This window comes from Polynucleobacter bastaniensis, from assembly GCF_018882205.1.
GTDB classification, from domain to species: domain Bacteria; phylum Pseudomonadota; class Gammaproteobacteria; order Burkholderiales; family Burkholderiaceae; genus Polynucleobacter; species Polynucleobacter bastaniensis.
This window is the reverse complement of record NZ_JACVOU010000003.1, coordinates 1-230,686: the sequence shown is the minus strand read 5'-3', so window position 1 is coordinate 230,686 and position 230,686 is coordinate 1. Positions and strand designations below refer to the sequence as shown.

The window sequence follows — 230,686 nt, the reverse complement described above, 5'->3', positions numbered from 1 at the left end:
TTAAATGAGAAGCAAATGCAAGATGTCATGGCTTTGCTGCTTGATCCAGAATCACCTGTGAACAAATAACACATTTAAACAGGCCGTAAGGCCTGTTTTCTTAAGGGAATCACTATGTCACTAAATCGTCGTGAGTTTTTGCAGGCATTGGCTATCGCCTCTGCTGGTGGAATGAGTTTGCAATCTAATTTTGCTAGCGCGCAGACAAGTGCCCAGAAATTCTATGATTTGCCAAAGTTTGGTAACGTGCATTTCTTGCATTTCACAGACTGCCATGCGCAATTGCTACCAATCTATTTCCGTGAGCCCAATGTCAATCTTGGTATTGGTGTGCAAGAAAGTAAGACGCCTCATATAGTTGGCGAATATTTTCTAAAGGCTAACGGCATTAAGCCAGGGACGCGCGATGCGCACGCCTTTACTTATGTTGATTACGTTGCAGCTGCGCAAAATTACGGCAAGATGGGTGGCTTCGCTCATATGGCAACTTTGATTAAACAAATTAAAGCTAGTCGTCCGGGTGCTATGTTAATGGATGGTGGTGATACTTGGCAGGGTTCTGCTACAGCACTCTGGACTAATGGTCAGGATATGGTTGACGCGGCCTTGCTCTTGGGTGTTGATGTCATGACTCCGCATTGGGAAATGACCCTGGGTGAGAAGCGCGTCATGGAAATTGTGAATGGCGATTTCAAGGGAAAGGTTTCTTTTCTTGCTCAAAATATTAAGACTGCAGACTTTGGTGACTCTGTATTCAATCCGTATTTGATGAAGGTGCAGAATGGTATTCAGGTAGCCATTATTGGTCAGGCCTTCCCATACACGCCAATTGCTAACCCTCGTTATTTCACCCCAGACTGGACATTTGGTATTCAGGAAGAAAATCTTCAGAAGACCATTAATGAAGTAAAGGCTAAAGGCGCAAAAGTGGTCGTGCTGCTGTCACATAACGGTATGGACGTGGATTTGAAGATGGCATCTCGTGTTACTGGTTTAGATGCGATTATGGGTGGCCACACGCATGATGGCGTTCCGACTCCAGTCAAAGTGAAGAACTCGGGTGGAGTAACTTTAGTTACCAATGCAGGCTCAAATAGTAAATTCTTAGGTGTACTCGATTTTGATGTGAAGGGTGGCAAGCCAGTAGATTTCCGCTACAAGCTTTTCCCAATCTTCTCAAATATGATTCCTGCCGATCCTGCGATGAATAAGCTGATTGCTAAGGTACGAGCGCCATATGAAGCTAAGTTGAATGAGAAATTAGCTACTACCGATGGTCTTTTGTATCGTCGCGGTAACTTCAATGGTAGTTTCGATCAGTTAATTTTGGATGGATTGATGGCTCAGAAGAATGCGGAGATTGCTTTCTCTCCAGGCTTCCGATGGGGCACCAGCTTATTGCCTGGGCAAGCTATTACCCGTGAGAATTTATTAGATCAAACCGCCATTACCTATCCATACACCACAGTTACCAATATGACTGGTGAAACTATCAAGACTATTTTGGAAGACGTGGCAGACAATTTATTTAATCCGGATCCGTATTACCAACAGGGTGGCGACATGGTTCGTGTAGGTGGCATGCAGTACACCATTGACCCAGCAGCATCTGCCGGCAAGCGGATTAGTGATATGCGTTTAAATGGCAAGGACATTGATCCTAACAAGACATACAAGGTTGCTGGCTGGGCACCAGTCAGTGAGGATGCTAAGAATGCTGGTGGCGAAGCAATTTGGGATGTGATGGAGCGTCATTTGCGTGATGTGAAGGTGGTGAAAGCTGTGAAGCTTAATGAGCCCATCATTAAAGGTGTAAAAAATAATCCTGGAATGGTTTCACTCTAATACTTTTTATACGAGATCGATAATGAAAAAATTACTTCAGTGCCTAGTAATTACTTTTGCTCTGTTTACTATGGGGACTCATGCTGCAGGACCCACAGAAGTGGTTTATCACATTGATGATGCTGAGTCTCAGGGCATTAAAGGTCTGCGTAATATACGGAATCATTTGGATGTATCCCCAAAGACCAAAATCATTGTGGTTACTCATGCCAACGGCGTCGATATCATGATGGAAGGCGCAAAAGATAAGAAGAATGGAATTGAATATGCGCCCCTAGTAGGTGCATTGAAGTCACGTGGTGTTCGTTTTGAAGTTTGCGAGATTACATTAACCAACCGTAATCTGAAGAAAGATCAATTTACTCTAGATACAGACTTCACTCCATCGGGAGTAGTTCGCGTTGCTGATCTTCAGTATCAAAATCATTTCGCTTATATCAAGCCTTAATTTATGCAATTAGCGTGCTATATGTTGCGCTCTTATGTTCTGAGAGTACTTTCTATAGGTTCGCTTTGGCTGCTGATATCTATATCTATTGTTTATGCTTCTGATGATTTAATCTTAAAGCCTATCCAGGTTGCGCCAAATACGTATTTCGTAAAAGGCTTGGCGGAGATGGGTAGTAGTAAAAATCAAAACTTTATTTCTAATGCGGGCTTTGTGATTACAGCAAAGGGTGTTGTTGTTGTTGATGCTCTGGGTTCACCAGCACTCGCCAAAAAGCTGATTTCCGAAATTAAAAAAATTACTCCTCAAAAAATTGTTGCTGTCATCGTTACGCACTACCATGCAGACCACGTCTACGGACTACAAGAGTTCAAGCAGCTTGGTGCGAAGATTTATGCGCAAGGGGAGGGTAGAAACTATATCTCTTCTGAAACTGCTCGGCAGCGTCTGATTGCATCACGAACTGATTTTGCGCCTTGGGTAAACGCATCCACTCATTTAATGTCAGCAGATGTTTGGATAGATCAGAGTTTCACGCTCACAGTCGGTGGAGTCGAGTTTAAGATTCGTAGAGTGGGGCCCGCTCATGCGCCCGAGGACCTAATTATTTATGTGCCATCTGAAAAAGTCCTCTTTGCAGGAGACTTGGTTTTTCGGGGTCGCATCCCCTTTGTTGGTAATGCTGATAGCAAAGGCTGGTTGCAAGCTTTGAATGAAATTGAATCACTAAACCCCAGCATTGTGATTCCTGGCCATGGAGCGCACTCTATTAATCCAATTCAAGATATTGGTTTCACCAGGGAGTATTTGAGGTATTTACGTCAATCAATGGCAAAGTCGGCTATCGATATGGATCCTTTTGAGGAGGCCTATCAGCAGGCTGATTGGTCGGAATACGAAGGAATGCCCTTGTTTAGGGCGGCAAACCGCATGAATGCCTATAACGTCTACCTATCAATTCAGGCGGAATAAGGCATATTTGTCATCTGGCTTTAAAATAGCTGTCTACTTCGCTAAATGACTGATTTCAAATGAAATTACCACTGATTAAGCTTGTATTTACCTTTGCTGCTTTGTTCGGTCTGTATTTGTCCGCCCATGCCACGCCGGATATTGCCAATGGCAAAAAAATTGACCAAGAGAAATGCTACGCCTGCCATGCCAAAAAATCCGGCTTTGGTAATGGTGACATGATCTACACCCGCAGCGATAGCAAGGTTAAAAACCTTCAAAACCTAAGGACAATGGTTGCTAGGTGTAATACAGAATTACGTCTTGATCTTTTCCCTGAGGATGAGGCTGATGTAACAGCCTTTCTCAATAAGCAGTTTTATAAATTTAAATAATTTCAGTAAAGATTTTTTATGGATGCGGTAGATATTTCTTCTCTTAGCAAATCAGTTTTATTTGCTACCTTTGCAGTGACTTTCCTGCTAGGTGCAGTGATGCAAAAAACAGGTTTCTGTAGCATGGGTGCAGTTTCAGATATTTTTATTATGTCTAGCTGGGATCGTCTAAAGCAATGGTTTCTGGCCATCGGTGTTGCGATCATTGGGTTTGCTTTGATGTCTTACTTTGGTCTTATTGATCCACTTAAAAGTTTCTATACTAGCAATAAGTTTTTATGGTTGTCTTCCATTGTAGGTAGCACTCTATTTGGTTTTGGCATGGTGCTTTCCTCTGGTTGCGGCAGCAAGACGCTTGTCCGTATTGGCGGCGGTAACCTCAAATCCGTTATTGTTTTCCTCGTTCTTGGGCTTACAGCTTATATGACCATGAAGGGCTTCCTCGGTGTTATACGCATCAACACCTTGGACTCTGTCTTCTTGGCATTGAATACGCCTCAAGATCTTCCAAGTATCTTAAGTTCAGTAACAGGTATTGCTCGCAACAACTTACACCTAGCTTTAGGTTTAGTAGTGGGGTCTGCCTTTATTGCTTATGCACTTGCAAGCAAAGCTTTCTGTACCGCTGAAAACCTATTTGCTGGAACTTTTGTTGGCCTAGCTATTTGTGCTGTTTGGTGGATATCAGGTAACTTAGGATTTGTTGCCGAGGATCCCAATACCCTGGAAGAGGTTTTCTTAGTAACCAATTCCGGTCGTATGGAGAGCCTCTCTTTTGTAGCGCCTTATGCCTTTTCCCTGGATTGGTTAATGATGTATAGCGATACTTCAAAGGTAATCACGGTCGGTATCGCTGCTGTTTTTGGAATGATTTCTGGATCTTTCTGCGTTTCTATTCTGACTAAGTCATTCCGTTGGGAGAGCTTCCGCGATACGGAAGATACGGCCAATCACTTAATTGGTGCGACTTTGATGGGTTTTGGCGGGGTTACTGCGCTTGGTTGTACTGTTGGCCAAGGCTTAAGCGGTATCTCTACGCTGGCAATTGGATCACTGCTTGCCTTGCCAGGATTTATCTTCGGCGCCTACCTAGCTCTTCTGTATTTAGAAACGCGCAATGCACCTAATCCCTGTAGTTAACTCATAAACTAGGCTGGATCATATGCAGATAGATTGGCTTGCTTTTACTCCTGGCCCCGCATTTTTTGGTGGAATTTTGTTGGGTCTTGCGGCTGCCTTATATGCCATTCTCCATGGCCGCATCTTAGGTATCAGTGGAATTGTTTCCGGACTACTGTCGCCTAAAGAAGGTGATGTTAATTGGCGCTTAAGTCTTGCTTTGGGAATATTGAGCGCACCACTTTTAAGCAGCTTGTTTTTTGATCTTCACACAACGACTGTGATTGATGCCGATTGGATCTCCATTATTGTTGCTGGTTTACTCGTCGGTTTTGGTGCCAACTATGGCTCAGGTTGCACTAGCGGTCATGGTGTTTGCGGTCTGTCCCGTCTCTCGCCAAGATCTTTAGTTGCTACAGTGTCTTTCATGACTGCTGGATTTTTAATAGTCTTTGTCATTCGTCATGTATTGGGTTTATAAATCATGAGAAGACATTTCAATTTTTATAGCCAGTATTTGATTGGCGTTTTATTTGGAGTTGGCTTGATCATTTCCGGCATGAGCAACCCGCAAAAGATTCTGAATTTTCTTGATCTAGCTGGTAACTGGGATCCATCCTTAATCTTTGTGATGGGCGGAGCAATCCTGGTGGGTCTCGCTGGTTTTTATTTGGTCTCCAAGCGTTCGGAAGCTTTTTTTGGTGCCGCACTACATATTCCCACTCGTAGAGATATTTCGAAGCCCCTCATCATTGGCAGCCTCATTTTTGGTGCGGGCTGGGGGATCGCTGGTTTCTGTCCAGGCCCTGCAATTGTTGCTCTCGGGGCTGGTCACCTTAAGGCTCTCGTCTTTATATTGGCAATGCTTGCTGGTATGGCAATCTGCAACCGCTTTCTTACGGGCCACAAAAAGTAAGTCTGATTTAGAATCTTAGCTATTAGTTTTTAAATTCTTATTATTTTTTGAGGTTTAGATGAGCCTTCCTATCGCCTGCCATACCGATCATTTCGGTACATTGGGTCAAATTGACCCAAGCCACTTAGCTGAGATTGTTAAACAAGGTTACAAAAGTGTTATCAACAATCGTCCAGATTTTGAGGGTGGCCCTAGTCAGCCCACTAATGCAGAAATTCAGGCTCAAGCCGAAGCCCTAGGTTTGAACTATGCTTTTTTACCTGTAATCCCTGGAGCATTTACGCCAGATCAAGTTATTGAGATGGCGCGCTTACTAAAGACAATGCCAGGTCCTATTTTGGCTTTCTGTCGTTCTGGTGCTCGCTCTACTAATTTGTATCACATGGCTTTGCAAGTTCGCTAATAAATGATTGATCATTTAGTAAACATTCATGCGTATTGAAATTCCGGAAGAAAAAAAGTTTGTACACCAAATGTGTATGCCGATTCGTTGGGGTGACATGGACGCATATGGGCATGTTAATAACACGGTGTACTTTCGGTATATGGAGCAGGCTAGGGTAGAGTGGATTACATCCATGGGTTATAGCGTTACTCCTGGCGATGAATCTATGTTGATGATTAATGGTTTTTGTAATTTTCATCAACAACTTACCTATCCAGGTGAACTCATTTTAAAAACCTACATTGGTAATATTGGACGCTCTAGTGTGGATGTTTACACCACGATGGCTTTAGCTACTCAGCCAGATACGATGGCTGCGGTCGGTGGCGCTACTATGGTGTGGGTGGACATGAAAACAGGTAAATCATCACCTTGGCCTGAACACGTGATCTCTAAGCTGCAATAGGATAATTTTTGCAACCCAGTAACCCGCATATTCTCAACATTGAAATATTGGCATCCTCTTTGCCTGAGTTTGATGCCATTATTGATGTGAGAACACCAGCGGAGTTTGTTTTAGATCATATTCCTGGCGCCATCAATCTTCCCGTCTTAAGTAACAAGGAGCGTATTGAGATTGGAACGCTGTATAAGCAAGCCTCGCCATTTGTTGCTAAGAAATTGGGCGCTGCTTATGTCTCGCGCAATATTGCCAATCATATAGAAAATTCCCTGATTGATTTTCCGAGGGAGTGGCGCCCCTTAATTTATTGCTGGCGTGGTGGCGAACGTAGCGGCGCCTTTACCCACATCCTCAATCGTATAGGCTGGAAAGCCCTACAATTGCAAAGTGGATACCAAGGCTTTCGGCGTGTTGTGATCAATGATCTGGAGCAAGCTGCTAAAGATTTTTCTTTTCAAGTTATTGCTGGCATGACTGGAAGTGGTAAGACCCGCATTCTCCAGGAAATTGGTTTACTTGATCAGCAAATACTAGATCTTGAAGGCTTAGCTATTCACCGTGGATCAGTGCTGGGTAATGAACCTAATATAGAACAGCCTTCACAAAAAGGCTTTGAGACGAACCTATGGAATGCATTGAATTCATTAGATCCATCCAGGATAGTATTTGTTGAGTCGGAAAGTAAAAAGGTGGGGGGTGTGCATATTCCTGATCCTTTGATGGAGCGCATTCGAGATGGCCAATGCATAGAAATTAGATCTAGCACGCATACGCGAGTATCTTGGTTGCTACGCGAATATCATCATTTTTTATCCAATCCCGAAAGCTTTAAAGAAAAGCTGAGCTTGCTGACATCACGATATGGCAAGGAGCAAATCACTAAATGGCATGAGGCCATTGATGCTGGTGATTTTGAGAGTTTGGTCGAAGAATTATTGGTGATGCATTACGACCCATCCTACCAATCCTCAATTATTCGTAATTTCCCGAGCTATCGCGAAGATCACTTTGTGCAACTTGAGAATGACAGCGATGAAGCCTTTGCAAAAACAGCAAAAGACCTCATCACCAAACTTGGGCTTTAACTAAAAGCCTGGATTCCAGTTTGTGCACGACCTAAGATGAGGGCATGAATATCGTGTGTACCTTCGTAGGTATTGACGACCTCCAGATTAAGCATATGACGAATGACGCCATATTCATCTGATATACCATTGCCGCCGTGCATATCTCTCGCTAGGCGGGCAATATCCAATGACTTTCCACAAGAGTTGCGCTTCATGATGGAGGTGATTTCTGGTGCAGCAATACCTTCATCTTTCATGCGACCTAAACGTAGGCAGCCTTGTAGTGCCAAGGTAATTTCAGTTTGCATATCTGCAAGCTTCTTTTGAACTAGTTGATTTGCTGCGAGAGGGCGATCAAATTGCTTGCGATCCATAGTGTATTGGCGCGCTGCATACCAACACCATTCAGCAGCGCCAAGCGTGCCCCAGGCAATTCCGTATCTGGCTGAGTTCAAGCAGGTAAATGGACCCTTGAGGCCGGTAATTTCTGGGAATTCATTTTCGGCTGGAACAAAGACTTCATCCATGACGATTTCACCAGTAATGGAGGCGCGCAGACCCATTTTGCCGCTGATCTTAGGTGCAGACAAGCCCTTCATCCCTTTTTCTAGAATGAAGCCTCTAATCAAGCCCTCATCATTTTTAGCCCAGACAACAAATACATCTGCAATCGGAGAATTAGAGATCCACATCTTAGAGCCAGTTAATGAGAAGCCGCCTGGAACTTTTTTGGCTCTGGTAATCATGCCGCCGGCATCAGAGCCATAGTTAGGCTCAGTCAAACCAAAGCAGCCGATCCATTCTCCGGTCGCTAACTTCGGTAAGTATTTTTGCTTTTGTGCTTCAGTACCAAATTCATTAATCGGCACCATGACTAAAGACGACTGCACGCTCATCATGGAGCGGTAACCAGAATCAACTCGCTCAATTTCGCGAGCAATCAGTCCATAAGAAACGTAATTGAGATTTGCGCCGCCGTACTGCTCAGGAATAGTGATCCCTAAAAGGCCTAGCTCGCCCATTTCACGGAAGATAGCAGAGTCAGTAGTCTCATTACGAAAAGCATCATGTATACGTGGCATCAATCGACCCTGCGCATATTCAGCAGCAGCATCACGCACCATGCGCTCATCTTCTGTCAGTTGCGTATCAAGGAGTAGGGGGTCGGCCCAATTAAAACTAGCTATGCTCATGGTTCTTAATGATCCTATAGGGGGGTTTAATCTGCATTTTGTTAATTTTCAAGAATGCGGATATTCTTTTATCTATTATCCATTTTTCCAGACATATGGACGCATCTAGACGTCATCATCGTTATTACGACCTGATATTGGCTGCCTTTGTTGTGGTTCTGCTGTGCTCCAACTTCATCGGCGCTGGCAAGGCTGCCACCTTAGATTTGCCCTTTTTTGGCAGTGTGACCTTTGGGGCTGGAATCCTCTTTTTTCCGATTGCTTACTTTTTTGGCGATATCCTGACTGAGGTCTATGGCTACGCTTACGATCGCCGGGCAGTTTGGGCAGGTTTTGCATCCCTAGCCTTTGCCGCCATCATGGCGCAACTAGTGATTGCTTTGCCAGTCGCCCCTGGCTCCTATATGGCTAACTACCAGCAGGGCATGGAAACGGTCTTTGGTAATTCTTGGCGAGTAGCACTTGCCTCCATGATTGCTTTTTGCTGCGGTAGTTTCGTAAATAGCTATACCCTAGCGAAAATGAAGATCCTGACCCAAGGGCGCCACCTGTGGATGCGCACTATAGGGTCTACCGCCTGCGGAGAATTGGTCGACTCCTCACTCTTCTATATGCTGGCCTTTTACGGTCTATGGCCGATTAATGAGGTCTTGGCTGTCGCTGCATCTCAATACGTCCTAAAGACTGCCTGGGAGGTTTTAGCAACCCCTTTAACGTATTGGGTGATTGGTTTTCTGAAGCGCAAGGAAAATCAGGACCACTACGATATTCACACTGATTTCACGCCATTTAAGCTGAAAGTCTAAATTACGGCTTTTTTAGCCGCAAGCCGTTAAAATGATGCACTTTGATGCAGAACCTGCATCCGCATCCTCGAATTGACCTATCAGAAAGTAAGAATACATCCGTGCTGTCCGCATCTAATATCACTATGCAGTTTGGGGCGAAACCCCTGTTTGAAAACATTTCCGTTAAGTTTGGCGGCGGTAATCGATATGGCCTCATTGGCGCCAACGGTTGTGGTAAATCCACTTTCATGAAGATTTTGGGTGGAGAGTTAGAACCAACTAGCGGAAACGTGAGCCTCGATCCTGGTATTCGTTTGGGTAAGTTGCGCCAGGACCAATTCGCTTACGAAGATCAGCGCGTACTCGATGTGGTGATGATGGGCCACGAAGAAATGTGGAAAGCTGCTGCAGAGCGTGATGCGATTTATGCAAACCCCGATGCCACTGATGAAGACTATATGAAAGCTGCCGAACTCGAGGGCAGTTATGCAGAGTATGGTGGTTACACCGCGGAAGCTAAGGCAGGGGAGTTGTTATTGGGAATCGGTATTCCGATTGAGCAACACAATGGGCCAATGAGTGCCGTGGCTCCGGGTTGGAAATTGCGCGTATTGTTGGCGCAAGCCTTGTTTTCTGATCCAGATGTATTGCTACTAGATGAGCCAACCAATAACTTGGATATTCACTCTATTCATTGGCTTGAAGATATTCTGAACCAAATTAAGAGCACGATTGTCATCATTTCCCATGATCGCCACTTCCTCAATGAGGTGTGCACGCATATGGCGGATATGGACTTCGGTACTCTGAAAGTTTATCCAGGTAATTATGACTCCTACATGTTGGCTTCTGTTCAGGCTCGTGCACAACAGCTAAGCTCCAACGATAAGGCTAAGGAAAAGATTGCTGAATTAGCGGCTTTCGTGGCCCGATTCTCTGCAAATGCATCTAAGGCGCGTCAGGCTACTTCACGTCAAAAACAATTAGAGAAAATTGAGATTGTTGAAATAAAACCTTCTTCGCGTCAGAACCCATTTATTCGTTTTGAATCTGAGAAGAAGTTACACAATATGGCGGTTGAGTGTAATGCGCTCTCCAAGGCATATGACCGTCCAATTTTTAAGAACTTCAAGATCGGTATCCGCGCTGGTGAAAAGATTGCCATCATTGGTCAGAACGGCGCTGGCAAGACAACGCTGCTAAAGACTATTCTCAGCAAACGCTTTAGCGGGATTTCAGCAGATAGTGGTGATGTGAAGTGGGCTGAGAATGCTAACGTTGGTGTCATGCCTCAGGACAATACCGAGATGTTCGCAAAAGACGAATTGCTTATGGATTGGATGAATGAATGGCGTAATACTGGTGACGATGATCAGGTCATTCGTGGCACCTTAGGCCGCCTCTTATTTTCTGGCGATGATATCGGTAAGTCTGTCAAAGTGTTGTCTGGCGGCGAAAAGGGTCGCATGATTTGGGGTAAGTTGATGCTACAAAAGCACAACGTGCTTGCAATGGATGAGCCAACTAACCACATGGATATGGAATCGATCGAGAGTTTGCAAATTGCTCTTGAGAAATACGAAGGTACTTTAATTTTCGTATCTCATGATCGTGAGTTTGTCTCAGCTTTAGCGAATCGTATCCTTGAAGTAAAGATGGATGGAACGATTACTGACTACTCAGGAACCTACGAAGAGTATTTACGTAGCCAAGCTTTAGCTGGCTAAATTCATTACTTAACTTGACGTTGGAATCGCATTGCAGTGCCCTCTGCACGAATGCGTTTCCATACAGCATCCTTTTCTTCTTGGCTAAAGAAGACCCAATTACTGACTTCGCCTAGAGTGCGGCCACAGCCTTGACAGACATCATCGTACAGCGTTGTGCAGACTCCAATGCAAGGGGAGTCAGAGCTATCATCACCAACAGCTAAAGAATTTGATCCGGCTTGTTCTGGTGGATTGTTATTAGATTCGGTCATGGCAGTACTTTAGACGATTTCAAAGGAATGCGTTGCTCGAGCTCATCAACATAAGCTGCCATACCCTCACGTTCACGCTCTAAAAAACGCTTTACTGCATTGGAAAAGCCGGCATCCGCTATCCAATGCGCTGATTGAAGAGTGGTTGGTAAAAAACCTCTGGCCATCTTATGTTCGCCTTGAGCACCACCTTCAAATATCTTGATACCTTCCTGAATGCAATACTCAATTGCTTGGTAATAAGCCAATTCAAAATGTAGGCAGGGGATATGCTCAACTGCACCCCAATAACGTCCGTATGCTTTTGAATTTGGGCGATCGACTACCAGCAACGATGAGGCAATTGGCCTTTCATCCTGAATGGCAATGATGAGATGAAAATTCTCAGGCATATCCCTTCCAAGAGTTTGAATACATTCTTCCGTTAAATAAGGGGAAGAGCGATGCTCGATATACGTATTTTCATAGCAGCGATAAAAGAATGTCCAATCGTCTTTACTTGCTTGCGCTCCCGGAATATGTCGATAGCTCATTTTGTGCATGGCTACAGATGTACGCTCTCGCCGAATATTCTTACGGCGTTTCATGGTGAGGTCTGCAAGAAACTGTTCAAAATCTTGGTAACCGATGTTCTGCCAATGAAACTGCACTGAGTTGCGCAACATAAATCCTTGCTTCTCTAGCTCTAATAATTCACTACTCTCGGGAAAGAGGACGTGGGCAGAAGAGAGTGTGTTTTGATCAATCAGTGTCTTTAATCCAGAAACTAAAATCTGTTGCACTGCGCTCTTATCAGATGCTTGAGCTACAAGCAGTCTGGGCCCGCGTACGGGAGTAAAAGGAATGGCAGAGAGCGCTTTGGGATAGTAGGGCAAATTGTTCTGCTCGTAGGCTTGAGCCCATGCCCAGTCAAACACAAACTCTCCATAGGAGTGTTGCTTCAGATAGAGTGGCATGGCACCCAGCAGTCTTGATGCAGAGTCCTCAACGAGCAAGTGCGCAACTTGCCATCCAGTATTGCCGCCAACACATCCACTAAGCTCTAATGCATTGAGAAATGCATACTTTAGAAATGGGCCTGCTTCGGGGGATAGTAGGGCATTCCAATCATCTTCAGCAATCTGCGAAAGACTATCAATAACTCGAAGTTGGATGGCACCTTGCTTCAACTAAATAAAAGAATATCTAGCGTTGAATTAATTCAATTTTGTAGCCGTCAGGATCTGTGACGAAGGCGATAATGGTATCGCCACCCATGACTGGGCCAGCCTCGCGAGTGATGTTGCCACCAGCAGCTTTGATTTTTTCACAAGCGGCATAGGCATCAGCAACGCCAATTGCAATGTGTCCGTAGGCGTCACCAAGTTGATAACTCTCAACACCATGGTTATATGTGAGTTCAATCTCAGATTGGCCGTCTACATTCCCTTTGCCAAATCCTACAAATGCGAGAGAATATTTTTGCTCTGGGCGTTCCGTGCTCCGAAGTAGGTTCATTCCCAAAACTTTGGTATAGAAATCGATCGAACGAGTCATATTGCCGACTCTGAGCATAGTGTGAAGAATCATCATTGTGTCAATATAAAGGTAAATCTAGTTTCACGTTTCTCAAGAAAAAACCCAGGGTGTTGGCCTGGGTTTGCAGTCTTTAAGTACAAGCTTATTATTGAATCTTGGCTTTAGCGCGGAGCTTTTGCATCAACTCAGAGAACTTCGCTTTTTGCCAATTTTGATCTGCTGTGATCATCTGCTTTAGCTGGTCTTTGATTTCCTCCATGCTTGGTGCTTTGACATCGCGAATATCATCCATCTTGATGATGTGCCAGCCGAACTGGGTCTTGACTGGTTTGTCTGTAATTTGACCTTTTTTGAGCTGCACCATCGCTTTAGAAAATTCTGGGACAAGCGCTTTATCGCTGACCCAGCCGAGATCTCCACCACTCGGTGCAGAGCCAGGGTCTTTGGACTTATCTTTAGCAATTTGTGCGAAGTTACCACCGGCTTTAATTTGGGCGGTAATAGCTTTTGCATCCGCTTCTTTTTCTACCAAAATATGCTCTACGTGGTATTCCTTACCGGTGTACTGACCCTTCACTTGTTCGTAAGCAGCTTTGAGTTCAGACTCTGCAACGCCTTCACGCTCTACGTAGTCTTCAAAAACTGCTGCTATCAAAACGCCCATCTTGGATTGCTCAAGCTGATCGCGTACTGATTCTTTTTGCATGACACCGCGATTGTTAGCTTCTTGCAAAATAAGCTCACGAGTAACCAGCATTTCTCTTGCTTGATCTCGTACTTGCGGATTATCTGGTTGATTGGATTTTTGAACCAACTTATCTAGTTGCGCCTTTGGAATTGCCTTGCCATTAACAATGGCAGCGTTTTGGGCATAAACGGCTGTTGAGAAAAGCGCAACAGTACAGGCGCTGATGGTCAAAATTTGGCGTGTGTTGAACATGGATGAGGAATATAAATATAGGTAAAGGAGAATCTTAAAGCAATCTACGCTGAATGGGTGCTTTCGCTTGGGGTGTATGCAAGGATGGTCAGAGCATGGATTGCATCAGGAAAGTGGCTATTTAAAGCAGCATAAATAGCTCTATGACGGGCTACCTTAGTCATTCCCTCAAATTCTGGGGCTACGATGGTCAGTTTAAAGTGACCCCCACCAGAAGCGGCGCCCGCATGACCTGCATGAAGATGGCTTTCATCCTCAATATGTAAATGTTTTACCTTAAAAACTATCTTGAGATCAGATTCAAATAGGGCAATTCGTGCTTGGTTGATATTCATTCTGCGGGATGCTCCATATGACGGGTGAGCCAAACCCCCTGAAGAATTACGAATACTACGAGTAATCCTGTACTACCAAATAGCTTAAAGTTGACCCACGTTTCTTCAGAGAACTCAAAGGCAATATAGAGATTGAGCGCACCCATAAAAAAGAAAAATGTTGCCCAGGCCATATTCACTTGATGCCAAACTGATTTTGAGCTGTGCTCTTTTAGAGTGATTTGTTTGCCCATCAACACTTGGATCCAATTTTTCTGAAAAAATTGAGCGCTAATAAATAGGGCACCGGCAAATAGCCAGTAAAGCGCAGTTGGCTTTAGTTGAATAAAAGTCTTATCGTGCAAGAAGATTGTGAGGCTGCCAAATACCAGAATCATGATAAGGCTGACCCACTGCATGGCATCAATCTTGCGATGTCGGTAATACACCCAGAGGATTTGGCCAATGGTAGCCACCATTGCTACGATGGTTGCAGTGTAGATATCGCCAAATTTAAAGGCGATAAAAAAGAGGATGATCGGGAATAGGTCAAATAGAAATTTCATGGGCTTGATTATCCAGCTATTTATAAATTATTCCGCTTTACTTGGGGCGGCATTCTCGGAAGGTTCAAATGCCAAGGATGCTGAATTGATGCAGTAGCGCAGCCCGGTAGGTTGTGGGCCATCCTCAAATACGTGACCCAAATGTGCATCACATGCAGTGCAGCGAACCTCAGTTCGAATCATTCCATGAGTTACGTCGCGAATTTCAGTAATAGCCTCTTTTTTCTCTGGTGCGTTGTAGCTAGGCCAGCCACACCCAGCATCAAACTTAGTTGATGATTGAAATAGTGGGGTATCGCAGCAAATGCAGCGATATTGACCGGCAGTCCAGTGATCCCAGAATTCACCAGAAAACGGCCTTTCTGTTGCAGCCTCTCGGGTCACTCGATATTGAATATCGCTCAGTGAGTTTTTATATTCTTGATCTGTTTTCTTGTTCATGGCTATAAGGTAGTGTGTTATGAGGAGCAGCTGACTTCTATGCGCTGCATATCGACGGGGGGTGGTTTTGCGTAAGCCTCAAATGGCTCCTGCTCGTCAAAGGGTTTGCTGAGTATGAGTTGTAATCGTTCAATTTCAGAAAAATCATCTTGCTGCGCCTTTTCAATTGCAGCTTGAGCTAGGTGATTCCTGAGGATATATTTTGGATTGACCTGGTTCATCATTGTTTTTCTGGCTTCGTCACTCAATACTTCAGATTGAAGTCTATGGATGTAGTCGGCAAACCATTGGTCAATATTGTCACGATCGATGAACTCATCTCTTTGTGCAAGATCTGTTGGCTTTGAATCTTTTCGGGTATTGCTCAGATTACGGAAAAATATAGTGAAGTCTACTTTTGAGTCATTCATCGCTTGTAAGAGACGCTCAATGATCTCAATATCACTTTCTTGCTCTAGCTGAAAACCTAATTTAGAGCGAAATATTTTTTGCCATTCTTTCGCATAAGTCACAGGGAACTCTTCCAGTGCAGAACGTAAAAGAGCATGGGATTCCTCTTGTGAATGCTCTGGCTCTAGCAGGGGGAGCACAGCGCTAGCGAGGCAGGCCATATTCCAATGCATGATTTGTGGCTGGCGATGATAAGCATATCGGCCACCATGATCACTGTGGTTGCAAATATGATCTATTTCAAAATGATCTAGAAATCCAAATGGACCGTAGTCAATAGTGAGTCCAAGAGCGCTGATGTTGTCACTATTTAAGACGCCATGACAAAATCCTACTGATTGCCACTGCGCAACCAATTTCGCATTACGAGCGCTAATCTCTTTGAATAAACTTAGATAGGGATCTTTTGTATTTCGGCACTCTGGATAGAATTCATTGATCAGAAGATCTGCCAACTCTTTGAGGCGGACAATATTCTGAAGTGAGGCAAAGTGTTCAAAGTGGCCAACCCGAATAAAGCTTGGGGCAATGCGTGAACATACTGCTGCGGTTTCAACCGTTTCCCTAATTACACGCTGCTTAGATCCAACTACTGAAAGAGCTCTGCTGGTCGGTATACCTAAAGCATGCATAGCTTCACTACAAAGGAACTCACGTATAGAAGATCTTAAGACGGCTCTGCCATCACCCATTCTGGAGTAGTGCGTCTTACCAGCCCCTTTAAGTTGGAGCTCAAGCTGATTGATATCGCCCAAGAGGATGGCACGACCATCGCCTAGTTGTCCTGCCCAGGATCCAAATTGATGGCCGCTATAGGCAGTTGAAATCGGATTGGAAAAAGCGAGCTCACCGACATTTAGTTGATTTCCTGCTAAAAGTGCAAGCCAATCAGGATCTTTTGGTAAGCCAACGGGTCCGAGCTCAAGGTGAATTAGTCTGGCAGCAGAGGCTGAAAATGCAACCCAATAGGGGTTGGATATAGGTGTGGGTGGGGTAGGCTGGCATACATCATCGCCGCGGAGGGTAAAAGGCATATTTTGTATTCTATGGGTAATTCACAAGCGTCGCAGAAGCCTCTAGAATGACCTTATGACAAATAAAGTACAACTTAATGTAGAAACTCAACTTGCCAACTTGGGTGAAGAGCTTAATGTTCCTTTTTTGAAGCTGCTAGGGGTACGGCTAATTACTGCTGAGATGGGTAAAGGTGAAATACTCCTAGCGCTCAAGCCCGAGCATACCAATACTTGGGATGTGGCCCATGGCGGTGTGTTACTTACCCTGATGGATGTTGCCATGGCTGTTGCTGCTCGCTCAAGCGACCCTGGTGATCGAAGTGTTGTGACCGTGGAGATGAAAAATAACTTCATGCAGGCAGCCAACGGTATTTTGCGTGTAAAAGCGGATACCGTGCGTCGCACTGCTACGATGGCTTTTTGTGAGGCCAAACTCTACAACGATCAAGGTGAGATTTGCTGCATGTCAACTGGGACGTTTCAGTTTATTAAGCGACTGGCAAGCAAAAATGCGGATGGGGAGCGCGTCATAAACGAGGATTCTCGTCAGCAGAAATAGTTCAAACTGATTGGTCGCTTAGACCGAAAGGTTAGATCCCGGTGCAGCAGTGAGTTCACCGGTGACAACATCGTGACCCACGGTGCCGTTAGCATCAAAGCGTCTTTCTACCATCTCAAACTGACCATCCTTACGAACGCGCAAAATCGTACTTGAACGCGTTCCATAGCTTGGAGTCTTAATAAATGCAGCAGATAAAGCTTTTTCCCAATCTGGACTAACGCCGGTATTGGGTAGCTCTTGTGGACTTGCTTCGTGAGTATCGGCCAATAAGCGCAAATAGTGATCTGCATTTTTGAGTTGCCCGCTATCCATGGCCAAGGTTTGAGCGAACGCCGCTACTCGGTGATTGACTTTAGGCCATGGTGTATCTAGCATCGCATTGGATAGACCATAGACTCCAGGGTTTAGTGCTTGCTCAGGAAAAACTTTTCTTGGGCGAATGTTTTGACCCATCATGAGGCGGTTACTTACCCAATGCATTTCAGTATTCTCTGGATCGCTGAGATCAGCCATCAAGAGATTGAATCCGTTGTAGAGCTCAAACCGTTTTACATTTTCTTGGATGTAAGCATGTGGCTTGTGCTGGCCCGTAAGATACTGCAGGCTAAGCTCACCACGCGTTCTGGCATCCGGATTCTTTTCGCTAGGTGCTCTGACATTGGTCAACGCAGCAAAACGCCCCGTCTTTGTGAAACCCAACCAAGTTCCTGGACTACCTAATACATCCGCGCAGTCCTTGCCAGCCAATACATGAGGGTGCTCGGACCACCATCCCATAGGATCAGTATCGCGCTCATAAAATTCATCACGGTTTGCTGCAACCACCAAAGGGTAGTCTGGATGAGATTTCCAGGCAAAGAGAATTAAGCACATAACAATATGAGTAGAGTCAGGGTGAGATTAAATTTCTAATAAAGGGTAGGGGATTGAATCTATCATTAGGACAGGCCCATCGCTCGTACCAAGATATATTGCTCCAATTTCTAAGGCATCTAGCTTACATTCCACCTGAAGATCAATTCGGGCTGAATTAGCTGCATTAGTAGCTGCTAGTACCACCATGCCGCACGGCTGACTTGCATCCCCCTCTTGAAATAATTCTACGCCTGGTTTTGAAAACTCTAGTGCAGTTGAGCTCGAATCAACATGTACAAGTTGAAGTCTACGTTTTACTGCACCTCGGTATTGGCTTCGAGCGACAATTTCTTGGCCCGGGTAACAACCTTTTTTGAAATCCACACCAGCAACGGATTCAAAATTAATCATCTGCGGAACAAATTGTTCCTGAGTTGCTAAAACAATTCTCGGGATTGCACTCAGTACCTCTAAAGAATTCCACTGATCTAGTGAGGCTTGATCAACTGATGACAGAGTAGCTTCCGCTTTTTTCTGGGCGATGAGGGTGCGCTGAAAAGATTGATTCTGAATCAGCACCTCAGGCATGCGCAAAGAGAGGTTATCTTTAGATGGATTGGAGGACTGGCCAGCATTCTGGCTCTGATAAGCGCCAAATACTTCCCATTCATCCGAGGCATCAACGACTTTTACTTTTGACCGCAGTACGTACATCGACAATCGTTTTGCAGTACTGGCTGCAATATCTTTGGAAACAAAAAGGGCAAAACGGTCATCTGAATCAACGGTTTCCGGAAACAAGCCAAGCCAAGCACTAGAGAGAAGGCGTCCTTTGGGGCTGCAATAGCCAACTAATCGAACCGAATCTGAACCATGGGCAATATCACCGGGCATAGTGCGCTTGAGGCTAAGCACGGAGTTGCTTAATTGGCTTTGTAAAAGGGCTGCGGCATCAGGCCCCTCAACCAAGATCAAGCCCCAATGGGCCAGAGGGGTAAATCCATGGTTTAGGCTGGAGGCAGGCATTGTGGCGTTTTCTGTGCTGATCGTCATGAGCTTTTATCATAGCTTGATGAGCAGAAAATTTCAGAAAAGTCTTTTTATTAAACCTTTAAAGGATGGCGGTTGGAAATCCTATGCCCTCATCTTCATTTCTCTAGTGCTTCTTTTGTACGCAGCCATTTTTTTATGGCCCGTTGTGCCAGCTACATCAAATGTTGATAAGGGATCTGCCTACAAAGTCAAGATCACTCCCCAATCTGGCCTATCTGCAATTGCAGGTCAGTTATCAGAGCAGGGCGTATCTACAAATGTAGTTACTTTACAAGTGGCAGCAAGAGCACTTTTAATCAGCTCTAAGTTAAAACCGGGAACTTATCTGTTGGCTCCTCGCGCTAGCTTGGGGAATATCTTGCAACAAATTGCTCGTGGTGATCGAGTTCGAGAGAGTGTAGCCATTATTCCAGGTATGACGATATGGCAACTGAGAAGCCTGATTGATCAACATCCCGCGCTAATTCATCAAACTAAAGGTATGAGTTCAAAAGAGCTGTTGATGACCCTTGGACTGAATTACCCAGGCGATGAGGGACTCTTTTATCCAGATACCTATATTTTTGACCCAGATGATTCAGATACTTCAATCTATCGAAGGGCCTCTCAGGCCATGCAAAAGCAACTAAGTGCTGCTTGGGATCAAAGGGACTCAGCCATACCCTTAAAAACTCCTTATGAGCTGCTTATTTTGGCCTCGATTGTGGAAAAAGAGACGGGGCGCTCAAGCGATAGGTCTTTGGTCTCAGCGGTTTTCGTGAACCGCCTTAATTTAAAGATGCCCTTACAGACCGATCCAACCATCATTTACGGAATTGGTCCAAAATTTGATGGCAATCTTCGAAAAGCAGATTTACGCACAGACAGTCCCTACAATACTTATATGAACAAGGGTTTGCCACCAACGCCAATAGCTATGCCCAGCAAGGAGTCCCTCCTTGCTGTGATTTATCCGGCAAAAAGTGATGCGGTATATTTTGTAGCGCGTGGTGATGGCACTAGTCATTTCTCCAAAACTTATAAAGAGCATGAAAGCGCAGTTGATCAGTTTCAACGTAAACGCAATTCCTCCAATCAATCTAAGTCTCAGTAACTGTTATGACGGCTCAATTTCTAGGTTATTTCATTAGCTTCGAAGGTATCGATGGAGCGGGTAAAAGTACACACATTGAATCTTTTAGCAACTTGATTAAACAGCGGCACCCTGATCGCGATGTTGTGATGACTAGGGAGCCTGGTGGCACTCAATTAGGTGAACAACTTCGCGCCTTATTGCTTGAAGCGCCAATGAATTTAGAAACTGAGGCATTACTGATGTTTGCTGCTCGCCGTGAACATATTGCACAAGTAATAGAGCCAGCTCTGAAAGCGGGAAAGATTGTGATCTCTGATCGCTTCACAGATGCGAGCTTTGCTTATCAAGGCGGTGGTCGCGGCTTAAGCCTGGCCAAGTTAAATGATTTGGAGAAATGGGTTCAGGGTCGCTCTGATGGTTCATTGCTTCAACCTAATTTGACCTTCCTTTTTGATTTACCTGGCGCAGTTGCACAAGCGAGAAGATCAAAGGTAAGGGCACCCGATAAATTTGAAAAAATGGACTTAGATTTTTTTGAAAAAGTTCGTCAAGAGTATTTGCGTAGAGCAAAAACAGATCCAAATCGCTTTTATCTCGTCGATGCTACTGAAACACCAGAGGCTATTTGGCATGAGCTCGAATCATTAAAGATAAAGCTCTAAATGAGTAATGCGATGTTAGCAAATGCGTCGGTGAAAAAAATAGCCCCATGGTTAGAGCCCATCTGGGACGGCATGAACTTAGCTTCGTTTCCTAATGCAGTTTTAATTCATGGTCAGTCCGGTATTGGTAAGTTTGAGTTTTCCATTGAATTGGCTAGAGCGCTTTTGTGCGAAACATCCGCAGGCACAAAGCCTTGTAAGCAATGTGTAGCCTGTCGGTGGTTTGACTCCGGCAACCATCCTGACTTTATTGCACTAGTCCCAGAAACGCATCGTAAGCTTTTGCCACAGGGTGATTTTGATACGGATGCTGATTCACCAAAAAAATCCAAGGCCAGTCAAGCTGATGCCGATGTTGATGCACCCGAGAAAAAAGAAAAGAAAAGTATTTCTATTGAAGACGCCCGTAGTGCAATTGAAGGACTCTCTATTGGATCTCATCGCGGGGGCAATCGAGTCATTCTGGTTTATCCGCTAGAAATGCTCAGATCAGATTCCGCAAATACCTTGCTAAAATCTCTTGAAGAGCCTCCAAAAAATACTATCTTTATTTTGCTAGCGGATCGGCTTGATCGTGTCCTGCCAACCATTCGTTCTCGCTGCCGCTTGATGTCCGCGCCGCGACCAGATCGATTGAGTGGGCTCAATTGGTTACATACCGAGCTAAATAAGATTCCTGGTTTAAAAATGAGTGATGCCGATGTCGAGTCTATTTATGACGAGCAGGGTGGGGCACCTTATGCAGTATTGGATTCTTTAATTGCACGTCACAATAAAGATGAGAAGGATGAGCTGACGATCGCCATTCAGGCCTCCCGTTATTTACTGCAAGCGATGTCGCAGGGCGCTCGAATCAATTGGCTAGATGCTGCTGTTAAAACGCAAAAAGCCCGGTATTCAGTTTTGTTGGCTACTATGCAGCGATGGGTCTCTGATGTGCAAAGTTGCGCCCAAATGGGTTCGCCGCGCTATTACCCGAAGCATGAGGCTGCTATCAAGACGCTTGCGCAACAAGCACGTCTTCCAAAGCTGCTGCGCTTCTGGAAGTCTCTGATACAGGCGCGGCGCCACGAAAATCATCCGCTGGCCACACGTATTCAACTGGAAGCATTGCTTTCTCAATACCAGCAGGTATTTGAAGATTAAAATACAGAGTCATGTTCATAGACTCACATTGCCATCTCGATTTCCCAGAATTTCAAAGCCGTCTACCTGAGGTTTTGTCGAATATGGCTGCCTGCAAGGTGAGTCATGCCTTGTGCGTGTCGGTAGACATTCCGGACTTTCCCAAGGTACGAAAGCTCGCCGAAGACCATGCTCATCTGTATGCCTCGGTTGGAGTCCATCCAGACTACGAAGATACTCCGGAGCCCAGCTTTGAATTCCTAGTCGCAGAATCAAAACACCCCAAAATCATCGCGATTGGCGAAACCGGGCTTGATTACTTCCACATGGGCGATCGTAGCTATGAATCCATGGAATGGCAGAGAGCGCGCTTCAGAACGCATATACGCGCCGCTATTGCAGCGAAGAAGCCTCTCATCATCCATACGCGATCATCCTCCGCTGATACCCTCAGAATCCTGAAAGAAGAGGGCGCTGATCAGATCGGTGGCGTCATGCATTGCTTTACAGAGACCACCGAAGTTGCCAAGGCTGCGATTGATATAGGTTTTTACATTTCCTTTTCTGGCATTGTGACCTTCAAGAGCGCCAAGGATCTACAGGAAACTTGCAAGGAAGTTCCCCTGGATCGCATGCTGATTGAGACGGATTCGCCTTATTTAGCTCCAATTCCTTATCGCGGCAAGACGAATGAGCCAGCTTGGGTTTCCAAGGTTGGTGAATTTGTTGCTGATCTAAAGGGTGTTTCAGTTGAATTGCTGGCAGAACAGACTTCAAATAATTTTTTTCAATGTTTTCATATAAATAGAGCAATATCATGAGAAATTCTTTTAAATATAGCCACCTTTTCTCTGTCTACTTATTGTGCTTTTCTAGCCTGGTAATTGCGCAAACTGCAGATCAGATTACAGATTTCACCAAAGCTGCGAAGTTTGATGACGTCTCAGAGGTGCAGTCTTTAATAAAAGCAGGCGTTACTCCAAATACGCTAGATCCTAAAGGTACCCCCATGCTGATTCTGGCTATTCGGGATAAATCCGCTAAGGTAACTGATTTATTACTCGCTAATCCAGCTACTAACGTCAATCTGACGAATAAAAGCGGGGAAAACGCACTGATGATGGCAGCTTTTGATGGTCAGCTGTCTTTAGTCAAGACCTTAGTTATTGATAAAAAAGCTGCTGTGAATAAGCCTGGCTGGGCACCAATTCACTATGCGGCCACTAATGGCCATTTAGAAATTACCCAATTCTTAATGGCTAATGGTGCTCAGGTAAATGCCTTGAGTCCTAGTGAAACAACGCCATTAATGATGTCTGTTGGCTCCGGTAATGATCAATTAATCAAATACCTGCTTGATAGCGGCGCAGACTTGCGCATGAGAAATCATGAGGGTTATACAGCGATAGACGTTGCCCAATTATTTGGCAAGGATGATATTCGAAATGGCTTAATGTCACGATGGCTAAAGCTCTATAACCAGCCGTATCCAGGCGGCCCAAAGAAGTCTCCTTCGTAATTGATATATCTGATAATGCGTATAATCATTATTATGTCAAACAAGAAATGTAACTGGATTTAACGGATACCATCGATGACCTTGAGCGGCTTGTTAGATAAGCTTCCCGGACTTAGCTCCCTCCCCAACTTCAGTACGCTCTTAGCTGAAATTAATGTGGATATGGGCGATAGCGATATTTGGGTGCTGTTATTTCTAACGGGTTTGATGCTGACGTTCCATGGCTTAAGCGTTCTATCAATCGCAAGTATCTTTCATTGGATTGACCAAAAACTTGAAAATAAACGGGTCTATGGTGCCAACTTTGTATCGTATTTCGTGGCAATTTTATTGATTATTGCTACCCACCTGCTTGAAATCATTGCCTGGGCATACATTTGTTTGGGACTGCAGGTATTCCCAACCAACCTTCAAACCTTGTATTTTGCTGGTGAGATGTATACAACCGTTGGCTATGGTGAATATCTTCTTGCTACGCGCTGGCGTATCCTCCCCATTATTATTTCTTTCTCTGGAATCTTCGCTGTATCCATGTCTGGGGCTGCGCTTTACACCATGATGGGCGCTTTACTCGGAAGGTCCAATCAAAACCCCAGATCAGGCTCTGGATTCTAAATTAGTAGCTGTAAACCCCTTAGGCTTAGTTCGTTAGCTTGGATTTATCAATGGGGGCTCTTTGCTTGAATACGAGCTCCAAGATGCGTCCATTGGACTCTAGGGAGCGCATTCTGCCAGGCAGCCAATCTAAGTCTCTCGCCAGCCAAATATCGACCTGACGCTTGAAAGGGCTACTTTCCCTCTGCATTAGAGCGTAATGGCGATTTACAGACTTCCCCAGGCTTGGAACATCTTCTGACACTACCTCTCCGTAGCTTTTAAATTGCCACATCTCGAGAGTGTTGTAGTCCACCACAGGTATTCCTCGAATGCTGCCGGCCTCATCAATCTTGTCACTGCCATTGAGTAAAGACGCTAGCTGAAAAAGTAGGCTAAATCGATCTTGAGTGCCTGGTAGCAAATCCGGTGTGAATTCTGGTTTTTCAGAGAAGAACATCTTCCCTGCTCCGTTCTGATCACGATCAAAACGAGAATAGCGCGGTGGTTTTGTACCTCGCTGCGTCCAGTATATGGATGGAGCTATGCCGTAGGCATCGACAGTGCCTCTGGATTCAAAAACAAAGGGGCCAACAATAGCGTAAGGTATGTTGATGTGCAGCCTGTAATTATTGCCCTCAGTAATCCAGTCCAGTTGAGCAGATTGAATAAGTTGACCATCGACATAGGCATCAAAATAATATGTGCCAGATTCAGGAAGGCGAAATGCCTGCCCAGATTGATTCCCGAATGCGCCCTGCTCTCCTTTTCCCTGATCTGATAGGGGGTCTGCTGAGACAGCGTTAGTTTCCTTGGGCGGCGCTTTTTTCTTTGGCGCCGTAGTCATCTGTATTTTCTTTGGGGGCTCGACCAGTAACTCCGTTTTGATGATGAGGTCTTCGGCAATGGGTGGCACGCTAGCAAAAGAAAAGAATGGAATCCCAAAAAATAAAAGTAGATGCCCAAAAAGCGATAGAAAAATTGCAGCAGTCAGAATCCACAGAGACTTTCTGGGCACGTATCGAAATCGATTTTCGATTACATCCATCTAGACCCTAATGCTCGATAAAGTCGATTACTGCTTGCAGGTGATTGGCGTAGTCAGAAATTCCGTGATCACCACCTTCGAGAATCAGTTGTTTGGCGCCAGGATAAAAAGCTGCCATTTCCTTCCAATCTAAAAGCTCATCACCTTTTGCGGCGATTAAAAAATAACGCTTTGGATCAGTTATCGGATCTACCTGTAAGGCACGTAACTCATCGATATACTCGGCCTTAAAATCAAATGGCTCTTCGCTGTCATAGGCAGTCATCATGCCAACATGGGGCTCTAATTCTCTAGCAGCATATACGGCGGGATTAAGAGTAATGCCTTTGCATTGATATTTTTTAGCAAGATAGTTTGTATAAAAACCACCCAAGGAGGATCCGATGATGACTATGCGATCAAATTTGGCTTGATTGATATGTTTAGTCACCATCTCCAGACTTGCTTTTGGAGATGCAAGAAGTTGAGGGCAAAACCACTCATAAGAATGGTCTGCCGATGAAAGCGCCCTCACCGCCTCCCCAGTCATGACTGCCTTGGTTGAGTTTGGTGAAGACCGAAAGCCATGCAAATAAACAACCAAGGTTACTGCCATACTTCTTCCTCTAGCTTTTTTGACCTATTTCAAAATTAGCCATTTTTTCTAATGCTTTGACCATAGCAGAATGATCCCACGATTTTCCGCCATGCGCTGCACAGGAATTAAATAACTCTTGTGCGTTAGCTGTATTGGGCAAACTAACGCCTATAGCTTTAGCACTGCTGAGGGCCAAACTTAAATCCTTCTGGTGCAGCTCAATCCTGAAGCCAGGATCAAAGGTGCGATTGATCATGCGCTCGCCATGAACTTCCAGTATTTTTGAGCTGGCAAAGCCACCCATTAATGCCTGTCTAACTTTTGCTGGATCGGCGCCTGCTTTAGAAGCAAACACCAAAGCTTCTGCAACCGCTTCGATATTCAAGGCGACAATAATTTGGTTAGCTACTTTAGTAACTTGCCCGGCACCGTTATCACCAACTAAAGTAATATTTTTTCCCATTAAATCAAATACAGGTTTGACCTTGTCAAAGATGGCTTGCTTACCACCAACCATAATAGTGAGGCTTGCACCCTTGGCGCCCAATTGACCACCAGATACAGGCGCATCTAGATATTCACAATCAAGATCATTGATGCGCTTCGCAAAATCTTTCGTGGAAATGGGGGAGATAGAACTCATATCTACAACGATCTTGCCTTTGCTAAGACCTGAAGCAATACCGTTCTCTCCAAAAAGTACCTTTTCTACATCAGGAGTATCTGGGACCATCGTAATAATGATGTCCGCCTTAGTTGCAACTTCTGCTGGAGTAGCACAAAGAACGGCAGAGGTATTGGCCAACTCGGCAGGAACTTTACTGCGTGTGTTGATAAACAACTCATGACCTGCTGCGACCAAATGCCCTGCCATTGGCGCGCCCATAATACCTAAACCTACAAAGCCCAGTTTTAACTTACTCATCATTCATTCCCAAATTATTAATTTATTAATATACGGATCAATTGATATTACTGCTCGTATTGACCCATCCAATGTAGGCCAGCCTCAGTTGTTTTCAAAGGCTTGTATTCACAACCGATGTAACCTGTGTATCCAAGACGAGCTAATAAATCAAATAAGTAGCTGTAATTGATCTCTCCGGTACCAGGCTCATTACGGCCTGGATTATCTGCCAACTGAATATGCGCAATTCGCTTAAAGTATTTTTGAATCGTATTGGCTAGCTCACCTTCCATACGCTGGGCATGGTAAATATCGTATTGTAAAAAAGCATTATCAGCAGCAACCGCATCCAGTATTGCGATACCTTGAGCAGTTTTAGAGAGATAGAAACCAGGGATATCAAAGGTATTGATTGGCTCAATCAATAGTTTCAATCCCGACTTCTTCAGTTCAGCAGCGGCAAACTGTAAGTTGCTGACAAAGGTGTCATGAACTAATGTTGGATCGACTCCCTCGGGCGTCTTTCCTGCTAAGCAGTTGAGTTGAGGTACGCCTAAAATGGTAGCGTACTCAATTGCCTTCGCAACTCCAGAGCGAAACTCGGCAACACGGTCTGGGTGACACGCGATGCCCCTCTCCCCTGCGTCCCAATCACCAGCTGGTAAATTGTGCAATACCAACTTTAAGGCATTGTTATCTAAAGCGGATTTGATTTCGCTCGCTTCAAAAGCATAAGGAAATAGGAATTCAACGGCTTTGAAGCCTCCAATTTTGGCTAGCGCAAAACGCTCCAAAAATGGTTTTTCATTGAACAACATCGTGAGGTTAGCTGCAAACTTGGGCATTCCTATTCCTTAATAACAATCAATCTGGATGATACATGGGTAAATACAAGGCAATGAAGCGATTACTCTAGAAGACCAGCGGCTACCAATCCCTCAGTTCCAGCAGGATGACGGCAATCAATATCTTCAAATTCATTGATATTGTTAATCTCGGTACCCATCGCAATATTGGTAATCTTTTCTAGAATGATCTCTACTACTACAGGTACGCGATGCTCTTTGGCCATCTTTTGCGCCTCAATCAATGCAGCATTAATTTTATTTGGATCTGAGACTCTGATAGCTTTGCAACCAAGTCCCTCAACAACCTGAACGTGATCAACGCCATAGCCCTTCAGATTTTGATCATCCACATTGATATTGTCAAAAGCCAATTGCACGCAATAATCCATCTCAAAACCACGCTGTGCCTGACGGATCAAACCTAGGTAACTGTTATTTACTAAGACCATCACTAGCGGCAAGTTAAATTGTGCGCCAACTGCTAATTCCTCAATTAAGAATTGGAAGTCGTAATCACCTGCGAGTCCAACTACAGTCTTTGTTGTATCAGAGGCCAATGCACCCAATGCAGCTGGAATTGTCCAGCCAAGGGGGCCCGCTTGACCGCAGTTGATCCATTGACGAGCACCATAAACATGCAAGAATTGTCCGCCAGCAATTTGTGACAGACCAATAGTCGATACATATACGGTATCGCGACCAAATACGGAATTCATCTCTTGATAAACTCGTTGTGGCTTGATAGGTACATTATCAAAGTTTGTTTTACGTAGCATCAAGCTCTTACGCTCCTGGCAACGCTCAACCCACTCACTGTAGTTGGATAACTTGCCTTTTGCTTTCCACTCTTTAGCAACTTCAACAAACAACTCTAGCGCCGCTTTTGCATCCGAAACAATACCGTAGTCGGGATTAAATACGCGACCAATTTGCGTTGGCTCAATATCGACGTGAATAAACTTGCGATCTTTGCAATACACATCGATTGATCCTGTGTGACGGTTAGCCCAGCGGTTACCGATACCTAAAACCAGATCACTAGCTAACAAAGTTGCATTGCCATAACGGTGCGAGGTTTGAAGACCAACCATGCCCGCCATCAGTGGATGATCATCCGGAATAGTGCCCCAGCCCATGAGGGTTGGAATCACCGGAATGCCAGTCAATTCCGCAAATTCAACTAACAGCGCATCTGCATCAGCATTAATAATTCCACCGCCAGCAACAATTAAAGGCTTTTTGGCTGACATCAACATTTCCAGCGCTTTTTCAATCTGCTTGCGGCTAGCTGCTGGTTTGTATACCGGCAATGGCTCATAGGTGTCGATATCAAATTCAATTTCAGCTAATTGAACATCAATCGGCAAGTCGATCAATACTGGGCCGGGACGGCCTGAGCGCATTACATGAAATGCCTGCTGGAAAACCCGAGGCACTAAGCCAGGCTCACGAACTGTTACAGACATTTTCGTTACTGGCTTAGAAATCGTCTCGATATCAACAGCCTGAAAATCTTCCTTGTAAAGACGGGCACGAGGAGCTTGTCCAGTAATGCAAAGAATAGGAATAGAGTCAGCACTTGCAGAGTACAGTCCTGTAATCATGTCAGTACCGGCTGGGCCAGAAGTACCGATACAAACACCAATATTGCCTGCTTTAGCTCTTGTATAACCTTCAGCCATATGTGAAGCGCCCTCAACATGTCGGGCTAAAATATGGGTGATTGACTGACGTTCGCGTAATTGTGCGTAAAGTGGATTAATAGCAGCTCCAGGAACACCAAATGCAGTGGTGATACCTTCTTTTTCCATTACAAGAACTGCTGCCATTGCGGCTTTCATTTTGGCCATGATGTTTCCCTCGCTGTTTAAGAATGGGTACATCATCAACACTTCAGAGTGAAATGAGAATGCCAGTCACTATCATATGTGCTATTCCAAAATGGAATACCCTGATAAAATCGAGTTAGAATTCATTTATGGATCGTATTCAGGGGATAGCCCTTTTTGTCCGAGTCGTAGAAACCGGCTCTTTTAGCAAGGCTGCAGCCAGCCTGGGCATTACTCAGCCCACCGCAACCAAACACATTGCCTTTTTAGAAAAGCGTCTTGGCTCCCTTTTATTGCATCGCAGCACAAGAGGGGTCACACCAACGGAAATTGGTGAGATTTACTATGAAAAATGTAAGATTATTTCTAGAGAGCTTGAGGAGGCAGATAACCTGGCCGCCCTACTGCAAGGGGAGACGCAGGGTAAATTGATCATTAGCTCCTCGGTTGCCTTTGGGCGCCGTATATTGACTCCGCTGGTACTTCAGTTCATGAGCCAGAACCCAAAGCTTGAGATACATCTGAGTCTTGAGGATCAATTTGTCAATTTGGTTGAAGGTGGCGTTGATCTTGCGATCCGTATGGGTCGCCTTGCAGACTCCTCTCTGGGATCGCGCTATTTAGGTTTAAATCCCTGGGTCTTGGTAGCTAGCCCGGATTACTTAAAACAGCATGGCACTCCAAGCCATCCAGAAGATTTAGCGTCACATCAGGCCTTGATATATAGCTCAGTTCAAGACAATCACCGCTGGCACTTTAGTGGGGGTGATGGCGAAACTATTTCGATACCCGTTAAAGGCCCGCTGTACTCTAATAACTTATCTGCCTTGCTTGCTGCAACGATCGGGAACATGGGCTTGGCTACCATCCCTTGGTACGTCGCTTATCACTCGATTAATAAAGGTACCTTACAGCCGATATTGACGGATTGGAGTCTACCCTCTCAGGAAATCCACGCTGTATTTTCCTCGCCTCGTTTAGTGCCGGGCAAGGTAAGCCAGTGCATAGACTGGTTGCAATGCCACTTTTCTGGGAACTGGTGGGAGCGACTGTAAATCAATCGCTTTCAATTGAAACGCCACCCAAATCATCTGTGGGCTTACCAACAGATTTTTGCAACTGAAATACGCTAATATCGTTATGGATACTCAATATCAAGGAAAGTTATGAAAATCAAAAACGCCCAAATTACCCTAGTAGCAGTAACATTATTGGCTAGTCCAGTATTAGTGATGGCACAAGCTCCTGCTGCTAATGCTGTAGTGGTGGACGCAGCTATTACTGACAATATTTTTCAATTGTACGAAGGTACTGTTACAAAGATTGATAAGAAAACACGTACGATTTTCTTTAAAAATAATGAAGGTGAATCCAAGTTCATTGCTGGCCCTGAAATTAAGAGCTTTGATCAGATAAAAGTGGGTGACCGACTCAATGTGACCTATGAACTTGCTGTTGCAATTGAATTAATTAAAACTAAAAGCGATGGCATTCGTAGCAAAGTGGAAACTTCACAAGAAGTAGCCTCTAAACCAGGCGAAAAGCCAACTCGTACCATTACCAACACCACGACCATCATTGCTGACATAGTCGCTGTTGATCGCCCTAAGAAATTAGTCTCGGTTAAAGGTCCAAGTAGCAAGGTTACTGTTGTGACCGTTAAGAACCCGCAGCTCCTAGCCGATGTCAATGTTGGCGAGCAGGTTCGAGTGATTTACTTTGATGCGATGGCTGCATCCATTACGCCTCCAAAGAAGAAGTAATTTAAAAAGTAACGAGTATTGGCAAGGATTTGATTTGAGCATTCGCACCTTTTGGATCCTTGCACTTGTTGCTTTACTCTCGGCGTGCGCTAATACTACGCGCTCGGGGGCGGTTGGAGTTAGCCGATCACAATTTATGATGGCTTCTTCTGAAGAGGTCAACCGTCTTTCTGCAGTGAGTTATAACGAGCAGAATCAAAAAGCGAAAGAGAAAAATATACTGGTCACTTCTGGCCCAGCATATGATCGATTGAAGTTCATTGCAAACAGGTTAATCCCTCAGACCGAGGCATTCAGAGATGACACCAAGCAATGGGATTGGCGGCTAAGCCTAATTGATGCCCCCATATTGAATGCCACTTGTGCCCCAGGCGGAAAGATCACTTTTTACACCGGAATTATTGAGCAGCTGAATTTAAGTGATGATGAAATCGCAGCCATCATGGGTCATGAAATTGCGCATGCCTTAAGAGAGCATGGTCGGGAGCGCGTATCCCAAGCAGTCGCACAAAACGTATTGGTGAATATTGCCATGGCCGTAGCTGGCCCCTATGGTTCCGCAGTGGGCGCTGCAAACCAAGTTGCCCAATATGCAATTATTTTGCCTAACTCCAGAGAGAATGAATCAGAAGCAGATGCCATTGGATTAGAGCTTGCAGCAAGAGCGGGATACAACCCCATGGGCGCAATCAGCGTTTGGCAAAAAATGTTGAAGGCAACTAAAGGTAAAAGCTCTCCAGAATTCTTATCCACCCACCCTTCTGGTGAAACCCGAATCGAGCAACTCACTGCGCTCATGCCAGCAGTTGAGCCTTTGTACAAGGTGGCACCAAAACCACCGCCAACGAAAAAACTTTGATAAAGATTTAAGAAATGAAAAAAAGCCCCTGATGCAGGGGCTTTCTTAACTTACATGGCGGAGCGGACGGGACTCGAACCCGCGACCCTCGGCGTGACAGGCCGATATTCTAACCAACTGAACTACCGCTCCAATTACATCGCATGCTACTTGTGTCACTTCTTATTACTCACAACTAGCCAAAAATTTTGGCGTCCCCAGGGGGATTCGAACCCCCGTACTCACCGTGAAAGGGTGATGTCCTAGGCCTCTAGACGATGGGGACCTGGACTGCTACTAAAACTTGTGATGCTATTGTAAATGCTTGGTGGAGATAAGCGGGATCGAACCGCTGACCTCTTGCATGCCATGCAAGCGCTCTCCCAGCTGAGCTATACCCCCGTAATCTCGTTAAAACTCCACAAGACACTCAAAACAATCTAAGATTTTATCCTATTTTTGTAGGGGGAGGCAAGTTCTGGCTTAGACCACCTTGGAAAGCCTTGCAACCGCCTCATTCTTACCCAATACAACCAAGACAGAATCAATAGCCGGCGTCTGTGTTGTGGCAAATAAAGCGTAACGCACAGGCATTGCTAATGCTGGCATTTTGATTTGATGCTTGGCTAGCACTTCTTTAAAAGCCGCCCCATAAGCTGCTTTTGTATGCTCAGCAGATTGAATGGCTTCAATCAAATCTTTCATGGCAGGAATGATTTCAGCTGGGATATTTTCTGCAATTTGTTCACTACTGTGAGCAGGTGCTGGTAGATAGAACAGCTTTGCTCCTTCGGCGATTTCAATCAGCGTATTGGCGCGATCTTTTAGGAGCGCAACTACTTGCACAAAGTCCGGACCATTTTCTGTATCGATACCGAGTTCATGTGCAAATGGCTTAGTTGCTTTTGCCAATTTTTCTGGATCTGCATTCTGAATATATTGATGGTTTAACCAGAGTAACTTTTCAGGATTGTGTTGTGCTGGTGATCGACCAAGACTACCTAAGTCAAACCAATTCACAAACTGCTCTTTAGTAAAAATCTCTGCATCACCGTGTGACCAACCTAGCCTGGCTAGATAATTCAGAATAGCTTCAGGAAGGTAGCCTGCTTTTTGATAATCACGCACACTCATGGCGCCATTACGCTTACTCATTTTTTCACCAGAGTCGTTTAAGACTGTTGGTAAATGAGCATATACCGGCGGTGTACCACCGAGCGCTTTCATGATGTTAATTTGGCGTGGAGTGTTGTTGACATGGTCATCGCCACGAATCACATGGGTAATGTTCATGTCAAGGTCATCCACTACAACGCAGAAGTTATAGGTTGGCGTACCATCGGGACGAGCAATAACTAAATCATCCAACTCATCATTATTGATTTCTATCTTGCCCTTAACTGCATCCTCCCAAATTACAGATCCACCAATCGGATTCTTGAAACGAATCACGGGCAAAACACCTTCTGGCATTGCTGGCAGAGTCTTACCTGGCTCAGGACGCCATTGGCCGTTATAGCGCGGCTTTTCCTTATTGGCCATCTGTTGGTCTCGTAGCTTATTGAGCTCGTCTTCACTCATGTAGCAAGGGTAAGCAAGGCCAGCATCGAGCATCTGCTTTACAACTGCTCGATAACGATCAATACGCTGCATTTGATAAATGGGGCCTTCATCTAAATCTAGACCAAGCCAGGCCATGCCTTCAATAATGACGTCGACAGCTTCCTGTGTGGAGCGCTCTACATCGGTATCCTCAATACGCAAAATAAAGTCGCCTTGGTTATGGCGTGCAAAAGCCCAAGGATATAAAGCGCTGCGAAGGTTGCCTAAATGAATAAAGCCCGTTGGACTGGGGGCGAAACGTGTTCTGATATGCATAATTAGCATTATCTCAGGTCAGCTTTAGATTTGATTATTTGGCACTCCGATCATCAAAAAAGTGGATACTTTCACCTATGAACGAATTACTTGTATTTATATGTGATGGTGCCCCGGTCCGCGGCGAGATTGTTTCCATAAGCAGTGCTTGGCAGGCCGTATTAGAGCGTCGTAATGACCCCCCCGAAGTCAAGCGAATCCTAGGTGACTTTGTGGCTGCAGCCACCCTGTTAAGCGCAAGCCTCAAATTTGATGGGACGCTGATTATTCAGGCTCAAAGTAAAGGCCCTATTCAGCTTCTCGTGGTGGAATGCAAGTCCGACCTGACCATGCGAGCTACTGTAAAGCTATCTGTAGACGCTGCCAGCATTGATCCCGACGCCACTCTAGGTGAATTGCTAGATGCAAACAATACTGGGCGTCTAGTCATCACCCTAGACCCATCTGACCGTCAACCTGGTCAAGCGCCCTACCAAGGGATAGTAGCCCTTCAAGAGCACCGCGGCACCGTCATTAAGCCCGTTACCAGCGCTGCCGAAGCGATTGCTCTATACATGCAAAACTCAGAGCAATTGGATACCCGCATTTGGCTAGCATCCAATGACACCCATGTCGGCGGATTGCTGTTGCAGCGCTTGCCAGATTCAGGGGGTCATGCCCATCTTGATCCTCAACTTGCGGCTGAAGGCTGGGCCCGAATTCAGACACTGGGTGAAACGATTACCAATGAAGAATTACTCACGCTTTCGCCGGACACTATCCTGCGCCGTCTCTTTTTAGAGGAATCCACAGAAAGTGGTGTCAGAAGCTTTCCGCCTCGCCCTGTTCGCTTTAGTTGCCGCTGTTCACGCACCAAGGTGGCCGATATTCTGAGAATGCTTGGTGAAGAAGAAGTTGAAAGTATTCTTGCAGAGCAAGGCGCCGTTGAAACTGAGTGTGATTTTTGTGCAAAGGCCTACTGCTTTGATGCCGTTGATTGTAGGCAGGTCTTTAAAACAGATTTATTGGCAGATGCTACAAGACCACCCTCTAGCGGGCATTAGGCGATCTTAAGGCTTAGTTACCGCTTAGTTACTGCTTCGTTGCAGTTGGCTTTACGCCATCTGCAGCATTCGAGGCAGATTTTTCGTTTGGAAGGATTTGTACGAAGAACTCTCCCTCCTTAAGCATGCCGTGCTCCACCCTAGCCCGCTCTTCAATTGCGCGGGTACCATCTTTTAAATCTTTAACGTCGCCAGTGAGCTTGGCATTACGCAAGTTCAGCAGGCTGTTTTTAGCCTGCTGTAACTCAAGCTGCTTCTCCATCTCGTATACCTTTAGCCATCCACCCTTACCCAACCAAAGTGGGTACTGTATTGCAATCAGCAATAACAGCATCGAGTAGATGACAATGCGCATGAGCTAAAGGATAACTAGTAATTAGCGTTTGAGGTTATAGAAAACAGACTTACCTAGGTAGGTAGCAACATCACCCAAATCTTCTTCAATGCGCAGCAATTGGTTGTACTTGGCAATCCGATCAGAGCGAGACAAGGAGCCGGTCTTAATTTGGCCAGCGTTCGTACCAACAGCAATATCAGCAATGGTGTTGTCTTCTGTTTCACCAGAGCGATGCGAAATGACTGCCGTGTAATTGGCGCGCTTCGCCATTTCAATCGCAGCAAAGGTCTCAGTTAGGGTGCCAATTTGATTAATCTTGATCAAGATGGAATTAGCAATACCCTTCTCAATCCCTTCCTTGAGAATACGAGTATTAGTCACGAAAAGATCATCACCAACCAATTGGATTTTCTTGCCCAATTTTTGAGTAATGTCCGCCCATCCATCCCAGTCGCTTTCATGCATACCATCCTCAATCGATACGATTGGAAATTGATCAGCCAAGTTACCAAGGTAGTCTGAGAATTCGCTTGAAGAAAGTTGCAAGCCCTCGCCCGCCAAGTGATACTTACCATCTTTATAGAATTCACTAGCAGCGCAATCCAAAGCTAGCAAGACATCTTCACCAGCTTGGTAGCCAGCACCTTCAATTGCCTTCATAATGGTTTGTAAGCACTCTTGATTGCTCTTGAAATTAGGTGCAAAGCCACCCTCATCTCCAACAGTGGTTGGCATGCCTTGGGCACCCAGAATCTTTTTCAATTCATGGAAGATTTCAGCGCCACAGCGAAGTGCCTCACGGAAGCTTTGAGCCCCCACTGGCATCACCATAAATTCTTGTATATCTAAGCTGTTATTTGCGTGAGCACCGCCATTGACAATATTCATCATGGGGACCGGCAATTGCATACCGCCAGATCCACCAAAGTAACGATACAAAGGCAAGCCAGCTTCTTCTGCAGCAGCCCGCGCTACTGCCATAGAAACAGCCAAGGTTGCATTAGCACCTAAGCGCGCTTTGTTATGTGTCCCGTCTAGTTCGATCAAGGTGTGATCAAGGAATGCTTGTTCGCTAGCATCAAGACCTAGGATAGATTCAGCAATCTCAATATTAATATTTTGTACAGCCTTGAGAACGCCCTTACCCAAGTAACGCGCTTGATCCCCGTCACGTAGCTCAATCGCTTCCCGCGAACCAGTTGATGCACCTGAAGGCACTGCAGCTCGCCCCATCACACCCGATTCAAGCAAGACATCGCATTCCACTGTGGGGTTGCCGCGTGAATCTAAAACTTCTCTACCGATGATGTCAACAATGGCGCTCATGCACCTTCTCCTAAATTAAATGAATATGGGGTGTTATTTAAAGCTGTCTTCTAAAAATGATCCAGGCTTCTTCACAACAGAGTCAATTGCTACTAAAGACTCAAGTAATTCTTTCATGCGATTCAATGGCACAGCATTTGGGCCATCAGAAAGTGCTTTGGCTGGATCCGGGTGCGTCTCCATAAATAAACCACTGATGCCTACTGCAACAGCAGCACGTGCTAGAACGGGAACAAATTCGCGTTGGCCGCCACTGGTATTGCCTTGGCCACCAGGAAGTTGCACTGAATGCGTCGCATCAAACACAACTGGTGCTTTTGCTTCACGCAAAATAGCCAAACTACGCATATCAGAAACTAAGTTGTTGTAGCCAAATGAAGCGCCGCGCTCACAAACCATAAATTGATCTGGCAGATTGACTTCCTTGGCTGCTGCACGTGCTTTATCGATGACGTTAAGCATTTCATGGGGGGATAAAAATTGCCCCTTCTTGAAATTCACTGGCTTGCCACTTTGAGCGCAAGCGTGTATGAAATCCGTTTGCCTGCACAAGAAAGCTGGAGTCTGAAGCACATCCACTACTTTAGATACGGGCTCAATTTCACTAATGTCATGGATGTCGGTCAAGACCGGCACACCGATCTCGCGCTTCACCCGTGTCAGAATCTCCAAACCCTTTTCCATGCCCAAGCCACGGAAAGAAGTTCCAGAGGAGCGATTGGCTTTATCAAAAGAAGACTTATAGATAAATGGAATACCCAGTGCAGCGGTAATCTCTTTAAGCTCACCTGCGATATCCAAGGCAGACTGCTCAGACTCAATGACGCAAGGACCCGCAATCAAAAAGAAGCGATGGTCTAAGCCAACATCAAAACCACATAACTTAAATGCACTCAAGTGTTTCTCCTAGGCAGCTTGTTTTTGAGTTACGGCTTGATGAACTAATGACGCCTCAATAAACGCAGAAAATAATGGGTGCCCATCACGTGGAGTTGAGGTGAACTCTGGATGAAACTGCACACCAAAGAACCAAGGGTGCATAGCACTTGGTAATTCCATCATTTCAGGCAATAACTCATTTGGAGTTCTAGCAGAAATAATAAGGCCAGACTTCTCAAGACGAGGAACATAAATATTATTGACTTCATAGCGATGACGGTGACGTTCATTTACCTCATTACCGTAGATCTCATGAGCTAATGTACCCGCCTTAACAGGACAGCGCTGTGAACCAAGGCGCATTGTTCCACCGAGATCAGAATCATTGCTACGCTTCTCAACCCGACCTTCGCGATCAACCCACTCTGTAATCAGAGCAACGACTGGATTTTCAGTCTCCGGGTCAAACTCAGTGCTGTTAGCCTGAATAATGTTGGCAACATGGCGCGCAAATTCGATCACAGCCAATTGCATGCCTAAACAAATACCTAGATATGGGATATTGTTTTCACGGGCATAACGAATGGCAGCAATCTTTCCTTCGGTACCGCGCTTACCAAATCCGCCTGGCACCAAAATGGCATCTAAATTTTGCAGGCAATCGATACCATCTTTTTCAATCACTTCAGAATCAATGTAGTTGATATTGACGCGAGTGTGATTATGAATTCCAGCATGACGCAAAGCTTCGATCAATGACTTATAAGATTCAGTTAACTCAACGTACTTACCAACCATGCCAATGGTGACATCATGTTGCGGGTTGGCTAACTCATAAACCAAGTTTGCCCAAACGGATAGATCAGCAGGTTTAGCCTCAATATCCAATTCGCGACAAATCAAGTCATCCATGCCTTGCGCTTGCAGCATTTCTGGAATCTTGTAGATAGTGTCAACATCCCAAACTGAGATTACTGCCTCTTCACGCACATTGGAGAAAAGAGAAATCTTAGCGCGCTCATCTTCTGGAATGGGACGATCTGCACGGCATAACAGTACAGTCGGCATGATGCCGATTTCACGTAACTTCTGTACTGAGTGTTGGGTAGGCTTCGTTTTTAATTCACCAGCGCTACTCAGATAAGGCACCAGAGTAAGGTGGATAAAGGCACAGCTATGCCTTGGAAGACGAATGCTCATTTGTCGAGCGGCCTCTAAAAATGGTAGCGACTCGATGTCACCAACAGTGCCGCCGATCTCACAAATTGCAATATCAGCCTGACCATCGTGACTTGCTTTAGCGCCCCGCTCTATAAAAGCCTGTATCTCATTCGTAATATGCGGAATTACCTGAACAGTTTTACCTAGATACTCGCCACGCCGTTCTTTACTGATAACAGACTCATAGATCTGTCCAGTTGTGAAGTTATTGCTCTTACGCATCTTCGCGGAAACAAAGCGCTCGTAGTGCCCAAGATCCAGGTCGGTTTCAGCGCCATCTTCGGTAACAAAGACTTCGCCATGTTGAAGCGGGCTCATTGTCCCTGGGTCAACATTGATATAAGGATCTAATTTTAGGAGGGTGACTTTCAGGCCGCGAGATTCGAGAATCGCGGCAAGCGAGGCAGCTGCGATTCCTTTCCCTAAAGAAGAAACCACACCACCAGTGACAAAAACGTATTTGGTCATCGCTTAAGCTCTGTTGGAAAAAGTAATTATAACGATAGCGACTGAATCATTAAAAATTCCTTAGATACTCAATGAATCAGGGTGCTGATGGCTATCATTTAGACAGTAGCCCTTTTTAGATTTGTATTTTTTGTAATGTGGAATGGTTTGCCCTCTCTAAAAATCGCCCTTGTATTTAAGTACACCCTTTTTTTCGATGCCATTAAGCTCAACAACAATGCGTGGAATGTCTAAGTTGATGAGAAATTGCCTAAATTTTAAGCAATTAAGGATATTTTTGATGATTAAGTCTTATATAAGACATGAATTAGCAATTACAATAGACTGAAAAAGGGACACCCCCTGCTTAGTCATACTGTTGATAACACTCACCCAATAGGAAATACGATGCTAGAAGCCTACAACGCTCAAGTCGCCGAACGCGCAGCCCTGGGAATTCCAGCCCTCCCCTTGTCTAAAGATCAGACTGCTGAATTAGTAGGTTTGCTCAAAAATCCACCAAAGGGTACAGAGTCCGAATTAGTCGAGCTGATTACTCATCGAGTGCCCGCTGGTGTTGATGAGGCAGCGAAGGTAAAGGCGGAGTTTTTGGATGCCATCGCTAAAGGGACAGAGAAGTCCCCTTTGATTACACGTATTAAGGCAACTGAACTCTTGGGCACCATGCTGGGGGGTTACAACATTAAGCCTTTAGTCGAGTTGTTGTCAGATGCTGAGTGCGCGGAAGTTGCAGCAAATGAGCTAAAAAAGACTTTATTGATGTTTGACTACTTCCATGATGTTCAGGAATTGGCAGAAAAAGGCAATGCGCAGGCTAAGGCAGTGATGCAAAGCTGGGCAGATGCTGAATGGTTTACAAGTCGCACGGCTGTTCCAGAAAGCATGAAGCTCACCGTATTTAAAGTGACTGGTGAAACCAATACCGATGATCTGTCCCCTGCCCCTGATGCATGGAGCCGTCCAGATATTCCATTACACGCAACCATCATGTTGAAAAACCCACGTCCAGGCATTGAGCCAGATGAGGTTGGTGTGCGTGGTCCGATGAAACAAATTGAAGCTCTCCAGAAGAAAGGCAATCAAATTGCCTATGTGGGCGACGTAGTGGGAACTGGATCCTCACGTAAATCCGCAACGAACTCCGTGTTATGGTGGACCGGCAAAGATATTCCCTTTGTTCCAAACAAGCGCTTCGGCGGTGTTTGCTTAGGCAATAAGATCGCCCCGATCTTTTTTAACACGATGGAAGACGCTGGTGCATTGCCAGTAGAGCTCGATGTTTCTGATATGAATATGGGCGACGAAATTGAGCTTCGTCCATACGAAGGCAAGGCATTTAAAAACGGTAAAGAAATTGCTTCTTTCTCATTGAAGTCACCAGTCATTCTGGATGAAGTTCGTGCAGGCGGACGCATTCCTTTGATCGTCGGACGCGGCCTTACAGCTAAAGCACGTGCAGCCCTAGGTTTGCCGGCCTCAACAGAATTCCGTATTCCAGTTAGCCCACCTGATAACAAAAAAGGCTTTAGCTTGGCACAGAAGATGGTCGGTCGTGCGTGTGGCCTACCTGAGGGTCAAGGTGTTCGCCCAGGTACTTATTGTGAGCCACACATGACTACCGTAGGTTCACAAGACACTACTGGCCCAATGACCCGCGATGAATTAAAAGACCTTGCTTGCCTAGGCTTCTCCGCTGACTTAGTCATGCAATCTTTCTGTCACACCTCCGCTTATCCAAAGCCAGTAGACATTCGTACTCACCATGAATTACCAGCGTTTATGACCAACCGTGGTGGCGTTTCTTTACGCCCGGGTGATGGTGTGATTCATAGCTGGTTAAATCGTCTGCTCATGCCAGATACTTGTGGCACTGGTGGCGATAGCCATACTCGCTTTCCCATTGGGATCTCCTTCCCTGCCGGCTCTGGCTTAGTTGCTTTTGCTGCCGCCACTGGTGTAATGCCTTTGGATATGCCTGAGTCTGTATTGATACGCTTTAAGGGCAAGATGCAGCCCGGAATTACTTTGCGCGATATGGTCAATGCCATTCCTTTGTACGCAATCAAAAAAGGTTTACTAACGGTTGAAAAGCAAGGTAAAAAAAATATTTTCTCTGGCCGTATTTTAGAAATTGAAGGTTTGCCTGACCTGAAGGTTGAGCAAGCATTTGAATTATCAGACGCATCGGCTGAACGTTCTGCTGGCGGTTGTGCTGTTCAATTAAACAAAGAGCCAATTATTGAATACATGCGCTCCAACATCACTTTAATGAAGTGGATGATCGCCAATGGCTACGAAGATAAGCGCACCTTAGGTCGTCGCATCAAAGCAATGGAAGCTTGGATTGCTAAGCCTGAGTTGCTCAAGGCTGATGCTAATGCAGACTATGCTGAGATTATCGAAATCGATATGAGCGAGATTAAAGAGCCGATCTTGGCTTGTCCTAACGACCCAGATGATGTGAAGTTCTTATCCGAAGTCTCTGGCGAGAAAATCGACGAAGTATTTATCGGTTCTTGCATGACAAACATTGGTCACTTCCGCGCCGCAGGTCAGGTTCTTCAGGGCAAAAAAGACATGCCTACACGCCTATGGATTGCGCCACCAACTAAGATGGATCAAATGATTCTGACTGAAGAGGGTTACTACGGCATTCTGGGCGCTACTGGTGCTCGTATGGAAACTCCGGGTTGCTCACTCTGTATGGGTAACCAGGCGCAGATCCGTAAAGGCTCAACTGCAGTTTCTACCTCGACCCGTAATTTTCCGAATCGTTTAGGTATTGATACTCGAGTCTATCTAGCTTCTGCTGAGCTTTCAGCTGTTGCTGCACTCTTGGGTCGTCTGCCAACTCCGAAAGAGTATTTCGAGCAAGTGGAGTCCTTGAATGCTAAGTCTGGCGAAGTCTATAAGTACATGAACTTCGACAAGATTAAGTCATTTAGCGATGTTGCTGACACAGTCACAATTTAAGTCAAATCAACCCTGAATCTGAGGGCAACAAAAAAGGCGATCAACTGATCGCCTTTTTCCTTATCTAATTTTCCTTAGATGAAAAGCTTATTTTCTTGATGCGCATTTTCACGATTTAATCCAGATACCCAGGTATTGGTTGGTAAGTCCGTTTTTTGCATAATCAGCTTGGCGCGCTGTGAGACCTCTTTCCACTCGACATCGAGTTGTGGACCCTTGAAAGCGATTGCTACAAGATTGCAATCATGTGATTCCGGAAATAATAGCACTCGGTTATCAAATGCTTCACAAATGTTGTTGAGATTAATATTAAAACTCTTATGGCGAGAGAATAAATTCACTGTTAATACGCCAGGCGATTTGAGGATATCAAAACAGCCCTTATAAAAATCTAAGGAGCTCGCAGATGGGCCGTCACAAATTGCATCGTAGAGGTCTACTTGAACTGCATCAAAGTGATTTTGATATTTAGCGTTCTTCACAAACGCTTTTGCATCAAGCTGAAGAGTCTCAAGACGCCGATCATCAGACGGCGTGAAAAACATACTTCTAGCAGCAACAATCACGGCGGGATTAAGCTCGACGACCGTGGTCTTGACCGCGGGACAATAGCGATGTGCAAACTTAGTCAGGGCGCCGGTGCCAAGGCCAAGTTGAGCAATACGCATACCTGGCTTGGTCTCTAGAAACAATAACCAGGCCATCATCTGCTGGTTATATTCAAGATAAATCTCATCCGGGTCGCGGATGCGCATGGCACCTTGAATCAGCTCACTACCAAAATGCAAATAACGAATGCCACCACTTTCAGAAAACGTCACTGGCTCCATAGCCATGGATATATCTGACATTAAATTATTTGGTCCAGACTCTGGCATTACGGAACAGGCGCATCCAAGGACTCGCTCCATCGGGATTATCCAGCCATTTCTTTGGTGCCCAACTCATTTGTACGGACCTGAACACTCGCTCTGGATGCGGCATCATCACGGTAAATCGTCCATCCGGAGTAGTAACTCCTGTCAGGCCTCCAGGCGAACCATTCGGGTTCATTGGATAGATTTCGGTTGGGCTGCCTTGGTGATCTACAAATCGTAGTGCAGCCAATCCTTGTTTCTGCAAAACCTCTAAGTTACCCTGCTGGCTAAAATTTGCAAAACCTTCGCCATGCGCAATAGCAATCGGCAACTGACTACCTGTCATGCCTTGCGTAAAGATTGAAGGTGAAGCTATTACCTCAGCCATGACCAAGCGAGCTTCATATTGCTCAGACTGGTTGCGTGTGAATTTAGGCCAAGCTTGTGCACCTGGAATAATTCCAGCCAGATTGCTCATCATTTGGCAACCGTTACAAACGCCTAGCGCAAAGCTATCCTGGCGGCCAAAAAATGCAGTGAACTGATCACGTAATTGAGTGTTAAATAAAATAGTCTTAGCCCAACCTTCACCTGCACCCAATACATCTCCGTAGCTAAATCCACCGCAGGCAATCAGACCACGGAAATTATCTAACTTGGATTTACCAGAGAGTAAATCTGACATGTGCACGTCATAGCTATCAAAACCAGCCCAGCTCATAGCGTATGCCATCTCCACATGGGAGTTAACGCCCTGCTCTCGCAAAATAGCGACTTTAGGTCGCGCATTTTGATTAATGAATGGCGCCGTCACATCATCCGTAATATCAAACGTTAACTTGGGAGACATTCCTGTATCAGTAATATTATCAATTAGTGAAAACTCACTATCAGCACAGTCTGGGTTATCACGTAAGCGCGCAATCTGATAGCTGGTGTTAGACCACATCTTTTGAAGTACTTCACGTGGTTCTGCAAAAATATTCTTAGCATCACGCCAAATTTCAATGCGGCCATTAGTGTTTGGCTTTGCAATCACATGACTGTAAGCGCCGAGATTTAACTTTCGTAGAACGGCAAATACGGCATCACGATCTACTTTACGAATCTGAATCACCGCGCCAAGCTCTTCGTTAAATAGGGCGCGTATGGTCTGTTCATGACGTAGTCCAGAAACTTGCTCTGCCCAATTCTTAGCATCACCCCAATCAGCCTCTTGCCCAACATCTACAGCAATCATGTCGACATTGATGGAAATGCCAGTATGTGATGCAAAAGCCATTTCTGCGATACAGGCTAATAAACCACCATCAGAACGATCGTGATATGCCAGCAATTGATTATCTTTACGCAACTCAATGATTGCTGCGGCCAAAGCCTTGAGATCTTCTGGATGGTCTATGTTAGGGGCTGATTTACCAGATTGATTGAGTACTTGGGCCAGAATACTTCCAGCCATACGATTTTTACCGCGTCCCAAATCAATCAGAATTAATTCAGTATCTAAGGCTTCGCCAGACTCATCTTGGAGTTTGAGCAAAGGCGTTATTGTTTTGCGAACGTCTTGAACTGCCGCAAAAGCAGAGATGATGAGTGAAACTGGGGAAACCACTTTTTTAGCTTGATCACCCTCTTGCCAAGCTGTTGCCATGGATAAGGAGTCTTTGCCAACCGGGATAGAAATTCCTAGCGCCGGACATAAATCCATACCAATCGCTTTAACTGAGTCATATAGCTTTGCGTCCTCACCAGGTGAGCCACAAGCGGCCATCCAGTTAGCAGAGAGCTTCACATCCTCTAAACGATGTATATCTGCAGCCAATAAATTAGTAATGGCTTCACCTACAGCCATTTTGGCGGCAGCTGGTGCATCGATCACGGCTAATGGAGTGCGCTCACCCATCGACATTACTTCACCGTGATAGCCCTTGTAATCCATTAAGGTAACAGCACAATCAGCCACAGGCACTTGCCAAGGACCTACAAAGGGGTCGCGCGCGTTAAGGCCACCGACGGTACGGTCACCGATGGTAATTAAGAATGACTTACTGGCAACCGTAGGCTGTTGTAAAACCCAAGCAATGCATTGCGCAAGATCAGCATCAGTAACATTTAATTCTTCAAATTTTTGAGTAACACGCTTTACATCTCGATGCATACGTGGAGGCTTCCCAAGTAACACCTCCATTGGCATATCAATTGGCATGGCAGCATCACTGCCAGCAACTGCTTTACTATCGCTTAATTGAAGTTGACGCTCTATGGTTGCTTCACCGACTACAGCAAATGGGCAGCGCTCCCGATCACATAAAGACTTGAAAAGCTCAAGATCTTTAGCTTCAATAGCCAGAACATAACGCTCTTGAGATTCATTGCACCAAATTTCTGCAGGGCTCATACCGCTTTCTTCTAGTGGCACCTTACGCAATTGAAATTGCGCACCCAATCCAGCTCCATCTGCAAGTTCAGGGAATGCATTAGATACACCGCCAGCGCCAACGTCATGAATCGAAACAATTGGGTTCTTTGTGCCCATGGCAATGCAAGAGTTAATCACCTCTTGCGCGCGACGTTCCATTTCTGGATTACCGCGCTGGACTGAATCAAAATCCAAATCTGCAGTATTGGTACCAGTTGCAACAGAACTACCTGTTGCGCCACCCATACCAATACGCATGCCAGGACCACCTAATTGGATAAACAAGTGCCCTGCTTTAATTTGTTTCTTTACTGTATGAATAGAATCGATGCTACCAATGCCACCCGCAATCATGATGGGCTTGTGATAACCGCGACGAACACCCTCCAAGGTTTGCTCGAATACACGGAAATAACCACCCAAAATAGGACGTCCGAATTCATTATTAAATGCAGCGCCACCCAATGGACCATCAATCATAATTTGGAGTGGTGTAGCGATACGCTCAGGCTTGCCGTATTTCTCAGCTTCCCATGGTAAATCGGTGCCCGGAATATTGAGGTTGGATACAGTAAAACCAGTCAGACCTGCTTTAGGGCGTCCACCTACACCTGTTGCACCCTCATCTCGAATCTCACCACCAGCACCAGTAGAAGCGCCTTGGTAAGGTGCAATTGCTGTAGGGTGGTTATGCGTCTCCACCTTCATCAAGGTGTGCACAAGGCGCATGTCTTTTTCGTAACGACGATCCTGACCTTTGGCTGACCATGTTTCTGATTCAGCTCCCACCATTACCGCTGAGTTATCCGAGTAGGCAACGATAGTACCTTCAGGCTGAAGTTGATGCGTATTGCGAATCATCGCAAAGAGGGATTTTTCCTGACCATCTCCATCAATCGTCCAACTGGAATTAAATATCTTATGACGGCAATGCTCGCTGTTCGCCTGGGCAAACATAATCAATTCAACATCACTTGGATTACGTTCTAAGCGTATAAAGTTTTCAACTAGATAAAGCACTTCATCTTCAGACAGAGCAAGGCCTAGATCTTGATTAGCTTTATCTAGTGCCGCTCTACCCTCAGCAAGCACGGGGATACGAACAAAAGGTTTATCGGGAAGAGATTGGTACAAAGCGCTTGCTTCATTGATATCGCCAATAACAGCTTCCGTCATCCGATCATGAAGAGCAGCTAGTACGAGCTGATCTTGTTGCGCATTGAGCGATTTTTTACTTTGCCACGCATATTGAACACCACGTTCAATGCGTAAAATGTGAAGGCCACACTGACGAGCGATATCCGTAGCTTTACTAGCCCATGGAGAAACGGTACCGAAGCGGGGAATCGAAATCGTAGATTGTTTGTCAGCAGACTTAGTGAATATAGAGCCACTACTCTCCATTTTTGATACGAAAGGTTGGCTGTAAGTCAGTAGACTTTCGAGCACCTCTCTGTCTTTGGCATTGAGCTCAGACTCAGACCAAATGAAATGAAGGTATTGAGCCTCTATGGACTCAAGTTGAATTCCTTGGGCTGTGAGCGAGGCTAAAAGTCGCTGTTGGCGGAAGGCAGAAAGGGCATTTGCCCCGGGCAAGCAACAGAATGATGACATGCCAAGATTATAAGGTTTTGATTAAGCTAATCGTCCGCCATGCAGGTTCAATTGACGTCCACACCGAGCAGCCAAGGCTGGATCATGAGTGACCAAAACAAGCGTTGAGGAATTCTCCCGATTTAGTTCAAAAAGAAGCTCAATCACCCTATTTCCACTGGCCTCATCTAGGCTTCCGGTGGGCTCATCAGCAAATAGGATAGCCGGCTTATTAATAAAAGCTCGTGCCAGCGCCACACGCTGCTGCTCTCCACCAGAAAGGGTTTTAGGGAAGTGATTAGATCTAGGAGTTAGACCGACCTTTTCTAACCACTCCCGGGCAAACTGGCGAGCTTGAACTTGAGGGTTCCCGGCAATCTCCAGCGGGAGCATCACATTCTCAAGGGCAGTCAAGTGGGGTAAGAGCTGAAAGGATTGAAAGACAAAGCCAACCAACTGACCACGTAAACGTGCCCTGCCATCCTCATCAAGCAAGTTCAAGTTTTGCCCCATAAGGTCAATTTGCCCCGCGCTTGGCAGGTCTAGTCCAGCCAGCAGGCTTAATAAAGTACTTTTTCCAGAGCCCGAGGCCCCAACAATGGCTACGCTTTCGCCTTGCTCTATTTGAAAGCTCAGGTCGTGCAAAATACTCAAGTTGCCATCAGCCGTATTTACCTGCTTGCTTACCCGATCGGCAACAATGGAATTAGACTGTTTGTTCATGTGAAAAATTTTTAAGAATGGAAAAATGCAAAATCAGCTTTTAATCGCCAATAAACTCATTACAGGTCTATTTTGCCTCTTAATGAGTATTTGTTCTTGGGCTCAAGTAAAGCCTGTCATTCTGGTATTGGGCGATAGTCTTTCAGCTGAATATGGTCTACCGCGTGGCACCGGCTGGGTGACCCTGCTTGAGGGGGAACTTGCAAAAGAGAAAAGTCCTTGGAGCGTATTTAATGCCAGCATTAGTGGTGAGACTAGCTCCGGTGGACTAACCCGCCTTCCAGCCCTCTTGAGTCAAAAAAATCCGGGGATTGTCCTGATCGAGTTAGGTGCTAACGATGCCTTACGTGGCTTACCTGTAAATCAAACTGAAGCCAATATGCGTCAGATGATTCAGATGAGTAAAAAATCAGGCGCCAAGGTTTTACTCTGTGGCATTCAGATTCCTACAAACTATGGCCAAACCTATACCAAGCAATTTAAACAGCTCTATCCTCAAATAGCGAATCAAGAGCGAGTAGAGTTGCTGCCTTTCTTCTTAGAGGGTGTTGCTACTAAACCAGAGTTATTCCAAGCGGATCGACTGCACCCCAATGTAGATGCACAAAGCATTATCTTTAAAAACGTATGGGACTCAATGGCCCCATACAGTAACTTGCTAAAAAAACTACCCTAGCTTAACTTCCCGCACTTCCAGCGCTTGCTTCCTTCAGCGGGTTAACGATCTTAATGCCAGCGCTATTGCGCCAGTAGTCCATAAAGCCTGCAAATTCGGACTGCGCAGCCAATGCCTGGATCTGTTGTGCTTGCGCTTTTTGAACCTTGGCATCCACCGTTGATGGTTGACGAACCTGATCAATGCGATAAATCGTACTGCCAACACCAGGATTCGTAACCGAAACAATCGCCGGTAGCTTAGCTTCATTTACGGACATAACTTGATCCATGGACGAGCCTACTAAACTTCCAGGCTTATTACGTGAAATCCAGATAGCACTACTGAAGCCAGCAACATTCTTAGGATCCTTTTCAAGAGCAGCTAATTTTTCACTAGCTGCAGCAATTGCTAGCTTCTCTGCAGCAACTTGGCTCACTTGACGTTTCACTTCTGCCACAACATCCTTAAAAGGCAAAACTTGCGCTGGGTATAAAGTTACTACACGTGCGGATACAAATACACCAGGTGCTATTTGCACAGCCTCGGTGTTACGCTTATTTTTCAGAGCCTCATCACCATAGAGTGACTGAATTACTTTGGCATTGGCTAAAGGATGGTCCCTAGACACACCAGCTGCACCACCTCGAGTAACACCCTTCTGAGTTTGGATGCTGAGCTTCAATTTGTCTGCAGCCGGCTTTAAGCTATCGGACTGGTCATAAGTGATATTGGCAAACTGATCTGCTTTTTCATTAAAGGCTTTGGAATCCTCTTTCGGATCCGCCTTTAGTACGATGTATTCAACATCCATATATTCAGGACGCTCAAATAACTTAGCATTGGCCTCATAGAAAGCCTGCAACTCTTGTGCGCTTGGATTTACTTTAGCTAAATAATCTTTAGCATTAAACTGCAAAGTCTGAACCTGTCTTTCAGTCTCATATAAAGATGAAACGATCTCAGATAATTTTGGGCTAGCCAACTCTGTTCTAGCAACTGAATTAACTAACTGTTGAATTTTTAAATCAAAACTTTGGCCAGCATAAAACTGCTCTTCATTCATACCGTTGCTAGCAAGTAACTGTTTGAAACGCACATCATCAAATGTACCGTCTTGGCGATATAAAGCACGAATCTGCGGAATCTTTTGCAAACTATTGACGAGCTCTTGCTTGCCTACCTGCAGGCGGAGGTCGCTGACCGCAAAACCGAGGATGCGTTGTTGTAGTAACTCATTTAAGATCGCCTGGCGGAAAGGCAGGCTTTGAGCGATCTGCGCATTGCCACCAACACGCTCAGCTTGACGTTTTGCAGCAGCATCAACTTCTTGCGCAGTAATAGGCTTGCCGTTGACCTTCACAATGTCGGTTTCTTTATCCATGAAACTGGAGTAACTCGAAATACCAAACAAGGCGAACGATGGAACGATAAATAACATCAAAACAAACTGCAGAACTCTTTGGTGTTTACGTACTGAATCAAACATAAATTAATCGCTCGAAAATAAAATTAATAACGCGAGTGTACTAGGCGGAAGGTCTAGAAGAAACTAGGAAGCCTGTTGAAGTGAAAAACAAATCCAAATGGGAAACTGGTGGGCGCTGACGGGATCGAACCGCCGACATTCTGCGTGTAAGGCAGACGCTCTACCATCTGAGCTAAGCGCCCCAAATTAATACAGACGAGATTGTAACCTAGTGTGAGAGTAAAAGAGGGATTCCTTAGCAAATTGGGCTGCAATAAACCACTCAATCTGACTAAAAATCCCTCATATATCCAATGACATCAATGCTTCAAGACCTCTCCAGAAGAAATCTTTTCATTAGCTTTACTAGCTTCAGCAACCTTTTTGGCAAGCTCTTCTGGCGTTGGATCCGACAAAGCAACTGGTTTTCTCTCTAAAGCCAACTCCAAAACTTTATCAATCCATCGCACCGGCACGATCTCAATAGCATTCTTAACGTTGTCAGGAATATCAATTAAGTCTTTAACATTTTCTTCTGGAATCAAAGCCAACTTGATGCCACCACGATGCGCTGCCAATAGCTTCTCTTTTAAGCCGCCAATCGGAAGCACCTCACCACGCAAAGTAATCTCACCTGTCATTGCTACATCTGAGCGGATTGGAATGCCTGTAAATACAGATACCAAGGCAGTGGTGATGGCGATACCAGCTGACGGACCATCTTTCGGGGTCGCACCATCAGGGAAGTGAATATGAATATCCTTCTTCTCGAATGCTTCATCAGTAATGCCAAGCGCTCTTGCTCGTGAGCGAACCACTGTTTTTGCCGCTTCTACAGATTCCTTCATGACATCGCCAATGGAGCCTGTACGAGTAATGACTCCCTTACCCGGCATCACTGCTGCTTCGATGGTAAGCAGATCGCCACCAACTTCAGTCCAAGCTAGGCCGGTGACTTGGCCAACTTGATTCTCTTTTGCGGCAAGACCAAAGTCATACATCTTCACGGACAGGAACTTCTCAAGATTGTCAGCATTCACCGTGACTGGAGCAGCCTCTTTTTTTAGGAGCAGCAATTTCACTACCTTACGGCAAATCTTGCTGATTTCTCGCTCTAAGGAGCGAACACCGGCTTCACGAGTGTAATAACGAATCATGCTGCGCACAGCAGATTCCTCAATCTTCAACTCATCTTTCTTGAGACCATTATTTTTAATCTGTTTAGGGATTAAATAATTGGTAGCAATGCTGGTCTTCTCATCTTCCGTATAACCAGCAAGACGAATAATTTCCAAGCGATCCAATAATGGGCCAGGAATATTCAATGAGTTCGATGTAGCAACAAACATCACATCCGAGAGATCAAAATCAACTTCAACATAGTGATCTTGGAATGTGTGATTCTGCTCAGGATCTAAGACCTCTAGCAAGGCACTAGCAGGATCTCCGCGGAAATCCATACCCATCTTGTCAACTTCGTCCAAGAGAAATAAAGGGTTACGTACACCCACTTTAGTCAGGCTAGACAGAATCTTGCCTGGCATAGAACCAATGTAGGTACGGCGGTGTCCCCGAATTTCAGATTCGTCGCGAACACCACCTAATGCCATACGCACAAACTTACGGTTGGTTGCGCGAGCAATAGATTGACCCAAGGAAGTTTTACCAACACCCGGTGGGCCAACTAAACAGAGGATTGGCGCCTTAACACGATCAACTCTCTGTTGAACCGCGAGATACTCCAAAATACGCTCTTTAACTTTATCAAGTCCGTAGTGATCTTCGTCCAATACTTTTTCAGCATTGGTCAAATCATTGTTGATCTTGGTTTTCTTCTTCCACGGCAGCGTCACCAAGGTGTCAATGAAGTTGCGAATCACTGTAGCCTCTGCAGACATTGGAGACATCAGCTTCAATTTCTTGAGCTCAGACTCAGCCTTCTTTAATGCTTCTTTAGGCATGCGAGCAGCTTTAATGCGCTTCTCGAGCTCCTCAAGATCAGCGCCCTCCTCACCCTCACCTAATTCTTTTTGAATAGCTTTAACTTGTTCATTCAAGTAGTACTCGCGCTGACTCTTTTCCATCTGACGCTTTACACGTCCACGAATTCGCTTCTCAACTTGCAAGATATCGATCTCACTTTCAAGATCAGCAAGAAGACTTTCCAGTCTTTGCACTACATCAGACATCTCTAGCAAACGTTGCTTTTGCTCAAGTTTGACTGGCAAATGTGCACAAATAGTATCTGCCAAACGACTTGGATCATCAATGCCGCCCAGCGAGGAAAGAATTTCTTGAGGGACTTTTTTGTTCAACTTCACGTACTGATCAAACTGAGCCATGATGGCGCGACGTAATGCCTCAGTCTCATGAGCATCCAACGAGGACATCGGTGTTGGAGTAGCTTCGCAAGAGAAATAGCCTTGGCTATCTTCTACTTGGGTGACTTCAGCGCGTTGAACGCCCTCTACTAATACCTTGACAGTACCGTCGGGTAGTTTAAGCATCTGCAGAATATTGGCAATGCAACCAACGTCGTAGAGGTCTTCTACGCTAGGCTCATCTTTCGCAGCAGTCTTTTGCGCGACTAAAAGTACATTCTTGCCAGTCTCCATGGCAGCTTCTAGCGCTTTGATGGATTTTGGTCGCCCCACAAACAATGGAATCACCATGTGAGGAAATACCACCACATCCCTTAATGGGAGCAATGGCAGTTGGATAGGTTCAGAGGGTAGTAATAAGTGGCCAGACATAGGGCAATTCCTCCAAAATAGTCGTTCCGTAAAAATCTCTAAAAATGCCGCACCACTAAATACAGACATTATTTAGGAACAGGATACTACCTATGTGGGTGCCGACAAGCGAAAAACAAGGGGGAAATGTGCAAAAAGTAAGCAAAAAACTACTGAAAACAGCAAAAAGTAGCAAAAATTAGGCTTTTTTACTCAATTCTGTAGATTCTTCAGCTTGCTTGTAGACCAAAATGGGCTTACCACCATCAGCAATGGCGCTTTCATCAATGACAACCTTTTGAACATTCTTCAAAGATGGCAGGTCATACATCACATCCATGAGGGATCCCTCAAGAATAGATCGTAGGCCACGAGCACCAGTCTTGCGGGCAATTGCTTTTAAGGCAATGGCTGAGAGTGCTGCTGGACGAACCTCAAGCTCAGAGCCTTCCATCGTTAATAGCGCCTGGTACTGCTTAACTAAGGCGTTCTTAGGCTCAGTCAAAATCTGGATCAAAGCGGCTTCATCAAGTTGCATCAAAGTAGCTACTACCGGCAAGCGACCAATCAATTCAGGAATGAGGCCGAATTTAATGAGATCTTCCGGCTCCACTTCGATTAAGAGGTCGCTAATGCCGCGATCATCTTTACCTGGAACAGTTGCATTAAATCCGATGCCGGTCTGCGCAGTACGCTGCTGAATGACCTTCTCGAGACCATCAAATGCGCCACCGCAGATAAACAAAATATTAGTGGTGTCGACTTGTAAGAAATCTTGGTTTGGGTGCTTACGTCCACCTTGAGGTGGCACAGAGGCCATAGTGCCCTCAACAAGCTTTAGCAGCGCTTGTTGAACACCTTCACCCGATACATCACGAGTAATGGATGGATTATCTGATTTACGAGAGATCTTATCTATCTCATCGATATAAACAATGCCACGCTGCGCTTTTTCTACGTTATAGTCGCAAGCCTGTAACAACTTCTGAATAATATTCTCTACGTCCTCACCTACATAACCAGCTTCGGTCAAGGTGGTTGCATCAGCCATCACAAAAGGTACGTCCAACATACGCGCTAAAGTCTGGGCTAATAGTGTTTTACCAGAGCCAGTTGGGCCGATCAGCAAGATGTTGCTCTTAGCTAATTCGACACCGTCAACCATAGCTTTAGCAGGAAGCTTAGACTCTTTTTTATCAGCAGTCTCTACAGATTTACCGTCTTTATCCAGCTTCTCTTTTTTTGGCTTTGGTAAATACTGCAAGCGTTTGTAATGGTTGTAAACCGCTACCGCTAGAGTCTTCTTAGCATGCTCTTGGCAAATCACATACTGATCGAGGTTCTCGCGAATCTGATGGGGCGTTGGTAAAGAATCATCACCTTCAAGCTTAGGCAGCTTTGATAATTCTTCTTGAATAATGTCTGTACAGAGGTCAATACACTCATCACAAATAAATACCGATGGACCAGCAATCAGCTTTTTAACTTCGTGCTGGCTCTTGCCGCAAAATGAGCAATACAGAACTTTGTCTGCGCTAGTGGTGTTCTTAATATCGCTCAAAATGGCTGTCTAAAAATGAAATTTGAATTAAGGACGCTTATCAATGACTTTATCGATCAAGCCATACTCTTGGGCCTGGTCTGCAGACATAAAGTTATCGCGATCAGTATCTTTGGCAATTGTTTCAATCGTTTGACCTGTGCGATCAGACAAAATCTTATTCAAGCGCTCACGTAAATAAAGAATTTCACGAGCTTGAATCTCAATATCTGAAGCTTGGCCACGCGCACCGCCTAATGGCTGATGAATCATCACGCGTGAATTCGGTAAGGCGTAGCGCTTACCCTTCTCGCCAGCACATAATAAGAATGCACCCATGCTTGCAGCCATGCCCATACACAAAGTGCTGACGTGTGGCTTAATGAATTGCATGGTGTCATAAATTGCTAAACCAGCTGAAACAGAACCGCCAGGAGAGTTGATGTACAGAGAAATTTCTTTATCTGGGTTCTCGCTCTCGAGAAATAACAGCTGTGCAATCACTAAATTTGCAGATTGATCATTTACTTCGCCAACTAAGAAAACAACACGCTCTTTAAGTAAACGAGAGTAAATGTCATAGGCTCTCTCACCTCGACCAGAGGTTTCAATGACCATTGGAACTAAACCCAAAGCTTTGGGCTCTGTATTCTCAGACGGGAAATGATTCTGGTTCATATGATCAGACCTTTATTAAATAAATGCATAAGCTAAGTTAGGCTTAGCTCAGTTTACTGAGTTCTTCGAAAGTAACAGCTTTGTCAATCACTTTAGCCTGCGAAGTGAAAAACTTGATTACGTTATCCTCAAGCACTACATTCTCAACATCTTTGAGGCGGCTAGGGTTGCTGTAGAACCAACGTACCACTTCTTTTGGATCTTCGTAAGTAGCAGCTTGCTCATCAATTTCCGCTTTGATTTGATCCGCAGTAGCAGCCAAATTCTGCTGCTTCACCAAATCGCTCAAAATCAATCCAAGGCGAACACGCTTAATGGCTTGCTCAGCAAACATCTCAGCAGGAATCGGTGCGTCCTTAGCATTTGGAACACCACGCTGCATTAAGTCTTGACGTGCAGACTCAACCAAACGCTCTTGCTCTTGAGCAACCAAAGATTTTGGTGTATCGAGTTCGCAAATGCTATTGAGCTTCTCCATTACTTCGCCCTTTAACAAGGTAGTAATGCGACGCTTAGTTTCACGATCTAAATTTTCTTTTATTTCTTCACGCATCTTCGCAACGCCACCATCGGCAACGCCTAGAGACAATGCAAACGCATCGTCAATTACAGGGAGGTGCGCCCAATTGACTGACTTTACAGTAATGGTGAAATCAGCAGTTTTACCGGCAACATCTTTGCCGTGGTAGTCCGCTGGAAAGCTTAATGGGAAAGTTTTACTATCACCTGCTTTAAGGCCCAATGTAGCGGCTTCGAATTCTGGGAGCATGCGGCCTTCGCCGAGAACATATTCAAAATTTTCTGCTTTACCACCAGCAAATTCAACACCATCGATCTTGCCAACAAAATCAATAATCACTTGGTCGCCAGCTTGCGCTGCTGTATTTGCACCGCCATCGCCATGATCACCAGCATCGCCGCGCGGATGGTAATGCACTTGCTGCTTGCGCAATACATCCAGCGCACGATCAATCTCGGCATCGGAGATATCCGTTGTGTACTTAGTTACCTCTGCTTTACTGAAATCGCCAATCTTCACTTCTGGCAATACTTCAAAGTAAGCATCAAACACGATTTTGTCCGCATCTAATTCTGATTTTGGATCGAGGCGAGGTTGACCAGCCAATTGAATTTTTTCTTTTTGAGCTAGCTCATAGAACAGTTCAGAGGCTTTATCGAACTGGAGCTCAAAATCCACCTGCATGCCGTATTGCTTTTCAACCATGGTCTTAGGCACTTTGCCTGGACGGAAGCCTGGGGCCTTCATGGTTTTACCCAATTTAGCTAAACGGTCATCTCTCGCCTTAGCCAAATCGGCACGGGCGAACTCTAAGGTCACTTTGCGGTCTAACTGACCTAAATTTTCTATCTGCACAGCCATTCTCGTCTCTTAATTGAAAATCGGATTATGTGAAGCCCAAGCCAAGTAGCTATCTTGTGGTGCGAGGAGGGGGACTCGAACCCCCACACCATTGCTGGCGTCAGGACCTAAACCTGGTGCGTCTACCAATTTCGCCATCCTCGCGCGAATTCCGCAAACACTACCGAGCTGAAGCTTCACTCTAAAGACCGTAATTCTACAATGCTTAGCGGTTTTGGAGGATATTTAGACCTTGTAGAGCAAAGCCACTGCATGGACTGCTATGCCCTCACCCCTGCCAAGGTGCCCAAGGGATTCATTGGTTTTAGCTTTGAGGTTGACATGGCTGGGCGTAACCAGCAAATCTGCTGCGATATTGCGAACCATTTCCGGTAAGAAAGTAGCTAATTTGGGTTTTTGGCAAATAATCGTTGCATCCACATTGCCTACATGAAACCCAGCTGCTTGGATCTTTTGCAAAGCTGCTCTGAGCAAAATACGGCTATCCATATCCTTAAACTGGGGATCTGTATCCGGAAACAGCTGGCCAATATCATTCAAGCCTGCAGCGCCAAGCAATGCATCCGTTAAGGCGTGCAATAAGGCATCCGCATCCGAATGCCCTAACAAACCCTTGTCACTTGGGACATGAACCCCACCGAGGATGAGCTTACGACCCTCAACTAGAGCATGGACGTCGTAGCCTTGGCCGACTCGAAATTGAGGAATATGGGGTGCACTTGATGTCATGGGGTTGTGGATGTTCTCTTGAGGCTTATTTAACGGAGGTTTGCAAGATGGTTTGCATCAAATCCCAATCTGCTGGGTGGGTTACTTTGAAGTTACTAGTCGCACCTTCAATTAATAAGGGATTTTTGCCAGTAAGCTCGATGGCACTGGCCTCATCTGTAATATCCGCCTCCAAGCGAATACCTTCTTCAATCGCATCGTGTAGATCTCTTAAACCAAACATCTGTGGGGTTTGAGCCTGCCATAGGTGATCTCGGGATATCGTCTTCGTAGCTCTGTTGGGATTGCCTGCAATTGCGGAATTAGCTTCAGCCATCTTGAGGGTGTCAGCTAGCTGCATTGCTAATAAGCCGCCCTCACCCGCTTGCGTTACAGCAAGAATGAGTTTTTGTATGAGTTTAGGTGTGATTCCCGGTCTAGCGGCATCATGCACCAAAACCCAATCGCTTTCAGAAATACCTGCTTTGAGCATCACCGCCAAAGTATTTCGGACTGTTTCTTGACGGCTTGGACCACCGCTCGGAGTGAACCGAATCAAGGGGGATTTACTGGAAAGCTCACCTAAGATGGGGTTATCAATAAAACTCGGGCTGACACCCACCCAAATGGAGGCAATCTGGGGAGTGTTAACAAAAGCATCTAAGGCGTAAGCCAGCATCGGCTTTCCTGCCAGCTCCTGAAACTGCTTTGGCAAAGCTCCTCCAAGCCGAGACCCGGTCCCTGCCGTAGGTAAGAGGGCATGGCATTGGGGTACAGACGGTAAAGTTTGATTTCCAGTGGGCATGCCTGATTCTATAATGAGCGCAGATGTCTGATGCATTAAAACTAGCACCCCCCATACCTGCGCCGCGGGCTGGGCAGCGCTTTACCTTTTCAGGCCTAGTTGGCTCGTCAGATGCAGCACTCATCGCCCAGTCGGCTCTTCGGTATCGCTCAGAGTTCTCAGTCATGGTCATTTTCTGTGCCCAGGCACAGGAGGCTCAGCGGCTTTTGGAAGAAATTCCTGCTTTTGCGCCGCAACTCAAAACACGCCTGCTGCCTGACTGGGAAATCCTGCCCTATGACCATTTCTCGCCACACCAGGATTTGGTTTCAGAGCGCTTAGCCACTCTGTATGAATTGCTTAACGGTAGTTGCGACATTGTTCTGGTTCCAATTACTACAGCATTACAAAGACTTGGGCCGCCAAACTTTTTATCTGGTCACACCTTCTTTTTTAGGCAGGGTGACAAGCTTAATGAAGCCGCACTGAAACTGCAGTTACAGCAGGCCGGCTACGATCCCGTAAGCTCAGTAATGCGCCCAGGTGAATACAGCATTCGTGGTGGCTTGATTGATTTATTTCCAATGGGATCCAGCTTGCCTTATCGACTCGATCTTTTTGGTGATGAGATTGAGCAAATCAGAGCTTTTGATCCTGATACCCAACGCAGCCTCTATCCAGTAAAAGAAGTTCGCTTATTGCCGGGTCACGAATTTCCATTTGACGATGCTTCTCGTACCGCATTTCGGGGGCGCTGGCGCGAAGTATTTGAAGGTGATCCAACACGGTGCTCAATTTACAAAGATGCCAACCTCGGAATTCCTAGTGCAGGTATTGAATCTTATCTACCCCTTTTCTTTGAAGAGTCATCGACAGTTTTTGATTACTTTCCCCGCTCAGGCGATCCCGTTTGGGCGGTGACTATCGGCGATGTTGAAGAATCTATCAAGGGTTTTTGGAAAGATACGCTCTCTCGATATGAATTCTTAAAGCATGATCTTGATCGCCCTATTCTGCCGCCAGCAGAATTATTTCTAGACGCAGATCAATTCTTTACAGCAGCCAAGCCACATGCGCGATTAACGTTGAATAAAGAGGCGGATAAAGAAACCAAAGAGTCTCCACAATTTTTAGCCGTTCCCGATCTATCTGTCCATCGGCGGGACACTGACCCCATTAATCGAATGCGGACTTTGGTTTCTCAAGAAAAAGTGCGTGTACTCATTTGCAGCGATAGCAATGGTCGTAAAGAATCAATTCGTCAACTCTTTGAAGAGAGTAATTCTGTAGCAGGTCAACATGGCAAGCCACTTTATCCACTAAAGCCAGAAGGCTTTGATGGCGTCTCCGATTTTATAAAGAGCGATGCTCTATTTGGTCTGGTAACAGCACAACTATTCAATGGCTTTACCTGGCTTGCTGAAAACTTGATTATCGTAACGGAGGCAGAGCTGTTTACAGCTACTGCTCGTCAAAGACGTAAGGGCAAGGAGAGTGAGAGCGCCGATCCAGATATGCTCTTTAAAGATTTATCTGAGCTCAAAATCGGTGATCCGGTTGTACACTCTGAACATGGGATCGGTCGCTATCAAGGTTTAGTACTTCTGAATTTAGCGCACCCAAAAGAAGAGCCCATTTTTGAAGAGTTTTTGCACTTGGTATACGCCAAGGATGCTACTCTTTACGTGCCAGTTCAACAACTACAAATGGTGACCCGTTATGCAGGCTCTGATCCTGATTCAGCACCATTGCATCAGTTAGGCTCGGGTCAGTGGGATAAAGCAAGACGTAAGGCCGCTCAACAAATACGCGATACCGCAGCTGAACTTTTAAATCTATATGCCGCTAGAGCCATTCGTAAAGGCCATGCTTTTGAATTCTCAGCCCATGATTACGCTGCGTTTGCAGAAAGCTTTGGCTTTGAAGAAACACCCGATCAAGCTAATGCCATTGCGGCAGTCATTGGGGATATGACCAGTGGTACACCTATGGATAGGCTGGTGTGTGGTGATGTGGGCTTTGGTAAAACAGAGGTCGCCCTACGCGCTAGTTTTGTTGCGGTCATGGGCGGCAAGCAAGTGGCCATCCTGGCGCCAACTACCCTACTCGCTGAACAACATGTCGCAACCTGGAAAGATCGCTTTGCTGATTGGCCTGTGCGCGTCGTTGAGCTCTCCCGTTTCAGAACAACCAAAGAAATTAATGCTGCCTTAGAGGCCATTGGCAAGGGCGAAGCTGACATCATTATCGGAACCCACAAGCTACTATCTAAGGAAACTCAGTTTGCCAATCTAGGCTTAGTGATTGTGGATGAGGAGCATCGCTTTGGTGTCCGTCAAAAAGATGCGCTCAAAGCATTGCGTGCTGAAGTAGATATCCTGACTTTAACGGCCACCCCCATTCCACGAACTCTTGGTATGGCAATGGAGGGTTTGCGGGAGTTCTCAGTCATAGCAACTGCTCCACAGAAGCGCTTGGCCATCAAAACCTTTGTACGACGAGAAGGTGATGGCGTGATTCGTGAAGCGGTCCTTCGAGAAATTAAACGTGGTGGACAAGTCTACTTCTTGCATAACGAAGTCGAAACCATTCAAAATCGTAAACACGCATTACAAGAACTCATTCCAGAAGCACGCATTTGCGTCGCGCACGGTCAAATGCACGAACGTGAGTTGGAATCAGTTATGCGTGATTTTGTGACCCAGCGTACTAATATATTGTTATGCACTACTATTATTGAAACCGGTATTGATGTGCCGACTGCCAATACCATCATCATGCATCGTGCTGATAAATTTGGTTTGGCACAGTTACATCAATTGCGCGGACGTGTTGGACGATCGCATCATCAGGCATATGCCTATTTACTGGTGCCAGATCCTGAGGCACTCAGCAAGCAAGCGCAACTACGTTTAAATGCCATTCAAGCAATGGAAGAGCTCGGCTCTGGTTTTTATTTGGCAATGCACGATTTAGAGATTCGTGGTGCCGGTGAGGTCCTAGGAGATAAGCAGTCCGGTGAGATTCATGAGATTGGATTTCAGCTTTATACCGAGATGCTTAACCGCGCAGTCAAATCACTGCGCAGCGGTAAAGAGCCGGATCTCTTGTCTCCACTCCAAGCGACAACCGATGTCAATTTAGGTGTACCAGCTCTCTTTCCAAATGACTACTGTCCCGATGTTCACGAACGACTTTCCATGTATAAGCGCTTTGCTGGTACAAACGACTTCTCTGAACTCATGGGATTGCGCGAGGAACTAGTGGATCGCTATGGTGATTTGCCTGATCAGGCTAAATCTCTTTATGAAACTCATCGCTTACGCCTAGAGATGGCCAGCTTTGGAATTAAGAAGATTGATGCAAGCCCATTATCGATACAGATTCAATTCATCCCCAATCCGCCAATTGACCCGATGAAGATTATTCAATTGATCCAATCATCAAAATACATACAGCTGAACGGCCAAGATAAATTAAAAATTCTTCCCCAGAAAGAGAAGGATTTTGAGAAACTAGAGCAACGTTTAGAGCATATTCGGAAAATTCTCAGAAGTCTGAATTCATCTGCCATGCTCAATACTGCTCAGGCTAATTAATTACTATTTACCCAACATCTATGTCTAGTCAACTCACACTTGTCGCCCTTGCTAATACTGCGATCCCTACAGAATTAACCACTGCATTCATTGAGCATGCAAAAGTGTTGGGTATTACGATTTCTAAGGAAAGTACAGAGCATGCACACTCGAAGTACTTCACTGCTCGCTGGTCTTGCACTCAAGCTTTAACAGCAGAAGCTAGGGTTGTCATGCGAAATATTGCTGGCGAGCATGATGTAGATTTAGCTTTTCTATCACCAGGATTTAAGCCGGATGAGGTGAAAGTGCTGGCCATGGATATGGACTCCACTCTCATCAACATTGAGTGCATCGATGAGATTGCTGACTTTGCTGGCAAGAAATTAGCCGTTTCAGAAATCACTGAAGCCACCATGCGTGGCGAGATCAAAGACTTTAAAGATAGTTTACGTAGACGCGTTGCTCTTTTAGCCGGTGTGTCTGCTGATGTACTTGATTCGGTATACAAAGAACGTTTACGCCCTAACCCTGGCGCCGCTCAATTACTTGCCGGAGCAAATGCTAGAGGGTTGCATACGCTTCTTGTTTCCGGTGGCTTTACCTTCTTCACTGCAAAGCTTCAGCAAGAGTTAGGTTTCAGGCAAACTCAAGCTAATACTTTGGAAATCATTGACGGCAAACTAACAGGTAAAGTCATTGGCGATATTGTGGATGGCGCAGCTAAAAATGCCTATCTAGAGCAAGCATGCGCGCTGATGAATTGCCATAAGAAGAATGCCATCACCATGGGCGACGGATCCAACGATCTGCCAATGATGCATGGCTCTGGTATCAGTATTGCCTATAGAGCAAAACCAATTGTTAAAGAAAAAGCCGACGCGGCTTTTGACCGAGTCGGCTTGGATGCTGCCTTACTGCTGATTGCTTAGAGGCGCTCAAAAATAGTTGCAATACCCTGTCCGCCACCAATACACATGGTGACCAAAGCATATTTACCTTGAACACGATGTAACTCATGAATAGCTTTGGTCGCAATCGCAGCACCAGAGCAACCAATCGGATGGCCCAATGCAATCGCTCCACCATTCACGTTAGTCTTAGCTGGATCTAAGCCTAAACCTTTAGTCACAGCTAATGCCTGAGCAGCAAACGCTTCGTTAGATTCAATTACATCGATTTGATCTAATTTCAGCCCAGCGCGCTCAAGAGCAATCTTAGTCGCGGGAATTGGGCCTTCACCCATGATGTGGTTAGGAACGCCAGCAATCGCGTAAGACACTAAACGGGCGATTGGCTTATGACCAGCCTTCTTCGCCGCTTCCGCATCCGCGAGCACAAAGAACGCTGCGCCATCATTAATGCCTGATGCGTTACCTGCAGTAACACTACCACCCTCTTTTTTGAAGACTGCTTTCATCTTCCCTAAAGTTTCCATCGTGGTGTCTGGCTTGCAATGCTCGTCCGTATCAAACACCACATCACCCTTACGGGTCTTGATAGTGATTGGAACAATTTGAGATTTAAAGCGACCTTCTTTGATGGCGTGTGCAGCACGGCGATGGGACTCTACTGCGAGAGCATCTTGCTCTTCACGGGTGAGCTTCCACTTTTCAACTAGGTTCTCAGCTGTTACGCCCATATGACCCACACCAAATGGATCAGTCAGAACAGACACCATTAAGTCGATCATTTTGGTATCACCCATACGCGCACCACTTCGCATCGCTGGTGAGCCATACATGCCGCGTGACATTACTTCTACGCCACCACCAACACCATAATCACAGTCACCCAACATAATGGCTTGGGCTGTAGTCACAATCGCTTGCAAACCAGAGCTGCATAAACGATTCAAAGCCATCGCTACTGATTCCATTGGCAAACCAGCCTGAATAGAGGCTACACGAGCAACATAGGCGTAACGGTTGTCAGTCGGAATCGTGTTGCCTACCGTGATGTAATTAATTAATGATGGATCTACACCAGAGCGCGCAACGGCCTCTTTCATCACAATGCCGCCGAGCTCACTTGGCTCAAGGCTACTAAGCGATCCATTAAAGGCGCCAATTGCGGAACGTACAGCACTTAAAACGACGACATCACGACTCATAACAATCCCCTTTACGATACCTAATTAAGTAAATCAGTTGACCCAATACTGAGCCAAAACACCAGTTTTATTCTAATAGTCAAGTTTCGGCTATTAGGTCATGCCCTTGGGAGCTAATCACCCTTACTTTGATGATTTCACCAACGCGGTAGCGCTTGGATAGCTTACTTGGGGATAGAACCCGCACCAAGCCATCAATTTCAGGGGCATCGCCAATGGTTCGACCTACTCCACCCGACTCATCAACCCGATCAATGATGACCTGAATACGCTGACCTATTTTTTTAGCAAGTCGCTTGATTGAGATTTCCTCAGCTTTAGCCATGAAGCGAGCACGACGCTCCTCGCGCAACTCAATATGAACTGGATTATCCAAAGCATTGGCAGTAGCTCCGTCCACTGGCGAATAAGCAAAACAACCTGCGCGATCGATTTGAGCATCGTCGAGAAAATTCAATAGATGCAAAAACTCTTCCTCGGTTTCACCAGGAAAACCGGCAATAAAAGTACTGCGAATGACCAGATCCGGACAAGCAGCTCGCCATGCCTGAATGCGCTCTAAATTCTTTTCACCACTGGCGGGACGTTTCATTCGCTTGAGGACGTCTGGATGTGAATGTTGCAAAGGAATATCTAAGTAAGGTAGTACGCCAAAACCGTGCTCAGAAAACTCAGCCATTAATGGCAGGACATCGTCGACATGGGGGTAGGGATAAACATAATGCAAACGCACCCAAGCTTGATGCTCTCTCGCAATTTGGTTTAAGGCGTTTACTAAATCAAACATTCGTGTCTTAACGGGTTTGCCATCCCAAAAGCCAGTGCGATATTGGATATCAACGCCATAGGCACTCGTATCTTGCGAAACAACCAGCAACTCTTTGACGCCTGATTCAAATAATTTTTTTGCCTCAAGTAATACTTCGCCAATCGGACGTGAAACTAAATCACCTCGCATGTTTGGGATAATGCAGAAAGTACAGCGGTGATTACAACCCTCAGATATCTTTAAGTAGGCATAGTGTTTTGGTGTGAGCTTGATGCCAATTGGTGGCAGCAAATCGGTAAAGGGATCATGCGGTTTTGGCAGGTACAAATGAATAGCCTGCATCACCTCTTGAGTGGCATGCGGCCCAGTCACAGCCAGGACTTTGGGGTGAATACTCTGTACGAGATCACTACCATCTGCATTTTTTCGGGCACCCAAGCAACCCGTCACAATCACCTTCCCATTTTCAGCTAAGGCTTCACCAATCGCTGCAAGACTCTCTTCTACCGCGGAATCAATAAAACCACAAGTGTTTACAACCACCAGATCAGCACCAGAGTAGTCTTTGGCGGTCTCATAACCTTCAGCGCTCAGTTGCGTGAGGATGAGTTCAGAATCAACTAGCGCCTTAGGGCAGCCTAAGGAAACAAAACCAACTTTACCTGCCACAATTATTCTTTTTCAGTCTTATTGGATTGCCCAGCAAACGGGAAGCTACTAAACAAGTTCGGAGAATTTTGCATTTGCTCTTGCATCTTGACGAACAGATCTTTACTTTGTTCCATGTAGTTACCCATGAGACCTTGCATCATTGGGTTTTGCAGATTCATCATTTTGGCCCAAGCCTCCGGCGTACTGCCCGCACCTAAACCCTGAGTTTGATCGCCCAACTTATTATGAATATCTACAAAAGATTGCATGGTCTTTTCAAGATAGCTACCCATCAAGCCTTGCATGGAATTTCCATAAAAGCGAATGATTTGAGAAAGCATTTGAGTTGAAAAAACTGGGGCTCCACCAGCTTCTTCTTCCAGAATAATTTGTAGCAAGATGTTACGAGTTAAATCATCTTCAGTTTTTGCATCTACAACGCTAAAAGCATCACCAGCCATCACTAAGCTTTTAATATCAGCCAGCGTGACGTAGGCACTGGTTTGGGTGTCATATAAACGACGATTGGGATACTTCTTGATTAAGCGGCTATCGCCGACTTTTTTGGAACGTGTGGCCATGTAGTTTCTTCCTAACTCTTGGTACTGCAATGCAACATCGGCATAGTTTATCCCTAGTTTGAGCTAAAGGTAAATATGCCGATGAAGAGACCACTAAAACTCTATTTTTTAGGATTTAGCCTGTATGCAGACCGCCGTTTAAGGAGAAATCAGCCCCGGTAGCGTAGCCGCCGTCAGCAGAGGCAATCCAACAGCAGATCGAAGCGATTTCCTCGGGAGTTCCTAAGCGCTTTACCGGAACGCCGGCAACAATCTTCTCAAGCACATCCTCACGAATGGCTTTGACCATATCGGTACCGATATAGCCAGGAGAAACCGTATTCACCGTTACACCTTTAGAGGCTAGCTCCTGTGACAAAGCCATCGTAAATCCGTGCAAACCCGCTTTTGCCGTTGAATAGTTAGACTGACCAAATTGACCCTTTTGACCATTAACAGAGGAGATATTGATAATGCGACCCCAGCCGTTATCAGCCATGCCATCGACCACTTGTTTGGTGACATTGAATAAGGAATTGAGATTGGTATCAATTACTGCTTTCCACTGATCTGGCGTCATTTTGCGAAATACGCTGTCTTTGGTGATTCCAGCGTTATTGACCAAAACATCGACCCGTCCCACTTCAGCCTTCACCTTATCAAAGGCAATCACCGTACTCTCCCAGTCGGAAACATTACCTTCGGAAGCGATAAAGTCATAACCCAAAGCTTTTTGCTCGCCAATCCAGCGATCTTTGCGCGGGGAGTTCGGACCGCAACCAGCGATAACTTTAAAGCCATCCTTGGCAAGACGCTGACAAATAGCGGTACCAATGCCACCCATACCACCAGTTACGTATGCAATCTTTTGAGTCATGTATTCCCCTTATGAAAATATTATTGGGCAGCTGTGGATATTTTTTCTTTCACATACTTACCAGGCGCTGCTTCTAGTTTTTTGTAGCGTGCATTACCAAACGTTTTACTAGCTTTCACTTTGTTGCCACCAAACTCTTCTAACCATTTAGCGTAGTTAGGCCACCAACTACCCTTAATATCTTTTGCCGCAGCCAACCACTCATCTGCAGTCTTGGCTAATTTATTGTTCTCAAAATAATGTCGCTTATTTTTTGCTGGTGGATTGATCACGCCAGCAATGTGTCCAGAAGCACCTAAAACAAAACGGCTTTTACCCTTCAAGATATGCGTAGACTCATAAGCAGATTTCCAAGGCACGATGTGATCGTCATGCGATGCGTAGATATAGGCTGGAACCGTAATCTTGCCGAGGTCCACTTTTTCTCCGCAAACGGTGAGCTTGCCGGGTTTGATTAATTCATTTTGTAAATAGGTATGGCGCAAATACCAGCAATACATAGGGCCGGGCAGATTAGTTGAGTCACCATTCCAATAAAGCAAATCAAACGGCGGCGGCGAATTGCCTTTCAGATAGTTCTCAACAACATAGTTCCAAACTAGATCATTCGGACGCAAGAAGGAAAAGGTATTGCCCAAGTCTAAGCCAGACATCATGCCGAATTGACCGCCTTCGCCACCAATAGTGCTCTCACGTAACTTCACCATTCCCTCATCGATGAACACGTCTAGGATGCCGCTATCGCTAAAATCGAGCAGAGTTGTTAACAAAGTTAAGCTGGCGACGTAATTCTTTTTCCGCGCCGCTAGTACTGCCAAGGCGGTTGAAGTTAAGGTTCCGCCGACACAAAAACCGAGAACGTTAATTAAATCAGTGCCACCGATATCTTTGACGACTTCAATCGCCTTAATGACGCCATCACCTACATAGTCATCCCAAGTAACTTTGGACATTGAAGCATCTGGATTTTTCCAAGAAACCAAGAAGACGGTATGACCTTGCTCAACCATGTAACGCACAACTGAGTTATCGGGTTGTAAATCTAAAATGTAGTACTTGTTAATACAAGGTGGCACCATTAAGTATGGGCGCTCAAACACTGTTTCGGTTAGCGGCGTGTACTGAATTAATTCGAAGAGATCATTACGAAATACCACCTGACCTTCAGTTGTCGCAATATTTTTTCCGACTTCAAAAGCACTTTCATCCGTCTGAGAAACTTTCCCTTTTTTGAGGTCACCAAGCAAATTCACAATGCCGTTTTGAATAGACTGGCCTTGTGAACTAATAATATTTTCAAGAACCTCAGGATTGGTGGCAATAAAGTTGGATGGTGACAATGCATCAATCATTTGCTCTGTAGTGAACAAAATCTTGATCTTCGTTTTTTCATCCGCATCAACTGCTTTAGCAAGCGCAAGCAAATGTTTTGAATTCAGCAAATAGGTTGCTGCAATCATTTTGCTCCATGAGGAGTGCCAGGCTTTGCCAGAGAAACGGCGATCCTTTACTTCGACAGCTTCAGGATTGGTTGCAAGATGGGAGAACTCAGTGAAGTATTCCTTTTGAATTTCCGCTAAGCGTTCTGGGGGAATTAACGCCATATGGTGTGGGGCCAACGATGGCGCTACACCTGTATTCATGCCTGCAAACATAATGATCTCGTAAAGTTATTAAGACCATTCTCCATCTATCAGGCTGGAAGGGTTATACGCACTAACCCTAGCCCCAAAGCTGGGCTAGTAATAACCCCAAGATTAAGCGCTTTCTGCAATCCAAATAAGAGAGGCAAAGCGACCCGTGACCTTATCCCGACGGTATGAAAAGAAGCGTTCTGGGCTGCTCACGGTGCAAAACTCACCACCAGTAATTTGCTCGATACCTAGGACACGTAAGCGATCTCTTGCCAGTAAATATAGATCAGCCAGATACTTTCCAGGGGTGCCGATTATTGGAATAAAGGCCTTAGATAGGATGTCTTTGCCCTGCTGAGTAAAGGCTTGCAAAACATCTTCACCCACTTCAAATGCGCTCGGCCCGATTGCTGGCCCCAGCCACGCTCGGATATCACTTGTCGTGAGGCCTGGAGATAGCGCCATCATTTCATTAATGGTGTTCTCCAGAACGCCACCGCTCAAACCACGCCAACCAGCATGAGCTGCCCCAATGACATCCCCAGCTTTACTTGCAAATAATACGGGCATGCAATCGGCAGCCAGAATGGCTAGCACCTCGTTTGGGATGTTGGTGACTGCGGCGTCCGCCTCAAATGACCCATTGCCAAAAGTATTTCTCGAGGCTGGGGTGCTTACCGTCACACCATGAATTTGTTTGAGCCAAAGCGGCTCAGCGGGTAATTCTGACCTGACGATGACCCGGTTTTGGAGAACATCCACTACATCGTCACCCGCATGAAGTCCAAGGTTAAGACTATTGAATGGTGGCTTACTAATACCGCCTTGTCTGGTAGTGCAAAAAGCTTGAATTTGCTGAGACACAGTCCAGCTTGGTTCAATCTTATTGAGCGCGTTGGTCATTTTTAATAGAGGCCAATAGAGCCTCTTCTCTTGGCAAGTCAGATTCAGTCATTCCCACCAAAGGCAGTAAATCAATCAAATCTTGGGGAGGCAATCTAAACCAGGTCATGACTTCCTGAGTTGTGGGATGCTGCAGACTTAGGGCATAAGCATGTAAAGCTTGGCGAGTAAAAGGCAATGATTTGGCTACCCCAGGGGTCCTCTTGCGATAGACCGGATCACCTAAAAGAGGGAAACCCAAAGACTCTAAATGAACCCGAATTTGATGGGTACGGCCAGTCTCTAAGCGACACTCCAGTAAAGCAACTGAACTTTCTGTAAAGCTCCCTTTAGCCAAGCGCCGAAATAAGGTAGCGGCAGGCTTACCTTGAGCAGAACCAGCGGACATTTTGAGCCGATCGCGCTGATCTCGACCAACAGTTGCCAGCACCTTACCCTGAGAAGGGGCATCACCCCATACCCACGATAGGTAACGCCTCCCGACTGTCCGCTCTTGAAGCTGTCTTACCAACGAGGTTTGGGCAATATCGGTTCTGGCAACCACCATGAGTCCAGAGGTATCTTTATCTAGGCGATGGACAATGCCCGCTCTTGGAAGCTGCTTGAGCTCAGGAAAACGATATAGCAAGGCATTTAGCAGGGTTCCCGTCCAATTACCGGCGGCAGGATGAACCACGAGTCCAGCAGATTTATTGACCACAATGATGGAGTCATCTTCATAAACAACATCTAGGGGGATATTTTCAGGAGAAAAAGCGAACTGTTCAGGCATTTCTTGAGGAAACACCTTAATGCTCTCGCTCCCACGAAGTAAATGACGGACTTTGGTGACTTTTCCATCGACCGTTACCGCCCCAGCCTCAACCCAGGATTTAAGGCGATTGCGGGAATAATCAGGCAAAGCACCACCAAGAAACTTATCCAAACGCTCTCCGCTGACCTCGGGGGGAACTTCTAGGGCTATGAAATCCTCATCATCGATATAATCAATGGGATTCGAATCGGGAGTATGCGGCAATGCCACGCTTAAAGAGCCTTTTAGTTATGTCGGACGTTATTACAGACGCCAGTTTAAGGCTTGCGACCACCCTTGGGTCATCTTCCAGAAAATCCTTTATTTCTCTCCTAGTGGGCGCTAGCGCTGCTTGCCTTGTCCTGGGTGGATGTGCAGGCAGTGATGGCCAAAAAGATGACACGGATATTTGGTCAGAAACAAAACTGTATTCCGAAGCCACTGAGAAAATGAAAGATGCAGACTATGCAAAGTGCGGCAAGTATTTTGAAAAGCTAGAAGGCCGCTTCCCATTTGGACCTTATTCTCAACAGGCGCAAATTAATGCTGCCTTCTGCTATTGGAAAGCACAAGAGCAAGCCCAAGCTCTAGTTGCTATCGATCGATTTATTAAGCTGCATCAAGGCAGTCCCAACTTAGATTACGGCTATTACCTCAAAGGCTTAATCAGCTTTAATGATGATTTAGGTTGGCTCGGTAAATTTACAGGACAAGATTTGAGTGAGCGTGATCCAAAAGCAGCTAAAGAAGCTTTTGAATCTTTCAAGGTTGTCGTTGAGCGTTTCCCCGACAGTAAATATGCGCCGGATTCTTTAGATCGGATGCGCTATATCGTGAATTCATTAGCAGAGGCGGATGTCATTGTGGCCCGCTTCTACTATCAACGCGGAGCTTACCTAGCCTCCGCTAATAGAGCTCAGCTCGTGATTCGAGATTATGATCGCGCACCAGCTGTTGAGGAAGCGCTCTACCTGTTGACGAAGTCTTATGAAAAGCTGGGCATGACTGATCTTAGTAACGATGCGGCACGTGTCTTTAAGCTGAATTTCCCCGATAGTCAAATGATGCTGACCGGTCAACGCGTTCAGAAAGAACGTCGCTGGTGGCAGATCTGGAATAAGTAAAAATCGATATAGCCGGTGACTTCACTCAGTAAGCACCGGCACCCTTTGCGCCAATGCGCAAATCAATTCATAGCCAATGGTGCCGCTCATTTGAGCCACATCATCTACCGGTACCTCATTACCCCATAGCTCCACCACACTGCCTATCTTGGCATTAGGCGCCTCGCGCAGATCAATCGTCAACATGTCCATGGAGACTCTTCCAACAATTGGGCAAATGACGCCATCGCCCTGAGCATCAGCAGCCTCAACCCAAACTGGCGTGCCATCTTCCGCATGACGTGGATATCCATCGGCATAACCACCAGCTATCACACCAATACGCATATCTTCTGGAGCTTCATAGTGACCACCGTAACCTACATGGTCACCCTTCTTGAGGTTTTGGATGTCGATAATTTCACTACGCAAACTCATCACCGCTTGAAATTCAGAGCGGACGATATCGGAATACACTCCAGTTGGCGAAACGCCGTACAGCAAAATACCTGGGCGAATCCAATCTCCCAATGCGTTGCGATACCACAGGATTGCGGCTGAATTCGCCAAGGAAGATGGCGCCTCAAGTCCTTCGGTAGTTTTGTTGAAACACTCCATTTGTTCTCCAACCGTTGGCGAATGATCAACCTGGTCCGCATTAGCAAAGTGAGTCATGTGATGCAGATGGTATCCGGCAGCGTGCAAACGATGAAAGGCAGTGCGATATGCTTCCGGTCTAAACCCAAGGCGATTCATTCCAGAATTCAGTTTCAGGAAGACGTTTATTTGGTGACCTGAATGATTTTGGACGCTTTCAAGCCAAACAACCTGCTTCTCGCTGTGAACTACTAAGTCACATTGAAGCTTAATTACTAGCTCGAGCTCTCGCTGACTAAAAAGACCCTCTAAAAGGAGGATGCGACCTCCCCAACCATGATCTCTTAGCCATTGAGCATCAGCAATATCCAGCAAGGCAAAGCCATCAGTAGATTCCAGCCCCTTAAATGCGGCTTCTAGGCTGTGGCCATAGGCTTTAGCCTTCACAACTGCCCAGATCTTCGATTCTGGGGCAAGCTCCCGAATACGGCCTAAATTATGTCGAAAGGCATCAGTGTGTATAGTTGCCACAATAGGCCTACTAATAAAGCGGTTAGCCGACTGACTCATTTACACCCTCCTTTCATGTTTTAATTATTTAATGACTAGATTGTACGAATGAACCGTAGTTTTTACATTATTATGGCGGCGCAATTTTTTTCGTCGCTTGCTGATAACGCCTTGCTGATCGCAGCAATCGCCCTCTTAGTCCAGCTTGAAGCTCCGGCCTGGATGACTCCTTTACTCAAATTATTCTTCGTTGTCTCTTATGTATTGCTGGCAGCCTTTGTGGGGGCCTTTGCTGACTCCCGTCCCAAGGGCAATGTCATGTTCATCACTAATACGATTAAGTTTATCGGTTGCGTAGTCATGCTGTTCGGAAGCCACCCTTTACTGGCCTATGCAATTGTGGGCCTAGGAGCCGCTGCCTATTCACCTGCTAAATACGGCATCCTCACTGAGCTACTCCCACCTGAAAAGCTGGTGGCAGCCAATGGTTGGATTGAGGGGCTTACGGTAGGCTCCATCATTATGGGTACGGTGTTTGGCGGAGTGTTGATTAGCAAGTCCGTATCTGAAAGCCTCCTCGGATTTGATCTGCCAATCCTAGAAACTGGCATCGATACTGCGGCAGAGTCAGCCATCATGATCATCATGATGATTTATGTGCTGGCAGCCCTTATTAATTTACGCATCCCAGACACAGGGGCCCGCTACGAGTCCCAAAAGACCAATCCCATCGAGTTGGTAAAAGATTTTGCTGTCTGCTTTAAGACCCTTTGGGATGATCGTCTTGGCCAAATCTCATTGGCAGTCACTACTCTGTTTTGGGGTGCCGGTGCCACTTTGCAATTTATTGTGATTAAGTGGGCTCAGGTAGCTCTCCATATGACACTGTCTCAAGGGGCTATCCTCCAAGCAATATCTGCATTTGGGGTTGCCGGAGGAGCTATGTATGCTGCCTGGCGCATTCCTCTCAGAAGTTCACTCAAGGTACTCCCATATGGCATTGCCATGGGAGTAGTTGTTTGCGTTATGGCTATCTATAACTCAGACATGCTGCCTAACATTACGGTCTTGACTGTCGGGAAGTTTGAGCTTTCGCTCAAATTGCTGCCAGCATACTTCTTATTGATTTTGGTGGGCTGGTTAGCAGGCTATTTTGTTGTGCCTATGAATGCCCTACTGCAACATCGTGGGCACGTACTGATGTCAGCTGGCCACTCCATTGCGGTTCAAAACTTTAATGAAAATATTTCTGTTTTGATGATGCTACTAATCTATTCCGGATTGATTTGGTTGGATGTTCCAATTCAGGCAGTCATTATTGGCTTTGGCGTAGTGGTGAGTGTGATCATGTGGATGGTAATTAAACGTCATGCTGCCAATCAAGCCGAATACGACTCCATGCATTTAATTGGTGAACACAAGCACTAAGCTCAAGATTTAGATATTTTGCAATACTGATCTTGCCAGTAGAAGATCTTGCCAAAATAGGGCCTTATCCTTTGGCCTTGAAAGTAATTGATTTAATTCAAAAGTAGCTATCAGCGGCAGGTCCTCTGCACCATCAGCGTTAATGGCTAAAACAGTTTCGCGAAGTTCTGGCAGTGCATCCCGCTCACCAGATAATTTTTGAGCGGCAGCGCCACCAAACGCTAAGGCAACTATGGGTGTTCCATCTTGCGGCAATAGCTCGGGATTCAATTTGTCCGCGGGATTTTTCCAGGACCACTCTTGTGGGGTTAGGCCAAGAGCCCGAATGATATTCTGAAAAAGGACTTCAGCATCACCTTGAGGTTTGTTACCAAAAAACCACCATATGCCTGAAGAGTGACGCTCTTGTGTTTCTGTGGCAGCCTGATCATTGCTTACCTCGGCAGTAAGTATCGCTTGAATAGGCTCTGGAGCAGCGTCGCGCGTTGTCCACTCGGTGATACCCATTTCTTTAAGAAAGGTGGAGTTTGTACTCATAGTCATGCCTCAAGCTTAATCGATTTAGCCAAAACTAGCGCATCTTCACGCAAGCCATTGACAGCATCGACTGGGTAATAATTTTTGCGCAAACCAATTTGCTCATACCCCAGGCTTTGATAGAGATGAAGGGCTGCCTCGTTGCTAGGGCGAACCTCTAAAATAATCCGAGGCATATTTTGCTGTGCAGCTACCCCCTCAATGGCATTCATCATTTTTACGCCTATCCCCAAGCGACGTAATTTGGGTGAAACAGTAATATTTAGGAGATGCAATTCATCTACAGCAGGAAACAAGATGCAATAGGCCCAAAGAATTTCTGGATCTAAATAACTCCCTTTTACCGCATCTGCTAAATGGGGCCTTACACAATAAGCCCAATGACCCGCAGACAATGAGTCTGAGAAATTACCCTTAGTCCATGGATGTATGTGTGAAACTGCTTCAATAGCCAAAACCGAATCTAAATCTGCCGCAGTCATAGGCAAAAATGAAAGCTCAGAGACGCCTGCAGTATTCGATTGCACAGAGTTAAGCTTATCAACCATGTTGTTGACTTCGCTCTGCTGAGGTCAGCGCTACCTTATTACGAATGTATAGCGGCTCCAGCAAGTGAACGTCTTGTTGCAGGCCTTGACCCCACATATTTTGCGCACAAGCCAAAACGCCCAAGGAATTGACTCCGATAGTTGAATCAAGATGAGCGCTAGAAAATGGGCTTGGGGCGCTAGCAAAGATGCGGTCACCAAATTCAGCAATTGCGCTCCCTACTAAAAAATCAATCTGCGTGAGCTCAACTCCCTCTGGAGCAGTCAGATGAATATCACCCTGACGTACAGGCAATAGATTGGCTGCAACTTGATAGCTCGCCCAGTAAACTTCATCCATACGAGCATCAACAGCAATGACAAAAGACTGCGCCCCAGATGCAATAAATGCAGGGGTTTGAACCAGTTGATTGGCTATGGCATCAAGGCTGGCAACGGGTAGCACTGGCAAGCGAGCAGCTGTTGCCAAACCCTGAACAACAGCAACGCCAAGGCGAACACCTGTAAAAGCCCCGGGACCGATTCCTATGGCAATAGCGTCGAGGTCAATAAGTGCAATCGAGGCTTCGGATAACAACTCCTGAATCCAAGGCAGCAAGAGTTGGCTAGCCCCAGCCGACACCTTTTGGTGGCGAACTATGGGGGCAGCGTTATCTAAAGATAAAGCCACCGAGCACCAGGCTGAGGAGGTGTCGATGGCCAATATATGGGTCAATTGGAACTCTCTTGATCTTATGAACTCAAGCTTGCAATGATATCTGGTGGCGCCTGAACGAGTTCAATCAATACGCCCTCACCGCATAAAGGAAACTCTTCATTTCCTTTGGGGTGAACAAAAGTAATGTCATAACCAGCGGCGCCCTTACGTATCCCGCCAGGAGCAAATCGAAGACCTTGGGCAGATAACCATTCGACAGCCTTTGAAAGGTCATCAACCCATAAGCCAATGTGATTGAGGGGTGTTTGATGAACAGCAGGCTTCTTTTCAATATCAAACGGCTGCATCAAATCCACTTCAATCTCATGAGCCCCCTTACCGATAGCACAAATATCTTCATCCACGTTTTCACGTTCGGACACAAAAGTACTTTTGTACTCGAAACCTAATAAGTCAACCCAAAGCTTACGAAGACGATTCTTATCTTCGCCGCCGATAGCAATTTGCTGAATCCCCAATATCTTGAACGGTTTAGTCATGATTGCTCTATTCGAAGCGAATAATCAATTGATCAACTGCTAAGCTTTCGCCAACCTTGGCACAGATTTCAGCAACGACACCATCTTGAGCAGCAACAAGCGTGTTTTCCATCTTCATTGCTTCAATGGCAGCTAATTTTTGACCGGCTGTAACAGTCTCACCAACTTTGACAGAAATATTAGTCAATAGACCTGGCATTGGCGACATTACTAACTTAGAAGTATCTGGCGGAACCTTCACCAACATACGGCGCTGAAGCTCGGCACCGAGCGGACTAAGCACCATGCACTCAAAATGGGCGCCATCTAAAACAAGGGCGTATTTAACACCCTTACGCTCTACCTGTGCGGTAATTTTTTGTGTGCCATTGATGGTAGCGTGTAAACAAATCTCACCTGGACGCCATTTGCTAACGATGTTGTAACGACTAACATCACCTTCCTCTTCAATATAGACAGAGTAAATGCCATCTTTAAGTTCCACCCGGATAGGGATTTCTTTGATGTCTTCGCTTGAGCCTACCTTCGATCCAGTAACAACGACAAATCTCTTCGCAATGGTCATTTCATGACCAGCTAACTGGCCATCAATCATTTTGATGTGCTCAAGATAGCGATAGCGCATGAATGCCGCTAGAGCTGCTAAACGTTTAGGATCGGCTGGTTGCACTGAATCCTTTTTGAAGCCATCTGGATACTCTTCAGCAATAAAGCCAGTTGTAAAGTCTCCTGATACAAATCGAGGGTGCTGTAACAAAGCGGCTTGAAAAGGAATATTTGAGTGGATGCCACGAATGACGAAGTCGTTAAGCGCAGAGCGCATCTTTTCAATTGCTTCAGTACGATCCTTGCCATGCACAATCAATTTGGCAATCATGGAGTCGTAATACATCGGAATCTCGCCACCCTCATAGACACCAGTATCAACACGCACACCATCTAGCTCTGCTGGCGGACGGTATTTCACTAAGCGGCCAGTCGATGGTAAGAAGTTACGAAATGGATCATCCGCATTAATACGACACTCCATCGACCAGCCACTAAGCTTGATATCTTCTTGCTTAAATGCCAGTTTCTCGCCAGCAGCCACACGAATCATCTGCTCAACCAAATCGAGGCCAGTAATACCTTCAGTTACTGGGTGCTCCACTTGCAGGCGGGTGTTCATCTCGAGGAAGTAGAAGGACTTATCTTTACCCACCACGAACTCAACGGTACCGGCTGATTGATAATTAACCGCCCTTGCTAAAGCAACGGCTTGCTCACCCATGGCCTTACGCGTTGCAAGATCAATAAAGGGAGACGGCGCTTCTTCAATGACCTTTTGATGGCGACGCTGAATCGAGCAGTCTCGCTCACCGAGATACACAATATTGCCATGTGCATCACCCAGCACCTGAATCTCAATATGACGTGGACCTTCAACAAATTTTTCAATGAAGACACGATCATCACCAAAGCTATTGAGAGCCTCAGTTCGACAGGCTGTAAATCCTTCGAAAGTCTCTTTATCGTTAAAGGCTACGCGCAGGCCTTTACCACCACCACCTGCTGATGCTTTAATCATGACGGGATAGCCAATGTCTTGGGCAATCTTGACAGCATCTTCCGCTTTTTCTATTGCTTCATTAAATCCAGGGATCGTATTGACCTTAGCTTCTAAGGCAAGCTTTTTGGAAGCAATCTTGTCGCCCATCGCCGCAATAGATTGATGCTTGGGGCCGATAAAAACAATGCCCTCTTCTTCGCAACGACGTGCAAATTGCTCATTCTCAGATAAGAAACCGTAGCCAGGATGGACTGCTTCGGCGCCAGTATCCTTGCAGGCCTCAATGATGCGATCCATTACAAGATAGGATTCACGTGACGGTGCAGGCCCAATACAAACTGCTTCATCAGCCATCTGTACATGACGCGCTTCTTTATCAGCTTCAGAGTAGACGGCAACCGTTTTAATACCCATCTTTTTGGCGGTTTTAATCACACGGCAAGCAATCTCGCCGCGGTTAGCAATCAAAATTTTCTTAAACATTTTTGTGGTCATGATTTCTCCGGCGCCTTAAAGGGGGATGTTGCCGTGTTTGCGCGGTGGATTTGTAAGCTCTTTGTCCTTGAGCATTGCCAAAGAGCGTGAGATACGTTTACGTGTTTCATGAGGCAAGATGACGTCATCTATATACCCACGACGACCAGCTACAAAGGGATTGGCAAACTTGGCCTTGTACTCAGCTTCCCGAGCCGCAATTTTTGCCGGATCAGACTTTTCTTCGCGGAAGATAATTTCAACAGCCCCTTTGGGACCCATGACTGCAATTTCAGCTGAGGGCCAAGCAAAGTTCACATCGCCACGCAAGTGCTTAGAGGCCATCACATCATAGGCGCCACCGTAAGCCTTACGAGTAATCAGCGTGACCTTAGGAACGGTGCAATCGGCATAAGCGTAGAGCAGCTTTGCGCCATGCTTGATGATGCCGCCATATTCCTGAGAGGTGCCCGGCATAAATCCAGGTACATCAACTAAAGTGACTACTGGAATATTGAAGGCATCGCAAAAGCGAACGAAACGTGCAGCTTTGATAGATGCCTTGATATCTAAGCAGCCAGCTAACACTAAGGGCTGATTAGCGACGATACCAATTGAGCGACCTTCCATGCGTGCAAAACCAATCAAGATATTTTTAGCGTAATCAGGCTGGAGCTCAAAGAACTCGCCATCATCAACAATTTTCCTGATCAATTCTTTCATATCATAAGGCTGATTTGGATTGCTCGGCACCAATGTATCGAGTGAGAAATCAGGCTCTTCGGTACGCTGCGCCCCATTAATCATGGGCGGCTTTTCACGATTCGATAATGGGAGATAGTTAAAGAAACGACGGAGCATTATGATGGCATCAACGTCATTATCAAAAGCAAGATCGCAAACGCCTGAAATAGTTGAATGAGTTATTGCACCACCAAGCTCTTCAGCAGTGACATCCTCATGCGTTACCGTCTTCACGACTTCAGGGCCGGTCACAAACATATAGGAGCTGTCTTTCACCATAAAGATGAAGTCTGTGAGTGCAGGCGAGTAAACAGCGCCACCCGCTGATGGGCCCATGATCAAAGAGATTTGTGGAATCACACCCGAAGCGGTGACATTACGCTGGAAAATTTCAGCATAGCCACCTAGAGAAGCGACACCCTCCTGAATACGCGCACCACCGGAATCATTCAAGCCAATAACGGGCGCACCTACTTTAAGCGCCTGATCCATGATCTTACAAATCTTCTCCGCATGAGCCTCTGAAAGTGAGCCTCCCAAGACTGTAAAGTCCTGAGAAAATACAAAGACCAAACGGCCATTAATCATGCCGTAACCCGTGACAACACCATCACCAGGAACAGTCTGATCAGCCATACCAAAGTCATGGCAACGATGCTCAACAAACATGTCCCACTCTTCAAATGTGCCGGCATCTAGCAAGAGTTCAATACGCTCGCGTGCTGTTAACTTACCTTTGGAGTGTTGAGCAGCTATACGCTTTTGCCCACCACCTAATCTGGCGAGCTCACGCTTTGCTTCTAGCTGTTGAATGATTTCCTTCATAACTGCTCCTTAGAAAAATTCGTGGCCCATTGCCTCAAGCAAACGTCTGGCAGCAACCGAGGCGGCCATCGTTCCTTGGTTAACCTCAGCGCTCAGGCTGGGCAAAAGTGCTTGTACTACTGGGTGATTCTGAAAAGCATTCTTAAGACCCGCATCAATCCGATCCCACATCCAAGCCCCTGCTTGTTGCTTACGGCGCGATGCTAATTGACCGTTCGCATTTTGTAGTTTCTGAAAATGCAAAATTTTTTCCCACAACTCAGGTACGCCATTACCCTCAAGGGCACTTAAACACATGACGGTCGGATGCCAAAACTCCAAATCATGTGTGGCGTGATCAGGATTGCCTTGAAAGCCTAATAGTCGCAAAGAGCTGGTGATAAATAGTTGCGCACGCATAGCAGCATTGGGATCGATATCCACCTTGTTAATCACAATCAGATCAGCAATTTCCATCACGCCTTTTTTAATTGCTTGTAGATCGTCGCCGGCATTAGGTAGCTGCATTAATAGAAACATATCCGTCATACCGGCAACAGCAATTTCACTTTGACCTACGCCCACGGTTTCAACAATCACAATGTCAAATCCTGCAGCTTCGGCAACTAACATCGCCTCCCGAGTTTTCTCGGCCACGCCACCCAAGGTGCAAGATGATGGGCTCGGACGAATGAAGGCGTTATCCAAAACGGATAGTCTCTCCATACGAGTCTTATCGCCCAAAATAGAGCCACCCGATAAGCTCGAGGAAGGATCAATAGCGAGAACCGCAACGCGATGGCCTTTTGCAATTAAATCTAAGCCTAAGGTTTCGATGAGAGTAGATTTACCAACGCCAGGCACGCCTGAGATGCCCAAGCGAAAAGACTTACCCGTCTTGGGTAATAAAGTATTGAGCACCTCATCAGCACGCTGACGATGATCCATGCGAGTGGATTCAAGCAAAGTAATGATCTTGGCCAATGCACGGCGCTGCGCCGCTGAGGGTGCACCGGTAAGGTCATTCACTAAGGCTTGGTCTACTGCATTGAGCATGCTGTTTTCTTTTTATCTAAAGTTAAGCAGGCTTTGCAGATTTGCGAATCTGCTCGAGCACATCCTTAGCAGATGCTGGAATCGGAGTGCCTGGGCCATAAATACCCTTAACTCCAGCATCGTATAAGAACTCATAATCTTGCCTTGGAATGACTCCACCCACAAAGACAATAATGTCGTCGGCACCCTGCTTTTTCAATTCGGCAATTATGGCGGGAACTAAAGTCTTATGACCCGCTGCCAAAGTGGAAACTCCTAAAGCATGGACATCGTTCTCAATGGCTTGACGTGCGCACTCTTCAGGCGTTTGGAACAAAGGTCCAATATCTACGTCAAAACCTAAATCAGCAAAGGCGGTTGCAACCACTTTAGCGCCACGATCATGGCCATCCTGACCAAGTTTGGCAATCATCACACGCGGACGACGGCCAAAGTCTTTTGCGAAATCAGCGATCTCGACTTTCAATTTATCCCAGCCTTCGGCTGAGTCATAAGCAGCTGCATACACACCAGTCACCTTTTGAGTATCGGCGCGATGGCGCCCGTAAACTTTTTCCAATGCATCAGAGACTTCGCCAACCGTAGCGCGCAAACGGATTGCTTGCACAGCCAATTCCAATAGGTTGTCAGTGTTTTCTTCTGCGGCCTTAGTTAACGCTTCTAATGCTGTTTCTACCTTCTTAGAGTCGCGCTTCGCCTTGATATCTTTTAAACGAGCAACTTGGCTTTCTCGAACGATATCGTTGTCAATCATTAAAACGTCAACCAAGTCTTCTTTTCCAAGCTTGTATTTATTGACACCGACAATCACATCAGAGCCTGAATCAATCTTCGCTTGTTTCTCAGCAGCCGCAGCTTCAATCTTGAGCTTTGCCCAACCACTCTCGACAGCCTTGGTCATACCGCCCATGGCATCGACCTCTTGAACAATCTCCCAAGCTTTATCAGCCATCTCTTGAGTAAGACTTTCCATCATGTAAGAGCCAGCCCATGGATCGATCACGCTAGTGATATGAGTTTCTTCTTGCAGAATTAATTGCGTGTTGCGAGCTATACGGCTAGAGAACTCAGAAGGCAAAGCAATCGCTTCATCAAAGGAATTGGTATGCAAAGATTGTGTGCCACCAAATACAGCGGCCATGGCTTCAACGGTGGTGCGCACAACGTTGTTATACGGATCTTGCTCAGTTAAAGACCAGCCAGATGTTTGGCAGTGGGTGCGCAACATCAAGGACTTTGGATTCTTGGGTTCGAAGGACTTCATGATGCGCCACCAGAGAAGACGTGCAGCGCGTAACTTAGCAACCTCTAAGTAAAAGTTCATGCCGATAGCAAAGAAGAAGGAGAGGCGGCCAGCAAAGCCATCTACATCCAGGCCTTTTGCCAAAGCAGTTTTGACATACTCTTTACCGTCAGCCAATGTGAATGCCAATTCGAGAACTTGGTTCGCACCTGCCTCCTGCATGTGATAACCCGAAATCGAGATCGAATTAAATTTCGGCATATGTTTGGCGGTGTATTCGATGATGTCACCGATGATGCGGATCGAAGGCTCTGGTGGATAGATATAGGTATTGCGCACCATAAACTCTTTCAGAATGTCATTCTGAATAGTGCCTGATAGCAACTCTTGCTTCACACCCTGCTCTTCACCAGCAACGATATAACCCGCCAACACCGGCAGCACTGCTCCGTTCATCGTCATCGAAACGGATACCTTGTCTAGCGGAATTCCATCGAATAAGATTTTCATATCTTCTACTGAGTCGATGGCCACGCCTGCCTTGCCAACGTCACCAGTCACGCGCGGATGATCAGAGTCATAGCCACGATGAGTTGCCAAGTCAAAAGCAACAGAAACACCCTGACCACCTGAATCCAGCGCCTTGCGATAAAAGGCATTGGATTCTTCTGCAGTTGAGAAGCCGGCGTACTGGCGAATGGTCCAAGGTCGAACTGAATACATGGTTGCCTGTGGTCCACGTACGAAAGGCTCAAAGCCTGGCAAAGAATGGGTGTACTGAAGACCCTCGGTATCTTTGGCCGTATATAAAGCTTTTAGATGAATACCGTCTGGCGTTTGCCAGCCTAATTTATCAACATCACCATTGGGCGCTGACTTTTGGGCTGATTTTTTCCAAGCATCTAAATCGCAGTCTGGCACATTGGGCCAAGTATTAGATGAATTCGATGCAGACTTTTTATCACTTGTACTCACAAAGCACTCCCGGTTGGCTTTTTACATCATCACTAATTCTGTAGGGCTATTTTGCTTGACTTTTCTGAATTTGTCTAGATACTGTATACATAATTATGAATACAAAATTAATAAATAGGCCTTTATATGAGGATGTTGCCGAGCGCTTACGCGAGCAAATCTTCTCGCATGAACTAGCCCCCGGAAGCTGGCTGGATGAACAAAGCTTGGCTATTGCCTTCGGAATAAGCCGCACGCCTATGCGTGAAGCCATCAAGGTACTAGCTTCCGAGGGGCTTGTAACAAGCAAAATGAATAAAGGCTCTTATGTAACCGAGGTTGATAGGCGTGATTTAGAGCAAATCTTTACCGTTCTCTCCTTGCTAGAGGGTCAGGCAGCCAAAGAAACAGCTATAAATGCTACTGAAGCCCAGCTAACCCAATTGGATGATTTACATCACCGCCTCGAAAAGGCTGCTGCAGATCGCGATATCGGGCAGTTTTTTGAATTTAACGTCAAATTTCATGAATTAATCCAAGAAATTGCCGGAAATAAGTGGATGAATGGCGTTATTGATGACCTACGTAAGGTGCTCAAGCTCCAAAGACGTGATTCTTTAAGTAGAGGGGATCGCCTTTTAAGTTCCCTGCTTGAGCATCGGGAAATTCTCCAGGCTATTCTCAAAAGAGATCCCGTGGCTGCAGAGCTGGCTATGCGCAATCACCTCGCGAGAGGGCTTGAGGCTACGAAATAAAAGATACCCTACAAATGCTATAAATAACAAAGGCTTAGGTGATTAAGCTAAGCCTTATAGTGAGATTCTAGTTAATTAAGAAAATTACTTCTTAACAACAAAGTTTCCTGGCAATTTAGCAATATAAGCAGCCATATCAAGAAGATCTGCATCGCTGTAAGGCTTGGCCTGAGAAGACATTACTGCATTGTTACGGCCAAACTGCGGATTAGAGCCGCCAACTTGGTAAGCGCGCAAAGCGTAGTAGAGGTAATCAGCATGCTGACCGGCCAACTTTGGATAAGCGGGCAAGATTGGCGCATTAAGACCAGCACCATGGCAGGAGGCGCAGTTGCCCTTCTCTACAAGTGCTTGACCTTTTTCGGCGCTAGCTGCTTGAGCCAAGCCAATGCTGGATAACAAAATGGCGGTAATTAGTGCGAATTTCATAAACGTGCCTCTAAATATCACTTCAGTGGGTTATTAAGTGAGCTGGCAGTTTGCGCAGCATAGTATTCGCCGAGGTCAGCCATATCTTGATCAGACAAGCTACCTGCTATTGCGCGCATCGTTGGATGCTTTCTTTCACCTTTTTTGTAAGCCGCTAAAGAGCTGGCAATGTAAGCAGCATTTTGACCGCCAATCATGGGGACTTTGTATACCAAAGGATAGTCAGCGCGGTATTCAGGGATGGCATGGCAGCCAATACAGAGCCAAACCTTGCCTTGTCCAGCTTGGGCAGAACCTTTGACGTCTTGAGCTTGAGCTGAGAATCCGGCAAAAGCCAAAGCAGCACAGAGGGTCAATTGGGAAAGAATGAGGTGTTTTTTCATAGAAATCAGTAGTTACGAGTTTGATTCAAATCAATTTGGAGAGAGTATAGCGGAGACGAGCCGAGATCCCCTGTTTTTACCCCTTGAAATGAGTAAAAACACAGAAAGTAGCGACCCTTTTACCTATACTTGACGGCTATTCACAGACAAATTAATTGCCCTCACCATGACTAAGAACCAATCCCGCTTCGACGGCTCGCAAAGCTATGTAGCTACTGATGACTTGAAATTGGCTGTCAATGCCGCGATACGGCTTCAGCGCCCTTTATTAATAAAAGGAGAACCAGGAACAGGAAAAACCATGCTGGCCGAGGAAGTGGCTGCAGCCCTGAACATGCCACTGATGCAATGGCACATTAAATCGACCACCAAGGCGCAACAAGGTCTTTATGAATACGATGCCGTCAGCAGATTAAGAGACTCCCAGCTTGGCGATGAAAAGGTGAATGACATTCGCAATTACATTGTGAAAGGTGTTCTTTGGCAGGCATTTGAAGCAGATGAACCCGTTGTTTTGTTGATTGATGAGATTGATAAAGCCGATATTGAGTTTCCAAACGACCTCTTGCGAGAAATCGACCGTATGGAGTTCTATGTATACGAAACGCGTGAGTTGATCAAGGCAAAGCACCGCCCCCTTGTCATCATCACTTCAAATAATGAAAAAGAATTACCAGATGCATTTTTGCGTCGCTGCTTCTTCCACTACATCTCTTTTCCGGACGTAGAAACAATGCAAAGCATTGTGGATGTCCACCATCCAAATATCAAGCAAGAATTATTGGAAGCTGCGCTTCAATCTTTCTATCAAATCCGCTCTTTACCAGGCTTAAAAAAGAAGCCTTCCACTTCTGAGCTCATCGATTGGTTAAAGCTATTACTTGCAGAAGATATTCCTGCCGAGGCTCTGTATAGCGGTGATGACAAAATTACGATTCCTCCGCTGCATGGAGCGCTTCTTAAAAATGAGCAAGATATACATCTCTTCGAGCGTTTGGTGATGATGAACCGCAATCACCGCTGATCTGACGAGCTAATATTTTTAATAACTGAATCATGTTGATTCAATTCTTTCTCAATCTCAAAGAGGCCAAAGTGCCTGTTTCAGTGCGGGAATTTTTAACGCTGCTAGAAGCGCTAAAGGAAGGGGTTATTGATCCTTCGATTGATGAGTTTTATCAACTAGCCCGGATGACCTTAGTCAAGGATGAGCAGCACTTTGATCGCTTTGATCAAGTGTTTGGCTCCTACTTCAATGGTGTAGAGCAAATCATCGCTTTAGCTCCTGATATTCCTTTGGACTGGCTTGAGAAAAAACTGCAACGCGTATTAACTGAAGAAGAAAAGGCGGCACTCAAAAAATTAGGCGGGCCTGAAGCGTTAAAAAAGCGCCTTCAAGAGCTTTTGAAAGAGCAAAAAGAATGGCATGGTGGTGGCAATAAATGGATTGGTGCGGGTGGTTCATCTCCCTTTGGGCATAGCGGCTTCCACCCAGAGGGTATTCGTATTGGCGGCGAGAGTGCGGGCAATCGTACGGCCGTCAAAGTCTGGGAAGTCCGAGAATTTAAAGACTACGACTGCGATCTCAGCCTAGGAACGCGCAATATCAAAATGGCTTTACGTCGCTTACGTCGTTTTGCCAGAGAAGGCTTAAATCTAGAGTTAGATCTCGATAAAACGATTCACTCTACTGCTGCAAACGCAGGGATGCTCGATATCCAAATGCGTCCAGAGCGTCACAACCAGGTCAAAGTCTTGTTACTGATGGATGTGGGCGGTTCGATGGATGATCATATTACGCGCATCTCTGAATTATTTACCGCCGTCAAAACAGAATTCAAATACTTGGAGTATTACTACTTTCATAACTGCGTATATGAAAATCTCTGGCAAAGTAATCGTCGCAGACGCAATCAAGTTACCGCAACTCAAGACGTAATCAATAAGTATGGCTCCGACTACAAACTGATTTTCATTGGTGATGCCACTATGTCACCTTACGAGATTCTAAGCCCCAATGGATCGGTTGAATATAACAATCGAGAAGCTGGTGCTGCGTGGATTAATCGCCTCATTGAGCACTTCCCTCACTTTGCCTGGCTTAATCCAGAACCAGAATCAGTTTGGCAATATCGACAATCCATCGACATCATGAAAGGTCTCATGAAAGACCGCATGTATCCTGTGACCTTAAATGGTCTCGAGAATGCCATGCGTCAACTATCAAAGTAATCCAGTAAGATTTACCTAACCTTCTTTATTTTTTTCTTCACTAAAACTCTATGACAAATCACATTAGCGATCGCCTAAAATCCCTCGGTATTGACTTACCTCCAGCTGGCCCTCCTGCTGCTGCCTACGTCATGGCAGCAACGACTGGCAATACCGTTTTTCTGTCGGGGCATATTGCTAAGCGAGATGGCAAGCCCTGGGTTGGCAAGCTGGGTCTTGATATAGATACCGAAACCGGTAAGGCTGCCGCGAAATCCATTGCGATTGATCTCATTGCCACACTTCAAAATCACTTAGGCTCACTGGATAAAGTAAAGCGCATAGTCAAAGTGATGGGGCTAGTGAACTCGACCTCTGAATTTACAGAGCAACACTTAGTCGTGAACGGTTGCTCAGAACTACTTTTTGAAGTGTTTGGTGATGCGGGAAAACATGCTCGTAGCGCATTTGGTGTGGCGCAAATCCCTCTGGGTGCTTGTGTTGAAATCGAGTTAATTGCAGAGATTTAAAAAGGAAATAGATTTAATTTGTGTCTTTGGATGTCTTCCGGTGTGTCGACATCCATCACAAATGCCTGATTACAGGTGTGCATAGCTCTTACCTTGTCGGGATTGGCATCCATGAAAGATCGACAAACCATGCCTGGTTTGGCCAATACATCCAAGAAAGCTTTATAAGAAAACAACACAGGATTGCCCCGCTTTCCATCCACTAATGGCAGAATAATTTCCTGACCATCTTCTCGCTTAGTGTATTCATCAAGCAATTCTTGTATTTCCTTTGCACCCACTTCAGGCTGATCGGAAAGCGCGACTAGCAAGGCATCGAAATTAGATTTAAATGATTCTAGACCTAAGCGAACTGAGGATGGCTGACCCGCCTCTGGTGAAGCATTTCTAATGATCTTCATCGGATGAGTTAAAGAGGCATTCATCTTTGCGATTACAGACTCAATCAACTGAGCATGAAAGCCAGTGACCACAATGCATTCGACAGGACTAAATCCTTGAATTGCACTTGTAAAACGCTCTAAAAGAGTCTTTCCATCACGATGAAGCAAGGTTTTTGGATGGGTACCTAGCCGACTGCCCTCGCCCGCCGCCAATAAGAGCACGGCTATACGTAATTGTGCATCTTGGGCTGATGGGCTAGAACTTGTCATTAGAGAGATAATAATTAGATTGCTAGCAATAAATAATAAATATAAAAATTAAACGTAAGAAATTAAAAACAGTAAATGAATAGTACCGATTTAAGTGTATTAAAAGCCGCGGTAGATTGGCTCAAATCAGGCCATCCGGTTGCCATTGCCACCGTTGTTCAAACTTGGGGATCCGCTCCAAGACCTATTGGCTCGTGGTTGGCTATTCGAGGTGACGGGCAAGTTACCGGCTCAGTTTCTGGTGGATGCGTCGAGGATGACCTGATTCGCCGAGTACAAACTGAAATCCTAACTCGAGATTTACCAGAAATGGTGGTGTATGGCGTTAGCCAACAAGAGGCCGCCCGTTTTGGCCTGCCCTGTGGCGGAACCCTTCGATTGCTTGTAGAGCCAAAACCAGAGCTAGCTATTTTGGAGGCCATTCTAGAGTCCATTAGCAACCACCAAATTACTTCACGCACAGTGGATCTTGCGACTGGTAAATCTACGCTCGCAGCTGGTAATCGTAATGAGGCATTCATCTGCGATGAGCGCTTGATGAAAACTACTTACGGTCCTCGCTGGCGCATGGTGATCATTGGGGCCGGACAGCTGTCACTGTATACCGCTGACTTTGCGCTTGCGTCAGACTTTGAAGTAATAGTCATTGACCCGCGCGAAGAATATGCAGAAGGCATCAATCGTGAACAGATTCAGTTTATCAAGGGTATGCCAGACGACGTGCTGTTAGAAATTGGGGTTGACTCCCATACAGCGGTTGTAGCCTTAACGCATGACCCTAAGCTTGATGACATGGCTTTAATGGAGGCATTGAAGTCCCCTGCTTTTTATGTGGGAGCACTGGGTAGCAGAATCAATACCAAGAAACGTAAAGACCGCTTGCTGGAATTTGATGTGACACAGGAGCAAGTTGAACGCCTTCACGGACCCGTTGGTCTATTTATCGGCGCTTTGACTCCGCCTGAGATAGCCGTATCGATCCTAGCTGAAGTCATTGCCGTCAAGTACGGCGTACCAGTTCCCAAGAAGGTTTAACGCAGATTAGCTTCTTAGTTCGCTGTGAGCTTTCCGTCTTTGAGTCTTGGCTCTACAAAGTGACCTTTACGGGCACGATTACCTGCAAACGACTTCAAGGTTTTCGCATCAAGACTGAGCTCCGTTGGTTTACCAGCACGCCCCGCACCTGAATACGTAGCGCCATCAGGACCAACAGCAATGGCAGCGGCTAACCTCTCTTTATCATCCAAGCCCATCAGAATGACACCTTTACCACCAGTCGGTAAGCGCTTTAGCTCATCCAGCGGGAACACTAATAACTTAGAGCTTTCAGATAAACAAGCTACCTGCTTCATACCTGCCGTGACCTTAGCAACCCCCAAAGGCGCATCACCACCTGGAAATTTGCTGTCGATTCCAACAAAAGATTTACCAGCCTTATTGCGGGTAGTCATGTCTGCCACGTTGGCAAGGAAGCCGTTACCTGATCTAGTAGAAATCAATACAAGATCATCAGACTGACCAGCATAGTAAGCAACCATTTGTGATCCAGCGGCTAAATTCACAAAGCTAGTTAACGGTGAGCCATCGCCACGCGCGCCAGGCAATTCACTGACTGGCACGGTATAGACGCGGCCATCACTACCAAAGCCTTGCATCACATCAACTGTGCGGCACTCAAATGTGCCATACAAGGCATCACCCGCTTTAAAGGCAAACTGGGTTGCATCATGTTCATGGCCTTGGCGTACGCGTACCCAACCTTTTTGCGACACGATCACGGTGACTGGCTCATCTAATACTTTAGTCTCAGCTACAGCGCGCTTATCTTCCTGAATTAAGGTGCGACGATCATCGCCGAAATCCTTCATGTCGGATTCGATTTCTTTGATGATACGTTTACGTAGAACGGTATCGCTCTGCAATAAACCTTCAAGGTCATCACGCTCAGACTTGAGTTCTTTCAACTCTTGCTCAATCTTGATGCCCTCAAGGCGGGCCAACTGACGCAAGCGGATATCGAGAATATCTTCTGCTTGACGATCACTCAGCTTAAACTCTTTGATGAGGTCAGCCTTAGGTTCATCGCTATTGCGAATGATCTTAATGACCTTATCAATATTCAGAAGGACGATTAAGCGCCCTTCCAAAATATGCATCCGGTCATTCACCTTGCCTAAACGGTATTGAGTACGTCTTGTAACAGTAGCCACTCTGAAAGAAATCCACTCAGAAATAATCTTTTTAAGACCCTTTTGACGTGGACGACCATCAGTACCAATCATGACCAAGTTCATTGGTGCATTGGACTCTAGTGATGTATGAGCTAGCAATAAGTTAGCAAGCTCATTGACATCAATGTTTTTACTCTTAGGCTCAAACACCAAGCGTACAGCTGCATCTTTACTAGATTCGTCACGTACGCCATCAAGGACATTCAGAATGGTGGATTTGAGATTGCTTTGCTCTGGGGTCAAAGTCTTCTTGCCAACTTTGACTTTAGGATTGGTGATTTCTTCAATCTCTTGCAATACCCGCTGCGATGAAGTTGATGGCGGTAGTTCATTCACCACGATTTGCCATTGACCACGTGCCAATTCTTCAACAGACCAACGGGCACGTACTTTTAAGCTGCCGCGACCTGCTTCATAAATCTGCGCAATTTCTGCTGGAGAAGAAATAATTTGACCGCCACCAGGGTAGTCCGGGCCAGGTATGATTTCCAGTAACTCTGAAGTACTCATCTTCGGAGACTTCATCAAGGCAATCGCTGCGCTAGCCACTTCTCGTAGGTTATGTGAAGGAATCTCCGTTGCCATACCTACCGCAATACCTGATGCGCCATTCAATAGAACAAATGGTAAGCGTGCTGGTAACAACTTAGGTTCTTGAAAAGATCCGTCATAGTTCGGCGCAAAATCGACCGTACCTTCATCAATCTCGCTTAACAACAAACCAGCAATTTTGGTTAAACGCGCTTCGGTGTAACGCATTGCCGCTGCACCATCTCCATCACGGGAACCAAAGTTACCTTGACCATCAATCAATGGATAACGTAATGAGAAACTTTGGGCAAGACGCACTAATGCGTCATAAGCAGATTGATCGCCATGGGGATGGAATTTACCCAGTACATCACCGACCACACGCGCACTCTTGACTGGCTTCGCATCAGCACGCAAACCCATCTCACTCATCGAGAACAGAATGCGGCGTTGAACTGGCTTCTGACCATCGGATACATCTGGCAGAGCGCGACCCTTGACGACGCTAATGGCGTAATCTAAGTAAGCACGTTCAGCATAGACGGCCAGCGTGAGGCTATCCTTGTCATCCTCATTAAGTTCAATCTTTTTCGGATCATGCGGATCATTGGGGCCGCCTGCCTGAGTAGCAATGGGTTCATCGATTGCAAACAAGTCAGCTTGCTCTGTAGAGTCTACGCTACCTGGAGTTTTTTTAATTGCCATTAAATATCCGCCTCTACTTCGTTACCGCGCTCTTCTAACCAATCACGACGCGCTCCGGATTCGGATTTACCCATCAACATATCCATTGTTTTAATTGTTTCATCTTCTGTCCATGCGCCCAAGGTCACCGGTAAGAGACGGCGGGTATCCGGATTGAGGGTGGTATCCCACAGTTGCTCAGCACTCATCTCGCCCAAACCTTTAAAGCGAGATATCTGCCATGCAGACTCCTTGACACCATCTTTACGTAACTTGTCTTCAATTGCTTGCAGTTCACTTGCATCAAGGGCGTAAATCTTTTGTGCCGGTTTTTTGCCGCGAGCTGGCGCATCCACTCTAAATAAAGGTGGTCGCGAAATATGGATATGTCCTAATTCAATTAACTTCGGGAAATGTTTATAGAACAAGGTGAGCAGTAATACCTGAATATGCGCGCCATCGACGTCCGCATCAGACAAGATGCAGACCTTGCCGTAACGCAGGTTCGATAAATCTGGCGTGTCATTAGCACCATGTGGATCAACACCAATGGCTACCGCAATGTCATGCACTTCATTATTGGCGAACAGGCGATCGCGCTCGGCTTCCCAGGTATTAAGAACCTTACCGCGCAAAGGCAGAATCGCTTGATATTCTTTGTTGCGCCCCATCTTGGCTGAGCCGCCCGCTGAATCACCCTCAACGAGGAAAATTTCATTCAGGCTAATGTCTTGGCTTTCACAATCAGTCAGCTTTCCTGGAAGAACCGCTACACCAGAAGATTTTTTCTTCTCTACTTTTTGACCGGCACGGGTTCTTGCTTGGGCTTGCTTAATTACTAAGTCGGCTAATTTACGACCGTAATCTACGTGTTCATTAAGCCAAAGCTCTAATGCAGATTTAGCGTAGCCAGAAACTAGGCGCACTGCGTCTCTTGAGTTCAGGCGCTCTTTAATTTGCCCCTGAAATTGTGGGTCTAGCACCTTGGCAGACAAAATAAATGAGGCGCGTGCAAAGACATCTTCAGGCATCAACTTGACACCCTTAGGTTGCAGAGCATGCATCTCAATAAAACCTTTGACCGCATTAAAGAGGCCTTCACGCAAACCACTTTCATGCGTGCCACCTGCAGGAGTCGGAATTAAGTTCACATAACTTTCACGCACTGGCGCACCATCTTCAGTCCAGGTAACAACCCAGGCCGCGCCTTCACCTTCGGCAAAGGAATCATCATCACCGTTACCAGTAGCGTATTGCTCACCCTCAAAAGGAGGAATCACTTCTGCGCCATGACCTGCTTGAGCTATCGCTTCATTTAAATAACCTCGCAAGCCTTGGGCATATTGCCAAGTTTGGCTCTCGCCAGACTTTTCTTGAATCAGGGTCACTTTTACACCTGGCAATAAGACTGCCTTCGAGCGTAATAAACGAATGAGTTCAGGCATGGGGATGGCTGCGTTATCAAAGTACTTGCCATCAGGCCATGCACGTACTCGTGTACCGTGAGACTTATCCTCTTTGCCAGCGGCGCTGGTTTTGAGCTTTGCAATCACCCTGCCATCAGCAAAGGTCAATGTAGAGACTTGACCCTCACGCCATACGGTGACCTCAAGTCGCTTAGATAAAGCATTGGTTACCGAGACACCAACACCATGCAAACCGCCAGAGAAGGCATACGCTCCACCAGAGCCTTTTTCGAATTTACCGCCCGCATGAAGCTGAGTGAAGACGATTTCTACTACCGGGAGCTTTTCAGTTGGGTGCATTCCGACAGGAATACCGCGGCCATCATCCTCCACGCTCACACTGCTATCGGTGTGCAAAGTCACAATGATTTGCTTGCCAAATCCGCCTAGCGCCTCGTCAGAAGCGTTATCCAGCACCTCCTGAATGATGTGCAAGGGATTGTCAGTGCGGGTGTACATTCCCGGCCGCTGACGGACGGGTTCAAGCCCTTTTAAGACTTGAATCGATGATTCGCTGTATTCGGATGTTTTACGGGTAGCCATGCGCGCAAATTGTAGTCATGTCTGAAGGAAAACCTGAATTTTCCTGAATTACCCTTTTTTTCATGCCAAAATTGCAGGATGGGAGCCTTAAGTCATATTCGCGTTTTAGACCTCAGCCGTGTGCTTGCCGGCCCCTGGTGTACTCAAAATCTCGCCGACCTCGGTGCAGATGTCATTAAGGTTGAAAAACCGGGTGAAGGCGACGATACACGCCACTGGGGCCCTCCATTTGCGAGAGATCAAAGTGGCAAAGATACGGCTGAAAGTGCGTATTTCATATCCATTAACCGCAATAAACGCTCTATTACGGTCGATATTAGCAAGCCCGAAGGCCAAGAAATCATTCGCCAGCTCGCAAAAGAGTCCGATGTAGTCATTGAGAACTACAAAGTTGGGCAACTGGCTAAGTACGGGCTGGATTACGAGAGCTTAATCAAAGTAAAGCCCGATCTCATTTACTGCTCTATTACTGGATTCGGGCAATTTGGGCCCTACTCAAAACGCCCTGGATATGATTTTATTGTCCAAGGAATGGGAGGCTTTATGAGCGTTACCGGTGAGGCGGATGACTTTCCAGGTGCTAGCCCACAAAAAGCGGGGGTTGCAATCGCCGACATCTTTACCGGGATGTACGCCACCACCTCCATCTTGGCGGCCATTGCCCATAAAAACCATACTGGCGAAGGTCAATACATTGACTTGGCCCTCTTGGATACGCAAATAGCAGTCATGGCAAATGTGGCTAGCGCCTATTTATGCTCAGATGAAATCCCCAAACGCTGGGGCAATGCATCCCCAACGATAGTGCCTTATCAAACACTTCCCACATCAGATGGCTGGATGATTGTTGCAGCTGGAAATAATGGCCAATTCAGGCATTTTGTTACCGCAGGTAATGAAGCCCATTTAGCCGACAATCCTTTGTATTCTGAGAATCCAATGAGGGTGAAGCACCGCGAACAGCTAGTACCTCTGCTGGAGGAAATGACGAGAAAGAAAACCAAGGCGCAGTGGATCGCCTTACTTGAAAAAGCAAATGTACCCTGCGGACCAATTAATAATTTTCAAGAGGTATTTGAAAATGAACAGGTCAAAGCCCGTGACATTCAAATGAATGTGCCCCACCCCACGGCTGGCAGCATGAAGTTGGTAGCGAGCCCAATTCGACTTTCAAAAACGCCTGTGGAAGTCAGAATGGCACCCCCAACCTTGGGACAACATACTGATGAGATCCTACGCGAGAGACTGGGTCTTAACGCGCAGGATATCAATTCACTGAGAGAAAATGGTTCGATCTAATCGAGCTTGCCAATTTTTCTAACTACTTCATTCATCTTGGCAATGTCCTTATCCCAAAAGATTTGGAATTCAGGTTCGTCAAGATAGTCGATAGGGCTGCCTGCATTTCCAATGGTTGAGCGAATGGAATTGTCGTTAACGGCAACTCTCAATGCATCGCGATACTTTTTGACAATCGGCTCAGGCGTACTCTTCGGTACGAAAATCCCAGTCCATTGATTGTATTCAACGGGTATTCCGAGCTCTTTCAAAGATGGCACATCTGGTAGTGCAGCCATCCTGCCCGATCCAGTGTGCGCTAAGGCCCTCAGTTTTCCAGCCTTGACGTTTTGAACCACGGTTGATGGGCCACTAGCGACAATGTCTACCTCTCCACTTAGTACAGCCAATACAGCAGGGCCAGCACCACCATAGGGAATATGAACAACGAAAATGTTCTGATTTGTTTTTAGCATCTCCATTGGCAGCTGCATAGTTCCGTAGTTACCAGAAGAGCTGAAATTGTATTTACCAGGATACTTTTTGGCATCAGCAACAAACTCAGTCATGGTTTTCCATGGAGCATCATTCTTCACCACAATCACTAATGGATCAGAAGTAATGCGGCCAATTGGTCTGAGCTGGTTGGTTGTGTACGAAGCTGTTTTGCCAGCAATCTTATCTGTCTCTGGAATGGTTGAAACAGAGGACATCGCAAACAATACGTTATAGCCATCAGGCTTTGCTTTTGCTACATAGGCGTTACCGATTCCGCCACCTGCACCAGGTTTGTTTTCCATGATGATCGGCTTTTCAAGATTTTTAGCCATGCCGTCAGCAATGGGTCTGCCTACAACCGTGGCAACCCCACCTGGTGGAAATGGAATGATCATGGAAATGGGTCTGTTAGGCCATGACTCTTCCGCGGACGCTGACTGGCCAGAGGCGCTCTGGCTAAACAGCGATACTGCAGCAAATAAACAGCCTAATAAGATTCCGATTTTTTGTTTTTTCTTGGAATGCATTATTTTGTCTCCTCCGACTATTTTTTTATAGGCCTACGCAGACGTATTTCATCTCGAGGTATTCATCAATACCCCAAGAGCTGCCTTCTCTACCCAAACCAGATTGCTTGACACCGCCAAATGGGGCAACCTCGTTAGAGAAGAGGCCGGTGTTGACACCGACCATGCCAAACTCCAGAGCCTCAGCCACTTTCCAGATGCGACCGATATCACGGCTATAGAAATAAGAGGCCAATCCAAACTGGCTGTTATTAGCGAGCTTGACAACCTCTTCATCAGATTCAAAAGGAATGACTGGGGCAACTGGTCCAAAGGTTTCTTCAGTTACCACTAGCATGGAATTACTTACATTAGCCAAAATGGTAGGCTCAAAAAAAGTACCGCCTCGCTCAGAAGAATTGCCGCCAGTCACCAAGGTCGCTCCCTTAGCCACTGCATCGGCAATATGCCTCTGGACTTTAGCCAGTGCATGTTCATCAATCAAGGGGCCTTGAGTCACACCAGGCTCTAGACCATGACCCACTTTGAGTAATTTTGTAGCAGCAGCGAACTTTTCAACAAATTCGTTATGAACTTTTTTATGTACATAAAAGCGGTTGGCTGCAACACAAGCTTGGCCAGCATTACGGTACTTAGCAAACATGGCTCCAGCAACTGCATTGTCAATGTTGGCATCTTCAAAAACAATAAATGGCGCATGACCACCCAACTCAAGGGCAATCTTTTTCACTGTTGGGGCGCACTGCATCATTAGCAACTTACCAACCTCAGTAGATCCGGTGAACGAGAGATGCTTAACCACTTGAGAATCACAAAGTGCTTTACCAATTGCGATGGAATTGTGAGCATCCGCGGTCAAAATATTGATCACACCATCAGGAACGCCTGCACGCGAAGCGAGTTCAGCCAATGCCAATGCTGACAACGGTGTTTGTTCAGCAGGCTTAATAACAATAGAGCAACCTGCTGCCAGTGCTGGAGATACTTTTCTAGTAATCATGGCGCTTGGGAAGTTCCAAGGAGTAATCGCAACGCACACTCCAATGGGTTGCTTTAGCACCATCAAACGCTTGTCTTCCCAAGTTGAACTAGGAATGGCGCCAGTTACTCGTTTCGCTTCTTCAGCAAACCACTCAATAAAAGAAGATCCATAATGAATCTCACCTTTAGCTTCAACCAAAGGCTTGCCTTGCTCTAGAGACATGATGATCCCAAGATCTTCGGTGTGCTCTGTAATCAAGTCAAACCACTTACGCATCACTGCAGCACGCTCTTTGCCAGTTTTAGTACGCCATTGCGTAAATGCAGTTTCAGCCAATTCAACAGCCTCTAGTGCATCAGCAACATCAAGATTAGGAACCTGAGCGATTTCTTCGCCAGTCGCAGGGTTGGTTACTGAGAAAACTTTGCCAGATTTAGCTTGAAGCCATTTACCGCCGATAAATGCATCGCCCTTTAGGAGATTTTTATCTTTCAATAACGAACTAATATGATTTACTGCTGACATAAATAAATACTCCAAAGAATCTTGTAAGTGGCAAAATTGCTCATTAATTTAAAAAGTGTTTTGACCCAACAAATCAGTAAAAACCCTAGGCACATATTGCTTTGCCAAGGTGTTGATTATTCAATACGAAGAAAATTTTGCAATCAAAAATGAATACAAAAATTATTCTGCGTAACAGGCCAAATCAAACCGTAACACAAGATAACTTTCAATGCATTGACGCTGATATAGAGCCTCTCAGGAGCGGCCAAGTCCTGGTTTTAAATCAATGGCTTTCTCTGGATCCCTATGTGCGCGGCAGAATGAGTGAGCGCAAATCGTATGCGCCCTCTATGGCGCTTGGCGATGTTGTCCTGGGCGAAGGTATTGGAATCGTGATCGATTCCCAGTCCGATCAATTTAAGCCGGGAAATAAAGTCATTGGCATGCTGGGGTGGCAAACCCATGCCGTCATGAATTGCTCTGCAATTAAGCTTATTCCTGAAATTCCTTTTTCGGAAACCTGGCTTCTGGGAGCCGCAGGAATGCCTGGAATTACCGCCTGGATCGGAATGATGGATATTTGCAAGCCCCAAGCTGGTGAAACCATCCTCATTAGCTCTGCCGCAGGATCCGTAGGGAGTGTCGCTGGCCAACTTGCCAAACTACAGGGTGCTCATGTCATTGGAGTAGCAGGCTCTGAGGAAAAATGCATTTATGTGCAGGATGTATTGAATTTTGATCATTGCTTGTCTTATCAGCACAGTAATTGGCTTAACAACTTAAATAAATCCGCTCCTAATGGCATAGATGGGGTGTTTGAGAATGTTGGGGGCGCCCTGTTTGATAGCCTGATTCCTCAAATGAACCCCTTCTCCCGCATTGCCATCTGCGGACTGATTGCCGAGGGCCTTGAGGAGCATCTCCACAGCATCAATCTGCGCACCTTACTAGCTAATCGCATGTTAATTCAGGGATTTATCGTCTCTGATCATGTCGCTCGCTGGCGGGAGATCCAAAAGCAACTCATAGACCTCATAGTCGAACAAAAGATCCAAGTGCATGAAAAAATCACTGAAAACCTGCAAAACGCACCCCAGACCTTCATTGATCTGCTTGAAGGCAGGTGTTTAACTAAACAAATAATCAAGCTATCCTAAGGGCTAGACATATTGAGAAAATATACATGACAGCCCAATCTAGCCCATCTAACATCCTCACACTGAAGAATCTACTGATCTTTGGCGGGCTGATGGTAACTTTTTCCATGGGTATACGCCACGGATTTGGGCTCTTTAACCTTCCCATTACCTCTGCCAATGGTTGGGGGCGTGAAACCTTTGCTCTGACTATCGCATTACAAAATTTAATTTGGGGCGCAGTTCAACCGATCACTGGGGCATTGGCTGATCGTTACGGCGCACTCAAAATCATGATTGCTGGGGGTGCACTGTATGCACTCGGTTTAGCCGGTATGGCGATCTCAACAGACGCACTGAGTTTTGCATTTGCAGGTGGATTACTCATCGGTCTTGCGCAAACTGCAACTACCTATAGCGTGGTGTATGGAATCTTAGGTCGTAATGTTGCTCCTGAAAAAAGAGTGTGGGCCATGGGCATCACTGCAGCAGCTGGATCATTCGGACAATTTTTAATGATTCCAGTTGAGCAAGGTTTACTGTCAAACTTTGGTGCCAATGATGCGCTAATCGTGCTAGCGCTCATGGCAAGCCTCATGATTCCGATTGCATTTATGTTGCGCGAACCCAATGCCGCAAATATGCAGCAAGCTAATAATCAAACTATCAAAGAAGCTTTAAAAGAGGCGATGGGTAACCCCAGCTTTAGATTACTCACCTTGGGATATTTTGTTTGCGGATTTCAGGTGGTATTTATTGCGGTTCATTTAGCGCCTTACCTAAAAGATTTATCCAAGATATATCCCGATGTTGGAGCGCCGTTTGTTGCAACTACCGCCCTCGCATTGATTGGTCTATTTAATATTTTTGGAACCTATGCCGCCGGAATATTGGGTCAACGTTTTCCAAAGCGCTACCTCTTGTCAGGCATCTATATCAGTAGGTCTGTAGCGATCATCGCTTTTGTTTATTTACCCCTGAGCCCAACTACTACCTATATCTTTGCAGCCATCATGGGCTTCTTGTGGCTCTCTACTATCCCATTAACCAATGCCATCGTTGCACAGATTTTTGGCGTGAAGTATCTCTCTATGCTCTCGGGTCTCGTATTCTTCTCTCATCAACTTGGCAGCTTCTGCGGAGCTTATTTTGGTGGTTACCTGTTTGATCGCACCGGCTCCTATCTGATCGTTTGGAATATTGCGATTGCCTTAGGTGTGTTTGCATTCTTAATTAATTTTCCAGTAAAAGAGCGGGCAATTCATCGCCTTACTACTGCTTAATTTTTTTAATGTCGATTTCTATTTCGCGCTTCGTTTCATACGCGCTATCGCTAGTGATATTTGGAATTATTTTCCTTGCATACTTTGCACCAGAGTTAACAGTTGCAATCACTAATCAAGTGTGGGCGATGTGTGGTTGGTAATCGGTGGATAATGTAACTTGCCCTAGCATCCTTTTTATAAAAACGTTTTACTTTTTTTAATCTTGCCGTAGCACAATGGATAGTGCACATGCCTCCTAAGCGTGGGATACAGGTTCGATTCCTGTCGGCGGGACCACTTCCCAATCAGAACTTATCCACAGCCTTTGTGGATAAATACCCAAAAGTTTTCGTAAGTCTAAGATTTGTATAGAGTGATCTAGCTTGCTTAATTTATGAGCATTTACCTTTAACAAAAATATATGTAGATCGTTGTTGACAATTTAAATTTATTTATGAATTTTTAACTCAGTTTTTGGTAATCAGAATTTCTCTTACACTTAAGGCATGCATAAGCTCAATACCAAACTCACCACCAGCACCATCGCCGCCTTAGAGGAATTGCTCCAAAATACCGCAAGGCCAGCTCCGCCGGATTACTTACCGATCCATTTTTTAGGTGGCTACACAGCTGGACAGGTTATTGGGCATATAAGCCCTGACTTCACGGCCTATTTACTCGAATTCTTAGCAAAAAACCCAATCCAACATATAGAAATAGGCCACGATCGTCTGACTATTCACTATGCAAGACCACTGGAACTCTCTAAAAGCCTCTCGAACATAGCTGATCAGATGCGCCAAGGTGGTTTTATTCCAGGTTGGAGGAATGAGGATTTCGCTTGGATTGACCAAAATGGTCATGAATACTTCCGTTTGGAACGCTCTGCTTTCCGTGCTTTTGGCTTTCGTAGCATGGCAACCCATATCAACGGCTATACCAAGGCGGGCAATCTATGGTTTGGGCGACGCAGCGAGACCAAGTCTACTGATCCAGGCCGTCTCGATAATCTGGCCGCAGGCGGTATTGGGGCAGATGAAACCCCTTGGGTAAACGCCCGCAGGGAGTTATGGGAAGAAGCGGGTGTGCCATCCCAGATTTCTGATCAAATTGAGCCTGTGGGACGTATACACATGCGCCGCACCATCCCGGGCAGAGGCTTTCATGATGAGCAGCTCTATATTTATGACCTCGAACTAGCGGATAACTTTGTACCCACTAATTATGACGGGGAAGTGAGCGGTTTTATTGAAATCTCGCTTTCAGAGGCTGCAGCCCGCATTTTGGCTGATGAATTCACTAGTGATGCTGCCTTGGTGACTGCGGATTTCATTTTGCGCAATACCAGAACGGACTAAATCCTTCCAATATCGATTTCAGCGCTTGATTTTGATCACCCAGCAAAAAGGCATTTCGTGGTTAAATAAGACCTAAGGATGAAACAGGGGTGCCCTTGAGTGATTTTTGCTACGAGGCGCTGAGAAAGACCCTATAACCCGATCCAGGTAATGCTGGCGTGGGGAGTTTTCCATCAGACCGTCACCAGGTTTCGTCCATCTAAAAAACAGTCAGGAGATGGACATGAGCGATACCAATACAAAATCAAAACAAGAAATTCCTAGCTTAAAAAGCTTAGAGCGTGACTTTGGCCAAAAGTTTGCCTACCCCGCCTCTACTAAAACCTATCTAGAAGGTTCGCGTCCAGATATCAAAGCGCCGATTCGCATGATCGAACAATTATCAACTCGCGTGGGTGAAGAAATGGTACCCAATCCCCCAGTACCGGTTTATGACACATCAGGTCCCTACAGTGATCCAGAGATCGTGATCAATCTTGAAAAAGGTTTGCCTTTATTACGCAAGAACTGGATTGAAGAACGTAATGACACAGTGCAGTTAACTGGTCCAAGCTCCGAATACGGCCTTGCCCGCTCACAAGATGCAGCTACGCAGAACTTACGTTTTGCCCATATCAATCCGCCACGTGTTGCTAAAGCGGGCCAGAATGTCAGCCAAATGTATTACGCCCGCAAAGGCATCGTAACTCCTGAAATGGAATACGTTGCTTTACGTGAATCCATGGGTTTTGAGCAATTACGTAAGAATCCAGAATACAAACAACTGCTCAAGCAACACCCAGGCAAGAGCTACGGTGCAAATCTGCCTGACATCGTTACTGGTGAGTTCGTGCGTTCTGAAATCGCTGCTGGTCGTGCGATTATTCCAGCGAACATTAATCACCTAGAACTCGAGCCAATGATTATTGGTCGCAACTTCCGTGTGAAGATTAACGGCAACTTGGGTAACTCTGCTGTGACCTCTTCTATAAATGAAGAAGTAGAAAAAATGGTGTGGTCAATCCGATGGGGTGCAGACACCATCATGGATCTTTCAACAGGCAAGCATATTCATGAAACTCGTGAGTGGATTATTCGTAACTCACCAGTTCCAATTGGCACCGTTCCAATCTACCAAGCACTTGATAAGACCGGCGGTATTGCAGAAGATCTCACTTGGGAAATGTTCCGCGATACCTTAGTAGAACAAGCTGAGCAAGGTATTGACTACTTCACTATTCATGCTGGCGTATTACTACGTTACGTACCATTAACCGCTGATCGTATTACTGGCATCGTCTCTCGTGGCGGCTCCATCATGGCGAAGTGGTGCTTGGCTCACCATAAAGAAAACTTCCTCTACACGAAGTTTGATGAGATTTGCGAAATCATGAAAGCCTATGACGTGTCATTTAGCTTGGGTGATGGCTTGCGTCCTGGTTGTATTGCTGACTCGAATGATGCCGCGCAGTTTGGCGAGCTGCACACCCTTGGTGAACTGACTGCCAAAGCCTGGAAGCATGATGTGCAAGTCATGATCGAAGGTCCTGGTCACGTGCCAATGCAGCGCATTGAAGAGAATATGACTGAAGAGTTGAAGCACTGCCTAGAGGCACCCTTCTACACTCTCGGACCATTGATTACTGATATCGCTCCTGGTTACGATCACATCACCAGCGGTATTGGTGCTGCACAAATTGGTTGGTACGGTACAGCAATGCTTTGTTACGTCACCCCAAAAGAGCATCTAGGTTTGCCAGATAAAGAAGATGTACGTACCGGCATCATCACTTACAAAATTGCAGCCCATGGTGCAGACTTAGCAAAAGGCTTACCGGGTGCTCAAGTGCGAGATAACGCTTTATCCAAAGCCCGCTTTGAGTTCCGCTGGGAAGATCAATTTAATCTTGGCTTAGATCCTGAGCGTGCTCGTGAGTACCACGATGCTACCTTGCCTGCAGAGGGTGCGAAGATTGCCCACTTCTGCTCAATGTGTGGACCGAAGTTCTGCTCAATGAAGATCACGCAAGAAGTACGTGATTACGCGGCGACTTTGGATGCTGACGGCAATCCTAAGTCGAAAGTCATTCCGATCACTGCAGAAGCCTCTACCGATCCACAAAAAGGAATGGAAGAGATGTCAGCTGAGTTCCGTAAGCGCGGTAGTGAGATTTATCAGTAAGTGAGTCACGTATTCTCAAACGGCAAATATGCCATCGTTGGCGCCGGCCTGATGGGTCGGTTGCTAGCGGTCGCGCTTGCTAAACGCGGCGCTCAGGTAGAGCTGTTTGAGAAAGGTGGTTCGGATGCTAACTTAGCGGCAGCTCGTATTGCGGCCGCTATGTTGGCTCCCTTAGCAGAGTCTGCCATTACTGAAGATAACGTGGTGCGCATGGGTGTTCACAGTCTGCCACGCTGGAAGCAACTCATCGATGAATTAGCAAAGCCAGTATTCTTTCAACAAGATGGCACTCTGATCTTATGGCATCGTCAAGATACCAGTGATGCAGAGCGCTTTGCCTCCCATCTGGAAAGAAATTGTGATCACAATCCGGCGCTTTCTAAACCGATTCATTTGGATAGTCAGTCCCTTACAGAAATTGAGCCTAGTGTTGCTGAGCGGTTTACCCAAGGACTCTATCTTCCCAATGAAGGCCAACTCGATAATCGTCAATTATTAGAAGCTTTATTAGTTGAGCTGAATTTAATGAAGGCGCCTTGTCATTGGAATCAAGCTGCTGATCCAGCACAACTTTGCACTCAAAAGAATGGTTTTGATTGGGTTATCGATTGTCGTGGACTGGGTGCTAAGATTTCTTGGGGGGAAGCTGGTGGAGCTTCTAAAGATTTAAGGGGCGTACGTGGTGAAGTGATTCGCCTACATGCTCCTGAAGTAAAGCTGCGTCGCCCTACTCGCCTAATCCATCCGCGCTATCCAATTTATATCGCCCCTAAGGAGGATGATGTCTATGTTGTTGGCGCAACAGAAATTGAATCTGAAGATCTTTCTCCAATGAGTGTGCGCTCCGCCCTAGAATTACTCAGTGCGGTGTATACCGTCCATAGCGGCTTTGCTGAAGCACGTATTTTGGAAATGGCAACGCAATGTCGCCCTACGCTCAAAGATAATCTGCCGGAAATCGCAGTTGATCGAAAACCAAATCAAGCTGGTCTGATGATGATCAATGGACTCTATCGACATGGTTTTATGATCTCACCAGCGATTCTGGATTGCGCATTAGAAATATTAGCTTGTGGCTCTAGCAGCACAGCGATTGACTTAGGTCTTCAGGTAACTGCTGCAGCTGATCAGGAGCTCAGTGCATGCGCATAATGGTCAATCAAGTTACCAAAGAAGTTCCCGATCAGTGCACGATTGATGATGTATTGCTACTCATCGATGCAAAGCCACCCTTTGCTGTTGCCATCAATTATGAATTCGTTCCCAAGACAAGGCATGCAGAAAAGGTCTTGCGTGAAGGTGATGAGATGGAAGTGATTGCACCAGTCACTGGCGGCTAATTAAGAAACGAACACATCAAGAAATCAATATAGACAAAAGTAAAAAAAAAGTAATTAATCAATATGACAGCCCCCTTACCAAACTCTTTAAATACGGCCGATCCATTGCTGCTGTACGGCGAGACTTTTGCTAGTCGCTTATTGCTAGGAACCTCGCGCTATCCTTCACCACAGGTTTTAGAAAATGCGGTGAAGCAATCTAATCCCGGAATGATTACGGTCAGTCTGCGTCGGCAAGGGACATCCACTACAGAAGCGCACTCTGGTTTTTGGGATCTCTTAAAGAAAATGGCTGTACCAGTTTTACCGAATACCGCAGGATGTCATAGCCCGAAAGAGGTGATTACTACTGCAAAGATGGCACGTGAAGTATTTGAGACGAATTGGATTAAGTTAGAGCTCATCGGCGATGACTACACTTTGCAACCGGATACCTTACGTTTAGTTGACACTGCAGAAACTTTGATTAAAGATGGCTTCAAGGTTTTACCTTATTGCACTGAAGATCTGATTTTGTGCCAACGCTTGGTGGATGTGGGATGCCAGGCTGTCATGCCATGGGCTGCTCCAATTGGTACAGGTCAAGGCCCTTTAAATCCTTATGCATTAAAACTGTTACGTGACCGCTTAAAAGTTCCGCTATTGGTAGATGCTGGCCTAGGCCTACCTTCGCATGCATGCAGTGTGATGGAGTGGGGTTTTGATGGCGTCTTACTCAATACGGCTGTTGCGCTAGCGGATGATCCAGTGGCGATGGCCAAAGCATTTGCAATGTCAGTCCATGCTGGTCGCACTGCCTACCTCTCTGGTGCCATGAAAGCCCAACAATCGGCTCAAGCGAGTACGCCTTTAGTTGGCACGCCTTTTTGGCATCAAAGTTAAAGAATTAATGAGATGAGCTTAGTACGCGACCTTGCAGATCAAATTGTTGCAGCTCATGTCAATGATGATGTGTGCTTACCGATCCCAACGTACAGCGTGTCATCGCCTCCACCACAAATTGATAATGAACATGCTGCCGATCACTATGAGCTAGCAGGCGCACTGGCATCGGTTGAGATGGGCTTTATCGAATGTGATGCCAAAGTATTGGGCAAGGCATGGTCACGCATGGCTCACCAAGATGGTGGATTTAATCCATCTAAATGGCCCTCTAGGCCCGAGCATTTTGATTTACTCCCTTGGACTCGCAACATGAACCCCAATGCATTTGCGGAGTGCCCTCAACGTTTGGGTTTATATGCTGTTATGCAAGATGCTGATTGGGTAAAGCGTGCCATTGAGGCTGAAGTGCCAACGGTGCAACTGCGCCTTAAATCAGATGATCGCAGACTGATCCGTAAGCAGATTGCACAATCTGTTGAAGCAGTCAAAGGCAGCAAGACTTTGCTCTTTATTAATGATTATTGGCAAGAGGCGATTGAAGCTGATGCCTACGGTGTTCATCTGGGGCAAGAAGATTTAGAAGTGGCAGACTTGGACGCAATTCGGTCTGCAGGTCTTCGCTTAGGTCTTAGTACCCACGGCTATGCTGAGATGGTTTATGCAGATCGCTTTTGCCCAAGTTATATTGCCATGGGTGCAGTCTTTGCAACCAATCTCAAAAAGATGGCTACCGCGCCTCAAGGCTTGGGACGATTATATAAATATGCTCAATTGATGAATCACTATCCTCTAGTAGCCATTGGCGGCATTGATGAAAGTAGTATTCATGCGGTGGCACAGAGCGGTGTTGGCTCGGTTGCAGTTGTCAGGGCAATTAGTGGATCGAGTGATCCAAAGGCAGCTGTGAAGCGACTTCAAGAGCTCATGAAAACCTAGTCCTTAATCTTGAGTCTTTAATCGTTAATCTTTAATCTTTAATCTTTAATCTTTAATCTTTAATACTTACCCTCTTCTTCTGGCAATGCAGTTGGATAAAAATCATGCATATGCCATAAAGGTCCCGGGCCCTCACCAATACTCAAGAAGCGCCCTTTCTCCAGCCCCGCCTCAACATACGAAATTGCCTTAGCAACCGCATGAGAAAGATCGTGACCATCCGCTAAATAAGTTGCAATCGCTGATGACAGTGAGCAACCAGTGCCATGGGTGTTAAGCGTGTTAACGCGGTAGTGCTTGAATTCTTTGGACTGAACCACCTCAAGACCATCTTCAATAGTTCGCCACATCAGAAAATCTGTCAGCTGAGTATGACTAGCATCCAGATGTCCGCCTTTGATCAAGACTGCTTGAGGACCCATCTCGAGCAACTCTTGTGCTGCCATCTTGAATTCATTGACCCCTTCAATCTCACGACCCAAGAGCAAGCCCGCTTCTTCCATATTAGGAGTAATTAAGCTTGCCATTGGAAATAATTCTTTAATCATTGCCTGAGCAGTATCGTCTCCACCAAGACTGGCGCCTGAAGTAGCCCTGAGCACAGGATCGAGGACGATTCTTTTAGCGCCATGGCGCTTGAGGGCTGATGCCACAGTGCGAACGATTTCTGGGCTGGCCAACATGCCAATCTTGACAATATCCACACCAATATCCATAAATACTGCGTCGATTTGGGCCTCAACCACATCAAGATCAATATCCTGAATACGAGTCACACCCAAAGTATTCTGGGCAGTAATGGCCGTGATGGCCGTCATTCCGTAGCCACCTAGAGCTGTGATTACTTTGAGGTCGGCCTGAATGCCCGCGCCACCGCCACTATCGGATCCAGCGATGGTCAATACTTTAGGGATCTGTACAGAACTTGGTGTAGATGTTTTCATCTTGCTATAATATCGGCTTATTCCTCGATAGCTCAGCGGTAGAGCAGCAGACTGTTAATCTGTTGGTCCGTGGTTCGATCCCACGTCGAGGAGCCAAATACAAGAAAACCACCTTTTTAGGTGGTTTTTTCTTCGGTGATTCGAGTGAATCGATTGAGCCTAGATCAAGCTCTTCTTTTTTAGATTAGCGAGGCGGTTATTTAGGGTCTTAATAGTGAGAAGATTAAGCTTGTCGCCTTCCGACCAATTACTGCCTTTCCACTCGATACCTTCTGGTGTAACGTTGGCAAAAGGCTCTTTACCCTCTTTTGCGTAGCTTTCCAAAATAGCAATCAGTGCTGGGCGATCATCAGATCCTCCCGCATCTTTAATGGCATCTAAGATTGGCTTGGTGATCGTATCGCCATAGGTGACTTTAGAGTCCGGATGCTTTGCTGCTACCTGCTCGTCAAAGATGTATTCATGTGGCCACTCAAATACATTTCTAGCTGAATTTTTTACTGACTCTGGGCTGACTGTTGTGCTTGTGGGATTTTTAGGATCAATCGGTAAATTGAGCCCTGTGATCCAAGCCTCGAATTCTGCGATACGGGCATAGCGTTTTTCTTCACTATCGCGCTTTTGCTCTTCTTGGGAGAGTAACAAAGTAACCCAAGCCCAGGCGATGTCTTTAGGTGTAGCAAACTCTTGCGCCAATATGCCGCTCGCTTTTTTCAGGATAGGCTTGGATGTGAGTTTTGTCATTGGGTGCTTTCTGCATACTGGAGTAGGCGGCTTCAATTCAAGATGGAAAGCTCGCCACAGCCCCGTAGGATACTCTTCATTAGGCTGGATTGAGGCCGAAATGGACCTTTCAATCACCCTAAACCTAGTTGTCACTTGCTCTGTTATGCTTTTGTTACTGAATTAAAAATCATCATTAGAGTGAATTTAGTAAACAGGAGATAGCTATGATTCGAAGTAAGCTTTTAAATGTATTTATTCGTTTGCCCCTATTCTTTACGGCAGCGATAGCCATATTGATTGGCACTAGCCATACATCTGTAGCTCAATCAGATTACCCTAATAAACCCATACGTTTTATTGTTCCCTTTCCTGCTGGCGGGGCCACCGATAACATTGCCCGACCACTCCAAAACGAGCTCCTCAATACCGTAAAGTGGAATGTCATTATTGACAATAAGCCAGGTGCAGGCGGCAATATTGGCGCGGAATTAGTTTCTAAAGCGGCTCCCGATGGCTATACCTGGCTCATGGCATCAGTTGGTACACATGGTATTAACTTACCTCTGTACACCCAGGGTGGCGGAAAATTACCATTTGATCCGGTGAAGGATTTCACTCCCATTACATTGGTGGCAGAGTTGCCTAACGTCTTGGTTCTGAATCCTGAATTTGCCGCTAAAAATAAAATTAATACCGTGAATGATTTGATTGCGTATGCAAAAGCTAACCCTGGAAAAGTCAACATGGCTTCGAGTGGTAATGGCACCTCCATTCATATGGCGGGAGAGTTATTTAAATCCATGACAAAAACGTATATGGTGCACTTACCCTATAAGGGAAGTCCTCCAGCAGTCACTGATTTAATGGCAGGAAATGTAGACATCATGTTTGACAATCTCCCTTCTTCCATTAACTTTATTCGTGCAGGTCGTTTAAAGGCATTAGCAGTAACTAGCGCCAAACGCTCTCCTGCATTTCCGGATATGCCCACCATTGCAGAGGCAGCAAACTTACCAGGTTATGAAGCAACTTCTTGGTTTGGTGTTGTCGGACCTGCAAATATGCCAGCAGATGTTCTGAATAAAGATAGTGCTGTATTAATGGCCGCTATTAATAGCACTGCTGTGAAGGAAAAATATTTAGCGATGGGTGCACAGCCTGTTGGTAACACACCAGCTCAATTCTCAGCTTTCATTAAAAATGAAATTACGAAGTGGACAAAGGTTGTCAAAGATTCTGGAGCAAAAGTAGATTAAGCTTTAGAGGGTTAGCTTACTTAGTTACTCACTTAGTTACTTACTTCGTTACTTGGTTACTGACTTAGTTAAAGAGGAGCCTAGCTCCTCTTTTTTTACCCTAATTGAGAAAGCAGTTTAGTTGGGGTAATCACCTCTGGATCTAAGACCAGTTCAATCAAGGCACCTTTTTTACTGGCCAGTGCTTTTGCAAATGCCAGTGCAAATTCCTCAGTCTTGCTGACTCTAAAACCAGGCATTCCAAAACTATCTGCAAACTTCACAAAATCGGGGTTGGTTAAGCCAGTCGCAATCACGCGAGACTTAAACTCTCTTTCCTGATGCATGCGGATAGTACCAAGCATGCTGTTATTGACTACCAACACAATTGGATAAGCATCGTAACGAGCAGCCGTAGCCAATTCTTGGCAGTTCATCATAAAGTCGCCGTCACCACACACTGCGATAACTACTTTTTCTGGGCTCGCAATCTTGGCAGCAATTGAGGCAGGAAGACCATAGCCCATGGAGCCATTAGCAGGTGCTAATTGGGTTTTGTATTTCCCATAAGGATAAAAACGATGTACCCAGGTTGCAAAATTGCCAGCACCATTAGTAACAATTGCATCACGCGGTATGAGATCTGGTAATGAGTCCATGATGAATGCCAATTGCAAGTCGCCTTTGACAGTCACTGGACTAGAGAAAGCGAGATACTCATCATGAGCCTGCTTCATAGCGCTGCGGTCATGCTGAGCATTCATCTTCACCATGCTTAATGCTGAGCAGAAATTTTCTGGACTGCAATTGATAGCAAAGTCCGGTCGATATACACGGCCTAATTCTTCCGGGCCGGATAGCACATGTATTAACTTTGCTTTAGCTTGAGGAACAGTCAATATGCTGTAACCAGCAGTTGTCATCTCTCCAAGGCGCTCTCCGATAACCAACAAAATATCTGCCTCTTGAATACGCTTTACTAAAGCAGGATTAGCACCAATGCCTAGGTCACCCGCAAACGCAGGATCTAGATTATCAATCACATCTTGAGAGCGAAAGCTAGTTGCAACCGGTACGGCCTGCGCGTTTGCCCAAGAACGTAAAGCTTCGCATGCAGTGCTATTCCAATTGCCACCACCAGCGATCACCATGGGCTTTTTAGCGGAGGTAAAGGCAGCCATTGCTTGATCAAAACTGTGGAGATCTAAACCCGGCTGAACGATATGGGCAGCTTTGACGGGGTTTTCTTGACCGGTCATGTACAACACGTCTTCAGGCAAAGCTAATACAACCGGGCCTTTTCGACCTGCCTGAGCTACGTGGAATGCATGAGAAACAAATTCATCAATCCGATCGACACGATCAATGCTGCCAACCCATTTTGCACATTCTGAATACATCCGGCGATAGTCAATCTCTTGGAAGGCCTCACGCTCAACCATGTCAGTCCCAACTTGTCCAACTAATAAAACCATTGGTGTTGAGTCTTGATAGGCTGTGTGCATTCCAATCATGGCATTCGAGGCGCCAGGTCCACGGGTAACCATTAAAACGCCAGGGTGGCCCGTCAATTTTGCATAGGCCTCTGCCATATAAGCAGCGCCGCCCTCTTGTCGACAGGTGATGAATCGAAAATCAGGGTGATCAAGCAAGCCATTCAATAAAGGCAGAAAGCTTTCACCAGGAACGCCAAAGGCAATATCTACTCTCTGTCTTGCCAACGCGTTGGCGAGGATTTGGCCACCATTTAGCACTTTACTTGGGGTCTCCATGATATTGATAGGCTTTCTAAGGATTTTGGTTATTTATAACGAGTAGTAGCAAGTTATCACACTTTATCCAGTAATGAAGCCAATTGGACGGCTGGTTTAGGAGGCTTATCAATCTCTTGGACTACCCTATACTGCCATCTACTGACAACCAATAAACCAATGTAATTGGAGGCTTTGCAATGAGACTATTTAGCTATCGAGATTCAAGTGGCCAGGACGGCGTGGGCGCTCTCTTTACAGGGAGTTCAAATACCTTCATTAATCTATCTGCCACAGATCCTTCGATACCCAATAGCTTGCAAGCAATCATTGAATCACCAGAAGACTTAAATCGTGCTGCAGCAGCAATCCAAAATTCAAAAGCAATTAAAGGGGAGTTAGATGCCATTACTTTTAGATCTCCAATTGAGAAGCCTGGAAAAATTATCTGTATGGGTTTGAACTATGCTGACCATGCAAAAGAAGGTGGTAACGCTAGACCTGAATACCCGAGTTTTTTTATGCGTGGTCCTAGTTCATTAACAACCCACTTAAGCCCCATCATTCGACCTCGAGTTTCTGATAAGTTAGATTACGAAGCGGAGCTTGCCTTTGTAGTTGGTAAAAAGGCACGCCATCTGACATTAGATAACGCATTGGAATGTGTTGCGGGATACAGCATTTTTAATGATGGCAGTCTTCGAGATTACCAACGTAAAACTACCCAATGGACTATTGGAAAAAACTTTGATCAAACTGGTGCTTTTGGGCCATGGCTTGTAACCCCGGATGAGCTTCCCCTTGGCTGCGATGGCTTGAGAATTCAGTCTCGCTTGAATGGTCAAATCATGCAAAACGCCAATACCAAAGACTTTTTATGGAATGTGGCAGAGACCATTGTGCTAATAACAGAGTGCATGACGCTAGAACCTGGTGATCTTGTCATTACCGGAACCCCTGCTGGCGTTGGCTATGCAAGGACACCCCCTGTTTTTATGAAGCCAGGGGATATTTGTGAGATTGAAATTGAGTCCATTGGAATACTGCGTAACTCTATAGCGGATGAGTAATCAGGCTAAAGCTCACAGTAGACCTTAAAATATCACTATGACCAAGATTCCAGAACTCCTCGCCCCTGCCGGCAGCCTTTCCATGCTGCGTACCGCCTTTGACTTTGGTGCCGATGCTATTTACGCCGGACAGCCGCGTTATTCGCTGCGAGTACGTAATAACGACTTCGGAAAAATGGAGACGCTCAAAGAAGGTATTGATACTGCTCATGCTTTGGGTAAGAAGTTTTACCTTGTGTCCAATCTACTACCCCATGGTGGTAAGACCCGTACTTATATTAAAGACATGGATCCCGTAGTTGCATTAAAACCTGATGCCATGATCATGTCAGATCCTGGCCTCATCATGATGGCTAGAGAAGCTTGGCCAGATATGCCGATTCATTTATCGGTACAGGCTAATACGGTTAACGGTGCTTCTGCAAAATTCTGGCGCTCTGTTGGTATCAGTCGAGTGATTTTGTCACGCGAGCTATCTTTTGATGAAATCGAGGAAGTTCGTCAAGACTGTCCAGAAATGGAATTAGAAGTATTCGTACATGGCGCTTTGTGTATTGCTTACTCGGGCCGCTGCTTACTATCTGGCTACATGTCCCATCGCGACTCCAATCAAGGCGCCTGCACTAATGCCTGTCGCTGGGATTACAAGGTCAAGCCTGGCCAACAAAATACTAGCGGTGATGTAGTTCTTCTACAGGAAGCGCGACGTCCAGATGATTTAATGCCCATGGAAGAAGATGAGCATGGCACTTACATCATGAACTCTAAAGATTTACGTGCCATTGAGCATATCGAACGCTTAACTAAGATGGGTGTGGACTCATTCAAGATTGAGGGTCGCACCAAGTCGCCCTATTATGTTTCTCGCACCTGCCAGTCCTATCGCACTGCGATTGATGATGCAGTGGCTGGTCGTCCCATGAATATGTCACTGATTGGCAATCTCGAAGGTCTTGCAAATCGTGGCTATACCGATGGCTTCTATGAGCGTCACCACGATAAAGAGTATCAACTCTATATGCGCGGCCACTCCCTCTCGGGTAGAAGTCTGTATGTTGGCGAGACTTTAGAGATTGATAAGGCCTCAGGTCGCGTCAAGGTAGATGTAAAGAATCGTTTCTCGATTGGTGATAAGTTAGAAATCATTGAGCCCGAGGGCAATCAAGATATGGTGCTCGATGCCATGTGGAATCTCAAAGATGAGCCAATTGATGTTGCCCCTGGCTCAGGTCACTTTGTGTGGATTAAATTACCACTTAAGAGTAAGCATGCATTTATAGCGCGTTACACCCAGGAGCCAGCACCGGTTGAGGCTAGCTCTTGCAGTAACTGCTAATGAAATACTTCAGAAAGTTTTTATGAGTGCAACGTCGCCTAATTTGGCTCCTACACCAAACTTTAAAGAAAAAGCTAAAGAAGAGTTTGTCAAAGCATTTCAGCTAACTATTTACTTTGGAGCATGGTTCTGTGCTCTTGCTTTTTTAGGGGCAACATCATTGGATGAGAGGCCCATTCCTTTATCTATCTTTGGCTTTGCTTTATTCAAAGCTGCAGTCTGTGCCAAATTCATGCTACTTGCTCAGGCCGCATTCCCAATTAAAGTCAATAAGCAGCATGGAATTGTGAGCTCACTACTCTTAGAGTCTTTCATTTATCTCCTAGTTGTTTTAGGCTTAAATTATTTAGAAGCCGGAGTGCATGGGTTAATTCATGGAAAACCGTTTTTGATCTCCATGACTGAATTTGGACAATCTAATCCCTTGCGCGTAGTTGCCATGTCGATTGTGTACTGGTTAATTGTGTGGCCTTATTTACTCTTAACAGGGATGAGCATCATGCTTGGCAGCAACGCTACCCTCAAGATTTTGTTTGGTGACAAATCAAAACTTAGCTAATCAAACTTGAGTCATATAGCTCGGATCATAAAGTTACACTCCATTTTTCAAGGCCAAGCTTTTGGAATAGGTGTTTGGCTACTTCTCATTACAGGCGCTTTACTACCAGCCCTATCTTATGCCCAAGAAATCGAGGCGCGTACCTATTCCAATGCACCTATTGGAATTAACTTCATCAGCGCTGGGATTGCACAAGCCAAGTCTGGTAATTACACCCTGACCAGTGAAGTCATGGGTCTTACTCACATCTTTGATGCAGGAGGCCAATCCGGCAAGCTCACTCTAGTGCTTCCTTATGGCCAACTCACTGGGTCGAGCAACATTGGCGGGAAAACAGTTAATGCTAGTACTGAGGGGCTATCAGATCCGCTCATCAAAGCAGCAATTAACCTTTATGGTGCTCCAGCATTAACCCTAGATCAATTTAAGAGTTATCAGCAAGATCTGATTGTTGGTGTCAGTCTTGCAGCATCAGTGCCATGGGGCAAGTACGACGACAATCAACTCATTAATGTGGGCGCTAATCGTTGGTTTATTCAGCCAGGTCTTGGAATTTCTAAAGCACTTGGTCCTTGGCGATTTGAGCTCGCTGGTGCCGGCATTTTTTACACCAGTAATACCAACTTTATGGGCGGTAACTCGCTATCTCAAAACCCGGTTTACTCGACACAAACACACGCAATTTATTACTTTCAGAATACCGCCTGGATCTCAGTAGATGCCACTTACTTTATTGGCGGGCAATCATACCTAAATGGCAACCCGATTAGCGGCAGTCAAGAGAACTGGCGTTTTGGCACAACGATTTCCTACCCAGTAAATAAACATAATTCGATTCGTCTATCGGCGAGCACAGGGGCGTACTCAAGAACCAATAATAGCTATGACTTATATGGGATTTCTTGGCAATACCGCTTTGGCGGTGGCCTCTAGTTTTTTTATTTGTTTGTTTATAAGTCGCGCAGATGACGGCGCAAGATTTTGCCCACATTAGACTTGGGCATTTCCTCAATAAAGGCAATCTTTCTGGGGCGTTTATAACTTGTCATTTGCTCTTTGCAATACTGAATGACTTGAGCCTCACTTAACTCAGGCTTATCCTTGACGATATAGGCCTTGACGATCTCACCAAGCTTGCGGTGCGACAGTCCAATAACAGCGCATTCTCTTACGCCAGGCATTTGAGAAATCACTTCCTCGATTTCATTGGGGAATACTTTATAGCCAGCAACGACGATCATATCTTTCTTGCGATCCACAATCTGTACAAAGCCATCAGGACTCATGATGCCGATATCGCCAGACTTAAAATACCCCTCTGGCGTAATAGACTTCTCAGTCTCTTCAGGTCTATTCCAGTAACCTGCCATCACCTGTGGACCCTTGATGCAAATTTCTCCAGGCGTACCGAATGGAACTTCTACTCCGTCATCATCCAATATCAATACATCAGTACTTGGCACTGGCATGCCAATGGATCCCGTAAATTCTTTTACAAATGGTGTGTTCACGCAAACCACTGGAGAAGTTTCCGATAAGCCATATCCTTGAGCAATCGGCACCCCCATCATTTTTTGCCAAAGTTCAGCGGTCTTCCTTTGGACCGCCATGCCACCGCCAATGGTAACCAAGAGATGGGGTAACTTGACTTGACTAAATTCTGGACGATGTATCAGCGCATGAAAAAGCGTATTGACGCCTGGAAAAATATGGATATCAGGGTGTTTCATCAGCAGCTTAATAAAGCCCGTAATATCACGAGGATTAGCGACCAATAGTAACTTGGCACCCTTGCGCATTCCAAGTAGACCGCAGGCGGTCAGCGCAAAGATATGGGTCATGGGCAAGGCACATAAAAATACTAATTGCTGTTGACGATTTTTTAAAGCGGGCTCAAGCCAAGATTCGATCTGAATGATATTGGCTAAGATATTACGGTGTAATAAAACTGCGCCTTTAGAAACCCCTGTCGTGCCGCCCGTATATTGTAAAAAAGCAATATCATCTTGGCTTACGTTTGGTTTAGTAAAGCCATGGCCAGAGCCAATTTTGAGTGCTTGATTCAATTTGACGCAAGGAAAGTTCCAATGCGCAATCAGCTTTTTAATATGGCGAGCAATCAAATTGATGATGACGCCCTTCGGACCCAGACTCTCACCTATGCTACTTACAATCACTTTCTTTACAAGCCCTTGATTGGCAATCTCCTGATACACGTACGCAAAGTTTTCTAGCATCACCAAGACTGACGCACCACTATCTTGGAGTTGATGCTCTAGCTCACGAGCCGTATAGAGCGGATTGATATTGACCACGACAAAGCCTGCACGAAGAGTCCCTAGCATTGCAATGAAGTATTGCGGCACATTCGGGAACATGATGGCGATACGCGATCCTGATTCAAGACCTAAAGTTTGTAAATACGAAGCGAAGTCCTTAGACAGAATGTCGAGTTGACGATAGTTGATGGAGTGCCCCATCGACTCCATTGCTACGCGATTGGGATAATGATTAAAAGATTCTTCTATTAATTCAGCGATAGATGAATGGCCCGCTAAATCAATCTCACGGGGAACGCCTTCGAGATAATTTTTAAGCCAAGGTTTTTGAGTGTTCATTTGCTTAAGCAATTGGGGGATTATGTTGGGTGCGTCTTAAGCACTTAACAGCTCTTTGAGCTTTTCTAGATAGAGTTCTTGGCCATGGTTAACGCGATGAGTCCATTCGTTGCCTGAGTCAGCGTTAGCATCATCAGTCACGTACTTAAATGATTGCCATGGAATATTTGATTGAAAGGCAATATTGGCAATCGCAAATAATTCCATATCCACCACATCAACCCCCTGCGATGTTAACCAGGGGTCATGCGCCGTCACAAAGCTATCGCCAGTCCCGCAAGTATGATCACCGCCAAGTGATAAGTATTGAGATGGCTTTGCGCAGAATGGGGTTTGACCTCTAGGCGCTAAAGGGGCCGTCATCATGTCGCGTTGTATTACTTTACCGATTTCTAATAAGCCTTGTAGAGCAGAGTTAATTTTTCCTACGGTACCGAAGTTCACTATCCGCTTTGGCTGATATTGATGAATAGCCTGAATACTGGCAGCGGTTGCATTGATTTTACCAACTCCAGAGTACACAATATCTACACCCGCTGGCAACGCGCTTTTATTCAGCTCGGACTCTAATGCGGTAATAATGAGTAATTGTGTTTTCATATCATCCAATCATGAATTTATTAGATTATCTACCCGGAGTCCCCGACTTTCCTAAGCCAGGAATTCTCTTTCGGGATATCTCCCCTTTATTGGCTAATCCGAGTGCCTTTAAGGAGGCTACGCTAAAACTAGAGGCACTTGCACAGCAGTTTGATTACAGCCATATTTTAGGCATTGAATCACGTGGCTTTATCTTCGGCAGCGCCCTCGCCTATCAAGCCAATAAAGGCCTCGCTTTGGCCCGAAAACCCAACAAGCTGCCATTGGCCAGTCATCGAGAATCCTATGGTTTGGAATACGGCTCTGATTCTCTGGAAATTCAGGAATCTACTTTGCCGTCCGACTCGCGGGTGTTGATTGTGGACGATGTACTGGCTACCGGCGGTACCATCATTGCAGCCAGTAAATTACTTAAAAAGGCTGGCTTTAACGTTGCTGGCGCTCTCACGTTTTTAGAAATTGCCGGTTTACATGGTGGCGATGTCCTAACTCAGAACGGAATCGCTAATAGGACAGTCTTTATTGCCTAGAGCGGGTCTTATAAAAAGGCTCTTACAAAAGGCTTTTAGCGCCTTTGAGAAGCTTGACAGTGCCCCAGCCTACTGCGAGTACTTTACTGGCAAGCTTAGGTTTATAGTGCGCTAGTACAGCGAACGCACTAGTCCACAAGATCGGTGTGCTCTTCATAAAATTAAATGCATCTATACCCTTATCAGCCCATGACAAGGGCTTTTCTATAGGCTCAAAATGCAAGGCAAAATCAGCACGCTCTTGTGCTGCCCGCTCCTGCAGCACTTTTCGCCTAGCTTGAAGTTCAGCTAGCGTTTTACTCATTGTTTTGAGAGCTCCTGGCGGTCTTTAGCCAACTCAGCAATCGTTGCCTCGAATAATTTGGGCATAGTTTTGAGTGAGCGCAAAACTACCAGCGCCAAAATAACACCTACGGCTAAGAAACCACTGGTTAGTAGGCTCAGCGCCAAGACCCGATCAGTCTCCCAGCTATAAATCACAATGAGTAAGGCCAGCATCACCAAGCCAAAGAACAAGAAAAACAATGTAAAGATCACCATCACTAACAGACTCAAGAACTTAGCGCGCGCAATCTGCACATCAGTAGAGATCAACTCCAGACGCGTCTGCGCAATGGATGCTCCGGTGGAGACGAGATTCTTTAATGAAGATAAAAGGTTTTCTTGTGACATGAATTTCTAGCGACGACGAATGAATAGGCCGATTAACAGTCCAAGACCCACAGCGACACCTACTGCCTCCCAGGGGTTTCGATGGACAAACTCATCAGTGCGCTCGGCAACGACTTTAGCCTTTTCAGTCACAGTGCCCTCAACAGAGGAAAGACTTTCTTTTGCGCTGTTGAGTGTATCCAATGCCTTTGAACGAATTGCACCAAGTGAGCCATCATCATGGGTTGCCGTTGCCTTGATGAGATCCTCAGCATCTGCCATAAGCGCCTTAAAGTCACTTATCAAATCTTCTGAATGGATCTGAGCATCCTCCTGTGTACTTATGGGTTTTTTAGTAGTCATAATTCTATTCTAAGCAATTGATCCCAAAGATCACAGTATTAATACCGTCATCCCGGCGTTTCCCTCTTTAAAGTGTTTGAGATAAGCTTTTAATCCAGGCCTTCTTCTCAAAAGCGCATGGTAAGCCTCGCTACCAAATGCGGTTTGTTCGCCAAAGTGATATTCATCAACACGGTCTGAGAAATAGTTATTTTCAAGGGCGTCATGAACTGCCCACTTGATCTTGCCACCCTCGCCACTAGCTCCATAGCCATGTATCAGGATGATTGCCTTAATACCGACCTCAGATGCTCGACGCAATCCAATAGTCAATCGATCCAAAGCCTCCTGGGCACTTGGACTATCGAACTTTAAATTCAGCACCATCGTGTCGCTATGCGGAATAGGAAGCTCCTCAGCTCCGCATTGACGACATTCTCCGAGCATTCCTCGGGGATTGCCACATTCTGGACACTCAAATGAATGGTTATCAATCGCCATTAAGAACAATACTTTGCTTCTAAAGCCGCTGTTGAATTGACCTGATCATCAACCATCCGGTTTAGGGTCATTTGCGCCGTATCTTTATTCTCTTGAACTTTTAGATTTAAGTTAATCAATCCGGCTACATCCTTACGAATGGATGTGTTGCCATAGCGTAAGCCCTTCAATGTAGAAACCGCTTCGGCAGAAATCTTGCATTGCTGACTCAGCAACTCAGAAGAATCTGATGATGTATTTGCGTATGCCAATGCAGCTACGGAGATTGAGACAACGGCCAATAGAGTCTTCTTCATCTTATTTCCTTAATTTGTGACCACATGTTGGACAACAACCTAAATCTTTTGCTTTTGTTTTTCTTAAGGCGGCATAGACGCTAGATTCTGAAATTTCCATCTTTCTAGCGGCCTGAGCTGCGGTCATTCCCTTCCCTATCCAATCTAAAGCTTGATGTGTTTTTGGTATCGCCCTTCTCATTTAACCTCCTTTTGAAATACTATACTACAGAAGTTGTGAAGTTGTGAAGTAAAATATATTTGTTGTTTTTTTGATGCTGACTGACTGGAAAATAGGCTAAAAAAAGTGAATGGATGGGGTATAAAGTACAAACCGTAGATCAGAGACAATCAAATGACCATGAAAATACAAAATAGCCTTGTACAAGCTTGCGAGCTCATTCAAAAGGAGCAGCTTTCGGTCGATGAATATTTGGGGCAATGCGTAGTGCAGGCAGATGCATTGGAACCGACATTAAAAGCGTTTACTGTCAGAGCTTCATTACCTACCCTAATACAACAATCAGGCTCGGGCCCACTAAGAGGCATTCCAGTGGCGATTAAAGATCTGATTGATACAAAAGATTTCATAACAAGCTACGGCTCACCCATCTATCAAGATTTTGTGCCTAGTGAGGATGCGGAAATAGTCAAAAAAATTCGCAAATTAGGTGGGGTTATCTTTGGCAAGAGCGTCACAACAGAATTTGCATGGCGTAAGCCGGGAGCCACAACCAATCCATGGAATAGTGGCCATACCCCAGGAGGATCTTCAAGCGGCTCTGCAGCAGCCGTTGCAAGCGGGATTGTGCCGCTGGCAATAGGATCACAAACTGCTGGGTCCATTATTAGGCCCGCCTCTTATTGTGGAATCGTTGGATTTAAGGCGAGCTATGGAGCAGTTCCACGCCAAGGAGTCCATCCCGTCTCTGGCTCACTAGATCACATCGGCTTTTTTACCAGATCCGTTGTAGATGCAGTTTATGCGTTTAATTTGCTGAAAAATTCCTCAACACAAGAGGATGATTCAATTGAGATTCCTGAGCTTATTCTTAAACCAGTGAATGTAGTTTTAGATCAGCAGAAACCCCGCTTTGCTATTCTCAAGTCTCCATTCGATGAATTGTTAAGCCAAGAACAGGTAGATACCCTAAAAAATGCGGCAGCCTCATTAAAGGCCTCAGGCGCCAGTATTGAAGAATTATCGTTACCTCAGACTTATTGGGATGGAATTGAAGCATTGGCAGTACTGATGTCGTGTGAGGCTGCGGTAGTCCATAAAAAACATCTTGAGCAGTTTCCTGAACTGCTGGGCGCAGATATAAAAGAATTGATTGAAAAGGGAAATGCGTATTCGGAAAGGGATTATCTGGAAGCTAAAAATCTGCAGATTGCGTTACGTAAGTCCATCGGCAACTATTTTGAGCGTTTTGATGCAATCTTGGCACCTCCTGCAACCGGCGAGGCGCCAAAAGGTCTCAGCTTTACTGGAAATCCGATCTTTTGCTCTCTTTGGACTTTTATCGGTACTCCAGCCATTGCGCTACCGCTAGGCAAATCCAGCAATGGACTTCCACTAGGTGTTCAGCTCATCGGCGATTACCGTGCAGATGAAAAATTAGTCAATATAGCCGCGTTTGCTGAGGCAATCTTTAAGACTTCACACAACTAGCGGTGTTATAAATGAAGCAAGGTCAGATTTGAGTCTGACCTAAGAAAAGAACTGAATTCAGGAGAAGCGTAATGTCCTTATATTTCGAGAAGCGTAGAGGCTTTCTTGTATTACTTACTGCCCTAGCCTGTTGTGCGGTAGGAGTAGCAAACGCTCAAACCAACGCAAGTTGGCCTGATAAGCCTATCAAGATCATTGTTGGCTACTCCGCTGGAGGGGCTACAGACATATTGGCACGTTTAGTAGCCGTAAAAATGGGTAACACCTTGGGCCAGTCAGTGATAGTAGAAAACAAGCCTGGTGCCAATAGTAATGTAGGCGCAGAAATCGTTGCACGGTCACCGGCTGATGGTTATACCCTTTATGCTTTTTCAATTGCCAACACCATCAATATGTCGCTATATCCAAAACTCGGGTATGACGCACTTAAAGATTTAGAGCCGATTGGAATGATTGCCAAGATCCCCAATATTTTGGTAGTTAATCCTAATCTTCCAATCAAAACAGTTGCGGACTATGTGCGCTACGCCAAAGAATCAAAAGATGGCGTGACTTTTGCATCCTCTGGCAGCGGCTCATCCATTCATCTCTCCGGTGAAATGTTTAAGATGCAATCGAAAATCCAAATGCTGCATATCCCTTATAAGGGTAGCGCTCCTGCGGTCACGGATTTATTAGGGGGTCAGGTCGATTCCATGTTCGATAACGCCCCTTCTGCAATGCCTCATATTCAGAGTAGTAAGTTACGTGCAGTTGGCATTACCAGTGCACAACGATCCCCATTGCTGCCTGAGGTACCTACACTTGCCGAGTCTGGTTACCCCAATTTTGACGTGCAGTCATGGTTTGCCTTGGCCGCTCCTGCTGGAACTCCAAAGCCGATTATCGAAAAGCTCAATGCTGCACTAAATAAAGCCCTCACAGCACCAGATGTGCGTCAACGCCTCCAAGAGTTGGGTGCTACACCTGAACCTGGCTCGCCAGAGAAAATGCGTGACTTTGCAACAGCTGAAGTAAAACGTTGGCGTGAAGTAGTTAAGGCATCTGGCGCAAAAGCCGAATAAAAGACACCCGAAAGAAGAAAGTCCCCGCATGTTTCCAATCGACTTCTTTTGGAGAGCTTCTTTGCGCTGGCCAAATCGTACAGCCATTGATGCGCCTACTGGCCCGATTAGCTATGAAGAATTGGCCTCCAAAGTGAAGGCGCTTGCTAGCGCCCTTGTGGAATTGGATCCTCATCTTCAAAGCCGCGTGGCAATTTGCTCTGGCAATAGTGCGGAGCACATCATCGCCCTATTGGCAATACTTGCCTCTGGCAAAGTATGGGTTCCGCTCAACCCTAAAAGTACCCGACCTGAAATACGACGCATCATCGACATTACAGAACCCAGTCTCATCATTCATGATCAAGCCTTAGGTGAATTATTAGCCGATGCCCCAGGTATTTTTATTCTGACCAGCATAGATGATGGGCAAGCATTAGGCAAAACGATGGGTAGCCTGATTCAGGGTCACGATGGCGCCCCACTCCCGTCATTTGACTTACCTTTAGATGCCACTCAAGCAATCAAATTTACTGGCGGTACTACGGGCACCCCAAAAGGAGTAATGCAACCCTATCGCGCCTGGCTAGCTAATATTGCTAACCAGATTCAGTCATGGGGCTTTGATGAGCATGAAAGATATATTGTTGCTGCACCGATCACTCACGGCACATCTACTTACATTTTGCCCATTCTTGCGCAGGGCGGATGCCATGTCATATTGGACGGAGCTGGTGCTGAAGTGGTTCGCACAGCCTTTAGAGAGCGAGGTGGAACTGCTTCCTTTATGCCACCAACACTGCTGTACATGTTGATGGCATTACCCAATGCTTCACGCAAAGATTTTCCCATGTTACGTAGATTGATTTATGGTGGCGCTCCAATGCCAGCGGAAAAAGTGCGTGCTGTCCGTGAATTTTTTGGTCCTGTCCTCTGTACTACCTATGGTCAAACTGAAGCGCCTCAAATATTAACCGTCATGAAACCAGAGGATTTTGAAGATCCTCAAAATTGGGCTGCCGTAGGTTGCGCTACCTGGTTTACTGATGTCGCCATTATGGCGCCCGACGGTAGCTTCCTGCCCACAGGCGAAATCGGTGAGGTAGTGGCACGCGGAGATCTTCTCATGACAGGTTATTGGCGCATGCCAGAAAAAACTGCAGAGACGATCATTGGGGGCTGGCTACATACTGGAGATCGTGGCTTGATTGATCAGCGTGGCTACCTCTACTTAAAAGACCGTCTCAAAGATATTGTGATTACTGGTGGATTTAATGTGTATCCAGTCGATGTTGAAAATGCTTTAAGCCAACACCCCGCCGTTCATGAATGTCTTGTTTTTGGTATTCCGGATGATAAGTGGGGAGAAAGCGTGCAAGCAGCAGTACAACTTCGCCCTGGCCAGCAAGCTGATGAGGCAGCCCTAATTTCTTTTGTACGTGAACTCTTGGGTCCGGTTCAGACACCAAAACGCATCCACTTTTATGAGAGTTTACCTCGCTCCAATGTGGGCAAATTACTCAAGAGCGCCGTCCTCCAAAATATTCTCAACCTTTCAACACATTCTTAATTAAGCGATCATGACTAATTCATCTAGCAAAACACCAGTAACGAGTTTGTGCACTCATACCCTTACTAGCCTGCACTATCGAGATGCAGACCTTGTTGAAGATTTGATGGGCAAAAAAACGTTTACTGAAGTGATGTTGATGCAAATCTTAGGCAGGACCCCAAGACCAGTAGATATCCGAATTACTGACGTTGTGCTCATTGTCCTCATGGAGCACGGCCTCACACCTAGTGCAATTGCAACGCGATTGATTTACATGAGCGCCCCAGAAAATCTTCAAGGGGCGGTATCGGCTGGCTTGCTGGCTGTTGGGAGCTCTTTTATTGGCACGATGGAAAATTGTTCCGGCTTATTGGATCGAATTACAGCGGCAACTAATCCTGACGCCGAAGCACTAGACATAGCGAAACATTACAAAGCCATCAAGGCGGCAGTTCCGGGATTTGGACATCATCTTCATAAACCTGTGGACCCACGTGCATACAAATTATTAGAAATGGGTCGGGCTGAACCAGACCTCAAGGGTGATAAGATCCGCGCGCTGGAAATCTTATCGAAAGCCGTTGATACGGTAGCTGGTCGCCCGATTACGATTAATGCCACCGGTGCAGTAGCTGCCCTGCTGGGTGAGATCGGTATTCCGACTGCAGTAATGCGTGGCTTCGCTGTTATCTCACGCTCAGCAGGTTTGGTAGCCCATATTGTTGAAGAGCAACAAAGCCCCTCTGGCCGTTTTATTTGGGATACCGTTGAACATGCCATCCCCTTCGTGGATGGCGCCAATAAGATTGGCTAGGCATGGGCTCTCAAACCCAACTAGCGAGAGAATGCGTATTAATTACTGGCGCTAGCCGCGGTATTGGACGTGCAATTACAGAGCGCATGATTGCCGATGGTATGCATGTCATTAACTTTGACAAATTAGCTCCAAAAGAAAGCTCTACTCATGAGAGTTTCTATGAGGTCGATGTATCAAATGAAACTGTATTACGGAGTACGTTGATAGAGGCGACATCAAAGTATTCAATCACCCGCTTAGTCAATAATGCGGGTATCGTTCGCCCTGCCACAATTGAAAACACCAGCATTGAAGATTTTTATGCTGTGATGAATGTGAATGTTGCGGCAGCGATTATTTGTGTGCAGGAACTTCTCCCCACTATGAAAGCCGCTCATTTTGGACGGATTGTGAATATCTCTAGTCGCGCAGCTTTAGGCAAAGAAGAGCGTGTTGCGTATGCCACTTCTAAAGCAGGCTTACTGGGGTTCACGCGCACATTGGCTTTAGAGCTTGCGGCTGATGGCATCACTGTGAACGCTATTGGACCTGGCCCTATTGCAACAGAACTTTTTCAGAGTGCAAACCCTCCTGATGCACCTGCTACGCAACGTATTCTAGAAAGCGTGCCCTTAGGTCGCATTGGTCAACCAGAAGAAGTGGCGCATATGGTTGCCTCACTACTAGATCAGCGAGCCGGCTTTACTACCGGACAAGTGGTTTATGTTTGTGGTGGCATGACTGTAGGACTACATTAACAAATGAACCCAATCGCACATCCTCCTGGCTTACCAACCGATCTCACGGCTCGCACTATTTTTGTCTCTGGCGGCGGCTCTGCTGGACCTGGTTGGAGTATTGGTAGAGCTTCTTGTGTCACTTACGCCAGACTGGGTGCCAATGTCTGTGTAGTCGATCGAGATGCAGCCTCCGCAGAAGAAACCACTAAGATTATTCTGCAAGAAGGTGGCGTTGCTCAGACCTTTGTCGGCGATGTTTCTGAAGAAGATGAAGTCAAACGACTCTTTAGTGAAGCTCGCAATCAATTTGGACCTATTGATGTTTTGCATCACAACTTGGGCATCGGCAAAGTTGGCGGGCCCATGGAAACGAGTGCCGAAGATTTTGATCGCATTCATAAAGTGAATGTGCGCAGCCTCTTGCTGGCAGCTCAGGAGGTTTTGCCTGAGATGGCATCCAGAGGCACAGGAAATATTCTCGCTATTTCATCGGTAGCAGGCATGCGCTATTTAGGCTATCCGCATTTAGCCTATAGCGTCACCAAGGCAGCCAACAACCAATTTATTCGGATGATTGCTCAACAGTACGCAAATCAAGGCATACGTGCCAATACGGTAGTACCTGGTTTGATTGATACCCCACGCATTGCCAACACGGTAGCGAAGATGTTCTCTGAAAATAGTCTGGATGAGGCTCGTGCAGCTAGGGATAAGCAAGTTCCTATGGGTAGATCAGGAACAGCATGGGATGTGGCTCATGCCTGCGCCTTCCTGGTATCGGATGCCGCCGCTTACATTACAGGAACAGAACTGGTAGTGGATGGGGGTATTACCGGTAAATATACCTAACCAAACTAAGGGTCAGCACCCATTTCCCTGCTGGATCATATTGAGGTATTTTTTAACCTTATTCCAAATTAAAGATACTCTTATGAACCGCTTCCTACAATTAGGACTCCTGACCTGTTTCTGCTTATTTTGTAGCTTAGCAACTGCCTATCCAAATAAACCAATCACCATTATTGTTCCCCAAGCACCAGGTGGAACAAATGATATTGTGGGTCGAGTAGTTGCACAGCGGCTCGGTGAGCAAATCAAAGCCTCGGTGCTTGTCGAGAATAAACCAGGGGCTGGTGGCAATATTGGCACTCAGTTTGTTGCCAATGCACCGAAAGATGGTCATACGCTTTTAATGACGATTAGTAGTGCACAAGCGATTAATCCGGCCCTCTATAAAAACCCAGGGTTTGATCCAGTTAATGACTTTATTCCTCTTGCCATGGTCGGATCAGTTCCGAATGTTCTAGTAGTAAATGCTAATTTTCCAGCTAAGAATCTAGATGATTTTTTAAAGTTGGTTAAGTCAAAACCTCCGGAGACTTACCAATTTGCATCAGCCGGTAATGGGACCCTAAATCACCTCTTAGGTGAAATGCTCAATCAAAGCTACGGGATATCGTTGCAACATATTCCCTATAAAGGGGTTGCACCAGCACTCAATGATCTCTTGGGCGGACAAATTCAAATTGCTTTTGCTAGCTTGCCATCCGTTTTGCAATACATTAATACTCAAAAATTAGTTGCTCTGGGTGTGAGCTCTTCAAAGCGCTCGCCCCTGCTGCCCGACGTTCCATCCATATCAGAAAAGATTCCAGGCTTTTCTGGAACTCTTTGGATAGGTTTATTTGCACCCAAAGGCACGCCTAAGCCAGTGATCGATAAACTACAAAAGGAAATGCAGTTAACCTTGACCAATCCTGAGTTAAAAGAAAAACTGCAGGCCACTGGAGTAGAGCTTGCAAACATGACTCCAGCAGAATTTGCCAAACAACTTCAAGAAGACATTACGCGCTGGGCAAAGATCGTTAAAGCATCAGGAGCTTCTCTGGACTGAACTGTATTAATGCAATGTCGGATGGCAAAAAAATAGAGCCCCTTGGTTAGGGGCTCTTCTATGGTACTTGACAGAGACGCTACCTCCGCTAGCACGATTCGAACGTGCGACCTACACCTTAGAAGCTTTAAAAGAGGGTATTTGGGCTTAATTAGTTGGAATAGTTGCAGCAGTCAAAAGTGCTTTGGATAGCTGTTAATCCATGGTTGCGCTGCCTCAAAAGCAGAGGCAGCCCTAAAGATATCAGTCTCAGAATTAATCTTAGAAACTAGCTGCAACCCAACAGGTAATCCAGCCTGGGTAAATCCAGCAGGAATTGTGGCCGCAGGCTGCCCAGTCAAATTGAATGGGTAGGTGTAATAAACCCAAGAGACTATATTTCTATCCATTAAGTTTGGTGGGGTGTTAAGACCGGTATCAAATGCCGCGCAAGGTGTTGCCGGAGTAAGTAATAAATCAAAATTTTCGAAGAAAACTCTTACTTTTTCTCTAAACTCATATCTTTTAAAAACATTAGAGTAATATTCTTCCGAAGTTTGGCTTAGAGCATTATCTAAAACACTAGCTACGGCTGGATCTAGTAATTCACGCTGGTCTCTTAACGTATTTTTTAACCTAACTCCGACACCGGCATAAAATTCCGACATCCACAATTCAATTGGGTCAGACTCGAAAATTGAATCAATTTCGATAACATCACAACCTAGACCTTCAAAAATTTTAACTGCCTTCTCTAAAATTGTAGCAACCTCTTTATCAATACAAGCATATCCAAGCGTCTTACTCCAAGCAATCCGCATACCCTTAACAGGCTTATCACATGCGGCCAAAAAGTCAGGTACAGCCTCAGATAAAGAGAATGGATCGCGTCTATCAAAGCCGCTAATAGCTTTTAATAAAAGTGCAGCATCACGAACAGTGCGGGCTAATGGGCCAACGTGTGCTAGCGTAGGAGTAGCGGATACAGGGAAAATAGGAACCCGACCAAACTGAGCTTTAATTCCAAAAATACCTGTTAGGGATGCAGGTATACGTATTGACCCGCCCCCATCAGTTCCTAGAGCAATAGTTGTAATACCGGCAGCAATGCTCGCAGCTGCTCCAGCACTTGATCCACCAGGAGTTTTACTGAGATCCCATGGGTTGCAAGTTATTCCAGTTAAAGGAGAATCGCCTACCGCCTTACATCCAAACTCACTAGTAGTCGTTTTACCTATAAAACACCCGCCAGACTTAAAAAGCCTCTCAACAGATGGAGCATCATATAGGCCAATATTATTAGCCAAGGCTCTTGATCCTGAGGAGAAACGTACATCTTTTACTGATATTAGATCTTTAACCGAGATAGGAAGTCCATGTAATAAACCGAGAGGAGAGCCATTCATCACTGCCTGCTCCGCTAATTTTGCCTGATGCATCGCGACCTCAGGTGTGTAAGTAGCAAAACAGTGGAGTTTAGACTCCAAAGCCTCTACTTGATCGAGAGTCTCCTTCATTAATTCAACTGGAGAAATTTCTTTTTTTGTAATCGCTTTAGTTAATTCAATTGCAGATCTTCCATTAGCTATAGCATTCATCATTCACCTTATTTTAATAAGTCGACCCAAAAGTATTTAAATTGCCCCGGATGATCTATCAAAGATTGGTATTTCAGGAGCTATGCAAGTAGAAAATTGTCTATTAATAAGCTCTCGATCTAATCCTTTCCCAATTAAAACGAGTCTTGTTTCAGGTTTATTATTTGGCCACTGCTCTGCGAGTGCAAGCGGGCTGAATATTTTTTGAACGCTTTGAACAATCACAGGACGATCCTGATCTGCAAAACGCACCAGGCCTTTTATTCTATATAAGTTATCCCCATATATCTCTAGTAACTGAGATAGCATTTCAATTAACTTATCATAAGATAGTGGTCTTTCTTCTCGTATAGAAATTGCTGAAATATCTTCTAAATGATTTTTATGTTCGGCATCACAAACATCGCAAGATTCACCATGGTTATGATGATGATCATGATGTAATGGATTTACATTTGAATTTTCAGCTCCTAGCCAAGTATGAATAGCAGCTTCTTTTTGTATAGGATTGAATAATCCTAAATTTAAAAGTTCGGAGGCTTTCAAATCTGCATATGTTGTTATTTCAATTGGGCATAAAGGGTTTAGATTTCTTATTTTTGCATAGACATTATCAAATATATCCTGAGTAACTAAATCTCGCTTATTTAGTATGATTTTATCGGATATTGCTATTTGCTTTTTTGCTTCTTCGGAATGCGAAATTTGGGTAATAACATTCCCGAGATCAACCATAGTTACTATGGCATCCATTTGGAAAGTTAAACATAAATTCATATCAGTAAAAAAAAGTTGGGCTAGGGGAGCTGGGTCAGCAAGTCCAGTTGTTTCAATGACAACCCTATCAAACGATATTTTTGGCTTCTCTAAGCCTAGCCTTTTTTTATATAGCGAATAAAGAGCGCCTACAAGATCATCTTTCCCTTCACAACAAATACAGCCATTAGAAAGCTCCATCATCTCTTCGTCACGGCGAACTATTAAATCGCCGTCAATACCAATTTCTCCAAACTCATTAACTATGACAGCTATTTGGCCGCTATCAGGGTCACTAAGAAGACGATTAAGCATAGTTGTCTTCCCCGCTCCTAAAAACCCCGTTAATAGAGTAATTGGTATACGCCCATCTTCATTAATATCAGACATGATTTAATCTAAAACGGCCCATGCTCGAACAGGAGAACCGCTACCGTTGTCAATCTTCAGTGGGGGACCATAAAACATATATTCACCCTTACCGATCAATTCCTCAAGGTTAACCAACCATTCGTAATGCGTAATACCACGATCTCTACAGATGCGATGACTAGGAAACAAGTTGTGTGATGGCTTATCCGTAGAGGGACCTTCTACTCCATGCAATTTTGATCCACGATCTGCTAACCAGTGGGTTGCATCTGCAGTTAATCCCCAATTACTCCATACAACTTCTGGCTTTGGAAAGTATTTATTGTGAAGACCGCTACACATTAAGACAATATGACCATCAACCTTAACTCCTGATTTTTTCTCGGCAGCCTCTAAATCCTTCACATCAACATCGGCTAAATCCTCAATATGGCGTAAATCAAAACAAACACTTTTACCCATAAACATTTCTAAAGGCATTTTATCTACGGATAAACCTTTTGGGCTTACATGATAAAAAGAATCTACGTGAGTGCTAATATGGTCTAGTGTAGATATAAAAGTTGTTGCAAACGTCATTGGATCACCAGGTACGCCAAGCCCAAGTGCTGCTGACTTTTCATGAGTCCAATGAGGTGTAACTATTGGACGCTGAAATAATTTATGTGCTGGCATGTTATCTGCCAAGGTTAAGGTAAGATCAACAATTCTAGACATATATAAACTCCCTTTTTGATTTAAACAACGATTAAAACTTTTTTATTTATTTTTTTACCTAAATACGCCTCCATTACCCTTGGATCATGAGTTAAGTCTGTTGAATTACCAGAAATCGTCACTTGCCCACCCTCCATAACATAAGCTCGACTTGTTACCGCAAGAGCCTCAGTAGCCAATTGCTCTACCAATAAAATTGATAGTCCTGCTTTGTTTAAATATGTGAGAACAGGAAATAAGAATTGCAATATTTTGGGAGCTAATCCTAGAGATACCTCATCTATCATTAACAATTTTGGTTTAGCTAGAATTCCACGAGCAATAGCTAACATTTGCTGCTCACCGCCAGATAGAGAGCCAGCTAGCTGATCCTTTCTTTCTTTTAATCGCGGAAAAAGATCGTAAATCTCTGCTATTCCATTACTTACATCACGACTATCTCTTAAGTAACCACCTAATTTAAGGTTGTCCTCAACTGATTGATCTGCAAAAACATGACGGCCCTCTGGAACTAGAACAATTCCTTTTTTAACCATTTCGTGACTTGGTAACCCTTGAATAGGCATTCCCTCTAGCAGAATACTTCCTTTTGATGGACGTATGACGCCGGCAATGGCTTTCAGTGTTGAGCTTTTCCCAGCTCCGTTTGATCCAATAATTGCAACAAATTCACCTGGATATATTTTTAAAGAAACATCTCTAGTTGCCTCTACACGACCGTAAACAACCGATAAATCTATCACCTCAAGAAGGGGTACATTATTCATTTGCTGCCCCTTGAGAACCAAAATAAGCTTCAATAACCATAGGATTTTCTTGTACCTCGTCTGGAGTGCCTGAGGCAATGACAATGCCATAGTCAAGCACTGTGACAGCATTAGATAAGGCCATGATCATTTCAACATGATGCTCAACTAAAACTATCGTAATATTTTTTTCTGAAAGAGAGTTGATTAGTCGCTTTAAATCCTCTATTTCCGAATGAGTTAATCCAGCGGCTGGCTCATCCAATAATAAAACTTTAGGCGAAATCGCTAACGCTCTAGCAATTTCGAGTCGCCTCTGGTGGCCAAATGGTAGATTTCGAGCTTCTTCATGAGCATAATCATCAAGTCCAACATAGCGCAGCAAGGAGTTAGCTAAATCATGAAAATGATTTTCTTCTTTAGTGAAGGTAGGCCAACGAGTTATTGTTGCTAAGAGTCCTGATTTATATTTCGTGTGAAACCCGACTAAAATGTTCTCCAAAACAGTCATCTGACCAAAGAGCTCGGTGTTCTGAAATGTCCTAGCAATTCCCATTTTCGCCAAAGTATGCATTGGCAATCCAGAAATATTTTTGTCATCAAAAGTAATAGATCCGTCTGTTGGCTTATACAGACCAGAAATGCAATTTAAAAAAGTTGATTTTCCAGCGCCATTTGGGCCAATGATTGCATGAATTGAACCGGGCCTAATAGCCTCAGAAATATTATTATTTGCAACTAAACCGCCAAATCTAACAGTTAAATTATTGACGCTTAAACAAACTTGAGATTGCTCAATTGGTTGCCTAATCAACTGGTCAACTAAAGGCTCTAATGCTGGCCATTGATTTGACTTATAAAGTCGCTTTGGTTGAAGTTTGCTGTACCAAAAAATTATCGTTCCGACGATTCCAAGAGGCATTATGAAAATTACTATTGTAAGCAATGCTCCATAGGCAAAATGCTGCCAGATGCCAAATTTTTGAAAAAATTCCGGGATATACGTCAGTATGGCGGCACCGATCAGTGGACCTAAAACTGTTCCAGAGCCACCTAAAATCACCATCAACAGGTATCGTAATGAATCTAAAAAACGAAAAGTATCTGGGTTAACGTAACTATTCAGATAGGCATACAAAGCGCCTGCAATGCCAGTTAGAACAGCTGCCAATGTAAATGCCAAAGTTCGCGCTGTTATAGGATTAATACCAACTGAACGCACAGCAATTTCACTTTGTGTTGCTGCTCTCATGGATCTACCAAAGCGAGATTTTTTTATGTTGTAGTGAATGGCAAACGATACTAAAAATATTATTCCAATAAGGTAATAAAATCCAATATCGTCTAAAGCATGCCCCAAAAAATCAATTTTTGGAATATTGCTAATACCAGTTGTACCACCGGTAATGCTAGACCATTCGATGGCAATATTCTCTACGACAATTCCAAAAGCAATGGTAATAACTGCTAAATACACTCCCCTAACCCGAAGCGTAGGATAAGCTAGTATTACACCAAAAATCCCCGTTAAACACATTGCGGCTAAGGCTGCAGGAATAAATTCAAAACCAAATTTCGTAGCCAGTATCGATGCTGTATAGGCTCCAATAGCTAGTAATCCCGCTTGTCCAAGACTAATAAGCCCAGCAAGTCCTACTACTAAATTAAGGCCTAAAGCTACGACTGCATAGATTAATAGAAGCATCCAAACTCGTAATTGATAGGCATTACTAAGTATGTATGGCAAAAGGATAATTGCAATAATTAGCCCCACTAAGAGCCATGAAAAATAGTTTTTAAAAATCTGACGGCTCATACCTTAACCATCTCTTTTTTTCCAAAGATTCCTTGAGGAAAGATAAATAACAGAAAAATAATTACTGTAAAACCTATTGCTTCTCTAGCAGCGCTACTAATGAAGCCCTCAATAAATTTTTCCATAATTCCATAAATCAATCCCATAATAACGACGCCGCGAGCATTAGTAATGCCTGCAATGATTGCAATAGCAAAACCTTTTAAGCCAAGTAAAAGTCCCATTGTTGATGAGGCTTGAACTATAGGGGCAATTAAGATACCAGCACCACCTCCAAGCGCAGCTGCAATTCCAAAAGATATAGCTGTCATTAGCTTTACGTTTATACCCATAAGACCAGCAGCCATTTGATTAAAAGCAACCGCCCTGATCGCTCTCCCAATAAGAGTTCTGCGATAAAAAAGCTCAAGGCAAAGTAAAAAAGTTATTGCAAATACTGGGATTAGTAATTCTTGCGGATAAATACCTGCGCCGAGGATGCTTATTGGCTTCTCTATCAATGGAGTGACTAGCGGTCTTGCAAAAGATCCAAAGGTAATGGTCACAAAGCTTTCAAGCATGATTCCGATCCCGATTGTTGAAAGCATCCAACCAATCCCTGTTACTTCCTTTAGAAAAGGAGTAACCGCAAATCGCTCTATTAGAACGCCATAAATTATGCAAATTAGAATGACGAAAGGAATGGCTACGATTAAAGGAATGCCTTGCCCCACAAAAACTACAGCGAGAACAGCCCCAAGCATTACAACATCACCGTGTGCAAAATTTGCTGCTCGACTTGCGGACCACATAATACTAAAACCGAGACCAATAAGAGAATAGATAGCCCCTATTGAAATTCCGCTCAGCAAATACTGAACTATTGCACTCATTGAAGCTCCTTAAAAATTACATAGATTGACTAAATCTAGGTCTACTCACTAGAAGTAGCTAGACTCAGTCAACTAAAAACAAAAATTTTCTATTTATAAGGTGTTTCAGAGAGCGGTAATAGCTTTCCATCGTGCCAGGCCGAAAGCTTATAGTACTTAGGCAATATTGCATCTTGACGCTCTTGCGTTTTCTCAAAGGCAGGTTCGTACTTAGCCACTAAACCATCATAGTTAACTTGAAATAAGGCATCCCTTACTTTCGTTCTATCAAAACTTCCTGCTTTAGTAATTGCCTGAGCAAGTATATAAACCGCATCATATGAGTTGGCAATACCACTTCCCATTTTGATATCTTGAGGTGTATTAAGTTTATACTTAGATTGGATTTTTTTCCAAACCGCCTCACCTTTAGGATCTAGCTTTCCCGTCCAAATATAGGTCTGAAACACTAAAACGCCATTAGAAAGCTTTCCGGCTATTTCACCGAGATTTCCAGCTAGACCCCATGCTGAAACAATATTTGCGGGACGATAGCCGATCTTATCCATGCCACGCAATATTTGATTCCCCTCACGATCAAGTGCCCAAATGATTACGGTATCCGCACCGGCATCTTTGACGCGCAAAAGTTGGGGCGTCATATCCACATCATTCCAGTTAAATGTCTCAAGAGATACTAGGCTTAGGCCCTTAGCCTTCATCGCAGCCTCAACATCTGGCTTTCCTCCATTACCCCAGCCTGTATTTTCGTATAGAAGGGCAACTTTTTTATTTTTAGATCTTGTTACTGCCTGCTCTACAAGAAATTGAGCTACCCACTTATCTTTCGCTGAAACCCTGAACATCCATTTATTTTGGCCGTTTTCTTGCTCAATAATTGCAGTGGCACCGGCTGTAGTTCCTACATAAGGAATGCCAACCTGAGCTACAGGATCTCTCATGGCTAACTGAACTCCGCTATGGTAACCACCAAGCATTGCGATGCAGTTATCAGAAAGGGCTATTCGCCTTACATTGTCAACACCCTTTGGTGGCTGACCAGAATCATCGTATGCGATTAAAGACAGCTTTTTACCGAGAACGCCACCTTTTGCATTAATCTCATCGATTGCAATTTCAGCGCCCATCTTGATCGCCTCCCCACCAAATGAGGCTGCTCCAGTGAGGGGTACAGACGCTCCAATACAAGACTCTGCTTGCTGAGCCTGTGATGAAACAGATGCAATTACACCCATAGCCACAACTAACGCCTTAATTAAGGTGCTCTTTGCCGTAAAAAGAAATAATTGATTGCGATTGCTCATAACTCCTCCTATGTGAACGTCATGATAAAAAATACAGTTTTAGATTACAGCGATTCAGTCTAAAAACGGAAGAATCTAAGCTTAATAAAGTTCCATAATGTGGACTTTTGATAGAGTGGAGTCACTGGTCAATCGTTGCAAAACATGGCGTAAGAGCAAAACTTAAAGAATTAAAGGTGGGTTAGAAGCCGGACACGTTCAGCTGCGTATCCGATATCTCCACTTAAAAGAGATCTTATATTTTTTGATTCTTTCTGAAGAATGGAAACTATTTCATAAAGCTCTTCTTGGGAAATGCGCGGTGAGGCTACGGTAATACTGATTGCACCAAGAATATGGCCCGCTACATCAACGATGGGAACGGCTACGCCGCTATGACCCCTCAAAAGACGTTCATCATGCGAGGCAAAACCCTGAGATCTACAAATTTTGACGCTCTCAAGGAGGGTGGCAATGTTCATGTCAGCAAAACTTCTTAAACGTCGTGCATTTTTCATCACAATACTTGAAACTTGCTCATCAGGCAGATTCATAAGTAAAGCCAAACTACCCGCACCGATACCAAGTGGGCGATGAACGCCAACCTGTAAGGCAGGTAATTCAAAACTCATACCCTTAGATCGAGCAATAGAAATTGCATCGACTCCACTTCTTATAGTTAGAAAAGAAACATATTGAGTTTTGCGAGCTATTCTTTCTAACGAAGGCTGGCAAAGATTGCGGAATTTAAACTGTGGGGCAGCTGTTAATCCAAGCTCAAAAAGGGAGTGCCCTAAAAAATACTTTTGATTATTGCGATGTCGCATAACCCAACCTTCAACAACTAAAAATTGTAATATCCTATAGACCGTGGGGCGTGATAAGTTCAAGCCACTAGCTATATCAACAAGACGAACTCCCTCTACGTTAAATGAGGCAATATAGCTAATAATTTTTATTGTTCTGCCGATACTTTGAGTCCCATTCTGGGAGGGGTAGCTGGAATCCTGCTCACTCATATCCATAGTAGCCTTTGTGCCTGTAACATAGCCCCTACTTTAAATCCAATTAAAACATTGCTTTTTTATTTTCATACCTATACTACACCCTCGATTTATTAGTCTCTAGGCTTTAAGCCACAGTGATTTAAATATATAAGTAGTAATGAAATTTAAAATGCATTCCTACCAAAGGAAAATTGGCTGTATCTAGCCAATAGTCATTTCCCCATTACTTGATGAAACTAATCCAACGATTAAAGACTGACAAATACGATCAGTATCTACCTATAATTACCTAGTGTTGCTTATTCTTAAACTCACTGTAGTGCCCTTATTTATTGGCTTAATTACCTTGATAGGTCGTAAGTGGGGTCCTAGTATTGCGGGTTTAATAAGCGCCTTTCCAGTAGTAGCAGGGCCCATCGTTATTTTCATTACAATTGAACATGGGCCTGAATTTGCTTCATTAACTTCTGTATCAGCAATTTCTGCTACAGCTTGCCTACTTACTTTTTGGGTTATCTATTCTTGGGCATGTATTCGTTTAAGTTGGCCCTTAGCCATACTGTGTGCTCTAACGATATGGTTTTTTTTAGCCCTCGCCTTAGCGATGACCTCACTCAGTCTTGGCCTTGCTTTACTAATCGCCATTTGCTCTCTAATAGTTGCACCATTTCTCCTGCCCCACATAAAAACAACTACTCTTCCCAATGCTAAATTTTATGACCTTCACTGGCGTATGTTGGTTGGTGCTTTATTAACTTTCACAGTTACAACTTTTGCTACGGTTTTAGGTGAAGCTTGGAGCGGAATCCTAACAGTTTTTCCAGTTATTGGATCTGTGCTTGCGATATTTACTCATCGCAACCAAGGGGCTTCTTATGTCACACAGGTTGCACGTGGTACGGTTAAAGGCCTTTATTCCTTTGTAGCATTCTTTTTTACTTTAACACTCTTGCTGCCAAAAACAACTATTTGGGAAGCTTGCCTAGTTTCGATTACGGTCGCTATCGTTACTCAAATTATTTTTCAGTTTATTGTTAGATCAATTAAAAAAGTTAGATGATGAGTACTCCTCAAACAGCTGCTTATCGCTTGTAGAGCGCAAGTATGAGCCAACTAAAGTTTGGCCTGCCCAGCACGATTCGAACGTGCGACCTACGCCTAAGAAGGGCGCAATCTTTAGCTAACTCAAAAATCTCTTAAAGGCCGTAACGATCCATCAGCGCCAAAAGAAAAGCCACCCCGCAGGATGGCTTTGGTAACGATTATGTTAACAGGGGTGTTGTATTGCCACAAACCCTAGTAACACCTATTGACTTGGCGGAGACGAGAGGATTCGAACCTCCGATCAGAGTTTTAGCCCCGATGCTCCCTTAGCAGGGGAGTGCCTTCGACCAGCTCGGCCACGTCTCCGTTTTTCATACTAGTACAACGAACCATAGTGTAACGGATAACCATTACCCAGAGGTTTCTTTTACTTCTGTTCGAGCTCAAACACCTTGTGCAGAGCACGTACAGCTAGCTCCATGTATTTCTCATCAATAACAACTGAAATCTTGATTTCGCTAGTAGAAATCATGAGGATATTGATGCCCTCTTCTGACAATGTACGGAACATTTTGCTGGCAACGCCCACATGGGAGCGCATGCCGACACCAACTACAGATACCTTTGAGACCTTAGGATCGCCATTAATTTCTTTTGCTTCAATATGGGATTGCACATTCTTCTTGAGCAAGTCCAATGCTTTTTGATAATCAGCGCGTGGCACTGTAAAGGTAAAGTCTGTCTTACCTTCAAATGACTGATTCTGAATAATCATGTCCACATCAATGTTGGCATCCGCAATCGGACCCAAGATTTGATAGGCGATACCTGGGCGATCAGGAACTCCCAGAACGGTAATTTTTGCTTCATCACGCGCAAAGGCGATGCCGGAAATAACTGCGGCTTCCATAGTGCTGTCCTCTTCAAATGTAATCAAGGTGCCCGACTTCATCTCTTGGTCTAAAGGCATCAACGGGTCTGTCAGTGATGACAGGACACGGGTTTTAACTTTGTACTTACCAGCAAACTCCACTGAACGAATCTGCAATACCTTTGACCCTAGACTTGCCATCTCTAGCATTTCTTCAAAAGTAATCTTATCCAGACGACGTGCATCTTCACAAACACGCGGATCGGTCGTGTAGACGCCATCTACATCGGTGTAGATCAAGCACTCATCAGCTTTAAGTGCTGCGGCCATTGCAACGGCCGATGTATCAGAACCCCCACGACCTAAAGTGGTGATATTGCCATGGGGATCAACGCCCTGAAAACCAGTAACTACTACGGCACGCCCTGCATTGAGATCGGCAAGGATTTTTTTGTCATCAATACTCTTGATGCGTGCCTTAGTAAATGAGGAGTCCGTATGAACAGTCACCTGCCAACCGGCATAGCTCACTGCATCAACACCCTCACGCAACAAGGCCAAGGCCAATAAGCCAGAACTGACTTGCTCGCCTGTGGAGGCAATTTGATCGAGTTCGCGTGGATTTGCATCAGGATTAATGTCTTTTGCCAAACCAAGCAAACGATTGGTTTCGCCGGACATCGCTGAAGGCACCACAACCACCTGGTGACCTGCACGCATCCACTTGGCAACGCGTTTAGCGACATTCTGAATGCGCTCAACCGAGCCCATTGAGGTGCCACCATACTTATGAACGATAAGAGCCATAAAAACCGTTGTGTTGTCTATTTACAGGGAATTACATTCCCTAGGGTCTAAAAGGGGCTTATTTTACAGGGTTTTTATCGCTCAAAACTAAGGTGATTGACAGTAGATCAATCAGACTATACGATTTGGTGTTACCTAAGTAACACCAGGAGACCGACTATGAGCATTGTCAGCACTACCTCTTTAAAACTCACAGAAGAAATTAAGCTACAAGCTGCGAATGCCGCTAAAGAACTGGGCATGACTCCCCATGCATTTATGGTGGAAGCAATCAAGCAAGCCAGCATCAATGCAGAAATACGCAGAACCTTGATTCAGCAAGCCAGCATTGCTCGCGAAGGGGTTATGAAGAATGGTAAGGTCTATGAATCAGATAAAGTTTTCGAGGTCATGAAAGCCCGTATAACTGGAAAAAAATCTACACTAAAGGTTAGTAATTGCTAAGAATTGTTTTTGCACCACAAGCAGTTGATGATTTAGAGAGAGTTACTGACTTCCTAATTGAAAATGATAAAAATGCTGCTCTTCGCACTATCGAACTTATTGAAGAAGCGATTCAAATTCTAGCGAGACATCCTCTGGTAGGACGCCTTTGCGATACCCACTTAAGAGAGCTGGTGATCTCACGGGGAAAAAGTGGCTATGTCGCTCTATACAGTTACGAGGAATCAAAAAATATCATTCTCATCAATGCCATTCGTCAACAAAAAGAATCTGGCGGGCTTTACTGAGTTAGAACAGCTCCCAAGAGGGCAAAACTCTTTTTCCTGATGAGACCAGATGAGGGTAGCTCGTCCCTACCCCAGCAACGCCTATGAGCTGGTCGTTGATGTACAGCAGCGGCACCAGTCGCTCCCAAGGTGGCGTATCAGATTCCTGAAAGAGGTTCTTAAGCGTTTTGCGCGGGGTATTGGGCTTGATTTGCAACTTTTCCGCCCCTTGGCGTAATCTTTCCTCAATCAGACCTTGCTTTTGAGCTGTAGCGACCCAATCAGCAGACAAGCCAAGCAACTTGCTTCGGGCGGGCACATTTTGGAAAACCCACTGACCTGACCTGCAGTGAGTTATGTGCAAGACGCTGCGCCATAAATAAATACTTGCCTCATCATGCTGCCACTCCAAGCTGGAGTCTGACTTTACAGACTGTAGGTCTTTCCACCAAGACTCGAGACGTTCCTGGGATGGCATTGCTAGATCATTTAACTTCAACCAATAGCGCATCACATTATTCGCCGCTGGTTGGTCTGTCTTTGCAAGGGCTAAGAGAGGCACTAGCTCGAGCTTGTTACCCTGAAAAATACCTTTCCCATCTTGCTTTGCTAGACGATCGAGCAAGACTTGGGATTGAGCCACTAAAGCAGCACTGCGAGCTAGGTTGGCAATTGCACCAGGCTGAATTTTCTCTAACTTCGGAATGATTTCTTTACGAATGGCATTGCGACGATAACGTGTATTTTGATTGCTGGGATCTTCTACCCATTTGAGTTTATGTTCCTTAGCGTAAGCCTCTAACTCTGCCCTACTTTGATTAAGCAATGGGCGCCAGAGAGTGATTGGGCGGCCTTGGCTTACATTGGCGCGATGGAGAGGCATGCCAGACAGACCGGCTACGCCAGAACCACGCAGGAGTTGTAAGAGCACTGTTTCGGCTTGGTCGTTTTGATGATGCGCAAGTAGCAAATCTTCAATGCCATGCTCAATACATAGATCAGTCAAAGCATCGTAACGCTCTGCTCTTGCTCTGGCCTCAATATTGCCCTGAGATGGATCAGCAAAATGCAGCAGACGAAAGTCAAAATGCACTTGGTATTTTTTGGCTAGCTGCTCACAAAATTCTAGCCATTGATCAGCGGGCTTTTGCAATCCGTGATGAATATGAAATACCCAAACCTCAGTTGGGTCATTGGAGTTTGCTTGAATCGCTTTGCAAACAGTATCAAGCAACACAACAGAATCAAGCCCACCGCTTAAGGCAAGCCCAATTCGTTTGGCCGCTGGTAAAGCTGCCTTAAGACTTGACTTCGATTTCCTTGAACTTGCCATAACTCATCAAGCGCTCATGGCGACGCTCTAGTAGCGCATCCACTTTCATTCCATCAAAAGTCTTGAGTGACTCAGCCAAAGCTTTACGCATATTGTTCATCATCGTGTCGTAATCACGATGTGCGCCACCAGTAGGCTCAGCAACGATCTTATCAATCAAGCCAATCGCTTTTAAACGTTGTGCTGTCAGGCCTAATTGCTCAGCAGCTTCAGGCGCTTTATCTGCAGTCTTCCAAAGAATAGATGCGCAGCCTTCAGGTGAAATTACCGAATAAGTTGAGTTTTGCAACATTAACACCACATCACCCATCGCAATCGCTAGTGCACCACCAGAACCACCCTCACCAATAATGGTAGCAATGATTGGCACCTCTAATTCTGCTTGAACATAAAGGTTGTGACCAATTGCTTCTGATTGGTTACGCTCCTCTGCATCAATCCCCGGAAATGCACCCGGCGTATCAACAAAGGTAAACACCGGTAATTTAAATTTTTCTGCCAGGCGCATAACGCGCTTTGCTTTTCGGTAACCCTCGGGGCGACTCATGCCAAAGTTTCTTAGAGCACGCTCTTTTGTATCACGACCTTTTTGATGGCCAATGACCATACAAGGCTGATTTTGAAAACGAGCTAAGCCAGTGATGATGGATTGGTCGTCTGCAAAATTACGATCGCCATGAAGCTCATGAAAATCGGTGAACAAGGCACCGACGTAATCTAAGGTGTAAGGACGTTGAGGATGACGCGCTACTTGGGAAACTTGCCATGGACTTAAATTGGCATAGACGTCTTTAGTGAGTTGCTGACTTTTTTCAGTCAGCGTTTTGATCTCATCAGAAATGTCTACTGATGATTCATCTTGCACAAATTGCAGCTCTTCAATCTTTGACTCTAGTTCAGCGATTGACTGCTCAAAATCCAGGAAAGTCGTTTTCATAGTCTGATTTTAATATTCAACTGGCTTGGGGTCGATACTTCTCCACATATACCAAGTAGCTACCGTACGCCAAGGGGCCCAATTTGCAGACACTTCACGGGCTTCATGCCTGCTCACAGGCTCACCGCTGAAGTAATTAATGGAAATAGCCTTAATCAGTCCAGCATCGTCTAAGGGAAGAATATTAGGTCTAATCATGTTGAAAATCAGGAACATTTCGGCTGTCCAGCGACCAATTCCCCGAATCCCACACAATTCTTTGATGATGGCCTCATCCTCCATACCCTTCCACTGATTGGCATGTAAACGACCAGAATCAAAGTGTTCAGCCAAATCACGGATATATTCCACCTTGCGACCCGATAATCCTGCTGCACGCAAATCATCAATACTTAGGGTCAGAATATTTTTAGGATTGATTTTATTTTTAGATGCTAGCAAAACCTTGGACCAGACAGACTGAGCTGCAGCAACCGAAATTTGCTGGCCAACGATCGATCTTGCTAGAGTAGTAAATGCATCACCACGAGTCCGCAAAAAACCTGAGCCATATTTTGGAATCAGTTTTTTTAAAATACGATCGTGCTTCATCAGCTCAATGCAAGCCTGCTCCCAATAATCGGGGGCAATTTCTTCAATGATGACTTGCTGTGCAACTTTACTCAAAATAAATATTCTTCAATTAACTTTTGCGCCATTCGGTAATGCCACCGGGCTTATCTTCTAATACTACGCCCTGATCTAATAAAGTCTTACGAATTAAATCAGCCTTAGTAAAATCTTTATCTAGCTTCGCGGCGACTCGTGCCGCAATTTGCTCTTCAATAGCAGCAGCAGATAAGTTTGTATCGCCACCTCGGGATCCTTCTTGCAAAAACACGATCGGGTCACGTTGCAAGAAGTTGAGGACTTTAGCCAACCCCTTGAGCGTATTGGCTAACTGTGCTTTTTCTTCGCCCTGCGCACGGTTCACTTCGCTAGCTAAATCAAACAGGGCTGCGATTGCCTCAGGTGTATTGAAGTCATCATTCATCGCATCAGTAAAGCGCTGAGCCCATGGTGAAAGGGGATCTACAGGTTTATCACTCAATACAACCGAAGCTAAAGCCGTGTAAAGGCGAACCAGTCCAGCACGAGCCTCTTCGAGCTGTGCATCACTATAGTTAATTGGGCTGCGATAGTGGGCGCGTAGCATAAAGAAACGCAGGACCTCGGGATCGAAGCTCTTAAGAACATCACGGATTAAGAAAAAATTACCCAATGACTTGGACATCTTCTCTTCATTGACCCGGATATGCCCGTTATGCATCCAGTAATTCACAAAAGGCGCATCGCTAGCCTGGTGATCTTGGCCGTAGAGAGCCCCCTCGCTCTGAGCAATCTCATTCTCATGATGCGGAAACTGTAAGTCTGCACCGCCACCATGAATATCAAAATGTTCGCCTAGTAAATCGCATGACATGGCAGAACACTCAATATGCCATCCAGGGCGACCTTCACCCCAAGGGGATTTCCAACGCGTATCAGCAGGCTCTTCTGGTTTAGCGCTCTTCCATAGAACAAAGTCCAATGGATCTCGTTTACCACCGCCAACAGCAACACGCTCACCAGCATTTAATTCATCTAGAGATTTTCCAGAAAGGCGACCGTATTCTGGAAACAAGCGAACGGCAAAGTTCACATCGCCATCCTCACCTTGATAGGCTAGTTCTTTTTCAATCAATCGACCGATGATGCCCCGCATTTGCCCGATGTAATCGGTTGCACGAGGCTCATGATCGGGAAGCATTAAGCCCAATTCATTTGAGTCGGCATGCATCGCGTCAATAAAACGCTGTGTCAAAGCGGAAATAGGCTCACCATTCTCAATCGCACGATTGATGATCTTGTCATCAATATCCGTGATGTTGCGGACGTAAACAACCTCATAGCCACACGCACGCAGCCAGCGCACCACCATGTCAAAGACAATCATCACTCGGGCATGACCAATATGGCAAAAATCATAAACGGTCATTCCACAGACATACATCTTCACCTTGCCCGGCTCAATGGGTTTAAAGGCCTGCTTGGAACGACTGAGAGTGTTATAGATTTGCAGCATAGGGGCTATAAAGGTGGGCAAGTAGCGCCAATTTGTTAGACTGAGCGCTGAGTATATCGAATGAGCCCGTTTTTCATCCCAAACCCTATGTCAACTAACCATTTTTCACTACGTCCAGCCCAACTGGGTGGCTTGTGCGCCATTTTTACTGTTTTACTCCTTGTGGGCTGCAGCACCCCTGGGCAACAGTTAGCAGAGGCTGAAATTAAAGCCCTTAACAGCTCCTCCGCTGGTGCTCAAGGCACTCAAGCGCCCTATCTAGGATCCTATGGCCCGAATGACCCCCCAAGACTATCTGGTAATGACGCTAGCTACGATCAATTTAATGCTGAACTGTCAGATTCTGTCGCAGTTCCATTTTTATCCTTTTTAATTATTGAGCCTGATCCGGTAACTAAAAATGGGGTTCCATCCGATATTGAAAAGTTGGTCAAAGCCAAGAAATATCCTGAAGCTATCGATAGCATTAATAAGCAACTCAAGAAAACACCAGGCAATGTTCAATTACGTTACGTCAAAGCGCGTATGCAGATTGAAATGCGCCAGTGGGCAGAAGCCAAAAAGACCTTGGTTGAAATTACCCAGCAATTTCCGGAGCTGCCAGAGCCATACAACAACTTAGCCGCACTAGCAGCAAATCAAGGCAATTGGATTGAGGCAAGAGATTATTTAGAGCTTGCCCTGAAATTACGCCCGAGCTATACGGTGGCCTCTGCCAACTTAGGCGAGGTCTATATTCGTCTTGCTGCCCAGGCCTATGACAATGCCGCGAAGGATGCAGCCTTAAATCAGCGTCAATATACCAATCGCGCAAAAGCATTGATGGAGATACTGAAACCACCTAAAAAGGTGACCGCGCCAATGGCACCTGTCTCAAAATAATATTTTCTAGTATTTTTATCCACTAACCCATAGAAAGTGAATTCAGCATGGCTAAAGTTCTACTCAAAACAAATAAGGGCGATATCACCCTCACTCTAGATGCTGCTAAGGCACCAAAGACCGTTGCTAATTTTTTACAGTACGTTAAAAGTGGTCACTACGATGATACGATTTTTCATCGCGTGATTGATAACTTTATGGTTCAAGGTGGCGGCATGACCACTGGCCTGAAAGAAAAAAAATCTGGCGCTCAAATTGAGAATGAAGCAGACAACGGTCTCAAGAACGATCGTGGCACAGTGGCTATGGCCCGCACTAGCGATCCGCACTCTGCGACAGCGCAATTTTTTATTAACGTCAACGACAATGACTTCCTAAACCACACCGCTCCTAATGCTCAAGGTTGGGGTTACGCTGTATTTGGCAAAGTCACAGATGGTCTTGATGTAGTTGATGCCATTCGGAAAGTCAAAACAGGTAATACCGGCTTTCATCAAGATGTTCCTGCAGAAGACATCCTCATTGAAAAGGCAAGCGTTCTAGAGGAATGATTCCGCAATACGCGAGCGCGCTGCTCATTTCTGATTTGCACCTCACGCCGTCAATGCCCTTGACTGCGCAACGCTTCTTTGATTTTTGTGAAAAAGATGCTCCCAAGGTAGAAGTTGTATTGATCTTGGGTGATCTATTTGAGTATTGGGTTGGGGATGATGCTGCTCTACATTCGCCTTTTCACCAAGAGATAAAAAAAACGCTTGCAACACTGTCCACCAAAGTAAAAATCTATTACCTTCATGGTAATCGGGACTTCTTAGTTGGCAAGTATTTTTTAAGTAAAACGGGTATGACCCTCTTGCCTGATCCTAGCAAGATGAATATTGCAGGCTCTGAATATATTCTCTGTCACGGCGACTCCCTTTGCACAGCAGATATTGGCTACCAAGTTTTCCGTAGCTGGGTTCGTAAACCCTGGATCCAAAAACTATTCTTAAGAATGCCATTGAACTGGCGCCGCTCGATTGCTAATTACCTGCGCAGCAATAGTGGCGTGCAATATCAGCGGTCAATACAATCCTCATTTGAGGGTGCACAAGCAAAAACGGATGTCACCTTAGCTGCCTGCGCAGCAGTTCTTAAAGATCAAGCTGGGAATCAATTGATACATGGTCATACCCATCGACCAAAACACCATCAAGAGCATCTACAAGATCAAGAATGGCAACGCTGGGTTCTATCAGACTGGGATTTAGATCATCCCGAGAGTGGGCGGCCACGCGCAAGCGCCCTACTCATTAATCAAGATGGCGTCCGTTACGCCGACCTGATCAAAACCTAATGCTACCGCCCAATTAACAGATGGAATATTTGGATAAGCACTGCACCATCTGAGCAAAAATTCGGGGGTTTGCGCACATGACTTCACCACTTTGCAGGAAGCCCTCTTCACCGCGGTAGTTACCGACAAGTCCACCAGACTCAGTAATCAATAAAGCACCTGCGGCCATATCCCATGGCTTGAGATCACTCTCAAAAAATCCATCGTAACGACCAGCAGCAACATAGGCTAAATCAAGAGATGCTGCACCAGGACGACGTAGACCAGCACACTGGCGCGACATATCTGCAAAGATTTTTAAATACTTCTCTAAGTCCTGATCTTCGCGATAAGGAAAACCAGTGCCCAACAGGGAATTAGCTAAACGATCTTGCGTGGCAACACGTAAGCGCCGACGATCTAAATAAGCACCAGCACCACGAGTAGCGGTGAATAACTCATCACGCGTTGGGTCATACACCACTGCTTGTTGGGTTACCCCATTTACAGATAGTGCAATGGAAACTGCATATTGCGGGAAGCCATGAATAAAGTTGGTTGTGCCATCGAGTGGATCAATGATCCAAACGTTTTCAGCGTCAGTGTTTTGGGCACCAGTTTCTTCAGCTAAAAATCCATGCGAAGGATAGGCTTCGCTGAGCGTTTCAATAATAGCTGCTTCAGCCTGTCTGTCCACCTCGGTTACGAAATCATTATGTTGTTTGCGGTCAACCTGAAGTCGCTCTAAATTGAGAGAGGCTCTATTAATCACGGTTCCGGCACGACGGGCAGCCTTAACGGCCACATTTAACATGGGATGCATAGTATTGATGGACAAATTAAATAAGAACAAGCTCACCAGATTGCAAACTGCGGGACAATAAGGAGCTAACGCCATGATTCTAAACGATTGCTACATTGAACTACCAAGCCACTAGAGAACTCCTGTTGATATGAATGCCTCACAAGCAAAGTTACTCCGCTGGGTTTTAGTTGAAACCAGCCACCCAGGCAACGTGGGATCGGCAGCCCGTGCACTAAAAACCATGGGGTTTAGTGATCTGCGCCTGATTGCACCGAAAATTGCGGGGGTTGCCCAGACGCCTGAGGCTGTTGCTCTAGCCAGTGGTGCAGTCGATGTCTTGGAATTTAGTGAAGAGACCTCGTCTTTGGAATCAGCCGTTCAAGACTGCACACTTGTCTTGGGACTCACGAGTCGTGATCGTGAATTCGGACCACCAGCATTAAATTGGCAAGATGCTCGACCATTAGTAGAGGCAGCTATCACAGGTAATCAGAAAGTCGCCCTACTCTTTGGGCCAGAGCGTACAGGGCTGGATAACGACCACCTCTCCCTGTGCACCCATCGTGTATGGCTTGATGCTAACCCACTCTACCCCTCCCTAAATCTGGCCCAAGCCATCATGGTTTGTGCCTTCACCCTCAGAGAATCCCTAGCGGAGGATTTGGGGCTTGAGGTCTTAGACCCTAATACTGAGCCGGTAGATTTTGCGGATCCTGCAGCTGTAGCTGCCATGCTGGAGCACTGGCGCGAGGGACTGGAGGCCATCGGCTACCTTGATCCCGCCAACCCCAAGAAGCTCATGCCCCGCTTACAAGCGCTATTTGCCAGAACACGTCTCCATAAGGAAGAAATCGACCTGCTCCGGGGCATTGCTAAACAGATGCTCCTGAAAAAATAGATTGGGCTTTACCCGTTAAAATCAATTTATATGCTTAATTCGCTCTTCGACCAAGTCGACTCCATCATTGTTCGTGACCCTGCCGCAAGAAATCGCCTAGAGGTCATTACCTGCTACCCAGGCTTACATGCTGTTTGGATACACCGGGCATCACATTGTTTATGGAACTTGGGTTTGAAGTGGATTGCGCGCCTGCTATCGATGCTGGCTCGCTTCATTACTGGCATTGAAATTCATCCTGGAGCCAAGATTGGTCGCAGAGTATTTTTAGATCATGGTCTTGGAATTGTAATTGGAGAGACTACTGAAATTGGTGATGACTGCACTATCTATCAAGGTGTTACCTTGGGTGGAACATCCCTCTATAAAGGTGTAAAGCGTCACCCCACCTTAGGTAAAGGCGTAGTCATTAGTGCGGGAGCTAAAGTTCTTGGCGGCTTCACTGTAGGTGATGGCGCTCGTGTTGGATCTAACGCCGTAGTTCTAAAAGAAATCCCAGCGGGCGCAACTGCTGTCGGAATTCCTGCGCGTATCTTGCATCCCGATTTGCCACAGGCTAGCTCTCCAGATAGCAAGGCTAAAGAATATTTCTCAGCCTATGGCGTCACACCCAACGTAGATGATCCAGTTTCGATGGCACTAAAAGGTTTAATTGATGCCACTCTAGAACAAGAGGCTAAGATCGTTGCACTTGAAAAAGCGCTAGCAAAATTGAGTAACACGCCATCATCACACACCGATGAAGCTAGCGACACCAAGCGTGACCTCGATGTTTTAAAAGAGTGGCTTAAAGAGTAGTCCTAGTTTTAGTGCAGAGTTGGTGATGAGCTACCAGGGTGAGAGATTGGGCCAGCAGAGTCATCCTCGCCGTCATCTGAATCATCGGGCATTCCAAATATAAATGCTTCACCGCCCTCAGGCTGTTGATTTTCAATCTCTTCATCTGTAGCGGTTCGGATATCTTCCACTTGAACCCAGAAGCGCAAAGCCATACCAGCTAGTGGATGATTCCCATCTAAAACGACTTGGCTATCAGCCACGTCAGTAACGGTGTAGATCAAGGGGTCTTCATCTTCATCATCAGAGTCTTCCCCTTCTTCGTCAGGAACACCCTCAAACTGCATACCGACTTCCAAAGGCTCAGGAAAGCGTGCGCGTGGCTCAATCTTCAGTAACTCGGGGTCATACTCTCCAAAGGCTTCGCTCGGTTCAAGCTGGATGCTGGCCTCATAGCCCACATCCTGACCGTCTAATAAAGTTTCGATTTTAGGAAAAGTGCCCTCATATCCACCATGCAGGTATACCATCGGAGAGTCTGGTTCCTCGATAATATTATTTTGCGCGTCAGTTAATTTGTAGCGCAGGGATACAACGGTATTTTTTTCGATCTTCATGCGTAATTCATTCAACATTGTGTTTTAAACAGCTTCTGACTGATATGACAGCATTTTACTTGAGCAAAGCCTACGATCCACCACAGGCACCCCAAAACCTCCCACTAGATCGCCCCTGGGCTCTTCTAGGGGGCAATAGCCCTCAGCAGTTCATGAAAACCTATTGGCAAAAAAAGCTGCTGCTAGTGCGAGGCGCCATCCCCGCCTTTGAGCTTGCCAAACAAATAGATGAGCCCTTGGGTAGCGCGATATCGCCTGAAGAGTTATTCAAAATAGCGGCCGACGATGCCGTGGAGTCTAGATTAATTAAGGCAAAGCCTTGGACTTTTACAAATGGTCCATTCAAGAAGAAATCCATCCCTGCCATCGAGAAGCCGAATTGGACGCTCCTGCTTCAAGGTATGGAGGCTAAACATCCTGCAGCTGCAAAAATATTGTCTTGGTTTCGCTTTATTCCGGATGCGCGCTTAGATGATTTGATGATCAGCATTGCTGGTCCTGGTGGCGGCGTAGGCCCCCACTTTGATTCTTATGATGTCTTTTTAATTCAGATGTCAGGGCGTAGACGCTGGCGTATTTCTGAGCAAAAGGATTTAACCTTAAATCCAAATCTACCTATGAAAATTCTGCAGGACTTTAGAGTCGAGCAGGAGTGGGATCTGGAGCCAGGCGATATGCTTTACCTGCCACCCCATATTGCTCATGATGGGATTGCTTTGGATGCAGGCTGTCAAACTTGGTCAGTTGGATTTAGATCGCAAAGCTATAAAGAAATCTTACAAGAAGGCTTGTGGCGTTTAGCTGAGTCACTAGAAGATATTCCTGAACTCAATCAGCACTTTGCGGATCCGAAACAAGGAGCAACCCATTGTGCGGAGCAACTTCCAGCAGAAATCATTACGCAAGTAGCGCAAAAGTTAAAAGGCTTACAACTAGATCGCGTAGAAACATTCCTTCCTGGCATAGCTGCCTATCTCAGCGAACCAAAACCCCAGGCCTACTTTGATGGAAGCGCCAATAATCTCTCGCCTGAGCAATTTAGACGCCAACTTACAAAGCAAGCTTTACAAGCACACCCCAACACAAGACTTCTCGCCTTGGGCACAAGAATTTACTGCAACGGCGAAGAAATGACCGGCGGTCAAACCGCCCCTGTAAAGGCGGCCTGGCGCTCGCTCGCAAGTAACAAACAGTTCACGGGCTCATTAGGAAAAATTGGAGTAAACAACAGCCTTTTTGAGGCTTTTGAAGCTGGATGGCTGCTTTTTTAACGCTCAATTAGTAGATGGCTATAATGAATGCTGGAAAGTACCTAGGGTCTAACCCTGCGCTTACCAAATATCAATAACCGGTTATTAATGATAATTTTTTAAGAGGAAATTACAAATGAAGAAGTCACTAGCACTCGTAGCAATGTTGGCAATCGCTTTAGCCGCTTGCGGTAAAAAAGAAGAAGCAAAACCTGTTGAAGCTGCTCCTGCTGCTCCTGCTGCTGCTCCAGCTGCTGACGCTCCTGCTGCTCCAGCTGCACCTGCTGCACCTGCTGCACCTGCTGCACCTGCTGCTGACGCTAAGAAGTAATCTTCTCGTTGAAGAAAAAAAGCCGCTGAGAAGCGGCTTTTTTATTAACTCAGTTTTCTTAGCTTCAATACCTATCTAAGCATTTGCTCCGTCAACAGCGTTAAGAGTTGTAATCCAGCAGCTGTATTTTCAGGCTTACCATCTGCATTCTGAACGTACACACTTGAAGAACTATCACCAGTCGATTTGACCACCACGAGGTATTTCTTAGCCTTCAAGCTTGAGTCGTCTTTGCTACTAAACAAGTTAGTGAAAAATCCTTTGGTATCACCCAAATCTTTAGGATTTACATAACGTACATAGTAAACCCCATTCGCACGATTGCGATCTTCAACGGTAAAGTTCGAACGATCTAAGGCAAGTCCGGTATCACGCCATGCGCGATCGAAGCCCGCTGCCATCTCGATATAGGCTGTATTTACGCCCTCTTGAACTAATTTCGCCTTAGGTGTCTTTGGACCGAGTGGCGCTGCAACTTGAGCCCTTGCCATTTCTTGAGTCATACCCAAGCGCTCCATCAAGCGTGCCAAAAATACTGCTTCGAGCTCAGGATCATTTGGACGTGCAGTCCAGATAGTCGATATACAAGCACCAGTACTATCGGTTGTACATTTTTCAATCGCACCACGTTGAGTAATGTAGATTTCTGTTTCTCCAGGTTTACTCACTTCAAGACGGGTTTTGTATTTATCGCGCTCACCAGTGTCATAAATTGAATCTAAGGCGCCGCCAATAATATTGCGAATAAAGTCTTGTGCGATCTTAGCGCGGTTCTCAGCCCAATCAGTTTCCATAATGCCGGTAGAGGGTGAGTCGATTACCAGCAGGAAACCATTCTCTTGCCAGAAATCTTTAATTTGTGGATAGAGCTCTGGAGCTGGCTTTTCTACAACCAGCCAACGACGCTCACCATCACGAGCAATACGCATACCCGGAATGCCGGTCATCACGTTCTTGCGAGTCTGTACCGATTTTTTTACCGCAGCGTTGTACTCAGACATGGTGGCAGCACCATCCTGAACGATATAACGACGATCCGCTTGAGCGGTAATCAGGTCTGGCGGATAAGACAAATTAGGCCCACGCACAGCACCAGCAGATTTGTAGTCAACAGTGTCATTCGTTGTTACAGATTTACAGCCAAGCAAAACAATGCTGACTAAAGAAAGCATTAATAGAGTTGCACAGTATTGGCGCAAGAGTTGCATCGAATTCATCATAGTAAGCCAGCCTGTTTTAATGCAGTTTTCAAAGGTTCGCGCAAGGCAACACTCAAAGGGGTTAAAGGTAATCGAATGCCTGAGGTCACTTTACCCATTTGATGTAGGGCCCATTTCACAGGAATCGGATTTGCCTCAGTGAACATGGCTTTATGAACAGCCAGCAATTGATATTGAATTTCGCGTGTCTTGACTACATCATCGGACATGGCAGCCTGACATAGCTCGTGCATCAAACGGGGTGCGATATTAGCCGTTACAGAAATATTACCCTTGCCACCCATGAGCATCAGCATTGCTGCACTAAGATCATCGCCAGAAAATACAGAAAAGTCTTGGTGTCCAGCACGCTGGAGATCAGCTAGCAACAAAGTGCCGCGCTCAATACTTCCGGTAGCATCTTTGATGCCGATGATGCCCGGAACTCCTGCTAGGCGAACAGTCGTCTCGCCAGCAAGATCAGCAACAGTTCTACCGGGAACGTTGTACAGAATTACAGGCAGATCAACCGACTCTGCAATCTTCTTAAAGTGAGCATACATACCCTCTTGAGTTGGCTTGTTATAGTAAGGCACCACCTGCAGGCTGGCATCAGCACCAACCGACTTGGCAAATTTGGTTAACTCGATTGCCTCAGTAGTGGAATTACCACCAGTGCCAGCAATCACTGGGATACGCCCAGCAATATGCTCAACAGTCACTTTAATCAGCTCACAATGTTCTTCTACAGATACCGTGGGAGACTCACCACTGGTACCAACTATGACAATGCCATCAGAACCTTCAGCGACATGCCAATCTAACAAGGAACGTAAAGCCGAAAAATCCAGACTTCCATCCTCGAGCATCGGCGTCACAATGGCAGGCATACTGCCTGCGATAGGCTTTTTACTGACTTTGGATTGTGTTGTATTAGTCACTGAATGTGTCTGAATTTTCTGAATGTTAACCAGCAAATTGTAACGGAATGCACCCTTTTAAATGCCCTTTTACGGCACAAACCCGCTGAACCATTGCTGGTTTAGGTTGATCGAGGTAAATATCCTCGTAGGCAATCACTTTCAGGCCTGAACGCTGTGCCAAAGCCAGCAATTCCCCTGCATTTAGCAAAAAGTTGGGGTTTGAAGGTTTACCGAATGCCGCATTCCCATCGGCAAAGGTCTCATAGATGAGGACACCATCCTCAGATAGCATTTTGGGTAATTCTTCTAAAAATGGACGATAAAGATAGTTTGTCACCACAATGCCTGAAAACTGCTGGCCTACTAAGGGCCAATCTGAACCCTCTAGATCGAGTTTTTGGATTTGGACAGCATCACTTTTCAGGGGCTCAATAACCGAAATATCTTGGTCAACAGCCAAAATCCGGCGCCCTAAAGAAGCCAGCAAGGCAGTATGCCGACCTGAGCCACAGGCCAGGTCAAGAACTACCCCATCAGTCGGAATTGCTGTAGCAAAACGCTTCACCCAAGGCGAAGCATTTGCGATTGCATCATGCATTGCAGTCAAGATTGCCTTAGTCGTAAGCCAAGCCCATGGACTCTCGGACCTCGCGCATGGTTTCTTGAGCAACCTTACGCGCTTTATCTGAACCATCAGCAATGATGGAGCGCAATAAGCTTGGATCGTCTAAGTATTTCTGGGCACGCTCAAACATGGGCTGCTGTTGGGCAAGAATGGCATCAATCACGGGTTGCTTGCACTCTAAGCAGCCAATACCTGCAGATTGACATTCTTTTTGAACCCAAGTTTTAGTGTCTTCGTTTGAGTACACCGTATGGAGTTGCCACACAGGACAACGCGCAGGATCACCTGGATCGGTTCTACGCACCCTGGCAGGATCGGTTGGCATAGTGCGAATAGAGCGAATGACTTCTTCAGGCTTTTCGCGAATACTGATCGTATTACCGTAAGACTTCGACATCTTTTGACCATCAATACCCGGCATGCGGGATGCCGAAGTTAACAAAGCTTGTGGCTCTGGCAGAATAATTTTGCGAGCACCTTCTAAAAAACCAAACAGTCTTTCGCGATCAGCCATCGACAAACTTTGCGCTTCTTGTAATAGTGCTTGAGCTTGCTCCAGAGCCTCTTCATCGCCCCGCTCCTGAAAAGCGACACGCAGTTCAGCGTACATTTTGGCGCGCTTACTACCTAGTTTTTTCACCGCCTCTAAGGCCTTCTCTTCAAAACCAGGCTCACGACCATAGAGATAATTAAAGCGACGCGCTACTTCACGAGTCATCTCTACGTGCGGCACTTGGTCCTCGCCTACTGGCACATATTGAGCGCGGTACATCAAAATATCAGCTGCTTGAAGCAAGGGGTAGCCTAAGAAACCGTAAGTCTGTAAATCTTTCTCTTTGAGTTTTTCGATTTGATCTTTATATGTTGGCACGCGCTCCAACCAACCCAAAGGAGTACCCATCGCCAGCAATAAAAATAGCTCTGCATGCTCAGGCACTTTGCTCTGAATAAATAAAGTTGCTTGGTTTGGATCAACGCCACATGCTAACCAATCAATCACCATATCCCAGACTGATTTCTCAATCACATCCGGAGTTTCATAGTGAGTAGTTAAGGCGTGCCAGTCTGCGACAAAAAAATAGCAGGGATACTCGGACTGTAAGCGAACCCAGTTCTTTAAAACGCCATGGTAATGGCCGAGGTGCAAGCTACCAGTTGGTCGCATGCCAGAGAGAACGCGTTCTGCAAACATCTTGATCTTTATTCTTTAAGGGTAATTGAATAGGTTGAGTATGAAGGCCGTTTAATGAAACAGCGACCATACTGGAGTCAAATGATCCGGCAAATCAGGCAAGGTACCAAGATCAATATAACTTTCCTCTGGGTCATGAAAATCGGATCCACGAGAAGCTAAAAATCCATAATGCTGAGCAATCTTGCCATAGGTTTGATATTGATTCGGGCTATGACTGCCGGTAATGACCTCAATAGCCATGCCACCGATTTCTTTAAAGTGCTTGTAGAGTTCATCCATCTGTATATCGTTCAGCTTGTAACGACCAGGATGTGCAATCACAGCAGCGCCCCCCGCCCCTTTAATCCAGGCAACCGCATCATCTAGCGTTGCCCAGAGATGCGGTACGTAACCTGGCTTATCTTCAACCAGGTATCTTTTAAAGACCTGGTCGGTATCTTTGCAAATACCCTGCTCCACCAGAAAGCGAGCGAAGTGTGTACGAGAAATCAGTTCTTGGTTACCCGCAAAAAGCAATGCACCTTCATAGGCGCCAGGTATCCCAGCTTTCAATAATTGTTCAGCCATCTGCTTCGCGCGATTACCGCGACCTTCGCGGGTACGGCGCAAGCCTTCTAAAATTCCTGCATGGCCAGCATCAATACCTAGACCAACAATATGAATAGTTTGTCCCATCCAAGTTACTGAAATTTCGACTCCAGGTAGATAGTCCATACCCAGTGCGCTTGCAGCAATCTGTGCCCTCGCTTGGCCACCAAGCTCATCGTGATCGGTCAATGCCCATAAACGCACACCGTTAGCATAGGCGCGTTCAGCCAACTGCTCAGGCGTGAGTGTTCCATCAGAAACAACGGAATGGCAGTGTAAATCTGCGTTTAGGCTGGAATTGCTAATCATGACCCTATTTTAGGTCAAGCTGGTGTCAATTACCCGGCGAGGTGCATCCAGGTAATCACGAGATTGCATCTCAATTAAACGAGAAACCGTTCTGGAGAACTCACTGGTAATCTGGCCCTCGGTATATAAATCGACCGCCGGGACCTCTGCAGAGATGATTAATTTGATTTTATGGTCATAGAGGACGTCAATTAGCCAAATAAAGCGGCGGGCTTCATTGGTCATTCTAGGGGGCATATAAGGCACCCCAGACAAAATTACCGTATGAAACTGCTTGGCAATCTCCAAATAGTCATTTTGTGACCTTGGGCCGCAGCATAAGGTTTGAAAATCAAACCAAACCACCCCTTCGGCCATATGTACGGGCCTTAGCTCTCGAGATTCAATCCGCAACACCGGACGGATAGTCTCTTTTTGATTGCCGATTAAGGTTTGAAACATCTGCATCAAGATCGCATGCGTTGTGGCGTTCACTGGAGTGATGTAGGCCTGAACTTGAGCCATTTGTATGCGCCGATAGTCATGTCCATCATCAACATTCATCACATCGAGCTGCTCTTCCAATAGCTTAATGGCTGGCAGCAAGCGATCACGATGTAAGCCGTTGGGATAAAGCTGGTCAGGCTGATAATTTGAGGTCATCACAAACTGGACACGATCTTCGAAGAGTGCGCTTAGCAAGCGATACAAAATCATGGCATCGGCAATGTCATTAATATGAAACTCATCAAAACAGATGAGCCGGTATCTATTGGCAATTCTTTTAGCAAGCTCATCCAGTGGATCTGCCATACCAGAGAGCTCATGAAGCTCGCGATGCACTTCTCGCATAAATTCATGAAAATGAATACGGATCTTTTTCTCTAGGGGAGATGCAGCAAAAAAGATGTCCATCAAAAAGGATTTGCCGCGACCGACTCCGCCCCATAAGTAGACGCCACGAGGGAGTTTTGGTTTAAAGAGTTTCTTTTTTAAACCACTGTTACGAATTTCTTTGTAAGCAACCCACTCATCTTCGCAGCGCTGCAAACGCTCAATAGCAGCAAGCTGCGCGGGATCGCTTTGATACCCGCGTGCCTTTAACTCTTGATGGTAGTACTCTAATGCTTTCAATTACATATTTAATGCACGTTTATCCGTCGCCAATGCTGCCTCGCGAACCACTTCCGATAGGCTTGGATGTGGATGACAGATACGCGCAATATCTTCAGCTGCTGCTTTAAATTCCATGGCTACGGCCGCTTCAGCAATTAAGTCAGAAGCATTTGGTCCAATGATGTGAACGCCTAAGATTTCATCTGTTTTTTCATCTGCTAAGACTTTGACAAAACCATCAGCACGATCCATACCTAATGCACGACCATTGGCTGCAAATGGGAACTGACCTGCTTTGTAGGGAATGCCAGCCTGTTTAAGCTGCTCTTCTGTTCTACCAACCCAAGCAATCTCAGGATCGGTGTAGATCACCCAAGGAATACAGTTGTAATCAATATGCGGTTTTTGACCAGCAATGGTTTCAGCAACAAGGACGCCTTCGTCTTCAGCCTTATGAGCCAACATCGGCCCACGCACGACATCGCCCACAGCGTATACGCCAGGCGCCGCTGTTGCACAGGTATGGTCATCAACTGGAATGAATCCACGCTCATCCACTTTCAGACCAATCTTATCGAGACCTAGTTTGTCCGTATTGGGAACCCGGCCAACAGAAACAATTAAACGATCGCACTCTAATTTCTGAGCCTTGGCTTCACTATCGGTGTAGTTCACTACAACACCTTTTTTATCTGCCTTCACTTCACCAATTTTGACGCCCATATTGATTTTGAGGCCTTGCTTGGTGAAGATCTTGTGCGCTTCTTTTGCAATACCCTGATCACATGCACCCAAGAAAGTGGGGAGCGCCTCCAGAATCGTCACATCAGAACCAACGCGACGCCATACAGAGCCGAGCTCTAGGCCGATTACACCAGCGCCGATCACGCCAAGTTTCTTCGGAATGGAATCAAACTTGAGACCACCTTCGTTATCGCTAATCAACACGTTATCAACAGGAATGCCTGGCAAATGACGCGCCTTAGATCCAGTAGCAATGATGACGTTTTTAGCAGTAACTACTTCTTTATCTTTACCGTCAATTTTGACATGATAACCATCAGCCCCCTTAGCTTGAAAAGACGCATGGCCTTTTAACAAGGTAATTTTGTTTTTACGAAATAAGAACTGAATACCAGCGGTCATCTTGGTTACGATCGCATCTTTACGAGCGATCATCTTGTCGGAGTCTAACTTCACCGATCCAACAGTAATGCCGTGGTCTGCTAGGTGATGACTGACTTTCTCAAACTCTTCAGAAGAGGCCAGCAAAGCTTTAGACGGAATGCAGCCGACGTTCAGGCAAGTTCCGCCAAGGCGTATTTCACCCTTTGGATCGTCAAAAGAATTGGATTCAGCGCAGGCAACTTTAAAGCCGAGTTGCGCTGCACGGATCGCAGCGATGTAACCACCAGGGCCACCGCCGATTACCACTACGTCAAATGATTGGCTCATGCTCTTCTCTCTTAAAGGTCAAGGAGAAGGCGTGAAGGATCTTCCAATGCATCCTTCATAGCGACTAAACCAAGCACTGCCTCACGACCGTCAATAATGCGGTGGTCATATGACAAAGCTAGGTAGTTAATCGGACGAATCACAATTTGGCCGTTCTCAACCACTGCACGTTCTTTAGTAGCATGAATGCCCAAGATCGCAGACTGTGGAGGGTTAATGATTGGGGTAGAAAGCATCGAACCGAACACGCCACCATTAGAGATGGAGAATGTGCCGCCGGTTAAATCTTCCAATGACAACTTACCTTCGCGAGCCTTTACACCAAACTCTGCAATCTTCTTCTCAATATCAGCCAAGTTCATTTGATCCACGTCACGCAGAATTGGAACCACCAAGCCACGTGGTGAACTCACTGCAATACCAATATCAAAGTAACCGTGATACACGATGTCATTGCCGTCAACTGATGCATTCAACAATGGGAATTTCTTCAAAGCATGTGTGGCCGCTTTAACAAAGAAGGACATGAAGCCTAACTTCACGCCATGCACTTTTTCAAACTGATCTTTGTACTTATTACGCATAGCGATTACTGGAGCCATGTTGACTTCGTTAAAAGTTGTCAAAATGGCGTTATTCGCCTGGGACTCCAACAAACGCTCAGCAATACGGGCCCGCAAGCGACTCATTGGTACGCGCTCTTCTGGACGATTACCCAGCGGAATTGGTGCGCTTGGCAATGCAGCAGAAGATGAACCCCCAGCGACAGCATTCAGTGCATCACCTTTAGTCACACGACCATCACGTCCAGAGCCTGGAACTTGGCCAGCGGTCATATTATTTTCAGCCAAAATTTTTGCTGCGGAAGGTGCAGCAGCAGATGATTTTGCTGCGGGCGCAGCTTTAGCTGGCGCAGCAGCTGGAGCGGCGGCTGGAGCTGCAGCAGCAACAGCCGCACTATCAATCTTCGCAATCAACTGCTCAGCAATTACCGTGCCACCATCAGCAATCAGGATTTCTGTAATAACACCAGCAGAAGGCGAAGGAACTTCCAGTACGACTTTGTCGGTTTCAATTTCAATCAAGATCTCATCTTGACCGACAGCATCGCCTACTTTCTTTTTCCATTGCAATAAAGTTGCTTCTGCAACTGACTCGGAGAGTTGGGGAACTTTAACTTCAAAAATAGCCATGATTAATCCTATTTAGTATTTATACGTGAGTGAGGTCTACGATTACTTCGTAATGACATAACCCTTAAGTTTTGCGAATGCTGTATTGAGAAGTGACTTCTGTTGTTCTTGATGAAGATGGGCGTAACCACAAGCTGGTGAGGCAGAAGCAGGACGGCCTGCATAAGCCAACTTCATACCCTCAGACATATTCTCCAAAATATTATGCTGAACAAAGAACCAAGCCCCCTGGTTTTGTGGCTCATCTTGACACCAAACTACCTCTTCTAAATTTGGATATTTCTTTAACTCAACAGTCAACGCTTTGTGCGGGAATGGATAGAGCTGCTCCAAACGAATAATCGCAACATCCTCTAGTTTTTTCTCGGTACGTACTTTGGCTAAGTCGTAATAGACTTTTCCAGAACACATGATTAATCGATTGACCTTTTTGCCATCGATGCTCTCATCGCGCTCTCCAAGAATGGTATGAAAACCACCCTTTGTAAACTCAGACAATGGCGAAGCAGCTTCTTTATTACGTAACAATGATTTTGGAGTCATCAAGATCAGCGGCTTACGGAACTGACGAATCATTTGGCGACGTAAGACGTGGAAGATCTGCGATGCGGTCGTTGGCTGAATCACTTGCATATTAGTATCAGCGCATAACTGCATAAAGCGCTCTAAACGTGCGGATGAGTGCTCCGGACCTTGGCCCTCATAGCCGTGAGGCAACATCATGACTAAGCCGTTTGCACGACCCCACTTCACTTCTCCTGAAGCGATAAATTGATCGATCACCACTTGAGCACCGTTCGCAAAGTCGCCGAACTGGGCTTCCCAAATAGTCAGTGTATTTGGCTCAGCAGCAGCGTAACCATACTCAAAACCAAGCACAGCCTCTTCAGAGAGGATCGAATCAATCACTAAAAAAGGAGCTTGATCTTTGGCGATATGGCGCAGAGGAATGTAGACACCGGTATCCCATTTTTCGCGGTTTTGATTATGCAAAACAGCATGGCGATGAGTGAAGGTACCGCGGCCACTATCCTCGCCGGATAACCGAACTGGATAACCGCTCGCCACTAGAGATGCGAAAGCCATATGCTCACCCATACCCCAGTCAACATTGGTTTCACCACGGCCCATGGCAGCACGATCTTTTAAGACCTTTTCAACCAATGGGTGAACCTTGAATCCTTCTCGAGCAGTAGACACTCGCTCGGCTAATCGCTTCCACTCGGTCAAAGGAATGGCAGTATCAGCCTCATCGGTCCAACGCTTATTCAGAAATGGAGACCAGTCAACCGCAAACTTACCTTTGAAGTTACTGAGTACGGGGTCAGAAGTCTGCTTACCAGCATCCATCGCCGCGCGATACTCTTTCACCATCAATTCACCGGTGCCGGCAGGCAATACACCTTGAGCCTCTAATTTATCCGCATATAACTTGCGTGTACCTGGGTGAGCCGCGATGATTTTGTACATTAATGGCTGGGTCATTGCTGGAGTATCTTGCTCGTTATGACCCAGCTTTCTGAAGCAAACAATATCAATAGCAACGTCTTTGTGGAACTGTGTACGGAATTCAACAGCGAGCTTGGTAGCCAGAACAACGGCCTCAGGATCATCTCCGTTCACGTGCAATACAGGCGCATCAATCACCTTCATGATATCTGTGCAATACAAGCTAGAGCGCAAATCACGAGGATCAGATGTAGTGAAACCGATCTGATTATTAATCACGATATGAATCGTGCCACCAGTGTAATAGCCGCGAACCTCTGCCATTGCCAAGGTTTCTTGCATCACGCCTTGACCTGCAATGGCTGCATCGCCATGCACTAATACTGGCAACACTTGCTCACCCAACATATCGCCACGACGCTCCATACGAGCGCGTGCAGAACCCTCTACTACTGGGTTCACGATTTCTAAATGAGAGGGATTAAATGCAAGTGATAAATGAACGGGTCCCGCTGGAGTAGAAATATCGCTCGAGAAACCCTGGTGATACTTCACATCACCCGCAGGCAATGTTTCTGGACCCTTATGCTCAAACTCAGCAAAAAGATCGGAAGGCATTTTTCCTAAAACATTGACCAGGACATTCAGACGGCCACGATGAGCCATGCCAATCACAATCTCTTGAACGCCTTTAGAGCCAGACTCACGAATCAACTCATCCATACAGGCAATAAAGCTCTCGCCACCCTCAAGAGAGAAACGCTTTTGACCTACATACTTTGCTTGCAGATAGCGCTCCAAACCCTCTGCCGAAGTAATGCGATCTAAAATATGTCGCTTCTCATCCATATTAAATCTTGGAGTCGAACGAATGGACTCTAATTTTTCTTGCCACCATTTTTTGATGGTCTGGTCAGCAATAAACATGTACTCAGCACCCAAGGTGCCACAGTAAGTTTGGCGCAATGCTTGCAGCAAATCACGCAAGGTCATTTCGTTACGACCAAAGAAAGTATTACTAGTATTGAAGACGATATCCATATCGCCATCACTAAAGCCATAAAAAGCCGGATCTAACTCTGGAATATCCTTGCGCTCAATTCGCTTCAAGGGATCAATATCGGCCCAGCGGTTACCAACGTTACGATATGCGGCGATTAACTGCTGAACGGCAACGCGTTTGCGCCCCATCTCAGAGTCAGCCGAATCAGAAACAGTTCTGATGGGGCCTTGCTTAGCTCGCTCAGCAAAGGAAGCAACAATGGGTCCATGGGCTACGTCAGATCTAGAAGAGCCATCTGCTGCTGGGACTTGCTTCACATTATCAAAATAATCACGCCAATGATCGGCTACAGAACCTGGATCGTGCAAATAGGATTCGTAGAGTTCCTCTACGTAAGGGGCGTTTCCACCGAAGAGATAAGAGCTATCTCTTTGATCTTGCATCATGATGCTCACCTTTCATCGGGTTTCCCGAATAAAGACTGTGGTTAAAACCATTCGCTCTGCGGCTAAACCACTTTACGAATTGATCTGTGCGAATACTCTTACAACTACACTAATTTAACACGACTACCCATTGATTCATAAAGGACTTTCGCTAATTAGAGGACTTTCAGGGTAATCCTCACCTTTTAAGGGCTGAATAAGAATTTTCCTACTCCGATTTAAACCATACCTGACAGATTCCCCCAGACTTGATTCGTATTCTCTAAATCTCCAAATAAATTAATGAGATTAGGGACATATGAAAGCGATTACCTCAGAATTAGAATATCTAAGCACCCGTCAAAGCGCAAAAGTGCTACAGGTATCACTTGGTACGGTTCAGAAAATGGTTGAATTAGGTGAGTTAATCGCCTGGAAGACGCGTGGGGGTCACCGACGTATCCTGGCAAGCTCTCTAGACCAGCAACTTGCCCGCCGTAAAAGAGCAATGCGCCAAAAGACTACCCAAAACTGTATTGCCATGGGGATATTCAGAAGGGCTGAAAATAGCCATGAATTAATCGAATCTATTCAGTGCTGGCAGTTAAAGGTGGAAATGGAGGTATCTGTAGATAGCCTTGAGGGTCTGATGAAGGCAGTTTCAATTTCCCCCGATCTCATATTCCTAGATGCCCTGATTCCACCAGTCGAGCAGGTGCATCTCATCCATTACTTGAGCAAAAACAGAGATACGCAGCGCATTCCCATTTTGGTAGATGAGGGATTTATTCGCCTTCATCCTGGGGTTATAGGCCTGGCTGATGAAAATACGGTTGGCGTAAAGTCGCGCTACCCTGAAGTACTTCAGGAGGAGCTTGAAAATGGCCTGATTGACCAAAATCCTCTGATTATTGGCTATCCAGCTACTAATCCAGAACTTGAAAATACCTTGGGGGATAAAAATCGCCACGAACTCTTGGAGCCTATATTTATTCAGGCGCTCAATCGAAAGTGTGCCTAGACCTTAAAGCAACTCTATAAAGCTCAAAAGCCGCTCAATTGAATATTGAGCGGCTTTTTTTAAGTAATAAATCTTTTTAAATCAATACTTTAGATCAAGAAGCTACTGCGATCTCTACCTTCGATCCATTTTGGCGCCTTACCGCGACCAGTCCAAGTATCACCATTCGATGGATTGCGGTACTTGGGGGCAACCTTACCGCCAGAACTACGGGCACCAGATTTACGGCTGAATAAGTCTGACGCGCTTAAGTCGTACTGCTCAATAATGAGCTTAGCTTTAGCAATCCCATCAGCCTTTTCACGTAAAACTGCTTCTTTAATCTGTTTATCCAACAATTCACGTTGGGCTAACAACTCTTTATATGATGACATGTTTAATTTATCCAGATAATAGATGGATGGAACAACAAAGGATTTGCTGTTCCTAAAATTCCATTATATCAATATATTAAAAAATAATCATTTATATTCAAAATAGGCTTATAACCTTATGGAAATAAGCCTATATTGCATTAATAAACTAGATAACCAACATAATCGTTATAAATACTATATTTATAATTATAATGTAAATATTACCTTCTCAGCATAAATGTACCGCTAGATTTAGCAGTAACTTCACCGGCCTCATTTAATACTATGGCCTCGCAATAATGAATCGTTTTACCAAACTTCAGAACACTACCCTCCACCACAATCTTGCCAATACTTGGGCGCAGGAAGCTGACGTTCATGTCAATGGTCATGGCGCCAAGTTGCTGGTTCACGGTACTGCGAGCTGCCGCTCCCATCGCAAAGTCCAGTAGGGTCATGACAACACCACCATGAGCAATCTGAAAGCTATTCTCAAATTCTGGTTTGATGACCAAGCTAATGCGCGACTTTCCCGCTTCGGCGTATTCAGGAACAACCCCCAAGTGAGCCAAAAAAGGGATGGTCAATCCAAAATAGGTAGTGTTATTTGAGTTTGATGTCATAGGAAGTAAATGCCAAATTGAATGGTCGGGGCGAGAGGATTTGAACCTCCGACCACATGCACCCCATGCATGTACGCTACCAGGCTGCGCTACGCCCCGACGAGAAGCAAAATTGTATCAGCAACTATTTGGAGAGAATTTGCAGGACAGCCTGCAACTCATCACGCAAGCGAAGCTCGCCGCGAGCCTCATCAAGACGATTGCGGGCACCACTAATCGTGAAACCCTCTTCATATAAAAGCGCCCTAATCTTGCGGATTAAGACAACCTCATGGTGCTGATAGTAACGACGATTACCGCGACGCTTTTGTGGACTTAATTGGGTGAACTCCTGTTCCCAATAGCGCAACACATGAGAACGAACGCCACAAAGATCGGATACCTCACCGATAGTGAAATAACGCTTAGAGGGAATTGGGGGGAGCTGCGAACTCAGCAACACCGACCCAGTATCAAATGCTGTTTTCTCGAGCATGAGACTCAACTACGTCCTTGAGCTTTTGACTTGCATGAAATGTCACAACGCGACGGGCTGCAATTGGAATCATTTGACCAGTTTTTGGATTACGGCCTGGGCGGGCAGATTTATTATGTAACTGGAAATTACCAAATCCAGAAATCTTCACCTCAACACCCGTCTCTAGAGACTTTCCAATACGATCAAAAAAGGCGTCAATCATATCCTTAGCTTCACGCTTATTTAAACCAACTTGATCAAAGAGAGCTTCCGAGAGCTCATTCTTGGTAACGGTATCGTTGCTAACTAAATCATTCATGGCCAAAGTCTCTTCTTACTAGATCTGTTGCTAATATTAAACCTAGCGCAGACGGGCTGCGCAATTTTTTTCGAGTGTCGCTAATAAAGCAGTCATTACCGCTTCAATTTGTGCATCCTGAAGCGTTTCCTGTGGATTGAGCAAAGTCACACGGTAGGCTAGGCTTTTCTCATCATCAGCCATGCTACTAGAACCTGCCTTTGGCTTGAACTCATCAAAGAGCTCAATTGCCTTAACAAAGTTCTGCTTCTTCGCATTCATTGCATCAAGCAAAGTTTGTGCTGAAACAGTCTGCTTCACAACTACAGCCAAATCACGTTGCACTGCAGGAAACTTACTCAACTCTTCCGGCTGCGGAATACCTAAATTGCGAATGGCCTCTAAATCCATTTCAAATAGCACTGGTGCCTGTGGTAACTCGTAAGCCTGTTGCAGTCTAGGATGGAGTTCACCAATCCAGCCAATGTTGAGCTTGCCAGCTGGTGTCACTAACTGAATTTGTGCACTGCGACCAGGATGGAGCGCTGGATGCACGGCTGCCTCAGTTCTGAAATGCAAGGGATCAAGCACGCGCTCCAAATCACCCTTCACGTCAAAGAAATCGACTGCACGATCGGCACTTGCCCACTGCTCCGCTATAAATGAGCCGTAAGCCAAACCGCCAAGCTGCTGCGGCTGATGAAAGCCTGCAACTTTGCCAGCCTCTTCTCGCACGCTAGCATCACGTTTAAATACTCGGCCAGTCTCGAATAAGCGAACACGGCCAGCACCGCGATTCAGATTTGACTTGAGATTACCCAGTAAACCACCCAACAGATTGCTGCGCATGACGCCATATTGATTGGCAATCGGGTTGAGAACAGCAATGAGATCTTTTTCAGTAGCGGCAGCTAAGCGTTGCTCACTCTCAAGATCAGTAAATCCAAAGTTCACTGCCTCTTGATATCCTTGCAGAGCTAGACGCTGGCGCAATAAATGGACTCCACGCTTTGCCTCAGCCCTAACACTCATTTTTAAAGAGGAGACTGGTGGAACATCAGGAATATTTTCAAAGCCGTACATACGTGCGACTTCTTCGATTAAATCTTCTTCAATTTCGATATCAAAGCGATAGCTAGGTGGTGTTACGACAAATACATCACCTGCCTCTTGCTTGAACTCAAAACCGAGACGTTTGAACACGTCAGTAATAATTTGTGCAGTTAGCGGAATACCGATGACTTTCATGACACGTGCTAAACGCAGGCTGACTGGTTTGCGCTCAGGGATAGCCAATACTTGATCATCCATTGGGCCAACTTGGCCACCGCATACTTCAACAATCAGAGCCGTTAAATACTCAAGGCAGTTAGCTGTATTTTGAGGATCAACACCACGCTCAAAGCGATGCGCTGCATCGGTGCTGAAATTAAAGCGACGTGCACGCCCCTGAATTGCTGAAGGCTGCCAATAAGCCGCTTCAACATAAATATTTTTTGTGTCGTCCGTTACTGCGCAGTGATTGCCACCCATAATCCCGGCTAATGCTACGGGACCTGATTGATCGGCAACCACGCCAGCATCTTGAATCTTGCCTGCAGAATCTGGACCTTGCAAAGTAATAGTCTGACCATTCAATAACTCAAGGCTTTCTCCGGACTTTGCCCAACGAACTGATAAGTCACCAGTTAATTTATCAATATCAAATACATGGGTCGGCTGGCCCATTTCTAACATCACATAGTTAGACAAATCGACTAAAGGAGAAATGCTTCTTTGACCTGAGCGAGATAAACGTTGCACGATCCAGTCCGGCGTTTGAGCTTTTGGATTAACACCACGAATCACGCGACCAGCAAAACGACCACAAAGATTGGTGTTTTCAACGCTCACTTTGAGCTTATCCTGTATTGAGACATCTGCAGGAGTCCACTTGGGAGCGCACAATGCAGCACCTGTGATTGCTGACACTTCACGTGCCATACCCATCAGAGATAAACAATCAGCCTTATTGGGTGTTAACTTAATGACAAAGATCTGATCATCTAGGTTTAAGTATTTACGAATATCTTCACCAACTGGTGCATCTACAGGTAACTCCAAAATACCTTCATGATCATCGCCAAGACCCAGCTCGCGACCAGAGCACAACATGCCTTGGCTTTCAACGCCACGTAGTTTGCCTACTTTAATTATGAAGGGCTTATTTGCTGAATTCGCACCCGCTTCAGTTGGCGGTAATTCTGCGCCAACTAATGCACAAGGAATCTTGATGCCAGCCCGTGCATTCGGTGCACCACAGACTATTTGTAATTCTTGACCAGTTCCTGTGTCCACTTTACAAACACGTAAGCGATCTGCATCGGGATGCTGCTCTGCCGAAAGGATTTGTGCGACCACAATCTTCGTAAATGCAGGCGCTACTGAATACTGCTCTTCCACCTCAAGCCCAGCCATCGTCATTGCGTGACCTAAGGCATTACTATCGAGTGAGGGATTGACATACTGGCGTAACCAAGATTCAGAAAATTGCATATGCGCTATCTACTATTAAAAGGTTAGCCGATTAAGCTGGAAATTGCGCTAAGAAACGGAGATCGTTCTCAAAGAAAAGACGTAAATCATCTACGCCGTAACGCAACATCGTCAAACGCTCTAAGCCAGAGCCAAAAGCAAAACCGGTATAGCGCTCTGGATCGATACCCATATTACGCAATACATTTGGATGAACCTGCCCTGCACCAGAAATCTCCAACCAACGGCCAGCTAGCTTGCCGCTACCGAAGGCCATATCGATTTCAGCTGAAGGCTCAGTAAATGGGAAATACGATGGGCGAAAACGAACTTGCAATTCATTCGTTTCAAAAAAGGTTCTGAGGAAATCGGTATATACGCCCTTGAGATCAGCAAAGGAAATGCTCTCAGCAATCCATAAGCCCTCAACCTGATGAAACATTGGCGAATGGGTTGCATCACTATCCACGCGATAGGTTCTACCAGGCGCAATCACTTTGATTGGCGGCATGACATCAGCGTGAGCATATTTCTTGACATGCTCACTCGCATAACGAACCTGAATTGGGCTGGTATGGGTACGCAATAGCAAAGGCTTTCCGTTGGAGTCTTTGCCATCGATATAAAAGGTGTCCTGCATGGAACGTGCAGGATGATTCTCGGGACTATTTAAGGCGGTGAAATTAAACCAATCAGTTTCAATTTCAGGACCATCAGCTACATCAAACCCAATCGAGCGAAAGATCTCTTCAACACGTTCCCAGGTGCGCATCACAGGATGCAAGCTACCTACCGCTTGGCCGCGGCCAGGCAAAGAAACGTCAATTGATTCCGCCGCAAGACGTTGCAACAATACCCCATCAGCCAATGCTTGGCGACGCTCTTGTAATGCAGCTTCTACTTGGGTTTTGATTTGATTAATTTGAGCACCAGCACTCTTACGTTCATCAGGCGACATTCCACCAAGCGCTTTTAAACGCTCAGTGAGAACACCTGACTTACCGAGATACTTGGCTTTCGCGTCCTCTAGAGCTGCCGGATCGGCAGCTCCGAGGAAATCACGTTTAGCATCCTCGACAATGTGGTCGAGAGAAACCATTGCAGCTTAGTTTTTAGTGGACTAAGAATTAAGCTGCGGCGCTTACTACGGATTTGATCCGAGTAACCAAAGCAGCGAAAGCCACCTTGTCAGCAATGGCCATATCAGAAAGCACTTTGCGGTCGAGTTCGATCGCAGCTTTCTTCATACCATTCATGAATACGCTATAGGTCATGTCATGCTGACGAACTGCCGCGTTGATACGAGCAATCCACAATGCGCGGAATACACGTTTCTTATTGCGACGGTCGCGGTATGCATATTGACCAGCACGCATAACTGCTTGCTTAGCAATACGGAATACGTTTTTACGACGTCCACGATAGCCTGTTGCGGCATCGGTGATTTTCTTATGACGGGCTCTTGCTGTAACCCCACGTTTGACTCTTGGCATTTATTTCTCCTAATCTAGTCTGAGGTTAAGCGTATGGAAGCATGGAGCGAATGGACTTAACGTCTGCCTTCGCAACTTCGGTAGTACCACGTAGGTGACGCTTATTCTTTGTGGTCTTCTTGGTGAGGATGTGGCGTTTGAAAGCCTGGCCTCGTTTAATCGTTCCGCCTGCGCGAACCGTGAAGCGCTTTTTGGCGCTACTCTTACTCTTCATCTTGGGCATAAAGCACCCCTTCAATTACTTGTGCAACATAGGTGGTAACCGACGGTTACGCTTCCTGTACCTAGAAGCACTTCTAACTACCAGAGCCCTTATTAATTCTTAGGAACTCCTCCCTACTTAAACAACAAACCCTATCTTGCGATTTGGTTTATTACTTAGCCTTACGAATGGGGTCAATACCATCACCATCTGACGACCTTCCATCTTTGGAAACTGTTCTACTTGACCATGCTCAACCAAGTCTGACTTCAAACGTTCCAACATTCGGACTCCGATTTCTTGGTGAGCCATTTCACGACCCCGAAACCGCAGCGTAATCTTTGTCTTATCGCCGTCTTCCAAAAAGCGGATTAGATTGCGTAGCTTCACACCATAGTCACCATCATCTGTGCCGGGACGGAATTTCACTTCCTTCACCTGAATCACTTTTTGCTTAAGCTTGGCTTCATGCAAACGTTTGGCTTCTTGGTACTTGAATTTGCCGAAGTCCATAATCCGGACTACAGGTGGCACAGCCGTCGGAGCAATTTCAACCAAATCGGTTTCTTTCTCTTCTGCTAAAGCCAGGGCTTCACTCAACTTAACTACACCGATGGGTTCTCCATCCAGTCCAATCAGACGCACTTCAGGAGCAGTAATCTCCCGATTTATGCGCTGCGATTTATCAGTAGCGATCTTCTTAATTCCTTTAAAAAAACAATAAAAACCATTCCACCCCTAGCTAAGCTCGGGTCCGACTTTCTGAGAAATATCCTGCTGGAGTCGGGCAACGAAGGCATCAAGAGGCATAACGCCTAAATCCACTCCGCCACGGGCACGAACGGCCACCGAATTACTTTCTGCTTCTTTATCCCCTACAACTAACAAAAATGGGAGCTTCTGTAATGCGTGCTCGCGTATTTTATACGTAATTTTCTCATTCCGCAAATCCGATTCGACTCTAAACCCTTGTTTTTTCAGAGATTGCTGGACTGTTTGAGCATATGCAGCAGAATTATCGGAGATATTCAGGACTACAGCCTGGGTCGGAGCAAGCCAAACTGGCATATTTCCAGCGTGGTTTTCGATCAAAATGCCAATAAAACGCTCTAAAGAGCCCACAATTGCTCTATGAAGCATCACTGGAGCCTTGCGGGTGTTCTCTTCTGTCACATATTCAGCGCCTAAACGGGCTGGCATTGAGAAATCCACCTGAATCGTGCCGCACTGCCAAGTACGGCCAATCGAGTCTTTGAGGTGATATTCGATCTTCGGACCATAAAAAGCACCCTCACCTGGCAATTCTTCCCATTCTTGGCCTGAGACAGTCAAGGCGCCACGAAGGGCGGCCTCCGCCTTATCCCAAATGGCGTCATCACCAACACGCTTCGCAGGACGCAAGGCCAGCTTAACAGCCACTTCAGTAAAGCCAAAGTCTTCATAGACCTCACGAACCGCCTTATCAAACGCTGCTACTTCAGACTGAATTTGATCTTCAGTACAGAAAATGTGACCATCGTCTTGCGTGAAGCCACGAACGCGCATCAAGCCATGTAAAGCACCTGAGGGTTCGTTGCGATGGCACTGGCCAAACTCGCCGTAACGCAATGGCAACTCGCGATAGCTATGTAAACCTGAGTTAAAAATCTGTACGTGTCCTGGGCAGTTCATCGGCTTTAATGCATAAGCGCGATTCTCCGACTCCGTTGTAAACATATTCTCTTTGTAGTTATCCCAGTGGCCAGACTTTTCCCAAAGGCCACGATCCAAAATTTGGGGAGCCTTCACTTCTTGATAGCCTTCGCGTTGATAAACGCGGCGCATGTACTGTTCAACCTCTTGCCAAATTGACCAACCTTTTGGATGCCAGAAAATTAAACCCGGCGCTTCAGGTTGAAAGTGAAATAAATCTAAGAACTTACCAAGGCGACGGTGGTCACGCTTCTCAGCTTCTTCGAGCATATGCAAATGGGCGTCTTGATCTTCTTTTTTCAACCAAGCTGTACCATAGATCCGTTGCAACATCTCATTCTTACTATCGCCACGCCAGTAGGCACCAGCAACGCTCAGAAGCTTAAATACCTTGAGCTTGCCAGTAGATGGCACATGGGGTCCGCGGCATAAGTCAGTGAACTTCCCTTCTGCATACAAAGACACGTCTTCACCCTGCGGGATGCTAGAAATAATCTCTGCTTTGTAATTTTCGCCTTGATCTTTAAAGAACTTCACGGCTTCATCACGCGGCATTACTGTACGAATCACTAGCTCATCTTTTTTAGCGAGCTCAGCCATTTTCTTTTCAATCGCTAGCAAATCTTCTGGTGTGAACGGGCGATGAAATGAGAAGTCGTAATAAAAACCGTTTTCGATGACCGGGCCAATAGTAACTTGCGCTTCTGGGAATAACTCTTTAACGGCATAGGCTAATAAGTGAGCAGTCGAATGGCGCACAATCTCCAGCGCCTCTGGGCTTTTGTCCGTGATGATGGCTAATTGACTATCTTTGTCGATGACAAAGCTAGCATCAACCATTTTCCCGTCAACAATGCCGCCGAGGGCAGCCTTGGCAAGGCCGCTTCCAATGCTTTGGGCAACATCAAGAACGCGCACGGGAGCCTCGAACTCACGTTTAGATCCATCTGGCAGAGTAACTACAAGCATGACCGCTCCATCTTATTAAGATTCAGCCGAAAGACTGATTTACTACACAACATTCACCAAAAAGAAAGCGCGGGAGCTTTTGGGCAACCGCGCACTTTTGGGTCTTTATTCGTTGGTAGGCTCGATTGGACTCGAACCAACGACCCCCACCATGTCAAGGTGGTGCTCTAACCAGCTGAGCTACGAGCCTATATCAGCCATAGAGTTTATCACCGGCGCCGTACTTGGGTCACTCCTTTGACTTCCTCTAATGCATTTTGGGTGAGTCTCAGGGCTTCCGAGTCTTTAATCTCCACTGTCAACAGTATTTGCGCAAGGCCCCGCTTGGCAGATTTGCGAAGATCAATCACGTGGACACCCTGCCTTGTCAGAATCTCAAATAGCTCGCGCATCAGCTCAGGGCGATCTAGCCCGGTTACCGCTAAATCCGCAGGAAATACGCGCTTAGGATCATTTATGGTGGCTGTTTCAAGCCCAGAATTATTCCAGGCGGTTTGAATAACGCGCTCAGGGGCTCGCTCCAACAAACCTCTAAACGTTTTACAAGAGCGTCGATGAATCGATACACCGCGACCTTGGGTCACAAAACCTGCAATCGCATCGGGTGGAACCGGCCGGCAGCACCGTGCCAACTGGGTCATCAATGAATCTACCCCCACTACCAAAACATCGCCTACCTGACCCTGCTTGCGAGCGCTTTGTTTAAGAATAATTTCTGGGGCTGGAGTAATTACTTTCGTCTCCTTCTTTTGCTCCACCTTGGTGTCAGTGGACTTAGACCCCGCCTCCTCATCATCCAAAGCATTAAACCAAGCGCGAACACGTGTGCGAGCACGCTGTGAGCGTAAGTAATTACGACTTGGGCTAATCCAATCACGTGAGGGACCGCCATGTTTTACGGCGACGATTTCAACTGTTTGACCATTTTGCAATGGCGTGTCTAAAGGCACCATCGCGCCATCTACTCGAGCGCCACGACAGCGGTGACCCAGGTCGGTATGAACTGCGTATGCAAAATCGATAGGCGATGAACCTTTCTCTAATGAGATCACTTTTCCTAATGGAGTGAGCACATAAATATGATCATCGATCTCATGGTGCTTGAGTTGCTCCCAAGCATCTTCTTTCCAGGAAATGAGTTGCCTTGCCCAAGCAATTTGGCGCTCATAGGCAACTGCTGCGCTGTGGGTGCCCGTTTGATGATTAGGATTTGCATCATTGGATTTATTTTTTGGCGGAGTTGCTACGCCGACATAAGCACCCTCTTTGTAACGCCAGTGCGCAGCCAAGCCATACTCAGCCTGTTGATGCATTTCATTGGTACGCACCTGAATCTCAAATGCTGTCCCATGTTCATCCATTACTACAGTATGCAAAGATTGGTAGCCGTTTAGCTTTGGTCTGGCTATGTAATCATCAAATTCACGGGGCACTGGCTGCCAAACGTTATGCACTATTCCTAAAATGGCATAACAGGACTTAACGTCATCTACTAAAACTCTAAAGGCCCTGACGTCATAGAGATTAGCAAAGTCGAGTGACTTGCCCTGCATCTTTTTCCAAATACTATAGATGTGCTTTGGGCGACCCTGGACTTCACCTTCAATGCGGGCAGCATTTAATTCTTCTTTAAGCCTACTCACAATCTGATGAATGAAAGATTCACGCTCAATACGCTTACCATCCAACATCTTGGCGATGTCACGATAGATCTCTGGCGAGAGAACTCGAAAGGCCAAGTCCTCCATCTCCCATTTCATTTGCCAAATACCGAGGCGATTCGCAAGCGATGCATCAATATTCAGAATCTCTTGTGCCCAAGCTTTTTGCATCTCGATTTTTTCTTGATTGATCCAACGCAGCGTTTGCAAGCGCGAAGCAAGATAAATCAAAACGACACGTAAGTCATCACCAAAAGCGAGTAACATTTTTCTGAGCATTTCTTCTTGCCCAGAAATACTCAGACCGCCATCATTGCGCACCAGCTTGGCTTGAGCCTGCCTAAGACCTCGATAGCCAATTAGTAGTCTGGCTGACTCATCGCCAATCAGTTTGGTGAGTGATTCTTTGCCATGGGTACGGGCAATATGATGTGCAGCAGTAAGTGTTGCTTCGTCTAAGTGCAGCAATTTCAGTATGCTGAGAACCCCAGCAGCATGATTTTCAGAGGGCTCGCCATACCATCCATCAATAATTTTGATGCTCTCAGATGCAGAAGAAGCATTTGACATGGATGACTGAAATCCTTAACTAAAGAATTCTTTTGCTAAAGTCACTTGTTCTAACTTCACAAAGGCAGGTGCATGACCCACTTGCGGAATTTCAATACTCCGAATGTAAGGGTTGACCTTGCACATCTCGGCCACAGTTTTAGCTGAAAGTAAATCCGACTCACCGCCACGCACAATCAACATGGGGATATGGATTTGCTTGAAGGCATGCCACATCGCCATCTCTCCAGCCTTTGCCATAATCGGATTGACCGATGCAAACGGCACAGAAATATCTGGGTCGTAGTGCATTACCCAAAGTCCATCCTTTTGTACAAGCATGGGGCCGTTATAAATCTCCCACTCTTCTGGAGTGTGACTGCCAAAAGATGCACAGATCTCATTGAGGCGCTGCAGGGCATCGGCACGATTAGAAAAACTAAAAGGCTGGCCAACATAAGAGCCTAAGCGCTTGATGGCCTCAGGCTCAATGCGTGGACCCACATCATTAATTAACATACGACGAATCGGACTCTTAGGCATTGCGGCATAGACCATACCAATCAAACCACCCATAGAGGTTCCAAACCAATTCACTTGAGTAACGTTAAGCTGTTTAATTAAGCTCGCCATGTCTGCCACGTATTGGGGAACGCCATAGAGCATGGGGTTCTTTAATCGATCCGAATCTCCGCGACCGACCACATCTGGGCAAACAACGTAATAGTCCTGACTCATTGTGTCTGCCAGGGTTTTAAAATCACTTCCCCTGCGTGTTAGACCATGTACACAAACCAATACCTTGGAATTATTAGGATTACCCCAGGCGTGGTAAGCCATACGATGGGGACCATCAGGGCTTGTGCACGTAACGAAGAAGGTATCGCCATCATGAATCACATGCGGCTTTTGAATCTCATCATTCAGGTGCGCGTCATGCGCATGCTCATCAGCCATACCAGGAACTTCTGGCTGCAAGGTCACATGATCAATTCCGTGTTTATCAAGCAGCATCTCATTAATACGTGCCATGATTTCAGGCCATTCGGCAATACGCTCAATTTCAATATGACCAATCAGTGCTGGGAAGCTAGGAGTCATTTCCCAGACGTGCAGATCATGCACTGCCAAAACACCTGGCACCTTTTTTAAATCCTGACCAACCTGTAAATAGTCGATATGTAGAGGTACTCCCTCCATTAGGAAGTGATAGGACTCTTTCAGAATAGAAATAGTGGACTTCAAAATTAAAAGGGAGACTAGGATAGATAAGATGGCATCAATTGGCATCCATCCAGTAAGCTGAATCACGATACCCGCAATTAGAGCAGCTATAGATCCCAGCAAATCACCCATGACATGAACCAAGGCAGCGCGGGTATTGACACTCTTTTTATCGCGCGACAGCACCCATGCCACCACAATATTCATGAGCAGACCAATGGCAGCTACTATCGTGACTGTTAAGCCATCTACCTTATGCGGGTCATAGAAACGACTCACTGCCTCAAACATAATCCATGCGACTAAGGCCAACATCGCAATGCTATTAACAAAAGCCGCTAAGGCCTCGGCTCTTCCGAATCCAAACGAATGTCTTGGTGATGGCGGACGACGGGAAATAATTTGCGCCAACAATGCTAAGCCCAGCGCAGCAGCATCGGTCACCATATGACCAGCATCTGATATCAGCGCTAAAGAATTCGCAAAGTAAGCAGCGGCACCCTCAACTCCTGAAAAACCGAGTGTGAGCACCAAGGCAATAAACAAGAGATTCTGATTAGAGACTTCCTTGCTATGGGTATGCTTAGCATCACCCTGCTTGTGTGCGTGAAGTGAATGATCTACAACGCTCATAAAGGAATCTTTAAAAAAGAAAATGGGGTCATTGACCCCATTATTTCACTATCCAACAAAAAAGGTCAGAAACCTGAGACATCTATAGGGGCACCTGTTTTGGATATGACCTCCTCTTTAGTTACGCCAGGAGCTAACTCCACCAACTTCAAGCCCTTTGGCGTGATGTCGAGAACGCAAAGGTCAGTAATGATGCGGCTAATAACACCCACACCTGTTAGTGGCAGAGTGCACTTCGGCAGAATCTTGATTTCTTCTGTGCCGTCTTTTTTCTTAGCAACGTGCTCCATCAAGACAACCACATGCTTTACGCCAGCAACCAAGTCCATGGCGCCGCCCATACCCTTCACCATCTTGCCGGGGATCATCCAGTTCGCTAAGTCACCATACTCACTGACCTGCATCGCACCTAAAATCGCGATATTAATTTTTCCACCACGAATCATGCCAAAGGAATCTGCAGAAGAGAAAATGGAGGAGCCAGGCAAAGTCGTAATTGTTTGCTTGCCCGCATTAATTAAATCGGCATCAATCGTTTTTTCAGTTGGGAATGGGCCAATACCTAATAGACCGTTCTCAGACTGCAGCCACACTTCCATGCCTTCCGGCACATGATTAGCTACCAAGGTTGGCATGCCAATACCTAAATTGACGTAATAACCATCCTTTAACTCTTTAGCAGCACGTGCTGCCATTTCATCTCTATTCCAAGGCATATCGATCTTCCTAAATATTCTGTACTGTTTTATATGGTGTCTAGGGGTATTAAGCAGCAGACAAAGTGCGTTGCTCAATACGCTTCTCAGGCTTAGCGTTCAGTACCAAACGCTGAACGTAAATACCTGGTGTATGAATCTCATCGGGATCCAATTCGCCGTTCTCCACAATCTCTTCTACTTCAGCAACAGTAATCTTGCCAGCCATGGCTACCACTGGATTGAAGTTGCGAGCCGTAAGGCGATACACCAAATTACCTGACTTATCAGCCTTCCATGCCTTCACGAGTGAGATATCAGAAACGATTGCGCGCTCCATAATGTAGCGCTCACCATCAAACTCTTTTTCTTCTTTGCCCTCAGCTACCAATGTGCCGACACCAGTCTTGGTATAAAAAGCAGGAATGCCGCAACCGCCAGCACGCAACTTCTCAGCTAGGGTTCCTTGCGGAGTAAATTCCAGCTCAAGCTCGCCAGCCAAAAACTGACGCTCAAATTCTTTGTTCTCACCTACATAGGATGCAACCATCCTTTTAACTTGTCTTGAGTTCAGAAGTAAACCTAAACCAAAGCCATCCACCCCAGCGTTATTAGCAATCGCAGTCAGATTTTGCGCGCCAAGGTCCTTAACGGCCTGAATCAAGGCCTCAGGAATCCCGCACAAGCCAAAACCGCCAACAGCAAGTTTTTGGCCATCCTTCAAGATATCCCGCAGGGCATCCACAGCCGATGGATAAGTTTTATTCATAAATTCGTCCTAATATTGCCAAAAAAGGTAAAAAAGTAATCATAACGCTTTAGGCTAAAAGCCCATTGGCATTGGGCACTTACTCGGTTTTTATGGCTTAGAACTAAACTATAGGTATTGCGTAGTGCTTTAAAAGTAGCAGAAATGCTCAAAATCATAGGTAATGCCGGAGAAATGAAATGACTGCCCAGGAATTACTCGAACAGTTTGGACCCAGAGAATCCATGGACTACGACCTCGTCATTGTGGGGGGCGGTCCTGCAGGCTTGTCTGCTGCCATCAAAGCAAAACAGCTAGCGGGTGAATCTGGCAAAGAGATTAGCGTCTGCGTACTCGAAAAAGGCTCTGAAATCGGCGCACATATTCTCTCTGGCGCAGTCATGGACCCCAAAGCGTTGACTGAACTCTTCCCCAACTGGAAAGAGTTAGGTGCACCACTAGATACCGAAGTAAACCAAGATCAGTTTTTATTTCTAACTAAAAAGAGCGCATTTCAAGTTCCCAATTGGATGCTGCCCCATTGCTTTAAAAATGAAGGTAACTATATTGTCAGTTTGGCTAATGTCACTCGCTGGCTAGGTCAACAAGCTGAGAATCTGGGCGTAGAAATCTTTCCAGGTTTTCCGGCTGCAGAAATTCTCTATAACGAGCAAGGCGCAGTTTGTGGCGTCATTACGGGCTCAATGGGTTTGGATAAAGCAGGTCAACCCACCGATCAATTTCAGCTTGGTATGGACTTGCGTGCCAAGTACACCTTATTCGCTGAAGGTTCACGCGGACATTTAGGCAAACAACTGATTGCCAAGTTTGCATTGGATAAAGATGCTGATCCACAAAGCTATGGCATTGGCATTAAAGAGTTATGGGAAGTCGAGCCCTCCAAGAGCAAGCCTGGTCTCGTGGTTCATACCGCTGGCTGGCCATTAGAGAGCGATACCTATGGCGGCTCATTCTTGTATCACTTGGGTGACAACAAAGTTGCCGTTGGTTTGGTCGTTGGGCTGTCCTATAAGAACCCCTACCTCTCTCCGTTTGAAGAGTTTCAACGCTATAAGTTGCATCCCAAGATTCGGGAAACCTTTGAAGGTGGTAAGCGCCTGGCTTATGGTGCACGGGCACTGACAGCGGGCGGCTTAAATAGTTTACCTAAGACAGTGTTCCCTGGTGGTGCACTGATTGGTTGTGATGCTGGGTTCTTAAATGCCTCACGCATCAAAGGAAGTCATGCTGCCATTAAGACCGGCATGCTTGCAGCTGAGGCTGCGGTTGCCGCACTTGCCGATAATCGTTCTGCTGATGTGTTGGCAGCCTATCCAAGCGCCTTCAAAAATAGCTGGTTGCGTACCGAGCTAAACCAAGCGCGTAACTTTAAGCCGTGGATGTCTAAAGGACTCTACCTTGGCACTCTCATGGTGGGCCTTGAGCAAAAACTCTTGGGTGGCAATATGCCTTGGACGATTCATTTAAAGCATGCAGATCATGAATGCCTGGAGCCAGCAGCACAGCATCAGCCAATTGACTATCCAAAACCAGATGGCAAGATTACTTTTGATCGCCTCTCATCAGTATTTATCTCCAATACCAATCATGCTGAGAATCAACCAATCCATCTGACCTTAAAAGATGCATCGGTACCAGTAAGCTTGAATCTCAAAACCTATGCCGGTCCAGAGCAACGCTACTGCCCTGCTGGGGTTTATGAGTATGTAGAAAAAGATGGTCAACCGCAGTTACAAATTAATTCGCAAAACTGTGTGCATTGCAAGACTTGCGACATCAAGGATCCAAGTCAGAATATTGTTTGGATTAGCCCTGAAGGTGGTGGTGGTCCGAACTACGCATCGATGTAAACCATCTGGCGCATTACTTCTTCATTCATCCAGCGGGCTAGCGGCTGGGGCGCAGCTTCCCAATCGCCATACCTCCTAGACCGCAGGCTAAGGCCGCCATCACAAATACATTGCGAGGCTGTGTAGCATCCCATAACCAACCAGCCAGCAAGCCACCAAGCGTTCCGCCTAAGCCATAAGACACGGTTGCCATTAAAGCCTGTCCTCGCGCCTGTAATGGGCCAGTAAACCAACGTTGCAATAATTTCGTAGCAGCACTGTGGTGTGCGCCAAAAGTACCCGCGTGCATGAGCTGAGCCAGAATCAGCACCCAAGTGAGGGGGAAAAAAGCCATCAAGATAAAGCGGAACACGCCCATACCAAAAGCGATTTGCAAAACAATCTCAGGGTCTAAGCGACTGAGCACTTTACTTTGGAAATAAAAGAAGATCACTTCGGCTGCAACGCCTAAAGCCCAGAACAAACCAATCTGAAATTTGTCGTAACCTAAATCGGCTAGGTAGAGCGAATAGAACACATACAAAGCAGCGTGCGCAAAGATCATAAAAAATCCGGAGAGCAAGAACCAACGCACATCCGGATTCAATAAAACAATCAGCAGTTCGCCCTTAACCATCTTGCGACGCTCCATCTTGGGCTCATGCAAGCGAAAGGTAACTAACGCCAAAAAGATCAAAATCACCGCGCCCACGATGGGATATAACTCGATACCTTTGCGCTGAAATAATTCACCCGCAAATAAGACCATAGCAATAAAACCAATCGAGCCCCATAAACGCAAACGGCCGTAACGCTTGTCAAATGAATTGTCTTTAAACAAAGCATGGACAGTAGCGGATTCACCCAAGGGCATTAAGCTACTGAGGATGGTGTGCAGTACAAACATCCAAATAAAGAATGCAACATAGCTATTGAGAAAAAAGATACTCAAGAAGGTCACTGCCGCCAAGCAAGCGCATAAGCGAATGATGCTAATACGATTAGACAGATAGTCTGACAACCACCCCCAAGAGAACGGCCCCACTATTCGTGTGATTTGCAGCATGGACATTAAGACCGCAATCTCGATAACACTAAAGCCACGATCTAGAAAAAAGAGGCTGGCGTATGGAGAAACTAAACCAACATAAGCGAAATACAAAAAGAAAAAGGACCCGAAGGCCCAACGCACTGAAGGTGTCATTTTCTTTTTAGGCTTCTAAAGTGAATTTGATTAATCTGTTGCAGAGCCGGGACGTGCAGCTGGGATCGACGCAACACTGTGTTTCACATCACCGCACTGAGCGCGGTGCCGCAAAGCGTGATCCATCAAAACTAAGGCTAGCATCGCTTCCGCAATTGGGGTAGCACGAATACCTACACAAGGATCATGACGACCCTTAGTCTGAACAGTCATAGGCTTGCCATCTAAATCCACCGATTCTTTTGGACTCAATATACTGGAGGTTGGCTTGATGGCAATCGACACCCGCAAATCTTGACCAGTGCTGATGCCGCCTAAAGTGCCGCCCGCATTATTGCTAGCAAATCCATCTGGATGCAACTCATCGCCATGCTCACTGCCACGCTGCATTACTGACTTAAAGCCAGAGCCAATCTCAACGCCCTTGACCGCATTAATACCCATCATGGCATGTGCAATATCCGCATCTAACTTATCGAATACAGGCTCACCCAATCCGATGGGCACATTACGCGCCCGCACTTCAATCTTCGCACCGCAAGAATCCCCTGCTTTGCGCAGTGCATCCATATACGCTTCTAGCTGAGGAACGATATCGGCATTAGCAGCAAAGAAAGGATTGCTCTCAATGAGTGCTGCATCCTTAAATGGGATTTCAATTTCACCGAGCTGGCTCATGTAGCCATAAAACTCCGTGCCATATTGTTCTTTGAGCCACTTCTTGGCAATCGCTGCTGCAGCTACTACCGGAGCAGTTAATCTTGCTGAAGAGCGCCCACCCCCACGAGGATCACGCAAACCATATTTGTAGTGATAGGCGTAATCAGCATGACCGGGTCTAAATGTTTGCAGGATGTTGCCATAATCTTGACTGCGTTGATCGGTATTCCGAATTAACAAGCCAATGGGCGTGCCAGTGGTTTTGCCTTCATATACACCAGACAGAATTTCGACCCTATCAGCCTCTTGACGCTGGGTTACATGACGTGAGGTTCCTGGCTTGCGGCGATCTAAATCGAGTTGCAAGTCTGCTTCACAAAGAGACATGCCTGGAGGACAGCCATCAACAACAGCGCCAATGGCGGGACCGTGGGATTCACCAAAAGTGGTGACAGTAAAGAGAAGCCCTAATGTATTTCCTGACATATTGACATTATGTCATTGCTCGGGGGCTTGGGCTAGGCTGAGCCTATGGGGTAGATTTTTCAGCCTCTTCTGGCCAGTCGCGGATGTAAGCTTTGAGCATGGTGTTCTCAAAGTCCTGGGCCTCAACAACGGATTTAGCCACGTCGTAGAAAGAAATCACGCCCATCAGCATCTTTTGATCAATCACCGGTAGATAGCGGGCATGGTCAACTAGCATCATGCGGCGAACCTCATCAATCTCTGTCTCCATATTGCATGTCAAGGGCTTGGCATTCATGACGCTTTGCACTTTGAGATCATCCAATTTGCCATGGTGTTTTGCTAAAGCCGCAATCACTTCACGGAATGTCAGGATGCCCACGAGCTTGTCGTATTCCATCACCACTAAGGAGCCAATGTCGTGCTCGCTCATGACCAAGACGGCGGTTTGCAAAGCAGTATCCGGTGCCACCGTAAATAGTGTGCTGCCCTTAACGCGCAATATGTCGCAAACTTTCATTGAATCTCCAGCTATGGGTTCTGATTGAACCAATATATGCTTATGCCCCCAAGGAATCAAGCGGCATGGGCAGTATTTCAGTAACGAATAACCCTTACAAGCCCATTACGAATACTAGGAAGATTGGCAACTAAGACCGCCCCAGCCAAAGTAATCCACCAGGTCAGGTATATCCAAATCAGCGCTAAAGGGAAGATTGCAAAAGCACCGTAGACCGTTTTGTAAAAACCGACATTACCTAGAAATAGACCAAAGCCAAACTTCATTAACTCAAAAGTGAGGGCCGCAAAGAAGGCGCCACTCAAAGCATCACGCCACTCAATTTGGGCATAAGGGAGGATTTTGTAAGCTACTGAGAATACGGCTATGGCTAGAAGTATTGGCACCACCGTTGCCACGAAACCCAAACCAAAGCTCAGGGTTTCTGTCCACCCCTCTGCCGCACTAAAAAGAAGACCACTTAAGTAGGTTCCAATACCTAATAAGATGGGCCCCAAGATGGTTGCAGAGGAATAGATCACAATCTTCTTCAAAATCGGTCGGCTTGCAGTAACACGAAAGATCTGATTAAAGGCGTTTTCAATCACTGCCAATGTCATGATGGTCGTAATCACCAAGCCGAGCAAACCAATCAAGGTAAGGCCTTTGGCCTGAGCTGAAAATTGATCCAAGTAATTAAAGACCTGCTGATTTAAGCCTCCCGGCATATAGGTATCAAGCAACCAGGCCTGAAAGGCATACTTAATACGCACCACACTGGGGAGATAGCCAATCAGAATGGAGGCCACCGTCAGCATCGGAATCAAGGCCAGCGTAGTAGTAAAGGCTAAGCTGGCAGCTACCTGCTTTAGATTTTGACCCCGGTTACGCTCCCAGATCTCTTTTCCAAGAGAGAGCCATAATTGAGGATTCTGTATGAGGCGCATCGCCCATATCATAAGAGATAAGAGAAGAATATGAGCCAATCTGACATTTTAGTTTTGTACTACTCACGCTATGGAGCAACCCGAGACTTAGCTCGACTGATTGCCGAAGGTATTGAAAGCGTCCCAGGTATTAACGCCAGGCTACGCACTGTTCCAACGATCTCTACAGTATGTGAAGCTACAGAGGCCGCTGTCCCAGCTGATGGCGCCCCCTATGTTGAATACGCCGACTTAAAAGAATGTATTGGTCTAGCTCTGGGCTCCCCTACACGCTTTGGCAATATGGCCGCTCCCATGAAATACTTTTGGGATGGCAGCTCTTCAGAATGGCTCAATGGCGCCCTCATTGGCAAACCAGCTTGCGTCTTTACAAGCACAGGTAGCCTGCACGGCGGTCAAGAAAGCACTTTACTCACCATGATGATTCCCCTGCTTCACCATGGCATGATGATCATGGGTCTTCCGTACAGTGAACCCGACCTGATGAGTACCTCAAGTGGTGGCAGTCCTTATGGCGTTACCCACCTGGCGCATGCTGATGGTCGAGCGCCAATCAGCACTGAAGAGCAGCGCCTAGCAATTGCCCAAGGTAAACGCCTGGCAATTACAGCACTCAAACTCATTCAAGGGTAATTTATGCTCAAAAGCTGGCTCTCCAAAAACCCCTACCAACTCATCGCTACGGCAGCTTTTATTGACCTATTCATTCTGTGTATTGCTTGGGAATGGTTTATCTCGCCACTGAGGCCGGGAGGCTCTTGGCTCGTTCTCAAGGCCATCCCCTTGTTATTTGCGATTCCAGGTCTATGGAAAGGTAATGTTTACACCATGCAATGGGCCTCTATGCTGATCCTGCTCTACATCACCGAGGGCTTGGTCCGTATTTTGGAAACTGGAGTCAATTTCTGGATGGCTGCCTTAGAAACGGCTATTGGAACAGTCGGGTTTGTATGTCTGCTAATGTTCCTTAAACCCATTAAAGCGCGGGCAAAAGCAGCAAAAAAGGATCAGGCCGCGGCAGAAAACAGCCTTAAAGGATAAAAACCATCAATTTGACTGGTTTTTGTTAATTTCTTTAAAATATTACTTATCTGTGTCATCCCAGCTACTTTTCCATGCGTTGTATGCTCATGGAGGTAGTAAATATGTCAACAAGACTAAAACGCTGGGCCCGCACAATTGAACAAATCGACTTGTCCAAAAGGACGCCTGAAGTCGCTATTGGCTATTTAGATAGCAAATACCGCGATATCGCCTGGCGTTACATCCGTATTTTGGGCTTTGAGCGCACTATTAGCTTTATGGCCAGCAACAACTTCCACCCAGAATAAACCGCTTTACTCAAAAAATAACCCCAGAAGATCTCCTCTCTGGGGTTTTTCAATTTAAAGCTCTAAGGGATCAAGCAATAGAAGGCATTAATTGCTGCTTTTGGTCTTTAAAGCCTCTTCCAGCTGATTAATCTTGTTTTGCATTGCAGATATTTTGGCATTGAGGGCACCTACATTTAAGAAGCTTTCCTCGGACACTTGGGCCTTCAGGTTATTTCCCCAACCTAGCCAGGATGAGTCATACACCTTCACCTTCTTAAAGCCCAGATTTTTGAGGACTGTCGCTGTTTCAGCGGCACGCACGCCGCTTTGGCAATAGACCACCGTATCTTGATTAGGATCCAGATTCGAATACAACTTTTTCAAATCTGCCTGACTTTTTAGAGTCATTCCCGAATTATCAGAAACTTGCTTCTTACCAAGCTTAATAGACGTTGCAGGATCCTGCCAATTTTCCTCGTAAGGAATATTGATCGCATTGGGAATATGGCCCCCTCGAATCGCACGAACATCTTTGCCAGAAAACTCATCGGGAGTTCGCACATCAATAATCTGAACCGATTTAGATTGAGCTAACTTCAGCATCTCCTCATTCGTTACTAGCAACTGAGGCTGAGGCACTAGCGTTACAGAGACAGCCGGCACATTGGGACGCTCCTTTTGAAGAGCTAATCCAGCTGACTTCCAAGCATCAATGCCGTCATGATAGATTTGGGCCTGCTTACCGCCAAAGTAATGAATCGTATAAAGACCGAAATAAGCATATGGATTTCCACGAGAGCCATACACCACAATGTCTTTATTCACATCGAGTCCAGCAGCATTAAAAATCGCTTGAATTTTTGCAGTGGCGATATAGTCTTCTTTGTTTGCATCCCTCAGAATATTGCCTGCATCACCGATATTGATGGCGCCAGGAATATGCCCCTCTAAGTAACTCTTTTCATCGCGCACATCCCAAAGAATTGCGCCTCGGGCTATGGCCTCCTGCACTTGCCCTGTCTGAATAATGGCATCATTTTTTTGCGCAGCAAGCAAAGAGCTCATAAGCAATAAGCTGATGGAGAAGATGTGTTTCACGGATAGATGCATACAGATACCTTCTTTTCAAAATAGGACGTAAGGTTAAATATTAACCCCTTGCTCTTTTTGGGGATGAAATACCTGCAACACCAAATTAAATATAGCCCTGACTGTCACAAACGCTTGAAACTATGCCGAATAAAACGTACGATCAGACAATAGATTAGCTATTTAGCAGATTAAATAAATAGTACCCACTTGAAAGGAATAGGCCATGAGTCAAAAAAAATTAGTCAAGCAGTTAATGAAAAAACTAGATAAGCTCGAGGAAGATAGAGAAAAGCTAATTGACAAGCTGGCAAAAGCGTTGGATAAACTTGAGAAAAAAACTCCAGTTAAAAAAGTTGCCTCCAAAAAAGCGGTAGTTAAAAAGGTTCCTACAAAAAAGGCTCCAGCTAAAAAAGCAGTAGCTAAAAAAGTGCCAGCAAAGAAAGTAGTGGCAAAAAAAGCTGCCGCTAAAAAAGTTGCGGTCAAAAAAGTTATTCCAGAGACACCTCCTACTGAATAGTCATTTGTTTTGCAGAGGCTGCCCTTGAGTAATTCTGAAATTCATGAACATACTTACGAGGCAGACCTCAGACTTCTTCAAATTGAATTAGTCAAACTTCAGCGTCATATCATTCAAACAGGTAAGCGCCTCTTAGTAATTTTTGAAGGGCGCGACACTGCTGGCAAAGATGGTTCCATCAAAAGCATTACAGAACATTTAAGCCCTAGGGACAGCAGAGTCGTTGCTCTGAACAAGCCCTCCCCGCACGAGGAAGGCGAATGGTACTTCCAAAGATATGTTGCGCAGCTTCCGACTGCTGGTGAATTCGTATTATTCAACCGCAGTTGGTATAACCGTGCTGGCGTCGAAAAAGTCATGGGCTTTTGCACTGATGCTCAGTACAAGCAGTTTATGAATACAGTTAACGATTTTGAATCTCTGCTAGTGGGATCAGATATTCAACTCATCAAGTTTTACCTAGACATTAGCAAAGAAGAGCAAGCAGCTAGGCTCAAGGATCGCGCCAAAGATCCACTAAAGCAATGGAAGATAAGTCCAATAGACCAAAAAGCACAGAAGATGTGGGATGCCTATACAGATGCTAGAAATAGCATGCTCAAGAAAACGAGCTCATCAGGTGCTCCATGGACTATTGTTAGTGCTAACGATAAAAAGCTTGCGCACCTCAATCTGATTGCTAATTTGTTATCACGAGTTGACTACCCAGACAAAGATAAGAAGATCTTAAAGTTTGATCAAACTATTGTGCTGACTTGGCGTGCGAATTCTAAAAAATTACCGAAGCTCGCTCAGTAGATTAACGATCTACCACTGCCTAAATTTGAGCTACTAGTAGCCATAGTCGCGTTTACTGAAATGGAAATTGAGGTCAGTAATCTAAGATCTTTGAGAGAAAATCTTTAGCTCTCGGCGATCTCGCTTCTGGATTACCAAAGAACTCATCTTTACTACAGTCCTCAATGATTTTGCCTTGATCCATAAAGATCACGCGATGGCTTACCTTGCGAGCGAAGCCCATTTCATGGGTAACACAGCACATCGTCATCCCTTCATGAGCGAGTTTCACCATGACATCTAATACCTCTCCCACCATCTCGGGGTCTAGGGCTGATGTTGGCTCATCAAATAACATCACAATCGGATCCATGCTCAAGGCACGGGCAATCGCAACTCGTTGCTGCTGACCGCCAGATAATTGCCCAGGAAACTTATCTTTTTGAGCCATTAGCCCAACACGCTCTAAATACTTGAGGCCGTGCGTCTTAGCTTCATCTTCCGATCTACCTAAGACCTTCATTTGAGCAAGCGTCAGATTTTCGGTAACACTAAGATGCGGGAAAAGCTCAAAGTGCTGAAACACCATGCCAACACGTGAACGGAGCGTCGGTAAGTTTGTTTTTGGGTCATGTAGCGAAATTCCATCAACGGTGATCTCACCGCCCTGAAAGGGCTCAAGAGCATTAATAGTTTTAATCAAGGTGGATTTACCAGAGCCAGAGGGACCGCAAATCACCACCACCTCGCCTTTTTGGATCGATGTAGAACAATCGGTTAGCACCTGAAATGAGCCATACCATTTGGACACGTTTTGAAGTTCAATCATGATGATCTATTTAATTTATACCGGATGAGATTAGCGAATAATGGCGACTCTAGCTTGTATCTTACGAACCACTTTAGAGAGCGAGAAACAAATTACAAAATACGTTGCTGCAGCCAAAATATAGGTTTCAATTGGGCGGCCATAATTTTTACCCGCAATCTCAAATCCTTTAAGTAAGTCGTATGCTCCAATGGCATAGACCAATGAGGTATCTTGAAACAAGACAATGGTCTGAGTCATAAAAACAGGGATCATGTTTCTAAAAGCTTGGGGCAAAACTACCAGACGCATGTTCTGACCATAAGTCATACCCAAAGCTTCCCCTGCATAGCTCTGCCCCTTCGATACGGACTGAATACCAGCCCGCACAATCTCCGAGAAAAATGCTGCCTCAAATGCAATGAAAGTAATCGTGGCCGAAAGATCTGCCCCAATGGGCCTGCCAATTAACATCGGAATGAGCAAGAAAAACCAGAGGATGACCATCACCAGGGGAATGGATCGCATGGTGTTCACGTAAAAGGTAGCGGGATACACCAATGCTGGCCGTCCGGATAAGCGCATTAAAGCTAAAAATGTCCCAAATAGGATGCCTCCCACTGTTGCAAAGACAGTTAACTGAACACTAAATACCAATCCCTTCAAAATATAGTTGGTAAATAACTCCCAATTATAAAAACTCAGATCTAAGCTCAGCATGTCATTGACCCCGTCAACATCTAGTGAGCCAAGCTTGCGTCATTGGAAACAATAAAACCCGGAATACGATTACGCTTTTCAATTAGCGTCATTACTCGATTGACTGCGAATGCCGAGAGCGCATATAGCAAGGTCACTGCTAAGTAGATTTCAACACCCTTAGATGTTTCTTCTTGGGCCTGCATTGCAAATAAGGTTAGTTCCGGTACAGAAACCGCAAAAGCCACTGAGGAGTTTTTAATGAGATTCATGCTCTCCGAAGTCAGTGGTGGCATCACAATCCGTAATGCCATTGGCAAGATAACGTAACGGTAAGTTTGCAGAGTTGTTAAACCCAATGCCGTGGCGGCAGCCGTTTGTCCGCTAGGCAGGGATTGAATACCCGCCCTGACCTGCTCAGCTATACGAGCAGATGTAAAGAAGCCCAGAGCAATACTCACCAACCAATACGATGGTAGAGACTTCAAAGGCAAAACAAATGAAGGGATGACGTGATACCAAAGAAAGACTTGTACCAAGATGGGGATATTACGGAATAGCTCTACCCAAGCAGTAGAAATACGAATTAACCATCCATTTAAAAAGCTGGTAGTTGGCAGAGTACGTAGAGTACCCATCACCGCACCCAGTATGAAAGCAATCATCAAGCTTAGGGCTGCTACCGCCAAAGTCCAGCCCCAGGCCTTCATCAGCCAATCTAGATAGCTTGGATCACTATTTTGAGCTAAGCCAAACAGCGCGGAGAAGCAGTGATCTACCACTTCTCCATCTAAGGTGTTCTTACAAAAAACACCTAAATCTAAGGGCATATTGAAAGTCTTGTTGAGGGCCTAGAAAATTGAATCACTTCTTGTTGTAATCTTCCGCTGGCTTGTCATTTAAATTAGCCCAAGCATTTTTAGTTGCTGGAGATAATTCAAGACCTACTACGACATTTTTTGGTGGAATTGGTTGCAAAAACCATTTATCCCACAACTTAGGCATGTTACCGTTCGCCACCATCTTGGCAATAGCGGCATTCACAGCAGCCTTAAATTCAGGATCATTTTTAGGAACCATAATCGCAATAGGCTCAGTTGCAAGTACCTCACCAACAATCTTATAGTCTTTAGGATTTTTGGAATTAGCAATATTACCTGCTAGGATAGAACCATCCATCACAAATGCATCGGCGCGACCGGACTCCAATAATAAAAAGCTATCGGCATGGTCTTTTCCAAAGACCTCATCAAAATTGACGCCATTGGCCTTTTCGTGTTTACGCAATAACTGCACGGAAGTAGTACCTGTGGTTGTTGCTACCTTCTTACCCACTAGCTGGGCAATTGAATTAATTCCTGAGTTTGCCTTGACAGCAATTCGAACTTCCTCGACATACAAGGTATTGGCAAATCCAACATCCTTAGCACGCGTAGAATTATTAGTAGTGGTACCGCACTCAATATCTACAGTACCGTTTTGCACCAAAGGCACACGATTTTGTGAAGTTACAGGTTGATAGTTAATGCGCAAGGTACTCATCCCTAATTGCTCTCTAATGCTACCTAAAATCATCCGGCAAACCTCAACATGGTAGCCATCAAAACGACTATCACCTGTGGTGTAGGACATGGGTATTGAGGATTCGCGAACACCCATAGTGATTGCACCAGTAGATTTCATCTTATCCATGGTCGGGCTGGCAGCAAAAACATTTGCAGCGCCCAAAAATAATGTTGTAGCGATTAAGTAATTGATACTAAGTTTTTTGCTTTTCACGAACATCTCCTTTATGTTATAGATTTCAATATTCACAGCTAGTATATCGATGTCAAAAGAGTGAGGACATCATCGGTGTCATTCATACTGGGTGGACTCACTTAGCAAGATTTGAACGGGCAAGCTAGGTCTTGGAATAATGAGGTATTTCTCGAAAACCTATATATTTCAATGGTTTAGGAGTAAGAACTAAATTTTTGGCATTGGTATTTAAAACATCGGTCTAAGGGCACTAAACATTCAAGCAGGTCATCGCTAAATTACTGTAATTGTGACAGATAGTGGGCAATTGCCTTTAAATCATCGTCCGTCATACCGTAAAGGGATGCCGCCATAATTGTGTCTCTACCCGTAGCTTGATTTGAACGAAACTGTCTCATGCTGTACAAAAGGTAGTCTTCTCTCTGAGCAGCAATTCTTGGCATCTGATCTCTGCCAACATAGCTAGGCAAATGGCATGTTCCGCATAAAGCCTCTTTTGAAATCACTTGACCTTTATCAAATAAAGCAGCATTCCTAGAGCCTGCTTGCGAGATGGCTGGACTATTGGTGTAAAACTTTGCAATCGCAACAATGGCAGCATCGCTTAAACCATCAAGTTGCCCCTTCATAACAGGAATGTCGCGCATACCCTCCCGAATCATCACCATTTGATTTTCTAGAAAAATCTTGGGCTGACCCGCTAAAGATGGGGTACCTATAATTTTAGAATTGCCATCAGAACCATGGCAAGCACCACAAACCTGAATCTTGGCACTAATATCTTGCGCAAAAGAAAGCGACACCGCGCTAGAACATACGAGTCCTAAGGCAAACGTCGCTATTTTTAAATACTGCACAACAATGCTGCGAATTACTTAGCTGCTACTAGTTGCTTGCTGTAGGTAACCCGGTAAATTGCACCTAACTGCTCATCCGACACCAACATAGAGCCATCAGGCATCTGCATGAGATAGGCAGGACGACCCCAGAATGAATTGTCTGCCGGATTCATAAAGCCAGTAATGAACGGAGTCACCTTAGCGTTTTTGCCATCTGCGCTTGTCTTCACCATGACAACGTCATAACCAGACTTTTGATTACGGTTCCATGAACCCTTACGAGCAACTAGGGCTGCGTTTTTATATTCAGCTGGAAACATATTGCCGGTATAAAACTTCATTCCCATGACTGCAGTATGCGGGCCCATTAAAGTAACAGGTTGCTCTACACCTTCACAGGGGTTTGACTTCTTCACAACATCGTCCGGGATATTGCCTGAATGGCAATAAGGGAAGCCATAGTTCAGGCCTGTTTTTTGCATACGGTTAAGTGTGTCATTTGGTTTATCGTCACCCATCCAGTCGCGACCATGATTGGTAAACCACATTTGCTTGGTAGTAGGATGCCAATCGAAGCCGACACTATTGCGAACTCCAGTTGCGAGTACTTCCATGCCTGATCCGTCAGGGTTATAGCGACGAATTTGAGCGTACTCTGGTGTAGGTAACTCACAAATGTTGCAAGGTGCTCCAAATGGGACATAAAGCTTTCCATCGGGTCCGAATGCAATGTACTTCCAGTTATGGTGCTGCTCGGGTGGCAAATTAAATTTAGCAGTGAGATCAACTGGTGTCACGCTTGGATTTTTTTCAATTCCGTCGTAACGCAGGACTTTATTGATGGCCATCACATACAAGGAGCCATTATTAAATGCAACTCCAGCGGGCTGCACTAATTTGTCTACTAACACGCGGCTAGTGCGCTCTTTACCGTTGTCGGTTAATTCATAAACACGACCAATGGCTCGTGTACCAATATAGATCTTACCGTCGTCACCACGAGCCATCGCGCGTGCACCGGGCATACCAGTTGCCCAAACCTCAATCTTAAAACCTGGAGGTAATTTCAGCTTATCAATCGGAATTTCATTTGCCGCTGTCGTGGTCATCTTCCCAGGCATTGGCGCCAAGGTCGAAGTAGCCATATCTGGACCCATGCCCTGCTTCCATGCTGGCGCTGCGGGAGCTGGGGCAGTCTCGGCTTTAGGAGGTGGTGTAGTTGCACAGCCTTGCAAAAACATCAAGGATAGGGTGAGGGTCGAAAGTGTTGCTACTGAAATAAGTCTCTGGGACATGGTTGTTTCCATTCTTTTTTTATGACTAAGTTTTTTTAATAATTAGTACTATTAATTTAATTCTTTTTTAGAGCAATGGCTATAGTCTGATACTAGGGTTTTGCCTTATAAAGTAGCAACATATTAACTCTGGGGCATATTTTGAGCTTATTTAAATTGGTAGCTTGCGTTACCACCGATGATCCAATTACGTCCAGGAGCAGCCTCATAAAACTGACTACTAGCCTGATTAACAATGACAGATCCTACGTATGAGCGATCCAATATGTTGTTGACCCTAAAAAATTGTGAGGACGACCAGCCGCCTGAAAGCTCTTGACGCAAAACACCACGAATATTCATCACAGCATAGCCATTTGCCATGCTCAAGCTATTAATGTCATTGACCGCCATCGAGCCATTGACCCGCGCCTCTACTGCAGCCTCCATCGATTTATTAGGTTTGACCCAAAGGAGTTCAGAAAACAGGCCTTGATTAGGAACGCCAGGAATTCGATTACCGCTGAGCACAACATTGGTTGTGGTCGGGATACCAGTAGCTTGATACGTATATGAATATGCCTCTTTGACAGTGGCATTTAACCAAGTGTATGCAAGATTCATTTCGAAATCATGAGGTAATTTAAATTGCGAACCAAGCTCCATCCCCTGTCGGTTCGTCTTTGGAGCATTGGTAAATGCAGTTCTTCCAAAGCTCGAAGCGCCGACCACGATATCGTTGGTGGTGTTAGCGTTAAAAAGAGCTACATTGACTTGGGCTGACTTCGATACTTTGGATTTAAAGCCAACTTCAAGCTGTTTGGTAGTGGCGGCAGATAAACCAAAATTTGAGCTACTAAAATTGGAGTTGTACGTCACTTGGTTTAGTGTAGGAGTGTCAAAACTGGATCCATACGAGACATATACATTGGAAAGCTCAGTTAAATAATATTGCAACGACATCATGCTGGTGAGCGCCTGATAAGTATTGGAGCCACTACTTGTATTACTTAGTGCAGGGCTATTACTAATTGAGCTCAGTGTAGTTGTGGAATTTCTGGCGCCCATATTGAGTGATAAGCGCTCAAGCAAACGCCAATCTAAATGAGAATATTGATCAAAGTTTTTGGCACTCATGCGGTAATTTTGACCAAGCGCCCCCTGCACGCCCCCGTTATTTTGATAGGTCATGCGCTGATCATCATTCTCGTTCATGTCAACGCCACCGACTAAGGTAAATGGCATCTCTAGCATTTGGCTTTTATGAACCCATTTGATATCCATGCCATAAAAGTTTCGCTTTAAATCAATGACCCCGTTACTCTGGGCGGCAAGGAATTGAGTGACATGACGCTGGCCGTAATAAGGAGTAAACAACAGCTGATTTTCTTGATCCACACGGGTATCAATCGTAGCGCCCGTCTGAGACTGCAAAACTGACTTACGTGTATTTTGGCTAATGGCGCTATTGCCGGCCTGTTTAGGGTTGGCAGCCAATTGCGATGACGTTAATCCGAGCGAATCTTGAGCACTTAAATTAACATTATTAGCAATGAACGTGACGATGGTGTCGCCACCCATCTTAAACTTCAGCTTTGAATTCGCATTAAACCGATCTGCTACGCTATGCTCCCGATAGCCGTTGGTATGGAAATCTCCTACATCGAGAAGATAATTAGTATCGCGATAAATACCGCTTGCCTTAACGCCTGCCTTTCTTTGCGAGTAAGACCCCACCTCAAAATAAGGTTCTACCCCCTTATTTGGACCGCCATCTTGCGTAAAGATACTAATCACTCCGCCAGATGAATTGCCATAGAGAACAGAATATGGGCCACGCATGACTTCAATTCGCTCGGTAGATGGCAAATCAATATGTGAGATCTGTCCCTGCCCGTCAGCGACGGTACCGGGAATGTTATCAACAAAAATTTTGATACCCCGCGTACCAAAAGTAGAGTTTGCTCCAAAACCGCGGGAGGATATTTGAAGATCCTGAGCGTAGTTTTGACGATTTAAAGCAAAGATACCAGGCACTCGATTCAATGGCTCGGCAAGATTGTCCATAGCCTGACCGTTTTGAATCTGATTACGGTTCACTACGTTAATAGAGGCTGCTGTATCTAATATTTTTTGCTCATACCCACTAGCCGAGACCACAATCTCATCAAGTGGCGGAGCCTCATACTCAGGCTGATTTGCAAGCGCTGGCTTAATGAAGATGCTACTTGCGAATAGTGCTATTGCCTTTTTACGAAAAGCAGGACTTCTAGAATTCATTTTTCATAAAAAAGCTGAGGGTTTATAGGCAAGGGCCTATTTTAAAGTTTGGGATGCCCAGCAAGACTCAAACGTGCGACCTGAGTCTTAATAAGCTAGACCATTAATCATAGTCGCTGGCAAATTGGTGGTTTGTATCTCGATGATGAGCTTCATCATTTCGGACGGCAATCACAACATCACGCAAGGTTGCATTGGCATCCAGCTTCCAATAATCGATGGCGATCTTAGGAGCAAGAACATTAGGCGTGCGTCCCTCATCAATTTCTTTTAAATATTCGGTATAGGAATAAACGGCCTCCTCCTCAAAATAGCCGACTATACGATGCGCTGTTCTTGGAAAGAACACATAAATAATAAAAAAGAAATTCCAGAAAATAGCTTGTGTAATCAAGACTAGATAGCGCTCAAACATATTGGGCTTTGCGATCTCGATAAACGTCATTAAATGCATTCTTTCGTTCTCAGCTTCTGCTAAGAGCGTACGAATCTTTGGTCCATAGCCAACCTTCATACTGCGTAGACTAGTTAAATGGGTCCACATACCGGCCACCATTCCTGGAACTCCTGCGACGGTTTCTAAAACAACAGCTCGGTGCCCATAGCGCTTCTTAAAAAAAGTATCAGCAAAAAAACGCATGCCCTTAGTAAACGATAGAGCGATTCGATCAGAAAAATCAATGGGGGTATAGTGGGCGATCTCTTTCATATCAAATACTTTAAGCGTTTTTCAGATTTCTTGCCCACAAGCCCTCTTTTTTCTTATTGAGGCTTCAGTATTTGGCCTGCCCGGCACGATTAGCTCTGAAAAGCCAAGGTGTTAGATCAGCTCAATATGCAACATTTTTCTTCAGTCGCAGAATGAGAAGTGCTAAAAGACCAGCTAGCATTACGTACAAGGAGATCAAAACCGCCCCTTTGCTATGGGCATAGCTAAAACTAGAGTAGGCTAAATAAGCCGATGCCAAACTGAATATCAATGGGGTAATGGGATACAAGGGTACTGAAAATACCCGAGCTTTCTGATCCTTTGCTCGCAAAATAAATAGGCTAATACCCACTAAAAATAAGAAACTCCAAAATACAGGGGCAGTAAACTCGACCATGGCTTCAAAGCCATCGCTTTGTAAAGTACCAAAGCCAATCAAAGCGAGACTAATAACACCTTGCACCAAATAGGCGAACACAGGAGCACCGCGGGAGGATTCCCAATTGGCCATTTTGCGAAGACCATACCAATCCTCACCCATTGCAAAGTTAGTTCGAGCGCCAACAATCATGGTGGCATTAATACTAGTGAGTGCAGCAACCCCTACAAAAAGACCGAGCAACTTCTCTCCGATCGAACCAAAAGCAAGACCAAGTAGATCTGAAGATGCTGCCTTGCTATTTGCTAACTGCTTTAAACCTAGGCCATTAATGAGTGCCATGTTTACTAAAATGTAAATAATCGAGATGATCAAGAGACTGAAGGCAATCACTCGAACAATGGTGTGAAGACTTCCTTTTAGTTCGGCTGAAATATAAGCAGATTCATTCCAACCACCAAAAGTAAGTAAAACAAAAACCATTGCAAGACCCAGCATGCCAAATTGCGGTGTACTAGAAAATAATGGAGGATTTACAACGGGTGGCATCGGGGAAGTAAAAAGACCAAAGCCAGCAATAATGATGGCAAGTAAACCAGAAATTTCTAAAACTGTTAGTACCGTCTGCATATTGGCTGATGTCTGAATACCCACTAAGTTAATAATAGTCAGGACTACAACGATTATCACTGCCCAGTAAATATCTGAGTGAGGCCCTAAGGGGACGACCTTGGTCATGTAATCACCGAATACAAAAGCAAGCAGTGCAATTGATCCAGTATTAATCACCATCGCTTTGGCCCAGCCGTACAAGAAGGAAACATTTTTGCCGTAGGCCCTGGTTAAAAAATGATAATCACCTCCAGCATGAGGGTAAAGGGTTGCTAATTCAGCATAACAAAGAGCTCCGGCAAGAGAAATAATGGCTCCACCTACCCAAAGGGTAAGAGCCCAACCCACATCACCAGTGATCTCGGCCACTATAGATGGAGTTTTAAAGATGCCAGCACCAATGACAATGCCAACAATAATAGCCACAGCCCCTAATGGACTGAGTAAACGCTGAGGAGAATTCCCTGAATGATTAGCTGACATTAAATGAAATATTAAAGGCGCTTACCAGTAATAACGTTCTCGTTGAAGGCTCTACTTTTGTAAATACCCTTAATTTCATTCTTATCTACAGTCATTATTACAAAATGCGGAGCCTTGTCACGATCGAGGTATGTGAAACTGAGAGTAGCTCCATCTAATTTAGGATTTAGAAGAGGATACGAGTCAGCACCAATTTGAAGAGTACCGCCAATTTTTTGATAATTCTGAGACAGTTTTAAAATCGTCCTGCGCGGTTCCATTCCTGAAATTAACCACTCCCCCTCTACTAGAGCAGGAACAATCCAATAAAAAGCTCTCGCCGGCCCATCAATTTCAATATCCGCATCCCAATCACCCATATCAAATGCGTGTGATGTCACCCGCGTACCAGGTTTCATCTTTAATATCGTGGGACGTAAAGCGATATTCAGTTCAGGCAATAAATACATTGTGACCACAGTTGCCTTACTAAAATCTTCCACAAAGATATCACCATTAATGATTTTCACACGATCGCCAAGCCCGGAGCGATTAACATTACGCTGGGCTAATTCTGCCATTGCGGGATTAAATTCGATTCCAACAGCTTGCGCACCAAAATCTTTCGCAGCTGCAATCGCAATTCTGCCATCACCAGAACCAAGGTCATAGACTAGATCCTTAGAATTAACTTTGGCAGTTTTTAACATGATGGCAAGTAACTCATTTGTAGTAGGTACCCAAACCACGTCTTTACCCTCTTGACCAATTCGAGGCTTATATTGATCGTCGCCACCATCTAAGGCACTTTGAGCAAATGTATTAAGAGCATAAAAAGCACTGAAAATAGTAAACCAAACTTTAAATAACTTCATAAATTTTCCATAAAAGAAAGTGGTCAGATGATTTATTAAATGATGAACTAAAAAGGAGTAATGGAATAAGCTTTCTAGTTCCCCATAAATATTCTAGACTATTCAGAAAATGTGTATTTGAACAAATATGACCCAAAGAAGATCTATCGTAGAGGAAAGCTTATGCACAGAGTGATTTAGGGTGTTATTGGACCGAGCCAAGCGAAATACATGACGAGTGATGGACGAAATTAGATATTTTGGCCTGACCAGCACGATTCGAACGTGCGGCCTACACCTAAGAAGAATTCGTGACTGTTCAAAAGGGCAATTATTTCAATGAATTACAACATAAAAAAGTATATGCAGTAAACCGTAGAAAGAAAGTTGATAGCTTGAATATTGATTTTTAAAGTACTGATTTAATTGCTTTTGTAGCCACATCCTCTAACCAAGCAAAGTCTATTTGGCCATGAGCCTCACAGATAAACCAAGGCTCTCTTGAGTCTGGCTCGAGCATCACTCCATACTCAATTAATTTCCAGGCAAATTTTTTATATAAGGTGTTATTGACTTTTCGCCATTGACGATAGTTATTAGGCACTTGACTCGAAAAATGAATACCTAACATTGCGGGAGGACCTGCAAAGGCATGCTCAATTCCCGCGGCGGTAAAGACGCGGCCTAATAGTGCTTGAATCTTTTGCCCCGCCTCATCTACTGTTTTAAGGGCATTAGTATTTGCCAAAATATCTAAGGTTGCATGCGCAGCACTTAATCCGACTAAATTGGCTGTATAGGTTCCACCATGCACAACACCACCAGCATGAGAGCCAACCACATCCATCACCTCAGCCCTTCCACCGAAAGCAGCAACAGGATAGCCATTACCCATAGCCTTAGCATACGTTGTCAAATCAGCATAAATCCCATACAAAGATTGAGCGCCACCCTGAGATACCCGAAACCCCGTTTTAACTTCATCAATAATCAGGATCGTTCCATTTTTAGTACAGAGATCACGCAACCTTTGCAACCAACAATGGCAAGCGGCGATACTGCCTGCATTACCAATAATGGGCTCCAATAAAACGCAGGCTAAAGAATCCTTACGTGAGATAAAAAGTTGCTCAAGAGCCTCAAAATTATTGAGCTCAACAAAGTCAACGAGCTCACGGGTATTGTTAGGAATACCTGCCCCAAATGGAATGATTTTAGGGGGGTGAAGATCGCCGGAATTCCAATTTTCGATATCAGACTTCCACATCATTTCATCAACTAGACCATGAAAGCTGCCTTCTACAATAGCAATTCGATCCCTACCAGTAAAACCACGCGCTGTTCTGACTGCGCCCATCACGGCTTCGGTGCCGGAATTAGCAAACCGTAACTTATCAATTTGAGGGCATAGGGCTTTAATTTGCTTCACCACCTCAGTATCTAGCGATGTAGAAAAACCAGACAGCGTTCCGCCTTCCGTAATTTGTCGAATGACCGCTTGATCTACTCGATCATCGCGATAGCCTAGAATAATCGGGCCATATCCCAAACGAAAATCAATATATTGCTTTCCATCACAGTCCGTCAGTTGAGCACCCTTGGCTGAGGATATAAATACAGTTTGCTCATCACCCCAATAACGATAGTTTTCCGCAACTCCTTGAGGCATATGTAAGTGTGCCTCTTGCATGAGTTTGACTTGATTTTTTAATGTCATGATCTGTCTAATTATTATGGGAGTTGATTTTGCAAGCTAGGGCGCAAATACGTGCCAACTCGATCTTCTAATAATTTAACTACATGTAACTCAGCAGCAGATGCACCATAAGTCTTTTGAGCCTCTTCGAAGAGGCCTTGAACAAATTGACCCATAGTCAAGGTAAAGCCCTGAGACTGGGCAATTTGATTGACTAAATCCAAATCCTTACAACATAGCGCTAAAGAAAAACTTGGGTCATAGTGCCCTGCAAAAATAGATGGAATGTCATGTTGCGCTACCCAACTGTTACCGGCACTTGATTGAATCGCTTTTGCAACAATTTCAAGCGGAATATCAGCCTTAGCCCCTAACATCAAGGCCTCACCAATCACAGCAGCATGTGTAAACCATAGTAGATTGGTAAGCAACTTAATCGTAGCACCATTACCAGGCTTGCCGACATAGAATATTTTTTCACCAAGCACTTCAAAAATGGGTTTGTATTTATCAAAATCCGCTTGCTTACCGGCAACAAAAATAGATAACTTACCAAGTGCTGCAAAGTCAACAGCATTAGTCACTGGCGCCTCTAAAAAGCCTACATTCTTTTGCTCTAGTAGGTTTGATAATTCTTGTGCAAGCTCTACCGAGCTAGTTGAGGTATCAATAATGATTGATCCTGGCTTGATTGCATTAATAAGCCCACCTTCACCAAACATTACCTCTTTGACTTGTGCTGGGCCAGGTAATGAACAAATCACTACTTGCGATTGCTGACCAAGTTGCAAAATACTTTCGGCAATGGTAGCGCCTAAACTTACTAAATTAGCCGCCTTATGAGATTCGCGATCAAAAACACTGACCTTATAACCTGCTTTTAACAAATTAGCAGCCATGGGATTCCCCATATTACCTACACCAATAAAACCAATCAATGGATCATTAATCTTTAGGGGCATCGCTAAACACGCTTAAATTCAAGAAAATGTTGGTGCTTTTCTGATCGATCCTCATATTCAAAACCGTAACTTGAAAGCAATTGCTTGGCATCACTAAAATTATAGGTACGGTAGTGAATCGTTTGTGCCATGACACGATCATCTTTGTCATCCAAGTAATAGTGCTTAGCAAACCCTAGCTCTAGAGGTTCAATCTTTTGTGAATAAATCATCCCATTAGAGATAGGCTTTTCATAATCATGGTGTGGTCCCTGTATGCCTAGCAGCAACTTTCCGCCGAGCTGTACAAATTTACTCAAACTTTCAAGCCCGAGATGATTTGCATGCTCATCATAGATATGACTAACTAGAAACGGCTCTTTATCACCATCAATCACAAAATACCAAACGCCACCGTATGAAAACGCTAAACGATATTGCTGCTCAAGACTTAACTCAGTAATATTTTGCTGACTTAACTTAATATTTGGAAACGGCGCTAAACGTTTTTGCGCAATTGCAAGCATCGACTGAGTTAAGTCTATGCCACGGATATTAGCAGTAGGTTCACGTTTGGCAATCTCCTCCAAAATTAGACCAGTACCACAACCAATTTCTAAGACACTCTCAAAAGGATGATGATTCAGTAATCCATCAACAATTGCTTCATAGTCGTAATAACCTGAAGTCATAATCGTGTCGTAATATGCCGACATCTTGGTGTAATCACCCATCTGCTTTCCGTTTCTAATATGGATCTGGCTATGTAAGGGTTAACAGCTGCGTATGGATGCTTTTTGTACTATAAACGAAGAGAGCTAGGCGATTGACATCATCTGATCCAAAATGATGCCAGCAGAGCGCAATACTAAAGCTGGGATGATGATTAACAATAGATCTTAGCCTGCCCAACACGATTCGAACGTGCGGCCAAGGCCTTAGAAGAATTACTTGCTGTTTTAAGATCGTTATAATTCAATGGCTTACAGCGTAAAAATAGCATTGTGCAATGCTTAAGTGTCTATTAAGGTATCACTTTAAAGACAAAACCCCCACCATTTCTGATGAGGGTTTGAGGAATTCTCAGGGCGAAAATCAGCTAGGAATTAGGATCCATCATCTAATCCCCACCATTCTTTAGTTGACTTCAGTCTTTTCTCTATAGAGACAGAATTTTGATACCAGTAGATATCACACCGTAGGCAGCAAAGGCGGCAGTACTCAAAACAGCAGTAAAAACCGAAACGGCACAAGCAGTGACATAAAAGCTTGGTTTGTGCTTTGTATTTAACTTGTCGTGTTTCTCAGATTTGTGCTGCTGATTTAGTTTGTGTTGCATATTTGATTTCCTAAGGGGTATTGGCCACAGTTAATTCTGATATTTCAATTAAGTTCATAACTATCTTATGGCTACTTAATCTAGCTTTTAGCCAAAATTGAACCAAGAGAGTGCAATATGCACCAAATAAATGAAACTTTCATGACAGCCCATTTAATACAATTTCAATGACTTACAAGCTTAAATTGGGGCTATGTAATAAAGTACGCAATGCCTTAATGAAGAGTTGTTCATTTACGCAATAACTAAAGTCCCATACAGTTGGCGTAGTAAGTAACTGTTGCAGGCCAGTCCGAAAAGACCCCTTTAACGCCTACTTGCTTAGCCAAAACATCCAATACCTCATAAATTTGCCCATCGGAGTGTATGGCTGATTTAATGGATTGGTGATACCACCCTCCCCCTTTATTCATTGGGCCACCTCTCTCCAGGGACCATGTAATGATATTTAATTTTGCATCCTTTGCTGCTCTGGCATAAGCTGATGGAATGATTGCCCCATTGATGCCAGTAGTCAGCAGCACCCATATTGGGGGAGCAATATAACGTACTCCCTTTGCATAAAGCTCTTGCATGGTGGGTTTTAAAAGCTCAGGCTGAGCAGCATTAAACCCTTTATCCTCATATCGACCATCCAAATAAATTGCCTGCTTTCCAAACTCCGGTTCATTTTGGATCCAGTACATCACATCATTCAAATTAAATGATTGTGGAAAAACATCTTTTGGAGAAACGCCAGCCTTCTTGTAGTCATTAATGAGAGCTTGTGCATAGTGCTCTTGGGTAAAACCCAAATAGGGCATGGGCACTACCGCCTCTTTGAGTTCAGGAGTAAATTTACCTCCAAAACTCTTGAATAGAGCGATAGATTCTTGATGCGTTAATAAAGAGCCGCCCGCCTCGGAATATAGTTCAGTTCTCCAAGGTGGAGTACCTGCCATGTATGACTGTATGTCTTTGGCATTTTTATTAAACCCATCCATTTTGCCGCGTAGGGTTTTAAATTCCTCAAGAGTGATATCCGCTGTAAGACACTCTGCTGTGGCGGGGTCTGTACCATTAGCTGGAGCAAAGGACTTGGTGCATTTCTCATGCAAATTAGTCAATAAAATATTAGTCGTTGCCTGTAAATCATTTTGGGCATGACGACAAACCAATTGTTTGTCTTTTGTAAAAGTGACATCACATTCAAAAATACCAGCCCCCATCAATGCAGCAGCTTTATTAGACTCTACGGTATGCTCAGGAAACTCTAATGGTGCGCCACGGTGTGCTATGGAAAATGTAGTGCGTTGGGGGGTGTTAGCAGAGCAACTTTTTAGCTTACTTTTTAATGGTCCCTCCTTCATCGCATCAATCAAATAAAACGGTCTTACTCCGTATTGGGTATTTTGAGCAAATACTGGAAGACTCATGAACAGGAAGGGTGCAAGAATCAAACAAAGAAATTTTGATTGAAATTGCATGTTTATTCTATTAGACACATTAGAAAAGCGGACTAATTGAAACCGCCTTGTTTTTCCATAGAATAATTTTAGACTCACCCACCGCAGTCCAATGATCTGAATCATCGTCAAATGGCTCAGAGGCAATCGTGTTAATTATCTTCGACTGAGCTTGCTTTTTATGCAAATCAGGTGTGCCATAAAAAAGGGATGGTGACTGCTGATCACTTGAATATCTAAAAGCCCAAATAGATTTACCATCACTAAGGGCTGCTGAAAATCTAAACGGTTCAGTTGCCCCATTAGCCTCTAAAAGAGCGATAACCTTCTCGATTGCCTTTTTAATACCTCGTATAGGGTCTTTCTCTAATCCACAAGAAAGCGCTAGCAAGAAAAAAGCCTCACTATCTGTAGTGCCTAGCCGATAATGATAATAATTCTTTGAAATCAAGGACTCAATATCTCGGCGTAGAAATTGCCAATGTCCAATTTGGCCATTATGCATAAAACTCCACTTACCATAAGTGTAGGGATGGCAATTAGCTCGTGAGATTCCAGTGCCAGTGGCAGCTCTTACATGAGCTAAAAAAAGACCACTTTTGACATGCTGGCTAAGCTGTCTTAAGTTCTCGTCATTCCAAGCCGGTAAAACATCCTTAAATAGACCTGGAGTTTTTTTACCTCCGTACCAGGCCACACCAAAACCATCCCCATTAGTAGTAAAGCTAGATTTTGTTGCCTTAAGGCTTTGGGAGATCAGTGAATTCTTTTGCAAGAAAAGAAGATTTTCAAGATAAATCTTTTCTCCAGCGTAGGCCATCCATCGACACATGTATTAATTCCTCGTATGAATGATCCCAGTCTAATACTTACTAGGTAAAGGGGATTGAGATTACTCGTTAATAATGACAGCGGCTTTGGACATGATGATTTGCTCTAGTTCATGACTTGTGAGATAGCAAATAGCGGCCTTAGATTTGGCAACTTCATATTGCTCATCTTCAATTGCCCTAATTGGATAACTCCCCACCTTTAATGGAGTAAGCCCAATCACATCATCATCAAGAACTGTTTTAGCTAAAAAGCTGTCGATTACTTTTAATTGCATGGTTATATTCTACAAAACCAATATGACATTCTCCTTAGATAAATAAATCATTAAACATTTGGAATGTATGCCTTGTGAATTATTACTCACCCACTAGGCTCATTAGCTGGTATCTCTTATGGCATTGCAACAAATCAAAGCTAATTTTTTGTCATAAAAGTGCCATTGCAAGTTCATAAGACAGCTGTTAAATGATCTTCCAAGGACAGAATCCTTGGGAATACAACACTTTCAATCATTCACCAAGGAGATTGACCATGCCACTTAACGAAAGCAATACTGAGCCGTATGAGCTCAAAAATTTCAGTAGAAAATTAGACCCAGAGAATCACTTAAAAGATCGACTTATCATCAGACATCTACGGAGACGTAAAAATAATTTCTTATTGGATTTTGATGAGCCTACAAGCAGGCTAAAGGACTTTGGAGCAAACCATGAATAAAAATATTTTGCTTTCTTCACCAGGAGTAAGCGCCTATCTCATTCTTTCATGCGTTGCATTATTTGCTACTACCCTCATCCTTTGCCTTAATACATAAAACCAGATCTTCTGTTGCGAAGCCATCCAAGAGATGGCTTTTTTTGTGACGAAATGGCAGTATGGGTGATGCATGAGATTGCAAATCTCAGCACCCTAGTTCGATGCTAGGTTTTCGCCTTCAAGCCCTTTAATGCTCTTGATGCTCCTTGCCCAGCTTCTCAAACTTGCCATTGCCATAAAGACACCACCGCTTGATTTCTTCGGTGAAGTGCTCAACATACTTCATCTTCAGACTTTTAAAGTCTTTCAGCCCAATAGAACCAGTCTCTCTTAGTTTTTCAATAGCCTCTTTTAATGCGCTCATCTTGAAGCCTTTTCTTGTTGAAATTGAGTTTTGATTCTAATTTAGACCACTTCTATACAAGATTAATGCGGGTTTGATCGATTTTGGGGCATTTTTGGAGTTTTATGACCAAATGACGACAAATAGTTCTTTTAATCATGAACTTAAGAGCTTTTAATCTAAAAAGATATTTTGCTGTCACGCAATATTCATCAATAAGGCACATACTATATAGGTAGTAACCCTAGTATTTTTACCAAAGGAGCCTTAAATGACACAATTTTTGAGTCTCTTGAATCAAGCCTTTGGCCACCAGACCAAAGGTAATGATTTAGAGCAATACATCAATAGCCGCAATCCTAATAGCCACGAGCAAGTTGAGCAATTTACTCGTGACTATTTCAACCACCATTGCACTTCAAAGGGCCTATAAATCATGGCAAAACTAAAACGCCTGTTCATTAAAGCGGCTTTAGCTTGGGTTGAAGCTCGCAAAGCCTACGCCAATCGCAGCTCCAAGCATCGCCTTGGATCATGAGCTTATTTAAGGAAAATACTAAATGAAGCTAACTGTCTTTCGTTACAAGACCTGGGATCATCAAAATGATGACCATGTAAATATTGCGCCTTACTATGCCATTCGAGAATTCATTGAGCACCTTGAGGGTGCAACAGTGATTGAAGATGATTATTTAGAGGTAGATGAGTCTGATTTAGATACTCATGGACGGATAGCTGTCAGAGATGACGATTAGCCCCCAAACGAAGTTTAGATAAATCCTAAAGGAACACCATAATACGAATTTCTTATAGCTTTAGTCGAGCAAGCTAAGAACAAACTGTGCAATGAACTAAAGCAGCACCAAGAGCGCTTTATTCACTTGTGTTGATTGTGTGCGGTACGGGCCTATGAAATTTGGTCTGCCAAGCAGTATTCGAATGTACAACCTCGACCCTAAAATTCGCGGCTGCTAGAAAGTCTATATATTTCAATAGCTTACAGAGTAAAAACGGCTCTGTGGGATAAATTGTGTAACTGGTACGCGAGACAGATTGCTTAATTAACCAAGTTATCAATTTAATTTAGTTTTAATTTACGCGACAAATGAACTCTAGTTTAAATTTTCAAACTCAATCTCCGGACCATGATCTACCTGGTAAGAAACAAGTAAGGACTTCCGATGTATATCAAGCACCTTAGACATGACTTCTCTCAAGTTCTCGCCATACATTCTGATCTTGGAGGTGTGAGATCCGCTCTCATCAAAATGACGAACTTTAATAGTCCAATACATTACTCAACCCATTGCCTCGATTGAAGATAAAAACTGATGCTCTGAAAGGCCGAGATAAGCTCCCACTCTCTTAGCCGCCTGTATCTTGATGGCCATTGTGTAGAAGGTCAAAAAGGTCTCTGCTTCTTCGAGCTCCTTAATTTGCCATTTTCTAAGACAGGCTATTTCAGCAAGCTCTTCATGACTTAAGCCCCGCTCCTCACGAGCGGCTTTCAACACTTCTTTGAGAATCACTGTTACTGCCTTTGGTTTAGAGGTGAGGAGCATGAAGAATTAAGAATAAATTTATAACGAGCTGATGGTAAGTTAGTTTGTTGACAGTTTTATTACCGTTGATAAGCTTTAATAAATTTGTAATAAAAGTGTCGCTACTTTGACTTGATTTGTGACTTTAATATACTTTTGTTCACAAATTAATGAAAGCAATGGACAACCTTACAGCACTTCCAGATTCAAACCTATCACGCTCAAAAAAACTCCTTAAGGACGCTGTATATGCAAGAAAGAAAAAGGTCACACTACATGATCGACTTTTTGCTCTTTGGTTTGAGCGCTTAGTCTATCCTCAAATTTGGGAAGATCCCGTAGTTGATCTCAAAGCCCTTGTACTAAAACCTACAGATCATCTCATTACAATTGCTTCTGGCGGTTGTAACGCCCTCTCCTACCTCACTGCTAGCCCTAAAAAAATTACTGCGGTAGATCTTAACCATACTCATGTCGCATTAGTGCATCTAAAGATGGAGGGAATTAGAAGACTCGAATATAAGAATTTTTACAGGTTTTTTGGTGAAGCAAAATCAGTCAATAATCCTAGGCTATATAGAGATCTGCTAGCACCTCATTTAAATAAAGCTACACGAGACTATTGGGAAGGCGGTATTAAAGGTTTTGAGCGTATCCGCATGTTTGAAAAAGGGTTTTATAAATATGGCTTACTCGGTAAGCTCATTGGATTAATTCACATAAGTGCCAAAATCTATCGCGTCAAATTGGATGATCTGCTAAAGCAACCTTCAATAGAAGCCCAAGGAAAATGGTTTGATGAAAATGTAGCCAAAATATTTGACTCTAGACTAGCGAAAAAGATTATGGGTAGCCCAGTAGCTTTATACAATCTGGGCATACCACCAAGCCAGCATGCCAGCCTTTGCGAAGATCGCCCTGAAAGCATGGCACAGGTTCTCAAAGAACGAGCCAGAAAATTGGCAACGATTGATAACATCAACAACAATTACTTCGCCTGTCAAGCCTACGGCAGAAGCTATGATCACAATAACCCAACAAATAAGCCACTGTATTTGCAAGAACAGTACTTTGAACTCATACGCAATAACATTGACAGACTCTCCATAGAGCAAAATAATGTACTAGATGCTCTCAAGCGAATGCCGGCCAATTCAGTTGATGCAGTGGTGTTACTCGATGCCCAAGATTGGATGACAGCAGAAGAGATATGTACCTTATGGACAGAAATTACTCGGACAGCCAACCCGGGCGCCAGAATTATTTTCAGAACTGCTGGTAAGTCTTCGCCAATTGAAACAGCCCTTAGCGAGGATTTAAATGCTCTATGGAAGCGAAATCACGCTACATCAGATCAGCTCATTCATGAGGATCGCTCTGCAATTTATGGCGGCTTCCATCTTTATGAATTAACTACCTAAGATCTTAGCAATATGACTGATAAATGGCCCATGGTGAAACTAGTAGATTGGGTTAGCAATGCATGCGCAAGCTTGTTATGGGAGGGTGATACGAAAGTTCCTATCAGCATTGCCTTTCCCAGACGACAAAAAAATACCAGCTATCTTTTTTCACCGAGGAGTGGCTGGTTTGACTATTTAACCCATGAGTGTAGACACCAACCTGTTGTTGCTCTTTTAATCGCTGCCCTTGGAAAACTTTCCTATTTATTAGGAATTGATAAAACCATATTTATTGGGAATTATCCAATCTCAACTTCGATCTGGAATGCAGAACAGGAAAATGAACTGCTGAGTATTGCAAAAAAAATGAGGGCATTAAACCCCAATTACTATATCGGCGTTCGAAATCTATTGCCCCATAGGCATCCAACACTTATTAGCAATTTAAAGTCATTCGGATATTTAGGCATTCCCTCTCGAGTGATATATGAATTTGATTTACGTTGCGAAAATGTATCAATCCCATCACACCTTAAAAGAGATCTTGCGCTTCTAAAAAAACTTAATCTAGATGTGCAAGTTTGTAGCAAGCTTGATCAAGACAGTCTGATACGCATTCATGATCTGTATCAAAAAATCTATCTTCATAAACATTCTTTATTAAACCCTCAATACACAGTTCAATTCTTTGATGATATAGTTAATCAAGGGGTGATGTCCTGCCTGCTAATACGTGGACTAGATCAGCAGATTTGCTCCTTTGCATTACTTCTAAGAGCCGGTCATACATTGACAGTCCCGGCACTAGGTTACGACACTAAATTTAATCTAGAGGGATCATACAGAGTGCTTTTTGCAGCGATCTATACATATGCAAAAGATCAACGACTATTATTAAATTACAGCTCAGGAGCTGGTGACTTTAAAAGAAAAAGGGGTGGCATAGGCTATCTGGAATACACCTATCTCGTCTGTCCGTTTAATAGCTATGATATTAAAAAATTTATTCTTGCTTTGGTAGCACAAAAAACTGCAACCTTAAAAGTACAAGATTTAATTAAACTAGGTGCGTAGTAACTAATGATATTAGCGAGTTTAAAAAATTAGCTTCTCGCTACTAAAATGACGCCGATAAAAATTGCTGCCACCCCAATGATTCGACTTGTAGTGATAAGTTCCCCGTATAACAAGCCCGCCAACAAAGTCAGTACAAAGCCTATACCCATCATTGGGTAAGCCTTACTTACATCCCAATCAGCCAGCACCCGCAGCCAAATCAAGGCCGAGGTCGAGTAGCATGCAAAACCAGCCCATATCTTCCAATTTTTTGCTAAGTGCAAGTAAGCAGAAAATCCGTCGATACTCAATCCCTGAAGGCCTGACTTGAGCAGAAACTGAGCCAGTACAGAAAAACAGATACTCAAGACTGCGATTAATAATGTAATCATTAAAGCCTCACTTCGTATACATCAAGTTAAATTAAGATTGGTTAATCTTTTTTTTAAAAGCTGCGCTAGCTCTAAAGCCTACTGATTTAATGGCTGGGATTTGAACTGAGAGCCCCGTAGAAGGATTGCGCCCCATCCGAGCGCTTCGCTGAGTTTGGACAAATGATCCCAAGCCTCCGATCTGCACTACTTCATTTGCACTAACTGTCTCCACAATTCGATATACGATCGACTCCAATGCAAGCTTAGCATCAGCATTTGGGATGTCTGCCCCTGCTGAAATCAACTCTATTAGCTCTAATTTATTCATATTTTTTTGTTTCTTTGGCTTCATTATTTCTAGATTTCGTCAAGCAATTTAGCATAGCTATATGTCAATAAGTCATGTAAGAGTCAATGAATTGTCACAATCTAGCGTTCAATTTAAGCAGCCATTGCCCCCTAATAAAAGTGAGCCTCGCTAGAGATTAAAGAAATAGGTAAGCGTCAGCAGTCTTACAAAGAATATTTTTCTTAATTAAGGAATCACACAGTACTCAATTGTCGTTTTTAACCATCATCTAAGCGCTTATACGAGGATTTTTTATCGTCATGATAGACATGTAATCTTTAGATGATCACACTTCAGCAAGCGAGGTGACTGAAGGTAAAAGTAATTGCATCAAAAAAGGTAATGTCTTTTTCTCTCAGTCTATAGGTCAAAAACCTTAATAGATCCTGGAGCAAGTTATGAGAATTCACCATTATTTTAGTGAGTATGACGATTCATTTGACGAGTACACAGATTCAATTAAGCACGATCTATTAAAAGAACGGCTTACATGGCAACACCGAATCCGTAAACAACTTCATCTGGATTACCAATTTTTTGATGATGATTTTGAGTTAAATCACGATTAAAAAAGATTTAAAGACAAAGGCAATTAGTGTGAATATAGCCCTAAATCGTATGCCCCGAATTTAAGCTTTAACTTTTTTATTCAAACTCCAACTCTAGATGCAAGTCAAATTCTGCGTCAGCTAGCTCTGCGTATTCCATTGCATTCATCTGATCTTCAAATGACAGTTGCGCAAAACGCTCTGCAGCTAGGAAATTATTTTCCCTGTAGTTATCTAAGGCTAATAACTGATTCCAGGCTACCTTCTGATAATACTCAGCAGACAATCTTCTTAATTCAATAATTTTGTCACTTAGATTTTGATTTAGCATTTTTTATCACCTTCAATTTTTGTTGAACTTGACTGTGATGCTCCACTTTTCTCATGACATTTCTGTGAATACTCAAAACTCTTTGTCACATTTAAAGCCGTTTTATCAAGCTCAAATATGACAATTTCACCTCTTAAAATTTAGCCCTAAATATTTCAGTTAACGATAGATTTGTCACATTTATTGATTGAGAATGCAATTTACTTATGGGAGATGAAGAGTAATTCTGCTCCTTTCCGGTCTCCTCAGTTTGCTCTAACAGCCCATAGGTAACCACTTCTAATGAATTGAGGGAGAGCACCAATGACTACCTTTACTACTGAAGATCGCGAGCTTGCTGAAAAAGAACCCATACCCTTTTATGGCTACTACCTCTTAACTGATCCATCACCAAAGGATGCGAATCCACTCTTACATCCAGTATTAAAGAAAATACAGCTGGAATACCGGGTAGATGACAGCAGCGAGGATTTAGAAGATTAGGCCTTAATGCTCTTTATGTTTCTTGCCTAATTTTTCAGGCTTACCGTTTCCATAAAGACACCGCTTTTTGATTTCTTCAGTGAGAACTTCAAGCTCTCTCTTCTATGTAGGGTGGTTCTTATATTCCATCTTGTAACTTTATGTTGACATATTGAGTGTCAAAATCAAATTGACCCACTCCTTATTCTTTTTAGGAAATTCATTAGAAATATTGCATTTCAATAGAAATATATGGGTCTTATTCCCAAAAGATACATTGCTGTCATGCAAGATACTTATTAAAGATTTACTCTAATTAAGTATTAACCCTAATACATTTAGATAAGGAGCCTTAAATGACACGATTATTGAGCCTCTTCAATCAAGTTTTTGGTGACCAATCCAAAAGCTACGATTTAGAGCATTTCATCAATAGCCGCAACCCTAATAACCATCAGCAAGTTGAAGAACTCACTCGTAATTACCTGTATCACTTAACCACTCCAAGAGGGCTTTAAATTATGAAAAATATTGAACAAGTAATTCAGGATCTTTGGTCCGCATGGGTTGAGGCTAAAGCCCAGCAAGCAAAGTATTACCGCACTCATAGTCATATTGAGTAATGTGATGTTGAGTACTGAGTTTCTCTCAAAAAATCAGTATTCAAAATATGGATCTTGGTTAAAAGCCCAAGATCCACAAACTCTCCATGGCTACTTTGGTCATTCAATGAGCAAGAACTCCATTGACGCCCTAGTCAAGCGGTTTAAAAGTGATCCTAAAAATAACCATTTTTTAGTAGCAAAAATCGATGGCAAGTGGGCAGGCACTATTCATATTGCTTCACGCGGGACTGAAGTAGAGTTTGGCGTCATTGTGAGCCCAAAATACCGCAAGCAAGGTATTGCCGATACCATGATGGACGAAGCTATTACATGGGCTCGTAATCGCCATTACCATCATCTCTTCATGCATTGCATCAGCTGGAATCGTCCGATAAAACGTCTGTGTAATAAACATGGCTTAGTGCCACGTAATATGATGGGTGATTCAGAGGCCAATTTGACACTTCAGCCACCAACACCAGTAACCTTTTTTAAAGAGCAGATGAGTGTTGGCAGGCGAAATTGGTTAGCATTAATCCAACTGCAAAAATTGAATTGGACCTAATTATTAACGGAGCTTAATTTAGCAACTTCATTTTGATTAATGGTGCTTTATCGAGATCCTTCCAATGTTTAAATTCGAAAGTAAGCTCTATCAATGCACAGGTCTGCATTAAAACTGATTCGCCGACAATTAAAGTAACGAAATCTTCTAATGCCGGGTTATGGCCCACAAACATGACACTTTTGATTTTCTTGTGCAGTTTGCTCGCTATTGTCAACAATGTAGTGCAATCTGCTTGATATAACTTTTTATCAACTTCTAAAAATCTTTGCTTGTGCTCAAGACGATTCGATATTATTTGAGCAGTTGAGATAGCTCGAATTGCAGGACTTGTGATGATAAGATCAAATCTAATTTCTTTTTTAATTAGTTTTGTAGCCAATTTTTTAGCATCATCAATACCTCTGTTAGATAAGGGGCGATCCTCATCAGGAGACTGAAGGATGGCACTTTCAGCCTTAGCATGTCGCAAGAGGTACAAAGATCTGGTATGCATCATGACCCTCATCAGCAATTCAAATTGCTCTACTACTTCAATATAATCCTAATTAATTCTTATAGAGAATCACAAGGAAGAATTTGGGATATTGATTTTAATGTAACAATTAGGCAAGTTTCCCACAACTCCCACTTAAAGTATTTTTTTGTAATAAAACACGATCAGCCATGATTTCAAAACGCTTGGTAGCACTATTTTCCATAAAGAATCTAATTAAAAAGAATGGAATAGATGTTTCCAGCTCAAATGTTGCGTGATGTGTAAATCGAGTACCATTTTTATCTGGCTCAATAGTCCAGCTACCCTTATACGATTTTGCATCACCTTCTATCTGAATAAATTCCTGACGTTTATCCGAAACTTCCGAAAACTCTAAGACTGAGCGCAGTAGAATTGGGTAAAATAAAATTCGCTCTTCTGCAATCCTTTCAACTTGAACTTTATTACCATTCCTCAAAAGTACTTTGGAATCTCTGATACCCGGGATATTTTTAGCGCCTTCGTAATCAGTTAAAAAAGCATAAGCTTGACACTCATTAACTGGTGCAACGTAAGTAGCCTGCACTTGAAAACCGGAACCAGATCTTCCTACGAATACCTTTAAATCAAAAGGCGACCCATCATTGGCGCCAAAGCAGGAAAGGGATATTAACAAAAGCTGCAAACATAAAATCCTTGCTAAGCAAATGCCCATAACATCCTTATATCTTGAATAAAAGTCTATTCTTATTTTAATTTATGACCGTTTGATGGCAATTTGACAATCTTTTTTATATGAGCGGCCCATATTTCCAATAGTGTTCAAGTCTAGGCTATTTGATTTTCTATTGGACCTGTAGCTTGTTTATCCAATTGAAAATATTGGTACATGATCAATATGCAACCACCTGTTTTAAGAATATTAGAAACCAACATCACTTGACCCTTAGGTCTTGAGTCTGCGAATGCGCCAACGAAAGGAGCAAAAATGACATAAGGAATTACAAAGAAAATTTTCAGTGCTGGAGAAAACCAACTAGGCTCACTCATATGAAGCAACAAAGCAATAGATGCAATTAGTAAGGCGTTGTCAGCTAGGGAAGATAGAAATTGTGAAGAAGCAACAACATAGAAAATACGCTTCATTGTTTAATGCAGGCCTCGCTTAAAGCAAGGGCATTCATCTTTTTTTCTTGTGGGGGATAGCTGTGTAAGAGCTCGTAATAATTTTGATTTAATTTGGCTGTGACAGATTCCCAGGAGATATTCAAGGTAGTTTGTCGAGCATTTTTTCTTAAAACATCCAACTCAGAACCCTTCTTCAACAATTCAAGACTTTGATTGATGAAACTATCGGAATGATTGAAGTTAGCCAACATTCCATTTATCCCACTCTGAATGACTTGACCAGCAGCTGCGTAGTCGTATGCTAATACCGCTAAACCACTGGCCATTGCCTCTAAAGTCACATTTCCGAATGTTTCACTTAAGCTTGAGAAAAGAAATATATCGCCACTGGCATAGTACTGAGCCAGACTTTCACCGGACTGAATACCTGCAAAAATACTGTTGGGGCATGTTAGCTCTAAAAAACTTTTTTGTGGCCCATCACCAACCCACACTATCTTCAGATTTGGCTTAATCGCGAGCATCGCCTTAAAAGCGCCCACAGTCACCAGTAAGTTTTTCTCTGATGCGAGCCTGCCAACATAGACAACGACTTCTTCACCATCTTTAACGCCCCAGCTCTCTCTTAATTCTCTTGAACGCTTGGAGGGATTAAATAAGTCAGTATCAATCCCTCTAGCTAATACTCTAAGCCTCTCAAAACCAGCATTTTGTAGTTGATTTTTAAGCCCTTGGGTCGGCACCATGGTGAAGTTTGTTCTGTTGTGAAAATACCTCATGTATTTCTGTATTGGGCTTTTTAGCCAACTCAATCCGTAATGAGATGAATAAGAGTCAAAATTCGTTCGGAAATCCGAGCAAACAGGAATACCCAGTTTCCGAGCAGCCTCTAGCGCTGACCACCCAAGAGGACCTTCTGTCACGATATGAACTAAATCAGGGCGATTAACTGACCATTGCTGGAGGAACATCCCTTGCCTTGGCAGGCCAACCTTTAAGGAGCTATAGCCAGGGATAGGAATTCCATGAGTCAGTATTTCCTGAAAATGGCCTTGGATTACGGGGCTATCCCCCCTTCCTTGACGCGGCCTTACGAGCGTAATGTGGTGGCCTAGATCCCTTAAGCCACGAATAAAGCGGGCTAATGTACTTGCAACTCCATTGACCTCTGGAGGGTAGGTTTCTGTGACGATGGAGATATTTAAGGGCTCGACTGAAAGAGCATTATTTTCTAAATGGTTATCTACGCAAGTCATCGCCTGAGTATTCGTTAATTTCATAACAGTTTTGTGACAGTCTCAGTATTGACTGTCTTCTTATTGTCATATTTAAACTGTAAATATTACATAGGCGTCACTATTTTGTCATGATGTTCACAACAAGTATTGGAAACTAAATTGATTCATTTTCTAGAAACCTTAAAAAAGCAACGGTGGGATGATCATCGCTACTATCATCATAGCCGCATTAACCAGTCATTACACTTAGTTAGTGCTGTCAGCTTTTTGACTGCATATGTTTTACTTTTTATAGACCCTATTGCAGCATCACTGCTTGCATGGCTTGTTGCTATGACAACACGACAAAGTGGTCATTTTTTCTTCGAGCCAAAAGGTTACGACGAAGTAAATAAAGCCACACATGAATATAAAGAACAAATTAAGGTGGGCTACAACCTCAACAGAAAGGTAGTGCTTCTTTCGATATGGGCTGCGATCCCTCTGCTAGTCTGGGCTAACCCAGTATGGTTGCAAAAATTTGTTGCCCTCAATACTTTCACAAATACCGACGGATTCATAAGGCAAACAGGATTGCTATGGCTTTGGCTTGGCGTTGGCGGGGTATTATTCCGCACATTCCACTTATTCTTTATTCATAATGTGGAAGCTGCATTTGCCTGGATGACAAAAATCATGACAGATCCGTTTCATGATGCCAAGATTTATGCAACTTCCCCACTATATTTACTTAAAGGCCAATTAATTGATCCAATGGATCATGGTAATTACGAGGAAGAGCCGCTTCCTCAGTAAAGTGTTGGCCAGAGAAATGATTTAGGACTTTCTACCAAAAATCATTTCTCTGAGAATTTGTCTCTTGATGATCTTGTTCGTCAAGCCGCCCTCATTCCACCACCAACCATCCTGCTTCATGGCTTGAGCGGCGCGAATGAATTTTTCTTTAACGGCATTCATATCTGAATCACTGTAATTCAGACTAAAAATAAATCTTCCAGTCCCAATCCAACTGAGCGCCAAACCCTGCTCCTTAAGGTAATACTGGAACATCCAGTTGTAACGGGATGGCTCCGTATAGCAAATAGTCCAAATACTGGACATATTCACTACCTTGACAGGCAAGTTGAGTGATAAGAGACTTTCGTTCAGATCGTTTGCGCGACGATCCCAAACGACATCCAAGTCAGAATACATCTTTTTAACCGGATCAGTATCTAAACTCTCCAAGAAAACTTGCATAGCACCCATTACGTAAGGATGAGAATTAAAAGTGCCTCTGGCAAAACAGATATCAGCTGGCTTATCCGCTTTAAATCGCATCATCAGCTCTTTTTTGCCACAAACGACACCGATTGGTAAACCACCGCCTAGAGTCTTCCCATAGGTCACCATATCAGCTTTAACCCCAAAATACTCTTGCGCGCCACCTGGTGCCAAACGAAAGCCTATAAAAACCTCATCAAAAATTAAGACAATTCCCTTATCGCTGCATACCTGCCTAAGTTCTTTAAGCCACTTTGTATAGGCCTCACGATCAAAAAATGCTTTGCGTGAACTATCCAAAAGGGATGAATCGCCTGGAGCGCCCTTATTGGGGTGTAAGGCCTGCAGTGGGTTTACTAGCACACAAGCAATATTCTTTTTATTACGAAGAACGCGCAAGGTATCCTGATCAACCTCTTTGAGCGTATAGGTTTCACGCGGGGGAAGTGGGTTACCTATACCTGGTTGAACATCCTCCCACCAGCCATGATAGGCTCCACAAAACCTGACAACATGACTCTTTTTGGTATGGTATCTGGCTAAACGAACTGCCTGCATCACCGCTTCTGTGCCTGACATATGAAAAGAGATCTCATCATGCCCAGAAACTTCTTTTAAGCGCTTGACGTTATCTGCAACGATAGGATGATAAAACCCTAAAACAGGGCCTAGGTCAGAAACTCGCTTTACCCCCTCTTCAATCGCCTTCTTATAAAAATCGTATCCAAGAACGTTGACGCCATAGGAACCAGTCAGATCATAAAAAATATTTCCGTCTAAATCTGTCATTAAAACGCCAGAGGACGATTGCATGAAACTACCGGACTTTAGATGCTTGCTAACGAAATCGCTAAATTGAAAGGGAACGCGATATCTTCCTGTAAATTGCAAATCTGATATCACTTCAGCAGCCTGGTTAGTCAGCTCAACGGATTTTGTAAAACGCTCTTTGTAAGCTTTTGATAGACGCATAAAGCCCGCCTCTCTTAGCAGCGCGATTTCCTGAGGAGCTCCATCAACCTTAAAAAAGATGTTCTGATTAAATGAGTAATGCGGAATCAAACGAGCCACTCGCTTGGCCATTCTTGAGTGCCCAGCCAACGAAGGATGTTTTGCCATAGAAAGTTGCAGTCTTGTATAAACCTTCTTAATAATCCAAAGACCGAGGCCAGCACCGAATATACTTAGCGCAAGTTGATTTTCCATTAATACTCCCATTAATATTCATTACACTTTTACTTCATTTATTTGACAAAATTATGTCAATCAAGAAAACCATACAAAATCTCTTATCCCAGGAAGATCTGAATTTTCTTCTGACCAATCGCATTCCTAGAAATACCCTGACTCGCCTTATTGGGTGGTTTAGTCAGATCGAAAATCCCTTAATTGCCTATATTTCTATCAAAATTTGGCAATTCTTCTCCGCCTTGGATCTAACGGAAGCAAAAAACACCCACTTTAAAAGTATGCATGCCTGTTTTACGCGCGAGCTAAAGCCCGATGCAAGACCAATCCATCAAGACCCTCATATCCTCAATAGCCCCTGTGATGCATTAGTGGGTGCATTTGGCCAAGTTAAGGACGGGGAAGTTTTTCAAGCCAAGGGGTTTCCATACACCATCAAAGATTTAATACCCATCCCCTCTTTGGCTGCGAAATATGAAGGCTGTGATTATGTAACTCTCAGGCTCACTTCTAGCATGTATCACCGCTTCCATTCACCAAGCTCAATGCGCATGAAAAGAGTGACTTATATTTCTGGGGATACCTGGAATGTCAATCCTATTGCACTAAAAAGAGTTGAGCGACTATTTTGCAAAAATGAGAGAGCAGTTCTTGAATGTGAACTTACCGATCAGAATGGGTTGGGCATAGGAGCTACTTTGACTATGGTTCCAGTTGCAGCAATTCTAGTTGCTAGCATTCGCCTCCACTGTCTTAATCTTCTTTTGCATCTTCAATACCAAGGTCCCAATACTATTGAATGCGATGTTCAATTTAATCGAGGCGAAGAAATGGGGTGGTTCCAACATGGCTCAACCATTATTGTCTTTGCCCCAAGCAACTACCGATTACTTGCGAATCTTAAACTAGGAGACGCTATTCGTATGGGTGAACCCCTATTTAGAAAGCTTACTCGAGATCTTGACTGATACCGTTAATATTATCTGCAGGCAAGACTGAGGGCATCACGATTCTTATCCATTGCTTGAGCGATATTCTCAAAACTTTTTTGCATATTATTTTTCATAAAATACTCAATAACCCCTTTAGGTACGGAAGAGTTGGGCTCTAAAAATGCTTGATAACGTACTTGAACCCCTTTATCGCCTGTTTTAATACGCCAACTACCTGAATAAGTCTTACTATCACCCTTTGTTTGAACAAAGCTCAAACCTTGATTTAGCTGTTCTGTGTACTCAAGAACAGAATGCATCCTTAAGGGAAAAAGGAGCACCCTCTCCTCAATCAATCTTTCTATGGTGACTTTATTGCCCTCTCTTTTTTTAACTTTAGACTCAATCAAGCCGGGCGTCATCCTAACATCCTCATAGTCGGTTAGAAAAACATATGCCTCACACTGACTGACGCTGGCAATATAACTTGCTTCAATAGAAAACCCAGCACCCACTCTATCAATACTGACTTTTAAGTCGTATGGGGAAGAACTCTGATCTGCTCGAGAATGCTGACTTACTATTAGCGCCATTAAAGTGAACAAAATCTTTAAAACTAGACTGTCAAAATAGATGGTATGAAATCTTCTTAATAGACTATTCAAATTGTTTCTTCTTATTTGAGACCAGTTGTGAGATATAAAATTTCTTTAGTAAAAACTACATGCTATCCGACCTGCCTTGTAAGTTAGGAGTTCAGCTTGGTTAACTTTTTTTGTATTGAATCTGGCAATGTTGCAAACCATGCTTTATCACTACCCACCGATGGCAAAATTTGACCGTATTCAATCATCAGAGATGGTGCTAGTTCATCAAGATATGCCCATATTTGATGACTGGCAAGCTTGGTGTTTTTCTGAATCGCAATTTCAATCTCAACTAACAACTGCTTTTTGATCTGCTCACTTCGCCCGTTTCTAATCTGGCCACTCAAAAAAATATGGGGCTCATCGAGTAAGACGCCTCCGATAAAACAGTCATGAAGGTCCAGCTCTTTAAAGATCACTTGAGCAAAGTAAGCCTCAGCTCCTGTGACATTTGCATGAATCTTGGTAATTTCTTGTGCTAGGGTGAACTTTTGATAGGTATTGAAGGATATACCCGCATGATAGATGCTGTATGTCGCCATCTAAATCTCTTAAAAAGATAAAAAACAATAGTAGTGGTGGTTTATTAAATATTTATTACAGGATTAATAAAAAGAGTATTTGGCCTGCTCAGCACGATTCGAACGTGCGAGTTGGCCTTAGAAGAATTCATGGCTGCTGGAATGTGTATATATTTCAATGGCTCACAGCTTAGAAAAGATAATGTAGTCTATTAATCTGGTAACCATGTGACAACTTTTTCGCGTTGGATTGCTAACCAGGCTTTTAATTCTCCATTGTCAATAATTGGAATCATGCGCCAGTTCATCATAAAAATCGTACCATCTTTTTTATAATTTACGGTCTCACCTTCAAAGACCGTGACATCAATGAGACATTGCCGTAAGCGTTGAATAACCTTTTGGGAGGTACTTGAGCCCTGGAGAATCTTAGGCGATTTCCCGAGAATTTCATCTGAGCTATAGCCGGTCAGTTGCGTGAACGCTGAGTTAGCGTAGGTAATTTTGGGGTTACTTGATGCATCGGTGATAAGAATAGAATCGTAACCCTGCAAAAGTATGGTTTCAAGAATAGATTGGCATAAATCACTACTGAAGGTATTTTTAAGATTGCTCAGCATGTCTAACAGTAACATAGTTTATTTGTGAGTAATGTCGTTTAAAACAACATTTAGATAGTGACACTTCAGTAAGTAGGGTCTTAAATATGTACCCAATGCTTAAAAGATCATTAGTCTAGCTAAGACACTTAGTCTTAAGGGTTTACTGTGAAAGAAAACCAAGCATCAAGTAAAAAGCTTCTGACACAACTGGAGTTAGAAAATCAAACTCACAGTGAAAGGGCTGATGCTGCGAATAAATTATGCGAAGGCTGGCTAAAAGAAAATAAGTTATTACTCTTACAAGGTCTTCCACAGCTAACCTTAATAAAATACAAAGAATCTGTTAACTACCAGACAGATGATGCCCTCGTATTTTTAGCTGGAGCAGATGATGCTTGGTTAAATGGCTATCATGAGCGAATCAAACAAAGAGAGCAAGAAAACATCGCATATCACACCGGCCAACAAATCACCCTCTGGATGAAGTTAGGTGAGTTCACTCGCATCGTTGCCATTGGAATACTTATAACACTGTTGATTGGCTTTATTTTTATATTGCTCTATTAGCACGCTGAGTATCTCTTAAATTCACTTAACCGGCGCAAGGATGAAAAACCCTTCCATAAAGCTTTCCTTGTGAGAGTTTTTTTGCAATCGAGCATCTCTGCTAAAAAAAATTTATGGAGTATTTACGGACAAAAAATATTATTCGTTTAGATGTAGAAGAAATTTTTATATCATTTTATTTTTAAGAAAAATTTACTCCCAAAATTGTCGTTTTTAATCATCAATTTTCAAGTCATTGGTAGACATGTCATCACAAACTCATCAGAATTCGCAGCAAGCAATGGATCTGCAGAGCAAAATACCAATCTATCAAAGTTAGTCATTAAATTGCTCTTCAGTTTTTAGGTCAAAAACCTGACATAGCACTGGGGTCATGATGAAAAAACACTACTACCTAAATGAAGATGATGATTACTTTAATGAGTATGCAGATGCGGTCAAATATGATCTATTAAAAGATCGGCTACATTGGCAACATCAAGCACGTAAAGAAATTAACCTGGAATACCAATTTTCAGATGACGAATGTGATTTTGATTGAAAAAAATAATCAATTTTAATAACATGACCAACTGGAAATTTCTATTTTAATGACTTAGACGCATAAATCCGGACTGTGTAATAAACTATGCAGTGCAGTTTGGATTCTTTGGGCGGCCTGAATTATTTACTGTCGGTTAAACCGACACTACAGCATAAGAGCTTGGATAGGCCAATACTGACCAGAAAGCAGGCCCTCACGCTACTTAACACTCAGATGCTCAAATAGACCGAAAGCCGACATCGATACCATATTTATACTAAAAGATACGCTTTCTATCCCTCCTTAATGTTTAATTAAATTAATATCACTAAATGTTTGAATTCATTCTTGACCCAAACACTATTATTGCCTTTCTGACGTTAGCAGCTTTAGAGATCGTCTTGGGTATCGACAATATTATTTTTATCAGCGTCATAGCCAATCGCCTCCCAACAGAAATGCGTGATCAAGTCCGTCGCTTCGGTTTGATGTTCGCCTTAATAACGCGCATCCTGTTACTTTTCAGCTTGTCATGGGTAATGGGTTTAACAGAACCCCTCTTTAATGCATTTAATCAAGAAATAAGCGGTCGTGATTTGATACTGTTTGGTGGCGGCCTATTCTTGCTCTGGAAAGCATCCAAAGAAATCTATCTAGAAGTTGAAGCTGAAGAAGAAGCTCCAATTGAGCAAAAAGATATGCAAAAAGAAGTGGACAAAGCTAAAGCCAAAGTATTTTGGGGTGCTGTTGTTCAAATCGGTATCTTAGATATTGTTTTCTCATTAGACAGCGTGATCACTGCTGTTGGTTTAGTAGATGAAATTTCGATTATGATTGCCGCAGTTTTAGTTTCGATGGGTGTAATGCTTTTTGCTGCAAAACCAATTAGTGAATTTGTTCATAATCATCCATCAATTAAAGTGCTAGCGTTGTCCTTTTTAACCATCATTGGATTAGTTTTAATTGCCGAAAGTATGGATGTTCACATACCAAAAGGTTACGTTTATTTTGCAATGGCATTTTCTTTGGCTGTGGAAATTCTTAACATTCGGTCGCGCACCAAAAAATCACCTAAATAACATTATCGAGGATGCCTGCTCAAATGAAAAACCACTCCAAAGAGTGGTAGTAGAAAATTTAAACTAATTTTTTATTTAGACATCGGCATTACTTTTTTCATTTCCTCAAGAATCTTATTCCGTGTGGAGTCTGCAAAACCCAGTTAAGAGAATCGTCCAAGCTACTTGCATTTATTAAATAGAAAAGCCACCTTTAAGAGTGGCTTTTCAGAAATCAGTAAATAAAAGATTTTAAAGAGTCCTAAGTATCTCCGCCTTCTTGGTATTGTATTCATCGGGGGTGATTAAGCCCTTTTTGAGCATATTGTTTAGGTCATCAAGTCTTTTTGCTGGATTTGGCAAGTCATTCACTGGCTTGGCTTGGTTAGATTGAGTGATTGCAGCTCTAGCAGGTCCTGGTGGGGTTGTTCCGCCTGTAGATTGAGATTCGTAGATTGCGCCTGGGGCAGCTGGAGCAGGTGCTGTAGACGCCTTTGGTCCAGTTGGTAATGCAGGAATAGTACTGCCTTTAATCATCTCAATATTTAGGGTTGGTGGATATGAAAACCCGGCACCTGTACCTGCATCGACAGCGTAACCAATTAAACCGCCTGCAATAATATTGCCCCAAACTGCACCTTCACTTGCAGACTGAAAAACAGATACTCCTACATGGCTTTCCTCTTTTTTGCACGTAGCTGACATGTCGCCATATGCCTTTAGAACAGTCACTGTGCCGGGAGTATTTACATAAAAAGTACCCTTATCATTCACCAGAGTGCAGTAAGCCCCAGTAATCGGCTTTCCCTCATGAGTCGTTGTCACAGAGATTGGCTGGTTTCTTGAACCAGTAATTGATGCACATCCTGTTGCAAAGATACTCATTAAAAGAATTACAAACAATCCGAAACGATTCATATTCAACCTCACCTTTATTGTTAGCAAAGAATATAGGAATTAGAACTAGTTTTAGATGTCTCGGAGAGGGATTACCCTTGGGTATTGGTCCCCATTTGGTCCCCTATCAATTACAAAGTGCTGTATTAATGAATTTAGCGCCGAGGACGATATTTAATAAAATCGCCCACTAAGCATTGAATTACTTGGGTCAACAGATTTTTTTGGCCTGCCCAGCACGATTCGAACGTGCGACCTACGCCTTAGAAGAATTCGTGGCTGTTCAAAAGTCTATATATTTCAATGGCTTACACGATTCAATCGGAACTGTGCAATAAACTGTGCAATGCATAAGTGCTACTTAAAAGACAAATCCTCATCTAGCTTTCAACACTTGATAAGCATTATTTGACAAAAGTCATGCCATCATGCAATAATGCTGCATGAATATAGGAGAATGTCATGGGCGCAGTTATAGATCACCAAGTTATTAAATCCATTGGATCGAGTGGGCAAATCTCGCTTGGAAAAGAATATGCAGGACGTCAGGTTCTAGTTGAAAACCCAGAGCCTGGAGTTTGGTTGATCCGCACCGCCACTGTCATTCCAGATAATGAAAAGTGGATGCATACGCCAGCCCTTAAAAAGGATTTAACTGCTGCTTTAGCCTGGGCACAAAAAGCACCCGCTAAAGCAAGCGACCTTTCTAAATTAAAAATAGCTAAAGCGCATGGCACGAAACGTAAAGCCTGAGCCATTAGTCGAGCTTGATCTTAATAGTCCTGTTTTTCAATCTTCCTGGAGTGATTTAGAGCTAGCAGAGCAAGAAAAGGCATTGGCTACCTTTAAAAAGCTCACACAACTAACCTGGAACCAGATCTATCGAGACAAGGGCTTGAAGTGGGAAAAGATTCACAGCATTGCAGCCCCTAAAAATATTGAAGCGCTCTACTCCTTTCGTGTAAGCAAATCTATTCGAGGGATTGGCTTTAGAGAAAATCACTTTTTACGAGTCTTATTGATAGAGCCAGACCATGATGCCGCTTATGGGAAAAAATAGTTAGGGTGAACGGCAACTGTAAACTATGTGGTCGGTACCGGATGTAAAGCATGTGTCCGGTACGGACCTCTTGATATCTGGCCTGCCCAGCACGATTCGAACGTGCGACCTACGCCTTAGAAGAATTCGTGGCTGCTAAAAAGTCTATATATTTCAATGGCTTACAGCGTTAAAATGTGACTGTGCAATAAACTGTGCAATGAAATATTTTAGGTAAATCGATACTCCATCAGCCTTCTTTTATGGAGCGCTTAGAGCCATCTATTTAATGAATAAGTTATGTCCACATTTACTCAATGGATATTGGACTTAATTAAGATTTAGGAAGCAGAAGTGTTGATAAATTAATAATTGAGCTTTAAATGAAAAAAATTCTTATGCCATTGGCGCTTGCTTTTATAGCACTTCACGCAGACTCTCAAGTGAAGCCTCAGCCACTAGTCCCTGACGCAGGGACTGCACAGGGCAAACCTGCATTAAGTATCAGCATTACAAAACCAGTCCGGCAAACTCTTTCAATTAAAACTGCCACAAATGGCACCGTTGGCATCTGGCAGGAAGCGATTATCGGTACTGAGACGATGGGTTTACGCTTAATTGATCTTCGAGTAGACATAGGCGACCGTGTTCGCGCAGGCGACGTACTTGCGGTTTTTGCGTCTGACACAATTCATGCCGAGTTGGCGCAAGCCCGCGCGGGACTTGCTGAGGCAGAAGCAACTTTAGATGAATCCCGCCAGAGTGGAAATCGAATAGATGAGCAACGTGCCCAGGCACGGGTGGAGATGGCGCGTGCGCAAGTGAAATTACAAGAACTACGACTTGCTCAATGTACTTTGATGGCACCTGATGAAGGGATAATCTCTGCGCGCATGGCATCAGTTGGTTCAGTACCAGGGGTCGGTAGTGAATTATTTCGTTTAATTCGGCAAGGGCGTATAGAGTGGCGTGCAGAAATTACCGTAGATGAGTTAGAACGTATCCAGCCAGGTATGCGAGCAAAACTAGAGGCGCCCAATGGCACTCTCGTAGAAGGACAAGTTCGCCTGATATCTCCCATCATGGATGCGCAAACTCGTAATGCATTAGTCTATATTGATTTACCAGGCATTGGTACCAAGGGTAGCTCAGGACTCAAGCCTGGAATGTTTATAAGGGGTAGTTTAGAAATCGGGCAAAGTACCGTCTTGACAGTACCAAAGCCAGCAGTCACCTTTCGTGATGGCTTCAGTTATTTATATCGGCTTTTATCTGATCAACGGGTTGAGCGAGTCAAGGTACAGACTGGTCGGATAACAGCCGATCGCATTGAAATCATCTCGGGCTTGGCGGCGAACGATAATATTGTTTCCGCTGGTGTTGGCTTCTTAAGTGATGGTGATCGCGTCCGAGTGGTCAACCCTAGATGATCAACGTCTCATCGTGGTCAATTCGCAATCCGCTAGGTGCGGTCATGCTTTTTGTAATGATGACCTTTGCGGGAATAGTTGCATTTCATGGGATGAAAGTACAAAACTATCCCGATATCGGTTTACCTACGGTAATTCTAAGTACGTCACTTTCAGGAGCATCACCCTCCGCATTAGAAACCGATGTGGCACGTAAGATAGAAAACTCAATTGCTTCTCTCCAAGGGCTAAAGCACATCACTACTAAAATCCAAGATAGTGCAGTAACGATGACGGTAGAGTTTCGTCTCGAGAAGCCAGTTCAGGAAGCAGTTGATGATGTACGTTCAGCCTTACAAAGTGTGCGCGCAGAACTTCCTGCTGATTTACGTGACCCAGTTGTACAAAAGCTCGACCTTGCAAGCCAACCCATCCTTGCATTCACTGTAAGCTCAACATCACTCGATAACGAGGCCCTGAGTTGGTTTATCGACTATGAAATATCCCGCACATTATTAGCGATTAAGGGTGTGGGCTCGGTTAACCGGGTTGGAGGAGTAAATCGCGAGATTCGCGTCTCACTTGACCCTTTGAAGTTAAATGCATTAGGCTTAACCGCCGCAGAAATCTCCCAACAACTTCGAATTATTCAAAATGAAAGTTCAGGAGGAAGAGCTTCTATTGGCGGACTCGAACAGTCAGTACGCACCTTAGGCAAAGCAAATAATGTTGCAGAACTTGCTGCAACTGAGCTGTCAGTGTCTCGCGCTAGCGGTGATTTAGTACAGCAAATTCGTCTTGGCCAAGTAGCTACGGTAAAGGATACGGTGGGTGAAGCACGTTCTGCCGCACTTCTTGATGGCCGCCCTGTTGTTGGCTTTGAGGTGGCACGAAGTCGAGGTGAAAGCGAAATTGTAGTGGGTAATGCAGTGAGACTTGCTCTTAACGAACTTAAACAACGCCATGAGCATATTGCTTTAACTGAAGCTTTTGATTTCGTCACTCCAGTGCAAGAGGAATATCACAACTCTCTCAAGTTACTATATGAGGGTGCATTACTTGCAGTAATCGTGGTTTGGATATTTTTACGCGAATGGCGCGCTACATTAATATCAGCAGTCGCTTTACCACTATCAGTAATACCGGCTTTTGCAGGAATGGTCTGGCTAGGATTTAGTCTTAACATCGTCACCTTACTAGCACTTTCCCTGGTTATTGGTGTTCTCGTCGATGATGCGATCGTTGAAGTTGAAAATATCGTACGCCATCTTCAGATGGGTAAAACACCCTACCAGGCCGCAATGGATGCCGCTGATGAAATTGGACTGGCGGTAATCGCAACTACTTTCACGCTAATTGCAGTTTTTCTGCCAACAGCTTTCATGAGCGGTATTGCTGGAAAATTCTTTAAGCAATTTGGCTGGACGGCAGCCCTCGCGGTATTTGCTTCGCTTGTAGTTGCCCGTGTTCTTACACCTATGATGGCTGCCTATTTATTGCGTCCAAGTACATCGAATACTTACGTTCGAGATCCGAGCTGGATGAAGGTTTATCTGCGTATGGTTGACTGGTGTCTTCGGCACCGTCTAGCAACACTCTTGCTATCTGGAGGCTTTTTTATCGGATCTTTAGCATTAATTCCGCTTCTCCCCCAAGGTTTCTTGCCAGCCGACGATAGCTCGCAAACACAAGTAATGCTAGAGTTACAGCCCGGATCCGCGCTAGTCGAGACTATAGCAGCAGCAGAACAAGCCCGTGCTGTAATAATGCGAATGCCTGAAGTCCGAAGCGTCTACACCACCATTGGCGCAGGTAATGTTGGTAGTGATCCATTCTCGGCAACTGATGCAGCCGAGGTTCGACGCGCAACCCTCACAGTACAGTTAGTAGCACGCGGGGAGCGCCAAAAAAAACAAATCATAGAGAACCGCATGCGTAACGAGCTTGAGGTGATTCCTGCTGTCCGTACTAAAGTTGGTCTTGGTAGTTCAGGCGAAAAATACGTTCTCGTTCTGGCTGGTGATGATCCCCAAGCCCTACAGCTAGCTGCTCGCTCTGTGGAGCGCGATCTACGAACGATCTCCGGTCTAGGTAACGTATCGTCAACAGCATCATTAGTTCGTCCGGAGATTGTTGCACGACTTGATAACGCCCGCGCTACTGATCTTGGTGTAACTAGTGCCTCAATTGGCGAAACTCTTCGTATAGCAACTTTAGGTGACTACGACACTGCTTTACCTAAGTTGAGCCTGGAGCAAAGACAGATACCAATTGTGGTGCGGCTTGATGATACTGCGCGTCGAGATTTATCAGTTATTGAGCGACTTAATGTGCCAGGTGCTCGGGCTCCTGTAATGCTTGCGCAAGTTGCTACATTGGAGCTTGCTGGAGGCCCGGCAGTTATTGACCGTTACGATCGTACTCGCAATATTAGCTTTGAAATCGTGCTTGCTGACTTACCGCTTGGTAAAGTTACAGAAGTAGTGCATTCTTTGCCATCGGTACGCGACTTGCCTCGGGGTGTCCGCATTATTGAGGTAGGTGATGCGGAGATTATGGAAGAGTTATTCGCGAGCTTCGGCCTTGCTATGCTAACCGGCGTACTGTGCATCTTCATTGTTTTAGTGTTACTTTTCAAGGATTTATTACATCCTTTAACAATTCTAGTAGCATTACCCCTATCCTTAGGGGGCGCTTTTGTTGCACTACTTGCTGCAAATCAAAGCTTTTCTATGCCCTCCTTGATTGGCTTGGTAATGCTGATGGGTATTGCTACTAAAAACTCTATCTTATTAGTAGAATATGCGATCGTTGCCCAACGTGATCAAGGGCTTGCACGACTTGATGCCCTTATAGGCGCCTGCCATAAGCGTGTACGTCCAATTGTGATGACCAGCATTGCAATGGGTGCGGGCATGCTGCCAATTGCAGCGAGCTGGGGCTCAGCTGATCCAAGTTTCCGCTCCCCCATGGCAATTAGTGTCATTGGCGGGTTGATAACCTCTACCCTATTGAGCTTAATGGTAATCCCAGTAGTCTACGACCTTTTGGAAGATGCCAGGCTGAATCTTGCTCGCTGGTGGTTGCATGTGCAATCTAAATCTCCCAAGCCATAAAAGAAAATAGTCTAAAAAGATAGGTATCGTAATTATTGATGGCCCATGGCGGAATAGAAACACTAGCACAAGGGGTACGGTAGTTAATGTTTGGTTAGGAAACTCGACTGCCACAGGGATGGAACATCCTTGGAGCCCTCGCCACCGCTACATGAAGTGTCTTTTTAAAGGACATTGCTTCTTGGACATTAAGTAATCTTAGTTATTTGTAATCAAACTTCATTTGCTCAGATATCAAAATATCTTTACTGGTTAGCTCACAAAGCCCCGCGTACTTTGCTAATGGAGTGGGTTCACTCATTCCCTCTTCAATCAATCTTTGATTATCAAAAGCAAGTTCAAGGGTTGAAAAGTTTCCATAAGTTTTAATTGCTTTAGCCACAATGCGTCGATTACATTCGCCAAGAAGTGATTTGAATTGATTTTTCATGAGAAGTATCTGCTCATATGATTTTTGTTGATAACCCTCTATCTTTGACCTGCCTGTAGCTTTAGCAATAGCTTCATCAATTTCAGCAAAACTTGAGGAATACTTTTCTCCCGCTGAGATATGGTACGAGTCATACTTTAGCTTTGGTTTAGTTAAAAGCAAATAAAGGGCATCGGCACAATAATCTACTGGAACTACATCAATCTTCTGCTCTAAAGTACAAGGGAATGCTTTTAGTGCCAACGCTATTCTAAAAATCCAAAAGATACTGCCCGACGGCTTACAACCTAACTTGGTGTGCCCAACAACAATGGATGGTCTAGCAATGACTAGGGGTAAATCAGGCAATTCTTCCTTTAGGCGTTGCTCAACTTCATATTTGCTATGCGTGTACTCTAAAAAATGCTGAGTTTTTTTACCACGGTTATAGCCCTCGAGGACGGGATTTGGTGAATCTAATCCACAAGCCATTGCGGTACCAATGTGAAGAAATCTTTTTAACTTACACCGATGACTTAGGCCATGAGCCATATTTAAAACCCCGTCTACATTCGTAGGCCAAATAGAGGGGTTGTTACCAAAAGAGGCTACTGCGGCAGAGCTAACAACATTTTCAATGGAGCTCAAGCGTGGGTCATCGATCCAACGATTCACAACATTTAAATCACCGCACAGAATCTGCTCTAACCTAAGCTTTAATAACTGCCCTGTTTTAATGCCATGATTTCTGAGTGTGTTAACTAACCTCACCATGCCCTCTTCAGGTTTTGATGAGCGAATTAAGAAAAGCGTATCGTAGGCTTCATTGCCAGCAAAAAGCTTGGCCGTCAAAGCTCCGCCAATAAATCCGTTTGCTCCAGTAATCAGTAGGTTTGGTTTAAAAGGCATTAAAGTAACTTTTTAGGTGAATATGAACTGCTGTCAATTTAGGTCCAATACCAAAGAGAGTTTTTCTATAGTAAATCATTGCAGCAACATGGGTTGATTCTGGATTATTTTGGGCACTTGGGTTTGAGGTGCTGGTGGTCTGTAACCTAAAGCGCTATGAGGCCTGACTTGGTTATAGTGCTTGACCCACTCCCCCACGATGATCTGGGCTTCTTTTAGGCTATAGAAGATTTCTCCATCTAATAAATTGTCTCTGAAGGTGCCATTAAAGCTTTCACAAAAGCCATTCTCCCAAGGACTACCCGGTTCAATGTAAGCGGTTTTCACTCCAACCCCAGATAACCAACTACGTAGCTCTTTAGCAATAAATTCTGGGCCATTGTCCGATCGAATATATTGCGGGATACCGTTGTCAATCATGGCGTTGGCCAGTTGTTCAATCACCTGGATCGATCCAATTCTTCTAGCGCAGTGGATCGTTAAACACTTTCTAGTGAACTCATCAATCAGGGTGAGCATCCGGATCTTGCCACCATACGCATCTCTAATGAACACAAAGTCATAACTCCAAACATGATTGGGATAGTTGGCTCGAAGCCGCATACAACTGCCATCGTTAAACCAGAGCCTACCTCTAGGAGGTTGCTTTTGTGGGATCTTCAGACCCTCTTGCCGCCAGATACGAGCTACCTTGCTTGTCGTAGCTTGTCCCCAGCCGGCATTACGCATCATCCCAGCAATAAATCGATAACCATATCGGCCATAGGTGCTCGCCATACGGATGACTTCAGCCCGTAGGGGCTCTTCGTCATCTTTAGGCAGTGGCATATAACGATAAGCTGCTCTGGATAGCCCCACTAATTCACAAGCTAAGCGCTCTGATGTTGAGTATTTATTCATCAACACCTGAGCAGCTGTTTTGCGTTTAGCAGGGCTTAGAAGTTTCCCTTAATGACTTCCTTAAGCATGACCTCGCGCAAGGAGAGATCGGCAACAAGCTTCTTTAAGCGGGTATTTTCTAGCTCTAGATCTTTGTACTTACGAGCCTGATCGACTTTCATACCGCCGTAGATCTTGCGCCAACGGTAATAGCTTTGCTCAACCGTACCCACTTCTTTACAAGCCTGGGCTAGGGTTTTGCCATTGGTGGTTAAAACATCGATTTGACGCAATAAGGTGACGATTTGCTCGGGTTTAAGACGCTGACCTTTTGCCATATTTAGCACTCCTTTAAGGTGAAGATTATCAAAAATCCTCTCTTCTAGGGTGGTACTAAAAATCAGGTCAGTTCA

Annotated in this window: 230 protein-coding genes, 10 tRNA genes and 1 riboswitch (1 of these 241 cut by a window edge); of the genes, 92 read left to right on the top strand and 148 right to left on the bottom strand. The window is 44.8% G+C overall.

Annotated features, from left to right (window positions below):
• The 11 genes in view from soxX to mnmH are tightly spaced (at most 59 nt apart) and all read left to right on the top strand, a layout consistent with a single transcriptional unit that may run on beyond the window.
• Nucleotides 1-69: the 3' portion of a sulfur oxidation c-type cytochrome SoxX gene (soxX, locus tag ICN22_RS07160; RefSeq protein WP_216169574.1), read on the top strand. The gene continues 570 nt to the left of window position 1, outside the view; 69 of the gene's 639 nt are visible here — the last part of the coding sequence; its start codon lies off the left edge, out of view; it ends in the stop codon at nt 67-69.
• Nucleotides 70-114: 45 nt separating this feature from the next.
• Nucleotides 115-1,845: a thiosulfohydrolase SoxB gene (gene soxB, locus ICN22_RS07155; protein WP_216169573.1), complete on the top strand. Its 1,731-nt coding sequence runs from the start codon at nt 115-117 to the stop codon at nt 1,843-1,845.
• A 22-nt stretch (nt 1,846-1,867) separates the two neighbouring features.
• Nucleotides 1,868-2,293: a DsrE family protein gene (locus ICN22_RS07150; protein WP_216169572.1), complete on the top strand. Its 426-nt coding sequence runs from the start codon at nt 1,868-1,870 to the stop codon at nt 2,291-2,293.
• A 3-nt stretch (nt 2,294-2,296) separates the two neighbouring features.
• Nucleotides 2,297-3,265, top strand: coding sequence for an MBL fold metallo-hydrolase (locus ICN22_RS07145; RefSeq protein ID WP_255533892.1), 969 nt, complete (start codon nt 2,297-2,299; stop codon nt 3,263-3,265).
• A gap of 59 nt (nt 3,266-3,324) precedes the next feature.
• Nucleotides 3,325-3,639, top strand: coding sequence for a hypothetical protein (locus ICN22_RS07140; protein WP_255533891.1), 315 nt, complete (start codon nt 3,325-3,327; stop codon nt 3,637-3,639).
• Nucleotides 3,640-3,657: 18 nt separating this feature from the next.
• The gene (locus ICN22_RS07135; RefSeq protein WP_216169571.1) at nt 3,658-4,779 is read left to right on the top strand and encodes a YeeE/YedE family protein; all 1,122 of its coding nucleotides are present in this window, start codon (nt 3,658-3,660) and stop codon (nt 4,777-4,779) included.
• 22 nt (nt 4,780-4,801) lie between these two features.
• A complete protein-coding gene (locus ICN22_RS07130) occupies nt 4,802-5,239 on the top strand; it encodes a YeeE/YedE family protein (RefSeq protein ID WP_216169570.1) in 438 nt (145 codons plus the stop codon).
• Nucleotides 5,240-5,242: 3 nt separating this feature from the next.
• Nucleotides 5,243-5,674 carry a DUF6691 family protein gene (locus ICN22_RS07125; protein ID WP_216169569.1) on the top strand — a complete coding sequence of 144 codons (432 nt, stop codon included), beginning with the start codon at nt 5,243-5,245 and terminating at the stop codon, nt 5,672-5,674.
• 58 nt (nt 5,675-5,732) lie between these two features.
• Nucleotides 5,733-6,077, top strand: coding sequence for a protein tyrosine phosphatase family protein (locus tag ICN22_RS07120; protein ID WP_216169568.1), 345 nt, complete (start codon nt 5,733-5,735; stop codon nt 6,075-6,077).
• Between the two features lie 28 nt (nt 6,078-6,105).
• Nucleotides 6,106-6,525 (top strand): acyl-CoA thioesterase, encoded by a 420-nt coding sequence (locus tag ICN22_RS07115; protein WP_216169567.1) that lies wholly within the window; start codon nt 6,106-6,108, stop codon nt 6,523-6,525.
• 8 nt (nt 6,526-6,533) lie between these two features.
• Nucleotides 6,534-7,607: a tRNA 2-selenouridine(34) synthase MnmH gene (gene mnmH, locus ICN22_RS07110; RefSeq protein WP_216169566.1), complete on the top strand. Its 1,074-nt coding sequence runs from the start codon at nt 6,534-6,536 to the stop codon at nt 7,605-7,607.
• Here mnmH and ICN22_RS07105 read toward each other — a convergent pair.
• Nucleotides 7,604-8,782: an acyl-CoA dehydrogenase gene (locus ICN22_RS07105; RefSeq protein WP_216169565.1), complete on the bottom strand. Its 1,179-nt coding sequence runs from the start codon at nt 8,780-8,782 to the stop codon at nt 7,604-7,606. The two genes, mnmH and ICN22_RS07105, sit on opposite strands and share 4 nt — an antisense overlap.
• A gap of 95 nt (nt 8,783-8,877) precedes the next feature.
• On the opposite strand from ICN22_RS07105, the gene ICN22_RS07100 reads away from it, so the two are divergent.
• Complete coding sequence (locus tag ICN22_RS07100; protein ID WP_216169564.1) at nt 8,878-9,588, top strand: queuosine precursor transporter; 711 nt, start codon at nt 8,878-8,880, stop codon at nt 9,586-9,588.
• A 101-nt stretch (nt 9,589-9,689) separates the two neighbouring features.
• The gene (locus tag ICN22_RS07095; protein ID WP_216169563.1) at nt 9,690-11,297 is read left to right on the top strand and encodes an ABC-F family ATPase; all 1,608 of its coding nucleotides are present in this window, start codon (nt 9,690-9,692) and stop codon (nt 11,295-11,297) included.
• A gap of 5 nt (nt 11,298-11,302) precedes the next feature.
• On the opposite strand, the gene ICN22_RS07090 is transcribed toward ICN22_RS07095, so the two are convergent.
• From ICN22_RS07090 to ICN22_RS07055, 8 genes are all read right to left on the bottom strand, one after another.
• Nucleotides 11,303-11,551, bottom strand: a complete 249-nt coding sequence (locus ICN22_RS07090; protein WP_216169562.1) for a DUF1289 domain-containing protein — start codon at nt 11,549-11,551, stop codon at nt 11,303-11,305.
• Nucleotides 11,548-12,720 (bottom strand): GNAT family N-acetyltransferase, encoded by a 1,173-nt coding sequence (locus ICN22_RS07085; protein ID WP_216169561.1) that lies wholly within the window; start codon nt 12,718-12,720, stop codon nt 11,548-11,550. Before ICN22_RS07085 ends, ICN22_RS07090 begins: the two co-directional genes overlap by 4 nt.
• Before the next feature lie 16 nt (nt 12,721-12,736).
• Nucleotides 12,737-13,123 carry a lactoylglutathione lyase gene (gene gloA, locus ICN22_RS07080; protein WP_216169560.1) on the bottom strand — a complete coding sequence of 129 codons (387 nt, stop codon included), beginning with the start codon at nt 13,121-13,123 and terminating at the stop codon, nt 12,737-12,739.
• A 91-nt stretch (nt 13,124-13,214) separates the two neighbouring features.
• Nucleotides 13,215-14,009, bottom strand: a complete 795-nt coding sequence (locus ICN22_RS07075; protein ID WP_216169559.1) for a peptidylprolyl isomerase — start codon at nt 14,007-14,009, stop codon at nt 13,215-13,217.
• A gap of 44 nt (nt 14,010-14,053) precedes the next feature.
• Nucleotides 14,054-14,344: a BolA family protein gene (locus ICN22_RS07070; RefSeq protein WP_216169558.1), complete on the bottom strand. Its 291-nt coding sequence runs from the start codon at nt 14,342-14,344 to the stop codon at nt 14,054-14,056.
• Nucleotides 14,341-14,889 carry a septation protein A gene (locus tag ICN22_RS07065; RefSeq protein WP_216169557.1) on the bottom strand — a complete coding sequence of 183 codons (549 nt, stop codon included), beginning with the start codon at nt 14,887-14,889 and terminating at the stop codon, nt 14,341-14,343. The genes ICN22_RS07070 and ICN22_RS07065 overlap by 4 nt, the downstream gene beginning before the upstream one ends.
• 27 nt (nt 14,890-14,916) lie before the next feature.
• Nucleotides 14,917-15,330, bottom strand: a complete 414-nt coding sequence (gene msrB, locus ICN22_RS07060; RefSeq protein ID WP_216169556.1) for a peptide-methionine (R)-S-oxide reductase MsrB — start codon at nt 15,328-15,330, stop codon at nt 14,917-14,919.
• A 17-nt stretch (nt 15,331-15,347) separates the two neighbouring features.
• The gene (locus ICN22_RS07055) at nt 15,348-16,814 is read right to left on the bottom strand and encodes a protein adenylyltransferase SelO (RefSeq protein ID WP_216169555.1); all 1,467 of its coding nucleotides are present in this window, start codon (nt 16,812-16,814) and stop codon (nt 15,348-15,350) included.
• Nucleotides 16,815-16,869: 55 nt separating this feature from the next.
• Between ICN22_RS07055 and ICN22_RS07050 the strand changes: the two genes are divergently transcribed.
• Nucleotides 16,870-17,355, top strand: coding sequence for a PaaI family thioesterase (locus ICN22_RS07050; protein WP_046330191.1), 486 nt, complete (start codon nt 16,870-16,872; stop codon nt 17,353-17,355).
• An 18-nt stretch (nt 17,356-17,373) separates the two neighbouring features.
• On the opposite strand, the gene ICN22_RS07045 is transcribed toward ICN22_RS07050, so the two are convergent.
• Together ICN22_RS07045 and ygfZ are read right to left on the bottom strand one after the other, a co-directional pair.
• Nucleotides 17,374-18,231, bottom strand: coding sequence for an NRDE family protein (locus ICN22_RS07045; RefSeq protein ID WP_216169554.1), 858 nt, complete (start codon nt 18,229-18,231; stop codon nt 17,374-17,376).
• Between the two features lie 27 nt (nt 18,232-18,258).
• Nucleotides 18,259-19,266: a CAF17-like 4Fe-4S cluster assembly/insertion protein YgfZ gene (gene ygfZ, locus ICN22_RS07040; protein WP_216169553.1), complete on the bottom strand. Its 1,008-nt coding sequence runs from the start codon at nt 19,264-19,266 to the stop codon at nt 18,259-18,261.
• A gap of 19 nt (nt 19,267-19,285) precedes the next feature.
• Here ygfZ and mltG point away from each other — a divergent pair, with 19 nt between their 5' ends.
• The 6 genes from mltG to ICN22_RS07010 all read left to right on the top strand — a co-directional run bounded on the left by mltG (nt 19,286) and on the right by ICN22_RS07010 (nt 24,262).
• Nucleotides 19,286-20,359, top strand: a complete 1,074-nt coding sequence (gene mltG, locus ICN22_RS07035; RefSeq protein ID WP_216169552.1) for an endolytic transglycosylase MltG — start codon at nt 19,286-19,288, stop codon at nt 20,357-20,359.
• 5 nt (nt 20,360-20,364) lie between these two features.
• Nucleotides 20,365-21,003, top strand: a complete 639-nt coding sequence (tmk, locus tag ICN22_RS07030) for a dTMP kinase (protein ID WP_216169551.1) — start codon at nt 20,365-20,367, stop codon at nt 21,001-21,003.
• Nucleotides 21,004-22,149, top strand: a complete 1,146-nt coding sequence (locus ICN22_RS07025) for a DNA polymerase III delta subunit-related protein (RefSeq protein WP_255533890.1) — start codon at nt 21,004-21,006, stop codon at nt 22,147-22,149. It begins immediately after the preceding gene.
• Nucleotides 22,150-22,160: 11 nt separating this feature from the next.
• On the top strand, nt 22,161-22,949 hold the full coding sequence (locus ICN22_RS07020; RefSeq protein ID WP_216169550.1) for a TatD family hydrolase: 789 nt from the start codon (nt 22,161-22,163) through the stop codon (nt 22,947-22,949).
• Nucleotides 22,946-23,647 (top strand): ankyrin repeat domain-containing protein, encoded by a 702-nt coding sequence (locus ICN22_RS07015; RefSeq protein ID WP_216169549.1) that lies wholly within the window; start codon nt 22,946-22,948, stop codon nt 23,645-23,647. Before ICN22_RS07020 ends, ICN22_RS07015 begins: the two co-directional genes overlap by 4 nt.
• A gap of 75 nt (nt 23,648-23,722) precedes the next feature.
• On the top strand, nt 23,723-24,262 hold the full coding sequence (locus tag ICN22_RS07010) for an ion channel (protein WP_216169548.1): 540 nt from the start codon (nt 23,723-23,725) through the stop codon (nt 24,260-24,262).
• Nucleotides 24,263-24,287: 25 nt separating this feature from the next.
• On the opposite strand, the gene ICN22_RS07005 is transcribed toward ICN22_RS07010, so the two are convergent.
• The 5 genes from ICN22_RS07005 to gcl form a co-directional block, all read right to left on the bottom strand.
• Nucleotides 24,288-25,289, bottom strand: coding sequence for a DUF3108 domain-containing protein (locus tag ICN22_RS07005; RefSeq protein WP_216169547.1), 1,002 nt, complete (start codon nt 25,287-25,289; stop codon nt 24,288-24,290).
• Nucleotides 25,290-25,296: 7 nt separating this feature from the next.
• Nucleotides 25,297-25,884 (bottom strand): YqiA/YcfP family alpha/beta fold hydrolase, encoded by a 588-nt coding sequence (locus ICN22_RS07000; RefSeq protein ID WP_216169546.1) that lies wholly within the window; start codon nt 25,882-25,884, stop codon nt 25,297-25,299.
• A gap of 10 nt (nt 25,885-25,894) precedes the next feature.
• Complete coding sequence (glxR, locus tag ICN22_RS06995; protein ID WP_439650983.1) at nt 25,895-26,791, bottom strand: 2-hydroxy-3-oxopropionate reductase; 897 nt, start codon at nt 26,789-26,791, stop codon at nt 25,895-25,897.
• Nucleotides 26,792-26,838: 47 nt separating this feature from the next.
• Nucleotides 26,839-27,618, bottom strand: a complete 780-nt coding sequence (gene hyi, locus ICN22_RS06990) for a hydroxypyruvate isomerase (RefSeq protein ID WP_216169544.1) — start codon at nt 27,616-27,618, stop codon at nt 26,839-26,841.
• Nucleotides 27,619-27,680: 62 nt separating this feature from the next.
• Nucleotides 27,681-29,471, bottom strand: a complete 1,791-nt coding sequence (gene gcl, locus ICN22_RS06985; RefSeq protein ID WP_216169543.1) for a glyoxylate carboligase — start codon at nt 29,469-29,471, stop codon at nt 27,681-27,683.
• 128 nt (nt 29,472-29,599) lie between these two features.
• Between gcl and ICN22_RS06980 the strand changes: the two genes are divergently transcribed.
• From ICN22_RS06980 to ICN22_RS06970, 3 genes are all read left to right on the top strand, one after another.
• Nucleotides 29,600-30,505 (top strand): LysR family transcriptional regulator, encoded by a 906-nt coding sequence (locus ICN22_RS06980; protein WP_216169542.1) that lies wholly within the window; start codon nt 29,600-29,602, stop codon nt 30,503-30,505.
• Nucleotides 30,506-30,616: 111 nt separating this feature from the next.
• Nucleotides 30,617-31,213, top strand: coding sequence for a hypothetical protein (locus tag ICN22_RS06975; protein ID WP_216169541.1), 597 nt, complete (start codon nt 30,617-30,619; stop codon nt 31,211-31,213).
• A 136-nt stretch (nt 31,214-31,349) separates the two neighbouring features.
• Nucleotides 31,350-32,072, top strand: a complete 723-nt coding sequence (locus ICN22_RS06970; RefSeq protein ID WP_255533889.1) for a M48 family metallopeptidase — start codon at nt 31,350-31,352, stop codon at nt 32,070-32,072.
• Nucleotides 32,073-32,127: 55 nt separating this feature from the next.
• On the opposite strand, the gene ICN22_RS06965 is transcribed toward ICN22_RS06970, so the two are convergent.
• From ICN22_RS06965 to gltX, 4 genes are all read right to left on the bottom strand, one after another.
• A tRNA-Asp gene (locus ICN22_RS06965) sits at nt 32,128-32,204 on the bottom strand.
• 57 nt (nt 32,205-32,261) lie between these two features.
• Nucleotides 32,262-32,337 (bottom strand) — tRNA-Glu (locus tag ICN22_RS06960).
• A 40-nt stretch (nt 32,338-32,377) separates the two neighbouring features.
• Nucleotides 32,378-32,453 (bottom strand) — tRNA-Ala (locus ICN22_RS06955).
• A gap of 81 nt (nt 32,454-32,534) precedes the next feature.
• Nucleotides 32,535-33,938: a glutamate--tRNA ligase gene (gene gltX / locus ICN22_RS06950; protein ID WP_216169539.1), complete on the bottom strand. Its 1,404-nt coding sequence runs from the start codon at nt 33,936-33,938 to the stop codon at nt 32,535-32,537.
• A 68-nt stretch (nt 33,939-34,006) separates the two neighbouring features.
• Here gltX and hslO point away from each other — a divergent pair, with 68 nt between their 5' ends.
• Nucleotides 34,007-34,972: an Hsp33 family molecular chaperone HslO gene (gene hslO, locus ICN22_RS06945; RefSeq protein ID WP_216169538.1), complete on the top strand. Its 966-nt coding sequence runs from the start codon at nt 34,007-34,009 to the stop codon at nt 34,970-34,972.
• Between the two features lie 28 nt (nt 34,973-35,000).
• On the opposite strand, the gene ftsB is transcribed toward hslO, so the two are convergent.
• The 4 genes from ftsB to pyrG are packed head-to-tail and all read right to left on the bottom strand — an operon-like array spanning nt 35,001 to nt 39,203.
• Complete coding sequence (gene ftsB, locus ICN22_RS06940) at nt 35,001-35,327, bottom strand: cell division protein FtsB (protein ID WP_216169537.1); 327 nt, start codon at nt 35,325-35,327, stop codon at nt 35,001-35,003.
• 21 nt (nt 35,328-35,348) lie between these two features.
• The gene (eno, locus tag ICN22_RS06935; RefSeq protein WP_216169536.1) at nt 35,349-36,635 is read right to left on the bottom strand and encodes a phosphopyruvate hydratase; all 1,287 of its coding nucleotides are present in this window, start codon (nt 36,633-36,635) and stop codon (nt 35,349-35,351) included.
• 33 nt (nt 36,636-36,668) lie between these two features.
• Nucleotides 36,669-37,532 (bottom strand): 3-deoxy-8-phosphooctulonate synthase, encoded by an 864-nt coding sequence (gene kdsA, locus ICN22_RS06930; RefSeq protein WP_216169535.1) that lies wholly within the window; start codon nt 37,530-37,532, stop codon nt 36,669-36,671.
• A 9-nt stretch (nt 37,533-37,541) separates the two neighbouring features.
• The gene (pyrG, locus tag ICN22_RS06925; protein ID WP_216169534.1) at nt 37,542-39,203 is read right to left on the bottom strand and encodes a CTP synthase; all 1,662 of its coding nucleotides are present in this window, start codon (nt 39,201-39,203) and stop codon (nt 37,542-37,544) included.
• Between the two features lie 387 nt (nt 39,204-39,590).
• On the opposite strand from pyrG, the gene ICN22_RS06920 reads away from it, so the two are divergent.
• Entirely contained in the window at nt 39,591-42,176 is a 2,586-nt protein-coding gene (locus tag ICN22_RS06920; RefSeq protein WP_216169533.1) for a bifunctional aconitate hydratase 2/2-methylisocitrate dehydratase, read from the top strand.
• Between the two features lie 74 nt (nt 42,177-42,250).
• Here ICN22_RS06920 and ICN22_RS06915 read toward each other — a convergent pair whose 3' ends face one another.
• From ICN22_RS06915 to ICN22_RS06905, 3 genes are read right to left on the bottom strand one after another with little or no spacing between them, the layout of a single operon-like run.
• On the bottom strand, nt 42,251-43,027 hold the full coding sequence (locus tag ICN22_RS06915; RefSeq protein WP_255533888.1) for a spermine/spermidine synthase domain-containing protein: 777 nt from the start codon (nt 43,025-43,027) through the stop codon (nt 42,251-42,253).
• Nucleotides 43,028-43,031: 4 nt separating this feature from the next.
• Nucleotides 43,032-47,066: a phosphoribosylformylglycinamidine synthase gene (gene purL / locus ICN22_RS06910; protein ID WP_216169532.1), complete on the bottom strand. Its 4,035-nt coding sequence runs from the start codon at nt 47,064-47,066 to the stop codon at nt 43,032-43,034.
• A gap of 21 nt (nt 47,067-47,087) precedes the next feature.
• Complete coding sequence (locus tag ICN22_RS06905; RefSeq protein WP_216169531.1) at nt 47,088-47,768, bottom strand: ABC transporter ATP-binding protein; 681 nt, start codon at nt 47,766-47,768, stop codon at nt 47,088-47,090.
• Nucleotides 47,769-47,793: 25 nt separating this feature from the next.
• On the opposite strand from ICN22_RS06905, the gene ICN22_RS06900 reads away from it, so the two are divergent.
• Nucleotides 47,794-48,444 carry an arylesterase gene (locus tag ICN22_RS06900; RefSeq protein ID WP_216169530.1) on the top strand — a complete coding sequence of 217 codons (651 nt, stop codon included), beginning with the start codon at nt 47,794-47,796 and terminating at the stop codon, nt 48,442-48,444.
• Between the two features lies 1 nt (nt 48,445).
• Here ICN22_RS06900 and ICN22_RS06895 read toward each other — a convergent pair whose 3' ends face one another.
• From ICN22_RS06895 to ispD, 9 genes are all read right to left on the bottom strand, one after another.
• The gene (locus ICN22_RS06895; RefSeq protein ID WP_216169529.1) at nt 48,446-49,912 is read right to left on the bottom strand and encodes a peptidylprolyl isomerase; all 1,467 of its coding nucleotides are present in this window, start codon (nt 49,910-49,912) and stop codon (nt 48,446-48,448) included.
• 106 nt (nt 49,913-50,018) lie between these two features.
• A tRNA-Val gene (locus ICN22_RS06890) sits at nt 50,019-50,094 on the bottom strand.
• Between the two features lie 117 nt (nt 50,095-50,211).
• Nucleotides 50,212-52,644, bottom strand: a complete 2,433-nt coding sequence (gene lon / locus ICN22_RS06885; RefSeq protein ID WP_216169528.1) for an endopeptidase La — start codon at nt 52,642-52,644, stop codon at nt 50,212-50,214.
• Nucleotides 52,645-52,822: 178 nt separating this feature from the next.
• The gene (gene clpX, locus ICN22_RS06880) at nt 52,823-54,184 is read right to left on the bottom strand and encodes an ATP-dependent Clp protease ATP-binding subunit ClpX (protein ID WP_216169527.1); all 1,362 of its coding nucleotides are present in this window, start codon (nt 54,182-54,184) and stop codon (nt 52,823-52,825) included.
• A gap of 27 nt (nt 54,185-54,211) precedes the next feature.
• The gene (gene clpP / locus ICN22_RS06875) at nt 54,212-54,841 is read right to left on the bottom strand and encodes an ATP-dependent Clp endopeptidase proteolytic subunit ClpP (protein WP_216169526.1); all 630 of its coding nucleotides are present in this window, start codon (nt 54,839-54,841) and stop codon (nt 54,212-54,214) included.
• A 43-nt stretch (nt 54,842-54,884) separates the two neighbouring features.
• Entirely contained in the window at nt 54,885-56,222 is a 1,338-nt protein-coding gene (gene tig / locus ICN22_RS06870) for a trigger factor (protein ID WP_216169525.1), read from the bottom strand.
• A 57-nt stretch (nt 56,223-56,279) separates the two neighbouring features.
• Nucleotides 56,280-56,366 (bottom strand) — tRNA-Leu (locus ICN22_RS06865).
• Nucleotides 56,367-56,447: 81 nt separating this feature from the next.
• Nucleotides 56,448-56,951, bottom strand: coding sequence for a 2-C-methyl-D-erythritol 2,4-cyclodiphosphate synthase (ispF, locus tag ICN22_RS06860; protein ID WP_216169524.1), 504 nt, complete (start codon nt 56,949-56,951; stop codon nt 56,448-56,450).
• Nucleotides 56,952-56,976: 25 nt separating this feature from the next.
• Nucleotides 56,977-57,735, bottom strand: a complete 759-nt coding sequence (gene ispD, locus ICN22_RS06855; RefSeq protein WP_216169523.1) for a 2-C-methyl-D-erythritol 4-phosphate cytidylyltransferase — start codon at nt 57,733-57,735, stop codon at nt 56,977-56,979.
• Nucleotides 57,736-57,758: 23 nt separating this feature from the next.
• Between ispD and mfd the strand changes: the two genes are divergently transcribed.
• Nucleotides 57,759-61,313, top strand: a complete 3,555-nt coding sequence (mfd, locus tag ICN22_RS06850; RefSeq protein WP_216169522.1) for a transcription-repair coupling factor — start codon at nt 57,759-57,761, stop codon at nt 61,311-61,313.
• 20 nt (nt 61,314-61,333) lie between these two features.
• Complete coding sequence (gene serB, locus ICN22_RS06845; protein WP_216169521.1) at nt 61,334-62,224, top strand: phosphoserine phosphatase SerB; 891 nt, start codon at nt 61,334-61,336, stop codon at nt 62,222-62,224.
• Here serB and ICN22_RS06840 read toward each other — a convergent pair.
• The 7 genes from ICN22_RS06840 to ICN22_RS06810 all read right to left on the bottom strand — a co-directional run bounded on the left by ICN22_RS06840 (nt 62,221) and on the right by ICN22_RS06810 (nt 69,823).
• The gene (locus ICN22_RS06840; protein WP_216169520.1) at nt 62,221-63,405 is read right to left on the bottom strand and encodes an acetyl-CoA C-acyltransferase family protein; all 1,185 of its coding nucleotides are present in this window, start codon (nt 63,403-63,405) and stop codon (nt 62,221-62,223) included. The two genes, serB and ICN22_RS06840, sit on opposite strands and share 4 nt — an antisense overlap.
• A 79-nt stretch (nt 63,406-63,484) precedes the next feature.
• Nucleotides 63,485-64,843, bottom strand: coding sequence for a 30S ribosomal protein S12 methylthiotransferase RimO (rimO, locus tag ICN22_RS06835; protein ID WP_216169519.1), 1,359 nt, complete (start codon nt 64,841-64,843; stop codon nt 63,485-63,487).
• Between the two features lie 2 nt (nt 64,844-64,845).
• Nucleotides 64,846-65,406, bottom strand: a complete 561-nt coding sequence (phaR, locus tag ICN22_RS06830; protein ID WP_216169518.1) for a polyhydroxyalkanoate synthesis repressor PhaR — start codon at nt 65,404-65,406, stop codon at nt 64,846-64,848.
• 115 nt (nt 65,407-65,521) lie between these two features.
• Nucleotides 65,522-66,262, bottom strand: coding sequence for a 3-ketoacyl-ACP reductase (locus tag ICN22_RS06825; protein ID WP_216169517.1), 741 nt, complete (start codon nt 66,260-66,262; stop codon nt 65,522-65,524).
• 20 nt (nt 66,263-66,282) lie between these two features.
• The gene (gene phaC, locus ICN22_RS06820; protein WP_216169516.1) at nt 66,283-67,917 is read right to left on the bottom strand and encodes a class I poly(R)-hydroxyalkanoic acid synthase; all 1,635 of its coding nucleotides are present in this window, start codon (nt 67,915-67,917) and stop codon (nt 66,283-66,285) included.
• A 102-nt stretch (nt 67,918-68,019) separates the two neighbouring features.
• Nucleotides 68,020-68,799, bottom strand: coding sequence for a peptidoglycan editing factor PgeF (gene pgeF / locus ICN22_RS06815; protein WP_216169515.1), 780 nt, complete (start codon nt 68,797-68,799; stop codon nt 68,020-68,022).
• Nucleotides 68,780-69,823, bottom strand: coding sequence for an RluA family pseudouridine synthase (locus ICN22_RS06810; protein WP_216169514.1), 1,044 nt, complete (start codon nt 69,821-69,823; stop codon nt 68,780-68,782). The genes pgeF and ICN22_RS06810 overlap by 20 nt, the downstream gene beginning before the upstream one ends.
• A 20-nt stretch (nt 69,824-69,843) precedes the next feature.
• On the opposite strand from ICN22_RS06810, the gene ICN22_RS06805 reads away from it, so the two are divergent.
• Nucleotides 69,844-70,716 carry an outer membrane protein assembly factor BamD gene (locus ICN22_RS06805; protein ID WP_216169513.1) on the top strand — a complete coding sequence of 291 codons (873 nt, stop codon included), beginning with the start codon at nt 69,844-69,846 and terminating at the stop codon, nt 70,714-70,716.
• 21 nt (nt 70,717-70,737) lie between these two features.
• On the opposite strand, the gene alr is transcribed toward ICN22_RS06805, so the two are convergent.
• Nucleotides 70,738-71,838 carry an alanine racemase gene (alr, locus tag ICN22_RS06800; protein WP_216169845.1) on the bottom strand — a complete coding sequence of 367 codons (1,101 nt, stop codon included), beginning with the start codon at nt 71,836-71,838 and terminating at the stop codon, nt 70,738-70,740.
• A 72-nt stretch (nt 71,839-71,910) separates the two neighbouring features.
• On the opposite strand from alr, the gene lplT reads away from it, so the two are divergent.
• Nucleotides 71,911-73,230 (top strand): lysophospholipid transporter LplT, encoded by a 1,320-nt coding sequence (gene lplT, locus ICN22_RS06795; protein ID WP_216169512.1) that lies wholly within the window; start codon nt 71,911-71,913, stop codon nt 73,228-73,230.
• 9 nt (nt 73,231-73,239) lie between these two features.
• Here lplT and ICN22_RS06790 read toward each other — a convergent pair whose 3' ends face one another.
• Genes ICN22_RS06790 through scpA form a run of 8 tightly spaced genes read right to left on the bottom strand, consistent with a single transcriptional unit; the run spans nt 73,240 to nt 82,303 of the window.
• Nucleotides 73,240-73,767, bottom strand: a complete 528-nt coding sequence (locus ICN22_RS06790; protein ID WP_216169511.1) for a uracil-DNA glycosylase family protein — start codon at nt 73,765-73,767, stop codon at nt 73,240-73,242.
• A gap of 2 nt (nt 73,768-73,769) precedes the next feature.
• The gene (rimI, locus tag ICN22_RS06785; protein WP_216169510.1) at nt 73,770-74,315 is read right to left on the bottom strand and encodes a ribosomal protein S18-alanine N-acetyltransferase; all 546 of its coding nucleotides are present in this window, start codon (nt 74,313-74,315) and stop codon (nt 73,770-73,772) included.
• Nucleotides 74,308-75,030: a tRNA (adenosine(37)-N6)-threonylcarbamoyltransferase complex dimerization subunit type 1 TsaB gene (tsaB, locus tag ICN22_RS06780; protein WP_255533887.1), complete on the bottom strand. Its 723-nt coding sequence runs from the start codon at nt 75,028-75,030 to the stop codon at nt 74,308-74,310. The genes rimI and tsaB overlap by 8 nt, the downstream gene beginning before the upstream one ends.
• Nucleotides 75,031-75,047: 17 nt before the next feature.
• Nucleotides 75,048-75,512 (bottom strand): VOC family protein, encoded by a 465-nt coding sequence (locus tag ICN22_RS06775; RefSeq protein WP_216169509.1) that lies wholly within the window; start codon nt 75,510-75,512, stop codon nt 75,048-75,050.
• Nucleotides 75,513-75,519: 7 nt separating this feature from the next.
• Complete coding sequence (gene accC, locus ICN22_RS06770; protein ID WP_216169841.1) at nt 75,520-77,544, bottom strand: acetyl-CoA carboxylase biotin carboxylase subunit; 2,025 nt, start codon at nt 77,542-77,544, stop codon at nt 75,520-75,522.
• A gap of 27 nt (nt 77,545-77,571) precedes the next feature.
• A complete protein-coding gene (locus tag ICN22_RS06765; RefSeq protein ID WP_216169508.1) occupies nt 77,572-79,104 on the bottom strand; it encodes an acyl-CoA carboxylase subunit beta in 1,533 nt (510 codons plus the stop codon).
• Nucleotides 79,105-79,113: 9 nt separating this feature from the next.
• The gene (gene meaB, locus ICN22_RS06760) at nt 79,114-80,139 is read right to left on the bottom strand and encodes a methylmalonyl Co-A mutase-associated GTPase MeaB (protein ID WP_216169507.1); all 1,026 of its coding nucleotides are present in this window, start codon (nt 80,137-80,139) and stop codon (nt 79,114-79,116) included.
• 22 nt (nt 80,140-80,161) lie between these two features.
• The gene (gene scpA, locus ICN22_RS06755) at nt 80,162-82,303 is read right to left on the bottom strand and encodes a methylmalonyl-CoA mutase (protein ID WP_216169839.1); all 2,142 of its coding nucleotides are present in this window, start codon (nt 82,301-82,303) and stop codon (nt 80,162-80,164) included.
• 149 nt (nt 82,304-82,452) lie between these two features.
• Between scpA and ICN22_RS06750 the strand changes: the two genes are divergently transcribed.
• Nucleotides 82,453-83,091, top strand: a complete 639-nt coding sequence (locus ICN22_RS06750; protein ID WP_216169506.1) for a GntR family transcriptional regulator — start codon at nt 82,453-82,455, stop codon at nt 83,089-83,091.
• A gap of 84 nt (nt 83,092-83,175) precedes the next feature.
• On the opposite strand, the gene ICN22_RS06745 is transcribed toward ICN22_RS06750, so the two are convergent.
• Together ICN22_RS06745 and ICN22_RS06740 are read right to left on the bottom strand one after the other, a co-directional pair.
• Nucleotides 83,176-83,520 (bottom strand): c-type cytochrome, encoded by a 345-nt coding sequence (locus tag ICN22_RS06745; RefSeq protein WP_216169505.1) that lies wholly within the window; start codon nt 83,518-83,520, stop codon nt 83,176-83,178.
• Between the two features lie 17 nt (nt 83,521-83,537).
• Nucleotides 83,538-83,903, bottom strand: a complete 366-nt coding sequence (locus tag ICN22_RS06740) for a c-type cytochrome (RefSeq protein ID WP_216169504.1) — start codon at nt 83,901-83,903, stop codon at nt 83,538-83,540.
• 166 nt (nt 83,904-84,069) lie between these two features.
• Between ICN22_RS06740 and ICN22_RS06735 the strand changes: the two genes are divergently transcribed.
• Genes ICN22_RS06735 through ICN22_RS06725 form a run of 3 tightly spaced genes read left to right on the top strand, consistent with a single transcriptional unit; the run spans nt 84,070 to nt 86,644 of the window.
• Entirely contained in the window at nt 84,070-84,927 is an 858-nt protein-coding gene (locus ICN22_RS06735) for an AAA family ATPase (protein WP_216169503.1), read from the top strand.
• Between the two features lie 32 nt (nt 84,928-84,959).
• Nucleotides 84,960-86,135, top strand: a complete 1,176-nt coding sequence (locus tag ICN22_RS06730) for a vWA domain-containing protein (RefSeq protein ID WP_216169502.1) — start codon at nt 84,960-84,962, stop codon at nt 86,133-86,135.
• Nucleotides 86,136-86,185: 50 nt separating this feature from the next.
• Nucleotides 86,186-86,644, top strand: coding sequence for a RidA family protein (locus ICN22_RS06725; RefSeq protein ID WP_216169501.1), 459 nt, complete (start codon nt 86,186-86,188; stop codon nt 86,642-86,644).
• Here ICN22_RS06725 and ICN22_RS06720 read toward each other — a convergent pair.
• The gene (locus ICN22_RS06720) at nt 86,641-87,297 is read right to left on the bottom strand and encodes a nucleotidyltransferase family protein (protein ID WP_216169500.1); all 657 of its coding nucleotides are present in this window, start codon (nt 87,295-87,297) and stop codon (nt 86,641-86,643) included. The genes ICN22_RS06725 and ICN22_RS06720 overlap by 4 nt on opposite strands.
• 75 nt (nt 87,298-87,372) lie before the next feature.
• On the opposite strand from ICN22_RS06720, the gene ICN22_RS06715 reads away from it, so the two are divergent.
• Entirely contained in the window at nt 87,373-88,332 is a 960-nt protein-coding gene (locus tag ICN22_RS06715; protein WP_216169499.1) for an XdhC family protein, read from the top strand.
• 14 nt (nt 88,333-88,346) lie between these two features.
• Here the strand turns inward: ICN22_RS06715 and parC are convergent, their stop codons facing one another.
• Both parC and ICN22_RS06705 read right to left on the bottom strand, forming a co-directional pair.
• Nucleotides 88,347-90,764 (bottom strand): DNA topoisomerase IV subunit A, encoded by a 2,418-nt coding sequence (gene parC, locus ICN22_RS06710; RefSeq protein WP_255533886.1) that lies wholly within the window; start codon nt 90,762-90,764, stop codon nt 88,347-88,349.
• Nucleotides 90,764-92,752: a DNA topoisomerase IV subunit B gene (locus ICN22_RS06705; protein WP_216169498.1), complete on the bottom strand. Its 1,989-nt coding sequence runs from the start codon at nt 92,750-92,752 to the stop codon at nt 90,764-90,766. Before ICN22_RS06705 ends, parC begins: the two co-directional genes overlap by 1 nt.
• A gap of 78 nt (nt 92,753-92,830) precedes the next feature.
• On the opposite strand from ICN22_RS06705, the gene ICN22_RS06700 reads away from it, so the two are divergent.
• Complete coding sequence (locus ICN22_RS06700; protein ID WP_216169497.1) at nt 92,831-94,051, top strand: CaiB/BaiF CoA transferase family protein; 1,221 nt, start codon at nt 92,831-92,833, stop codon at nt 94,049-94,051.
• Here ICN22_RS06700 and ICN22_RS06695 read toward each other — a convergent pair.
• Entirely contained in the window at nt 94,048-95,055 is a 1,008-nt protein-coding gene (locus ICN22_RS06695; protein ID WP_216169496.1) for a tripartite tricarboxylate transporter substrate binding protein, read from the bottom strand. The genes ICN22_RS06700 and ICN22_RS06695 overlap by 4 nt on opposite strands.
• A gap of 25 nt (nt 95,056-95,080) precedes the next feature.
• On the bottom strand, nt 95,081-96,562 hold the full coding sequence (locus ICN22_RS06690; RefSeq protein ID WP_216169495.1) for an NAD-dependent succinate-semialdehyde dehydrogenase: 1,482 nt from the start codon (nt 96,560-96,562) through the stop codon (nt 95,081-95,083).
• Between the two features lie 149 nt (nt 96,563-96,711).
• Between ICN22_RS06690 and ICN22_RS06685 the strand changes: the two genes are divergently transcribed.
• From ICN22_RS06685 to thiE, 9 genes are all read left to right on the top strand, one after another.
• Nucleotides 96,712-97,701, top strand: a complete 990-nt coding sequence (locus ICN22_RS06685; protein ID WP_216169494.1) for an NADP-dependent oxidoreductase — start codon at nt 96,712-96,714, stop codon at nt 97,699-97,701.
• Nucleotides 97,702-97,727: 26 nt separating this feature from the next.
• Nucleotides 97,728-98,963: an MFS transporter gene (locus ICN22_RS06680; RefSeq protein WP_216169493.1), complete on the top strand. Its 1,236-nt coding sequence runs from the start codon at nt 97,728-97,730 to the stop codon at nt 98,961-98,963.
• A 204-nt stretch (nt 98,964-99,167) separates the two neighbouring features.
• Nucleotides 99,168-99,242, top strand: a tRNA-Arg gene (locus ICN22_RS06675).
• 209 nt (nt 99,243-99,451) lie between these two features.
• The gene (locus ICN22_RS06670) at nt 99,452-100,303 is read left to right on the top strand and encodes an NUDIX hydrolase (RefSeq protein WP_216169492.1); all 852 of its coding nucleotides are present in this window, start codon (nt 99,452-99,454) and stop codon (nt 100,301-100,303) included.
• Between the two features lie 75 nt (nt 100,304-100,378).
• Nucleotides 100,379-100,485, top strand: a riboswitch (TPP riboswitch).
• A 41-nt stretch (nt 100,486-100,526) separates the two neighbouring features.
• Nucleotides 100,527-102,464, top strand: a complete 1,938-nt coding sequence (thiC, locus tag ICN22_RS06665) for a phosphomethylpyrimidine synthase ThiC (protein WP_216863502.1) — start codon at nt 100,527-100,529, stop codon at nt 102,462-102,464.
• The gene (locus tag ICN22_RS06660; protein ID WP_369411573.1) at nt 102,465-103,616 is read left to right on the top strand and encodes an FAD-dependent oxidoreductase; all 1,152 of its coding nucleotides are present in this window, start codon (nt 102,465-102,467) and stop codon (nt 103,614-103,616) included.
• On the top strand, nt 103,607-103,804 hold the full coding sequence (thiS, locus tag ICN22_RS06655) for a sulfur carrier protein ThiS (RefSeq protein ID WP_216169491.1): 198 nt from the start codon (nt 103,607-103,609) through the stop codon (nt 103,802-103,804). Before ICN22_RS06660 ends, thiS begins: the two co-directional genes overlap by 10 nt.
• A gap of 63 nt (nt 103,805-103,867) precedes the next feature.
• Nucleotides 103,868-104,686, top strand: a complete 819-nt coding sequence (locus tag ICN22_RS06650) for a thiazole synthase (protein WP_216169490.1) — start codon at nt 103,868-103,870, stop codon at nt 104,684-104,686.
• A gap of 12 nt (nt 104,687-104,698) precedes the next feature.
• Complete coding sequence (gene thiE / locus ICN22_RS06645) at nt 104,699-105,625, top strand: thiamine phosphate synthase (protein WP_216169489.1); 927 nt, start codon at nt 104,699-104,701, stop codon at nt 105,623-105,625.
• 59 nt (nt 105,626-105,684) lie between these two features.
• Here the strand turns inward: thiE and thiD are convergent, their stop codons facing one another.
• Nucleotides 105,685-106,569: a bifunctional hydroxymethylpyrimidine kinase/phosphomethylpyrimidine kinase gene (gene thiD, locus ICN22_RS06640; protein ID WP_216169488.1), complete on the bottom strand. Its 885-nt coding sequence runs from the start codon at nt 106,567-106,569 to the stop codon at nt 105,685-105,687.
• Between the two features lie 21 nt (nt 106,570-106,590).
• Here thiD and ICN22_RS06635 point away from each other — a divergent pair.
• Nucleotides 106,591-106,665: transfer RNA gene (locus tag ICN22_RS06635), tRNA-Asn, on the top strand.
• A gap of 63 nt (nt 106,666-106,728) precedes the next feature.
• On the opposite strand, the gene ICN22_RS06630 is transcribed toward ICN22_RS06635, so the two are convergent.
• The gene (locus tag ICN22_RS06630) at nt 106,729-107,313 is read right to left on the bottom strand and encodes a hypothetical protein (RefSeq protein WP_216169487.1); all 585 of its coding nucleotides are present in this window, start codon (nt 107,311-107,313) and stop codon (nt 106,729-106,731) included.
• Nucleotides 107,314-107,519: 206 nt separating this feature from the next.
• Here ICN22_RS06630 and ICN22_RS06625 point away from each other — a divergent pair, with 206 nt between their 5' ends.
• The gene (locus ICN22_RS06625; protein ID WP_216169486.1) at nt 107,520-108,551 is read left to right on the top strand and encodes a Bug family tripartite tricarboxylate transporter substrate binding protein; all 1,032 of its coding nucleotides are present in this window, start codon (nt 107,520-107,522) and stop codon (nt 108,549-108,551) included.
• 95 nt (nt 108,552-108,646) lie between these two features.
• Here the strand turns inward: ICN22_RS06625 and ICN22_RS06620 are convergent, their stop codons facing one another.
• Nucleotides 108,647-110,302, bottom strand: coding sequence for a thiamine pyrophosphate-dependent enzyme (locus ICN22_RS06620; protein ID WP_216169485.1), 1,656 nt, complete (start codon nt 110,300-110,302; stop codon nt 108,647-108,649).
• Between the two features lie 179 nt (nt 110,303-110,481).
• On the opposite strand from ICN22_RS06620, the gene ICN22_RS06615 reads away from it, so the two are divergent.
• From ICN22_RS06615 to ICN22_RS06600, 4 genes are read left to right on the top strand one after another with little or no spacing between them, the layout of a single operon-like run.
• The gene (locus ICN22_RS06615; protein ID WP_216169484.1) at nt 110,482-111,351 is read left to right on the top strand and encodes a fumarylacetoacetate hydrolase family protein; all 870 of its coding nucleotides are present in this window, start codon (nt 110,482-110,484) and stop codon (nt 111,349-111,351) included.
• Between the two features lie 37 nt (nt 111,352-111,388).
• The gene (locus ICN22_RS06610; protein ID WP_216169483.1) at nt 111,389-112,687 is read left to right on the top strand and encodes a peptidase U32 family protein; all 1,299 of its coding nucleotides are present in this window, start codon (nt 111,389-111,391) and stop codon (nt 112,685-112,687) included.
• A gap of 22 nt (nt 112,688-112,709) precedes the next feature.
• Complete coding sequence (locus ICN22_RS06605) at nt 112,710-113,246, top strand: hypothetical protein (RefSeq protein ID WP_216169482.1); 537 nt, start codon at nt 112,710-112,712, stop codon at nt 113,244-113,246.
• Nucleotides 113,247-113,252: 6 nt separating this feature from the next.
• Nucleotides 113,253-114,179, top strand: coding sequence for a transporter (locus ICN22_RS06600; RefSeq protein ID WP_216169481.1), 927 nt, complete (start codon nt 113,253-113,255; stop codon nt 114,177-114,179).
• 17 nt (nt 114,180-114,196) lie between these two features.
• Here ICN22_RS06600 and ICN22_RS06595 read toward each other — a convergent pair whose 3' ends face one another.
• Entirely contained in the window at nt 114,197-115,864 is a 1,668-nt protein-coding gene (locus ICN22_RS06595; RefSeq protein ID WP_216169480.1) for an AMP-binding protein, read from the bottom strand.
• 36 nt (nt 115,865-115,900) lie between these two features.
• Nucleotides 115,901-116,464 carry a phosphorylase family protein gene (locus ICN22_RS06590; protein ID WP_216169479.1) on the bottom strand — a complete coding sequence of 188 codons (564 nt, stop codon included), beginning with the start codon at nt 116,462-116,464 and terminating at the stop codon, nt 115,901-115,903.
• A gap of 11 nt (nt 116,465-116,475) precedes the next feature.
• Here ICN22_RS06590 and ICN22_RS06585 point away from each other — a divergent pair, with 11 nt between their 5' ends.
• Entirely contained in the window at nt 116,476-116,994 is a 519-nt protein-coding gene (locus ICN22_RS06585; protein WP_216169478.1) for an adenine phosphoribosyltransferase, read from the top strand.
• A 22-nt stretch (nt 116,995-117,016) separates the two neighbouring features.
• On the opposite strand, the gene ICN22_RS06580 is transcribed toward ICN22_RS06585, so the two are convergent.
• From ICN22_RS06580 to ICN22_RS06560, 5 genes are read right to left on the bottom strand one after another with little or no spacing between them, the layout of a single operon-like run.
• Nucleotides 117,017-117,298 carry a YqjK family protein gene (locus ICN22_RS06580; protein WP_216169477.1) on the bottom strand — a complete coding sequence of 94 codons (282 nt, stop codon included), beginning with the start codon at nt 117,296-117,298 and terminating at the stop codon, nt 117,017-117,019.
• Nucleotides 117,295-117,666, bottom strand: coding sequence for a phage holin family protein (locus ICN22_RS06575; protein WP_216169476.1), 372 nt, complete (start codon nt 117,664-117,666; stop codon nt 117,295-117,297). The genes ICN22_RS06580 and ICN22_RS06575 overlap by 4 nt, the downstream gene beginning before the upstream one ends.
• A 6-nt stretch (nt 117,667-117,672) precedes the next feature.
• A complete protein-coding gene (locus ICN22_RS06570) occupies nt 117,673-118,008 on the bottom strand; it encodes an ElaB/YgaM/YqjD family protein (RefSeq protein WP_216169475.1) in 336 nt (111 codons plus the stop codon).
• A 30-nt stretch (nt 118,009-118,038) separates the two neighbouring features.
• Nucleotides 118,039-118,488, bottom strand: a complete 450-nt coding sequence (locus ICN22_RS06565; RefSeq protein ID WP_216169474.1) for a Smr/MutS family protein — start codon at nt 118,486-118,488, stop codon at nt 118,039-118,041.
• Complete coding sequence (locus ICN22_RS06560; RefSeq protein WP_216169473.1) at nt 118,488-118,784, bottom strand: hypothetical protein; 297 nt, start codon at nt 118,782-118,784, stop codon at nt 118,488-118,490. Before ICN22_RS06560 ends, ICN22_RS06565 begins: the two co-directional genes overlap by 1 nt.
• A gap of 334 nt (nt 118,785-119,118) precedes the next feature.
• Here ICN22_RS06560 and ICN22_RS06555 point away from each other — a divergent pair, with 334 nt between their 5' ends.
• The 7 genes from ICN22_RS06555 to ICN22_RS06525 all read left to right on the top strand — a co-directional run bounded on the left by ICN22_RS06555 (nt 119,119) and on the right by ICN22_RS06525 (nt 126,460).
• A complete protein-coding gene (locus ICN22_RS06555) occupies nt 119,119-120,435 on the top strand; it encodes an amidase (protein WP_255533885.1) in 1,317 nt (438 codons plus the stop codon).
• Between the two features lie 71 nt (nt 120,436-120,506).
• Nucleotides 120,507-121,499: a Bug family tripartite tricarboxylate transporter substrate binding protein gene (locus ICN22_RS06550; protein ID WP_216169472.1), complete on the top strand. Its 993-nt coding sequence runs from the start codon at nt 120,507-120,509 to the stop codon at nt 121,497-121,499.
• Nucleotides 121,500-121,527: 28 nt separating this feature from the next.
• A complete protein-coding gene (locus ICN22_RS06545) occupies nt 121,528-123,048 on the top strand; it encodes a class I adenylate-forming enzyme family protein (RefSeq protein ID WP_216169471.1) in 1,521 nt (506 codons plus the stop codon).
• A 10-nt stretch (nt 123,049-123,058) separates the two neighbouring features.
• A complete protein-coding gene (locus ICN22_RS06540) occupies nt 123,059-123,844 on the top strand; it encodes a citryl-CoA lyase (protein WP_216169470.1) in 786 nt (261 codons plus the stop codon).
• A gap of 2 nt (nt 123,845-123,846) precedes the next feature.
• Entirely contained in the window at nt 123,847-124,584 is a 738-nt protein-coding gene (locus ICN22_RS06535) for an SDR family oxidoreductase (protein WP_216169469.1), read from the top strand.
• A 3-nt stretch (nt 124,585-124,587) separates the two neighbouring features.
• Nucleotides 124,588-125,415, top strand: coding sequence for an SDR family NAD(P)-dependent oxidoreductase (locus ICN22_RS06530; RefSeq protein WP_216169468.1), 828 nt, complete (start codon nt 124,588-124,590; stop codon nt 125,413-125,415).
• Between the two features lie 82 nt (nt 125,416-125,497).
• A complete protein-coding gene (locus ICN22_RS06525) occupies nt 125,498-126,460 on the top strand; it encodes a Bug family tripartite tricarboxylate transporter substrate binding protein (RefSeq protein ID WP_216169467.1) in 963 nt (320 codons plus the stop codon).
• Between the two features lie 173 nt (nt 126,461-126,633).
• Here the strand turns inward: ICN22_RS06525 and ICN22_RS06520 are convergent, their stop codons facing one another.
• The 8 genes from ICN22_RS06520 to ICN22_RS06485 form a co-directional block, all read right to left on the bottom strand.
• Nucleotides 126,634-128,040: an amidase gene (locus ICN22_RS06520; protein ID WP_255533884.1), complete on the bottom strand. Its 1,407-nt coding sequence runs from the start codon at nt 128,038-128,040 to the stop codon at nt 126,634-126,636.
• 33 nt (nt 128,041-128,073) lie between these two features.
• On the bottom strand, nt 128,074-129,183 hold the full coding sequence (locus ICN22_RS06515) for a CobW family GTP-binding protein (RefSeq protein ID WP_216169466.1): 1,110 nt from the start codon (nt 129,181-129,183) through the stop codon (nt 128,074-128,076).
• A gap of 3 nt (nt 129,184-129,186) precedes the next feature.
• Nucleotides 129,187-129,882, bottom strand: coding sequence for a cyclase family protein (locus tag ICN22_RS06510; RefSeq protein WP_216169465.1), 696 nt, complete (start codon nt 129,880-129,882; stop codon nt 129,187-129,189).
• Nucleotides 129,883-129,902: 20 nt separating this feature from the next.
• A complete protein-coding gene (locus ICN22_RS06505; protein ID WP_216169464.1) occupies nt 129,903-130,649 on the bottom strand; it encodes an ABC transporter ATP-binding protein in 747 nt (248 codons plus the stop codon).
• Nucleotides 130,642-132,444: a branched-chain amino acid ABC transporter ATP-binding protein/permease gene (locus tag ICN22_RS06500; protein WP_216169463.1), complete on the bottom strand. Its 1,803-nt coding sequence runs from the start codon at nt 132,442-132,444 to the stop codon at nt 130,642-130,644. The genes ICN22_RS06505 and ICN22_RS06500 overlap by 8 nt, the downstream gene beginning before the upstream one ends.
• Nucleotides 132,441-133,316: a branched-chain amino acid ABC transporter permease gene (locus ICN22_RS06495; RefSeq protein WP_216169462.1), complete on the bottom strand. Its 876-nt coding sequence runs from the start codon at nt 133,314-133,316 to the stop codon at nt 132,441-132,443. Before ICN22_RS06495 ends, ICN22_RS06500 begins: the two co-directional genes overlap by 4 nt.
• 89 nt (nt 133,317-133,405) lie before the next feature.
• Nucleotides 133,406-134,620: an ABC transporter substrate-binding protein gene (locus ICN22_RS06490; protein ID WP_216169461.1), complete on the bottom strand. Its 1,215-nt coding sequence runs from the start codon at nt 134,618-134,620 to the stop codon at nt 133,406-133,408.
• Nucleotides 134,621-134,790: 170 nt separating this feature from the next.
• Entirely contained in the window at nt 134,791-135,624 is an 834-nt protein-coding gene (locus tag ICN22_RS06485; RefSeq protein WP_216169460.1) for an IclR family transcriptional regulator, read from the bottom strand.
• A 301-nt stretch (nt 135,625-135,925) separates the two neighbouring features.
• Here ICN22_RS06485 and ICN22_RS06480 point away from each other — a divergent pair, with 301 nt between their 5' ends.
• A complete protein-coding gene (locus tag ICN22_RS06480) occupies nt 135,926-136,666 on the top strand; it encodes a hypothetical protein (RefSeq protein WP_216169459.1) in 741 nt (246 codons plus the stop codon).
• 255 nt (nt 136,667-136,921) lie between these two features.
• Here the strand turns inward: ICN22_RS06480 and ICN22_RS06475 are convergent.
• Both ICN22_RS06475 and ICN22_RS06470 read right to left on the bottom strand, forming a co-directional pair.
• Nucleotides 136,922-137,016, bottom strand: a tRNA-Ser gene (locus tag ICN22_RS06475).
• Nucleotides 137,017-137,077: 61 nt separating this feature from the next.
• Entirely contained in the window at nt 137,078-138,328 is a 1,251-nt protein-coding gene (locus ICN22_RS06470) for an aspartate kinase (RefSeq protein WP_216169458.1), read from the bottom strand.
• Between the two features lie 159 nt (nt 138,329-138,487).
• Here ICN22_RS06470 and ICN22_RS06465 point away from each other — a divergent pair, with 159 nt between their 5' ends.
• Both ICN22_RS06465 and ICN22_RS06460 read left to right on the top strand, forming a co-directional pair.
• Nucleotides 138,488-138,772 (top strand): hypothetical protein, encoded by a 285-nt coding sequence (locus tag ICN22_RS06465; protein ID WP_216169457.1) that lies wholly within the window; start codon nt 138,488-138,490, stop codon nt 138,770-138,772.
• A complete protein-coding gene (locus ICN22_RS06460; protein WP_216169456.1) occupies nt 138,766-139,059 on the top strand; it encodes a type II toxin-antitoxin system RelE/ParE family toxin in 294 nt (97 codons plus the stop codon). Before ICN22_RS06465 ends, ICN22_RS06460 begins: the two co-directional genes overlap by 7 nt.
• 1 nt (nt 139,060) lies before the next feature.
• Here the strand turns inward: ICN22_RS06460 and tilS are convergent, their stop codons facing one another.
• The 4 genes from tilS to cysS are packed head-to-tail and all read right to left on the bottom strand — an operon-like array spanning nt 139,061 to nt 143,412.
• Nucleotides 139,061-140,371: a tRNA lysidine(34) synthetase TilS gene (tilS, locus tag ICN22_RS06455; protein WP_216169455.1), complete on the bottom strand. Its 1,311-nt coding sequence runs from the start codon at nt 140,369-140,371 to the stop codon at nt 139,061-139,063.
• Complete coding sequence (locus ICN22_RS06450; protein ID WP_216169454.1) at nt 140,337-141,308, bottom strand: acetyl-CoA carboxylase carboxyltransferase subunit alpha; 972 nt, start codon at nt 141,306-141,308, stop codon at nt 140,337-140,339. The genes tilS and ICN22_RS06450 overlap by 35 nt, the downstream gene beginning before the upstream one ends.
• A gap of 9 nt (nt 141,309-141,317) precedes the next feature.
• On the bottom strand, nt 141,318-141,974 hold the full coding sequence (locus ICN22_RS06445) for a DNA-3-methyladenine glycosylase family protein (RefSeq protein WP_216863501.1): 657 nt from the start codon (nt 141,972-141,974) through the stop codon (nt 141,318-141,320).
• Between the two features lie 16 nt (nt 141,975-141,990).
• A complete protein-coding gene (cysS, locus tag ICN22_RS06440) occupies nt 141,991-143,412 on the bottom strand; it encodes a cysteine--tRNA ligase (RefSeq protein ID WP_216169453.1) in 1,422 nt (473 codons plus the stop codon).
• A gap of 87 nt (nt 143,413-143,499) precedes the next feature.
• Here cysS and ICN22_RS06435 point away from each other — a divergent pair, with 87 nt between their 5' ends.
• From ICN22_RS06435 to ICN22_RS06425, 3 genes are read left to right on the top strand one after another with little or no spacing between them, the layout of a single operon-like run.
• Nucleotides 143,500-144,294, top strand: coding sequence for a tetratricopeptide repeat protein (locus tag ICN22_RS06435; protein ID WP_255533883.1), 795 nt, complete (start codon nt 143,500-143,502; stop codon nt 144,292-144,294).
• A 47-nt stretch (nt 144,295-144,341) separates the two neighbouring features.
• Nucleotides 144,342-144,845 carry a peptidylprolyl isomerase gene (locus ICN22_RS06430; protein ID WP_216169451.1) on the top strand — a complete coding sequence of 168 codons (504 nt, stop codon included), beginning with the start codon at nt 144,342-144,344 and terminating at the stop codon, nt 144,843-144,845.
• Nucleotides 144,842-145,630, top strand: a complete 789-nt coding sequence (locus ICN22_RS06425; RefSeq protein ID WP_216169450.1) for a UDP-2,3-diacylglucosamine diphosphatase — start codon at nt 144,842-144,844, stop codon at nt 145,628-145,630. The genes ICN22_RS06430 and ICN22_RS06425 overlap by 4 nt, the downstream gene beginning before the upstream one ends.
• A 13-nt stretch (nt 145,631-145,643) precedes the next feature.
• Here the strand turns inward: ICN22_RS06425 and ICN22_RS06420 are convergent, their stop codons facing one another.
• The gene (locus tag ICN22_RS06420) at nt 145,644-146,432 is read right to left on the bottom strand and encodes an inositol monophosphatase family protein (RefSeq protein WP_216169449.1); all 789 of its coding nucleotides are present in this window, start codon (nt 146,430-146,432) and stop codon (nt 145,644-145,646) included.
• A gap of 130 nt (nt 146,433-146,562) precedes the next feature.
• On the opposite strand from ICN22_RS06420, the gene ICN22_RS06415 reads away from it, so the two are divergent.
• Entirely contained in the window at nt 146,563-147,312 is a 750-nt protein-coding gene (locus ICN22_RS06415) for an RNA methyltransferase (RefSeq protein WP_216169448.1), read from the top strand.
• 30 nt (nt 147,313-147,342) lie between these two features.
• Complete coding sequence (gene cysE, locus ICN22_RS06410) at nt 147,343-148,110, top strand: serine O-acetyltransferase (RefSeq protein WP_216169447.1); 768 nt, start codon at nt 147,343-147,345, stop codon at nt 148,108-148,110.
• A gap of 8 nt (nt 148,111-148,118) precedes the next feature.
• Here cysE and ICN22_RS06405 read toward each other — a convergent pair whose 3' ends face one another.
• Nucleotides 148,119-148,706, bottom strand: a complete 588-nt coding sequence (locus tag ICN22_RS06405; RefSeq protein ID WP_216169825.1) for an FKBP-type peptidyl-prolyl cis-trans isomerase — start codon at nt 148,704-148,706, stop codon at nt 148,119-148,121.
• A gap of 44 nt (nt 148,707-148,750) precedes the next feature.
• On the opposite strand from ICN22_RS06405, the gene ICN22_RS06400 reads away from it, so the two are divergent.
• Both ICN22_RS06400 and ICN22_RS06395 read left to right on the top strand, forming a co-directional pair.
• A complete protein-coding gene (locus ICN22_RS06400; protein ID WP_216169446.1) occupies nt 148,751-149,977 on the top strand; it encodes a cupin domain-containing protein in 1,227 nt (408 codons plus the stop codon).
• A gap of 115 nt (nt 149,978-150,092) precedes the next feature.
• Complete coding sequence (locus ICN22_RS06395; protein ID WP_216169445.1) at nt 150,093-150,287, top strand: hypothetical protein; 195 nt, start codon at nt 150,093-150,095, stop codon at nt 150,285-150,287.
• Between the two features lie 71 nt (nt 150,288-150,358).
• On the opposite strand, the gene bamC is transcribed toward ICN22_RS06395, so the two are convergent.
• The 9 genes from bamC to ICN22_RS06350 form a co-directional block, all read right to left on the bottom strand.
• Complete coding sequence (bamC, locus tag ICN22_RS06390) at nt 150,359-151,507, bottom strand: NlpB/DapX family lipoprotein (protein ID WP_216169444.1); 1,149 nt, start codon at nt 151,505-151,507, stop codon at nt 150,359-150,361.
• Nucleotides 151,504-152,376: a 4-hydroxy-tetrahydrodipicolinate synthase gene (gene dapA, locus ICN22_RS06385; RefSeq protein ID WP_216169823.1), complete on the bottom strand. Its 873-nt coding sequence runs from the start codon at nt 152,374-152,376 to the stop codon at nt 151,504-151,506. Before dapA ends, bamC begins: the two co-directional genes overlap by 4 nt.
• A 76-nt stretch (nt 152,377-152,452) precedes the next feature.
• Nucleotides 152,453-153,007 (bottom strand): class I SAM-dependent methyltransferase, encoded by a 555-nt coding sequence (locus ICN22_RS06380; RefSeq protein ID WP_216169821.1) that lies wholly within the window; start codon nt 153,005-153,007, stop codon nt 152,453-152,455.
• Nucleotides 153,008-153,023: 16 nt separating this feature from the next.
• Nucleotides 153,024-154,226: a tryptophan--tRNA ligase gene (locus ICN22_RS06375; protein ID WP_216169443.1), complete on the bottom strand. Its 1,203-nt coding sequence runs from the start codon at nt 154,224-154,226 to the stop codon at nt 153,024-153,026.
• Nucleotides 154,227-154,277: 51 nt separating this feature from the next.
• A complete protein-coding gene (locus ICN22_RS06370; protein WP_216169442.1) occupies nt 154,278-155,126 on the bottom strand; it encodes a 3',5'-nucleoside bisphosphate phosphatase in 849 nt (282 codons plus the stop codon).
• Between the two features lie 9 nt (nt 155,127-155,135).
• Nucleotides 155,136-156,239, bottom strand: a complete 1,104-nt coding sequence (gene zapE, locus ICN22_RS06365; RefSeq protein ID WP_216169441.1) for a cell division protein ZapE — start codon at nt 156,237-156,239, stop codon at nt 155,136-155,138.
• Nucleotides 156,240-157,676 (bottom strand): dihydrolipoyl dehydrogenase, encoded by a 1,437-nt coding sequence (gene lpdA, locus ICN22_RS06360; RefSeq protein ID WP_216169440.1) that lies wholly within the window; start codon nt 157,674-157,676, stop codon nt 156,240-156,242.
• Nucleotides 157,677-157,687: 11 nt separating this feature from the next.
• A complete protein-coding gene (gene odhB / locus ICN22_RS06355; RefSeq protein ID WP_216169439.1) occupies nt 157,688-158,869 on the bottom strand; it encodes a 2-oxoglutarate dehydrogenase complex dihydrolipoyllysine-residue succinyltransferase in 1,182 nt (393 codons plus the stop codon).
• A 42-nt stretch (nt 158,870-158,911) separates the two neighbouring features.
• Nucleotides 158,912-161,767 carry a 2-oxoglutarate dehydrogenase E1 component gene (locus ICN22_RS06350; RefSeq protein WP_216169438.1) on the bottom strand — a complete coding sequence of 952 codons (2,856 nt, stop codon included), beginning with the start codon at nt 161,765-161,767 and terminating at the stop codon, nt 158,912-158,914.
• A gap of 298 nt (nt 161,768-162,065) precedes the next feature.
• Between ICN22_RS06350 and ICN22_RS06345 the strand changes: the two genes are divergently transcribed.
• Nucleotides 162,066-162,767 (top strand): excisionase family DNA-binding protein, encoded by a 702-nt coding sequence (locus ICN22_RS06345; RefSeq protein ID WP_216169437.1) that lies wholly within the window; start codon nt 162,066-162,068, stop codon nt 162,765-162,767.
• Nucleotides 162,768-162,856: 89 nt separating this feature from the next.
• Here the strand turns inward: ICN22_RS06345 and ICN22_RS06340 are convergent, their stop codons facing one another.
• The 16 genes from ICN22_RS06340 to ICN22_RS06265 all read right to left on the bottom strand — a co-directional run bounded on the left by ICN22_RS06340 (nt 162,857) and on the right by ICN22_RS06265 (nt 176,902).
• The gene (locus tag ICN22_RS06340) at nt 162,857-163,141 is read right to left on the bottom strand and encodes an H-NS histone family protein (protein WP_216169436.1); all 285 of its coding nucleotides are present in this window, start codon (nt 163,139-163,141) and stop codon (nt 162,857-162,859) included.
• A gap of 203 nt (nt 163,142-163,344) precedes the next feature.
• Nucleotides 163,345-163,746 carry a PaaI family thioesterase gene (locus tag ICN22_RS06335; protein WP_216169435.1) on the bottom strand — a complete coding sequence of 134 codons (402 nt, stop codon included), beginning with the start codon at nt 163,744-163,746 and terminating at the stop codon, nt 163,345-163,347.
• 22 nt (nt 163,747-163,768) lie between these two features.
• A tRNA-Pro gene (locus ICN22_RS06330) sits at nt 163,769-163,845 on the bottom strand.
• 25 nt (nt 163,846-163,870) lie between these two features.
• On the bottom strand, nt 163,871-164,221 hold the full coding sequence (locus tag ICN22_RS06325) for a MerR family transcriptional regulator (RefSeq protein ID WP_216169819.1): 351 nt from the start codon (nt 164,219-164,221) through the stop codon (nt 163,871-163,873).
• Nucleotides 164,199-164,522 (bottom strand): integration host factor subunit alpha, encoded by a 324-nt coding sequence (locus tag ICN22_RS06320; RefSeq protein WP_216169434.1) that lies wholly within the window; start codon nt 164,520-164,522, stop codon nt 164,199-164,201. The genes ICN22_RS06325 and ICN22_RS06320 overlap by 23 nt, the downstream gene beginning before the upstream one ends.
• Before the next feature lie 42 nt (nt 164,523-164,564).
• Nucleotides 164,565-167,036, bottom strand: a complete 2,472-nt coding sequence (gene pheT / locus ICN22_RS06315; protein ID WP_216169433.1) for a phenylalanine--tRNA ligase subunit beta — start codon at nt 167,034-167,036, stop codon at nt 164,565-164,567.
• Between the two features lie 31 nt (nt 167,037-167,067).
• On the bottom strand, nt 167,068-168,114 hold the full coding sequence (gene pheS / locus ICN22_RS06310; protein WP_216169432.1) for a phenylalanine--tRNA ligase subunit alpha: 1,047 nt from the start codon (nt 168,112-168,114) through the stop codon (nt 167,068-167,070).
• A 28-nt stretch (nt 168,115-168,142) separates the two neighbouring features.
• Nucleotides 168,143-168,508, bottom strand: coding sequence for a 50S ribosomal protein L20 (gene rplT, locus ICN22_RS06305; RefSeq protein WP_216169431.1), 366 nt, complete (start codon nt 168,506-168,508; stop codon nt 168,143-168,145).
• Between the two features lie 25 nt (nt 168,509-168,533).
• Complete coding sequence (rpmI, locus tag ICN22_RS06300) at nt 168,534-168,731, bottom strand: 50S ribosomal protein L35 (RefSeq protein ID WP_046330084.1); 198 nt, start codon at nt 168,729-168,731, stop codon at nt 168,534-168,536.
• Between the two features lie 117 nt (nt 168,732-168,848).
• The gene (gene infC, locus ICN22_RS06295) at nt 168,849-169,415 is read right to left on the bottom strand and encodes a translation initiation factor IF-3 (RefSeq protein ID WP_439650987.1); all 567 of its coding nucleotides are present in this window, start codon (nt 169,413-169,415) and stop codon (nt 168,849-168,851) included.
• Nucleotides 169,416-169,448: 33 nt separating this feature from the next.
• On the bottom strand, nt 169,449-171,371 hold the full coding sequence (thrS, locus tag ICN22_RS06290) for a threonine--tRNA ligase (protein WP_216169430.1): 1,923 nt from the start codon (nt 171,369-171,371) through the stop codon (nt 169,449-169,451).
• 113 nt (nt 171,372-171,484) lie between these two features.
• A tRNA-Val gene (locus ICN22_RS06285) sits at nt 171,485-171,561 on the bottom strand.
• A gap of 19 nt (nt 171,562-171,580) precedes the next feature.
• Nucleotides 171,581-173,602 carry a RelA/SpoT family protein gene (locus ICN22_RS06280; protein WP_216169429.1) on the bottom strand — a complete coding sequence of 674 codons (2,022 nt, stop codon included), beginning with the start codon at nt 173,600-173,602 and terminating at the stop codon, nt 171,581-171,583.
• A gap of 15 nt (nt 173,603-173,617) precedes the next feature.
• Entirely contained in the window at nt 173,618-175,438 is a 1,821-nt protein-coding gene (locus tag ICN22_RS11190; RefSeq protein WP_216169428.1) for an alpha/beta fold hydrolase, read from the bottom strand.
• Nucleotides 175,439-175,503: 65 nt separating this feature from the next.
• On the bottom strand, nt 175,504-176,154 hold the full coding sequence (locus ICN22_RS06270; protein ID WP_216169427.1) for a CoA transferase subunit B: 651 nt from the start codon (nt 176,152-176,154) through the stop codon (nt 175,504-175,506).
• 49 nt (nt 176,155-176,203) lie between these two features.
• A complete protein-coding gene (locus ICN22_RS06265; RefSeq protein WP_216169426.1) occupies nt 176,204-176,902 on the bottom strand; it encodes a CoA transferase subunit A in 699 nt (232 codons plus the stop codon).
• Nucleotides 176,903-177,081: 179 nt separating this feature from the next.
• Between ICN22_RS06265 and ICN22_RS06260 the strand changes: the two genes are divergently transcribed.
• Nucleotides 177,082-178,752 carry an electron transfer flavoprotein-ubiquinone oxidoreductase gene (locus tag ICN22_RS06260; protein WP_216169425.1) on the top strand — a complete coding sequence of 557 codons (1,671 nt, stop codon included), beginning with the start codon at nt 177,082-177,084 and terminating at the stop codon, nt 178,750-178,752.
• A 37-nt stretch (nt 178,753-178,789) separates the two neighbouring features.
• Here ICN22_RS06260 and ICN22_RS06255 read toward each other — a convergent pair whose 3' ends face one another.
• From ICN22_RS06255 to ICN22_RS06240, 4 genes are all read right to left on the bottom strand, one after another.
• The gene (locus ICN22_RS06255; RefSeq protein WP_216169424.1) at nt 178,790-179,935 is read right to left on the bottom strand and encodes an MFS transporter; all 1,146 of its coding nucleotides are present in this window, start codon (nt 179,933-179,935) and stop codon (nt 178,790-178,792) included.
• 30 nt (nt 179,936-179,965) lie between these two features.
• The gene (aroC, locus tag ICN22_RS06250; RefSeq protein WP_216169423.1) at nt 179,966-181,081 is read right to left on the bottom strand and encodes a chorismate synthase; all 1,116 of its coding nucleotides are present in this window, start codon (nt 181,079-181,081) and stop codon (nt 179,966-179,968) included.
• A 43-nt stretch (nt 181,082-181,124) separates the two neighbouring features.
• The gene (locus ICN22_RS06245) at nt 181,125-181,580 is read right to left on the bottom strand and encodes a CBS domain-containing protein (RefSeq protein WP_216169422.1); all 456 of its coding nucleotides are present in this window, start codon (nt 181,578-181,580) and stop codon (nt 181,125-181,127) included.
• A gap of 77 nt (nt 181,581-181,657) precedes the next feature.
• On the bottom strand, nt 181,658-182,506 hold the full coding sequence (locus ICN22_RS06240; protein ID WP_216169421.1) for a YihY family inner membrane protein: 849 nt from the start codon (nt 182,504-182,506) through the stop codon (nt 181,658-181,660).
• A 30-nt stretch (nt 182,507-182,536) separates the two neighbouring features.
• Here ICN22_RS06240 and wrbA point away from each other — a divergent pair, with 30 nt between their 5' ends.
• From wrbA to ICN22_RS06225, 3 genes are all read left to right on the top strand, one after another.
• Complete coding sequence (wrbA, locus tag ICN22_RS06235; protein ID WP_216169420.1) at nt 182,537-183,139, top strand: NAD(P)H:quinone oxidoreductase; 603 nt, start codon at nt 182,537-182,539, stop codon at nt 183,137-183,139.
• Nucleotides 183,140-183,142: 3 nt separating this feature from the next.
• Nucleotides 183,143-183,547 (top strand): DUF2069 domain-containing protein, encoded by a 405-nt coding sequence (locus tag ICN22_RS06230; RefSeq protein WP_216169419.1) that lies wholly within the window; start codon nt 183,143-183,145, stop codon nt 183,545-183,547.
• Between the two features lie 104 nt (nt 183,548-183,651).
• A complete protein-coding gene (locus ICN22_RS06225) occupies nt 183,652-183,837 on the top strand; it encodes a hypothetical protein (RefSeq protein ID WP_046330073.1) in 186 nt (61 codons plus the stop codon).
• Between the two features lie 87 nt (nt 183,838-183,924).
• Here the strand turns inward: ICN22_RS06225 and ICN22_RS06220 are convergent, their stop codons facing one another.
• Nucleotides 183,925-184,884, bottom strand: coding sequence for a sulfurtransferase (locus tag ICN22_RS06220; protein ID WP_216169418.1), 960 nt, complete (start codon nt 184,882-184,884; stop codon nt 183,925-183,927).
• Nucleotides 184,885-185,134: 250 nt separating this feature from the next.
• Here ICN22_RS06220 and ICN22_RS06215 point away from each other — a divergent pair, with 250 nt between their 5' ends.
• Both ICN22_RS06215 and ppk2 read left to right on the top strand, forming a co-directional pair.
• Nucleotides 185,135-185,428, top strand: coding sequence for a serine/threonine protein kinase (locus ICN22_RS06215; protein ID WP_216169417.1), 294 nt, complete (start codon nt 185,135-185,137; stop codon nt 185,426-185,428).
• 24 nt (nt 185,429-185,452) lie between these two features.
• Complete coding sequence (ppk2, locus tag ICN22_RS06210) at nt 185,453-186,226, top strand: polyphosphate kinase 2 (protein WP_255533881.1); 774 nt, start codon at nt 185,453-185,455, stop codon at nt 186,224-186,226.
• A gap of 73 nt (nt 186,227-186,299) precedes the next feature.
• Here ppk2 and ICN22_RS06205 read toward each other — a convergent pair whose 3' ends face one another.
• From ICN22_RS06205 to ICN22_RS06120, 18 genes are all read right to left on the bottom strand, one after another.
• Nucleotides 186,300-187,034: an amino acid ABC transporter ATP-binding protein gene (locus tag ICN22_RS06205; protein WP_216169415.1), complete on the bottom strand. Its 735-nt coding sequence runs from the start codon at nt 187,032-187,034 to the stop codon at nt 186,300-186,302.
• Between the two features lie 30 nt (nt 187,035-187,064).
• Nucleotides 187,065-187,733 carry an amino acid ABC transporter permease gene (locus ICN22_RS06200; protein ID WP_216169414.1) on the bottom strand — a complete coding sequence of 223 codons (669 nt, stop codon included), beginning with the start codon at nt 187,731-187,733 and terminating at the stop codon, nt 187,065-187,067.
• A 20-nt stretch (nt 187,734-187,753) separates the two neighbouring features.
• Nucleotides 187,754-188,542: an amino acid ABC transporter permease gene (locus ICN22_RS06195; protein ID WP_216169413.1), complete on the bottom strand. Its 789-nt coding sequence runs from the start codon at nt 188,540-188,542 to the stop codon at nt 187,754-187,756.
• 34 nt (nt 188,543-188,576) lie between these two features.
• Complete coding sequence (locus ICN22_RS06190) at nt 188,577-189,404, bottom strand: amino acid ABC transporter substrate-binding protein (RefSeq protein ID WP_439650986.1); 828 nt, start codon at nt 189,402-189,404, stop codon at nt 188,577-188,579.
• A 347-nt stretch (nt 189,405-189,751) separates the two neighbouring features.
• Nucleotides 189,752-190,276 (bottom strand): c-type cytochrome, encoded by a 525-nt coding sequence (locus tag ICN22_RS06185; protein ID WP_216863500.1) that lies wholly within the window; start codon nt 190,274-190,276, stop codon nt 189,752-189,754.
• Nucleotides 190,277-190,344: 68 nt separating this feature from the next.
• Nucleotides 190,345-191,607: a PQQ-dependent sugar dehydrogenase gene (locus ICN22_RS06180; RefSeq protein WP_255533880.1), complete on the bottom strand. Its 1,263-nt coding sequence runs from the start codon at nt 191,605-191,607 to the stop codon at nt 190,345-190,347.
• A gap of 147 nt (nt 191,608-191,754) precedes the next feature.
• A complete protein-coding gene (locus ICN22_RS06175; RefSeq protein ID WP_216169411.1) occupies nt 191,755-193,866 on the bottom strand; it encodes a TonB-dependent receptor family protein in 2,112 nt (703 codons plus the stop codon).
• Nucleotides 193,867-193,969: 103 nt separating this feature from the next.
• Complete coding sequence (locus tag ICN22_RS06170; protein ID WP_216169410.1) at nt 193,970-194,575, bottom strand: alternative oxidase; 606 nt, start codon at nt 194,573-194,575, stop codon at nt 193,970-193,972.
• Between the two features lie 121 nt (nt 194,576-194,696).
• Nucleotides 194,697-196,049, bottom strand: a complete 1,353-nt coding sequence (locus ICN22_RS06165; RefSeq protein ID WP_216169409.1) for an APC family permease — start codon at nt 196,047-196,049, stop codon at nt 194,697-194,699.
• A gap of 11 nt (nt 196,050-196,060) precedes the next feature.
• Nucleotides 196,061-196,903 carry a methyltransferase domain-containing protein gene (locus tag ICN22_RS06160; protein ID WP_216169408.1) on the bottom strand — a complete coding sequence of 281 codons (843 nt, stop codon included), beginning with the start codon at nt 196,901-196,903 and terminating at the stop codon, nt 196,061-196,063.
• A 388-nt stretch (nt 196,904-197,291) separates the two neighbouring features.
• The gene (locus ICN22_RS06155) at nt 197,292-198,599 is read right to left on the bottom strand and encodes an aspartate aminotransferase family protein (protein ID WP_216169407.1); all 1,308 of its coding nucleotides are present in this window, start codon (nt 198,597-198,599) and stop codon (nt 197,292-197,294) included.
• Between the two features lie 14 nt (nt 198,600-198,613).
• Complete coding sequence (locus tag ICN22_RS06150) at nt 198,614-199,540, bottom strand: NAD(P)-dependent oxidoreductase (RefSeq protein WP_216169406.1); 927 nt, start codon at nt 199,538-199,540, stop codon at nt 198,614-198,616.
• Between the two features lie 2 nt (nt 199,541-199,542).
• Nucleotides 199,543-200,253, bottom strand: a complete 711-nt coding sequence (locus ICN22_RS06145; RefSeq protein ID WP_216169405.1) for a class I SAM-dependent methyltransferase — start codon at nt 200,251-200,253, stop codon at nt 199,543-199,545.
• A 425-nt stretch (nt 200,254-200,678) separates the two neighbouring features.
• Complete coding sequence (locus tag ICN22_RS06140; RefSeq protein ID WP_216169404.1) at nt 200,679-200,858, bottom strand: hypothetical protein; 180 nt, start codon at nt 200,856-200,858, stop codon at nt 200,679-200,681.
• 245 nt (nt 200,859-201,103) lie between these two features.
• Nucleotides 201,104-202,324 carry a glycerophosphodiester phosphodiesterase family protein gene (locus ICN22_RS06135; protein WP_216169403.1) on the bottom strand — a complete coding sequence of 407 codons (1,221 nt, stop codon included), beginning with the start codon at nt 202,322-202,324 and terminating at the stop codon, nt 201,104-201,106.
• A gap of 19 nt (nt 202,325-202,343) precedes the next feature.
• A complete protein-coding gene (locus ICN22_RS06130) occupies nt 202,344-203,123 on the bottom strand; it encodes a class II glutamine amidotransferase (protein ID WP_255533900.1) in 780 nt (259 codons plus the stop codon).
• Between the two features lie 72 nt (nt 203,124-203,195).
• Nucleotides 203,196-203,411 (bottom strand): hypothetical protein, encoded by a 216-nt coding sequence (locus ICN22_RS06125; protein ID WP_216169401.1) that lies wholly within the window; start codon nt 203,409-203,411, stop codon nt 203,196-203,198.
• A gap of 669 nt (nt 203,412-204,080) precedes the next feature.
• Entirely contained in the window at nt 204,081-204,257 is a 177-nt protein-coding gene (locus tag ICN22_RS06120) for a hypothetical protein (RefSeq protein ID WP_216169400.1), read from the bottom strand.
• A 250-nt stretch (nt 204,258-204,507) separates the two neighbouring features.
• Here ICN22_RS06120 and ICN22_RS06115 point away from each other — a divergent pair, with 250 nt between their 5' ends.
• Nucleotides 204,508-204,669 carry a hypothetical protein gene (locus tag ICN22_RS06115; protein WP_216169399.1) on the top strand — a complete coding sequence of 54 codons (162 nt, stop codon included), beginning with the start codon at nt 204,508-204,510 and terminating at the stop codon, nt 204,667-204,669.
• Nucleotides 204,670-204,796: 127 nt separating this feature from the next.
• Complete coding sequence (locus ICN22_RS06110) at nt 204,797-204,991, top strand: hypothetical protein (protein WP_216169398.1); 195 nt, start codon at nt 204,797-204,799, stop codon at nt 204,989-204,991.
• A 543-nt stretch (nt 204,992-205,534) separates the two neighbouring features.
• On the opposite strand, the gene ICN22_RS06105 is transcribed toward ICN22_RS06110, so the two are convergent.
• Nucleotides 205,535-205,798: a helix-turn-helix domain-containing protein gene (locus tag ICN22_RS06105; RefSeq protein WP_216169397.1), complete on the bottom strand. Its 264-nt coding sequence runs from the start codon at nt 205,796-205,798 to the stop codon at nt 205,535-205,537.
• A gap of 158 nt (nt 205,799-205,956) precedes the next feature.
• Between ICN22_RS06105 and ICN22_RS06100 the strand changes: the two genes are divergently transcribed.
• Nucleotides 205,957-207,198: a BtaA family protein gene (locus ICN22_RS06100; RefSeq protein WP_216169396.1), complete on the top strand. Its 1,242-nt coding sequence runs from the start codon at nt 205,957-205,959 to the stop codon at nt 207,196-207,198.
• A gap of 12 nt (nt 207,199-207,210) precedes the next feature.
• Nucleotides 207,211-208,254 carry a GNAT family N-acetyltransferase gene (locus ICN22_RS06095; protein ID WP_216169395.1) on the top strand — a complete coding sequence of 348 codons (1,044 nt, stop codon included), beginning with the start codon at nt 207,211-207,213 and terminating at the stop codon, nt 208,252-208,254.
• Nucleotides 208,255-208,283: 29 nt separating this feature from the next.
• Here ICN22_RS06095 and ICN22_RS06090 read toward each other — a convergent pair whose 3' ends face one another.
• The 3 genes from ICN22_RS06090 to ICN22_RS06080 all read right to left on the bottom strand — a co-directional run bounded on the left by ICN22_RS06090 (nt 208,284) and on the right by ICN22_RS06080 (nt 209,838).
• The gene (locus ICN22_RS06090; protein WP_216169394.1) at nt 208,284-208,628 is read right to left on the bottom strand and encodes a DMT family transporter; all 345 of its coding nucleotides are present in this window, start codon (nt 208,626-208,628) and stop codon (nt 208,284-208,286) included.
• A 31-nt stretch (nt 208,629-208,659) separates the two neighbouring features.
• A complete protein-coding gene (locus tag ICN22_RS06085; protein ID WP_255533879.1) occupies nt 208,660-208,962 on the bottom strand; it encodes an HU family DNA-binding protein in 303 nt (100 codons plus the stop codon).
• A gap of 642 nt (nt 208,963-209,604) precedes the next feature.
• A complete protein-coding gene (locus tag ICN22_RS06080) occupies nt 209,605-209,838 on the bottom strand; it encodes a hypothetical protein (RefSeq protein ID WP_216169392.1) in 234 nt (77 codons plus the stop codon).
• A gap of 303 nt (nt 209,839-210,141) precedes the next feature.
• On the opposite strand from ICN22_RS06080, the gene ICN22_RS06075 reads away from it, so the two are divergent.
• The 3 genes from ICN22_RS06075 (at nt 210,142) to ICN22_RS06065 (ending at nt 211,470) form a co-directional block, all read left to right on the top strand.
• Nucleotides 210,142-210,321 (top strand): hypothetical protein, encoded by a 180-nt coding sequence (locus ICN22_RS06075; RefSeq protein ID WP_216169391.1) that lies wholly within the window; start codon nt 210,142-210,144, stop codon nt 210,319-210,321.
• A 335-nt stretch (nt 210,322-210,656) separates the two neighbouring features.
• Nucleotides 210,657-210,818, top strand: coding sequence for a hypothetical protein (locus tag ICN22_RS06070; RefSeq protein ID WP_216169390.1), 162 nt, complete (start codon nt 210,657-210,659; stop codon nt 210,816-210,818).
• 109 nt (nt 210,819-210,927) lie between these two features.
• On the top strand, nt 210,928-211,470 hold the full coding sequence (locus ICN22_RS06065) for a GNAT family N-acetyltransferase (protein WP_216169389.1): 543 nt from the start codon (nt 210,928-210,930) through the stop codon (nt 211,468-211,470).
• A 13-nt stretch (nt 211,471-211,483) separates the two neighbouring features.
• Here ICN22_RS06065 and ICN22_RS06060 read toward each other — a convergent pair whose 3' ends face one another.
• The 4 genes from ICN22_RS06060 to ICN22_RS06045 all read right to left on the bottom strand — a co-directional run bounded on the left by ICN22_RS06060 (nt 211,484) and on the right by ICN22_RS06045 (nt 214,356).
• Nucleotides 211,484-211,969: a SixA phosphatase family protein gene (locus tag ICN22_RS06060; RefSeq protein ID WP_216169388.1), complete on the bottom strand. Its 486-nt coding sequence runs from the start codon at nt 211,967-211,969 to the stop codon at nt 211,484-211,486.
• A 106-nt stretch (nt 211,970-212,075) separates the two neighbouring features.
• Entirely contained in the window at nt 212,076-212,663 is a 588-nt protein-coding gene (locus ICN22_RS06055) for an SRPBCC family protein (protein WP_216169387.1), read from the bottom strand.
• A gap of 113 nt (nt 212,664-212,776) precedes the next feature.
• Nucleotides 212,777-213,094 carry an MFS transporter gene (locus ICN22_RS06050; RefSeq protein WP_216169386.1) on the bottom strand — a complete coding sequence of 106 codons (318 nt, stop codon included), beginning with the start codon at nt 213,092-213,094 and terminating at the stop codon, nt 212,777-212,779.
• Nucleotides 213,091-214,356 (bottom strand): glycosyltransferase family 4 protein, encoded by a 1,266-nt coding sequence (locus tag ICN22_RS06045; RefSeq protein WP_216169385.1) that lies wholly within the window; start codon nt 214,354-214,356, stop codon nt 213,091-213,093. The genes ICN22_RS06050 and ICN22_RS06045 overlap by 4 nt, the downstream gene beginning before the upstream one ends.
• A 117-nt stretch (nt 214,357-214,473) precedes the next feature.
• Here ICN22_RS06045 and ICN22_RS06040 point away from each other — a divergent pair, with 117 nt between their 5' ends.
• A complete protein-coding gene (locus ICN22_RS06040) occupies nt 214,474-215,109 on the top strand; it encodes a hypothetical protein (RefSeq protein ID WP_216169384.1) in 636 nt (211 codons plus the stop codon).
• 21 nt (nt 215,110-215,130) lie between these two features.
• Here the strand turns inward: ICN22_RS06040 and ICN22_RS06035 are convergent, their stop codons facing one another.
• Entirely contained in the window at nt 215,131-216,783 is a 1,653-nt protein-coding gene (locus tag ICN22_RS06035; protein ID WP_255533878.1) for an aminotransferase class III-fold pyridoxal phosphate-dependent enzyme, read from the bottom strand.
• A gap of 53 nt (nt 216,784-216,836) precedes the next feature.
• Between ICN22_RS06035 and asd the strand changes: the two genes are divergently transcribed.
• Entirely contained in the window at nt 216,837-217,733 is an 897-nt protein-coding gene (gene asd, locus ICN22_RS06030) for an archaetidylserine decarboxylase (RefSeq protein ID WP_216169383.1), read from the top strand.
• Nucleotides 217,734-217,744: 11 nt separating this feature from the next.
• Here the strand turns inward: asd and ICN22_RS06025 are convergent, their stop codons facing one another.
• The 3 genes from ICN22_RS06025 to ICN22_RS06015 form a co-directional block, all read right to left on the bottom strand.
• Nucleotides 217,745-218,290: an SRPBCC family protein gene (locus ICN22_RS06025; protein WP_216169382.1), complete on the bottom strand. Its 546-nt coding sequence runs from the start codon at nt 218,288-218,290 to the stop codon at nt 217,745-217,747.
• 155 nt (nt 218,291-218,445) lie between these two features.
• Nucleotides 218,446-218,886 (bottom strand): tautomerase family protein, encoded by a 441-nt coding sequence (locus ICN22_RS06020; RefSeq protein WP_216169381.1) that lies wholly within the window; start codon nt 218,884-218,886, stop codon nt 218,446-218,448.
• A gap of 191 nt (nt 218,887-219,077) precedes the next feature.
• Nucleotides 219,078-219,500 (bottom strand): PAS domain-containing protein, encoded by a 423-nt coding sequence (locus ICN22_RS06015; protein WP_216169380.1) that lies wholly within the window; start codon nt 219,498-219,500, stop codon nt 219,078-219,080.
• Between the two features lie 132 nt (nt 219,501-219,632).
• Between ICN22_RS06015 and ICN22_RS06010 the strand changes: the two genes are divergently transcribed.
• The 3 genes from ICN22_RS06010 (at nt 219,633) to ICN22_RS06000 (ending at nt 221,636) form a co-directional block, all read left to right on the top strand.
• Nucleotides 219,633-220,034 (top strand): hypothetical protein, encoded by a 402-nt coding sequence (locus ICN22_RS06010; RefSeq protein ID WP_216169379.1) that lies wholly within the window; start codon nt 219,633-219,635, stop codon nt 220,032-220,034.
• A 373-nt stretch (nt 220,035-220,407) separates the two neighbouring features.
• Nucleotides 220,408-220,575, top strand: coding sequence for a hypothetical protein (locus ICN22_RS06005; RefSeq protein WP_216169378.1), 168 nt, complete (start codon nt 220,408-220,410; stop codon nt 220,573-220,575).
• 314 nt (nt 220,576-220,889) lie between these two features.
• Complete coding sequence (locus tag ICN22_RS06000) at nt 220,890-221,636, top strand: TerC family protein (RefSeq protein ID WP_216169377.1); 747 nt, start codon at nt 220,890-220,892, stop codon at nt 221,634-221,636.
• A 231-nt stretch (nt 221,637-221,867) separates the two neighbouring features.
• Here the strand turns inward: ICN22_RS06000 and ICN22_RS05995 are convergent, their stop codons facing one another.
• Entirely contained in the window at nt 221,868-222,533 is a 666-nt protein-coding gene (locus tag ICN22_RS05995) for an SHOCT domain-containing protein (protein ID WP_216169376.1), read from the bottom strand.
• Nucleotides 222,534-222,974: 441 nt separating this feature from the next.
• Between ICN22_RS05995 and ICN22_RS05990 the strand changes: the two genes are divergently transcribed.
• From ICN22_RS05990 to ICN22_RS05975, 4 genes are all read left to right on the top strand, one after another.
• Nucleotides 222,975-223,265, top strand: coding sequence for a hypothetical protein (locus tag ICN22_RS05990; protein ID WP_216169375.1), 291 nt, complete (start codon nt 222,975-222,977; stop codon nt 223,263-223,265).
• A complete protein-coding gene (locus ICN22_RS05985; protein WP_216169374.1) occupies nt 223,243-223,572 on the top strand; it encodes a hypothetical protein in 330 nt (109 codons plus the stop codon). Before ICN22_RS05990 ends, ICN22_RS05985 begins: the two co-directional genes overlap by 23 nt.
• Nucleotides 223,573-223,934: 362 nt before the next feature.
• A complete protein-coding gene (locus ICN22_RS05980; protein ID WP_216169373.1) occupies nt 223,935-224,981 on the top strand; it encodes an efflux RND transporter periplasmic adaptor subunit in 1,047 nt (348 codons plus the stop codon).
• Nucleotides 224,981-228,076 (top strand): efflux RND transporter permease subunit, encoded by a 3,096-nt coding sequence (locus ICN22_RS05975; protein WP_216169809.1) that lies wholly within the window; start codon nt 224,981-224,983, stop codon nt 228,074-228,076. The genes ICN22_RS05980 and ICN22_RS05975 overlap by 1 nt, the downstream gene beginning before the upstream one ends.
• Before the next feature lie 202 nt (nt 228,077-228,278).
• Here ICN22_RS05975 and ICN22_RS05970 read toward each other — a convergent pair whose 3' ends face one another.
• Together ICN22_RS05970 and ICN22_RS05965 are read right to left on the bottom strand one after the other, a co-directional pair.
• Nucleotides 228,279-229,394 (bottom strand): SDR family oxidoreductase, encoded by a 1,116-nt coding sequence (locus ICN22_RS05970; RefSeq protein WP_216169372.1) that lies wholly within the window; start codon nt 229,392-229,394, stop codon nt 228,279-228,281.
• Nucleotides 229,395-229,469: 75 nt separating this feature from the next.
• A protein-coding gene (locus ICN22_RS05965; RefSeq protein WP_216169371.1) for an IS3 family transposase occupies nt 229,470-230,611 on the bottom strand; the annotation gives its coding sequence in 2 pieces (ribosomal slippage) (nt 229,470-230,344 and nt 230,344-230,611; 1,143 coding nt in all).
• Nucleotides 230,612-230,686: the final 75 nt, after the last annotated feature.

Bases quoted from the DNA above. Each gene is read 5' to 3' on its own strand.
- soxB (WP_216169573.1), top strand. From the start codon at position 115: ATGTCACTAAATCGTCGTGAGTTTTTGCAGGCATTGGCTATCGCCTCT.
- ICN22_RS07150 (WP_216169572.1), top strand. From the start codon at position 1,868: ATGAAAAAATTACTTCAGTGCCTAGTAATTACTTTTGCTCTGTTTACT.
- ICN22_RS07145 (WP_255533892.1), top strand. From the start codon at position 2,297: ATGCAATTAGCGTGCTATATGTTGCGCTCTTATGTTCTGAGAGTACTT.
- ICN22_RS07140 (WP_255533891.1), top strand. From the start codon at position 3,325: ATGAAATTACCACTGATTAAGCTTGTATTTACCTTTGCTGCTTTGTTC.
- ICN22_RS07135 (WP_216169571.1), top strand. From the start codon at position 3,658: ATGGATGCGGTAGATATTTCTTCTCTTAGCAAATCAGTTTTATTTGCT.
- ICN22_RS07130 (WP_216169570.1), top strand. From the start codon at position 4,802: ATGCAGATAGATTGGCTTGCTTTTACTCCTGGCCCCGCATTTTTTGGT.
- ICN22_RS07125 (WP_216169569.1), top strand. From the start codon at position 5,243: ATGAGAAGACATTTCAATTTTTATAGCCAGTATTTGATTGGCGTTTTA.
- ICN22_RS07120 (WP_216169568.1), top strand. From the start codon at position 5,733: ATGAGCCTTCCTATCGCCTGCCATACCGATCATTTCGGTACATTGGGT.
- ICN22_RS07115 (WP_216169567.1), top strand. From the start codon at position 6,106: ATGCGTATTGAAATTCCGGAAGAAAAAAAGTTTGTACACCAAATGTGT.
- ICN22_RS07105 (WP_216169565.1), bottom strand. From the start codon at position 8,782: ATGAGCATAGCTAGTTTTAATTGGGCCGACCCCCTACTCCTTGATACG.
- ICN22_RS07100 (WP_216169564.1), top strand. From the start codon at position 8,878: ATGGACGCATCTAGACGTCATCATCGTTATTACGACCTGATATTGGCT.
- ICN22_RS07090 (WP_216169562.1), bottom strand. From the start codon at position 11,551: ATGACCGAATCTAATAACAATCCACCAGAACAAGCCGGATCAAATTCT.
- gloA (WP_216169560.1), bottom strand. From the start codon at position 13,123: ATGATGATTCTTCACACTATGCTCAGAGTCGGCAATATGACTCGTTCG.
- ICN22_RS07075 (WP_216169559.1), bottom strand. From the start codon at position 14,009: ATGTTCAACACACGCCAAATTTTGACCATCAGCGCCTGTACTGTTGCG.
- ICN22_RS07070 (WP_216169558.1), bottom strand. From the start codon at position 14,344: ATGAATATCAACCAAGCACGAATTGCCCTATTTGAATCTGATCTCAAG.
- ICN22_RS07065 (WP_216169557.1), bottom strand. From the start codon at position 14,889: ATGAAATTTCTATTTGACCTATTCCCGATCATCCTCTTTTTTATCGCC.
- msrB (WP_216169556.1), bottom strand. From the start codon at position 15,330: ATGAACAAGAAAACAGATCAAGAATATAAAAACTCACTGAGCGATATT.
- ICN22_RS07055 (WP_216169555.1), bottom strand. From the start codon at position 16,814: ATGCCTTTTACCCTCCGCGGCGATGATGTATGCCAGCCTACCCCACCC.
- ICN22_RS07050 (WP_046330191.1), top strand. From the start codon at position 16,870: ATGACAAATAAAGTACAACTTAATGTAGAAACTCAACTTGCCAACTTG.
- ICN22_RS07045 (WP_216169554.1), bottom strand. From the start codon at position 18,231: ATGTGCTTAATTCTCTTTGCCTGGAAATCTCATCCAGACTACCCTTTG.
- ygfZ (WP_216169553.1), bottom strand. From the start codon at position 19,266: ATGACGATCAGCACAGAAAACGCCACAATGCCTGCCTCCAGCCTAAAC.
- mltG (WP_216169552.1), top strand. From the start codon at position 19,286: ATGAGCAGAAAATTTCAGAAAAGTCTTTTTATTAAACCTTTAAAGGAT.
- tmk (WP_216169551.1), top strand. From the start codon at position 20,365: ATGACGGCTCAATTTCTAGGTTATTTCATTAGCTTCGAAGGTATCGAT.
- ICN22_RS07025 (WP_255533890.1), top strand. From the start codon at position 21,004: ATGAGTAATGCGATGTTAGCAAATGCGTCGGTGAAAAAAATAGCCCCA.
- ICN22_RS07020 (WP_216169550.1), top strand. From the start codon at position 22,161: ATGTTCATAGACTCACATTGCCATCTCGATTTCCCAGAATTTCAAAGC.
- ICN22_RS07015 (WP_216169549.1), top strand. From the start codon at position 22,946: ATGAGAAATTCTTTTAAATATAGCCACCTTTTCTCTGTCTACTTATTG.
- ICN22_RS07010 (WP_216169548.1), top strand. From the start codon at position 23,723: ATGACCTTGAGCGGCTTGTTAGATAAGCTTCCCGGACTTAGCTCCCTC.
- ICN22_RS07005 (WP_216169547.1), bottom strand. From the start codon at position 25,289: ATGGATGTAATCGAAAATCGATTTCGATACGTGCCCAGAAAGTCTCTG.
- ICN22_RS07000 (WP_216169546.1), bottom strand. From the start codon at position 25,884: ATGGCAGTAACCTTGGTTGTTTATTTGCATGGCTTTCGGTCTTCACCA.
- glxR (WP_439650983.1), bottom strand. From the start codon at position 26,791: ATGAGTAAGTTAAAACTGGGCTTTGTAGGTTTAGGTATTATGGGCGCG.
- hyi (WP_216169544.1), bottom strand. From the start codon at position 27,618: ATGCCCAAGTTTGCAGCTAACCTCACGATGTTGTTCAATGAAAAACCA.
- gcl (WP_216169543.1), bottom strand. From the start codon at position 29,471: ATGGCCAAAATGAAAGCCGCAATGGCAGCAGTTCTTGTAATGGAAAAA.
- ICN22_RS06980 (WP_216169542.1), top strand. From the start codon at position 29,600: ATGGATCGTATTCAGGGGATAGCCCTTTTTGTCCGAGTCGTAGAAACC.
- ICN22_RS06975 (WP_216169541.1), top strand. From the start codon at position 30,617: ATGAAAATCAAAAACGCCCAAATTACCCTAGTAGCAGTAACATTATTG.
- ICN22_RS06970 (WP_255533889.1), top strand. From the start codon at position 31,350: ATGATGGCTTCTTCTGAAGAGGTCAACCGTCTTTCTGCAGTGAGTTAT.
- gltX (WP_216169539.1), bottom strand. From the start codon at position 33,938: ATGCTAATTATGCATATCAGAACACGTTTCGCCCCCAGTCCAACGGGC.
- hslO (WP_216169538.1), top strand. From the start codon at position 34,007: ATGAACGAATTACTTGTATTTATATGTGATGGTGCCCCGGTCCGCGGC.
- ftsB (WP_216169537.1), bottom strand. From the start codon at position 35,327: ATGCGCATTGTCATCTACTCGATGCTGTTATTGCTGATTGCAATACAG.
- eno (WP_216169536.1), bottom strand. From the start codon at position 36,635: ATGAGCGCCATTGTTGACATCATCGGTAGAGAAGTTTTAGATTCACGC.
- pyrG (WP_216169534.1), bottom strand. From the start codon at position 39,203: ATGACCAAATACGTTTTTGTCACTGGTGGTGTGGTTTCTTCTTTAGGG.
- ICN22_RS06920 (WP_216169533.1), top strand. From the start codon at position 39,591: ATGCTAGAAGCCTACAACGCTCAAGTCGCCGAACGCGCAGCCCTGGGA.
- ICN22_RS06915 (WP_255533888.1), bottom strand. From the start codon at position 43,027: ATGTCAGATATATCCATGGCTATGGAGCCAGTGACGTTTTCTGAAAGT.
- purL (WP_216169532.1), bottom strand. From the start codon at position 47,066: ATGTCATCATTCTGTTGCTTGCCCGGGGCAAATGCCCTTTCTGCCTTC.
- ICN22_RS06905 (WP_216169531.1), bottom strand. From the start codon at position 47,768: ATGAACAAACAGTCTAATTCCATTGTTGCCGATCGGGTAAGCAAGCAG.
- ICN22_RS06900 (WP_216169530.1), top strand. From the start codon at position 47,794: ATGCAAAATCAGCTTTTAATCGCCAATAAACTCATTACAGGTCTATTT.
- ICN22_RS06895 (WP_216169529.1), bottom strand. From the start codon at position 49,912: ATGTTTGATTCAGTACGTAAACACCAAAGAGTTCTGCAGTTTGTTTTG.
- lon (WP_216169528.1), bottom strand. From the start codon at position 52,644: ATGTCTGGCCACTTATTACTACCCTCTGAACCTATCCAACTGCCATTG.
- clpP (WP_216169526.1), bottom strand. From the start codon at position 54,841: ATGAACCAGAATCATTTCCCGTCTGAGAATACAGAGCCCAAAGCTTTG.
- tig (WP_216169525.1), bottom strand. From the start codon at position 56,222: ATGGCTGTGCAGATAGAAAATTTAGGTCAGTTAGACCGCAAAGTGACC.
- ispF (WP_216169524.1), bottom strand. From the start codon at position 56,951: ATGACATCAAGTGCACCCCATATTCCTCAATTTCGAGTCGGCCAAGGC.
- ispD (WP_216169523.1), bottom strand. From the start codon at position 57,735: ATGCCCACTGGAAATCAAACTTTACCGTCTGTACCCCAATGCCATGCC.
- mfd (WP_216169522.1), top strand. From the start codon at position 57,759: ATGTCTGATGCATTAAAACTAGCACCCCCCATACCTGCGCCGCGGGCT.
- serB (WP_216169521.1), top strand. From the start codon at position 61,334: ATGTCTAGTCAACTCACACTTGTCGCCCTTGCTAATACTGCGATCCCT.
- ICN22_RS06840 (WP_216169520.1), bottom strand. From the start codon at position 63,405: ATGAGTCGTGATGTCGTCGTTTTAAGTGCTGTACGTTCCGCAATTGGC.
- phaR (WP_216169518.1), bottom strand. From the start codon at position 65,406: ATGGCCACACGTTCCAAAAAAGTCGGCGATAGCCGCTTAATCAAGAAG.
- ICN22_RS06825 (WP_216169517.1), bottom strand. From the start codon at position 66,262: ATGACTCAAAAGATTGCATACGTAACTGGTGGTATGGGTGGCATTGGT.
- phaC (WP_216169516.1), bottom strand. From the start codon at position 67,917: ATGTTTGCAGGCATGAATACAGGTGTAGCGCCATCGTTGGCCCCACAC.
- pgeF (WP_216169515.1), bottom strand. From the start codon at position 68,799: ATGACCAACGCGCTCAATAAGATTGAACCAAGCTGGACTGTGTCTCAG.
- ICN22_RS06805 (WP_216169513.1), top strand. From the start codon at position 69,844: ATGTCGGACGTTATTACAGACGCCAGTTTAAGGCTTGCGACCACCCTT.
- lplT (WP_216169512.1), top strand. From the start codon at position 71,911: ATGAACCGTAGTTTTTACATTATTATGGCGGCGCAATTTTTTTCGTCG.
- ICN22_RS06790 (WP_216169511.1), bottom strand. From the start codon at position 73,767: ATGAGTACAAACTCCACCTTTCTTAAAGAAATGGGTATCACCGAGTGG.
- rimI (WP_216169510.1), bottom strand. From the start codon at position 74,315: ATGGTTGATAAGCTTAACTCTGTGCAATCGAATACTGCAGGCGTCTCT.
- ICN22_RS06775 (WP_216169509.1), bottom strand. From the start codon at position 75,512: ATGACTAAACCGTTCAAGATATTGGGGATTCAGCAAATTGCTATCGGC.
- accC (WP_216169841.1), bottom strand. From the start codon at position 77,544: ATGTTTAAGAAAATTTTGATTGCTAACCGCGGCGAGATTGCTTGCCGT.
- ICN22_RS06765 (WP_216169508.1), bottom strand. From the start codon at position 79,104: ATGAAGGAAATCATTCAACAGCTAGAAGCAAAGCGTGAGCTCGCCAGA.
- meaB (WP_216169507.1), bottom strand. From the start codon at position 80,139: ATGCTCAATGCAGTAGACCAAGCCTTAGTGAATGACCTTACCGGTGCA.
- ICN22_RS06750 (WP_216169506.1), top strand. From the start codon at position 82,453: ATGAATACAAAATTAATAAATAGGCCTTTATATGAGGATGTTGCCGAG.
- ICN22_RS06745 (WP_216169505.1), bottom strand. From the start codon at position 83,520: ATGAAATTCGCACTAATTACCGCCATTTTGTTATCCAGCATTGGCTTG.
- ICN22_RS06740 (WP_216169504.1), bottom strand. From the start codon at position 83,903: ATGAAAAAACACCTCATTCTTTCCCAATTGACCCTCTGTGCTGCTTTG.
- ICN22_RS06735 (WP_216169503.1), top strand. From the start codon at position 84,070: ATGACTAAGAACCAATCCCGCTTCGACGGCTCGCAAAGCTATGTAGCT.
- ICN22_RS06730 (WP_216169502.1), top strand. From the start codon at position 84,960: ATGTTGATTCAATTCTTTCTCAATCTCAAAGAGGCCAAAGTGCCTGTT.
- ICN22_RS06725 (WP_216169501.1), top strand. From the start codon at position 86,186: ATGACAAATCACATTAGCGATCGCCTAAAATCCCTCGGTATTGACTTA.
- ICN22_RS06720 (WP_216169500.1), bottom strand. From the start codon at position 87,297: ATGACAAGTTCTAGCCCATCAGCCCAAGATGCACAATTACGTATAGCC.
- ICN22_RS06715 (WP_216169499.1), top strand. From the start codon at position 87,373: ATGAATAGTACCGATTTAAGTGTATTAAAAGCCGCGGTAGATTGGCTC.
- parC (WP_255533886.1), bottom strand. From the start codon at position 90,764: ATGGCAATTAAAAAAACTCCAGGTAGCGTAGACTCTACAGAGCAAGCT.
- ICN22_RS06705 (WP_216169498.1), bottom strand. From the start codon at position 92,752: ATGGCTACCCGTAAAACATCCGAATACAGCGAATCATCGATTCAAGTC.
- ICN22_RS06700 (WP_216169497.1), top strand. From the start codon at position 92,831: ATGGGAGCCTTAAGTCATATTCGCGTTTTAGACCTCAGCCGTGTGCTT.
- ICN22_RS06695 (WP_216169496.1), bottom strand. From the start codon at position 95,055: ATGCATTCCAAGAAAAAACAAAAAATCGGAATCTTATTAGGCTGTTTA.
- ICN22_RS06690 (WP_216169495.1), bottom strand. From the start codon at position 96,562: ATGTCAGCAGTAAATCATATTAGTTCGTTATTGAAAGATAAAAATCTC.
- ICN22_RS06685 (WP_216169494.1), top strand. From the start codon at position 96,712: ATGAATACAAAAATTATTCTGCGTAACAGGCCAAATCAAACCGTAACA.
- ICN22_RS06680 (WP_216169493.1), top strand. From the start codon at position 97,728: ATGACAGCCCAATCTAGCCCATCTAACATCCTCACACTGAAGAATCTA.
- ICN22_RS06670 (WP_216169492.1), top strand. From the start codon at position 99,452: ATGCATAAGCTCAATACCAAACTCACCACCAGCACCATCGCCGCCTTA.
- thiC (WP_216863502.1), top strand. From the start codon at position 100,527: ATGAGCGATACCAATACAAAATCAAAACAAGAAATTCCTAGCTTAAAA.
- thiS (WP_216169491.1), top strand. From the start codon at position 103,607: ATGCGCATAATGGTCAATCAAGTTACCAAAGAAGTTCCCGATCAGTGC.
- ICN22_RS06650 (WP_216169490.1), top strand. From the start codon at position 103,868: ATGACAGCCCCCTTACCAAACTCTTTAAATACGGCCGATCCATTGCTG.
- thiE (WP_216169489.1), top strand. From the start codon at position 104,699: ATGAGCTTAGTACGCGACCTTGCAGATCAAATTGTTGCAGCTCATGTC.
- thiD (WP_216169488.1), bottom strand. From the start codon at position 106,569: ATGAAAACATCTACACCAAGTTCTGTACAGATCCCTAAAGTATTGACC.
- ICN22_RS06630 (WP_216169487.1), bottom strand. From the start codon at position 107,313: ATGACAAAACTCACATCCAAGCCTATCCTGAAAAAAGCGAGCGGCATA.
- ICN22_RS06625 (WP_216169486.1), top strand. From the start codon at position 107,520: ATGATTCGAAGTAAGCTTTTAAATGTATTTATTCGTTTGCCCCTATTC.
- ICN22_RS06620 (WP_216169485.1), bottom strand. From the start codon at position 110,302: ATGGAGACCCCAAGTAAAGTGCTAAATGGTGGCCAAATCCTCGCCAAC.
- ICN22_RS06615 (WP_216169484.1), top strand. From the start codon at position 110,482: ATGAGACTATTTAGCTATCGAGATTCAAGTGGCCAGGACGGCGTGGGC.
- ICN22_RS06610 (WP_216169483.1), top strand. From the start codon at position 111,389: ATGACCAAGATTCCAGAACTCCTCGCCCCTGCCGGCAGCCTTTCCATG.
- ICN22_RS06605 (WP_216169482.1), top strand. From the start codon at position 112,710: ATGAGTGCAACGTCGCCTAATTTGGCTCCTACACCAAACTTTAAAGAA.
- ICN22_RS06595 (WP_216169480.1), bottom strand. From the start codon at position 115,864: ATGAACACTCAAAAACCTTGGCTTAAAAATTATCTCGAAGGCGTTCCC.
- ICN22_RS06590 (WP_216169479.1), bottom strand. From the start codon at position 116,464: ATGAAAACACAATTACTCATTATTACCGCATTAGAGTCCGAGCTGAAT.
- ICN22_RS06585 (WP_216169478.1), top strand. From the start codon at position 116,476: ATGAATTTATTAGATTATCTACCCGGAGTCCCCGACTTTCCTAAGCCA.
- ICN22_RS06580 (WP_216169477.1), bottom strand. From the start codon at position 117,298: ATGAGTAAAACGCTAGCTGAACTTCAAGCTAGGCGAAAAGTGCTGCAG.
- ICN22_RS06575 (WP_216169476.1), bottom strand. From the start codon at position 117,666: ATGTCACAAGAAAACCTTTTATCTTCATTAAAGAATCTCGTCTCCACC.
- ICN22_RS06570 (WP_216169475.1), bottom strand. From the start codon at position 118,008: ATGACTACTAAAAAACCCATAAGTACACAGGAGGATGCTCAGATCCAT.
- ICN22_RS06565 (WP_216169474.1), bottom strand. From the start codon at position 118,488: ATGGCGATTGATAACCATTCATTTGAGTGTCCAGAATGTGGCAATCCC.
- ICN22_RS06560 (WP_216169473.1), bottom strand. From the start codon at position 118,784: ATGAAGAAGACTCTATTGGCCGTTGTCTCAATCTCCGTAGCTGCATTG.
- ICN22_RS06555 (WP_255533885.1), top strand. From the start codon at position 119,119: ATGACCATGAAAATACAAAATAGCCTTGTACAAGCTTGCGAGCTCATT.
- ICN22_RS06550 (WP_216169472.1), top strand. From the start codon at position 120,507: ATGTCCTTATATTTCGAGAAGCGTAGAGGCTTTCTTGTATTACTTACT.
- ICN22_RS06545 (WP_216169471.1), top strand. From the start codon at position 121,528: ATGTTTCCAATCGACTTCTTTTGGAGAGCTTCTTTGCGCTGGCCAAAT.
- ICN22_RS06540 (WP_216169470.1), top strand. From the start codon at position 123,059: ATGACTAATTCATCTAGCAAAACACCAGTAACGAGTTTGTGCACTCAT.
- ICN22_RS06535 (WP_216169469.1), top strand. From the start codon at position 123,847: ATGGGCTCTCAAACCCAACTAGCGAGAGAATGCGTATTAATTACTGGC.
- ICN22_RS06530 (WP_216169468.1), top strand. From the start codon at position 124,588: ATGAACCCAATCGCACATCCTCCTGGCTTACCAACCGATCTCACGGCT.
- ICN22_RS06525 (WP_216169467.1), top strand. From the start codon at position 125,498: ATGAACCGCTTCCTACAATTAGGACTCCTGACCTGTTTCTGCTTATTT.
- ICN22_RS06520 (WP_255533884.1), bottom strand. From the start codon at position 128,040: ATGATGAATGCTATAGCTAATGGAAGATCTGCAATTGAATTAACTAAA.
- ICN22_RS06515 (WP_216169466.1), bottom strand. From the start codon at position 129,183: ATGTCTGATATTAATGAAGATGGGCGTATACCAATTACTCTATTAACG.
- ICN22_RS06510 (WP_216169465.1), bottom strand. From the start codon at position 129,882: ATGTCTAGAATTGTTGATCTTACCTTAACCTTGGCAGATAACATGCCA.
- ICN22_RS06505 (WP_216169464.1), bottom strand. From the start codon at position 130,649: ATGAATAATGTACCCCTTCTTGAGGTGATAGATTTATCGGTTGTTTAC.
- ICN22_RS06500 (WP_216169463.1), bottom strand. From the start codon at position 132,444: ATGAGCCGTCAGATTTTTAAAAACTATTTTTCATGGCTCTTAGTGGGG.
- ICN22_RS06495 (WP_216169462.1), bottom strand. From the start codon at position 133,316: ATGAGTGCAATAGTTCAGTATTTGCTGAGCGGAATTTCAATAGGGGCT.
- ICN22_RS06490 (WP_216169461.1), bottom strand. From the start codon at position 134,620: ATGAGCAATCGCAATCAATTATTTCTTTTTACGGCAAAGAGCACCTTA.
- ICN22_RS06485 (WP_216169460.1), bottom strand. From the start codon at position 135,624: ATGGATATGAGTGAGCAGGATTCCAGCTACCCCTCCCAGAATGGGACT.
- ICN22_RS06470 (WP_216169458.1), bottom strand. From the start codon at position 138,328: ATGGCTCTTATCGTTCATAAGTATGGTGGCACCTCAATGGGCTCGGTT.
- ICN22_RS06465 (WP_216169457.1), top strand. From the start codon at position 138,488: ATGAGCATTGTCAGCACTACCTCTTTAAAACTCACAGAAGAAATTAAG.
- tilS (WP_216169455.1), bottom strand. From the start codon at position 140,371: ATGGCAAGTTCAAGGAAATCGAAGTCAAGTCTTAAGGCAGCTTTACCA.
- ICN22_RS06450 (WP_216169454.1), bottom strand. From the start codon at position 141,308: ATGAAAACGACTTTCCTGGATTTTGAGCAGTCAATCGCTGAACTAGAG.
- cysS (WP_216169453.1), bottom strand. From the start codon at position 143,412: ATGCTGCAAATCTATAACACTCTCAGTCGTTCCAAGCAGGCCTTTAAA.
- ICN22_RS06435 (WP_255533883.1), top strand. From the start codon at position 143,500: ATGTCAACTAACCATTTTTCACTACGTCCAGCCCAACTGGGTGGCTTG.
- ICN22_RS06430 (WP_216169451.1), top strand. From the start codon at position 144,342: ATGGCTAAAGTTCTACTCAAAACAAATAAGGGCGATATCACCCTCACT.
- ICN22_RS06425 (WP_216169450.1), top strand. From the start codon at position 144,842: ATGATTCCGCAATACGCGAGCGCGCTGCTCATTTCTGATTTGCACCTC.
- ICN22_RS06420 (WP_216169449.1), bottom strand. From the start codon at position 146,432: ATGCATCCCATGTTAAATGTGGCCGTTAAGGCTGCCCGTCGTGCCGGA.
- ICN22_RS06415 (WP_216169448.1), top strand. From the start codon at position 146,563: ATGAATGCCTCACAAGCAAAGTTACTCCGCTGGGTTTTAGTTGAAACC.
- cysE (WP_216169447.1), top strand. From the start codon at position 147,343: ATGCTTAATTCGCTCTTCGACCAAGTCGACTCCATCATTGTTCGTGAC.
- ICN22_RS06405 (WP_216169825.1), bottom strand. From the start codon at position 148,706: ATGAAGATCGAAAAAAATACCGTTGTATCCCTGCGCTACAAATTAACT.
- ICN22_RS06400 (WP_216169446.1), top strand. From the start codon at position 148,751: ATGACAGCATTTTACTTGAGCAAAGCCTACGATCCACCACAGGCACCC.
- ICN22_RS06395 (WP_216169445.1), top strand. From the start codon at position 150,093: ATGAAGAAGTCACTAGCACTCGTAGCAATGTTGGCAATCGCTTTAGCC.
- bamC (WP_216169444.1), bottom strand. From the start codon at position 151,507: ATGATGAATTCGATGCAACTCTTGCGCCAATACTGTGCAACTCTATTA.
- dapA (WP_216169823.1), bottom strand. From the start codon at position 152,376: ATGCCTGCCATTGTGACGCCGATGCTCGAGGATGGAAGTCTGGATTTT.
- ICN22_RS06380 (WP_216169821.1), bottom strand. From the start codon at position 153,007: ATGCATGATGCAATCGCAAATGCTTCGCCTTGGGTGAAGCGTTTTGCT.
- ICN22_RS06375 (WP_216169443.1), bottom strand. From the start codon at position 154,226: ATGTTTGCAGAACGCGTTCTCTCTGGCATGCGACCAACTGGTAGCTTG.
- ICN22_RS06370 (WP_216169442.1), bottom strand. From the start codon at position 155,126: ATGATTAGCAATTCCAGCCTAAACGCAGATTTACACTGCCATTCCGTT.
- lpdA (WP_216169440.1), bottom strand. From the start codon at position 157,676: ATGAGCCAATCATTTGACGTAGTGGTAATCGGCGGTGGCCCTGGTGGT.
- odhB (WP_216169439.1), bottom strand. From the start codon at position 158,869: ATGGCTATTTTTGAAGTTAAAGTTCCCCAACTCTCCGAGTCAGTTGCA.
- ICN22_RS06350 (WP_216169438.1), bottom strand. From the start codon at position 161,767: ATGATGCAAGATCAAAGAGATAGCTCTTATCTCTTCGGTGGAAACGCC.
- ICN22_RS06345 (WP_216169437.1), top strand. From the start codon at position 162,066: ATGAAAGCGATTACCTCAGAATTAGAATATCTAAGCACCCGTCAAAGC.
- ICN22_RS06340 (WP_216169436.1), bottom strand. From the start codon at position 163,141: ATGTCATCATATAAAGAGTTGTTAGCCCAACGTGAATTGTTGGATAAA.
- ICN22_RS06335 (WP_216169435.1), bottom strand. From the start codon at position 163,746: ATGACATCAAACTCAAATAACACTACCTATTTTGGATTGACCATCCCT.
- ICN22_RS06325 (WP_216169819.1), bottom strand. From the start codon at position 164,221: ATGCTCGAGAAAACAGCATTTGATACTGGGTCGGTGTTGCTGAGTTCG.
- ICN22_RS06320 (WP_216169434.1), bottom strand. From the start codon at position 164,522: ATGAATGATTTAGTTAGCAACGATACCGTTACCAAGAATGAGCTCTCG.
- pheT (WP_216169433.1), bottom strand. From the start codon at position 167,036: ATGCAATTTTCTGAATCTTGGTTACGCCAGTATGTCAATCCCTCACTC.
- pheS (WP_216169432.1), bottom strand. From the start codon at position 168,114: ATGGTTTCTCTCGACCACATTGTCGAGGATGCTAAACGTGATTTCCTC.
- rplT (WP_216169431.1), bottom strand. From the start codon at position 168,508: ATGCCAAGAGTCAAACGTGGGGTTACAGCAAGAGCCCGTCATAAGAAA.
- rpmI (WP_046330084.1), bottom strand. From the start codon at position 168,731: ATGCCCAAGATGAAGAGTAAGAGTAGCGCCAAAAAGCGCTTCACGGTT.
- thrS (WP_216169430.1), bottom strand. From the start codon at position 171,371: ATGCTTGTAGTTACTCTGCCAGATGGATCTAAACGTGAGTTCGAGGCT.
- ICN22_RS06280 (WP_216169429.1), bottom strand. From the start codon at position 173,602: ATGTCAAATGCTTCTTCTGCATCTGAGAGCATCAAAATTATTGATGGA.
- ICN22_RS11190 (WP_216169428.1), bottom strand. From the start codon at position 175,438: ATGAGCGTTGTAGATCATTCACTTCACGCACACAAGCAGGGTGATGCT.
- ICN22_RS06270 (WP_216169427.1), bottom strand. From the start codon at position 176,154: ATGCCTTGGAATAGAGATGAAATGGCAGCACGTGCTGCTAAAGAGTTA.
- ICN22_RS06265 (WP_216169426.1), bottom strand. From the start codon at position 176,902: ATGAATAAAACTTATCCATCGGCTGTGGATGCCCTGCGGGATATCTTG.
- ICN22_RS06260 (WP_216169425.1), top strand. From the start codon at position 177,082: ATGACTGCCCAGGAATTACTCGAACAGTTTGGACCCAGAGAATCCATG.
- ICN22_RS06255 (WP_216169424.1), bottom strand. From the start codon at position 179,935: ATGACACCTTCAGTGCGTTGGGCCTTCGGGTCCTTTTTCTTTTTGTAT.
- aroC (WP_216169423.1), bottom strand. From the start codon at position 181,081: ATGTCAGGAAATACATTAGGGCTTCTCTTTACTGTCACCACTTTTGGT.
- ICN22_RS06245 (WP_216169422.1), bottom strand. From the start codon at position 181,580: ATGAAAGTTTGCGACATATTGCGCGTTAAGGGCAGCACACTATTTACG.
- ICN22_RS06240 (WP_216169421.1), bottom strand. From the start codon at position 182,506: ATGCGCCTCATACAGAATCCTCAATTATGGCTCTCTCTTGGAAAAGAG.
- wrbA (WP_216169420.1), top strand. From the start codon at position 182,537: ATGAGCCAATCTGACATTTTAGTTTTGTACTACTCACGCTATGGAGCA.
- ICN22_RS06230 (WP_216169419.1), top strand. From the start codon at position 183,143: ATGCTCAAAAGCTGGCTCTCCAAAAACCCCTACCAACTCATCGCTACG.
- ICN22_RS06225 (WP_046330073.1), top strand. From the start codon at position 183,652: ATGTCAACAAGACTAAAACGCTGGGCCCGCACAATTGAACAAATCGAC.
- ICN22_RS06220 (WP_216169418.1), bottom strand. From the start codon at position 184,884: ATGAGCTCTTTGCTTGCTGCGCAAAAAAATGATGCCATTATTCAGACA.
- ICN22_RS06215 (WP_216169417.1), top strand. From the start codon at position 185,135: ATGAGTCAAAAAAAATTAGTCAAGCAGTTAATGAAAAAACTAGATAAG.
- ICN22_RS06205 (WP_216169415.1), bottom strand. From the start codon at position 187,034: ATGATTGAACTTCAAAACGTGTCCAAATGGTATGGCTCATTTCAGGTG.
- ICN22_RS06200 (WP_216169414.1), bottom strand. From the start codon at position 187,733: ATGCTGAGCTTAGATCTGAGTTTTTATAATTGGGAGTTATTTACCAAC.
- ICN22_RS06195 (WP_216169413.1), bottom strand. From the start codon at position 188,542: ATGCCCTTAGATTTAGGTGTTTTTTGTAAGAACACCTTAGATGGAGAA.
- ICN22_RS06190 (WP_439650986.1), bottom strand. From the start codon at position 189,404: ATGGATAAGATGAAATCTACTGGTGCAATCACTATGGGTGTTCGCGAA.
- ICN22_RS06180 (WP_255533880.1), bottom strand. From the start codon at position 191,607: ATGTCCCAGAGACTTATTTCAGTAGCAACACTTTCGACCCTCACCCTA.
- ICN22_RS06175 (WP_216169411.1), bottom strand. From the start codon at position 193,866: ATGAATTCTAGAAGTCCTGCTTTTCGTAAAAAGGCAATAGCACTATTC.
- ICN22_RS06170 (WP_216169410.1), bottom strand. From the start codon at position 194,575: ATGAAAGAGATCGCCCACTATACCCCCATTGATTTTTCTGATCGAATC.
- ICN22_RS06165 (WP_216169409.1), bottom strand. From the start codon at position 196,049: ATGTCAGCTAATCATTCAGGGAATTCTCCTCAGCGTTTACTCAGTCCA.
- ICN22_RS06160 (WP_216169408.1), bottom strand. From the start codon at position 196,903: ATGAAGTTATTTAAAGTTTGGTTTACTATTTTCAGTGCTTTTTATGCT.
- ICN22_RS06155 (WP_216169407.1), bottom strand. From the start codon at position 198,599: ATGACATTAAAAAATCAAGTCAAACTCATGCAAGAGGCACACTTACAT.
- ICN22_RS06150 (WP_216169406.1), bottom strand. From the start codon at position 199,540: ATGCCCCTAAAGATTAATGATCCATTGATTGGTTTTATTGGTGTAGGT.
- ICN22_RS06145 (WP_216169405.1), bottom strand. From the start codon at position 200,253: ATGGGTGATTACACCAAGATGTCGGCATATTACGACACGATTATGACT.
- ICN22_RS06140 (WP_216169404.1), bottom strand. From the start codon at position 200,858: ATGCAACACAAACTAAATCAGCAGCACAAATCTGAGAAACACGACAAG.
- ICN22_RS06135 (WP_216169403.1), bottom strand. From the start codon at position 202,324: ATGCAATTTCAATCAAAATTTCTTTGTTTGATTCTTGCACCCTTCCTG.
- ICN22_RS06130 (WP_255533900.1), bottom strand. From the start codon at position 203,123: ATGGCCTACGCTGGAGAAAAGATTTATCTTGAAAATCTTCTTTTCTTG.
- ICN22_RS06125 (WP_216169401.1), bottom strand. From the start codon at position 203,411: ATGCAATTAAAAGTAATCGACAGCTTTTTAGCTAAAACAGTTCTTGAT.
- ICN22_RS06120 (WP_216169400.1), bottom strand. From the start codon at position 204,257: ATGAGCGCATTAAAAGAGGCTATTGAAAAACTAAGAGAGACTGGTTCT.
- ICN22_RS06115 (WP_216169399.1), top strand. From the start codon at position 204,508: ATGACACAATTTTTGAGTCTCTTGAATCAAGCCTTTGGCCACCAGACC.
- ICN22_RS06110 (WP_216169398.1), top strand. From the start codon at position 204,797: ATGAAGCTAACTGTCTTTCGTTACAAGACCTGGGATCATCAAAATGAT.
- ICN22_RS06105 (WP_216169397.1), bottom strand. From the start codon at position 205,798: ATGCTCCTCACCTCTAAACCAAAGGCAGTAACAGTGATTCTCAAAGAA.
- ICN22_RS06100 (WP_216169396.1), top strand. From the start codon at position 205,957: ATGGACAACCTTACAGCACTTCCAGATTCAAACCTATCACGCTCAAAA.
- ICN22_RS06095 (WP_216169395.1), top strand. From the start codon at position 207,211: ATGACTGATAAATGGCCCATGGTGAAACTAGTAGATTGGGTTAGCAAT.
- ICN22_RS06090 (WP_216169394.1), bottom strand. From the start codon at position 208,628: ATGATTACATTATTAATCGCAGTCTTGAGTATCTGTTTTTCTGTACTG.
- ICN22_RS06085 (WP_255533879.1), bottom strand. From the start codon at position 208,962: ATGAAGCCAAAGAAACAAAAAAATATGAATAAATTAGAGCTAATAGAG.
- ICN22_RS06080 (WP_216169392.1), bottom strand. From the start codon at position 209,838: ATGCTAAATCAAAATCTAAGTGACAAAATTATTGAATTAAGAAGATTG.
- ICN22_RS06075 (WP_216169391.1), top strand. From the start codon at position 210,142: ATGACTACCTTTACTACTGAAGATCGCGAGCTTGCTGAAAAAGAACCC.
- ICN22_RS06070 (WP_216169390.1), top strand. From the start codon at position 210,657: ATGACACGATTATTGAGCCTCTTCAATCAAGTTTTTGGTGACCAATCC.
- ICN22_RS06065 (WP_216169389.1), top strand. From the start codon at position 210,928: ATGTTGAGTACTGAGTTTCTCTCAAAAAATCAGTATTCAAAATATGGA.
- ICN22_RS06060 (WP_216169388.1), bottom strand. From the start codon at position 211,969: ATGATGCATACCAGATCTTTGTACCTCTTGCGACATGCTAAGGCTGAA.
- ICN22_RS06055 (WP_216169387.1), bottom strand. From the start codon at position 212,663: ATGGGCATTTGCTTAGCAAGGATTTTATGTTTGCAGCTTTTGTTAATA.
- ICN22_RS06050 (WP_216169386.1), bottom strand. From the start codon at position 213,094: ATGAAGCGTATTTTCTATGTTGTTGCTTCTTCACAATTTCTATCTTCC.
- ICN22_RS06045 (WP_216169385.1), bottom strand. From the start codon at position 214,356: ATGAAATTAACGAATACTCAGGCGATGACTTGCGTAGATAACCATTTA.
- ICN22_RS06035 (WP_255533878.1), bottom strand. From the start codon at position 216,783: ATGGAAAATCAACTTGCGCTAAGTATATTCGGTGCTGGCCTCGGTCTT.
- asd (WP_216169383.1), top strand. From the start codon at position 216,837: ATGTCAATCAAGAAAACCATACAAAATCTCTTATCCCAGGAAGATCTG.
- ICN22_RS06025 (WP_216169382.1), bottom strand. From the start codon at position 218,290: ATGGCGCTAATAGTAAGTCAGCATTCTCGAGCAGATCAGAGTTCTTCC.
- ICN22_RS06020 (WP_216169381.1), bottom strand. From the start codon at position 218,886: ATGGCGACATACAGCATCTATCATGCGGGTATATCCTTCAATACCTAT.
- ICN22_RS06015 (WP_216169380.1), bottom strand. From the start codon at position 219,500: ATGTTACTGTTAGACATGCTGAGCAATCTTAAAAATACCTTCAGTAGT.
- ICN22_RS06005 (WP_216169378.1), top strand. From the start codon at position 220,408: ATGATGAAAAAACACTACTACCTAAATGAAGATGATGATTACTTTAAT.
- ICN22_RS06000 (WP_216169377.1), top strand. From the start codon at position 220,890: ATGTTTGAATTCATTCTTGACCCAAACACTATTATTGCCTTTCTGACG.
- ICN22_RS05995 (WP_216169376.1), bottom strand. From the start codon at position 222,533: ATGAATCGTTTCGGATTGTTTGTAATTCTTTTAATGAGTATCTTTGCA.
- ICN22_RS05990 (WP_216169375.1), top strand. From the start codon at position 222,975: ATGGGCGCAGTTATAGATCACCAAGTTATTAAATCCATTGGATCGAGT.
- ICN22_RS05985 (WP_216169374.1), top strand. From the start codon at position 223,243: ATGGCACGAAACGTAAAGCCTGAGCCATTAGTCGAGCTTGATCTTAAT.
- ICN22_RS05980 (WP_216169373.1), top strand. From the start codon at position 223,935: ATGAAAAAAATTCTTATGCCATTGGCGCTTGCTTTTATAGCACTTCAC.
- ICN22_RS05970 (WP_216169372.1), bottom strand. From the start codon at position 229,394: ATGCCTTTTAAACCAAACCTACTGATTACTGGAGCAAACGGATTTATT.